The 230,686-nt window shown below is 40.0% G+C and carries 203 protein-coding genes, 1 tRNA gene and 1 riboswitch (1 of these 205 running past the window's edge); of the genes, 99 read left to right on the top strand and 105 right to left on the bottom strand.

Annotation, left to right across the window (positions count from 1 at the left end; translation table 11 throughout):
- Positions 1 to 4: 4 nt before the first annotated feature.
- From BFP71_RS03635 to BFP71_RS03625, 3 genes are read left to right on the top strand one after another with little or no spacing between them, the layout of a single operon-like run.
- Positions 5 to 1,351, top strand: coding sequence for an oligosaccharide flippase family protein (locus tag BFP71_RS03635; RefSeq protein ID WP_069834075.1), 1,347 nt, complete (start codon positions 5 to 7; stop codon positions 1,349 to 1,351).
- Between the two features lie 60 nt (positions 1,352 to 1,411).
- Positions 1,412 to 2,434 carry an NAD-dependent epimerase/dehydratase family protein gene (locus BFP71_RS03630; RefSeq protein ID WP_069834074.1) on the top strand — a complete coding sequence of 341 codons (1,023 nt, stop codon included), beginning with the start codon at positions 1,412 to 1,414 and terminating at the stop codon, positions 2,432 to 2,434.
- A gap of 17 nt (positions 2,435 to 2,451) precedes the next feature.
- Entirely contained in the window at positions 2,452 to 3,354 is a 903-nt protein-coding gene (locus BFP71_RS03625) for a glycosyltransferase family 2 protein (RefSeq protein WP_069834073.1), read from the top strand.
- Here the strand turns inward: BFP71_RS03625 and BFP71_RS03620 are convergent.
- Complete coding sequence (locus BFP71_RS03620) at positions 3,351 to 4,079, bottom strand: class I SAM-dependent methyltransferase (RefSeq protein WP_069834072.1); 729 nt, start codon at positions 4,077 to 4,079, stop codon at positions 3,351 to 3,353. The genes BFP71_RS03625 and BFP71_RS03620 overlap by 4 nt on opposite strands.
- 127 nt (positions 4,080 to 4,206) lie before the next feature.
- Between BFP71_RS03620 and BFP71_RS03615 the strand changes: the two genes are divergently transcribed.
- Genes BFP71_RS03615 through BFP71_RS03605 form a run of 3 tightly spaced genes read left to right on the top strand, consistent with a single transcriptional unit; the run spans position 4,207 to position 7,942 of the window.
- The gene (locus BFP71_RS03615) at positions 4,207 to 5,631 is read left to right on the top strand and encodes an O-antigen ligase family protein (protein ID WP_088124857.1); all 1,425 of its coding nucleotides are present in this window, start codon (positions 4,207 to 4,209) and stop codon (positions 5,629 to 5,631) included.
- A gap of 48 nt (positions 5,632 to 5,679) precedes the next feature.
- Positions 5,680 to 6,810, top strand: coding sequence for a glycosyltransferase family 4 protein (locus tag BFP71_RS03610; protein ID WP_069834071.1), 1,131 nt, complete (start codon positions 5,680 to 5,682; stop codon positions 6,808 to 6,810).
- Positions 6,800 to 7,942 (top strand): glycosyltransferase family 4 protein, encoded by a 1,143-nt coding sequence (locus BFP71_RS03605; RefSeq protein ID WP_069834070.1) that lies wholly within the window; start codon positions 6,800 to 6,802, stop codon positions 7,940 to 7,942. Before BFP71_RS03610 ends, BFP71_RS03605 begins: the two co-directional genes overlap by 11 nt.
- Here the strand turns inward: BFP71_RS03605 and BFP71_RS03600 are convergent.
- Positions 7,939 to 8,850 (bottom strand): class I SAM-dependent methyltransferase, encoded by a 912-nt coding sequence (locus tag BFP71_RS03600; protein WP_069834069.1) that lies wholly within the window; start codon positions 8,848 to 8,850, stop codon positions 7,939 to 7,941. The two genes, BFP71_RS03605 and BFP71_RS03600, sit on opposite strands and share 4 nt — an antisense overlap.
- Before the next feature lie 78 nt (positions 8,851 to 8,928).
- On the opposite strand from BFP71_RS03600, the gene BFP71_RS03595 reads away from it, so the two are divergent.
- Positions 8,929 to 10,050, top strand: coding sequence for a glycosyltransferase (locus tag BFP71_RS03595; RefSeq protein ID WP_069834068.1), 1,122 nt, complete (start codon positions 8,929 to 8,931; stop codon positions 10,048 to 10,050).
- Positions 10,047 to 11,135 carry an acyltransferase family protein gene (locus BFP71_RS03590; RefSeq protein WP_069834067.1) on the top strand — a complete coding sequence of 363 codons (1,089 nt, stop codon included), beginning with the start codon at positions 10,047 to 10,049 and terminating at the stop codon, positions 11,133 to 11,135. The genes BFP71_RS03595 and BFP71_RS03590 overlap by 4 nt, the downstream gene beginning before the upstream one ends.
- Here the strand turns inward: BFP71_RS03590 and BFP71_RS03585 are convergent.
- From BFP71_RS03585 to BFP71_RS03570, 4 genes are all read right to left on the bottom strand, one after another.
- A complete protein-coding gene (locus BFP71_RS03585; RefSeq protein WP_069834066.1) occupies positions 11,108 to 11,800 on the bottom strand; it encodes a class I SAM-dependent methyltransferase in 693 nt (230 codons plus the stop codon). The two genes, BFP71_RS03590 and BFP71_RS03585, sit on opposite strands and share 28 nt — an antisense overlap.
- Before the next feature lie 3 nt (positions 11,801 to 11,803).
- Positions 11,804 to 13,531, bottom strand: a complete 1,728-nt coding sequence (locus BFP71_RS03580; RefSeq protein ID WP_088124856.1) for a capsule assembly Wzi family protein — start codon at positions 13,529 to 13,531, stop codon at positions 11,804 to 11,806.
- Positions 13,522 to 15,144 (bottom strand): capsule assembly Wzi family protein, encoded by a 1,623-nt coding sequence (locus BFP71_RS03575; RefSeq protein WP_176723309.1) that lies wholly within the window; start codon positions 15,142 to 15,144, stop codon positions 13,522 to 13,524. The genes BFP71_RS03580 and BFP71_RS03575 overlap by 10 nt, the downstream gene beginning before the upstream one ends.
- Before the next feature lie 63 nt (positions 15,145 to 15,207).
- On the bottom strand, positions 15,208 to 15,861 hold the full coding sequence (locus BFP71_RS03570; RefSeq protein ID WP_069834063.1) for a hypothetical protein: 654 nt from the start codon (positions 15,859 to 15,861) through the stop codon (positions 15,208 to 15,210).
- A 362-nt stretch (positions 15,862 to 16,223) separates the two neighbouring features.
- Here BFP71_RS03570 and BFP71_RS03565 point away from each other — a divergent pair, with 362 nt between their 5' ends.
- Positions 16,224 to 17,600, top strand: coding sequence for an undecaprenyl-phosphate glucose phosphotransferase (locus BFP71_RS03565; RefSeq protein WP_069834062.1), 1,377 nt, complete (start codon positions 16,224 to 16,226; stop codon positions 17,598 to 17,600).
- Between the two features lie 82 nt (positions 17,601 to 17,682).
- Positions 17,683 to 19,209 carry a capsule assembly Wzi family protein gene (locus BFP71_RS03560; protein WP_069834061.1) on the top strand — a complete coding sequence of 509 codons (1,527 nt, stop codon included), beginning with the start codon at positions 17,683 to 17,685 and terminating at the stop codon, positions 19,207 to 19,209.
- A gap of 6 nt (positions 19,210 to 19,215) precedes the next feature.
- Here BFP71_RS03560 and BFP71_RS03555 read toward each other — a convergent pair whose 3' ends face one another.
- The 4 genes from BFP71_RS03555 to galE all read right to left on the bottom strand — a co-directional run bounded on the left by BFP71_RS03555 (position 19,216) and on the right by galE (position 24,102).
- Positions 19,216 to 20,646: a capsule assembly Wzi family protein gene (locus tag BFP71_RS03555; RefSeq protein WP_088124855.1), complete on the bottom strand. Its 1,431-nt coding sequence runs from the start codon at positions 20,644 to 20,646 to the stop codon at positions 19,216 to 19,218.
- A 32-nt stretch (positions 20,647 to 20,678) separates the two neighbouring features.
- Positions 20,679 to 21,665, bottom strand: coding sequence for a UDP-glucuronic acid decarboxylase family protein (locus BFP71_RS03550; RefSeq protein WP_069834059.1), 987 nt, complete (start codon positions 21,663 to 21,665; stop codon positions 20,679 to 20,681).
- Positions 21,662 to 22,987, bottom strand: coding sequence for a UDP-glucose dehydrogenase family protein (locus BFP71_RS03545; RefSeq protein WP_069834058.1), 1,326 nt, complete (start codon positions 22,985 to 22,987; stop codon positions 21,662 to 21,664). Before BFP71_RS03545 ends, BFP71_RS03550 begins: the two co-directional genes overlap by 4 nt.
- 77 nt (positions 22,988 to 23,064) lie before the next feature.
- Positions 23,065 to 24,102, bottom strand: coding sequence for a UDP-glucose 4-epimerase GalE (gene galE, locus BFP71_RS03540; RefSeq protein WP_069834057.1), 1,038 nt, complete (start codon positions 24,100 to 24,102; stop codon positions 23,065 to 23,067).
- Between the two features lie 77 nt (positions 24,103 to 24,179).
- Between galE and pheS the strand changes: the two genes are divergently transcribed.
- Together pheS and BFP71_RS03530 are read left to right on the top strand one after the other, a co-directional pair.
- On the top strand, positions 24,180 to 25,199 hold the full coding sequence (pheS, locus tag BFP71_RS03535) for a phenylalanine--tRNA ligase subunit alpha (RefSeq protein WP_069834056.1): 1,020 nt from the start codon (positions 24,180 to 24,182) through the stop codon (positions 25,197 to 25,199).
- Positions 25,196 to 26,056, top strand: coding sequence for a 3-hydroxyacyl-CoA dehydrogenase NAD-binding domain-containing protein (locus BFP71_RS03530; protein WP_317040703.1), 861 nt, complete (start codon positions 25,196 to 25,198; stop codon positions 26,054 to 26,056). The genes pheS and BFP71_RS03530 overlap by 4 nt, the downstream gene beginning before the upstream one ends.
- On the opposite strand, the gene BFP71_RS03525 is transcribed toward BFP71_RS03530, so the two are convergent.
- From BFP71_RS03525 to aspS, 8 genes are all read right to left on the bottom strand, one after another.
- Positions 26,053 to 27,018: an AAA family ATPase gene (locus tag BFP71_RS03525; protein ID WP_069834055.1), complete on the bottom strand. Its 966-nt coding sequence runs from the start codon at positions 27,016 to 27,018 to the stop codon at positions 26,053 to 26,055. The genes BFP71_RS03530 and BFP71_RS03525 overlap by 4 nt on opposite strands.
- A 6-nt stretch (positions 27,019 to 27,024) precedes the next feature.
- Complete coding sequence (locus BFP71_RS03520) at positions 27,025 to 28,368, bottom strand: peptidylprolyl isomerase (RefSeq protein ID WP_176723307.1); 1,344 nt, start codon at positions 28,366 to 28,368, stop codon at positions 27,025 to 27,027.
- Positions 28,343 to 29,215, bottom strand: a complete 873-nt coding sequence (locus BFP71_RS03515; protein ID WP_069834053.1) for a peptidyl-prolyl cis-trans isomerase — start codon at positions 29,213 to 29,215, stop codon at positions 28,343 to 28,345. The genes BFP71_RS03520 and BFP71_RS03515 overlap by 26 nt, the downstream gene beginning before the upstream one ends.
- Positions 29,212 to 31,125: a peptidylprolyl isomerase gene (locus BFP71_RS03510; protein WP_069834052.1), complete on the bottom strand. Its 1,914-nt coding sequence runs from the start codon at positions 31,123 to 31,125 to the stop codon at positions 29,212 to 29,214. Before BFP71_RS03510 ends, BFP71_RS03515 begins: the two co-directional genes overlap by 4 nt.
- A 5-nt stretch (positions 31,126 to 31,130) precedes the next feature.
- Positions 31,131 to 31,553 (bottom strand): ATP-binding protein, encoded by a 423-nt coding sequence (locus BFP71_RS03505; protein WP_069834051.1) that lies wholly within the window; start codon positions 31,551 to 31,553, stop codon positions 31,131 to 31,133.
- Positions 31,543 to 31,887, bottom strand: coding sequence for an STAS domain-containing protein (locus tag BFP71_RS03500; protein WP_069834050.1), 345 nt, complete (start codon positions 31,885 to 31,887; stop codon positions 31,543 to 31,545). Before BFP71_RS03500 ends, BFP71_RS03505 begins: the two co-directional genes overlap by 11 nt.
- 23 nt (positions 31,888 to 31,910) lie before the next feature.
- Complete coding sequence (locus tag BFP71_RS03495) at positions 31,911 to 33,980, bottom strand: GAF domain-containing SpoIIE family protein phosphatase (protein ID WP_069834049.1); 2,070 nt, start codon at positions 33,978 to 33,980, stop codon at positions 31,911 to 31,913.
- A gap of 71 nt (positions 33,981 to 34,051) precedes the next feature.
- Positions 34,052 to 35,797, bottom strand: coding sequence for an aspartate--tRNA ligase (aspS, locus tag BFP71_RS03490; RefSeq protein WP_069834048.1), 1,746 nt, complete (start codon positions 35,795 to 35,797; stop codon positions 34,052 to 34,054).
- Positions 35,798 to 35,881: 84 nt separating this feature from the next.
- Between aspS and BFP71_RS03485 the strand changes: the two genes are divergently transcribed.
- Together BFP71_RS03485 and BFP71_RS03480 are read left to right on the top strand one after the other, a co-directional pair.
- Positions 35,882 to 36,328: a nucleoside deaminase gene (locus tag BFP71_RS03485; RefSeq protein ID WP_069834557.1), complete on the top strand. Its 447-nt coding sequence runs from the start codon at positions 35,882 to 35,884 to the stop codon at positions 36,326 to 36,328.
- Between the two features lie 36 nt (positions 36,329 to 36,364).
- Positions 36,365 to 36,970: a superoxide dismutase gene (locus BFP71_RS03480; RefSeq protein ID WP_069834047.1), complete on the top strand. Its 606-nt coding sequence runs from the start codon at positions 36,365 to 36,367 to the stop codon at positions 36,968 to 36,970.
- Positions 36,971 to 37,025: 55 nt separating this feature from the next.
- Here the strand turns inward: BFP71_RS03480 and BFP71_RS03475 are convergent, their stop codons facing one another.
- The 9 genes from BFP71_RS03475 to rfbC form a co-directional block, all read right to left on the bottom strand.
- Positions 37,026 to 38,369: an ammonium transporter gene (locus BFP71_RS03475; protein ID WP_069834046.1), complete on the bottom strand. Its 1,344-nt coding sequence runs from the start codon at positions 38,367 to 38,369 to the stop codon at positions 37,026 to 37,028.
- Positions 38,370 to 38,503: 134 nt separating this feature from the next.
- Positions 38,504 to 40,528 carry an excinuclease ABC subunit UvrB gene (gene uvrB, locus BFP71_RS03470; protein WP_069834045.1) on the bottom strand — a complete coding sequence of 675 codons (2,025 nt, stop codon included), beginning with the start codon at positions 40,526 to 40,528 and terminating at the stop codon, positions 38,504 to 38,506.
- Between the two features lie 48 nt (positions 40,529 to 40,576).
- A complete protein-coding gene (locus BFP71_RS03465; RefSeq protein WP_069834044.1) occupies positions 40,577 to 41,320 on the bottom strand; it encodes a shikimate dehydrogenase family protein in 744 nt (247 codons plus the stop codon).
- A 1-nt stretch (position 41,321) separates the two neighbouring features.
- The gene (locus BFP71_RS03460; RefSeq protein ID WP_069834043.1) at positions 41,322 to 42,257 is read right to left on the bottom strand and encodes a DUF368 domain-containing protein; all 936 of its coding nucleotides are present in this window, start codon (positions 42,255 to 42,257) and stop codon (positions 41,322 to 41,324) included.
- Entirely contained in the window at positions 42,258 to 43,025 is a 768-nt protein-coding gene (locus tag BFP71_RS03455; protein WP_069834042.1) for a phosphosulfolactate synthase, read from the bottom strand.
- On the bottom strand, positions 43,026 to 44,429 hold the full coding sequence (locus BFP71_RS03450; protein WP_069834041.1) for a tetratricopeptide repeat protein: 1,404 nt from the start codon (positions 44,427 to 44,429) through the stop codon (positions 43,026 to 43,028).
- A 97-nt stretch (positions 44,430 to 44,526) separates the two neighbouring features.
- Positions 44,527 to 45,513, bottom strand: coding sequence for an NAD-dependent epimerase/dehydratase family protein (locus tag BFP71_RS03445; RefSeq protein ID WP_069834040.1), 987 nt, complete (start codon positions 45,511 to 45,513; stop codon positions 44,527 to 44,529).
- Between the two features lie 19 nt (positions 45,514 to 45,532).
- Positions 45,533 to 46,273, bottom strand: a complete 741-nt coding sequence (locus BFP71_RS03440; RefSeq protein ID WP_069834039.1) for a tyrosine-protein phosphatase — start codon at positions 46,271 to 46,273, stop codon at positions 45,533 to 45,535.
- Positions 46,270 to 46,815, bottom strand: a complete 546-nt coding sequence (rfbC, locus tag BFP71_RS03435; protein WP_069834038.1) for a dTDP-4-dehydrorhamnose 3,5-epimerase — start codon at positions 46,813 to 46,815, stop codon at positions 46,270 to 46,272. Before rfbC ends, BFP71_RS03440 begins: the two co-directional genes overlap by 4 nt.
- Positions 46,816 to 46,943: 128 nt before the next feature.
- Here rfbC and hflX point away from each other — a divergent pair, with 128 nt between their 5' ends.
- The 11 genes from hflX (at position 46,944) to BFP71_RS03380 (ending at position 55,413) form a co-directional block, all read left to right on the top strand.
- A complete protein-coding gene (gene hflX / locus BFP71_RS03430) occupies positions 46,944 to 48,140 on the top strand; it encodes a GTPase HflX (protein WP_069834037.1) in 1,197 nt (398 codons plus the stop codon).
- Between the two features lie 30 nt (positions 48,141 to 48,170).
- Positions 48,171 to 48,242: transfer RNA gene (locus BFP71_RS03425), tRNA-Arg, on the top strand.
- 137 nt (positions 48,243 to 48,379) lie between these two features.
- Entirely contained in the window at positions 48,380 to 49,555 is a 1,176-nt protein-coding gene (locus tag BFP71_RS03420; RefSeq protein ID WP_069834036.1) for a site-specific integrase, read from the top strand.
- Positions 49,556 to 49,714: 159 nt separating this feature from the next.
- The gene (locus BFP71_RS03415; protein WP_069834035.1) at positions 49,715 to 50,521 is read left to right on the top strand and encodes a hypothetical protein; all 807 of its coding nucleotides are present in this window, start codon (positions 49,715 to 49,717) and stop codon (positions 50,519 to 50,521) included.
- Positions 50,522 to 50,648: 127 nt separating this feature from the next.
- Complete coding sequence (locus BFP71_RS03410) at positions 50,649 to 50,942, top strand: helix-turn-helix domain-containing protein (RefSeq protein ID WP_069834034.1); 294 nt, start codon at positions 50,649 to 50,651, stop codon at positions 50,940 to 50,942.
- A gap of 49 nt (positions 50,943 to 50,991) precedes the next feature.
- Entirely contained in the window at positions 50,992 to 51,528 is a 537-nt protein-coding gene (locus tag BFP71_RS03405; protein WP_069834033.1) for a hypothetical protein, read from the top strand.
- Between the two features lie 42 nt (positions 51,529 to 51,570).
- On the top strand, positions 51,571 to 52,242 hold the full coding sequence (locus BFP71_RS03400) for a DnaB-like helicase N-terminal domain-containing protein (RefSeq protein WP_069834032.1): 672 nt from the start codon (positions 51,571 to 51,573) through the stop codon (positions 52,240 to 52,242).
- Positions 52,235 to 53,638, top strand: a complete 1,404-nt coding sequence (locus BFP71_RS03395) for a DUF3987 domain-containing protein (protein ID WP_069834031.1) — start codon at positions 52,235 to 52,237, stop codon at positions 53,636 to 53,638. The genes BFP71_RS03400 and BFP71_RS03395 overlap by 8 nt, the downstream gene beginning before the upstream one ends.
- 350 nt (positions 53,639 to 53,988) lie before the next feature.
- A complete protein-coding gene (locus BFP71_RS03390) occupies positions 53,989 to 54,264 on the top strand; it encodes a hypothetical protein (RefSeq protein ID WP_069834030.1) in 276 nt (91 codons plus the stop codon).
- 87 nt (positions 54,265 to 54,351) lie between these two features.
- Positions 54,352 to 55,017, top strand: a complete 666-nt coding sequence (locus BFP71_RS03385) for a hypothetical protein (RefSeq protein ID WP_069834029.1) — start codon at positions 54,352 to 54,354, stop codon at positions 55,015 to 55,017.
- 3 nt (positions 55,018 to 55,020) lie between these two features.
- Complete coding sequence (locus BFP71_RS03380) at positions 55,021 to 55,413, top strand: hypothetical protein (RefSeq protein WP_069834028.1); 393 nt, start codon at positions 55,021 to 55,023, stop codon at positions 55,411 to 55,413.
- Between the two features lie 694 nt (positions 55,414 to 56,107).
- On the opposite strand, the gene BFP71_RS03375 is transcribed toward BFP71_RS03380, so the two are convergent.
- The 6 genes from BFP71_RS03375 to BFP71_RS03350 form a co-directional block, all read right to left on the bottom strand.
- A complete protein-coding gene (locus tag BFP71_RS03375; protein ID WP_069834027.1) occupies positions 56,108 to 56,596 on the bottom strand; it encodes a hypothetical protein in 489 nt (162 codons plus the stop codon).
- 2 nt (positions 56,597 to 56,598) lie between these two features.
- Positions 56,599 to 57,252 (bottom strand): hypothetical protein, encoded by a 654-nt coding sequence (locus BFP71_RS03370; RefSeq protein ID WP_069834026.1) that lies wholly within the window; start codon positions 57,250 to 57,252, stop codon positions 56,599 to 56,601.
- A 1,141-nt stretch (positions 57,253 to 58,393) separates the two neighbouring features.
- Positions 58,394 to 59,083: a hypothetical protein gene (locus BFP71_RS03365; RefSeq protein ID WP_069834025.1), complete on the bottom strand. Its 690-nt coding sequence runs from the start codon at positions 59,081 to 59,083 to the stop codon at positions 58,394 to 58,396.
- A gap of 152 nt (positions 59,084 to 59,235) precedes the next feature.
- Positions 59,236 to 60,246: a hypothetical protein gene (locus BFP71_RS03360; protein WP_069834024.1), complete on the bottom strand. Its 1,011-nt coding sequence runs from the start codon at positions 60,244 to 60,246 to the stop codon at positions 59,236 to 59,238.
- Positions 60,239 to 61,483 (bottom strand): hypothetical protein, encoded by a 1,245-nt coding sequence (locus tag BFP71_RS03355; RefSeq protein WP_069834023.1) that lies wholly within the window; start codon positions 61,481 to 61,483, stop codon positions 60,239 to 60,241. The genes BFP71_RS03360 and BFP71_RS03355 overlap by 8 nt, the downstream gene beginning before the upstream one ends.
- A 276-nt stretch (positions 61,484 to 61,759) precedes the next feature.
- Complete coding sequence (locus BFP71_RS03350) at positions 61,760 to 62,449, bottom strand: GNAT family N-acetyltransferase (protein WP_069834022.1); 690 nt, start codon at positions 62,447 to 62,449, stop codon at positions 61,760 to 61,762.
- Positions 62,450 to 62,682: 233 nt separating this feature from the next.
- Here BFP71_RS03350 and BFP71_RS03345 point away from each other — a divergent pair, with 233 nt between their 5' ends.
- Entirely contained in the window at positions 62,683 to 64,548 is a 1,866-nt protein-coding gene (locus BFP71_RS03345) for an ATP-binding protein (RefSeq protein ID WP_069834021.1), read from the top strand.
- Between the two features lie 75 nt (positions 64,549 to 64,623).
- Here the strand turns inward: BFP71_RS03345 and BFP71_RS03340 are convergent, their stop codons facing one another.
- Positions 64,624 to 66,078 carry a hypothetical protein gene (locus tag BFP71_RS03340; protein WP_069834020.1) on the bottom strand — a complete coding sequence of 485 codons (1,455 nt, stop codon included), beginning with the start codon at positions 66,076 to 66,078 and terminating at the stop codon, positions 64,624 to 64,626.
- 674 nt (positions 66,079 to 66,752) lie between these two features.
- Between BFP71_RS03340 and BFP71_RS19470 the strand changes: the two genes are divergently transcribed.
- Positions 66,753 to 74,315 (top strand): T9SS type A sorting domain-containing protein, encoded by a 7,563-nt coding sequence (locus BFP71_RS19470; RefSeq protein WP_141719663.1) that lies wholly within the window; start codon positions 66,753 to 66,755, stop codon positions 74,313 to 74,315.
- Here the strand turns inward: BFP71_RS19470 and BFP71_RS03330 are convergent.
- Both BFP71_RS03330 and BFP71_RS03325 read right to left on the bottom strand, forming a co-directional pair.
- Positions 74,312 to 74,575: a hypothetical protein gene (locus tag BFP71_RS03330; protein ID WP_069834018.1), complete on the bottom strand. Its 264-nt coding sequence runs from the start codon at positions 74,573 to 74,575 to the stop codon at positions 74,312 to 74,314. The two genes, BFP71_RS19470 and BFP71_RS03330, sit on opposite strands and share 4 nt — an antisense overlap.
- Before the next feature lie 11 nt (positions 74,576 to 74,586).
- Positions 74,587 to 75,240: an FKBP-type peptidyl-prolyl cis-trans isomerase gene (locus BFP71_RS03325; protein WP_069834017.1), complete on the bottom strand. Its 654-nt coding sequence runs from the start codon at positions 75,238 to 75,240 to the stop codon at positions 74,587 to 74,589.
- A gap of 102 nt (positions 75,241 to 75,342) precedes the next feature.
- Positions 75,343 to 75,544, top strand: a riboswitch (cobalamin riboswitch).
- A gap of 28 nt (positions 75,545 to 75,572) precedes the next feature.
- Between BFP71_RS03325 and BFP71_RS03320 the strand changes: the two genes are divergently transcribed.
- The 9 genes from BFP71_RS03320 to BFP71_RS03280 all read left to right on the top strand — a co-directional run bounded on the left by BFP71_RS03320 (position 75,573) and on the right by BFP71_RS03280 (position 84,722).
- The gene (locus tag BFP71_RS03320; RefSeq protein ID WP_069834016.1) at positions 75,573 to 76,778 is read left to right on the top strand and encodes an ABC transporter substrate-binding protein; all 1,206 of its coding nucleotides are present in this window, start codon (positions 75,573 to 75,575) and stop codon (positions 76,776 to 76,778) included.
- Positions 76,779 to 76,783: 5 nt separating this feature from the next.
- Positions 76,784 to 77,860, top strand: coding sequence for an iron ABC transporter permease (locus BFP71_RS03315; protein ID WP_245701810.1), 1,077 nt, complete (start codon positions 76,784 to 76,786; stop codon positions 77,858 to 77,860).
- A complete protein-coding gene (locus tag BFP71_RS03310; RefSeq protein ID WP_088124852.1) occupies positions 77,860 to 78,858 on the top strand; it encodes an ABC transporter ATP-binding protein in 999 nt (332 codons plus the stop codon). The genes BFP71_RS03315 and BFP71_RS03310 overlap by 1 nt, the downstream gene beginning before the upstream one ends.
- The gene (locus tag BFP71_RS03305) at positions 78,845 to 80,722 is read left to right on the top strand and encodes a TonB-dependent receptor plug domain-containing protein (RefSeq protein WP_069834014.1); all 1,878 of its coding nucleotides are present in this window, start codon (positions 78,845 to 78,847) and stop codon (positions 80,720 to 80,722) included. The genes BFP71_RS03310 and BFP71_RS03305 overlap by 14 nt, the downstream gene beginning before the upstream one ends.
- Complete coding sequence (locus BFP71_RS03300) at positions 80,723 to 81,397, top strand: Dph6-related ATP pyrophosphatase (RefSeq protein WP_088124851.1); 675 nt, start codon at positions 80,723 to 80,725, stop codon at positions 81,395 to 81,397.
- A complete protein-coding gene (locus BFP71_RS03295; RefSeq protein WP_245701809.1) occupies positions 81,394 to 81,603 on the top strand; it encodes a bifunctional adenosylcobinamide kinase/adenosylcobinamide-phosphate guanylyltransferase in 210 nt (69 codons plus the stop codon). Before BFP71_RS03300 ends, BFP71_RS03295 begins: the two co-directional genes overlap by 4 nt.
- A gap of 36 nt (positions 81,604 to 81,639) precedes the next feature.
- Positions 81,640 to 82,335: a Dph6-related ATP pyrophosphatase gene (locus BFP71_RS03290; RefSeq protein ID WP_069834013.1), complete on the top strand. Its 696-nt coding sequence runs from the start codon at positions 81,640 to 81,642 to the stop codon at positions 82,333 to 82,335.
- A 199-nt stretch (positions 82,336 to 82,534) separates the two neighbouring features.
- Positions 82,535 to 83,308: a DUF547 domain-containing protein gene (locus BFP71_RS03285; RefSeq protein WP_069834012.1), complete on the top strand. Its 774-nt coding sequence runs from the start codon at positions 82,535 to 82,537 to the stop codon at positions 83,306 to 83,308.
- A 130-nt stretch (positions 83,309 to 83,438) separates the two neighbouring features.
- A complete protein-coding gene (locus tag BFP71_RS03280; RefSeq protein ID WP_069834011.1) occupies positions 83,439 to 84,722 on the top strand; it encodes a serine hydrolase domain-containing protein in 1,284 nt (427 codons plus the stop codon).
- A 79-nt stretch (positions 84,723 to 84,801) separates the two neighbouring features.
- On the opposite strand, the gene BFP71_RS03275 is transcribed toward BFP71_RS03280, so the two are convergent.
- The 3 genes from BFP71_RS03275 to BFP71_RS03265 all read right to left on the bottom strand — a co-directional run bounded on the left by BFP71_RS03275 (position 84,802) and on the right by BFP71_RS03265 (position 88,841).
- Positions 84,802 to 85,185 (bottom strand): hypothetical protein, encoded by a 384-nt coding sequence (locus tag BFP71_RS03275; protein WP_069834010.1) that lies wholly within the window; start codon positions 85,183 to 85,185, stop codon positions 84,802 to 84,804.
- Between the two features lie 162 nt (positions 85,186 to 85,347).
- Positions 85,348 to 87,753 (bottom strand): ABC transporter permease, encoded by a 2,406-nt coding sequence (locus BFP71_RS03270; protein WP_069834009.1) that lies wholly within the window; start codon positions 87,751 to 87,753, stop codon positions 85,348 to 85,350.
- Between the two features lie 11 nt (positions 87,754 to 87,764).
- Complete coding sequence (locus BFP71_RS03265; protein WP_069834008.1) at positions 87,765 to 88,841, bottom strand: serine hydrolase domain-containing protein; 1,077 nt, start codon at positions 88,839 to 88,841, stop codon at positions 87,765 to 87,767.
- 148 nt (positions 88,842 to 88,989) lie between these two features.
- Between BFP71_RS03265 and BFP71_RS03260 the strand changes: the two genes are divergently transcribed.
- Together BFP71_RS03260 and BFP71_RS03255 are read left to right on the top strand one after the other, a co-directional pair.
- Positions 88,990 to 90,366, top strand: a complete 1,377-nt coding sequence (locus BFP71_RS03260; protein WP_069834007.1) for a sigma-54-dependent transcriptional regulator — start codon at positions 88,990 to 88,992, stop codon at positions 90,364 to 90,366.
- Positions 90,353 to 91,690, top strand: coding sequence for a sensor histidine kinase (locus BFP71_RS03255; protein WP_069834006.1), 1,338 nt, complete (start codon positions 90,353 to 90,355; stop codon positions 91,688 to 91,690). Before BFP71_RS03260 ends, BFP71_RS03255 begins: the two co-directional genes overlap by 14 nt.
- Positions 91,691 to 91,696: 6 nt before the next feature.
- Here the strand turns inward: BFP71_RS03255 and BFP71_RS03250 are convergent, their stop codons facing one another.
- Both BFP71_RS03250 and BFP71_RS03245 read right to left on the bottom strand, forming a co-directional pair.
- Positions 91,697 to 93,043 carry a PhoH family protein gene (locus BFP71_RS03250; RefSeq protein WP_069834005.1) on the bottom strand — a complete coding sequence of 449 codons (1,347 nt, stop codon included), beginning with the start codon at positions 93,041 to 93,043 and terminating at the stop codon, positions 91,697 to 91,699.
- A gap of 185 nt (positions 93,044 to 93,228) precedes the next feature.
- Positions 93,229 to 95,013 carry a sodium:solute symporter family protein gene (locus tag BFP71_RS03245; protein WP_069834004.1) on the bottom strand — a complete coding sequence of 595 codons (1,785 nt, stop codon included), beginning with the start codon at positions 95,011 to 95,013 and terminating at the stop codon, positions 93,229 to 93,231.
- Positions 95,014 to 95,097: 84 nt separating this feature from the next.
- Between BFP71_RS03245 and BFP71_RS03240 the strand changes: the two genes are divergently transcribed.
- Genes BFP71_RS03240 through BFP71_RS03225 form a run of 4 tightly spaced genes read left to right on the top strand, consistent with a single transcriptional unit; the run spans position 95,098 to position 97,860 of the window.
- Positions 95,098 to 95,988: a nucleotidyltransferase family protein gene (locus tag BFP71_RS03240; RefSeq protein WP_069834003.1), complete on the top strand. Its 891-nt coding sequence runs from the start codon at positions 95,098 to 95,100 to the stop codon at positions 95,986 to 95,988.
- Positions 95,988 to 97,010 carry a phosphotransferase enzyme family protein gene (locus BFP71_RS03235; RefSeq protein ID WP_069834002.1) on the top strand — a complete coding sequence of 341 codons (1,023 nt, stop codon included), beginning with the start codon at positions 95,988 to 95,990 and terminating at the stop codon, positions 97,008 to 97,010. Before BFP71_RS03240 ends, BFP71_RS03235 begins: the two co-directional genes overlap by 1 nt.
- Positions 96,991 to 97,503 (top strand): cupin domain-containing protein, encoded by a 513-nt coding sequence (locus tag BFP71_RS03230; RefSeq protein WP_069834554.1) that lies wholly within the window; start codon positions 96,991 to 96,993, stop codon positions 97,501 to 97,503. The genes BFP71_RS03235 and BFP71_RS03230 overlap by 20 nt, the downstream gene beginning before the upstream one ends.
- Before the next feature lie 36 nt (positions 97,504 to 97,539).
- Positions 97,540 to 97,860 (top strand): heavy metal-binding domain-containing protein, encoded by a 321-nt coding sequence (locus tag BFP71_RS03225; RefSeq protein ID WP_069834001.1) that lies wholly within the window; start codon positions 97,540 to 97,542, stop codon positions 97,858 to 97,860.
- A 66-nt stretch (positions 97,861 to 97,926) separates the two neighbouring features.
- Here the strand turns inward: BFP71_RS03225 and BFP71_RS03220 are convergent, their stop codons facing one another.
- From BFP71_RS03220 to BFP71_RS03210, 3 genes are read right to left on the bottom strand one after another with little or no spacing between them, the layout of a single operon-like run.
- Positions 97,927 to 98,148: a hypothetical protein gene (locus BFP71_RS03220; protein WP_069834000.1), complete on the bottom strand. Its 222-nt coding sequence runs from the start codon at positions 98,146 to 98,148 to the stop codon at positions 97,927 to 97,929.
- 25 nt (positions 98,149 to 98,173) lie between these two features.
- Complete coding sequence (locus BFP71_RS03215; RefSeq protein ID WP_069833999.1) at positions 98,174 to 99,337, bottom strand: DUF4221 family protein; 1,164 nt, start codon at positions 99,335 to 99,337, stop codon at positions 98,174 to 98,176.
- Between the two features lie 49 nt (positions 99,338 to 99,386).
- Positions 99,387 to 99,872 carry a hypothetical protein gene (locus tag BFP71_RS03210; RefSeq protein WP_069833998.1) on the bottom strand — a complete coding sequence of 162 codons (486 nt, stop codon included), beginning with the start codon at positions 99,870 to 99,872 and terminating at the stop codon, positions 99,387 to 99,389.
- Between the two features lie 183 nt (positions 99,873 to 100,055).
- On the opposite strand from BFP71_RS03210, the gene BFP71_RS03205 reads away from it, so the two are divergent.
- Together BFP71_RS03205 and BFP71_RS03200 are read left to right on the top strand one after the other, a co-directional pair.
- Complete coding sequence (locus BFP71_RS03205; protein WP_069833997.1) at positions 100,056 to 100,634, top strand: RNA polymerase sigma factor; 579 nt, start codon at positions 100,056 to 100,058, stop codon at positions 100,632 to 100,634.
- Positions 100,627 to 101,325, top strand: a complete 699-nt coding sequence (locus BFP71_RS03200; RefSeq protein WP_069833996.1) for a tetratricopeptide repeat protein — start codon at positions 100,627 to 100,629, stop codon at positions 101,323 to 101,325. The genes BFP71_RS03205 and BFP71_RS03200 overlap by 8 nt, the downstream gene beginning before the upstream one ends.
- Here the strand turns inward: BFP71_RS03200 and BFP71_RS03195 are convergent.
- From BFP71_RS03195 to BFP71_RS03175, 5 genes are all read right to left on the bottom strand, one after another.
- A complete protein-coding gene (locus BFP71_RS03195; protein ID WP_069833995.1) occupies positions 101,322 to 104,699 on the bottom strand; it encodes a CHAT domain-containing protein in 3,378 nt (1,125 codons plus the stop codon). The genes BFP71_RS03200 and BFP71_RS03195 overlap by 4 nt on opposite strands.
- 103 nt (positions 104,700 to 104,802) lie before the next feature.
- Positions 104,803 to 105,351 (bottom strand): lipid-binding SYLF domain-containing protein, encoded by a 549-nt coding sequence (locus BFP71_RS03190; protein WP_245701808.1) that lies wholly within the window; start codon positions 105,349 to 105,351, stop codon positions 104,803 to 104,805.
- Positions 105,348 to 105,995, bottom strand: a complete 648-nt coding sequence (locus tag BFP71_RS03185) for an AlbA family DNA-binding domain-containing protein (RefSeq protein ID WP_069833994.1) — start codon at positions 105,993 to 105,995, stop codon at positions 105,348 to 105,350. Before BFP71_RS03185 ends, BFP71_RS03190 begins: the two co-directional genes overlap by 4 nt.
- A 38-nt stretch (positions 105,996 to 106,033) precedes the next feature.
- The gene (locus tag BFP71_RS03180; RefSeq protein WP_069834552.1) at positions 106,034 to 107,554 is read right to left on the bottom strand and encodes a P-loop NTPase family protein; all 1,521 of its coding nucleotides are present in this window, start codon (positions 107,552 to 107,554) and stop codon (positions 106,034 to 106,036) included.
- Between the two features lies 1 nt (position 107,555).
- Positions 107,556 to 108,653 (bottom strand): vWA domain-containing protein, encoded by a 1,098-nt coding sequence (locus BFP71_RS03175; protein ID WP_069833993.1) that lies wholly within the window; start codon positions 108,651 to 108,653, stop codon positions 107,556 to 107,558.
- A 194-nt stretch (positions 108,654 to 108,847) separates the two neighbouring features.
- On the opposite strand from BFP71_RS03175, the gene BFP71_RS03170 reads away from it, so the two are divergent.
- The 4 genes from BFP71_RS03170 (at position 108,848) to BFP71_RS19330 (ending at position 111,245) form a co-directional block, all read left to right on the top strand.
- On the top strand, positions 108,848 to 109,411 hold the full coding sequence (locus tag BFP71_RS03170) for an RNA polymerase sigma factor (RefSeq protein WP_176723306.1): 564 nt from the start codon (positions 108,848 to 108,850) through the stop codon (positions 109,409 to 109,411).
- Positions 109,408 to 110,181, top strand: coding sequence for an energy transducer TonB (locus BFP71_RS03165; RefSeq protein ID WP_069833991.1), 774 nt, complete (start codon positions 109,408 to 109,410; stop codon positions 110,179 to 110,181). Before BFP71_RS03170 ends, BFP71_RS03165 begins: the two co-directional genes overlap by 4 nt.
- 264 nt (positions 110,182 to 110,445) lie before the next feature.
- Positions 110,446 to 110,874: a DUF1761 domain-containing protein gene (locus tag BFP71_RS03160; protein WP_069833990.1), complete on the top strand. Its 429-nt coding sequence runs from the start codon at positions 110,446 to 110,448 to the stop codon at positions 110,872 to 110,874.
- Between the two features lie 209 nt (positions 110,875 to 111,083).
- On the top strand, positions 111,084 to 111,245 hold the full coding sequence (locus tag BFP71_RS19330; RefSeq protein ID WP_176723305.1) for a hypothetical protein: 162 nt from the start codon (positions 111,084 to 111,086) through the stop codon (positions 111,243 to 111,245).
- Here the strand turns inward: BFP71_RS19330 and BFP71_RS03155 are convergent.
- The 3 genes from BFP71_RS03155 to BFP71_RS03145 are packed head-to-tail and all read right to left on the bottom strand — an operon-like array spanning position 111,242 to position 116,144.
- A complete protein-coding gene (locus BFP71_RS03155; protein ID WP_069833989.1) occupies positions 111,242 to 112,033 on the bottom strand; it encodes an NAD(P)-binding domain-containing protein in 792 nt (263 codons plus the stop codon). The two genes, BFP71_RS19330 and BFP71_RS03155, sit on opposite strands and share 4 nt — an antisense overlap.
- A 10-nt stretch (positions 112,034 to 112,043) precedes the next feature.
- Positions 112,044 to 113,180: an N-acetyl-alpha-D-glucosaminyl L-malate synthase BshA gene (gene bshA / locus BFP71_RS03150; RefSeq protein WP_069833988.1), complete on the bottom strand. Its 1,137-nt coding sequence runs from the start codon at positions 113,178 to 113,180 to the stop codon at positions 112,044 to 112,046.
- Between the two features lie 30 nt (positions 113,181 to 113,210).
- Positions 113,211 to 116,144: a glycoside hydrolase family 3 N-terminal domain-containing protein gene (locus BFP71_RS03145; RefSeq protein WP_069833987.1), complete on the bottom strand. Its 2,934-nt coding sequence runs from the start codon at positions 116,142 to 116,144 to the stop codon at positions 113,211 to 113,213.
- Positions 116,145 to 116,245: 101 nt separating this feature from the next.
- Between BFP71_RS03145 and BFP71_RS03140 the strand changes: the two genes are divergently transcribed.
- The 4 genes from BFP71_RS03140 to BFP71_RS03125 are packed head-to-tail and all read left to right on the top strand — an operon-like array spanning position 116,246 to position 120,148.
- Positions 116,246 to 116,581 (top strand): hypothetical protein, encoded by a 336-nt coding sequence (locus BFP71_RS03140; protein ID WP_141719662.1) that lies wholly within the window; start codon positions 116,246 to 116,248, stop codon positions 116,579 to 116,581.
- A gap of 15 nt (positions 116,582 to 116,596) precedes the next feature.
- Positions 116,597 to 118,429, top strand: a complete 1,833-nt coding sequence (gene mutL / locus BFP71_RS03135; protein ID WP_069833985.1) for a DNA mismatch repair endonuclease MutL — start codon at positions 116,597 to 116,599, stop codon at positions 118,427 to 118,429.
- 5 nt (positions 118,430 to 118,434) lie between these two features.
- Positions 118,435 to 119,226, top strand: coding sequence for a rhomboid family intramembrane serine protease (locus BFP71_RS03130; protein WP_069833984.1), 792 nt, complete (start codon positions 118,435 to 118,437; stop codon positions 119,224 to 119,226).
- 1 nt (position 119,227) lies between these two features.
- On the top strand, positions 119,228 to 120,148 hold the full coding sequence (locus BFP71_RS03125; RefSeq protein WP_069833983.1) for a rhomboid family intramembrane serine protease: 921 nt from the start codon (positions 119,228 to 119,230) through the stop codon (positions 120,146 to 120,148).
- A gap of 21 nt (positions 120,149 to 120,169) precedes the next feature.
- Here the strand turns inward: BFP71_RS03125 and BFP71_RS03120 are convergent, their stop codons facing one another.
- Both BFP71_RS03120 and BFP71_RS03115 read right to left on the bottom strand, forming a co-directional pair.
- Positions 120,170 to 120,586 carry a hypothetical protein gene (locus BFP71_RS03120; RefSeq protein ID WP_069833982.1) on the bottom strand — a complete coding sequence of 139 codons (417 nt, stop codon included), beginning with the start codon at positions 120,584 to 120,586 and terminating at the stop codon, positions 120,170 to 120,172.
- A 46-nt stretch (positions 120,587 to 120,632) separates the two neighbouring features.
- Positions 120,633 to 121,457 carry an SOS response-associated peptidase gene (locus tag BFP71_RS03115; protein ID WP_069833981.1) on the bottom strand — a complete coding sequence of 275 codons (825 nt, stop codon included), beginning with the start codon at positions 121,455 to 121,457 and terminating at the stop codon, positions 120,633 to 120,635.
- 457 nt (positions 121,458 to 121,914) lie between these two features.
- Between BFP71_RS03115 and BFP71_RS03110 the strand changes: the two genes are divergently transcribed.
- The gene (locus BFP71_RS03110; RefSeq protein WP_069833980.1) at positions 121,915 to 124,293 is read left to right on the top strand and encodes a spondin domain-containing protein; all 2,379 of its coding nucleotides are present in this window, start codon (positions 121,915 to 121,917) and stop codon (positions 124,291 to 124,293) included.
- Positions 124,294 to 124,393: 100 nt separating this feature from the next.
- On the opposite strand, the gene rlmN is transcribed toward BFP71_RS03110, so the two are convergent.
- The 4 genes from rlmN to BFP71_RS03090 are packed head-to-tail and all read right to left on the bottom strand — an operon-like array spanning position 124,394 to position 130,932.
- Entirely contained in the window at positions 124,394 to 125,440 is a 1,047-nt protein-coding gene (rlmN, locus tag BFP71_RS03105) for a 23S rRNA (adenine(2503)-C(2))-methyltransferase RlmN (RefSeq protein ID WP_069833979.1), read from the bottom strand.
- Positions 125,441 to 125,471: 31 nt separating this feature from the next.
- Positions 125,472 to 125,909: an acyl-CoA thioesterase gene (locus BFP71_RS03100; protein ID WP_069833978.1), complete on the bottom strand. Its 438-nt coding sequence runs from the start codon at positions 125,907 to 125,909 to the stop codon at positions 125,472 to 125,474.
- A gap of 47 nt (positions 125,910 to 125,956) precedes the next feature.
- Complete coding sequence (locus BFP71_RS03095) at positions 125,957 to 128,500, bottom strand: Plug domain-containing protein (protein ID WP_069833977.1); 2,544 nt, start codon at positions 128,498 to 128,500, stop codon at positions 125,957 to 125,959.
- Between the two features lie 38 nt (positions 128,501 to 128,538).
- Positions 128,539 to 130,932, bottom strand: a complete 2,394-nt coding sequence (locus tag BFP71_RS03090) for a hypothetical protein (protein WP_069833976.1) — start codon at positions 130,930 to 130,932, stop codon at positions 128,539 to 128,541.
- Positions 130,933 to 131,200: 268 nt separating this feature from the next.
- On the opposite strand from BFP71_RS03090, the gene clpB reads away from it, so the two are divergent.
- Entirely contained in the window at positions 131,201 to 133,813 is a 2,613-nt protein-coding gene (gene clpB, locus BFP71_RS03085; RefSeq protein ID WP_069833975.1) for an ATP-dependent chaperone ClpB, read from the top strand.
- A gap of 71 nt (positions 133,814 to 133,884) precedes the next feature.
- Here clpB and BFP71_RS03080 read toward each other — a convergent pair whose 3' ends face one another.
- Together BFP71_RS03080 and BFP71_RS03075 are read right to left on the bottom strand one after the other, a co-directional pair.
- Positions 133,885 to 135,684, bottom strand: a complete 1,800-nt coding sequence (locus BFP71_RS03080) for a M61 family metallopeptidase (RefSeq protein ID WP_069833974.1) — start codon at positions 135,682 to 135,684, stop codon at positions 133,885 to 133,887.
- Between the two features lie 21 nt (positions 135,685 to 135,705).
- On the bottom strand, positions 135,706 to 136,224 hold the full coding sequence (locus BFP71_RS03075) for a RidA family protein (protein ID WP_069833973.1): 519 nt from the start codon (positions 136,222 to 136,224) through the stop codon (positions 135,706 to 135,708).
- A 140-nt stretch (positions 136,225 to 136,364) separates the two neighbouring features.
- Between BFP71_RS03075 and BFP71_RS03070 the strand changes: the two genes are divergently transcribed.
- From BFP71_RS03070 to BFP71_RS03050, 5 genes are all read left to right on the top strand, one after another.
- Positions 136,365 to 139,484 carry a VPS10 domain-containing protein gene (locus BFP71_RS03070; RefSeq protein ID WP_069833972.1) on the top strand — a complete coding sequence of 1,040 codons (3,120 nt, stop codon included), beginning with the start codon at positions 136,365 to 136,367 and terminating at the stop codon, positions 139,482 to 139,484.
- Complete coding sequence (locus BFP71_RS03065; protein ID WP_069833971.1) at positions 139,485 to 139,964, top strand: MarR family winged helix-turn-helix transcriptional regulator; 480 nt, start codon at positions 139,485 to 139,487, stop codon at positions 139,962 to 139,964.
- A gap of 84 nt (positions 139,965 to 140,048) precedes the next feature.
- Positions 140,049 to 140,984, top strand: a complete 936-nt coding sequence (locus BFP71_RS03060; protein ID WP_088124848.1) for a S41 family peptidase — start codon at positions 140,049 to 140,051, stop codon at positions 140,982 to 140,984.
- 90 nt (positions 140,985 to 141,074) lie between these two features.
- Complete coding sequence (locus BFP71_RS03055) at positions 141,075 to 143,456, top strand: ABC transporter permease (RefSeq protein ID WP_069833970.1); 2,382 nt, start codon at positions 141,075 to 141,077, stop codon at positions 143,454 to 143,456.
- Between the two features lie 161 nt (positions 143,457 to 143,617).
- Positions 143,618 to 145,684 carry a carboxy terminal-processing peptidase gene (locus tag BFP71_RS03050; RefSeq protein WP_069833969.1) on the top strand — a complete coding sequence of 689 codons (2,067 nt, stop codon included), beginning with the start codon at positions 143,618 to 143,620 and terminating at the stop codon, positions 145,682 to 145,684.
- A 67-nt stretch (positions 145,685 to 145,751) separates the two neighbouring features.
- On the opposite strand, the gene BFP71_RS03045 is transcribed toward BFP71_RS03050, so the two are convergent.
- The 5 genes from BFP71_RS03045 to BFP71_RS03025 all read right to left on the bottom strand — a co-directional run bounded on the left by BFP71_RS03045 (position 145,752) and on the right by BFP71_RS03025 (position 152,091).
- Positions 145,752 to 146,693 carry a tetratricopeptide repeat protein gene (locus BFP71_RS03045; RefSeq protein ID WP_069833968.1) on the bottom strand — a complete coding sequence of 314 codons (942 nt, stop codon included), beginning with the start codon at positions 146,691 to 146,693 and terminating at the stop codon, positions 145,752 to 145,754.
- Between the two features lie 4 nt (positions 146,694 to 146,697).
- Complete coding sequence (locus BFP71_RS03040; protein WP_069833967.1) at positions 146,698 to 148,281, bottom strand: amidohydrolase family protein; 1,584 nt, start codon at positions 148,279 to 148,281, stop codon at positions 146,698 to 146,700.
- A 76-nt stretch (positions 148,282 to 148,357) separates the two neighbouring features.
- Positions 148,358 to 148,723 (bottom strand): hypothetical protein, encoded by a 366-nt coding sequence (locus BFP71_RS03035; RefSeq protein ID WP_069833966.1) that lies wholly within the window; start codon positions 148,721 to 148,723, stop codon positions 148,358 to 148,360.
- A gap of 102 nt (positions 148,724 to 148,825) precedes the next feature.
- A complete protein-coding gene (locus BFP71_RS03030) occupies positions 148,826 to 151,396 on the bottom strand; it encodes an ABC transporter permease (protein WP_245701807.1) in 2,571 nt (856 codons plus the stop codon).
- Positions 151,396 to 152,091 (bottom strand): ABC transporter ATP-binding protein, encoded by a 696-nt coding sequence (locus BFP71_RS03025; RefSeq protein ID WP_069833965.1) that lies wholly within the window; start codon positions 152,089 to 152,091, stop codon positions 151,396 to 151,398. Before BFP71_RS03025 ends, BFP71_RS03030 begins: the two co-directional genes overlap by 1 nt.
- A 70-nt stretch (positions 152,092 to 152,161) precedes the next feature.
- Between BFP71_RS03025 and BFP71_RS03020 the strand changes: the two genes are divergently transcribed.
- Entirely contained in the window at positions 152,162 to 152,809 is a 648-nt protein-coding gene (locus BFP71_RS03020; protein WP_088124847.1) for an arylesterase, read from the top strand.
- On the opposite strand, the gene BFP71_RS03015 is transcribed toward BFP71_RS03020, so the two are convergent.
- The 3 genes from BFP71_RS03015 to BFP71_RS03005 all read right to left on the bottom strand — a co-directional run bounded on the left by BFP71_RS03015 (position 152,806) and on the right by BFP71_RS03005 (position 154,591).
- Positions 152,806 to 153,570 (bottom strand): carboxypeptidase-like regulatory domain-containing protein, encoded by a 765-nt coding sequence (locus BFP71_RS03015; RefSeq protein ID WP_069833964.1) that lies wholly within the window; start codon positions 153,568 to 153,570, stop codon positions 152,806 to 152,808. The two genes, BFP71_RS03020 and BFP71_RS03015, sit on opposite strands and share 4 nt — an antisense overlap.
- Positions 153,571 to 153,641: 71 nt before the next feature.
- A complete protein-coding gene (locus BFP71_RS03010; RefSeq protein ID WP_069833963.1) occupies positions 153,642 to 154,004 on the bottom strand; it encodes a hypothetical protein in 363 nt (120 codons plus the stop codon).
- Complete coding sequence (locus BFP71_RS03005; RefSeq protein ID WP_069833962.1) at positions 154,001 to 154,591, bottom strand: RNA polymerase sigma factor; 591 nt, start codon at positions 154,589 to 154,591, stop codon at positions 154,001 to 154,003. Before BFP71_RS03005 ends, BFP71_RS03010 begins: the two co-directional genes overlap by 4 nt.
- Before the next feature lie 159 nt (positions 154,592 to 154,750).
- Here BFP71_RS03005 and BFP71_RS03000 point away from each other — a divergent pair, with 159 nt between their 5' ends.
- A complete protein-coding gene (locus tag BFP71_RS03000; protein WP_069833961.1) occupies positions 154,751 to 155,125 on the top strand; it encodes a DUF6249 domain-containing protein in 375 nt (124 codons plus the stop codon).
- A gap of 56 nt (positions 155,126 to 155,181) precedes the next feature.
- Here BFP71_RS03000 and BFP71_RS02995 read toward each other — a convergent pair whose 3' ends face one another.
- The 6 genes from BFP71_RS02995 to BFP71_RS02970 all read right to left on the bottom strand — a co-directional run bounded on the left by BFP71_RS02995 (position 155,182) and on the right by BFP71_RS02970 (position 162,167).
- Complete coding sequence (locus BFP71_RS02995; RefSeq protein ID WP_069833960.1) at positions 155,182 to 155,814, bottom strand: hypothetical protein; 633 nt, start codon at positions 155,812 to 155,814, stop codon at positions 155,182 to 155,184.
- A 71-nt stretch (positions 155,815 to 155,885) separates the two neighbouring features.
- Positions 155,886 to 156,437, bottom strand: coding sequence for a Crp/Fnr family transcriptional regulator (locus tag BFP71_RS02990; RefSeq protein ID WP_069833959.1), 552 nt, complete (start codon positions 156,435 to 156,437; stop codon positions 155,886 to 155,888).
- 25 nt (positions 156,438 to 156,462) lie between these two features.
- Complete coding sequence (locus BFP71_RS02985; RefSeq protein WP_069834548.1) at positions 156,463 to 157,998, bottom strand: YifB family Mg chelatase-like AAA ATPase; 1,536 nt, start codon at positions 157,996 to 157,998, stop codon at positions 156,463 to 156,465.
- Positions 157,988 to 158,575, bottom strand: a complete 588-nt coding sequence (lpcA, locus tag BFP71_RS02980) for a D-sedoheptulose 7-phosphate isomerase (protein WP_069833958.1) — start codon at positions 158,573 to 158,575, stop codon at positions 157,988 to 157,990. The genes BFP71_RS02985 and lpcA overlap by 11 nt, the downstream gene beginning before the upstream one ends.
- Positions 158,576 to 158,633: 58 nt before the next feature.
- Positions 158,634 to 160,472, bottom strand: a complete 1,839-nt coding sequence (locus BFP71_RS02975) for an ABC transporter ATP-binding protein (protein ID WP_069833957.1) — start codon at positions 160,470 to 160,472, stop codon at positions 158,634 to 158,636.
- Positions 160,473 to 160,508: 36 nt separating this feature from the next.
- A complete protein-coding gene (locus BFP71_RS02970) occupies positions 160,509 to 162,167 on the bottom strand; it encodes a capsule assembly Wzi family protein (protein WP_069833956.1) in 1,659 nt (552 codons plus the stop codon).
- Positions 162,168 to 162,325: 158 nt separating this feature from the next.
- On the opposite strand from BFP71_RS02970, the gene BFP71_RS02965 reads away from it, so the two are divergent.
- Positions 162,326 to 162,571: a type B 50S ribosomal protein L31 gene (locus BFP71_RS02965; protein ID WP_069833955.1), complete on the top strand. Its 246-nt coding sequence runs from the start codon at positions 162,326 to 162,328 to the stop codon at positions 162,569 to 162,571.
- Positions 162,572 to 162,651: 80 nt separating this feature from the next.
- Here BFP71_RS02965 and BFP71_RS02960 read toward each other — a convergent pair whose 3' ends face one another.
- Entirely contained in the window at positions 162,652 to 164,628 is a 1,977-nt protein-coding gene (locus tag BFP71_RS02960; RefSeq protein ID WP_069833954.1) for a M23/M56 family metallopeptidase, read from the bottom strand.
- Positions 164,628 to 164,996: a BlaI/MecI/CopY family transcriptional regulator gene (locus BFP71_RS02955; RefSeq protein ID WP_069833953.1), complete on the bottom strand. Its 369-nt coding sequence runs from the start codon at positions 164,994 to 164,996 to the stop codon at positions 164,628 to 164,630. The genes BFP71_RS02960 and BFP71_RS02955 overlap by 1 nt, the downstream gene beginning before the upstream one ends.
- Before the next feature lie 127 nt (positions 164,997 to 165,123).
- On the opposite strand from BFP71_RS02955, the gene BFP71_RS02950 reads away from it, so the two are divergent.
- The 11 genes from BFP71_RS02950 (at position 165,124) to BFP71_RS02900 (ending at position 175,252) form a co-directional block, all read left to right on the top strand.
- Positions 165,124 to 166,281, top strand: coding sequence for a GlmU family protein (locus tag BFP71_RS02950; RefSeq protein ID WP_069833952.1), 1,158 nt, complete (start codon positions 165,124 to 165,126; stop codon positions 166,279 to 166,281).
- Positions 166,278 to 167,399 (top strand): DNA polymerase III subunit, encoded by a 1,122-nt coding sequence (locus tag BFP71_RS02945; RefSeq protein ID WP_069833951.1) that lies wholly within the window; start codon positions 166,278 to 166,280, stop codon positions 167,397 to 167,399. The genes BFP71_RS02950 and BFP71_RS02945 overlap by 4 nt, the downstream gene beginning before the upstream one ends.
- 9 nt (positions 167,400 to 167,408) lie before the next feature.
- Positions 167,409 to 167,855, top strand: a complete 447-nt coding sequence (locus tag BFP71_RS02940; protein ID WP_069833950.1) for an ATP-dependent zinc protease family protein — start codon at positions 167,409 to 167,411, stop codon at positions 167,853 to 167,855.
- On the top strand, positions 167,852 to 168,763 hold the full coding sequence (rimK, locus tag BFP71_RS02935) for a 30S ribosomal protein S6--L-glutamate ligase (protein ID WP_069833949.1): 912 nt from the start codon (positions 167,852 to 167,854) through the stop codon (positions 168,761 to 168,763). Before BFP71_RS02940 ends, rimK begins: the two co-directional genes overlap by 4 nt.
- A complete protein-coding gene (gene hemC / locus BFP71_RS02930) occupies positions 168,760 to 169,692 on the top strand; it encodes a hydroxymethylbilane synthase (protein ID WP_069833948.1) in 933 nt (310 codons plus the stop codon). Before rimK ends, hemC begins: the two co-directional genes overlap by 4 nt.
- Entirely contained in the window at positions 169,682 to 170,596 is a 915-nt protein-coding gene (locus BFP71_RS02925; RefSeq protein WP_069833947.1) for a peptidylprolyl isomerase, read from the top strand. The genes hemC and BFP71_RS02925 overlap by 11 nt, the downstream gene beginning before the upstream one ends.
- A 200-nt stretch (positions 170,597 to 170,796) precedes the next feature.
- Positions 170,797 to 171,675, top strand: a complete 879-nt coding sequence (locus BFP71_RS02920; RefSeq protein ID WP_069834547.1) for a peptidylprolyl isomerase — start codon at positions 170,797 to 170,799, stop codon at positions 171,673 to 171,675.
- The gene (locus tag BFP71_RS02915; RefSeq protein ID WP_069833946.1) at positions 171,676 to 172,575 is read left to right on the top strand and encodes an SDR family oxidoreductase; all 900 of its coding nucleotides are present in this window, start codon (positions 171,676 to 171,678) and stop codon (positions 172,573 to 172,575) included.
- 95 nt (positions 172,576 to 172,670) lie between these two features.
- Positions 172,671 to 174,059, top strand: a complete 1,389-nt coding sequence (locus tag BFP71_RS02910; RefSeq protein ID WP_069833945.1) for a sodium-dependent transporter — start codon at positions 172,671 to 172,673, stop codon at positions 174,057 to 174,059.
- 66 nt (positions 174,060 to 174,125) lie between these two features.
- Positions 174,126 to 174,464 (top strand): MGMT family protein, encoded by a 339-nt coding sequence (locus BFP71_RS02905; RefSeq protein ID WP_069833944.1) that lies wholly within the window; start codon positions 174,126 to 174,128, stop codon positions 174,462 to 174,464.
- Positions 174,465 to 174,514: 50 nt separating this feature from the next.
- On the top strand, positions 174,515 to 175,252 hold the full coding sequence (locus tag BFP71_RS02900) for a TerC family protein (protein WP_069833943.1): 738 nt from the start codon (positions 174,515 to 174,517) through the stop codon (positions 175,250 to 175,252).
- A 1-nt stretch (position 175,253) separates the two neighbouring features.
- Here the strand turns inward: BFP71_RS02900 and BFP71_RS02895 are convergent, their stop codons facing one another.
- On the bottom strand, positions 175,254 to 176,687 hold the full coding sequence (locus BFP71_RS02895; RefSeq protein ID WP_069833942.1) for a sodium:solute symporter: 1,434 nt from the start codon (positions 176,685 to 176,687) through the stop codon (positions 175,254 to 175,256).
- An 82-nt stretch (positions 176,688 to 176,769) separates the two neighbouring features.
- On the opposite strand from BFP71_RS02895, the gene BFP71_RS02890 reads away from it, so the two are divergent.
- From BFP71_RS02890 to BFP71_RS02875, 4 genes are all read left to right on the top strand, one after another.
- Positions 176,770 to 177,555 carry an ion transporter gene (locus BFP71_RS02890; RefSeq protein WP_069833941.1) on the top strand — a complete coding sequence of 262 codons (786 nt, stop codon included), beginning with the start codon at positions 176,770 to 176,772 and terminating at the stop codon, positions 177,553 to 177,555.
- Entirely contained in the window at positions 177,548 to 178,996 is a 1,449-nt protein-coding gene (locus BFP71_RS02885) for a spermine/spermidine synthase domain-containing protein (RefSeq protein ID WP_069833940.1), read from the top strand. The genes BFP71_RS02890 and BFP71_RS02885 overlap by 8 nt, the downstream gene beginning before the upstream one ends.
- 15 nt (positions 178,997 to 179,011) lie before the next feature.
- A complete protein-coding gene (locus tag BFP71_RS02880; RefSeq protein WP_069833939.1) occupies positions 179,012 to 180,523 on the top strand; it encodes an FAD-dependent oxidoreductase in 1,512 nt (503 codons plus the stop codon).
- 93 nt (positions 180,524 to 180,616) lie between these two features.
- Complete coding sequence (locus tag BFP71_RS02875) at positions 180,617 to 181,651, top strand: hypothetical protein (RefSeq protein WP_069833938.1); 1,035 nt, start codon at positions 180,617 to 180,619, stop codon at positions 181,649 to 181,651.
- Positions 181,652 to 181,683: 32 nt separating this feature from the next.
- Here the strand turns inward: BFP71_RS02875 and BFP71_RS02870 are convergent, their stop codons facing one another.
- The 6 genes from BFP71_RS02870 to BFP71_RS02840 all read right to left on the bottom strand — a co-directional run bounded on the left by BFP71_RS02870 (position 181,684) and on the right by BFP71_RS02840 (position 187,059).
- Positions 181,684 to 183,222 carry a polyamine aminopropyltransferase gene (locus BFP71_RS02870; protein ID WP_069833937.1) on the bottom strand — a complete coding sequence of 513 codons (1,539 nt, stop codon included), beginning with the start codon at positions 183,220 to 183,222 and terminating at the stop codon, positions 181,684 to 181,686.
- 38 nt (positions 183,223 to 183,260) lie between these two features.
- A complete protein-coding gene (locus BFP71_RS02865) occupies positions 183,261 to 184,121 on the bottom strand; it encodes a DUF350 domain-containing protein (RefSeq protein ID WP_069833936.1) in 861 nt (286 codons plus the stop codon).
- A 22-nt stretch (positions 184,122 to 184,143) separates the two neighbouring features.
- A complete protein-coding gene (locus BFP71_RS02860) occupies positions 184,144 to 184,905 on the bottom strand; it encodes a hypothetical protein (RefSeq protein WP_069833935.1) in 762 nt (253 codons plus the stop codon).
- 76 nt (positions 184,906 to 184,981) lie between these two features.
- Entirely contained in the window at positions 184,982 to 185,524 is a 543-nt protein-coding gene (locus tag BFP71_RS02855) for a DUF4178 domain-containing protein (RefSeq protein ID WP_069833934.1), read from the bottom strand.
- 421 nt (positions 185,525 to 185,945) lie between these two features.
- Positions 185,946 to 186,653: a PspA/IM30 family protein gene (locus tag BFP71_RS02845; RefSeq protein ID WP_069834546.1), complete on the bottom strand. Its 708-nt coding sequence runs from the start codon at positions 186,651 to 186,653 to the stop codon at positions 185,946 to 185,948.
- A 10-nt stretch (positions 186,654 to 186,663) separates the two neighbouring features.
- The gene (locus BFP71_RS02840; protein ID WP_069833932.1) at positions 186,664 to 187,059 is read right to left on the bottom strand and encodes a YbjN domain-containing protein; all 396 of its coding nucleotides are present in this window, start codon (positions 187,057 to 187,059) and stop codon (positions 186,664 to 186,666) included.
- A 231-nt stretch (positions 187,060 to 187,290) separates the two neighbouring features.
- On the opposite strand from BFP71_RS02840, the gene BFP71_RS02835 reads away from it, so the two are divergent.
- From BFP71_RS02835 to BFP71_RS02810, 6 genes are read left to right on the top strand one after another with little or no spacing between them, the layout of a single operon-like run.
- Positions 187,291 to 188,076 carry a LexA family transcriptional regulator gene (locus BFP71_RS02835; protein ID WP_069833931.1) on the top strand — a complete coding sequence of 262 codons (786 nt, stop codon included), beginning with the start codon at positions 187,291 to 187,293 and terminating at the stop codon, positions 188,074 to 188,076.
- Between the two features lie 53 nt (positions 188,077 to 188,129).
- Entirely contained in the window at positions 188,130 to 188,411 is a 282-nt protein-coding gene (locus tag BFP71_RS02830) for an ATP-dependent Clp protease adaptor ClpS (protein ID WP_088124899.1), read from the top strand.
- A 29-nt stretch (positions 188,412 to 188,440) separates the two neighbouring features.
- Positions 188,441 to 189,046: a recombination mediator RecR gene (gene recR, locus BFP71_RS02825; RefSeq protein ID WP_069833930.1), complete on the top strand. Its 606-nt coding sequence runs from the start codon at positions 188,441 to 188,443 to the stop codon at positions 189,044 to 189,046.
- 14 nt (positions 189,047 to 189,060) lie between these two features.
- On the top strand, positions 189,061 to 190,251 hold the full coding sequence (locus tag BFP71_RS02820) for a pyridoxal phosphate-dependent aminotransferase (protein WP_069833929.1): 1,191 nt from the start codon (positions 189,061 to 189,063) through the stop codon (positions 190,249 to 190,251).
- Positions 190,252 to 191,247 (top strand): bifunctional heptose 7-phosphate kinase/heptose 1-phosphate adenyltransferase, encoded by a 996-nt coding sequence (locus BFP71_RS02815; RefSeq protein WP_069833928.1) that lies wholly within the window; start codon positions 190,252 to 190,254, stop codon positions 191,245 to 191,247.
- Complete coding sequence (locus BFP71_RS02810; protein WP_069833927.1) at positions 191,247 to 191,570, top strand: cupin domain-containing protein; 324 nt, start codon at positions 191,247 to 191,249, stop codon at positions 191,568 to 191,570. The genes BFP71_RS02815 and BFP71_RS02810 overlap by 1 nt, the downstream gene beginning before the upstream one ends.
- Positions 191,571 to 191,610: 40 nt before the next feature.
- Here BFP71_RS02810 and BFP71_RS02805 read toward each other — a convergent pair whose 3' ends face one another.
- The 3 genes from BFP71_RS02805 to hemE all read right to left on the bottom strand — a co-directional run bounded on the left by BFP71_RS02805 (position 191,611) and on the right by hemE (position 194,318).
- Positions 191,611 to 191,853: a hypothetical protein gene (locus BFP71_RS02805; protein ID WP_069833926.1), complete on the bottom strand. Its 243-nt coding sequence runs from the start codon at positions 191,851 to 191,853 to the stop codon at positions 191,611 to 191,613.
- Positions 191,854 to 191,885: 32 nt separating this feature from the next.
- A complete protein-coding gene (locus BFP71_RS02800) occupies positions 191,886 to 193,202 on the bottom strand; it encodes an amidohydrolase (RefSeq protein WP_069833925.1) in 1,317 nt (438 codons plus the stop codon).
- A gap of 66 nt (positions 193,203 to 193,268) precedes the next feature.
- The gene (hemE, locus tag BFP71_RS02795) at positions 193,269 to 194,318 is read right to left on the bottom strand and encodes a uroporphyrinogen decarboxylase (RefSeq protein WP_069833924.1); all 1,050 of its coding nucleotides are present in this window, start codon (positions 194,316 to 194,318) and stop codon (positions 193,269 to 193,271) included.
- A gap of 227 nt (positions 194,319 to 194,545) precedes the next feature.
- On the opposite strand from hemE, the gene sdaAA reads away from it, so the two are divergent.
- Positions 194,546 to 195,445 carry an L-serine ammonia-lyase, iron-sulfur-dependent, subunit alpha gene (gene sdaAA, locus BFP71_RS02790; RefSeq protein WP_069833923.1) on the top strand — a complete coding sequence of 300 codons (900 nt, stop codon included), beginning with the start codon at positions 194,546 to 194,548 and terminating at the stop codon, positions 195,443 to 195,445.
- 4 nt (positions 195,446 to 195,449) lie between these two features.
- On the opposite strand, the gene BFP71_RS02785 is transcribed toward sdaAA, so the two are convergent.
- The 3 genes from BFP71_RS02785 to upp are packed head-to-tail and all read right to left on the bottom strand — an operon-like array spanning position 195,450 to position 197,493.
- Entirely contained in the window at positions 195,450 to 195,899 is a 450-nt protein-coding gene (locus tag BFP71_RS02785; protein WP_069833922.1) for a hypothetical protein, read from the bottom strand.
- Positions 195,900 to 195,901: 2 nt separating this feature from the next.
- A complete protein-coding gene (locus tag BFP71_RS02780) occupies positions 195,902 to 196,843 on the bottom strand; it encodes a calcium/sodium antiporter (protein ID WP_069833921.1) in 942 nt (313 codons plus the stop codon).
- 8 nt (positions 196,844 to 196,851) lie between these two features.
- A complete protein-coding gene (gene upp / locus BFP71_RS02775; RefSeq protein WP_069833920.1) occupies positions 196,852 to 197,493 on the bottom strand; it encodes a uracil phosphoribosyltransferase in 642 nt (213 codons plus the stop codon).
- A 91-nt stretch (positions 197,494 to 197,584) separates the two neighbouring features.
- Between upp and BFP71_RS02770 the strand changes: the two genes are divergently transcribed.
- The 4 genes from BFP71_RS02770 to obgE all read left to right on the top strand — a co-directional run bounded on the left by BFP71_RS02770 (position 197,585) and on the right by obgE (position 200,748).
- On the top strand, positions 197,585 to 198,499 hold the full coding sequence (locus BFP71_RS02770) for a M20/M25/M40 family metallo-hydrolase (RefSeq protein WP_069834544.1): 915 nt from the start codon (positions 197,585 to 197,587) through the stop codon (positions 198,497 to 198,499).
- Positions 198,500 to 198,532: 33 nt separating this feature from the next.
- Positions 198,533 to 199,078: a hypoxanthine phosphoribosyltransferase gene (hpt, locus tag BFP71_RS02765; RefSeq protein ID WP_069833919.1), complete on the top strand. Its 546-nt coding sequence runs from the start codon at positions 198,533 to 198,535 to the stop codon at positions 199,076 to 199,078.
- Positions 199,079 to 199,114: 36 nt separating this feature from the next.
- The gene (locus BFP71_RS02760; RefSeq protein WP_069833918.1) at positions 199,115 to 199,693 is read left to right on the top strand and encodes an adenylate kinase; all 579 of its coding nucleotides are present in this window, start codon (positions 199,115 to 199,117) and stop codon (positions 199,691 to 199,693) included.
- A 62-nt stretch (positions 199,694 to 199,755) separates the two neighbouring features.
- Positions 199,756 to 200,748, top strand: a complete 993-nt coding sequence (gene obgE / locus BFP71_RS02755; RefSeq protein ID WP_069833917.1) for a GTPase ObgE — start codon at positions 199,756 to 199,758, stop codon at positions 200,746 to 200,748.
- A 77-nt stretch (positions 200,749 to 200,825) separates the two neighbouring features.
- On the opposite strand, the gene BFP71_RS02750 is transcribed toward obgE, so the two are convergent.
- Positions 200,826 to 201,947, bottom strand: a complete 1,122-nt coding sequence (locus BFP71_RS02750) for a DUF2911 domain-containing protein (protein ID WP_088124846.1) — start codon at positions 201,945 to 201,947, stop codon at positions 200,826 to 200,828.
- Positions 201,948 to 202,179: 232 nt separating this feature from the next.
- On the opposite strand from BFP71_RS02750, the gene BFP71_RS02745 reads away from it, so the two are divergent.
- The 8 genes from BFP71_RS02745 (at position 202,180) to atpC (ending at position 210,505) form a co-directional block, all read left to right on the top strand.
- Entirely contained in the window at positions 202,180 to 202,773 is a 594-nt protein-coding gene (locus BFP71_RS02745; RefSeq protein WP_069833915.1) for a nucleotide exchange factor GrpE, read from the top strand.
- 3 nt (positions 202,774 to 202,776) lie between these two features.
- Positions 202,777 to 203,895: a molecular chaperone DnaJ gene (gene dnaJ, locus BFP71_RS02740; RefSeq protein WP_069833914.1), complete on the top strand. Its 1,119-nt coding sequence runs from the start codon at positions 202,777 to 202,779 to the stop codon at positions 203,893 to 203,895.
- A gap of 138 nt (positions 203,896 to 204,033) precedes the next feature.
- Positions 204,034 to 204,918: a DUF4097 family beta strand repeat-containing protein gene (locus tag BFP71_RS02735; RefSeq protein WP_069833913.1), complete on the top strand. Its 885-nt coding sequence runs from the start codon at positions 204,034 to 204,036 to the stop codon at positions 204,916 to 204,918.
- Between the two features lie 157 nt (positions 204,919 to 205,075).
- Positions 205,076 to 205,987, top strand: a complete 912-nt coding sequence (locus BFP71_RS02730) for an ABC transporter ATP-binding protein (protein WP_069834543.1) — start codon at positions 205,076 to 205,078, stop codon at positions 205,985 to 205,987.
- Positions 205,984 to 207,315: an ABC transporter permease gene (locus tag BFP71_RS02725; protein ID WP_069833912.1), complete on the top strand. Its 1,332-nt coding sequence runs from the start codon at positions 205,984 to 205,986 to the stop codon at positions 207,313 to 207,315. The genes BFP71_RS02730 and BFP71_RS02725 overlap by 4 nt, the downstream gene beginning before the upstream one ends.
- A gap of 102 nt (positions 207,316 to 207,417) precedes the next feature.
- Positions 207,418 to 208,620, top strand: coding sequence for an ATP-binding protein (locus tag BFP71_RS02720; protein ID WP_069834542.1), 1,203 nt, complete (start codon positions 207,418 to 207,420; stop codon positions 208,618 to 208,620).
- Positions 208,621 to 208,736: 116 nt separating this feature from the next.
- A complete protein-coding gene (gene atpD / locus BFP71_RS02715; protein ID WP_069833911.1) occupies positions 208,737 to 210,248 on the top strand; it encodes a F0F1 ATP synthase subunit beta in 1,512 nt (503 codons plus the stop codon).
- An 8-nt stretch (positions 210,249 to 210,256) separates the two neighbouring features.
- A complete protein-coding gene (atpC, locus tag BFP71_RS02710; protein ID WP_069833910.1) occupies positions 210,257 to 210,505 on the top strand; it encodes an ATP synthase F1 subunit epsilon in 249 nt (82 codons plus the stop codon).
- A 63-nt stretch (positions 210,506 to 210,568) separates the two neighbouring features.
- Here atpC and BFP71_RS02705 read toward each other — a convergent pair whose 3' ends face one another.
- The 13 genes from BFP71_RS02705 to BFP71_RS02645 all read right to left on the bottom strand — a co-directional run bounded on the left by BFP71_RS02705 (position 210,569) and on the right by BFP71_RS02645 (position 226,108).
- Positions 210,569 to 211,066 (bottom strand): hypothetical protein, encoded by a 498-nt coding sequence (locus BFP71_RS02705; protein ID WP_069833909.1) that lies wholly within the window; start codon positions 211,064 to 211,066, stop codon positions 210,569 to 210,571.
- Positions 211,067 to 211,160: 94 nt separating this feature from the next.
- Entirely contained in the window at positions 211,161 to 211,736 is a 576-nt protein-coding gene (locus BFP71_RS02700) for a hypothetical protein (protein ID WP_069833908.1), read from the bottom strand.
- On the bottom strand, positions 211,736 to 213,004 hold the full coding sequence (locus tag BFP71_RS02695) for a hypothetical protein (RefSeq protein ID WP_069833907.1): 1,269 nt from the start codon (positions 213,002 to 213,004) through the stop codon (positions 211,736 to 211,738). The genes BFP71_RS02700 and BFP71_RS02695 overlap by 1 nt, the downstream gene beginning before the upstream one ends.
- Before the next feature lie 175 nt (positions 213,005 to 213,179).
- On the bottom strand, positions 213,180 to 213,869 hold the full coding sequence (locus tag BFP71_RS02690; RefSeq protein WP_069833906.1) for a hypothetical protein: 690 nt from the start codon (positions 213,867 to 213,869) through the stop codon (positions 213,180 to 213,182).
- A 36-nt stretch (positions 213,870 to 213,905) separates the two neighbouring features.
- Positions 213,906 to 214,631, bottom strand: coding sequence for an RluA family pseudouridine synthase (locus BFP71_RS02685; protein WP_069833905.1), 726 nt, complete (start codon positions 214,629 to 214,631; stop codon positions 213,906 to 213,908).
- Entirely contained in the window at positions 214,631 to 216,211 is a 1,581-nt protein-coding gene (locus tag BFP71_RS02680; RefSeq protein ID WP_069833904.1) for a peptide chain release factor 3, read from the bottom strand. The genes BFP71_RS02685 and BFP71_RS02680 overlap by 1 nt, the downstream gene beginning before the upstream one ends.
- A 95-nt stretch (positions 216,212 to 216,306) precedes the next feature.
- On the bottom strand, positions 216,307 to 218,418 hold the full coding sequence (locus BFP71_RS02675) for a c-type cytochrome domain-containing protein (RefSeq protein ID WP_069833903.1): 2,112 nt from the start codon (positions 218,416 to 218,418) through the stop codon (positions 216,307 to 216,309).
- Positions 218,415 to 219,197, bottom strand: a complete 783-nt coding sequence (locus BFP71_RS02670) for an FN3 associated domain-containing protein (RefSeq protein WP_069833902.1) — start codon at positions 219,195 to 219,197, stop codon at positions 218,415 to 218,417. Before BFP71_RS02670 ends, BFP71_RS02675 begins: the two co-directional genes overlap by 4 nt.
- On the bottom strand, positions 219,194 to 220,249 hold the full coding sequence (locus BFP71_RS02665) for a 6-bladed beta-propeller (protein WP_245701805.1): 1,056 nt from the start codon (positions 220,247 to 220,249) through the stop codon (positions 219,194 to 219,196). Before BFP71_RS02665 ends, BFP71_RS02670 begins: the two co-directional genes overlap by 4 nt.
- Entirely contained in the window at positions 220,233 to 221,687 is a 1,455-nt protein-coding gene (locus BFP71_RS02660) for a DUF1501 domain-containing protein (RefSeq protein ID WP_069833901.1), read from the bottom strand. The genes BFP71_RS02665 and BFP71_RS02660 overlap by 17 nt, the downstream gene beginning before the upstream one ends.
- A 1-nt stretch (position 221,688) precedes the next feature.
- The gene (locus BFP71_RS02655) at positions 221,689 to 224,043 is read right to left on the bottom strand and encodes a PSD1 and planctomycete cytochrome C domain-containing protein (RefSeq protein ID WP_069833900.1); all 2,355 of its coding nucleotides are present in this window, start codon (positions 224,041 to 224,043) and stop codon (positions 221,689 to 221,691) included.
- A 159-nt stretch (positions 224,044 to 224,202) separates the two neighbouring features.
- A complete protein-coding gene (locus BFP71_RS02650) occupies positions 224,203 to 225,108 on the bottom strand; it encodes a GIN domain-containing protein (RefSeq protein ID WP_069833899.1) in 906 nt (301 codons plus the stop codon).
- A 133-nt stretch (positions 225,109 to 225,241) separates the two neighbouring features.
- A complete protein-coding gene (locus BFP71_RS02645; RefSeq protein ID WP_069833898.1) occupies positions 225,242 to 226,108 on the bottom strand; it encodes a lysophospholipid acyltransferase family protein in 867 nt (288 codons plus the stop codon).
- A gap of 168 nt (positions 226,109 to 226,276) precedes the next feature.
- Between BFP71_RS02645 and dnaK the strand changes: the two genes are divergently transcribed.
- From dnaK to BFP71_RS02630, 3 genes are all read left to right on the top strand, one after another.
- Positions 226,277 to 228,211, top strand: a complete 1,935-nt coding sequence (gene dnaK, locus BFP71_RS02640; protein WP_069833897.1) for a molecular chaperone DnaK — start codon at positions 226,277 to 226,279, stop codon at positions 228,209 to 228,211.
- Between the two features lie 95 nt (positions 228,212 to 228,306).
- Complete coding sequence (locus BFP71_RS02635) at positions 228,307 to 228,855, top strand: TetR/AcrR family transcriptional regulator (protein WP_069833896.1); 549 nt, start codon at positions 228,307 to 228,309, stop codon at positions 228,853 to 228,855.
- Positions 228,856 to 228,902: 47 nt separating this feature from the next.
- Positions 228,903 to 229,406 (top strand): acyl-CoA thioesterase, encoded by a 504-nt coding sequence (locus BFP71_RS02630; RefSeq protein WP_069833895.1) that lies wholly within the window; start codon positions 228,903 to 228,905, stop codon positions 229,404 to 229,406.
- Between the two features lie 79 nt (positions 229,407 to 229,485).
- Here the strand turns inward: BFP71_RS02630 and BFP71_RS02625 are convergent, their stop codons facing one another.
- The gene (locus BFP71_RS02625) at positions 229,486 to 230,079 is read right to left on the bottom strand and encodes a hypothetical protein (RefSeq protein ID WP_069833894.1); all 594 of its coding nucleotides are present in this window, start codon (positions 230,077 to 230,079) and stop codon (positions 229,486 to 229,488) included.
- A 60-nt stretch (positions 230,080 to 230,139) separates the two neighbouring features.
- Positions 230,140 to 230,686, bottom strand: partial view of a hypothetical protein gene (locus BFP71_RS02620; RefSeq protein ID WP_069833893.1) — the 3' portion only. The gene runs 59 nt beyond the window's last position; 547 of the gene's 606 nt are visible here — the last part of the coding sequence; its start codon lies off the right edge, out of view; it ends in the stop codon at positions 230,140 to 230,142.

Below are 230,686 nucleotides of genomic sequence, written 5' to 3'. Positions count from 1 at the left end.
TTTTATGCCGAGTAATTCCTCTCCTTTTTTATGGATTAAGAAGAGTCCTTTTCGAAACTTTACTTCTCTTTCCTTTATACAGGCCATTAACATTGGTATTGGTCTATTGGCCACTCCAATAATTTTCAGTGCTGTAGGTGAGCAGCAATATGGAATGATCAATTTGGCCTTGTCTATCATGATGTTATTGAATGTACTGATCGGTTTTGGCTTCCATCTCAGCGGCCCTCGAGAAATCGCCATTCTGTTATCAAAGGGGCAGCCACTGTCCAATATTTTTGCACAAATAATTTTTAGCAAGAGTCTCATTGCCCTTATCACTGTATCCCTTTTATTCTTCCTTTCTTTAGGGCTTGGCTTTTTTCCCAATTACAGATTAATATTACTTTTCTCGATTACGATTATTCTTGCAGAAGTCATTAACCCCCTTTGGTTTCTGATGGGAGCGGAACGAATGCGTATGCTCTCCATTGGCAATTTGGCCAGTCGCTTGATATATCTTCTTTTGGTATTCCTATTTGTAAAAGGTTTAGAAGATTCTTCTAAAGTCAATTTTCTCTTTGGGTTGACGGCCATGGTTGTCAACTTATTGTTGGTTTGGAAGATTGTTAAAGACTTTCGACTGACCTTCAGATTGCAATCAATTCATACAGTTTTTTCAACAATTTCTTCCAATACATATCTCTTTCTATCTTCTGTTGCCGGTCATTTTTCAGTACACAGTGCGATAATCATCTTAAGCAACCTTGTTTCAGATGCTGCCCTTGGTGTCTATAGTCTTGCCCAAAAAGTGCCGATTGTTCTCCGGATGATTCCGGTTTTAGTGACTCAATCTATTCTTGCGAAAGCCAGTGTATTTTATCAGGATGACCGTATTTCTTTTAATAGAATGGTTGGTGGGGCTTATCTATTGACTTTGCTTTTTACCCTCTTGACGAGTTTATCCTTATATTTTTTGTCAGATCAGGTAGTTTACTTTCTTTCTGCCGGTACCAATACCAATGCGGGAAAAGTTTTAGAAAAGTTGGCATTCATCCCTTTTTTGGCTGCTTTGAACGTTGGAAACATGACGATCATGTTGAGTGCCGGTTCGAAGAAATTGCTTTTTGACAGTACCTGGATATGCAGTACTGTTATGATGGTAGTGGGCTTTTTTGGGGCTTACTTGAGAGGAGTTGAAGGTATGGCCTACGCCTTGCTTTTTTCGGAATTATTCATATTCACGACTCAGGGAATCATGACTTTCCGAATGCTGAATACAGAGACCAAATCATTTTATAATTCACTTTTTAAAATTGCAAGGAGTGTTTTTGGAGATAAAGCATATGGAAGTGGTCGAAATACAGAATAAAGTGTTTCTCCTCCTTGTGGAATCTAAATAGGATGAGATATTTGTGATCAATCTGAGGAAATGAAAAAGAATATCATTATTACGGGTGTAGCCGGCCTTCTTGGGAGTAGACTTGCAGACTGGCTCATTGAGCACCATCTGGAGTATGAGATCGTTGGAATCGATGATTTAAGTGGAGGGTATAGAGAAAATGTTCCTGATCAGGTGGTCTTTTATGAATTGGATTGTAAAGACAAGACCCTGAATTCAATTTTCGAACAGCACAAACCGGAATATGTGTTTCATTTTGCCGCATATGCTGCAGAAGGACTATCACCGTTCATCAGAACCTTTAACTATCAAAACAACCTCATCGCCACGGCCAACATTATTAATGAGTGTATTCGCCATGATGTGAAGAGACTTGTATTCACGAGTTCTATGGCAGTGTATGGAAAAGGGACTCCGCCTTTTGATGAATCTGATCGCCCCAGCCCCATTGATCCTTACGGTATAGCAAAATATGCCTGTGAAATGGATATTCAGGTGGCGGGTGAACAGCATGGGCTTGACTGGTGTATCATTCGCCCACACAACGTATATGGTATTAAACAGAATATCTGGGATTCGTATCGTAATGTGCTGGGAATCTGGATGTTTCAGTATATATGTGGTCAGCCGATGAGTGTATTTGGTGATGGGTCACAGAAACGTGCTTTTAGCTTTATAGATGATTGTCTAAAACCTCTGTGGGCAGCCGCAGTGGAACCCAGAGCATCCAAGGAGATCATTAACTTAGGGTCAGGTGTTGAACATTCAATATTGCAGGCCAACGAAATTCTTCGCGAGGTCATAGGTGAGGGAGAAGTGGCATTTAGAGAACAAAGACATGAGGTGAAGAACGCACACCCTACATGGCAAAAATCAGTGGACATTCTGGCTTTCGAGGATAAAACCGACCTTAGAACAGGACTTAGTATTATGTGGGAATGGGCAAAGCGCCAGTCATATAGAGAAAAATTTGTGTGGGATCAATACGAGCTGGATCAAGGTATTTATGACTTCTGGAAAACAGGCAATTTAAAGAAGCCTAATCCCGCCTAAATCTGGAATTCACTACCATGGACCCATCTGTAGCCATTATCATCGTCAATTGGAACAGTGTCGATGTTACAAGACCATGTTTGGCTTCACTAAGAGGACTAGATTATCCTGCTTATAAAGTAATTGTAGTAGATAACGGGTCGACAGATGATTCAGACAAAATTCTGGAATCTGAATTTGAAGAAGTGGTATTTCTCCGTAATCAGGAGAATCTGGGCTTTACTGGTGGTAATAATCGGGGTATTACCTATGCCTTGGAAGAGAATTTCGATTTCACCATGCTACTCAACAATGACACGATCGTCACCCCTCCATTTCTTTCAAGATTAATTACCGCTTTCGGAAAAGATAGTTCACTAGGTGCAGTACAACCGAAGATTCTCTATAATCAGGAACGGGACGTAATTTGGAATGCCGGAGGTATTTTTAATAAGGTTTGGGCTATTACACGAACCCGAGGACAAGGGGAAAAAGATATGGGCCAGTATGATGAGGCGGGTGCCACCCCTTGGGTGACCGGCTGTTGCTTTTTAGTAAAAAGCAGTATTATCAAACAGATTGGTAGTCTTGACGACCGGTTTTTTATTTACTATGAAGATACGGATTGGTCATTCAGGATTACAAAAGCAGGTTATAGCCTTGGCTATGAACCCAGTGCGCAGATCTATCATGAGGTAGGAATGTCCAATAACAACAGGAAGAACTATGGAGAGGGAACCCTATCGCCCTTTACACATTATGTCACTGTAAGGAATCATATCTATATGATAAGAAAGCACCAAAAAGGAATTTATTTGGTGACCGCCTGGCTTTTTCAAGCATATAAAGTTTTTGTTAGGTTGGTTTATTTCTTTGTGAGCCGAAAACCTAAGAAATTTCAGGCTACCCTTAGAGGGCTGAGAGAAGGCATAAAAAACTAACGGCTCTTAATCGCGACTACCCTCTCACATTGCCCTTCAGAGTACACAACTTCCTGATTTCCGAATTTCTCTTTGATCAATTCCAAGCCTTCCGATCCTTTTCTGACATCGATGATGAGTTTACCCCCCGGTGCCAGCTTGTCGAAAACAGTATCAAGATAGGTGCTGACCGGATAATGATAGCCCCATGAAATTAGAGATACGACCAAGTCAAATGATACTGGGAATAATATCTCATTGTCATCAGTAGCTTCCTGCAGGTGGATATTGGATTTTGGTACCCCATTCTGCTCCAGGAACCCTCTCGAATATTCCATAGAGTTGTAGAAAGAACCAGATGGCTCATATCCATAGAATACTTCTTCTTGAATGCTTGTTTTGTCTATTAGATGGAGGTTCACTTCATGTTGGTAGGTCTGAGAAAGGAATAAGTCTATGCCCGCAATACCACAACCTATATCAAGAATATTGGAGGCAGTTGCAGGTAGATGCGGTTTAATTGAATTAAAATCACGCAAGATGTCATCAGTGTAACGCTTGGCGATTCTGGTAGGGCTCAATCTTGCGTTCAGATGAACCAATTTTTTAAAGGTAGAGCCGGCTTTGATCAGGCCAGCTTTCTCCAGCGTCTTTTTTGCCATACGGTCTATTGAAAGACCTCTGATGTAAGCAGTTCTCTGGTAGAGAATATAAGGGAAACAGGCAGGTGGTATATTAATGTTCATGTATTGCTAAATTTACATTTCGCAAATGACTTCAAAGATGCGACTAATCGTTGAACCTTCTACGCTGATAGTAAGGTAAATTGATCAAAAGATGAGATATTTTACATAATAGAAATTTCTAAGGTCAGTGGTACTCACGTTATTCGTCCTACAAATACTGGTTCTCACTTATGGTGTGGGTGTAATCTTATATTGTTTTAACAAAATTGTAGTTCAGGGAAAACCAGAGTATCTACTATTATTCTTTTGCCTTTTTGCTCCTGCCTACACTACCATCTTAAGTCTTGCCTACCAACTTTCGGGAACTCCTTTGCTGGTGGCCTTCTTTAAATATGCTAAGGAAGTGCTGACGCTTGGAGCATTGGCCGTATTCGTTTTCGGAAGGCGAAAGCCACTTGATTATGGTGTGCGCATGTATTCGCTCGATTATGCCATAATGGTCTTTTTGGCCTTAGCCCTGGTCTTCGCCCTGATGCCTATTGGCCCTTCTAGTTTTGTAAACAAAGCCGTTTACTTCAAAAACTTACTTTTGCTGGGCATCATGTATTTTTTGGGCAGAAACATAAAGCTCTCTTATGACTTTCAGAAAAAGATTTTTAATGCCATTCTGGCTACCCTTGTACTCGCATTTATTGTCACAGGCTTTGAAAAGTTGACAAATACTCATTTTCAGTCGATCATTGGGTATAGTGCCTACAATCAGGACATAATGGACATTGAACCAACTGGCAATTATGGTTTGCAATGGACCTTCGAGGCCGCAGGAGGAGTCAAGCGGTTCGCTGCCTTTTTTCATAGCCCTCTTGCACTTGCCTCTAGTATGTTGCTTACCTTGATTGTGGCATTCGCGCTATTTACATCCGTCAAGTATAGGCTGAATAAACTCAAGTATCTGCTCTTGATGTTGCTTGCCGTGATGTGCTTGATTTTCGCCTATTCCAGGGCAGCCATTGGGGGGATTTTTCTGGCTGGAGTGTTTCTGGCTTTTACTTTTGGTTACAGGAAGCTGATTTATACAGGCTTACTTAGCCTTTTAGTTTTTTGGTTGTATGTTGTTTTTCTAGCGCCCGAGGATGTTCGCTACTATGTGTTTGATACCATTAGTTTTTCAGACAGTTCAAGCCTGGGTCATATTGCTGAATGGATTGAAGGTATCGAGACTGCCACGCAAAATCCTCTGGGTTATGGTTTGGCCACTAGTGGCAATGTCGGGGGGGTTGATGAAGACCTTCAGGTAGGTGGTGAAAATCAGTACATTATCTTTGCTGTACAGTTAGGCATTCCAGGTCTAATCGTATACTTGTCTGTGATTTTTCTCACCATCTCAGTTAGTCTCAGAGCATATAGAATGTCTGATACCCGTCAGGATAAACTAATTCCCCTGATTACGGCTTCATTTAAGTTTGGTCTGCTATTTTTAATGATGTTTTCGAATACTGAAAACTATGGCAATATTTCTTATCTCATTTGGTGGTTTGCAGGGACATCCGTGGCGATCTACTCAACGGCAAAGTATGACTCTTCTTTAAAGTTTAAGTATGCTACCAACTGACTTGGTATTGCGTTGGTCTTCTGAAAAACCAGTTAACAACTTCGTTCAATGAGTCAAAAAGTAATCATTGATACTTTTTTTCAGCTTTATGCGGATACCGGCATCAGGACCTACACTGATTTACTTGTAAAGGCGGCAGTCGATGAAGGAGTAAGTGAAAATCACTATCAAAGTGTGCCGTCTATTCAGCTGGTAAATCGGACTAAGTTTTTCAGACATAATCCAAATAGGTTTAAACGTTGGTTATTTCAATTGCTTTATCTGTTCTGGAAGCAATTTGTACTGCCCATAATCACTTTGCTGAGGAGAGCGGACGTACTAATTTGCCCTGATTATGTGTCTCCCATGTGGAAACTCCCATGCCTTAAGATGCAAGTGATTCATTCACCATTCTTTTGGCAACACCCTGAGAACTATAGCAACCTTTGGCTCAAATACCAGAAATGGCTGATTAAGAAGGGATTTAGAGGCAGGTCATTAGGGCTTACTACGAGTCATTATGTAAAAAAGGCAATGGATGAGTATCTGGATCAACCTCTGGAAGTGGTGTATCAGCTGAGTAAACCATTGAGTATTTCGCCATCGGGCTCTCCATCCAGACTTACGCAAATGATCAAAGGCTCCGCATTCATATTACATGTGGGTTATTTTGATCAGCGCAAAAACCTGCCAATATTGGTTCGTGCGTTTGATATTCTTAGGAAGCACACGAATTACTCTGAATATAAATTGGTGTTAGCTGGTGGAAGAGGAATTGGCAAAAAGAATGATGCCTTTACTGAGGTTGAGGAATTGGTTGACGAGCTTGGACTAGCAGAACAGATAGTTCTGCCGGGTTTCGTTGATGAAGAGGAATTGGCCTGGCTCTATGCTGAGTCCAAACTCTATGTTTTTCCATCATACAATGAGGGTTTCGGTATCCCAATTCTGGAGGCCATGTCGGCTGATGTACCAGTAATCGTTTCAGACTGTGGTTCTCTGATGGAAATAGGCGATGATGCGGTAGTGTCATTTTCTACGTTCAATGCAGAAGACCTGGCTGGCAAAATGGAGCGTGTCTTGAGCGACAATATTCTAAATCATAACTTGGTGGAAAAGGGGAAGAAACGGCTTGGCCAGTTCACAAAAGAGAAGCTAATGAGCCGAATCGATAAACTAATAAAAGAAAATGCAGCCTAAGAATATCCTGGCACTTCATAGTTCTTCCGATTTGTATGGAGCTAGTAAGAGTTTTGTACGTAGCGTACTGGGCTGGAAGGCTGCAGGTCACCGGGTGATGGTTGTGATTTCCGAACCTGGCCCTTTGAGCGATCATCTTGTGGAAAATGGTATCGAAGTGGAGTTTATGTCATTGGGTATCATACGAAGGAAATACATGAACATTAGCGGGCTCTTCAACAGAGGAAGTCGAATGTACTCTGCCTTCTGGAAACTAAAGAAGCTTATTAAGAAAAACTCCATTGATGTGGTTTATTCCAATACTATTGGGGTTCTGATTGCGGGTTTTGTAGCAAAATATTTGGGTGTAAGACATATCTGGCATGTTCGGGAGATCACGCTTTCTCCAAAATGGTTTAAGTCTGCTATTGGCTTCCTGCTCAACAGACTCAGCAGTCTGGTCATTGTTGTCTCCGGACCAGTAAGAGACCATTGGGGCAACCAAGTCAGTAAAGAAAAGATTAAGCTCATATATAATGGTCTCAACCCTGATGGCTATGATGGAATCAATTACCCATTAAAGCGTGAGTTGGGCCTTGATGAGGACGTATTACTTCTGGGTATGGTGGCCCGAGTCAACTTTTGGAAAGGACATGTCTATTTTCTTGAGATTTTCAATATTCTCAGGCAGGAATTTCCCCAACTACATGCCGTAATGGTGGGAGACGCCTATCCAGGTTACGAATATATTTATGATGAGATCAATAAGTTCGTCTCTGAAAATGATTTGACCACCAATGTACATGATCTGGGCTATCGAACAGACATCAATAAAATTCTGTCCGGCCTCGACCTTTTTGTTTTGCCTTCTATTTTACCCGACCCATTACCTAATACGGTGCTTGAGGGAATGGCTTCCTCTTTAGCAGTATGTGGTACAGCACATGGTGGTGCTTTAGAGATGATCGAAGCAGGGGTTACCGGGGAACACATACCTTGGGACAATGCTTCTGATGCAGCCGCCAAAATAGCTGTGATTTTAAGAGATGAAGCGTTGAGAACGGAAATGGGTCAGGCAGGACGGCAGCGTGTGCTGGATATGTTTACCGTAGAGGCCTATCAAAGTGAGATGGTGAAAGTATTAGAGGACTAACTCGTTTTTTCACACACCAGGGTAACGGTGAATCGAATTGGGCATTTGCCCTTTACTTTGATCCTCCTGAAGAGCCATAACCAGAATTTACTGTTTTCCATAGCCACAAAAGGAGAGGGTGATACCCTTACATTTTTCAGTAAACCATACTTTAATTTTGGTATAGGTAAGACCGTCTTGATGTTGTCAAATCCTTGTCTTCGCAATACGCTGATAATATCTGTATAAGTCGATTCGTTGACATGGCCTCCATTGGCCTCTACCTTACCTGAGTAAGTGAAGTCAATAATACGTGTGATGTCAGATGGGCCAAAAAGACGGTTGGGCAAAATGATAATCAGCTTACCTTTTGCATTGAGCAGTTCATTCACGGATTTCAGATAAACTTCAAAATCTTCAGGTACCAAGTGTTCTATGACATTATCAGAAATAACAGTGTCAAAGTTTTCTTTCATTCTGAAGCTAACTACATCTCCCGCAATAAACTCCACCCCTTCAATGGGAGCCTCGGGTCTGTAAACATCTACTCCCACCAGACGCTTTTCGGGGTAACGCTGGTGAATATTTTTTAAAAACGAGCCGTTTCCACAGCCAAGGTCTATGACAGAGCCAACCTTTATCTCTTTGTTAAACATGGCAACCATATGCGCCTTATCTACCAGATGACTTTTCTTGTCCTTTTTGCCTTTTGCATAGAGGGGTAAAATCTGGTTGTAGAGTTCATTATAAAGCCCCTTCCTTTTCACTGCGGAGGTCTCTTCCAACAAGAGCTTGTGATAGTGAGACTCTATAGAATAAGCGTCTAAAAGGGTCTGTTTATCATAACCCGTGAGATTGGCATATTCATCCAGAAAAGGGAAATCCTCTATTTTCATTTTAGCAATTTCTTCTCCTGCAAATAAAGCCAATGATTTGCTATGTTTGCATGGCCTGAGGCAAATAGTCTATTTCATTGCCAAGGTTTGTTCCGTTAATTGAATGAGTAAATGAGAGTAGCGATCATTGGAGTGAAGGGATACCCCATCGTCTACGGTGGCTTTGACACTTTTGTAAGAGAGTTGGCAGAAAGACTGGTCAAAAGGGGAGTAGATGTCACCATCTATTGCCACAGCGCTTTGTTCAAGGAGAAACCAAGACGGGTAAACGGAATTGACCTGGTTTATATGCCAGCTATTGAGTCTAAATCCCTGAGCCAAATCACACACTCTTTTTTCTCCTTTATTCATGCGAGTGCAGGCAAATCCGATTTACTACTCGTAGTCAATTCGGCCAATGGTCCTTTCGGAATTCTTCCCAAAGTCGCTGGCAAACCTACAGTGATCAATGTGGATGGTTTGGAATGGGAAAGGCCTAAGTGGAAAGGCTTTGGAGCAAAATACTTTTATTGGGCATCTAAGATGGCGACTCGTTTTTACGATCAATTAGTGAATGATGCAGAAGCGATGAGAGAGGTTTATCTGGAACTATTCAATCGCGACAGTGAAGTGATCGCATATGGTTCAACACCAGAGTATTCTCAACGGCCAGAGATGATTGAACAATGGGGTCTAAAAAAAGATGACTATTACGTGATTGTTGGTCGGCTCATCCCAGATAATAATAGTGATCTGATTATTGAAGGTTTTCTTAAGTCCCATTCTCAACGTAAACTGGTAATTGTGGGAGATGTAACTTACAAGGATGAGTATGCTTCCAGAATCAAAAAGATGTCTGAAACGGAGGAGCGTCTTGTATTCACAGGCTTTGTCAAAGATCGCCAGACATTGGCAGAACTATTTCTGAATTCCTATTGCTACTTTCATGGACACGAATATGGGGGTACCAACCCTACTATTTTACAGGCACTTGGATCGGGATGTGCTATTCTGGCACTGGGGACGGTTTTCAACAAAGAAGTACTACAAGATGGTCGCTATGGGATCCTATTTGAGAAGCAACAACAAGCGGTGACCGAACTGGTCAACAGAGTGGAAGCTGAACCTGAGACAGTAACCGATCTGAAGTCAAAGGCTAGAGAGGGCTTGGGTCAACGCTATGATTGGGAACATATTACTGACCGCTACATTGAGGTCTTTGAAAACTTGTTGAAATCAAAGGGAAAGACTTGAACAATAAACTTCCAAACCTAGATGCTTTGAGGCTTTTTTTGGCCATGTCAGTAGTGATTTATCACATCAATGACTTGCTGCCCAAATTTGGTTTGGCTTCATCCTATAACCTCGATTTTCTTTTTAAGGGCCCTCTGGCTGTCAATTACTTTTTTTCACTTAGTGGATTTCTGATAATCCGATTGCTTTGGAAAGAGAAAACCACCTTTGGGCAGATCAACATTGGCAATTTTTATATGAGGAGGATTCTAAGAATTCTTCCTCTCTACTTTATTGTATTGCTTGTTGGCATTCTGGCCTACGAATGGATTATGCCATCGCTGATTCCAGAAATATCTATCGAACGGAGTTATAGCTTCGGTGACCTTATATTTCATTACTTATTTATGTTGCCAAATGTCTTTAAGGCTGAATTTCCTGAGGTAGGTCCGATACTTGATGTGCTTTGGTCCATTGGCATTGAAGAACAGTTCTATTTGTTCATTCCCTTAATTCTGTTTCTTGGCACCAGCCGATGGATTCGTCCTACTTTGTTGCTTTCACTAGTTGTTGTGATTAGCTGCTTCTGGTATTTCAGCAAAATGGACTTCTACTATATGTATTACTTCTATTTTCTTTTTAGTGGCTTGCTGGCCATTCTCCTCGAATCTGGCAAGCTTAAGCAAGTTTTTGGCAATAAGGCCTTTCAGCTACTTGTGCTTTTACTATTCCTTTTGAATTTTACGACCAGCCTCTTTGAAATAGATGACTACTTTCTACGCCATATGGTAAGGATGGTGTTGTCTGGTTTTCTGGTGGCTACTTTGAGTACAAACCCTCTCTTTAAGATCAATAACAAGTATGTCAATCATCTGGGTAAAGTATCTTATGGTATTTATATGTACCATATGATTATTATTTCGGCAGTCGTGGTGGTCTTGTCCAAACTGAACGTAGAATTGAACCTCTTTGGACTACTTGCTTTTTATGCAGTTTGTTGCACGTTAGTTTTTGGTGTGGCCACCTTGTCATATCACTTTGTAGAAAAGAGATTCTTGGGACTGAAGAAAGCCTTTCGTCATGAGCCTGGTTCGCCTTTGGACTGAGGAGATTCCAGGTTGTGGGCAGTAAATGACTTGGACATCCAAAGGAACTTTTCCCTATAAAGAATCGATCCAGGGAAAAGCTTTGACATCTCCGATTTTGACATCAGTCTGATTTCATCGATATATTGTCTGGCAAAACTCGCATTCCATTTTTTAAGACGGCTAACTTTAGTCTTTGTAAGAATGAAGTACTGCAACTTTTTCGGCAAGAACTGAAAGAACGGAAGTAAATAATGTGGCTCCATGAAGAAATATCGATTAGGAGTCTGAATGAAATGTTTTATTCCCACTCTTTGGCATTCTTTTGCCATCTTGATCTGGTTTTCAAAGCTATGAAGGTGCTCGATTACAGAATTGGAAAAAACCAGGTCGAATGAGTTCTCTGCATATTCACTTAGGTCTGTGGCATCTCCACGAACACTTGAAAAGTTATCATATTTCAGGTCTGAAGCCTCTAAATTCAAAAGGGTTATCTGAACATCCTTACGCTGATGAAATTGGTTGAGCACCCAGAATGACTCCTTACCGCCAACATCCAATATCCGAATCGGGTCGGACTCTACCGAAGAAAGAAGCTTTAGAAAATAGCGAAATCTCTTCTGCCGGAACTTACTGCCAAGTGAATTCTTATTTTCCGAAATTGCGAATAGGTTCTTTACACCCATAGATCAGAGAAAGTAAGCAAGGTTCCAAAAAACATATAGATTTCCTCTGATGGCTGAATTCCTGGTAAAAGGCCTTAGGGGGTCAATTATGGAGTTTTGCCATTGATAATTAAATGAACGGACATATTGAAGGTTTGCATTTATCAAGAGCTTACCCTTTTGCCAATTGATCTTTGTTCCTAAACTTAAATCTACCCAATTGTGATTATTGGTATTTTCAGAAATTCCTTGAGCCCTTCTAGAAGGTAAATTGTCCTCTTCAAAAGTTATTATAGCAAAGTCTCTGTTATTGATAGTTCTTTCGAAGAACAAACCAACTTGTTTAAGGCCCCGAGTCCAAGCCATATTAAAGTACTGGTATGTGGAACCCGGTCCTATCCCCGCACCGATAACCTCTCCATAATGGGTATATCCGTCTCTGACAAAGCTATGTACATACCAGGAAGCCTCGGAGCGGAGTTGTCCTGTACCACTCCTTGAGATATCTGAAACTTCAAGTTCCGTAACAATTTTAGACTCATTGTCGGGCAGATCAAAGATTTTGGTAAGTCCTGCGGTATAAGCCCAAGAATGGTTTGGCGAAAGAAAAAAGTCTCTAAGATCAATCGAGTGATCATTTTTACCAATTTCGAAGTAAAACTCGGTATTCGCTTTAAACCAATTCCACTTTAAGTAGACTGAAGCAACTTCATCACGCTCTTCTTCATTAATCCTACCTGGATCCTTTACTTTGAAAAAGTTGTCAATAAAGGGAACATAATCAATGAAGTCATTGATAGTGCCACTGTTGATGGTCACATTCCTTTGAAAACCAAGGTAAAGCCCATTTATCCATTTTGGTTGATAGGTCAAATGCAATGCTGATATATAGCGCCAATCCGATGCCTTGGGAATATAGGTGGTAGGTCTCACACCTGTGATAGCATGTACGGGAGGAGTTATTCCAGAATTATCTAACCTACCTCCTAGTAAATGAAATTCTAGCTTGCCAATTTTAATGTCAATAGGTCTGTTTGAAAAAATACTCAACTGTGGAATACCCCTCGCATTATTGCTTTGGAGAAGAGAATTTCTAATACCCGGCCCTTTCCATTGATTGTTTGAACTGAGGCCGAATGTTACCTTTTTCCAATCAACGAAAATACCAGATTGACCGGCAAAGAATTTAGTATAGTTGCCTTCACCATACCTTTCAGGGAGGTCCGTAACGTTGTGGTAAAACTGGTAGTAAAAGTTGTAAGCATTTTCTGACAACGACTGACTTAAGGTCTCGAAGGAAGAGTTTTGGGCATACAGAAATTCTGGTCTTAATTCTACTCTGAGGAATTTCCATTTAAGCAAAACTCCGGTAGATATTAATGTCTGTAGTCCTTTTGACCTTATCATAAGGCCATTGTTTCTACCATATGGGTGGTGGCTGTTAAATTCTGTCCTGAGCTGTAATGGGAAAAGGCTGATCTCTAGCTTTTGTCTTTTCTTGCTAAAAATTCCTCCTGACTTGCCAAGAGTTCCTTGAAATTCATGGAATAGACTATCATTGAAATACAAGTTAGGTCTATGGACAAACGATGACGCGGTGGCGAACTCACCCTGAATATGACTTCGCCTGGCATAATCCTCTAAGACTGGAAATCCAATGGGCAAGGTCTGCGCATTGACTGATAGGCAGCCAAACAAAAGCATGAGAATGCTCAGGTAAAGATGACTTGCTATTGATGTCCTTAATCGCATAGCAACCAAGTTAGTTTAAGGGACAAGTGAGCATTGTTTACATCCTTGCCACCGATGTAATAAGGTTGACCTTCAAATTGTGTCAGCTGCCACTGATAATTGAATGATCGTATCCAATTAAACTGAGAGGATATTAGAATTGGTCCTTTCTGCAAGTCTAGATTGATTCCAAGGTTCAGATCAACCCAAAACCTTCTGTTATCTTGAGACGGACCAAATGTGTAATAGAAGTAGTCGTTGTTGTGAACGACTCGTTCTACATTCAGACTTAGTGATTTCAATCCCTTGAAAATTGACAATTGAATGAATTGTGAATTGCTTCCTGGTCCGATGGCTGCTCCTAGCACTTCTCCTCTATTCGTATAACCCTGTCTCACTTCTCCATCCAAATACCAACTATTTGCCTGAACTATAGAACTGAAAGGATATTGTTGAAGAGAGGTTAATTCAGCTGAAATTTCAAGGAGAGGCCATTTTTCCCATCTGGTTTTAATGTACTTGGAAAATCCAAAGGTCACAGCATTAGGATTGTCTATAGAAGAGAATAACCTTCTGAGGTTCCAAGACTGATCTTTCAAGCCATATTCAGCATAGATTTCTCCCATGGCCTTGGGAAGTGCCAATCGAAAGAAGAAGGAAGAGTGGTTTTGAGGTAAACTGAAAAAGTCAATCTGGTTTCCTCCTGAAAATACGTTCCGAAATATGGCTAGATATGGATTACCCTCATGACTCCTTTCCAAGTAGCGATAGGTGGTTTGGGAGTATCCTAGCCATAAGCCCTTCAACCATTTAGGTTTGTAGTTGATAGTAAAACCACTAATGGCTCTGTCATCTTCATTTTTTGGAATAAAGCTCAGGTTGTTTAAATAGGTTCTTGATACTTGAGGCGGGTCAAAGCCAGATGAAGAAAGACGACCCATTATCAAGGTCCCTTCAAAATCACCAATAATCGTTTCGATCGGTTTGGAAGTCATTAATCTTAAGTGAGGAAAACCCCGAGCATTGTTGCTCATTATTAAACTGTTCCGTCTGCCTGGCCCCCACCACAAGTTTTCGGTAGAAAAGGCTAACGACATATGATCGTAAGTGAACTTTAGATACGATTGACCAGGCAAAAGTTCAGATATGCTTGGTTGGCCAAATCTCTCTGGAGTATCAATCCTATTCCACCATAAAAACCGTCTATGCCATACAATTTCTGCATGGTCATCGGCAAAGCCATCAAAACTGGGGTTTTGGGCTATGAGGAATTCTGGCTTTATCTGTAGTTCTACGTATTTGGATTTTCCGTAAATCCCGAATGAGAAGATGGACTGTTGACCTTTTGCTGAAATAAGGCTTCCTTGATTATATGTGTGAGGGCGATGACTGGTGGTTTTAGTGTAAGTTTCAGGTGCTAGAATGCCAAGTTTGATGATTCCTCCAAGATTTAAACTAGGGCGGGCTAAGCCACTCAGTTCGTTCATTTGAGTCTTATTTTCACCTAATACAGATTGTAGGAGAATAGGTCTTGCCATCAAGGAATTAGATTGAAAAGCAGTTGAGTCAGAAATAAGAGTTCTTCTTACAAAGTTTTCGACAATGGCCGAATTAACACTTATGTGTTGGCTCATCGCGTTCCAAGATGTGAGGATCAAGCAGAAAAATGCGATCAAGGAAAATCTTAAACCCGCCATTTAATTTAAAACAGAGATTCTAAGGTTATCGAGTGACCAACTCTCGTCACAAACCGGATTAGCCACATTGGTCTGAACCAACCGATCATAGAAATCCAAAAAGATAACTTGATCGCTGCTTCTAAAGCCTTTCTCTATATGGTAGATTGTTGTTCCAGTGGGTGAGCCAGCCAAATGACATAGCCCTCTGGTTTCCGTGTCAGACATGAACCTGGGACTATGGATGAATGGGAACTCATCAGGAAATGACTGCTCATAACAGAGACTGCTTACACATGGGCTATTTGAGAAAGAGGTCTCAAACTTGAATGCTGGATTTGATTTGTGAAGAAGCGCATTCAATTGTAATGTCCATAAATCTGGACCATTCGGACTAATTGAGTTTCCATCCCAAGAGTCATGAATATATAGATCAAACGATATCAACATATATCTGTGTTCTGGTACGCTGGAGAGGTGTAGACTAAAGCCACCACCATTATAGTTACCTAACATTTGCTCTCCGTTGAAAACATGTTGAACCGCCCCAGTGAGTTCTCCCGTCAGGGTACCTTCAAAATCATTAAAATATATGACTGTTTCTTTTTCAATTTTTCGTTCGCAAGATAATAATGTAAATATATATATATATAGCAGGATAATATTGATCCTCATATGATTCTTTAAGTTTAGTGATACTAACAATAATCGAAAAACTAAAGATAATGAAGGGTATGGAAATTTATGTTGTGTACCCTAAAAATTATCTCAAGGGAGGTAGATCACAATTTTGGAAGATAAATGAGCTTGTGAATGATGAAAAACTACTGGGTAGCTTTTAGACACAAGCATATAATCATTTTTAATGAAACAATTTGTAACATCCAACTGTGCTTGAGTTTTGCCAATGTAGTTTTGATACTCTTTAGCGAAATCTTCCTTATCTGTTTATTCAGGGTAGTCAGTTGTAATAAACAAATGATAAACTGGATTAGTGCTTAATGTTTCGTATAATTCGGAACGAATGAAATAATTCGATGAGGAAAAGATTTGACCAGTTATTTCCCTTTTTATTCCTTTTTTCGGAATTGATTGTGCTATGTGTATGTTTTGTTATGATCTTTCATCTAAAAAAAGATCATTGGGGTGATTTTGGGACTTTCATTAATCACTTATTTGTAGGAAACATAATTTGGCTGATAATTGGCCTAGCGACCAGAAGTTTCAAGTCTAAAAGACAGAGCACTTATTCAGAAACACTAAAAAGTAGTCTCTACAATAGCTTCATATTCATTTCAGTTTTCTTCTTCACACTCTTCATTTTAAGGATTGATACTTACTCAAGGAATGTCATAATTGTTCTTATTTCATCGATTTTTCTTTCGAATACCTTGTTAAGACTCACCATTCATGCCACTCTTGCGCGTTATCGTGAGCTCGGTTACAATTTTAGGAGGGCTGTCATCATTGGCTTTGATGAGCTTGGAGTTCGACTATTTTCATTACTGAAACGTAAGAAGAGCTATGGTATTCGCTGTGAAGGCTTTTATTCCAATGATAAGGTTAATGGTTCAAATGAGGAAATTCTGGGAACACTGGATGATTTTTTCAAATCAGACTTAGACAATCTGGATTATATCTACGTGAGTGAGAAAGTTTCGCGCTATAAAATCAATAGGATTGTTGATTTGGCAGACTCCAGACTCATTAAAGTTAAGCTAATACCATCCGTGGATTTAGACTCTCTGAAGATATTCAGCTTTAGAAAGTATGAAGGTATGCCGATTGTCGATATCAATGATCTACCTTTAGATTCTTTGGTGAATCGTGTAGTCAAGAGGGCCTTTGATATTGTTTTTTCCACCATCGTCATAGTGACGATAATAAGCTGGTTATTTCCAATTGTTGCACTTATTATTAAAATCGAATCACGCGGGCCTGTTGTCTTTAAACAGGAGAGGAATGGGAAAAATAACAAGACCTTTTGGTGCTACAAATTCAGATCGATGATTTTAAATAATGAGGCTGATTCAAAATGGGCGTCTAAAAACGATTCACGAGTTACCCGTTTTGGGATGTTTCTTCGGAAAACCAGTCTAGACGAATTCCCCCAATTTTTTAATGTTATCAAGGGTGACATGTCTATAGTAGGACCTCGACCTCATGCAATTGCAATGAATGAATCTTACCAGAATCGCGTTCAAAAGTTCCTTCAAAGACATTCTTCAAAGCCAGGAGTTACTGGTTTGGCACAGGCAAAAGGATATAGAGGTGAAATTGAGTGTTTTTATCAGATGAGTTCAAGAGTAAGATTGGATCGCTTCTATCTCCAAAATTGGTCTTTCTTCTTAGATGTGAAAATTATTTTTCAAACAATAATTTCAGTGGTTAAAGATAGAGGGAATGCCTATTAAGCTCTGTTTCTCTTTACCGAGGCATCTTAGGGTGTGATATTTTATTAGTAAAATTGTCCTTGATGTTTTTTTGTATTTTAATATGTTTTCGATAGATCAATGGAAATCAACAGTATTAAGAGCCTTATTGCTGACTTGTCTGGCCTTAAAGTTATCAACTAGTCAGGCATTATCACAAGTTAGTTCAGACTCTCTAAGTCTCTCGGTCGGAACGGGCTTCTATTTTTCTGGTGACAACGCGTTTTTGCCGCACTACATTCAATTCGGTAGTTATGGAGAGGTAGATGCAACCGATGTTTTGTTCGTAAAAGGGGATGCTTTTTATCAAAATAAATTATCCAAATCATTCGATATAAGCTTAGGTGTGTCTTTCCGAAATGACGTACTCTCTTCGGCCTATTTTAGAGCGAAGTACAGAAATTGGAGATTAGAAATAGGCAGAGTTCAGAGAGAGGTAGGGGGAACGTCCAGCGGGCTTGGTACTGGCTCATTGGCAATTAGTAATAATGCCACCCCAGTGCCTATGTTGATTTTAGGCAATGATGATTACTTTAGTGTTCCATTTACGCATGATTATTTTAAGTTAAAGGGAAATCTCGCTCATGGATGGCTTGAAAGTGCCAGATATATATCCAAAGCCCAACTACACTATAAGTCTTTCCATGCCCAAGTTGATTTGAGTAGAGAACTTGGCTTAAAAGTTTCTTCAGGCATAATACATTTCGCTCAATTTGGAGGATATGATCCGAATGGTGTTAAGCAACCAAGTTCTTTTGATGACTATTTAAAAGTATTTCTTGGTGAGGGCATACCTAACCCCGATGGGACAATGGCCGGGGAGAGCAATGCTGTTGGTAACCACCTTGGTATCACCGAAATCACCCTGGAGAAAGAATTTGGTAGTCACAATTTGACGTTGAATTATCAAAAACCCTTTGAAGATGAAGGCGGAATCCAATACATAAGTTTGACGGATTATATGATCAGTTTGAATTGGGAGCTTCCAGCAAAAGATATAGGAATCAGACGAGTTCAATTGGAAATGGTACAGTCTAAATGGCAAGGAGGACCTGGTATACCAGATCCTACGAGAAATATTCAGACAATTGAAGACAATCAAGGCTATGATTTTGGACAAAGGGATGATTATTACAATAACTATTTATACAGATCAGGCTGGACTTATAATGGAATGGTTATTGGAAACCCACTGTTTCTCACTTATGCAAGAACTTTGAACTTTTTCGAAGTGTATTCCAACCATGGGGTGGCCATAGCAAATAACAGACTATGGGCCCTTAATTTGGGAGTGAGTGGAGCTTTGACAAAATCGATAGACCTTAAGTGGTTGTTTACTTATTCAAGGAATTTCGGTTCATATGCTGGCTTGTATGATGGCCGTTTTTCGTGGAACGGAATATTGAGTGATCCAGATTTTGACTATCCGTTCAGACCAGAACAAACACAGTTTTATAGTGTGATCGAACTAGGAATTAAAAACATTGGCCCAACTCAACGTGGTATTTTGAATATCAAAATTGCCCAAGACTTTGGAGACATGTATGACCTCTTTGGATTAGAATTGAGTTATAACCACCGAATATATTGATAAAGGCTAATTACCTTTTCTGAAGATGCTTGACAGATCTACTCTGTACTGACATTGAAAACCGAAATTTTTACCTAACCAATTGCTCCAGTCGTATTCTCCTCGAATACCAAAGGAGCCATGAATTGTCGGTATTGAAAGATAGATAATGGCAGACCTGACGTCTAAACCTGGTTCTATTGATTCGTAACGAGTCCCAGCGTTTTTAAACTTTCTGTAAGTTATACTGTAAGACAAGCCCTTCAAGTTTCCGCCAATAGATACATTCAGCCCATTGACCATATTTTTTACTCTTGACCTAAAATCATCTGAATCAGGATGAATAAGTAGAAAAACAGGGTTGCCAATAACATTATCCAAATATGTCCAACCGCTTTGGTAAGTGTTGTTGTTCAAGAAGTTATCCGGCTCAAGGAATGATAATCCATCATCACTAACTTTATCTGCGTCTTGATCATTAGTTCTAATGATTTCTATGACCACCTTGTTGATTAGTCCATTGTTTTTGAAATCAATGGAAGCTCCCATGAGTCCATCTCTCCAATTGAAGGGTGTTAGACCGGATTTATCCTCCCATAAAAACTGCCAATAACTTGAGAGAAAAAAGTGCCGAAATTCATGTGTACCTCGCAAGTCATAACTTCCAAGGTGATTCCCTAAAGCATTATTTTGATCACTTAGATTAGCATCGGATCCACCTGAAGAACCCATCAAAATGCGTAGATAGTTTTTAATACCAGTAGGTTGAGATGATTCGTTAGTAGCATTTGCTCCACCCCATTGTGCATTATGGTTTAAGCCCCCAATTATGGATAAGCGACTATTAAAAGCCTTAACCCTGAGGTACAGGTACTTTTGATGAAGAAAAGCTCCACTTTGGAACCTGTTCTGCTCAAACCAACCATGGGCTAAATAGGCTTGAAATGATAGATGATTGCCAAACAGAGGGCTTCTTTGCCACCCATTTGTTGAAATAGATACCTTTGGGATCGGGCTGGCATTATTTCCATATACTAAGTTTCCAATGGAGAGGGTACTGTCATTAAGTCCAAAGAACTCTTCATCATATCCCCCCCTTATTCTAATTAATTTTGATTCTATACTCAAGTTTGCTTGAATAATCCTGCCATCAATCCGTTCACGGATATTTAACAATGATTCCAACTCCCATTTTAGTGCAATATTTTTTATGGGTTGATAGTTGCCGTTATAATGAAGTATTTGATAAACGGAATTGGCCGAGCCCTGCTTGAAACGCTGGGAATTGTTTCCTCTTACCCAAAAGGGCAATTCACTTTTAGCGCTTATAAGCACACCACTTTCTATATTTAGGCTGTGAGTGACGGAATTGATACTGTCATGTACAGTTTCTTGAGCATAAATACTTGAATACCCAATAATCAATATTATAATAAGCCTAAACTTGACCATATGCATTAGACTATCTTAACGGTAAAAAGGTTGTAAGGCTACTTAATAAAAGAAGAAAAGTTTTTATGCTCTGTCTTGTTAAGCCTGTCTTTTGGAAGGGATTTGAAATAGTCGTAGGTTATTTTTAAACCTTTTGATCTATCTACTTTAGGCGACCAGCCTAAAACCTCATTTGCTTTAGTAATATCTGGCTGTCTTTGCATAGGATCATCTTTCGGAAGATCCATGTAAATAACTTTCTGTTGAGTTCCAGTTAACTTTATGATTTCTTCAGCAAATTGAGAAATGGTGATTTCGTCAGGATTTCCAATATTAATTGGGTAAGCGTAATCGGACATGAGTAGTTGAAATATACCCTCAACCTGATCATCAACATAGCAAAAAGACCTGGTCTGGCTACCATCACCGAAAATAGTTAAGTCCTCTCCGCGGAGCGCTTGTCCAATAAAGGCAGGTAGTACCCGGCCGTCATTTAATCGCATTCTTGGCCCATAAGTATTAAAAATTCTCACTATCCTAGTTTCTAGGTTGTGATAGGTATGGTAGGCCATTGTAATAGCTTCCTGAAAACGCTTTGCTTCATCATAAACACCTCTCGGACCCACTGGATTTACATTTCCATAGTATTCCTCAACTTGTGGGTGTACCAAGGGGTCTCCATAGACTTCGGAAGTAGAGGCAATAAGCATCCGGGCATTTTTAGCTCTTGCTAAGCCTAACAAATTGTGCGTGCCTAAAGAACCTACTTTTAAGGTTTGAATGGGTATTTTTAAATAATCTATCGGGCTAGCGGGAGAAGCGAAATGTAGAATATAATCTAGATCGCCAGCTATATGAACGAACGAAGAGACGTCATGATGATGAAACTCAAAGTTTTCAAGTGGCATCAAGTGTTCAATATTATCTAAACTTCCCGTGATGAGGTTATCCATTCCGATAACATGAAAGCCCTCTTTTATAAAACGATCAGAAAGGTGAGAACCCAAGAATCCTGCAGCCCCTGTAATTAGAACTCTCTTTTTCATTGCTCTTGACTTAAGCCGATACCGTAGTAAACATAACCCAGTTCTTTAACTTCAGCAGGGTCATAAATATTACGACCATCGAAAATAACTTTGTTTTTAAGAAGTTTGCTTACAACAGTGAAGTTAGGTACTCTAAACTCGGGCCATTCTGTAACTAAAAGAAGTGCATCAGCGTCAACCAAAGCCTCATACTCATCCTTACAGTAAGTAATTGTGTCATGCAGATCTCTTTTCGCTTCTTCCATTGCTACTGGATCAAAAGCCTTAATCTCTGCCCCTAATTCAATGAGTTGATTTATGATCACTATGGATGGGGCTTCCCTCATATCGTCTGTTTTAGGTTTGAAGGATAACCCCCAAACAGCAAAAGTCATCCCCGTTAGATTGTCACCGAAATGCTTTTTGACTTTGTTGACTAAAACAGATTTTTGATGTTCGTTAACATCTTCGACAGACTTAAGAACCCTCATAGGGTATCCATTTTCTTCGGCTGTTTTTATAAGGGCTTTTACATCTTTCGGAAAACAAGAGCCACCATAGCCAACTCCAGGATAAATGAACTTGGTACCTATTCTTGAGTCACTACCGATTCCGCGTCTAACCATATTTACATCAGCGCCCATTATTTCGCAGAGATTCGCAATGTCATTCATGAAACTAATTTTAGTTGCTAGCATGGAATTAGCTGCGTATTTAGTCATTTCGGCAGATGGGACATCCATGAAAATAGTCGGGTGTCCATTAAGAAGAAATGGCTTATACAATTTCTCCATAATCTTTTTCGCGCGGTCAGTTTCTACTCCAACGACTATTCTGTCTGGCTTAAGGAAATCTTGGATTGCCGCTCCCTCTTTAAGAAATTCTGGATTTGAGGCCACGTCGAATGCTAACTCGGATTTTCTTTTCTCAAGTGCTTTATTTACTGTGTTCTTGACCTTGCGAGCAGTGCCTACTGGTACTGTACTCTTAGTAACTACTACTATGTAATCGTTCATATGTTGGCCGACTTCATCAGCAACTGCTAGAACATATTTCAAATCCGCACTACCATCCTCTCCCGGAGGAGTTCCAACTGCTATAAAAACAGCTTCTGAGCCTTGAATACTATCTTTGAGGCTGGTAGAAAAGTGTAGTCTGCCCTTTTCAACATTTCTCAGTACCATGGTTTCTAGACCAGGTTCATATATTGGCATGATGCCCTCCTTAAGGCCGTCGATCTTTTTTTGATCAATATCAACACACGTAACGTCTATACCTACTTCAGAAAAACATGTACCTGTAACAAGGCCTACATATCCAGTTCCAACGATTGTAATTTTCATAATGTTAAAGTTTGATACAAATGTATCCTGTGTGATTTCTTATTAATTATTGATCGTTCAAAGTTAACATTCATTCGTTAACTGACAGAATCTGTCGATGAGTTGTTGGCTAATTTTTGCTGCCACTTCCATGAGTCACTCATCGCTTGTTCGAGAGAATACTGGGTTTGCCACTTGAGAAGTCTTTTAGACTTATCCACCTGTGCGTAAATCTTTTCTACATCTCCCGGACGCCTTGGGCCTATTTTGAAGTTAAGTTTTTCTTTACTTGTTTCTTCAAAAGCCTTAATGACTTCTAAAACAGTATTGCCACTTCCAGTACCAACGTTTATCACATCAAAGTTTAAGTCATACTCCGTTTCAAGATACTCTATAGACCTCACGTGTGCATCGGCTAAATCCATGACATGTATATAGTCACGTATGCAAGTACCGTCTTGTGTATTATAATCGCCCCCGAATACAGTCAGTGATTCACGCAAACCCGCAGCTGTTTGGGTAATGAAGGGAACAAGATTATTTGGAACTCCAAGTGGAAGTTCTCCTATTTCAGCGGATGGATGAGCACCGATTGGATTGAAATATCTTAATGCGATTGCTTTTAAGTCTATTCCAGAATTGATCGTATCTTCTAATATTTCCTCACCAATTTGTTTTGTATTGCCATATGGCGAATTGGCTGGTTTTTTTGGCGTCTCTTCTGTTACTGGTAAACTATCGGGTTGGCCATAAACTGTACAGGAAGAAGAGAAAATGAGATTCTTAACTTTATACTCTTGAACCACTTCAAGTATGGACACAAGACCCGAGACATTGTTTTTATAATAGTAAAGAGGTTTATCAACCGATTCTCCGACTGCCTTCTTTGCGGCGAAATGAATGACCCCGTCAATTTTCTGACTACTGAAAACCTCCTTCAGCAACTTTTGATCAAGGATATCACCTTCGTAAACTTTGAATGATTTACCAGTAATGTTCTTTATGCCCTCAAGAACCGAATGCCGTGAGTTGGAAAAGTCGTCCATTATGATGGGATTGTATCCGTGCTCATGAAGTTTTACTACAACATGGGATCCTATATACCCAGCTCCGCCAGTAACGAGAATATTTTTCATACGACTCAAAAATAGGAGTATAGGCTCATTTAATCCCTAACTACTGTTATTTTTGTTGCTTAATAAGGGAGTTATTTATGGCCGACCAGTTTAAGTCTATTTCAGAAGAGATTAATTCATTTAAAGTAAGTAATGCCGATGACCTAGAATCATATAGATTGAGGTTTATAGGTAGGAAGAATATAATTGGCGATCTCTTTTCTCAAATGAGGGATGTGCCCAATGATCAGAAAAAGGCATTCGGACAAAAGGTCAATGAATTAAAGAACTTAGCACAAAGCAAATTTCAAGAACTTATTGAGTCGTTAAATTCTGATAATGTTAGAGACGAGTCACATGCCGACCTGACACTACCATCTGCTAAGTCATCTTTTGGATCTATTCACCCGCTAACGGCGACTCGTCAGCGATTCATTCAAATTTTTGAACGGATTGGATTCAATGTTTCTTCTGGTCCTGAAATAGAAGATGATTGGCATAATTTCACAGCGCTTAATTTCCCTGAAAACCATCCGGCAAGAGAAATGCAGGATACCTTCTTCATAGAAAAAGACCCTGATATTGCCTTAAGAACTCACACTTCTAGTGTGCAAATCAGAGTTTTAGAAAACGAAGAACCACCTATTCGTACTTTATCACCAGGAAGAGTATTTAGGAACGAAGCAATTTCGGCGAGGGCACACTGTGTGTTCCACCAAATGGAGGGACTTTACGTGGATAAAGGAGTCTCCTTCTCTGATTTAAAACAGACGCTTTACCATTTTGCTAAAGAGATGTTTTCTAAAAAGACACAGATTCGATTTAGGCCTTCTTATTTTCCTTTTACTGAACCAAGTGCAGAAATTGATATATCATGTCAAATTTGCCATGGCGAAGGATGCAATATCTGCAAATATACAGGTTGGGTTGAAATTGGAGGTGCTGGAATGGTAGATCCAAATGTACTTGAAAACTGCAATATTGATTCATCAATATATTCTGGTTTTGCATTTGGGATGGGGATTGAAAGGATAACCATGTTGAGATATGGTGTTAAAGATCTCAGGCTTTTTACCGAAAATGATGTTCGTTTCCTTAAGCAGTTTAATTCCTTATGATGGCTTTTACCGATATTTCTTCAATAGCAATTGTTGGCGCCGGAACAATGGGACAAGGAATTGCTCAGATTAGTGCATTTGCCGGATATGATGTGGTTCTATATGACCTCAATGGAGATGTTCTGAAAAAGGCTGAAGCGATAATAGCATCAAACCTAACTAAGGGAATTGAAAGAGGTAAGTTAACTAATGAGCAAAAAGAGGAAACACTGAATAGAATTTCTTTCTCCGTAGATGAAAACTCTCTTGTTGCTGATTTAGTGATTGAAGCTATTGTAGAGAAGTTAGACGTAAAGCGAAAGCTTTTCCAAAGACTTGAGGAACTCAATAAAGAAGAGACAATTTTGGCGACAAATACCTCTTCTATTCCTATTACTAGAATAGCAGCGAGTCTAAATCATCCGGAACGTTTTGTAGGTATGCACTTTTTCAACCCAGCGCATATTATGAAGTTGGTGGAAGTTATATCTGGAGCCGCTACAAGTTTAGCTGTGGCAAATACTGTCTATGAACTTGCGAAGAAACTTGGTAAAGTTCCGGTAATGGCTAAAGATGCCCCTGGTTTTATTGTGAATCGTGTGGCGAGACATTTCTATGTAGAGGGCCTAAGAGTCCTTGAAGAAGATGTTTGTGATGTGGAAGGAATAGATCGGTTAGTGGAAAGCTCTGGTTTTAAGATGGGGCCTTTCCGTTTGATGGATTTGATCGGCGTTGATACGAATTACTCTGTCACAGAGTCCATGTTTAATGCTTTTCATCAAGACTCTAAATTTAGGCCATCACGAATTCAGCAGCAGAAGGTAGACGCTGGTCATCACGGTAGAAAGAGTAAAAAAGGATTCTATAACTACGATTAAAGCAGTTTTTCTATAAGTTTATCGATAGTAATACCTTCAGCTTCAGCTTTGAAGTTTCTGACAATTCTGTGTCTTAAAATAGGTTTGGCAACTGCTTGAACATCCTCAATATCTGGGGAGTATTTGCCGCTGATTAAGGCATGGCATTTTGCTGCAATTACTAAGCTTTGAGAAGCTCGCGGACCAGCACCCCACTCCACATATTCCTTGGTAATTTCAGGGGCCGCATCACTGGCAACTCTTGTCTTGTGGACTAATCCAACCGCGTATTCCACCACATTATCAGAAACAGGAACTCTTCTTACCAATTGTTGATAATCGATGACCTCTTTTGCATCTAAAACGTGAGCAACCTCATTTTTCACTTCTGAAGTAGTGTTCTTTACAATATCAACTTCTGCCTGAAATGAAGGGTAAGTAAGTGTTATATTAAACAGGAAACGGTCTAATTGGGCCTCGGGTAAGGGGTAAGTTCCTTCTTGCTCAATCGGGTTTTGTGTTGCCAATACGAAGAATGGTTTATCTAGATCGAAATGTTGTCCGGCGACTGTTACCGAATATTCTTGCATCGATTCTAAAAGGGCTGCCTGCGTTTTAGGGGGCGTACGGTTAATCTCATCAGCCAGGATAATGTTGGCAAAGATTGGTCCTTTGATGAATTTAAAATTACGATCCTTATCAATAGTTTCTGCTCCAAGGATGTCTGATGGCATCAAATCTGGAGTAAACTGAATTCTTTTGAAGCTCAAATCGAGCGCTTGCGATATGGTTTGAATGAGTAATGTCTTCGCGAGTCCTGGTACTCCAACTAATAAGCTATGGCCTTGGCAGAAAATGGATGTCAACAAGAGGTTCACTACCTCATCTTGACCTATTATAACTTTGGAAACTTCTGCTTTTAACTTTTTGAAATCTTCAAAGAACTTGTCGGCTAGTGCGACATCAGATGTAGAATCACTCATTATTTATTATTTGTTGATAATGCCACAGCGATCATATTCAGGATCAATGTCAAGATAAACCTCTTTCATCTTTTCTTGAAGATATTCGGCACGTTTCTGGGCTTTTTTCATTTGGGTGGTAGCCGCTTTTAGCTTTTCGTAATCGTCTTTTAAGTTAGCCCTATGAGGAGCATATCTCTTTTTGCGGAAGATTATTCTTGAAACTTGAGCGTCTTGTCCAACCTGTATTTTTTCTGGCATTGAGATTTCACCGTCTTTCAGTTTATCAATTTCAAAGAATAAATCTGGGTCTAGACTCCCCGCCGATATTCTAATCGAACCAAATTGATCGGTATAAAAACCACCATTAATCTTAGTACTGTTGTCGTCTGAATAAAGTTTCGCTGCCTCTTCGAAAGTTATACTATCGGCCAAAATTTGTTTTCTAAGGTCTTTCAGAAACTCATCGGCATCGAGAATATCTTGAGCGTTTGGCTTCGGTGTTTTTAGAATATGACGCGTTTGAAATTCATTTCCACGTTTTTCTACCAATTGAATAATGTGGATACCAAAGTCCGATTCAACGGGCATCGAAATTTCACCCGGTTTCAAGGCTAAAGCGCCTGCTTCGTATGCGGGGTCTAGCGCTCCACGAGCCATAAACCCTAGGTTTCCACCATTTTGTCCTGATGGGCCCTCAGAGTTAAATGTGGCTAGAATCTCGAAGCTTTCACCATTAAGTGCCTTGTTTCTAAGCGCAATGAGCTCTTTTCTAACCTTTTCCTTCTCTTCTTCACTTACTTCTGGCTCTTTTATAATGACTCCAACTTCATATTCTACAGGGTATAAAGGAAGACTATCCTTAGGGAATCTTTGGAAAAATTTTCGGACCTCTTTTGGTGTTACCACAACATCTTTTAGAATATTGCTTTCCTGCATTTCCATTCGTACTTGATCCTCGATAGTAGGTTTTAGCTCGTTCAGAATCTGATCTAAAGTCTTTCCGTAGTTTTGGAGTATAGCCTCTTCTGAGCCAAAGCGCTGAATAATTGACTGACCTCTACTTTGCATTTCATAATCCAATCTGGCAGGTTCAACAAACGTGGAATCAATATCGGCCATGATAAGGAGCACTCTACCTTCAACGAAGTTTTGGAGCAGTGCGCATCTAGCATCTCCTTGAAAATTCTGTGCATCAGGACTTGTTAAAAATTGAATGTAAGCCGATTCTAACTCACTCTTCAAAATGATCTTGTCATCAACTTTAGCAATAATTTTATCCACTACTTCACCTTCCTGTGCCAAAACAGTAAATGGTGTAAGAAGCAAGATGATTAAAGCTGTTTTAACGATAAATCTTGTAGTCTTCATTTTCCTTTGCACGTTCATAAATATCATTCTCCAAACTTTTAGCCAAGGCTACCTTCCTCTTATTGATTATTATATCCTTGATCTCTTCCTGCACAAACTCTAATGGCGATGCTTCCTTAGAAATTTTATACTCGTCAATTTTGAGTAGGTAAAGGTAGGTAGAATCCGCCTCTTCTACATACCTGTTTCTTCTAAGAAATTGAACCTTGTTAGAAATGGTCGAAAAGGGTGAGTTTTTAATAATATCATCAAGTTTCAACCAAACCGAATCTTCTAGCGAGTAGTTGTCTGCGAACTGGAAAGCGTATGATCTTAACGACTCTATGTCTTGTGGTCGATTTGATTTGAGCCACCTTCTGATGTCATTTTTCTTAGGGGCATCTTTATTTACTTTTAGAAAACGCCCTCTCAAAATATTTTGCCTCAAAGTGAAATTGTCCTTGTTTTCTTCATAATAGGCATTGATTTCATCCTCGGTCACCAGTGTGTCTAAGGAGTTTTGGACAATCAATTTTTGGTACTCATAAGCAATTAAGGCATATCTGTAATCAGAGGCTTTACGATCGATTTCTGACTGATCTATTCGGACATTATTTGCAGCTTCTTTGACAAGCAGCTCCTTTTTAATCCAGTTTTTTACAAATAGTTCTGTTATCCTCAGGCTGTCTTTTTCGGTTGCGTTCGGCGAAACCAAGGAAGAGATATCAGATTTATAAAGGTAAGCATTGCCCACATTAGCGACTATGTTTCGGCCATTAGCGGTCCCACTCTCATTCGACTTAGATAAATAGTCGCAGGAGGTTATGAATAGTGAAAATGCTAATATCGTAAACGGCTTGTAATTCAATTCGTGCTAATACTCTTTAACGCTTTTTTATAAATCTTAATGTCTGCTCTTTCTCTAAGCGATTGAATCCATTGTTCATCCAAGTAATCCTGATAATCAGAGATTACTAAACCTTTAATTTCCTCGAACTTATAGGTTCCAGCAGGTATAAATTCTTCGACCAAATAATGTTCACCAGTCGCTGAATTGTATACCCATGAGCCAGATTTTACTCCAACTGGCTCGAAATTAGGTATTTCGGATACCTTAATTGTTCTTTTTACAATTTTTAACAGCGATCGTTTTGAGCGCCCCAAATGCTCATCAGCAATTTGTTTTAGATCGCTTTTATTCTTTGACTTTTTTTGAATTTTAATGAGTTGATCCAAGCTTTTTTCATCCAATCCCGAAACTGCTTGAACGTGAAGCCTTACACCTACCGCATAGTTTTGAATATTACTTTCGTAGAAATTTCGATTCTGTATAGAATCAGTTATCGCTTTATTCCAGACTTCATTTTGCATAATTTCAAAAAGTAAAAGCCCTTCCTCGTATTCCTTCAATAAAAATCCATACTCTGGGTATTTCTGTGTGGCGATAGAGTCTTCATAACCGATAATAACCTGTTCTTCATAATCCTGATAAAAAGATTCTAAAACAATTGGGTCCAGAGCGATATTTCTTGAGGGTAAAAAATTTATAAAGCCTTGTGCTAAAACATTCTTCGCGCCGATCGTAAACAGTGTTTCAGAGCCCAACTTTTGGATCTTTTCTAGGTTTTTGTTTGAAAGGGCGTTGACTAGCTCATTATAGGTTTGCTCGGCCTTTTGATAACGATTTTCGTTTTTAAGCTTTTTGAATAGTGTTTCGTGATCAAGACTTTTTTTACCTGACTTCTCTATTACTCGGGTTATTTCTGACTTAATTAAAGAAAGCGGAGGTATCTCCTGTTGACCATCAAGTTTTACGATATGCCAACCGAAACTGGTCTTCTGCGGTGCTGAAAAGTCACCGATTTTATCCAAGGAGTAGGCAATATCCATAAAATCATCTGGTAATTGCTTTATTCTGGCCAAAGGGAGTTCACCACCCTTCATTTTTGTGTTATTGTCTTGAGAATAGAGTCTTGCCATCGTATTCCAATCCGCTCCATTTTTTAATGAATCATAAATGCTGGCAGCTGATTTTTTGGCTTCATCATCATTCTGAATCTTGTTGTTAAAGAAGATGTGCGACGTTTTAAGCTTACCTTTCGACTTTCTCTTTCGGTTTACATAAATAATGTGGTAGCCAAATCTCGTTTTAGCTATTGTCGATACTTGATCCACAGGGGTAGAATAGGCCACATCTTCAAACGGGCCGACCATATCCATAGCTGTAAACCAGCCAAGATTACCTCCTTGAAGAGCAGAACCGTCTTTTGAATACTGCCTTGCTAGTTCTTCAAATGTATTTTTACTATCAGCAGCTACTCTGAGGCTATCTATGAGCATATAAGCTTTTAGAGTATCTTCTGGGGTAGCTTCAGGGGCCAAGGGGATCAAAATATGAGAGGCATCAATTTCAGTATGCATTCTCTTGTAAATTTCATTCACCAGTGAGTCTTCATCGACTTTACTCACCAAATAAGGCTTTGGGATTTGCGAAACATAGCCCTGCAACTCAGTTTTTAATGCTGCAAGCGTATCATAACCTTGTCGGCGAGCTTCTAAAACCTTGAGTTTAAAATCGATGTAGCGATTTAAATAAGCACTTAAGGAGTCATAAGATAAGTTTTCGCCAGAGCTATTAGTTTTTTCAAAAGCATAGAGCAATTCTCCTGAAGAAATTTCGACTTGGTTTACTGTAGCCAGAACTACATCTTTAGACTGGAAGCCGAGGGTTTGACTTATGCTTATGAGGCACAATAAAAATGAGCAAAAAACTCTCATTGTTACTATGGGTTGGTAAAAGCTACTTTTTTGTAGAGAGCGAGTGTATTCTTAGACGGGCTTGTTTTGAATTGGATATCGTCCATGATTTTCTTAACCAGCATAATGCCAATTCCTCCTTTATTCTTTCTTCTGATAAGGTCTTCTAAAGAAGGCGTTTCATAACTCATAATGTCAAAAGCATTTCCATGATCGATAATTTTAAACCAAATACCGTCGGCTTTGAAATCAATCAAAAGTTTTACTTTACTCTCATCATCGGTAGGGTGCCCGTGAATGATAATATTGGCACAAACCTCATCCACAGCTAGCACCATCATATTGACTTCAATATCAGATACATGATGCTTATTTAGCACATCAGTCACAAACTGACGCATTTGCCTCAATTTATTCTTGCTACTCGGTATGTCGAAACTATATGCCATTGAACACAGAAACTGCTTCTTCCTTATTCTCTTTAATTGTCAAAAGTTGGTCTAATCCTAAGATGCCAAAAACTTTAAACACCTTTTCGGATAGCCCGAACAACACGAAGTGGATTGATTTTTCTGATATCTCCTCAATGTAGGACATAAAAACACCTAAACCTGCGGAAGAGATATAGTTAAGTTTGGTACAGTCGACAAGTAAATGTTTGTTCTCTTGGTCAATAGCATCTCTAATGGCCTTGTCCAAATGAATTGAAGAACTTGCGTCTGCTTCTCCTTCTACGCAGATAATTAGATAATTGTTTTCCGTCTCTGTTTTTATATCAATCATAGTCTTAATCTCTTCTACGATAATTAGTTAAACTTGATCACCAACATGGTATAATCATCATCTAGGTCTTTGCCGCCACAGAACTCGTAGAGCTTGCTGATAAAGACTTTTTGAATCATAGTTGGATCGTAATGCGCATTTTGATTTAATAAGTTTTTCATACGATCGTAACCAAACTCGTCATGATCGGCATTCGATGCTTCCGAAATTCCATCGGTATACAATACGATGATATCATCTTTGCCGAAAGACATTTTATTCACCTGAATAAAGTTTTTGTAAGTCGAGTTACGAATAATTCCAAGGCCTAGTCCCTTGTTTTCCAGGAACCTGGTCTCTTTCTTTTTCTTTTCATAGTATAAAGTAGGGCAGTGTCCAGCTCTTGAAAACTCGATAGTCCTTTCTTGTGTATCAATTATAAAGTAGGTCAGTGTGATAAAGGAAGTTCTCTCTAAACACTTGCTCAAGGCGGTATTGGCATGGAATAGAAATTCTTCCGCCGAAAGATCTAGCTGAACTAGGCTTTGGAAGATTCCTTTCATTTGCGACATGTGAAAAGCCGCCGAGGTTCCTTTTCCTGACACGTCACCAATGACTATGACAAACCTATGTTCGCTCAGTTGATAGGTGTCATAGTAATCACCTCCAACTTCGGCCGCAGCTTCAGTGAATGCATGAATAGAAAATGCGCTGTCGTGATCTAACTTTTTTGGAAGAAGGGCCCTTTGAACACTTTTGGCAATGTTTAACTCTTCCTTATATCTTTCATTTAATAGGGCATCACCCATTAACCTGAAGTTTTCTATCGATACACTCGCCTGACTTGCAAAAGTGTTAATGATAGAAATCATCTCTTTATTGAAGCTGTCTGATACTTCATTGAGCAGGTACATAAATCCTTTTACCTCATTTTGAATAATGAGAGGCACTACGAAAACAGATTTATAATTAGATTTTTTGAGGTTGACCAATACTCTATCCGAATCAGAATTTACTGCCAGAGGGTTTTTTATAACCGTTCTATTCTTGCTGGTAAGAATTTGCTCTTTTACCCTATTAAGATTTTCTCGGCTGATATGCTTGGAAATAATTTTAGACTCGGCGTTATCCAAGGTGACTTCGATCCAACCTGCATCTGCATAAACGGCGTTCATGGATGAGTTAAGTAATACATCGAAGATTTGGTCCTCGTTTTCTCCTTGTTGGATCGACTGACTTAACCGTTGAAAGTTAATGGCTTCTTCCATTTTCTTTTCAAAAACCGAAGATGTCGGTAGGTTGAAGAGTATCACCAGAACAGAAAACACACTATAAAAGAGTAAGAAGGTAAAGACTACGATGATGAATAAATTATCGATCGTATTGAGTCGTTCTAGTGCATCGTTAGAAGCTACATAGAGGTAATTAAAGAAATAGAATATGTAAATGGTAATGAGTAGAATGATTAGAACACTCTTCCATTTTTGCTTGAAGTTGAGGTAAGCAACCCATTTCAAATTCCCTGATAGAATGATTGCCATGACAGCCATAATGGCAAATAGCACTTGAAAAAGTACGTTGTTCTGAAGGGTGAATTCTGTCAGGTTAAAGAATATAGAAATCAGAAGTACTGATTCGAAAATATTCCAGTAAACGACTAAACTTCTCGATTTCTGATAGAGTATTAACTTCTTCCAAACGGTTAAAGTACTAATCAGGAAAACTGAGATTAAAGCTCTATTTGTATTGAAAAGGAGTAGGTTCAAAAACTCGTTTTCACCCAACTTACTATCAGCTATTTCGGAATTGAATAGCATAATTGATAGCGAGATTACCGTAGTGACGAGTCCGATGGCAAATACACGCCATAAAAGATCTACAAAGCCCCCGCTTTCTACGGAAAGGATTTTAAAACGATAATAAACTATAATGAAGATGTAGAATAAGTCTTCAAGAAGGATTGGAATGTACTTTGAAATCTCTAAGTCAAGAGAGCTCTTTGCCGCCAACACCTCTAAAATTTGTATAAGCGTAGCAATGACCCACATCAAAACGGCCATTGTCATGCTTGCACGCATGTAGAACTTCGGTGTAAAATGGATTTTCAAAGACATAAATTCTTCCGAAGCTACAAAATAAGGTATTGGTTGATTCTATAAAACGAAGAGTTTTAAATAATCATTGTTCAAGATAGTCCAATTCCAAGCTCCTTTAACTGGTTTTCGTCTACCGGAGATGGCGAATCTATCATTACATCTCTTCCAGAAGTGTTTTTAGGAAATGCTATGTAGTCTCTGATGGTTTCAGAACCTCCGAACATCGCGCATAGTCGGTCAAAGCCAAAGGCGATACCACCATGTGGAGGGGCACCATACTCAAATGCATCCATAAGGAAACCAAACTGAGCTTTTGCCTCTTCATCAGTAAAACCTAGGTGTTTGAACATGAGTTTTTGCATCTCCTTATCGTGAATTCTTATAGAACCGCCGCCAATTTCCACTCCGTTGATCACCATATCATAAGCATTCGCCCTTACTTCTCCAGGTTCGGCATCTAGCTTTTCTATGTCTTCTAATAAAGGAGATGTGAAAGGGTGGTGCATGGCGTGGTACCGTTCGGTTTCCTCATCCCATTCTAACAATGGAAAGTCAACTACCCACAGCGGACTGAACTCATTTGGGTTTCTTAAACCAAGAGCATCGCCCATGTATAATCTTAGTTCGTTCATTTGCTTACGAACGGTGTTCTTGTCGCCCGACAGCACAAGCACTAAGTCTCCAGCTTCAGCATTTGCTTTTGCTGCCCATCCTTTTAAATCATCTTGGCTATAAAATTTATCGACAGATGACTTATAGGAGCCATCGGCATTACATTTCATATAAACCATGCCTTTTGCACCAATCTGAGGCCTTCTTACAAAGTCCGTAAGTGCATCTAGTTGCTTGCGAGTATAGTCAGCGCAACCTTTGGCACAAATACCGACGACCAATTCAGCTTGGTCAAAAACATTGAATCCTTTTTGTTGGGTTTGTTCATTTAGGTTGATGAACTCCATTCCGAATCTAACGTCTGGTTTATCACTACCATACTTTTCCATGGCGTCGGCATAAGTCATGTGCGGGAATTTATCCAATTCAACCCCTTTTATTGTTTTGAAAAGGTGTCGAGTCATTCCCTCGAAGACACCTAAAACATCGTCTCGATTTACGAATGACATCTCGCAATCTATTTGGGTAAATTCAGGTTGCCGATCTGCTCTCAAATCTTCATCTCTAAAACATTTGACTATTTGAAAGTATCGGTCAAACCCAGAAACCATCAATAGCTGTTTGAAAGTCTGAGGAGACTGAGGTAGAGCATAAAATTGACCTTGATTTATCCTAGATGGCACCACAAAGTCACGCGCTCCTTCTGGAGTGGATTTGATTAAGACGGGTGTTTCTACCTCAATAAACTCAAGATCGGCAAGATAATTTCTCACTGCGATCGCGAGTTTACTTCTTACTTCGAGTTTACTTCTTACCTCGTTTCTTCTTAAGTCGAGGTATCTATATTTCATTCTTAAATCTTCTCCACCATCGGTGTCGTCTTCTATAATAAATGGGGGAGTTTTAGCAGCATTTAAAATTTCTAATGCCGTAACTTCTAATTCTATTTCGCCTGTAGGGAGTTTGTCATTTTTAGAATATCGCTCTACTACTAATCCTTTTGCCTGTACAACAAATTCCCGCCCTAGTTTTCTAGCTGTTTCAAGAACTTTGGCATCACTTTTACTTTCGTCGAAAGTCAGTTGTGTTATGCCATAGCGATCTCGTAAGTCAATCCACAAAAGGCCACCTTTATCACGTGAGCGTTGCACCCATCCACTTAGGACGACTTCCGTACCTACATGCGCTTTTCTTAATTCTCCACAAGTATGTGATCTTAACATTTCTACAGCTTTTAAAAATGAGTGGCAAATTTAGTAATTGTTTTAGCAATTGGGTTTAATATTACATTGAAAACAGAAGCTAAAATGAAGCTGAGTGTACACAAAGACGAGTATTTTATGGGGGAAGCGCTCAAGCAGGCTGAACTCGCTGCTCGAGAAGGAGAAGTTCCTGTCGGTGCTGTAGTAGTGGCTGAAAAGCGGATAATTGCTAGAGCTCACAATCAAACAGAAATGCTCACCGATGTAACAGCGCATGCAGAAATGCTGGCGATTACTTCGGCATTTAACGCAATAGGAGCAAAGTATTTAAATGAGTGTACGCTTTATGTAACTTTAGAACCTTGTGTGATGTGTGCAGGGGCACTTTATTGGGCTCAACTAGGTAAATTAGTTTACGGAGCAGCAGATGAGAAGCGAGGTTTTAGCCGGCACGATAAAAATTTGCTTCATCCCAGAACAGAAATGACTTCTGGATTGTTAAAAGAAAACAGTGAAAAGCTATTGAAAGAGTTTTTTGCAAGACTTAGATAGAATTACAATTTTTAGATAAAATAAATCAAATCAATTATGGCATTCGAACTACCTCAACTTCCATACGCAACAGACGCTTTGGAACCGCATATTGACGCAAGAACAATGGAGATTCATCATGGTAAGCACCATGCTGGATATACAAATAATTTAAATAATGCTATCGCTGGAACTGAAATGGAAAGCAAGAGCATTGAAGAGCTTTTGGCTGATCACAGCGATAACGGTGCAGTTAGAAATAACGGTGGTGGTTTCTATAACCATAGCCTTTTTTGGTCTGTTATGTCTCCAAATGGAGGAGGAGAACCTTCTGGAGATTTGGCCAATGCGATTAATGAGGCTTGTGGCTCTTTTGAAGGATTTAAAGATGCTTTTGCGAAAGCTGCGGCTACAAGATTTGGTTCTGGTTGGGCATGGCTTTGTGTTCACTCAGGCGGTAAGGTAGAAGTATGCTCTACACCAAATCAAGATAACTCTTTAATGCCTAATGTGGGCTGTGGTGGAACTCCGATTTTGGGCTTAGATGTTTGGGAGCACGCTTATTACCTGAACTATCAAAACAGAAGACCTGACTACATCAACGCGTTTTTCAACGTGATCAATTGGGATGAAGTAAGTCGAAGATACGCCGCAGGCAAATAGAAAAATCTAGATTTCAACAATAAAAAGGCTAACTCGTAAGAGTTGGCCTTTTTATTTAAGAAGCCTTCTTCATCATTTCAGAGATTTCTTCTGGTGTTTTACTTTTTGACATGCTCTCTCCATGTTGACTGATATCTAGGCCTAATTCCTCAGAAACTTCGTTGACTCTCATAGGAATAATCAGATCAGTGATTTTAAATAATGCATAAGATGCACCGAAAGTATAACCACCAACTAAGAATACAGCGGCCATGTGCTTCCAAAATGTTGAAGGGTCCCCATAGATTAGTCCTACATCCTTAGCAAATACACCTGTTAAAATCATGCCGACTATACCTCCTACGCCGTGGCATGGAAAAACGTCTAGTGTATCGTCTATGCCTGTCTTGTTTTTGTAATACACTACAATATTTGAGATAATCGCTCCTGCAACACCTATAAATACACTTTGGCCTGTTGTTACGAAGCCAGCAGCTGGCGTTATGGCGACCAGCCCAACGACTGCCCCAATAGCTGCCCCAAGTCCGGATATTTTTCTTCCCATTAAGGCATCGTACATTACCCATGCGAGCATGGCGGCAGCTGAAGCTACAGTAGTGGTAGCAAATGCTAAGGCGGCATCAGAATTTGCGCCAAGTGCCGAACCGGCATTAAACCCAAACCAACCGAACCATAAAAGTCCAGTGCCTAACAGTACAAAAGGGATGTTGGCAGGCTTATGAAGTCTGCCATGATTTTTTCTTCTTCCTAAAATTATTGCCGCAGCTATGGCCGCAAAACCAGCTGACATGTGTACAACCGTTCCTCCAGCGAAGTCTAAAACTCCCCAAGTTCTTAGAAAGCCTTCTGGATGCCACGTCATATGGGCGAGTGGACTATAAACTACAATACTAAACAACACGATGAATAACATAAAACTTGAGAATCTGACACGTTCAGCAAAGCTACCCGTAATTAATGCTGGGGTAATCACTGCAAACTTCATTTGGAAAAGGGCAAAAAGAATGAATGGGATTGTGGGCGAAAGATCCGCTTGAGTGCTACCACCAACACCCTTAAAGAATGCATAAGTCCTTGGGTCTCCAATAAAACCTCCGATAGAATCACCAAAGGCTAAACTGAATCCACCAAGTACCCACACAAGTGTAATCACCCCCATACATATAAAGCTTTGTAGCATGGTAGAAATGATGTTTTTTCTACTTACCATTCCACCATAAAAGAACGAAAGGCCTGGAGTCATCAGTAAGACGAGCGCAGTCGCTGCTAACATCCACGCAGTATCTCCGGCGTCTATATTTGTTTCAGGCACAATGGACTCACCTGATGAAAAATCTAATAAACAAACACATGCCACTATAATGAGTAGGGCAAATCCAGGAATCCATTCTTTTCTCATTTCTGTAAATTTAGTCAGATTAGGCTCAAAAATGAACCTTAAATACTTTAGATACAGTAAATTAATGAATTATAGGTCTCGGAACGAGGTTAAAAATTAAAAATTACATGAAATCGTTTGAAATCATCGATTTCCTACTTTTTGGTTTTGAGTAATTCTTTCAACTCAGTTAGCTCATCACGTAACTTGGCGGCTTCCATAAAGTCTAACTCACGCGCGGCTTTTTCCATAGATTTTTGAGTCTTTTGTATCATCTTCTCAAGCGCATTTTTATCCATATAAGCTACCACTGGATCCGCTGCAATTGAATGTTCTTCGCTTTCAACATAATAGGATTTGTGACCTTTCTTGGAATCTGCGATTCCTGTTTGACTCATAATAGCCTCTTTCGACTTTTTCACAGTAGTCGGAGTAATACCGTGTTTTTCATTATAGGCCATTTGTATGCTTCTACGTCTATTGGTCTCATCTATGGCTTGCTGCATAGAATCCGTCGTCACATCTGCATACATAATTACGTGTCCGTTCTCATTTCTCGCAGCACGACCAATTGTTTGGATTAGGGATCGTTGATTCCTGAGAAATCCCTCTTTGTCTGCATCTAAAATGGCCACCAAAGAGACTTCAGGTAAATCTAGGCCTTCTCTTAATAGGTTAACGCCTACAAGCACATCAAAAATTCCCAAACGCAGTTCTCTCAATATTTCAACCCGATCAAGTGAACTAACTTCTGAATGAATGTATCTTACTTTAATATTTGCCCGCTCTAAATATTTCGTCAACTCTTCGGACATCCGTTTTGTGAGTGTGGTTATGAGAACCCGTTCTTCTTTTTTAACCCTAATATCGATCTCTTCTAACAGATCGTCTATTTGATTGATGGACGGTCGCACCTCTATTTTTGGATCCAATAAGCCCGTAGGACGGATAATCTGCTCCACAACCTCACCTTCAGTACGGGTCAGTTCATAGTCGGCAGGGGTAGCGCTAACATAGATTACTTGATTTGTCAATGCTTCAAATTCGTCGAACTTAAGGGGTCTATTGTCAAGTGCCGAAGGCAGCCTGAATCCGTATTCCACAAGGTTTTCTTTCCTAGACCGATCGCCACCCCACATAGCACGAACTTGCGAAACAGTCACGTGGCTCTCATCAATAATAAGGAGGTAATCATCAGGAAAATAGTCTAAAAGGCAGAATGGTCTTTGTCCTTTTTGTCGCCTATCGAAATACCGCGAATAGTTTTCAACACCAGAACAGTAGCCTAGTTCTCTCATCATTTCTAGGTCGAATTCTGTACGCTCTTTCAAGCGTTTGGCTTCCAAGAATCTTCGATCATCTTCGAACTGAGTTACGCGTTCGACCATGTCGTCTTGGATTTCCTTTATGGCCGTTTGGAGCACATCCTTTCCCGTAACGAAAAGATTGGCTGGGAAAATAGTAATGATTTTTTCGTCCGAGATTTTCTTTCCAGTCGATGGATCGATCATTTGGATCGATTCTATCTCATCTCCCCAGAAATAAATACGATAGGCAAAATCGCCATAAGCAATGTATATATCGACGGTATCTCCTTTTACTCGGAAATTTCCTCGTTTAAATTCTGCTTCGGTACGGCTATAAAGTATATCGACAAGGGCAAAAAGTAGCTGGTTTCTAGGAACGATATCACCCACTTGAAGTCTAACCACATTTTTTCCGAACTCATCTGGGTTACCAATACCGTAGATACATGAAACTGAGGCAATCACGATTACATCTCTTCTACCGGTTAAAAGGGAAGAGGTGGCACTCAATCGTAACTTTTCGATTTCTTCGTTAATCGAAAGGTCCTTTTCTATATAAAGATTGCTGTTGGGAATAAATGCTTCAGGTTGATAATAATCGTAATAGGAGATGAAGTATTCTACAGCATTTTCTGGGAAAAAGGTCTTGAACTCTCCATATAACTGAGCAGCCAATGTCTTATTATGGCACAGAACTAACGCTGGTCTTTGCGACTGTTGCACCACGTTAGCCATGGTAAAAGTCTTGCCCGACCCGGTGGCACCCAAGAGTACTTGTGCAGGTTCTCCGGCTGCTAAACCTTTCACTAAGCCTTCAATTGCTTTTGGTTGGTCACCCGTAGGTTCAAAGTCGGAGGTTAGTTTGAAGTCCATGGAATAAAACTAATAGTAAGTAAGCACTAGAGAAAGCTAAACTTGCGCTTATTTATTCCAGAGCTCCCAAGATTTTTCGGCTTGGCCGTGAAGCATTTCTAAACCATTTTTCACCCAACACTTCGCTTCAATTCCTTTTTGCATAAATGCTGTCTTCAAAGGGTTGTAGACTAAATCGTAAAGAAAGTGATTCTCGGTTAGTCTGTCATATGCAATTTCTGGTAGCTCATCAATATTCGGTGACATACCTAACGGTGTGGTGTTGACGATTAAATGTGCTTCACTGATTAGTTCAGGTGATTCGACCAGTGCTGTATAAGTCAAGCAATCTGGATGCGATTTTCGAGAAACCAACTGGTAATCTATGCCTAAATCTTCTAAGACCACTTTTACCGCTTTTGATGCCCCACCAGTTCCTAGAATTAGTGCTTTTTCAGGCGTCGGATTAGCCCCAAAAAATTTAGTTAGTGAGTCCTGAAAGCCATAATAGTCACTATTGTAGCCTATTCTTTTCTTGTCTACAATTTTTATGGTGTTGACTGCCCCGATTTTCTGGGCATGTGGATCGATTTCATCCAAATAAGGGAATACCGCTTCTTTATACGGAATTGTCACATTAAGACCGACCAGTTCTGGGTTATCCTGAATGAGTTGGTCCAACTCGCCGATCGATTTGAGTGGGTAAAGATCATAGACTGAATTCTCTATACCTTCTTGAAGAAACTTATCGGTAAAGTACTTTTTAGAAAAGGAATGACTTAATGGGTAACCGATCAATCCAAACTTTCGCATGTTAGTCTTTGGTTAACCAAGTTCCCAATCGTTCAATAAAAAGAACAATGAAGAATCCAGCTGCGGCAAAACCTATAGCTTCAATAAAGTGTGGTTCAATACCAGTTTTAGCTAAATATTCATTGGGTAAAATATTAACCTCGTAAAGTGGCTTAATTTCACCGTGACGATCGGTATATGTTTCAATAGTTTCTTTCCAAGGCCAGACTTTATTTAAAGCGCCAATCATAAATCCGCTTAAAACACCGATGGTTATATTGTGATACTTCTTGAATAACCAACTGATCACTCGGGCAAAACTTAAAATTCCTACCAGGCAACCAGCCATAAAGATTAAGATATCTACAATACTTCGCTCTTTCAGAGCGCTCATCATGTACTCATACTTACCGAAAAGCAGCACGATAAATGACCCTGAGATACCCGGTAAGATCATGGCACAAATGGCTACAGCACCAACTATGAATAGAAACCAAGGTGAATCTGGTGTTTCAGATGGTACGGCGGATGTAATGACATAGGCAATTACAGCACCGATAAATATGGCAATAAAGACACCAACGTTCCATTGTTTTATCTCTCTTAGCACCATTAAGGCTGATATGACGATCAGACCAAAAAAGAAAGACCACAACTGAATCGGGTAGTTTTCCAGTAAGAAAGTTATCAGTTTGGATAGTGATAAAAAACTAGTCACAATTCCAGCAAAAAGGACTAAAAGGAATGTCCCGTTTATGTGCTCCCAAAGGGCTTTGATTTCGAACTTTTTAAGCAGATTCAAAGCAGTGAGGTCCACACTCTTGATGGAGTCTAGAAGCTTTTCATAAATACCTGTAATGAATGCGATAGTCCCCCCCGATACGCCAGGAACTACATCGGCACCACCCATGGCAATTCCTTTCAGGAATAGGACAAAGTAACTGACGAGTCGACTCATTTATTTGTTCATATCAAGGAAATGACTGAAAGTATCTCCTCTAAGCCCTAATCGAATGGTCTCCAATGGAATCAAATCTGCTGGAGCGATATTTCCAAGGTTTACATTGGCCCCCATTAACTTGATAAAATAAACCTGTTGTGTCTTTTGAGGTGCTTCCCAAATGATCTTCTCATAAGGGATTTTTGTCAATATTTCTTGAACTAGACCAGATCTAACTTCGCCAGTAGATCTAAAAAGACCAACATTGCCGCTTTCTCTAGCTTCACCGATCACTTTCCAAGCACCAGCATCTAATTCTTTCTGCATTAATTCGATCCACTGATAAGGAGGAATGATTTTTTCCTCATCCTTTGAACCAACTTCTGAAAGTACTGTAACCTGTTCTTTCAGTTTCTGGATGTAACCACACTTTTCGTCATGGTCCATTTCTATAGACCCATCTGAAACTTCGGCAAACGGTACTTTATATTTATCAAGAAGCTTACGGTAATCGTCGAATTGATTTCTTACTATAAACGCTTCGAAAAGTGTTCCGCCGAAATAGTATGGAATGTTTGCATTTCTGTACACCTCCAGTTTTTCCTCAAGGTTTGGTGTTACATAAGAGGTGGCCCATCCAAGTTTTACTATATCCACGTAATCTTGGCTTGCGCTTAAAAAGTCTTCAGCCTGGCGAACACTTAGTCCTTTGTCCATGGCCATTGTAAAACCTTTATCACGAGGTTTTTGCGTCCTTTCGGGCACATTCTTCAGAAAATAATGCATTTATTCTTTGTCTCTATACTGGTCAATGATCTTATAAAGTGCTTTTTGGGTTTCTATTTTTGGAAAGAATTCAAAGAGCACTTCGTGATTTTCAAAATTCAAAATTAATGCATTTTCCAGATAAGTAAAGGCCTCTTTGTAAAGGCCGGCGTTGATTTGATAAACTACCATGCGATAAAGCAGGTCAGATTCGTCAGGAGATTCGTCTAAAGCCCTTTCTATCAGCTCAATAGCTTTTTGATGTTCTCCTTGGTCATGGTAAATAAATGACCAATCGAGCCAAATTTCATTATTGTTGGGTTCTAATAGTGCCGCCTCTTGATACGCTTCGGCAGCGGAGACGATATTTCCGATATGATACTCAGCATCGGCTACTGAAATCCAATAATTGGCGTTTTCTGGATCAAGTTTTAGTGCTTTATTCAGAAAATGTATCGCTTCGTAATATTTGTCTTGAGCTGCCAGACAACAACCAATGCCATACCATGCATCTTCATAAAACTGGTCTAGCTTAGAAGCCTTTCTATAATATTTGATCGCATATTCATACGAACCTTGTTTTTCATAAGAAGCACCAATACAGCAATAAACTTCAGATGAGGGCCCTTCATTGGTTAAGGTGTTCTTGTATGCCTCCATCGCATCGCTAAACCTTTCAAGGTTCATGTAAGAATTACCTAGATTGAACCAGGCAGAGGCAAAGGTATCGTCGATTACCAATGCGTAGTCGTAGGCTTTTACCGCCTCCTCAAACTTTTCGAGCTTATTATAAACGATCCCAAGGTTGTACCATGCATAAGCCGAGTACGGATCTTTATCGATAAAGGCTTTGTAATAGGAAACGCTATCTTCCAATTTGCCTGTTACGTCAAGGCAGTAGGCTAATTCGTAGAGTGCGCTTTCATGATTGATATTTATTTCAATAGACTGCTTGTAATAATCAATGGCTTCTTGATATCGACCATTGGTTTGATAGGTGAGTCCTACATTATAATAAACCTCTGATTTATCTTCGGCTAGGTCTAAGGTGCTCAGCAATACTTCAATGGCTTTGTCAAATTCTCCAATAATAGAGAGAATATTGCCCTTTACAGTGAGTAATTCAGGATCGTTGGGATGAAGGTTTTCAGCATTCTCAATCACCTTTAACGCTTCCTCAAATTGTTCTTTTCCTAAATAGCATTGTGCGGATAACATGCTGATTTCCATACTAAATGGATACTGCTCTAGTGCTATAATTGAAGCTTTCAAGCCACGGCCGAACTTCAAACGATCTAAATAGTACTGAATAATCGTTTCGTATTCCGCTGCGTCGAAAAAATTGAAAGTTTGGTTTTTGAGTTGTTCCTCGAATTTATTGATCAGCCCACGTTCCTCTTCTCTACTCGGATAGTCTTCCTGCATCGATGTTAATTGGTTTATTCAAAATACTTAAAACCTATCTTTAAAACCACTCTGTCTTTGTAAAAAGTGTTGAAGTGCTTAAAATAATATTTAGCCCTTAGAGATTGTTGTTTGCTTTGAGCTCTTTAACCGTCCATTCGATACTTTCATCTAATGACTTGAATTCAAAGTTTAACGCTTCTTTGATCTTTTCATTTTTGAAATGAAATTGAGCTCTTGATAAGATGGCAGTGTCTTTCGTAATCATAGCCTCTTTACCAGTAATTCTCGATCTGACAAACTCTAAAGCTACCGCTACCTTTAGCATCCATGGTTTTACTTGTTTGCTTGGTGCTTTCTTTCCAAATGCCTTCGCAATTTTTCCGAAAAAGGACTTATAGTCTATAGTATCTGCGTTTAGAATGAATCTTTCGTCGTGTATATCGGAGTCCAAAAGTTTTACCACGATCTCAGATACATCTCTTACATCTACATAGTTAACGGTACCTTCTGGGTGAAATTTCTTTTCATCATAAGCATAATTAAAGACGGATGTGCTCCCGCCCGCACCCCAAAGCCCAGGGCCTAAAACGATCGACGGATTGACGATTTTTACTTGCAACCCTTCTTGTGCTCCGCGCCAAACTTCTAACTCTTGATAGTATTTAGATCGGGCATAAATGGAGTCAAATTCTCCTTCTTCCCATCTATTATTTTCATCTAAATATTTCTCTCCAGCTTTTCTTCCAATAGCGGCAACAGAGCTGATATGAAGAAATTTTTGCACTCCACATTTGAGTGATGCATTCACGATATCCGCAGTGCCCAATACATTGGTGTGGTACATTTTGTCTTCCCAGCGCTTGTCAAAGGAAATGATCGCCGCGGCATGAATTACCCCATCTATATCTGAAAGTGCTTCTTCAAGAAATACGGTATCGTTCATATCACCAATTACCCATTCTATTTTGTCCGCAATATCTTCCAAGAGCGTCATTTTGCTAGTATTTCTTTTAACCGCTCTTATTTCGTGGCCTTCTGCTAGCAGTTGTCTACAAATGAAGCTGCCCAATAGGCCTGTTGCACCTGTTATAAAAACTTTCATCAATCGCTACTTAATTTGATTACAGGGAGTTATTTAATAAGTCTAAATCCAATAACCTCTTCCAATGTTTGGTCATTGTTGCTTCTTTTAAAAGATCAATATGCCTCATGTGATGACAATCAGTTCCTACTAAACGAGGAATCTTCATATCGATTAGTTTTTCAGCAAATTTTTGAATCGGTTTGGAGTAGCACCCAGTGAGTGCCACAGCATTAAGCTGAAAAATAATATCTCGGTCGATCAACTCTTCTAGAAGCACCTTATCTTCAATAAGATAAAGGTACCGTTCTGGGTGTGCAAAAACCATTTTATAGCCCTTCATAGTAAGTTGAAATGAGGCCTCTTTTAATTGAGGTGGAGGGCTGATAAATGAGGTCTCTACTAATACATGATTACCGCTGAACGTCATAAGTTTTTCTCCAGAGTCAAGTTTTTCCATAAAGGATTCGTCTAAGAAATACTCCGTAGCGGCCTCTATTTCAATGTTAAGGCCCTCTTTTTGTACAGCGGTTTTAACCTTTTCTAACCCAGAGTAGATAATTTCTGGTGTATTATCGTAGGAGCCCACCATTGTATGTGGTGTTGTGATAACCTTTTGGTAGCCCAAATGCTCCATTTCTTTAAGAATGGTAAGACATTCGTCCATATTTTGAACACCATCATCAATTCCAGGGATGAGATGGGAGTGAATATCTACTTTTAGACCTCCTAAATCTGGTTTGGTGGCTTTGTTACTTTTTAAGAATGAAAATATGCTCAAAATGAGGGGTGCTCTGAATATGTAGCAAAGTTAGGCAAATCTTGATCTTTTTCTGATACGATTGGGTTTTCAACCTGCCAGTCGATATTCAACAGAGGATCATTCCAGAGAATTCCTCCTTCAGACGCTTTGTCATAATAGCTGGAACATTTGTAGGTAAAGATGCTATCCTCTAGCGCTAAGAATCCATGAGCAAAGCCTGCAGGTATAAGAAACATGTTATGTTTTTTGGCATCTAAAATCACGCGATGGTGTTGACCATAAGTCTTTGAATCTTTCCGAATATCCAATGCAACATCTAGAACTCTTCCAGCCGTTACCCTCACTAGTTTTGCTTGAGCAGAAGGATTCTTTTGAAAATGTAGTCCGCGTAAGGTGCCCTTTACAGAAAATGACTGGTTGTCTTGAATAAATTCTTCTTTGATACCCAAACGCTCGGAAAAATCCTTTCGAAAAGACTCAAAAAAATAGCCTCTTTCATCTCCAAAAACGATTGGTTCCAATTCAAATAAACCTTCAAACCCTGTTTCTATTACCTTCATAGCTTACTGTATATGCAGACCAAAGATTGAGACTTTTTTTCAAAACTCCATTCCTTTTGGTCAACCAACGGAAATAAGCGTTGAATTTCCTAAATCCTTCGTTTAATTGTAATTTCGGCACTTTATTTATGGGAGGATTCGAGACTAAATCTTACGAGAAATATACCGCTGTGTTGGTGGCACTAATTAACCAACAGCAGCCAGAGCAACGTGTGCTAGAATATTTAGATGAGTTATCATTTCTGGCCAGCACATTGGATTTAGACGTGGTAAAGTCTTTCACCCAAAGGTTAGAAAAGCCTGATAAGAGATCTTTTGTTGGGAAGGGTAAGCTCGAAGAAATTCAGACCTACATCAAGTATGAAGGCGTTGACGTAATCATTTTTGACGATGACCTTTCGCCATCTCAATTGCGGAACTTGGAGAAAGTACTGAATGTCAAGATATATGACCGAAGTTTATTGATCCTAGACATATTCTTAAGCAGGGCTCAAACAGCACAGGCAAAAACACAAGTGGAGCTAGCGCGATCAACTTACCTTTTACCTAGACTTACTCGAATGTGGACTCACCTGGAGCGACAAAGAGGAGGTACTGCAACTAGGGGAGGAGCCGGTGAGAAAGAAATTGAGACAGATAGACGGATGATTCGCAATGAAATCACTGTTTTGAAGAAAAAGCTGGAGAAGATTGAGAAACAAAATGCCGTACAGCGAAAGTCCAGACATAATGTAGTGAGAGTGGCTTTGGTGGGCTATACCAATGTCGGTAAGTCTACCATCATGCGTATGATGACCAAAGCAGATGTCTTAGCGGAAGATAAATTGTTTGCTACAGTTGACTCGACGGTCAGAAAAGTAGTACTAGATACCATTCCGTTTTTGCTGTCGGATACGGTTGGTTTTATTAGAAAACTTCCCACTCACTTGATAGAGTCGTTCAAGTCTACTTTGGCTGAGGTGGTAGAAGCTGATGTGCTACTTCATGTCGTAGATGTTTCACATCCGTATTTTGAGGACCAAATGGCTGTCGTGAATGAAACCTTGGCTGACATTGGAGCAAAGGATAAACCTACAATTCTTGTATTCAATAAAATAGACCAGATCAAGTCATTGGATGATGATGTGTCTGAAGAAATGGACAATCCTCCCCCGACACTTGAAGAATTAAAGAATACATATTTGGGAAAAGGTTCAGAGGCGTCAGTATTCATGTCTGCCACACGCAAAGAAAATATTGATGAGTTCAAAGCCGTTTTGATGAAGAAGGTTAAAAAAAGGTACTACACCATCTTCCCAAATTACTTGAAGGATTCTCATTATTAATTACCTTTAAATTCCTTTTGGATTATTCTTGGCCTCGTAGTTCAATGGATAGAATAGAAGTTTCCTAAACTTTAGATCTAGGTTCGATTCCTAGCGAGGCTACTTTTACCAATAATTAACAAGAACTAACAAGCTTTAAAATGCTGATAATCAGTAGTTTTATTTGTGTTTAGTCCTGTTTGTTATCTTGTCAAAACCTGATAGTACCCGTAACTTGTTGACCAAATTGTTTTACAGTTATGGGAGTTACATTCAAACCAGTTCACAACCGAACTAACGCCAAGAACAAGAGTGGTTTATATTCTATTCATATCCGTGTTACTGTAGATCGTGAGACCAGATACTTCGACCCGGATCTACCTAAACTGCCTTTGAAGTATTGGTCTGGGAAAGAGAATAAATGGGTAAAGGATTCTCACCATCAGCACTATATGTTTAACACTGCTTTGATGGATCGATTGCGGGAGCTGCAAGAGTATCAAAATAATTTGATGTTCATGAACCGGCCAGTGACGTTTGACAAATTGAAGACTTTCTTTGAAAGGAAGGGCGATAAGAATTCATTTAATGATTACGTAGTGCATTATATCAAAACTGCCAGATTTGTTTCCTTGAATACCCGAAAGAAGTTTATCACCTTCCAAAAGCATCTTGATAATTTCAACCCTAAAATTAGGTTCAATCATTTAGAGGAATCACTAATTCTTGAATTCAGAGACTTTTTATTGTCTAAGGGACATTCGGGATCTACGGTTGATAAATACTTTAGCCCCTTTAAGAAGATAGTTAGAGACGCCCTAAAGCATGATTATCTTATGCGTGACCCTTTCTTTGAAGTGAAGCTGGAAATATCATTAGCTCCAGCAAAACGAACGGCGTTGAATACTGAAGAGCTTACAGCCTGGTATAACTTAAAATTACCTGAAGACAAACAACATTTGGTTAAACATCGAGACGTTTTCTCTTTTCAGTGCAGGTCTGGTTTGTATTATAACGATGTGAAACAATTGAGCCCTGATCAAGTCATTGAAACTGAAGCCGGACTGATGATTGAAAGCAACCGGTTCAAGAATAACAACAAGTTTATAATCCCTATCTATAAACTTCCATATGGGATAGCGATACTGAAACAGTATATGGATATGGGTAATAACCCAATTTTCCCAACTATAGAGGAACCTGCTTATAATCGGGCTCTTAAAGAGATTGCTGCTTTGGCCGGTATTGATAAGAATATTACCAATAAAGTGGGTAGGCATACTTTTACCGATCTGATGATCTCCAAAGGATTTCCACGACAATTCGTTTCAAAAATGCTGGGCCATAAAAAGGAACAAACCACTCAGATTTATTATGAAATGAACGCCTATCATATGGCTGGAGGGTTAAGTAGTTTTGAAGATATAGAGTTCTAATTTTTTGAAAAACATCATGATTCTTAATTGCTGATATTGTGCGATTCGATATGAATATGAAATGAACAATTACCACATGGTAGATAGGCCTAATGATTTTGGTGATGTGCTTTTTTGATTAATTATTAAGAAAAACGTTGTTGTAAACTATCTTGCATCATGGCTCACGAAAAGAAAGCTACAGTAAATCATTTTTTAAACACAAGACTTAAGCCTAAGATCATTGAAAAGGATGGTCAAACTAAGGAAGTATATCCGATATATGTTAAAGTAAGGTTCGGTAAAAGCCAAACTCAATACAAAAGTCTATTCTGGTTATTTCAGTTTAATACAGTTGATCAACTAGAAAACTTAATGCGCTATAGAGATACTGAAATAGAAAACGATAATGTTTATTGGTCAGAACTTGATTACAAAAAAAGGTTTAAAGAGGGAGGTGATTTAAATTATTTATTACAATCTGAGAAAGACTTCGTCAAATCAATCACCAAGCTGACTGTTGAACTCTTTAGTATTGATTTTGACTTAAGTAATCTTGTTAAGAGCCTTTCACGATTTCTAATTCCTGTACAAGAGATAATGCATTACCACTATCAGGAAGAATTGATTAATGCATTGAATGCCAACAGGCAGAATGATTTGACTGAAATATTACGTTGGGATATCAAGTATTGGGATTTGTTTGGGTTTCTAGAGAATATTTTTCCTAAAGAGGGAGATGTAGGCCAAATTTTATCCGGTTTAAAAGAATCCCATAATCTTTGCGTATACCTTAATCAGCTACTTGAGGATAGACTTTTGTGGTCATTTCAATGGAATCAGAGCCTCTTTAGTCAGAATGACTTAGAAGAAAAGCTAAAACATGGAATTGAGCTAGGTTATTACACTAAAAAGGCACTTCACAAATTTCATGCAGCTATTTTAGCTGGCCAGTCTAGTAGAATTTTAGATAAAATGTATGGTTAATAACAAAAATTAAACCACACAAATAAATTAATAATGTGGTTTATTTTGTTTTTTAAACCACAAATATATATGTTTGCTACTGTTAAGGAAGCGTTGTGTTAACGCTTAACTATAAACAGTAAAGAACATGAGTAAACATAATTCAAACCTCAATCTTCAAATTATTCCAGAGGAACAATTCAATTCCAGAATTGATAAAATAGAAGGGACTCTCAGTGAACTTTTAGAATTCGTAAAGCATATAAACAAAGCAAGCGTAATTCCTAATATGTTGACATCGGATCAAGTTATGGAAGCCTTGAATATCAAACGGTGGAAATTTGATCAACTCATTGCCGATGGTGAATTGGAGTATATCAGGAAGGGGAGAAAAATATACGTTCCTGAAGCTTCAATCAAGCAATATTTCGGAATTAAATAAAAAAGCAAAGCCTGCCAGCTTTGCCTAATCATTTATAAAATAGTTCATTATGAAAACTAAATTAGACAAATTATTCGATAATTTCAACGGCGTTTTTTGGAAAACACTAAAAGTAGACAGTGATGCAGCGCATGACGCTTACTGGAAGTTTAAAGCCGAAGTACTAAAATTCATTGGTCAAAGCCGAGCAGAATTGAAGGAGAAAGATGCTATCATTCACAACCAAATGAATGAAATAATTAATCAAAAGTTAGAAGTCTTTTTGTATAAATCATTGCTTAGAGAGCAACGTGAAAAACTGGATAGATCTGACAGAGAGTTTGAAGGTTTTGATAAGTATACTTTCGAGCAAAATGATGTAGATGTCTATAACAACGCGCCTTTTTCTTTTAGTATTGAAGAGTTTAGGAGGCACGCTCTACTACATGGAGGAGCTGACACGGAAGATGCAGATGGACTAATTTGGAAGTACACTAATTTCCATCTTATCTCAAAAAGAGCAGATGGATCTTATGTCAAGCTTTTGGATCGAATTCCCAGAGACCTGAACGAAATTGAATTCATTAAGAGTAGAATTTCAATTTGAAGCCTAGGGGCACACAGCCCCTTTTTTTAATCAACACATCTTATGATTGATCGCCTGCTTTTAGAGAGTACAGTACTTGGTATGGCTTTGGAAAAAAAGTTTGGTAGGGTAAATCACATTCTATCCACTAAGAACTTTTCAGTGAATCGAGAGTATAATCACCAAGCAATATGGAAGGCAATGGAGCAACTCTATCCAACAGAGCCTATTGATACCATATCAGTTGCGAGCTTTTTATTGAAAAAGGGAGAGCGGACATATCACCGCTATCTTTCAAGCCTGACAAATTTCGTAGTAAGTGACAATATTGAGTATTACTCTTTACAACTTTTAGAGTTAGACATAAGAGAGAAGTTATCCAGTGTCTTGTCAATTGAGGAAGCTAAAGCTATTAGTGAACAAGACTTTCAAGTTGGTTCGCTGTTTAAGTCAATGGGTCAAATGGTTCGTGATTATGATCGAGACCTTTTTGATCTCACCGATTCAATAAGAAATTACTTGGAGCGGCATTTCGAATCAAAAATTCCTACAAGTGTAGTTGATCTATTAAATTCTTTACCCGAGAAGATTCGTGAGATAAAAAGCGCAAATAAACTGAGGTGTCTGCTTAGAGAATTATGTAACCTGGAGATCCCAAGTGATCAGAGGGTCGGCTCACTGATAACAGAACTAAATCAAACAGTTGATCATTTAAATCGAGCATTAGATGAATAATCAGGACCTTCCAGATTTTGAACAATTCCTCTCCGAGAATAGAAAGTTAGCTACAGCTAGTGAAGACGAATTGAGAGAGGAGCTAGAATCCCGAAATCTTAAAAAACCTTTTCCGCTCCATGTTTTTAATGATAAAATCAAGCCTTACTTAGATGCCCTTCACAAGGAATATGATCTTCCAAGATCTTATATAGGCTTAGGGCTGTTATGTGCTTACAGCACTGCAATTGGTACTGGGTATCATGTTGAAATTCAAAAAATTGGTAAAATTTTCTTGCCAATTTGGGCATGTCTAGAAGGTATTAGTTCGTCAGGGAAATCACTTGTTATGAATCAAGTCTTCAAGCCGCATTTAGATAGGCAAAAGGAATATGATGATGCCTGGAAAACAGAAAATCTAGATTCAGAAAGTTCTGAGGCAGATACTCCCGACTTAAAGCAGTTAATCTACCGAGACTCTCATGTTCAGACACTAATACGATATGTTATGCCATCAAACCCAAAGGGAATTCTCAAGGATGCAGATGAAATTTTGGAGTGGATTAACGGGATGAATCAACTTTCAAGAAAAGAAGGTACAGATGAACAATTCTGGATGTCAGCTTGGAATTGTAAGGCCTATACTGCCATAAGAGCTCGAAATCAAAAATTTCATCTTTCAAGACCCTTTGTTAACGTTTTTGGAGGTATTCAACCTTCTGTTCTCCATAAGATATTCAAGAATGATAGAGATAAGACTGGGTTCGTCTTTCGGTTACTCTTTGCGGTTCCTGAGGTGATTAAAATTGCAGAGGTTAACCTTGAATTTGATATGCCTGAAGAGTTTGAATCAATTCATAAATCTTCAATTAATCGTTTACTTGATGAATTAGAGGTTGGTTCTGATGTTGATGAGTACAGTAAGAAAGTTAAACTCTCCAGTTCAGCTGTAAGGATTTACAGTCAATGGTCTAGGAACAAACAGAGAATGGTCAATAGGCTTCAAGACTCTTCTGACAAAGAAATACAAGCGGGCATTCATGGGAAGATTAAGGAGTATTGTCTTCGCTTCAGTGCATTACTTCACCTTGCAGATATAAGCTACACACCAGGTTTAAGGTTTGGTGTATTAGAGGAGGTTGAGGGCTCAACAATGGAAAGGGCAATCGAATTGTCAGAATACTTCTTTGAAAGCGCAATTAATGTTAGTGAGAGGGTTTCCAATTCAGTTACTGCTCCTGTTGATGTGTTGAGGTTCGCCAGCTATTCTAAGGCTGGTTTCAGCTTTCAAAAAATCGGTGACCTTGAGTTCAGCAAAAATTCATCAACTGCTGCTTCACGAAAAAAATTGGCAGAGAGAACGATTAAAAAGATGATAAAAGACTATCCAAAGATTTTTAATGCAGTTACAAAATGATGTCCCGATCTAAGGACTTTTTTATATTGTAACTGACTGATAATCAATAGTATAATGAATATAAATTCGGGACATAAATGGGACATTGATATTTATATCTATTTGATAATCAATGTTATAAAGACTTTAAAAACGGGACACTTTTTGTCCCGGAAGCGCGACAAAAAGTGTCCCAATCGATATGCCTTTAAGCACTTGATAATAAGGCGTTTGGATATTGAAATGTCCCATTTATGTCCCGATAATATTAATCGTAATATGCTTGTTATCAATTGTTTATGGGTCAAAAATAGATTTTGTGACGGGACATTATACCTGAGTTGTAGGTTTACCAATCCATTATACTATAAATGAAACCTCTTGACCCTCAGCTTAGGGGTTTCCAGCCCCAGAGAATAGGCAGTGATCATCTAAGTGATCCAGAACTTCATAAAGTCACCAATAAATCTCAATTGGCTGAATATTATGGTTGGTCACTCAATAAGCTACGCCAAGAACTTAAAGAGATTCAGACTGAACTGAACTTTAATTTATTGAAAAAGCGAACCTTCACGACAGGCCAAATTATGAGGATAGCTGATCAATTGGGTGTTCCCAATGACTTTTACAATCGTAATTCACATTAATTCATCTTATTTCCTGATAATTCACGGTAACTCAATTTCAAGCTTCCACCACCACTTACCTTGTTCCGACATTAAAAAAATTAAAGTATGAAAGAACAATTTAATGCAAAACAAAGGGCTATCGAGCTCTTTGATGAAGGTTGGGACAATAAGACTGTTGCTAATCAATTGGGGTTAGAGGAATCCTTGTCGGAAGTATGGTACTATGAGTACAACATAGAAAAAGGGCTGGGAGAGTTACAAGACGATCCAGAGCTAGCTAAAGGTTTACTTGATGCAATTAAGGAATTCAATGGATTAAAAAGAGAGGAGTTAGACCTTTTTAAAAGGGAAAAGGAAGAATCTGAACTCAAGGAAAAGAGATCGCTCCTTATCACATTCAAAAAACTCTTGACCTTTCTTAAGAACCATAGTCAAGGTTTCAAGTGGCAATATGGAGAAGTGATTCTTTACATTAAGAAACTTAAAACTTTATTATCAAGATCAGAAGCTATTTGTCAACATGATTCAGAAGTCTTCCAAAAACTGTTTATCTGGAATCGCATTGAGGGTTTGATTGAGCACTTAGAGCAATTGGTTCTTGACAAAGAAGAAGGAGATACCATCAAATTGAACTTTGATGAAAACGATGTGCTATATATAGAAGAGGCTTTGGAGATCAATGAGTTCGATCAAGAGATTGATGAGGAGCAAGTGGAGGAAGAAAGCCTCGATGGTATATTAGAGGAGGAGTTTTCTCCAAAAAAATATTGAACCATGTATCCAGTTGATCAAAATCATGCTGATCAGGGGCTAGGGCTAGCTCCTGAGTGGATAACCGGAGGCTTCAGCACGATCACCAACCTGATTGGAGGTAGTCAGGCTAAGAAGCAGGCAGAGAGGGATAGGAATAACCTTCTTTTACAACAACAAATAGTAGGTCAGAATAATGAAGCGGCTTTTAAACTTGAGCAATTAAAGTTTCAGAACCTGGCTGCACAAAATCAAATGAAAAATTCACAGATGAATGTTAATACTAAATATGAAGGCACCAATACAAGTTTAATTGTAGGTGGCGTTTTGCTCCTGGCAGTCGGTACGGCAGTCGCGGTAGGCTTGAGTAAGCCTAAAGAGAAGTCCTTAAATGGATTATTGGAGACATTGGAATAAAGGGATTCTATTCTTATGTTATCTAAGCCGTTGTCAAGACAACGGCTTTTTTGTTTTATCATTATCAAGTTTATTTGATTGTTCCTTTCTTAAGGAGCATAAGTGTGAAGCTAAATAATACATTAATAATGACGATCTACCTATTGTGTTTTCCGTTTGCTTCTAGCCTCTAGGGATAACTAACGCTAGGAAAGATCTGTTTGACTTCCGTTTGAAAGAACCGTGGTTACGTGAATTCCTGAATGTTCTATATAGTCGTTCTACCAATTAAAACGATGAAAGTACCAACAAATAACCGGTGAAAGGGAGAGGGTTCACCATTGAAAGCAATGGCTTTATTATCTAATTCCGTTTGGGTGTTTTGTTACGGTTTGCTTTTAGCGTGTAGAGCATTGCAAAAGATATGTATACGGCGTTCGTTTTCCGTTTAGTTTGCGTTTGCAACAACCGTTTTTTCGTGAATGGCTGACTATTCCATTCGCTCTAGGTAGCCATTTACTGGTTATTATGCTGAAGGCACCGTTGATTCACCGATGAATGGTAGAGAGTTTACCATTGAAAGCAATGGCTCTTTGTTATACTAGTTTTTCGCCAAGTTCGGACTACATTATTTTAAAACTTGGTGGCGTTTCTAATAATCGTAAAGCAAAGCTAATCCATCCGTAAAGTTATCTTGGATCCTTACCCCTGCTAGTTAGTCTTTACCTTCACTAGTGTGTGGATCTTCATCAGAATAGTCAGGACGTTTGTCCGTGAGTTGATTTAGATCCACTCCAAATAGCAAGTTTGCTTCGTTATTATCTTGTAAGAAATGTGTGGGCCCGCCTTTCAGGAGAAACATCAAGCGTATCATTTTCTCCAAGTTATCAATCTTTTTAGATAAGGCTTCTTCCGTATGCAATTCTGTTTCAGCCATGTTCTTATGAACTTGGCTATACCGTTCAGTAATTTCAGCCTTTAACTTTTCATTTTCTAGTGTAGGTTTTTGGGCCTTTGCTTTCACAAAATCTACGCCCAATGCAAGGATTTCTTTTGTTATAGCCGGGCTCGCACTGTTATTGGAGACTTTTGCCACAATGTCTTGTACAATAGTCTCAAGTCGCTTTGAAAGGCTATGCCAAAGTGCCTCATTTTTACCTGTAATATCAAACTGGATAAACTCCTTTTTCTCAGAACCTCCCATTTCTACTCGTCCATAACAGGTTGTTCAACAATTTGACTGGAAGTGACTCTTCCTTCTCTAATGATTAACGCATCTCCGCCAATGGATTGATAGATTTTGTTAAGCGTATGAATCAATTCTAAAGTTTCATCTCTGGAAACCAATTCTGGATCTATTGTCAATGTCAAGTTTTTGTCACCAGACGGAAAAGATGAAGCAGGTATTATATTTCTCATAATAAAATTACCTAAATCCCTATTGAGATGAGGTGAAGTTTGAATAATACCATTGGATTTCATCATTATATTGGTCCTTGATATTTCCACAGCCCGTTTATTTCTTAGTTCAGAAGGATAAAATTCTGAAGGGTTAGTTTTAACATTTTCTTCACTAAAAGGGATTATGAACGTGCCTCTTTCTCTTCGTAAAATCAATGAAGTTGCAACAGGATCTAATGTTTGAGAAGATATATAGACTAATAATTTGCTCTGTAGTGCAGAAGAGTCTAGAGGAACGGTAAGCCCCTCCATCTTAAATAAAAACTCGTCTTTATGATTAACATCAGCACGTAAGTCGGTTAATATTGATGCTATATAGTCTATTATTTTCTTACGGCTTTCCTCAACAATATTTGAATCTATGGCTACTAATACTTTATATATTTCGACAAAATTCATTTAGTTATATTGATTTTCAATTTTGATTTATGGTTTTTCCTATTGTGAATATACAAAACTGATCGATTTTATTTTGAATTATTATTACTCACTACTTTTCTGCTTGAACTTTTTATGGCCTGACATCAGAATCTTCATATTGTGTTGCGCATTCTTTCCAGTGATTGAGATTGTAGAATATACTGAAGTTTACTTCCTGTTTGAATGAACCATTCTTACATAAATTCTTGAATGTTCTACATACTCGTTTTACCAATTAAAACGATGAAAGTACCAACAAATAACCGGTGAAAGGGAGAGGGTTCACCATTGAAAGCAATGGCTTTAATATCTAATTCTGTTTGGGTGTTTGGTTACCGTTTGCTTTTAGCGTGTAGAGCATTACAAAAAATATGGATACTCGTTCGTTTTCCGTTTAGTTTGCGTTTGCAACAACAGTTTTTTCGTGAATACCTTACTATTCTATTCGCTCTAGGTAGCCATTTACTGGATATTATGCTGAAGGCACAGTTGATTCACCGATGAATGGGAGAGAGTTTACCATTGAAAGCATTGATTTTATTGTCTAATACTTTATAGGCGTTTGGTTACCGTTTGCTTTTACGTTTAGAGGATTGAAAACGCCATGTATACGGCGTTCGCTTTCCGTTTAGTTTGCGTTTGCAATAATTTTTTTTGTGAATGCCTGACTATTCCATTGGCTCTATGTAGTCATTTACTGGCTTTTACGCTGAAAGTACCGTTAATTCATCGATGAATAGTATAGGGTTCACCATTGAAATCACAGACTTTATTGCCTAATTATATATTGGGGTTGAGCTTGAGTTTGCTTTTAGTGTTTGAGGATAGCGAACGCCAATTATGTTGCGTTTGCAATGCTAATTCTTGGGTTCTTGAACATCATAAACAATAGACAGATCCTCTGATTCTAATATTTATTGATCATACTGTGAAATAATTTATAGATTCTCATCCGTTATATGCTTTTTACCGCACCTAAGCCGCACCAGAGTTACCCTGAAATCATCTAAAAACCAAGGTTTAACATACTGTAACCTTCTAATTGTGTTTAAAGGCTCCAATTGAAACTTCTTGATTTTTTCAAGGCCATTAGTTGACTTATGACAAGAGTTGAAAATTACTATGTAAAAGGAGCTAGAAAGCTAATGCCTTGATTTGATAGGATATCCTTGAACCTTTTATCTGGGGATACAACTACATATGTGCCTGGTCGGTAGTTTCTGTAAAGATTTAATTGACGCATTAGCTCTCCGGCCGATGGTATTTTGGTTTTTACTTCTACATAGATAGTCTCTGTTGATAGATCGGTTGCCCACTGGGGTATTGAGTAATTTGATATGTCAAATTGATCATTCCGATTGTAAGGTATTCCATTTATCCAAATGTCCTGATAGCTGTACGTGATTGCCATGTCAATAAATCCAATAGTGAACTTTTTAGAGTTGTGGCCTAGCTGATCAATGGCTTTCTCCCATTCTATTTTTTGTATTTGGAAAGGTTTTCTCTCAAGTTGTTCCTTTAAGCCATTCCACTTTTTTAATTCCCCAAGTAACTCATAGTCTGCTTCCGTTCGTTTTTTAGAGCTCATACGCTTTTCGAGTTCGGGAATACAATCTTTTAACTGTTGTTTGGTCTGTCTTATTAGTAGATCCAGATATCCGTCAGACCAGGGGGTGTAGAATAATCGGTTAATAGCAGAATGTGCGTTTTCTTGAAGCCATATCATGATTTCATCATGGCTACTCGTCTTTAAGTCTTTATCAAAGAATCCGAGCTGTTGAATAAGGGTTCTAGCTTTTGGTTCGGCCATCGTTCGCGAATGTGTTCGGTTATGTTCGGGAGGACGTACGCTAAGATTATGCCAATTCAATCGGCTGCTACTTTAGACCATTATGACCTTCATAAATGATCATATTTGAGTGGTCGTCTGCACACGATTTTTAAGAATGTGTCTTTGAGTCTCTATGTTAGAACAGATGAGGCACTTTCTTTAAAGTCAACTCTTTTAATACCGAAGTAATCTGCCAGCACATAAAGAGTACTTAGTGGAAGTATTTCCATATCCTTTAGACCTACTAAATGTTTGGAATAAGCCAATGATTCGAGATCGACCGCTTGCTGAAACAAGGATTTTGAAATTTCGGGCCTCAGTAAAAAGTCAGCAAGATCTTTGACAGGTATATCTTTTAGACTTTGGTCAAGCCACTTTCGTGTCCCTGTATCTCCTTTAGAAATCTTTAAAGTCAATTCCATAAAGTCTTTTCCTTTTGTTCCATATCTAAGCCCATTAATTAGCCTTTGACTTTTTTCCTCTTTGTCAAGAAAAGGCAGATTCTTCAAAATGAAGTCGACTATTATCAGAAAGTGTGAAGTGATTGCATAGGATAGTCTCAATGCTTTTTCTCGCTCACTTGGATTATGAACCACTTGCTCTAAAAAGTATTTAATGTCATTGAGGCATTGAATACATCCAGAAAAATTGAGTTTGGATAAAAGGCGACTTTTTGAATTTTGATATCTTCTATTCCAGTTGTCAGGTTGTTTGATTTCTGATTGATTATTGGTCAGCTTCAGAAATTCTTCCTCAGTAAACCGAGTTGGGTCAAGTTTGAGTCTCTGTATAAAAGAGCCATCTAAAACTCCAACTTGATGTAGTTCTCCAAAATCTTTGATATCACGACTTCTATCATTAGTTGCGACTATACAGTCGTCAGCACCCAAGATTTCCTTCATTCCAAGGGTCCATAAAATTCTTTGTAAAGCTTTTGGAGATGCACCCCTCTTTGAATCAACAATAATTCGTTTTCTTTCCAATACACTTGGACGATTGTAAAGCCATAGATCAACATCGGTTACATTTTTTTCTTTAAACCAAAAAATACATCCTCTAACGACGTAATAACCAATCTCCTGAAAATAACTTCTTAGAAGTTCCTCAGTCTTATATCCTTTATTTAGTGATTTATCAGTCATAAGTTCTTAGTGCTTCAATCATATCGTCAATGACTCTTCGGTCCGGTCCTTTTCTTAATTTTGTTCTGGCTATTTCTGGTTCTGTATATGCAGTCACACTTGAGCCGAAGAACTTTGAAATTGCTGTTTCGTAAGCCTCACCTTTCTCTAGTACAGATTTGGCAATTCTACCCACCTCTTTTTTCAAAAGTACCATAGAAAAGTGAGTTTGACTTGTCTGTGTTATCTTCACAACACCTTTAGATTCGAGATACTTGTAATCCTGTCCTATTGCAGGGGCAGGTCCAACTGAATGACCATCAATAAGTCTCTGTAAAAGTGCTCCGATCATTGTAATCCTTCCCCTCTTGTCTGAACTAATCTTCATTCCGTAAGTAAGAGACGAAACAAGGGCTTTTGCATGATCCAGGGCGTCATCTTCAAATGGGTCACCGAACATTGAGAATGCTGATGGTCTTGTTAAAAACTCAACCTTCTCGCTACTGTTACTTACTGCGTTAATGTCAAACATTCCGACACTCTGTACTTTTTGAACGAGAATTTTCCCACAAATTTCGATTGCTTTGTGTAAGGAAACACAACCCTCTTTGTCCAATAGATGATTTATTTCTAATATTTTTTTACTCTCGTTAGTTGATAATGAACTTAAAACAGCATCTGTCTTCTTAATATCTTCTCTTCTGAAAAGATTTCCATTGAAAATAACCTTGTTTTGAGGATCAAGAGATTCTGCATCTATCAAGCCAATCGACTCTCCTTCAATAAACAGCCTGCTTACTTGTTTCTTATCTATCTTGAAGGTGTCACCAATTTTCTCTTGAAGTAGGGCTTCTTTCATGGGAGTTTCAGACACTAGGTCACTCATCGCTATGGATGCAGATTGATAGTTGTCAGCTCCCAACTCAGACTCGAAGACATCTGCAGCCACATTTAACATGCTTTCATTAGTAACCCCTAAGACAGCAATATCTCCGGATTGACTTCTTTTTATGTAACCAAGATTCTCGAACTTTTCTAAATAGAATGGAAGTTCGACTTTGGTTTGAACATTTGAGAGTTTGGAAATAATATGAACTTTGTCCTTTGATACGACCGTTTCGTTATCCTGTGATAGGGCCGATAACAAGATTCCAGCTTTCCCTCCAATTAGGACATCTTCAAAATTTCCAACACCTTCAGCTTGTTGAATTTTTTTTGCATGGTGTATGAGCCATGCACCTTTCTTTTTTCTCTCCATTGTGTGTATTATCAGCTGAACTAAGTTATGAACTTACGATGAATTTTGCTGTTTGAGGTAACATCAAGACTCTTTTCCTAACAGGAACCTAAATGAAAAGACTGACTCTTTGCAGGAATTCTGTCTAATTGCGAAAAACCAAGTTGGATTTCTTTTTCAACCTAGGACCGAAAAGATACATTGATGCACATTGACCTATGGTTTATTTTCAATCTTAGTATTGATAGCCATACTCATGGATATGCAAGGTTAGCTGTATTCATGCTTTTGAACTTTTTAGGGGTTGAGACCTTCTTCGCGCTTAACCATCCAATGAATTTGGTCAACTTTGGCCATATATGATCTAACAGATTTTGCTAAGTCGCTGAGGTTTCCATCATCCAGATATCTGATAGTTAGTTCATCACTGACTTTCAACAGAATTCGGTATGCCTGATTTACTCTGGATTTGAGAAGTTCACATCGCTCATCACTCATAAGGTTATCCTCTTCCTCAATCAATAGCCTGTCTATAATAAACTCCTCTTTGGTCAAGACAAATTGGCTTCCAGTTTCGTACATGGGTCTGAAGCCTAACTTAGTTGCGACACTTTTAGAGTTTTGATGGTTTACAGGCCCAATTCCTTCACTGATAGATATTCTTTGCTCTTCTCTTTCCAGAAATAAATAAGGCAGAATGGTCACTCTAAGTGCATTTGTTAAATACCCCTTTTTGCGGTATTCTTTGAGCATGTACCAATGGAGATCTGTACCCATATCCAAAATGGCGCCTACATAAATGTCTTTTTCATTTTTAATAAAGAAAAAATGGTGTCGATCAAAGTTCGCAACAACACCATCACCTGGATTGTTTGGCCATACAATTCCTTCGTCCACCGTAGAGCTTATTTGACGTGTAAAGATCAAATCTTGATTCTTTTTCTCATTTAGCCAGGATATATACTTCTTAATCTCCTTATTTCTCATAACTCGAACCCTCTGTTGAATTTATGAAGTGATTCGGTTCATGGAAAACTTTCCTGTACATATCAAATCATTATTGCATATTTCCTTTTAGATTTCGGAAAGACAGCTGATACTGCCCTGTTTCAAGAATAAAGACCATGAGAACGGTTACCTGTTATGATTTATTTCAAAAGGGATCACTCGCTAGCGTACTTTATTTTTGAGTTGATTTAAACTAAGAAATGAGCACATAAATGGACGTAAATATTTCAAAAGCAGCAGATCTTTTCTTCCCAAACCCATCTCTTGAGTTGGTGTATTTTGAAGCTATTGCCAATGCAATGGATGCCGGGAGTACTAAAATAGACTTAAAGATTAAGGCAAATGACTTGCAGGACATAAATCAGTTTTCCGTAGAAATAAGTGACAATGGTGAAGGTTTTAGGGAAGATAATTTTAACAAGTTCAAAAAACTACTCGAAACGGAGGAGAAAGACCATAAAGGTGTTGGTCGTTTAGTATTTTTGAAGTACTTCAGCACTATAGATGTTGAGAGCTACTATGATGGAAAGAAAAGATCATTCAGGTTTGACCGCTCTTTCGATGGGGACTCTCAAATCGAAAAGACCGCTGAGACGCAGTCAGGTTCGGTATTGAAATTCTCAGGTTATAAGAAGGATAAAATCAAGGCATACAACTACCTGAGACCTCTAGCCTTAAAAAGGTCTATTTTGCTACATTTTTTCCCTTTACTATATCAAAAGAAACTAGCCAATAAAGAACTTGTAATTTCTATTTCGCTTGAAACCACTTCACCCAAACCAGGTTATCATTATATCCCAGATTTTCAGTCGATCAAATTGAGCGATTTGCCTACTCTTCAAGTGAGTTCATTTCATGATAACACTCTTTCATTGATAGATGAGTTTCATTTGTACTATTCGATAGAAAAAAAGGAGCAAATAGCTGAAGAAAGCATGAGTATTATTGCAGTCTGCGTGGACAACAGAACTGTAGAAATGAAAATACCGGGAGGGGATTCCTTGCCGGAAGGATACGAGCTTATCTTTTTGTTAATTTCTGATTACCTCACTGGTAGAGTAGATCCATCCAGGCAACAACTTGACTTGCCTGAGTTCACCATAAAACAATTAAAAAATGTTTTTAAAAAGCATGTAGGCGATCTATTGAAAGAGCATATTCCTGAGATTTCAGAGAGAAATGAGCAACTTAAGAGTAGCCTAGAAAGTAAGTACCCACATCTATTTGGGTATTTCAAAGATGAGTCCATAGGTATAGCTGATAAAGCAATGAGTCTAGAGGCAGCTCAAATGCGTTTTTTTCAAGATCAGAAGAAGATACTTGAAGCGACCCACCTTGATGATGAGCAGTATGAAAAATCTCTTGAGGTATCCTCACGGCTTCTTATGGAGTATATTCTTTATCGAGATTTTTCTTTAAAACGTCTGAAAGAAGCAACTGCGAGTGCAAATGAAGATGACATACATGATGTTATCATTCCCAAAGGCAGTTATGATCATAATGATGGTGATATAGAAACATTTTTTAAGAATAACATTTGGGTCTTTGATGACAAGTTTATGACATACTCCTCTGTATTAAGTGAAAGACGAATGGATGAGTTGTTAAGGGAAATTGCAGGGAATGAAGGTAATGTCAATTCGGATGGGACACGTCCAGATATTGCAATTATATTTTCGGATAACCCTGAGGAGGCTGAGAAGGTTGACGTAGTTATTATTGAGCTTAAGAAACAGGGAATTAATTTAGCCAAACAAGAGGAGGTAGTGAGTCAATTGAAGCAACGTGCTCGGGTTCTGAATGACAAGTATGCAGATAAAATCCAAAGAATTTGGTATTATGGGATAGCTGAGATTGATACCGAGTTTGAGAGGTCATTGCTTGAGGATGGATATATTCCTTTGTACTCAAAAGGGAAAATGCTTTACGGAGAAGAGTTTATTATTCCGGATATCGATAACAGATTTAATAAAATCCCAATCAAACTATTCGTTCTTAACTATGATGCTCTCATTAGTGATGCAGAAGCGAGAAATTCGTCTTTTATGCAGTTGTTAAAAAAGAGGATTGCCGAATAATACTGCGAAAACCTTAGTAATTATAACCTATTCGACTTACTGTTTCTAACTGAAAGTCGCTCAGAGTTAAGTTTGCTAATTATTTTGCGAAGTGTTCTTAATATCGAATTCTTCTATTTCCTTTCTTAAAAAAGTCAAATCAAGCTTTTCAATATTGTATTGATCCAAATGCATCCTGAACAGCATTTTTGATGTATTGGAATTCGAGTTGTCATTTTTTGCGGATTTGAGAATTTCAGACATTGTCGCCTTGCCACTTTTGACTATCTCGACTATTCTATCCCATGAATTCAAATCGACGATAAATACATTCTCAGGTGGAACGGACGAGTTTTCTCCTTTATCGTTATAGTTCTCTTTCGTTATTCTATGAAGTTCTATGAAGTGGCTCCAGAAGAGCTCCTTATAGGTTAAAATTATACCCCATTTTTCTTTCGAGTTATTTAATTGGCTTGCTACAGTTAAAATTTGCTCAAAATATGCTTTTAGGATTGATGATTTCAAAGAGTTATATAGGAGTTCATCAGTGGGGTTTACAAATGAGTAAGCTTGAAGCTCTGTTGCTTTGCATTCAATTAGAATATTCTCTTCTTCAACATAAAAATCAACAAGTTTGGATTGTGGCTGGAGGATTTTCTTGATATCTGATTCTGTCTTGTATAAGGCCTGCATTTCTCTTAATCCAAGCTCGACATACTTTTCAAGCCTATCACCAAATTCCGTAGTGAACTTTTCGTCATTAGCCTTCAGAAAGTCATAGATATAATAATTTGCAGTATGATAGAACACAGACTTATCTACAAGATGGGTTTCCCCTCGATACCACATGAATGGGAACATTGTGAAAAATGACATCTCCATGGTTTGCAAATCCTCATTTCGAATTTTGTGCTTGAAGCCCGAAATACTTTTTTCTGCGTTGGATGGGCATAGGGTCAATAAATTTAGAAAGTGTTTCACCTTGTTCCTATCAGTAATTTCTGCAACTAACTGTAAAAAGTGATCTTCTAATTTCCCATCAAAGTATAATTGCTTATCCCCTAGTTTCTCAATATTGATATAAATGAATATTATCTGTTCGATGAATAGAAAATCGCGAACTGAGAGTCCAGTCTTTTGCTTAAACGATTTGTCAATGTCGTATTTGCCCGTGATACTTACAAAAAGCTTTAATTGAGTCGCAAGAATCTCTGTATAGACTGTTTTCTGGAGGTAGAACTGTTGATTGTAGAGGATTTGAAAGGCCTTGTGTATTTGTTTACTTTTCAAAAAGCTTGAAACGTGCTGCGTATTAAAGTCTTGTACTTTGTTAAAAAGCCTTGAAAATTTCTCAGGTGTGAGCTTCTTACTTGGATAGTTCTGGCCGCCATATATAATGGTCCACTTCATTAAAGTGAAGACAAACCAAACAGGAAAAACTTCTTTTTTCTTCTGTTCGAGTAGGTTGAGACAAAAACCTAGCATTTCGTCTTTGGAGTACTCACGAACCCTGTTCTTAATGTATTTAAAAGTAATTGAATGGTCTCTCATAATGAACTACCTCTTATGGGGTATCGAGAAAGATACCTTGATGTTTGTTCCCACAGTGTTTGCCTAGGAATATAACAAGTAATTATGTCTACAACAGTTTAACCCGACCGTCGAAGCTACTTATTCTTAATAGGAGTATGATTTTGGAAATGATCATGATGAAATGCGTCTTAGTTCATTTTTTCTTTTTCTGGATACGGCTATTATTTTCCTAGACCATTAAGGGGTTTCTTCAAGACTGTTTACCTGTATGTTTTACAGATCACTTGTAAGTGTAAGGGAATCAAAGAAGTAGGAATTCCTAGCGAGGCTACTAACTTATTGTCTTTTCCTCTGCAATATTCTTTTAGATTGTTCTAGATAAAGAAAGCGTACTTTCATAGTAAGAGAAACTTCTGAACCTAACACACAAGTGGTTGAGAATAACTTGGTAAGCTCGTTTTGTATTACTACTTTTGTGTTTCAAAATGCAATAATATGTATGTAAAATACATATGGTGCTTTAACCTCAACCTGACCAATTTATTATTTAAGTATAGGGTATAGCCTATTATATCTTGTAGTATTATCCCATTGGGTTAGAGGTTTTGATAAAACAGTTAAAAGCATATTGGAATAGAAATATCAACTTATTTTGGTTGAAAGATCTTCTATGCTTAATTGTTAACAAAAAAATGAATATCGGCCTTCTTTCAATGGCCTCGTCTAGAGTATGGCGTAATTCACTATTCCTATTTATCCTATTCCTATCTTCTTTTTCTCTAGATGCACAAAATCCTGATATATTCTATTACGTATCTGACGGTAACAATCGTTTATATTCTATTAATAGAAGTACTGGGGCTGTTGTAGATATTGGGCCAACCGCCAGCAATATTGAGGCATTGGCTTATTTTCCCATTCCCGGTCAACAGACTTTGTATGCCGCAAACGGTGGTACGTTTGGGTCAGTCAATACGTCTACTGGCGCATTTACAACAATTGGAGATATTGATGGAGGAGGTACTGCGAATGGCTCAGATGGAGCACAGTCTTTGAATGATGTGGATGGTTTGATGCTCGATGGTCAGTCATTAGTCCTATGGGCTGTTCAACGAAGGAGTGGAGATCCAGATTTATTATTTCAGATTAATAGGACTACTGGACAGTTTGTAGCTGACGCATTCGGTACAGGGGTAGACTACTTAGAAATCACGGGTCCTGGAATTAATGTAGACGTAGATGATTTAGCTATAGACCCTACAACAGGAGAGATTTACGGTAATACGAATAGTGGCGGTACTGGCGATCAACTATTCAGGGTGAACAGCGCTACGGGGGTCTTTGAAATTATTTCAACATTAAGTGAAAATGATATTGAAGGTTTATCGTTCAGCAATGATGGTCGACTTTATGGATCAGATGGAGGTTCAGAAAACAGATTAGGCGAGATTGATATTGCAACAGGAGTCTTTTCAAATTTCCAAACCTTTACAGGAGCTTCGGATGTCGAATCTTTGGCAGCTCTAGTAGCGGACGCGAACTTAATCTCGGGAACAGTATTCGATGATACGGACAGAAATGGTTTAAATGACGATGGGGCAGGTGGTATCGAAGGAGTAACTGTTTATTTGTATTTAGATCAAAACAATGACGGTCAGATTGATCCAGAGGATTCAAGAATTCAATCTACAGTGACAGATGTTAATGGTGATTATGAGTTTTATTATGTCACCACAGGTACTTTACTTATGTCAACTGACCCAGCAACTTGGGATGCGGGAGGAACTACAAGAGCCATAACGACTGATAACTTAGAAACTGCCGTTTTTACCGATGGGGTGAACTTTGGAGAATCTGACACTGACAATGACTTTGGGCTAAACGACTTTATACCCGCTGAAGATTGTGATGGTGATGGCTTACCAGATTTCTTTGAAGGAACAATTGATTCTGATGGTGATGGTATACAAGACCAATGCGATCTGGATTCAGATAATGACGGTATACGAGACGATATAGAAGGGGCAGATGATTTCGACGATGATGGTATTCCAAATTATTTAGACAGAGACTCGGATGATGATGGAATACCTGATGCTGTCGAAGCCAATAGAGGAGTAATAAGAGCGGAATTTGTGTCTGCCGATGGTAATCTCACGGGAGCTGTTGGTACCAATGGTATTGTTGACACTATTGAGGGAGTCGCTGATGATGGGGTACTACCTGATCCTTTTAATTCAGACGCAGACATTTACCCAGATTATCTAGACCTAGACTCCGACAATGATGGTATTTTAGATATTAGGGAAGGAGGTATTTCAACAGACGTGGATGGAGATGGTCAAATAGATAATCCCGTAGATGCAAATAATAATGGCTATGCCGATTCGCTAGAAGTTCCTGGGTTTTCATTACCAAATACCGATGAATCTACTTATGAGACTCCAAATGGATTAACCCTACTACCCAATTACATTGATATAGATTCAGATGCCGATGGAATTGACGACACTAGAGAAGGACAAAGTACTTCTGGTTATGGTTTCCCGAGCATTATTACTGACGTTGATGAAGATGGTATCATCGATTTTTGGGATGTTTCCTCAGGCCTAAATCCGATAATACCATTTGATAATGATTTTGACGGCACACCAGATTATATTGATATAAATTCCGATAATGATACTGAAAGCGACTTCATAGAAGGGAATGACGCTGATTTTAACGGAGTAGCTGATGAGGACAATTCTGGCGTGGATGCTAATGAGAATGGTTTGGATGATGTCTTTGACCCCGGTTGTGTAGTTGCAGGAGCTTCTACGGATTTTTCACTATCCGATCACGCAGAAGAAGACAATACAGACGGATCAATAGATCTTGGAAGCAGTGACCTTGAATTAGTAGACGAATCTAATAATCAAACTGTTGGCATCCGTTTTACCAATGTTACTATTGACCAAGGAGCTTCTATAGCCGCCGCTACGGTTCAGTTCCAGACGGATGAAACTTCAACTGGTGCCCTCACCATAACCATTGAGGGTCAACTTAGCGATAATGCTGCTGCCTTTACCACTGCGACTAATAATGTTTCTAGCCGTACGCGAACAATGGCTTCTGAAAGTTGGAGTCCTGCAGATTGGAATACAGTTGGCGAAGCTGGTAGCGATCAGAGAACTGTCGATATTTCTTCTATTATTCAAGAAATTGTGGGTCAACCAGGTTGGTCAAACGGTAATTCTCTTGTTTTGATCTTTACGGGACCATCTGGCACAAGGACAGCCGAAGATGATCCTACCATACTTTCAATCTCTCTTGCAGGCGGACCTGCACTTGTCTGTTCATCCAACGTAAGCCTTCCAGATGAGGATTCTGATGGAGAATTTGACTTTAGAGAAACTGATGGAGAAACTGATTCTGATTTTGATGGGATTCCAGATAGTATTGATATCGATGACGACAATGATGGAATTACAGACATCGATGAAGGTGGACCTTGCACTCCTTCTTTAGAAGTTGATGTATCGTTATCAGGTACAGGTACTTATACCGTAGTTGGTGATGGTCAGGTAACAATTTCTATTAATGGTGGAGATGGTGGAGGAGGATCCGCTACTGCTGGTGGCTCAGGTGCTACCATTACGAATGCAGTATTTAATGTATCAGATGGTGATGTGATTCGCTACGTAGTAGGGGCTGGTAGTTCAGGTACCGGTTCGAATTCGGCAGGAGGTGCAGGTAGTTCGGGTTTATTCATTAATAACACGCTGATGATGGTTGTTGGTGGTGGAGCCGGTGGCGATAATAGTGGTGGAGCCGTTGGTTTAGGAGCAAATTCAGGAACTGCAGGTGATACAGGTACAGGAACTGGCCCCGGAGCCGGTGGTACTTCTGGATCTGGTGGCGGTGCGTCATCAACTGCTGGTGGTGGCGGTGGTGGTGGCGGTATCAACGCTGCTGGAACGTCGAATGGAAGTGGAGCGACAGGCGGTGCTGCTGCTGATTTGACACCTGGAGACGGTGTTACATTAGTGGCTGGAGGAACACCTTTAGGTGGTGGCTCGACAGCTGGAGGAGCTGGTTTCACTGGCGGCGGCGGTGGGGCGGATGGTTCTTGGTCAGGTGGTGGCGGCGGCTATTCTGGAGGCGGTGCAGCGGGCGACGCAGGTAGTGCCGGCGGTGGCGGTTCCTTCTTGAATACTGCTGATCCAGCTTATGTCTCAGGGTCAGTTACGGCTGGTACAGATGGTGGAGGTGGTGCCGCTGGTGCCGCTGGATCAGATGGTTTCTTAACTATTTCTTTTACTTGTTCAGCGGCTGATGTTGATACTGATGGGGATGGCATTGTCGACAGATTAGACTTGGACTCAGACAACGATGGAATATTGGACATTACAGAAGCTGGTGGTGGTAGTTTTGATGCAGATAATGATGGACGAGTAGACAATTATATAGAAGGAAATGGTCCCGATGGGTTGGCAAGTGTTTTTGAACCACTTAGTGGCAATAGTTCAAATTTACCAAACCTAGATACTGATAATGATGGTCTAAAAGACTTCAGAGATTTAGATTCTGATAATGACGGTCTTTTCGATATTCTAGAAGCCGGCGGATTAGATTTAGATACCGATGGTCGAGTAGATGATGATACTGACGGTGATAATGATGGTATTGCCGATGATTTCGATATCAACAATAGTGGTAGTCCTTTAAGTGATCCAGATTCTGATAGCGATGGCTTCCCCAATAGAGTAGATATTGACAGTGACGGTGACGGTATTATCGATATTATAGAATCTCAAGCAAGTACGTCATCTCCAATATTACCTACAGGAAATGATAATGACAATGATGGTATTGACGACGAGTTCGATGATGATGATGGAGGAACACCAACGGTACCTGTTGATACAGATGGAGATGGCACACCTGATTACCTAGACTTAAATTCTGATAATGATGGATTAGTAGATGCAGTAGAAGGTTGGGATACCAATGGAGACTCATCACCAAACACCACGGCTTCTGGTGATGATACTGACAATGACGGGTTGGATGATAGTTACGATAATGTTGTCGGTCCGAATAGTACGACTAATGTCTATGATACCCCTGGAGGAACTGATAGTTCCGATGACTACCCTAACCAAACCACTAGCGGTACGGCTGAAAGAGATTGGCGTGAAGAAAATATTATAGATACCGATCTCGATGGCATCCCTGATTCAGACGATATTGATGATGATAATGACGGTATTCTAGATATCTTCGAGGCTAATTGTGCCTCTACTCCTTCAAGCCTTACCAATAGTTTGAACTATCAGTTTTTCGATGGAACATTTACGCCAACTGTTGAAAATATTCCTAACAGCAGTGCCCTTGGGTCTGGCACAGTTACAGATTTTCTTGTCAACGACCTTCAGGCATTATTAGATCCAGGAGATGCGGATACTTATGGGATAAGGTATTATGGTTTTATAGAAATTTCCACAAGCGAAACATATACTTTCTTTACTTCAAGCGACGATGGTTCTAAGCTCTTTGTCAATGGTACCGAAGTGGTCAATAACGATGGGGATCATGGGGACATAGAGGCTTCAGGTGCCATAGCATTAACTCCAGGAATCTACGGCTTTGAGGTACTCTTTTATGAAAATATTGTAGGGGCTAGCCTCACTGTTTCTTATGAATCTGCTACAATAGCTAAAACAGCTATTCCTTTTTCTGTATTAACTGCCGAGGCAGATTGCGATACCGACGGTGATGGTATTGTGGATAGGTTGGATCTGGACTCAGACAACGATGGGATTTTTGATATAGCTGAAGCAGGAGGAACGGATGTTGATCAAGATGGACGAGTTGATGATGATACAGATACTGATCTTGACGGTTGGGCTGATACTTTCGATAGTGATAATGGTGGAACAGCACTTACCGATGCAGATACAGATGGTGATGGTTTTAATGATAGAATCGATATTGATAGCGATGGAGATGGCATAGTCGATGTGATTGAATCCCAAGCGACCACAGGTACACCTATTGTTCCAATTGGAGTAGATTCTGATCAAGATGGTATAGATGATGCTTTTGACATAAATTGCGCTCCTTGCGGTGGTACCACTGGCGTGCCAACGGTACCGGTCAATACAGATGGAGCCTTTGCATTTTCTGATACAACTCCCGACCATTTGGACACCGATTCTGATAATGACGGATTAAATGATATCATTGAAGGTTGGGATACCGATGGTAATTTTGCGCCTAATGTGGTACCACTAGGAACCGATGCTGATGCTGATGGTTTGGATGACGCTTTTGATAATGTGGCTGGGTTAAATTCCACCACCAATGTCAGCAATAATCAATCTGCCAATTCATTTCCAGATGTTACCACTTCCGATAAAACAAGCGAAAGAGATTGGAGAGAAATTAACAATGTTACCTGTGCTCCTGGCGAGGTCGATACTAATCTTATGTTATGGTTGAGAGCAGATGAAGGAGGTACAAACTGGCTTGACCAATCCAATAATTTTGTCTCTTTAATTCGGACAGGTACCGCCACCGTTGGTTCGATGAACTTTAACCCTACCAATGTTTTTAATGGAAGTACTTTTTACACTTCGGACCTAAGTATAAATGCAAGTACTAACCCAGATCTCGCGGTGATCACTGTTTACAGACCAAGTGCAGATGATGCTGGTGCCGTTTGGGGAGAAAATGATGGTAGCTTCGACAGGTACCAGCAAGACGTATCTGGAGAGAATAACGCAGTCAGTAATGGAACTGGGGTAGAAAGTGATATTGCAGGCCTTTTCTCTAATGGAAGTACGACTATTTCAAGCGTTATTTTTAATGAGGATGCAAGTAGCGGATCTGAGGTTTTCGTTAATGGAGAAAGCTTCTTGAATTTCACCGCTGACCACGGTTCAGAATCCTCAAACAACTTTCAAATAGGTGCAATTGGTACCGGAACGAATCAATTTAATGGAGAAATAGCTGAGGTAATAGTTTATAATCAATTGTTGAGTACGCCAAACGACAGACAGAAGATTGAGAGCTATTTAGCCTTAAAATATGGTATTACGCTATCCGATGACACCGATGGTGATGGTAATGCACAAGAAGGAATTGAAGGCGATTATTTATTGTCAGATGGGACAACTGCTTGGGATGCATCCGACTTTTCTAACTTCCAAAATAATATAGCGGGAATTGTTCGTGATGACGAAAGTTGTTTAGTCCAACTCCAGTCTAAAAGTGAAAATTCAGATGCCATTGTTACTATCGGTCTAGACGACAACGATGATGGTTTAGAGTCAAGCAACGCATTGAACGAAAGTGCTTTTGGAACAGACTTATCGGCACTGGTTTGGGGACATGATGGAGCCGCTCTATATGATATCAATAACCAAGAATTTGATAACTCGCAAGTAAGAACTAGGCTCAATAGAGAATGGAGAGTTCGCGAGACTGGTACCATCGGAACGGTCAATATTATTTTTGATGTCGGTAATTTGTTGGGGCCAGAAGGTGTTGGAACTAATGATGAATCAGAGATTCTCTTGTTAGTGGATGCCGATGGAGACTTCAGCGAAGGTGCCATTACTGTATCTCAGTCGTTCGAAGTCAACGATGATGGAGAAGTCATTTTTCAAGTAGATTTATCCAATGGTGTCTTTTTCACCTTAGGCTCTGGTGAGTTGGGTGCTTTACCAATCACATTGCTGTCATTTGCTGCAAGTTTGAATGATGATCAGGTCGACATTAACTGGTCAACTTCTGCAGAAATTAATAATGGTTCATTCCGAGTAGAAAGGTCTACGGATGGTATAAATTTCATCATCATTCAAACTATTGCTGGAGCAGGAAATTCCAATGTAATCAACGAGTACTCAATTGTTGATCCTAACCCTGCTGATGGCTTAAACTTCTATAGACTAGTGGATATTGATTTTAATGGAATCGAAAATCTATCAGAAATAGTATCTGTGAGATATACCAAAGAATACTCTATTCCAAAACTTTATCCTAATCCAGCACAACCAGGCCGTGATGTATTTATTGATATACAAGAAGAATTAGAACCAAGTTTGGTCAGGTTATATAACGTGAGCGGTAAACAAGAAAGCGCGCTAATAATCTTGACACCAAAAGGCCTTAAGATAAATACATCGAAGCTGGTTAAAGGGATTTATGTTGTAGTTGTTCCCGTGGAGGGTCAATTGGTTCGATTCAAGTTATTGGTAACAGATTAGCCAAAGCTCACCCTCGATTCTGAATACAGGTGATAAATGGCCACAACCGAGCGGATGTCATTTGTTTGCCCGTAGTACTCAAGGCCGCTTGTTTCAATAGCGGCTCTATCTCGGACATATTCAGGATAGTAATTTTGATCTTGATCGTCCCAGACCACCAACATAAACTCTGAATTCAATTTGCTGGATCGGCCTGCCTCAAGCCACTCGTCAAAAACGTCCTCGTCTAAGGACTTTCTGTAATCAGGACCATCAAACATGAAAAGAGTGTTTAGTTGACACTGATAACACTTACTTGGAAAACAAGGACTGCATTGGCAGGAACATTAGTAGTACCTAATCTGCCATAAGCCAGTTCCGAAGGAATTCTAATAAACCCACTATCACCTGGTTCAAAATAGGAAAGGGCCATTAAGAACCCTTTGATATAAGGCCCACCAATGAGTTGAACATTAATTGGCTCTTTTCTACGGAAAGAACTATCTACCTCCTTACCACTCATGGTGTAAGTGGCATAGTTAAGCATCATGTTTTTACGACCATTTATAGGCTGATAGATCTGTTTACCCTTCGTTTTGTAATAAGAGAGACCATCTCGGACCAAAAACCATTTCATATCGGCAAACTGCTTACTTCTAAGCTTTTCAACCGCTTTTTCAGGGTTAAAATCTTTTAAAAGCTTCCCATCTTCGTCCCATTCTTTTACTTGAATTAAAATACCACGCTTGTCATACTTCTCTTCTTTCTGAATTTGGCCACTTTCATACCAAAACTCGTGTTTGCCAGTTTTACGCCCTTTTTTGATCTTGCCCTGATACTTTTTTGCCCCACTTTCATAACGTTCGGTAATTTTCTGCGCATGAACGTTGATACTTCCAGTAGCTAAAAAAACGAGTACAAGTGTAGAGTAGATGAATGCTTTCATATGCTTATTTAACGCCTTAAAACTAATAAGTTTCTACCAAATTCTGATAATTCCACAAACGGAGCATTTCAAGAATTAACTACCATGTCATAAACTTTTTCTACCTTTGGCTCACGCAAGGGTTTTCTAAGTCAAGTTGATTTAGAAATTAAAAGGGAATCAGGTGTAAGTCCTGAACAGTCCCAGCTGCTGTAAACCCATTTTTAAGGTTTACTGAAATTTGCCACTGTCAGTGAATATTACTGTCGGGAAGGCTCAGTAAAACCGGGGAAGTCAGAAGACCTGCCTTTGTTTTTAAGAATTAACACGCTTTCTGAGGAAAAGCCAGCGTTATGAAAAGAAACAAAAACGAGATTACCCATCTCAGGGCGGATAATACCCTGACGTGGCTTCCAGTCTTAATACTAGCTTTTTTAGTAAGCTGTACTTCCCCAAAAAGTAATAGTGATTTAGCTAGTGATTTCGATCCCCAAAAAGACTATTTCCCAGTAAAAACTTCGATTGACTATGCGATCGGTTTCGATATTGTCTATCATAAACATTGGAAGGAACTCCAAATGTTTAGGCATTACAACGACTTTATCGATACAGTAAAGTTTGCTTTAGTCCAACGCGACACACCAGCACCCGATGGTTTTGCTAAGGAACGAATTGTTAATATTCCTGCCCAAGGTCTTGGGTCATTATCTACCACTCACTTGGGTATGTTTGACCTGTTAGATGCTTTCGATCAATTAAAAGGAGTTGAAACTGCTCAATACATCAGTAATAGTCGAGTAAAAAGCCTTGTTGAGACAGGCGAGATCACAGAATTGTCTCCCGCAGGTATGCTCAATACAGAATTAACCGTGTCATTGGGTATTGATGCACTCCTTGGTGTAGGCTACCCTAATTCTCAAAATGAAGCTTACCAAGAACTAGAAAATACTGGGGTGCCAGTACTACTCAATGCCGATTGGCAAGAGAAAGACCTTTTGGGTCGGGCGGAATGGATCAAGTTACTCGCGGTACTATTGAATAAAGAAGCACTAGTCAATGAACAGTTTGCCGATATGGTGAGCGAGTATGAAGCGGTTCTTCAAATTGTTAATAGTAATGTTCAAAAAGGGCCATCTACCATTACTGGAATTGCACAAGGCGACTCTTGGTTTGTGTCGGGGGGTAAAAGTTTTGCCTATCACATTTTAGACCTAGCCAAAGTGAATTACCCATGGGCGGGCGATCAGTCTACGGGAAGTCTCAAATTAGACTTCGAGACGGTTTACCTAGAAGGACTTAAATCTGATTTTTGGTTGGTGCCAGGTGCCGTTAAGACGCTCGATGAAATTCTCCAAGCGGATGCACGATATGCCGATTTCAAGGCTTTTAAGAATAGGACCATATACAATATCTATGGCCGATATACTGAGGGTGGCGGAAATGATTACTACGAATCAGCAGTGGTAAAACCGCATATTGTCCTGAAAGACAACATCAAAATTTTTCATCCGGATCTCTTACCCGATCACGAGCTAGTCTACTACAACCGCCTCAAATAACCCATTTGAATCGACCTGAAACCATAATGAACAGCCCTAAAAACGGGGGGGTAAAGTGGCAGTTAATGATCATTCTGATCATAGTTGTTGTGCTATTGATTCTGCTTGATTTAGGCTTGGGTTCAGTGAGAATACCAACCAGTGAAGTAGCTAGAATTCTGCTGGGCCAACCGACAGAAAATGAAGCTTGGCAGGCAATTATTCTCAAAATTCGATTGCCAAGAACCATTACCGCCATACTGGCTGGCGCGGCGTTATCCGTTGGAGGATTACAAATGCAAACCCTCTTTAGAAACCCTTTAGCAGGACCCTCAGTTTTGGGAATTACTGCGGGAGCAAGTTTGGGTGTAGCGGCCGTTATGTTAGCCGCTGGTACCGCAACCACAGCCTTTACGGTCAGACAATTGGGCTTGGGTGGAAGCTGGCTCATCATACTTGCGGCGACCGTGGGCGCAGCGCTCGTACTTTTGGCAATTCTGGCCATATCCTACAAAATCAGGGATAATGTAGTGATGCTGATCGTAGGGATTATGGTGGCCAATATTACCATCGCGATTGTAAGTATTTGGCAGTATTTCAGTGACCCTGAACAAATTCAAGAATATATTTTCTGGACTTTTGGTAGCCTTGGGGGCGTTACTGCCGATCAACTATCCATTCTGAGTATCATCGTTGTATTCGGAATTTTCATGACCTTTTTATTGTCGAAGACACTCAACGCCCTTCTACTAGGTGAGGATTATGCCCAGAGTATGGGGTTGAATATTAGGCGGTCGAGAATTGGGGTGATACTTGTGACGAGTATACTTGCAGGTTCTATTACAGGTTTTTGCGGGCCGATCGGCTTCGTGGGCATCGCGGTACCGCACTTGACCAGAAGCTTTCTCAATACTTCCGATCACAAAGTTTTGATACCAAGTTGTGTATTAGTCGGTGCTATTCTGATGCTATTCTGTGACATTATTTCGCAAGTCCCCGGTAGTAACACTGTACTTCCAGTCAATGCCATTACGGCTATGATCGGCTCGCCCATAGTCATATGGATCATTGTGAAACGAAGGAATCTTAAGTCTTCTTTTTGATGGATATCGGCAAGACTATATTGAAAGCAAGTACGCTAACCATCGGTTACAAGGATAAACAAGTCCTTTTCAACTTAAGCCTAGAATTAAATCAGGGCCAATTAACATGCCTACTTGGGCCAAATGGAGCTGGTAAATCGACATTAATAAGAACGCTAACCGGAATCCAGAAACCACTTTCTGGTACAATTGAACTAAACGGTAAAAATTTACAGTCTTATAACCAAAAGCAGATTGCGCATCAACTCAGTTTGGTACTAACCGATCGGATGGCAACAGGAAACCTGACCGTTTATGCTTTGGTTTCTCTCGGTAGATTTCCCTATACAGGTTGGTTAGGAACACTCAATGAAGAGGATCAAAAACTCATTCAATGGTCGCTGAAAGTAACAGGGACGGCTGAATTTACTAACCGACATATCGGTGAATTGAGCGATGGTGAAAAACAGAAAGTGATGATTGCCAGAGCGCTGGTTCAAGATACCGACATCATTATTCTCGACGAGCCTACCGCCCATTTAGATTCACCGAACCGCATCGAGATCTTCCATTTGTTAAGAGAACTCACGCTGAAAACGGGTAAAACTATACTCATTTCCACACACGAAATAGATATGGCCATAGAGCATAGTGACAACATGTGGTTGGCCATGCCTGGTCAATCCATTTCGACTGGGTTACCAGAAGACTTAATACTAAATAAGTCTCTCGAAAACGCCTTCGGATCCGAAAAACTGTCATTTGACTATTTGAAAGGAAGGTTCAGACGAAATGAGGAGGAGCTAACCAACGAGTTTTCGATTACGGGGAGCCCTATTTATACAAAGTGGACCAAAAGTGCTCTGGAAAGAGCTTTTCCGAACGGTTTAAGAGAAGTTGAGATTGAGATAATCAATCGAGATGATGCCCCTTGCTGGACATTAATGAAAGAAAATAAATCATTTATAACATTAGAATTACTGATTAACTACTTAAAAATAAACAATGATAAAAATTAGATTGAGGGGAGCAATACTTGGTGTATTGTTAGGTACCAGCCTTTTTTCTTATGCACAAGAGAAAAAGGATACAACAGATTTAGGAGCAGTTGTGGTAACGGGAACCCGTTTTGTAACGCCAATTGAAAAGTCTGGAAAGGTCATCTACAAACTGACTGCAGAAGACATTAGAAAAACACCTGGTGCTACAGTTGCAGAATTATTGAATCAATTGCCAGGCATTAATATAGATGGTGCTTTCGGTACACCGGGAACGAACTTAGACTATAATTTAAGAGGAGGTAGAAATAGGCAAACACTAATTCTAGTGGATGGGCTTCCGATCAACGATCCATCATCTATAGCAAACGATTATGACCTTAGGTTATTAAATAGTGCTTCAGTGGAATACATAGAGGTACTAAAAGGAGGAGCAAGCACACTTTATGGTACTGGTGCAGCAGCCGGTGTGATTAACATAAAGCTGAAAGAGGGAACTTCAGCTAAACCTGAAGTGACACTCACGCAAACCGTTGGTTCTTTTGAAACGGGAAATACCAACCTAGATGTCAATGGAAGAAGCGATAAACTGAGTTATTTGGCAGGAGCAGCTTTTTCAACCAGTGAAGGCTTTTCGGCGGCGGAAGATACAGACCCTACCCAGACTTTTGGCGATGACGGATTTGAGCGCTATTCCGGTAGAACAAAACTTACATATGACTTTACGGAAAGCTTTAAACTTGGTGCTAATCTATCATATGATCGGGTGAGATCAGATTATGATGGTGGTGCTTTTTTCGACGCCGATAACACATTTAGCATTACACAAGTGAGTTACGGTTTGCAACCACAATACAACTACGAAGGTGGTCGAGCACAGCTAAAACTGAACTTTAATAGAGTAAAAAGAGAGTTTATGTCCGCCTTTCCGTCCAGTGCCTTAGGGAAAAACCTTCAAGCGGATTTTACGAACGAGTTTTTCTTTAACGATAAGATTAAAGCGATTGCAGGTATCCAATATCAGCGGTTTCAATTTCAAAACGGAGCAGAAGAACCAAAAGCTACCAACTTTGATCCTTACCTAAACCTTTCAGCTGATTTATCAGATGCATTTACTTTAAACGCTGGAGTCAGGTTGAATAATCATAGTGAGTATGGAAACAACTTTGTTTACAATTTGAACCCATCTTACCTATTCGAATTAAGTGAGAATGATAAGTTGAAGCTATTTGGCTCCTATTCTACAGCATTTGTGGCGCCGAGCCTTTTTCAGCTATTCGCATCAGGTTTCGGAAATACTAATTTGGACGCCGAAGAGACACAATCAATTGAATTCGGTGCTTCACTCTACTTAGGCGACAAGCTTACGTTAAATGTGGAATACTTTGATCGAACAGAAGAAAATGCGATTGAATTTGTCTCCCAATTCGATGGAATGGGGAATTTTATCGGCGGTGGATATCAAAATGTTAATGGTGAAAGACAAATCGATGGAATTGAGACCGATTTGGACTGGAATGTGACAGAAGATTTAAATGTCCAGCTTCACTATGCTAGCTACCAATTTGGAGATGAAACTCAATTTTATAGAATTCCAGATATTAAATACGGGTTGAATGTGGGGTACACCATCGCGAAGAATACGAATGTTAGATTGAAATATACGCACTTTGGAGAAAGAACGGCAGCCATATTCTCAGCGCCATTTTTAGTGTCACTGGATAGTTATAATCTTGTTGATTTGTCGATTTCTCATGAACTAAATGATGGTCGAGTGGTGCTTTCTGGTGCAGTAAATAACCTATTTGATGAAGATTTTGTAGGGGTTTATGGATTTGCAACTAGACCAGCTAATGTCACTTTCGGTGTATCCCTTAAGTTGTAATTGAAAGAGCAGCACAACATAACAAATAGCGGTTCTTTTCTTTGCTCTTGGAGTGGAGGAAAGGACAGCTATTTAGCCTACTGCAAGGCCATTGAATTAGGCTTATCACCTCGTTTATTATTCAATGTGCTGAATGAGTTTGGAGAAAACTCAAGGTCGCACGGTATACCAAAAGATATACTATATGCGCAAGCAGCTTGCCTGAAGCTTCCGATGGAATTCATCGCTTCAACTTGGACGGATTATGAGACCAAGTTTATTACCAGACTGAAAGAACTCAAAGCTGAATACGACATTGATCATGCAGTTTTTGGGGATATTGATATCGCCTCACATCGCGCATGGGAGGAGAAGGTCTCCGAAGCAGCTTCGCTAAAACCAATCCTTCCTTTGTGGCGGCAAGAAAGACTTTCGCTGGTTTACGAAATGTTAGAAATGGGTATTGAAGCTATGGTTGTCTCATGTCAGACGCATCTCGCATCCAGTATTTTAGGTAAAGTCATCAACCGTGATTTGGTAACAGAATTTCAGCGATTGGGCATCGATGAATGTGGAGAGAATGGAGAGTATCATACCTTGGTACTTGACGGCCCTCAACACGTAAGACCATTGAATATCCAAACAGGTCATTTTATTCAACATGAACACTATTCATTCATAGCCTTAGAACTATGATGATCTACTTTATCACAGGAGGTCAACGATCCGGAAAATCAAGTTATGCTCAACGGTTAGCTCTAGAGTTGTCGGATAGCCCTGTTTATCTGGCTACTTCACGGCATTGGGATAATGACTATGAAAAAAGGACTGATAGACATAAAGCCGATCGTGATGAACGTTGGACCAATATCGAGGAAGAAAAGCTGATAAGACCATTGTGATGGTATCAGGATTACTTTTAACGTGAAAACAAGAAAGTGAAGAAACAGGCAATTTTTAATTGGAGTGGAGGGAAAGATAGTGCGTTGGCGCTTTATCATACGTTGAATAATCATGCTTTTGAAATCCGAGAACTGATTACAACAGTCAATGCTGATTTAGAAAGGATCTCTATGCATGGTGTTCGGAAATCAATGCTTCAAAAGCAAGTTCAAGCGATCGGATTACCCTTATCCATAATCTCTTTGCCTACCGATATCGATATGGCTTCTTACGACGCCGTGATGAAAAAAGAGCTTAGCCTATTACGTGAAAAAGGCGTCACTCATTCTATTTTCGGGGATATTTTTCTGGAAGATTTGAAAAACTATCGAGTTGAACGGCTAAAAGAAGTTGGATTAGAAGGAAATTTTCCACTTTGGAAAAGAGACACCAATGAGCTTATACAAGAGTTTCTGTCTTTAGGGTTCAAAACACTAGTCGTGGCAATTGACGGCAGCAAACTCGACAAGTCTTTTGCAGGGAGAGTCCTAGACGAAGACTTTCTGAATGATCTTCCAGAAAATGTAGACCCTTGTGGCGAAAATGGCGAATTCCACACTTTTGTATTTGATGGCCCAATTTTTAAAGCACCTGTTAAGTTCGAAAAAGGTGAAGTTGTAGGCAAGGCATATGAACTCTCAAAAGGTAACCCAGAAAACACTGTCACCTATTGGTTTCAAGATTTAATGTAGCATCATAATTTTATACTAGTCTAGACTAGAAACCGGTAGATATTGCGACTTTTGACATCACAGAAGTCTAATTCAAATATCACGAAAAGGTAAAATCTTCTACCAAAATCTTTGATTTTAGGCCATTCTGATCAATTCCGTTAGCGCACTGCAACTTTTTTGAGATTCTGAAGGTTCATCTAGGGCAAACAAAAGAACCATGCAAAAAAGAGTAAATACAATTATAGTGCTCGCCATATTGTTCGTGATAGGCTGTTCAAATTCTAACAATACATTCGCTAGTAAAAGTGATATTAAACCAGATCATACTGATTGGACGGCGCTTTTAGCAAAGCACGTGAAAGCAGATGGTCTTGTTGATTACAAAGGCTTTGTAAAGGATAAAGACAAACTGAATGCTTATGCCGATTATTTAAGCAAGAATGCACCAGCAGATGACTGGTCGGACGAAGAAAAAATTGCTTACTGGATCAATGCATATAATGTATTTACAGTTAAACTAATTGTCGATAACTACCCAGTTAAAAGTATCAAAGACCTTAACCCTTCTCTGGCTATTCCTACTATACGCAGCGTTTGGACGAAGGAATGGTTTCAAATAGGAGGCGAAGACTTTAGTCTTGACAGAATAGAACATAAGATTCTCCGCAAGGATTTTGAAGAACCTAGAATACATTTTGCAGTGAATTGTGCTTCTATTTCTTGTCCAGTTTTGAGAAATGAAGCCTATACGGCTACTAAATTGGATGCTCAACTAGAAGAACAGGCAAAATTATTCTTGAACGATACTACTAGAAATACCATTACACCAGATCGAATTACGGTGTCTAAAATCTTCTCTTGGTTCGGTGGAGATTTTAAGAATGGGCAAACCTTGGTACAATTCATTAACCGATACACCGATGTTGAGATTAATGATAAAGCCAAAGTGAAATTTATGAGCTATAACTGGGATTTGAACCAGTCTAATTAATAAACCCAAGGAGCTGAGTATTAACTATTCGGCTCCTTTTTTTATTCATTCTTCGCTAAAAGTGCTCAATCTGCATTTCTGATCACTATTTCTTATAATTGTAGACTCAACTCAAAGGTCTACTGTAAGAATGTCAATTCGTACCTGGCTGGTAACAGCTTTTTCCCTCATTATCATCGTTATTACGCTCACGGCAGTCAATCGGTATGAGCCGATCGAACCAGCGAAACCAGCGATCCCCCTAATCGATAAGGTACCATTGACCAACGAGATGTCTGATTTTAAAGGCCTAGAACCTGTGGATTCTATGGTTAATAGAGTCATGAGGAGTCTTAGGCTCACAGGGGCTACGGTGGCCGTTGTTAAAGATGAAAAGCTCGTTTACGCAAAAGGCTTCGGTTACGCTGACAAGGAGAATAAAATCAAAGTTGAGCCTTACCATCTTTTCAGAATTGGTTCAGTTTCTAAGTTGGTTACTGCCATCGGTGTATTGAAACTGGTCAATGATGGAAAGTTGAGCCTCGACGATTACGTATTTGGCGACAGAGGTGTTTTAAAGGGAAAGCCTTACGATAATATCAAAAACAGAAATGTTTACCAGATCAAGGTAAAGCATTTGCTAAACCATACGGCAGGTTGGAGCCTGATCACTTACGGGGATCCCATGTTTATACCGCATAAGATTCATAAAATGGATAATGTAAAGTATCCCATTGAATTTGACGATGTTATTCGGTTCGTTCTGAAAAGGCACCTGCCTTATAGACCTGGAACCCGATTCGAGTATTCTAATTTTGGCTATACGCTACTGGGCCGAGTAATTGAAGAGGTTGGTGGCGATGATTATGAAGACTGGATTAAAGAAGAGATTCTAAGCCCGAATGGTATTAAGAATATGAAGATCGCGGGAAGCTTTGAAAATGATAGAGATAAGAATGAGGTGAAATACTACGACAACAGCCCTGACAATCAGATTCTAGCTTTTGATGGCTCTGGAAAGAAAATTTATAAGCCTTATGGTGCCGATGACATTGAAATGCTGGGTCCTGCGGGTGGTTGGTTGGCTACCGGAGTCGATTTAATGAGGCTACTTGTTTTGGTAGATGGCTACTCTAAACGTTACAAAGATATTCTGAGTCCTGATTTAATTGATAAAATGGTCAACGGTGTAGGAGGTATTAAACGGCCTTTAGGCTGGAGAAGTGTTAGAGGAGAACATTGGTGGCGAACAGGCACACTGTCGGGCACATCGGCCCTGCTAACAAGAGATATAAACGGGTATTCTTGGGTAATTGTGGCCAATACAACGCCAAGAAGAGGAGGTTTCCCCAATACAAGTAGGTGGGCCATTAGAGAAGGTATAAAACTCGTGCAAGATTGGCCTTCGGAAGACTTGTTCCAGCTTTCAGAATAAGGCATAAAAAAAGCCGATCGACTGACCGGCTTTAAACCAAGATTTAACCCTAATAACTATTGACTAGATAGTTGTTTTCTTATTCAGAAAGTCTGTAGTATTTCTTACCAGCAAATTCGCTCATGTAATCTGCTTTGTTTACAAGCTTTCTTAATTCGTTATCTTCTGCAGGGTTTCCTGTTGAAACAAGATTGTTTTGGTTATCGAAGATGCTCACTTGCTCAACTTCCTCTTCCATTTCTAGGTAAATTTCTTCTTCTAGGGTTAGTTCCTCTTCAGCGTAGAACTGCTCAACCTCAGCGATGAGTTGTGCTTCCATCACTGACATCTTAGTGCTGTTTAAATCTTCAGATTTCAAGTTACCAGCTTGAAGTAGTGTAACTGCTGCAAGCAATACAGCGATTAAAGCGCTTACGTTTTTGACTTTCGGGCTTCTGTTGTTTTTGACTATTGGGCTATTCATGATTTTGTTTTTTAATTATTAACTGACCTGCCAATTAATTTACAATGGCTGTGCCACAAATTGTAAGTGACTGTAAATCAGTGTAATAAAATCATGTGTACATTTTTGAACGAAAAAAGGTGTACGAAAATAGTACACCTTATGATTGGTATTGGAACACTTCTACTCGTACCGAAGTGCTTTTATAGGGTTGGCATTGGCTGCTCTGAACGCGCGATAAGAAACTGATAAGAAAGAAATCACCGCAGTCACCAAAAATGAAATCACGAATATGCCTGGACCTACATTAATATGATAAGCAAAAGAGTCTAACCACTCTTGAGTACCAAGGTAACCAAAAGGTACCGCTATGATGGTTGCTAAAAGGATTAACCATGCGTAATTAGAAGAAAGCATTAGTACCAAGTTATTCGTGCTTGCGCCTACTACCTTTCTTATACCTAATTCTTTTGTCTTTTGCTGTGCCACAAACGCTATTAAGCTATATAAGCCAAGACAACCGATCATAATGGCTATGATAGCCGCGAAATTGATAAAGTTGAATAAAGTCTGATCAACCGTGTAGTCAATGGCGATTTCGTCCGTGAAAACTCTGTAATTAGGGACAAAGTCAGCGTTCATTCTAGCAGATACCTTGTCCAAGTGCTGAACAGCTTCTGAGTAGTAGCCATCCTTAATTTTCACAAAACCTTGATTATACCCTTCAAAATCGCCTTCGAATACTGAAGGTTTAATCTCGTTCCTCAAATTATCAGAATGGAAATCTGCTAACACACCGATTACAATAGCATCTTGCGAAATACCATTTACGTTTACACGCTTACCGATCGCGGCCTCAGGACTTTCCCAGCCAAGTTTTTCGATGACCATTTCTGTGATCAAAACCTTCTGAATTCCCCCTTGATAATTCGCTTCATTAAACCAGCTACCAGCGATTACCTTCAAGTCGAACAATTCCTTATAGTCAATGTCTACATGTTTATAGTCACAGTCTACCTCATTCCTCTCTTCGCTTTCAACGTCGATTAGCGTGGTGTTCCATGGATTAATAGCATTAGGGCCTCCCGTACCAAATGAAGCGGCTTCTATATAAGGGCTCTCCAAAAGTTGTGCTTTGGCACTGTTTAGTAAGTCACCATTAACACGATAACCGCCTGGAACAAAGTTGCCAAATGTCAGGATGTCTTCAGTGTTGTACCCAAGGTCTTTGTCTTTGATGTAAGAGAACTGGCTATTGAATATAAGCACCGTAATCACCAAGATTTGAGCTACAATAAACTGGACAGTCAAAAGTGAATTTCGAACCACCGCTTTACTGCCCCTAACTTGGGTAAACTTGCTGCCGATCACTTCTAATGGTTTAAACTTCACCAGCATTCCTACAGGATAGAGGCCGGCTAATAAAGTAATGATAACAGCAAGCGCTAAGGCAAAAATGACAGAAGATAACTCTAACCTGAGATCGATACTGATAATGGATAGGCTTGTATTGATGCCATTTAAGAGCACTTCCGCGATCCAAAGCGAAAAGAAAGTAGAAGTTAACGTGATAAGAAAGAGTTCAAAAAAGAACTGGTTTGACAAATGATGTTTAGCACACCCGATAATCTTTTTAATACCAACCTCTTGGCTTCTCTTCAAAACCTGTGCAGTAGAAAGGTTGACAAAGTTTATAGTACATGTTATCAAAATAATTAGCCCTATGATTATCAACCCATAGATCGAGTTTTCAGGGATGGTATAATTGAGCCCGCTATAACGAGAATCCGTATGCAGAGATTTTAGTGGACCTAATTCAAAAGAGAGGGTCTCCGAAGCCTCTTCACCTATATTATCAACGATTATTTCAGAAAACTGATTGGCAAGCGCTTGTGGCTCTACTGTTTCCGGTAACATAACCCATGTAGTACCTACGCTCGTGATACCCCAATTATTTCTAACGTAGAACTCCTGCACTTTTGGCATCATTGCAATGTTTCCGAGGAGGGAATACGGCAGATTAGTATTGTAACGTGGGTCTTTAATAATTCCACGAACTACGCCTTTAGCTCTTCTCGCGAAATCAAGTGTTTCTCCCATTGGGTCCTTATCACCAAAAAATCTTGTAGCGGCACTTTCAGTGAGAATAATTGCTTGTGGATCGGAAAAAGCATCTTTAGGGTTACCCCGAAGCCATTCTTGATCGAACATTTTAAAGTAATTCTCATCAACAAATAGCGCATTACCTTCGTCGAACTTTGCCTCTTCAATGAAAATTCTAGTTTCTAACGGACCTATAGTTCTTGAAACTGCCTCTATCTGAGGATAGTCTTCACGCAGTACCTTGTGTAAAGGCTCAGGCGTTTCGCTGGCATAATTTGTTCCCCAATTGGTTTTCTCTATATAGTTTACGCGATAAACCCGATCAGCATTTTCATGATAATGATCAAAAGTATATTGATACTTGATGAGTGTGAAGATGACAATACTTACCGTTAAACCGATTGTCAAACTCAGTAGATTGATTCCAGTGTTTACCCTGTTTCGGACTAAATTTCTGAAGGCGGTTTTGAAAAATATCTTGAACATGACGTTATAATTTAATGGTTAGCAGTGAATAATTGTTTGAATAAATACTCTTTCATATTATCGGCCTGTCCGAAAGTATCAGGATTAAAGCCATCGGTATTACTGAGTACAATGAGTGTTTCAGGACCATCAAGTGAGGTCATAATCACAGAAGTAGACCCTAAAATGCCACCTCGTCTTTCCAATATTTTGGGACTATTCGCTATAAAGGGTGAATTGAACGTCCAACACCCAAGTGCCACATAACCTAGTTTAGGATTGGAATTAAAAAGGGAAGCTTTAGCGCTGTCGGAAAGCAAAAGCTCTGATTTCAATGCTTTTGTAAAGCTTACCAAATCTTGAATAGTAGAATACATACTACCCGCAGCACCAAAGTTTTCGATATGGATTTTAAATTCTTCTTTCTTTGTTCCCTTCTGTATTTGAAAAGAAGAGGTTACGTCGGTTGGTAAGTCATTGCTGGTTAAAAGCCCAGTGTTTTTTAAACCAACAGGGTCTAAAATCCTTTGATTGAGATTTTCTGTAAACGACTTACCGGTAAGCACTTCTATTATTTTACCGGCGACTATAAAGTCTATGTTATTATACCTAATGTCTTTGCCAGGTTGAAAAGAAGCCTTTTTAGAGGCAAACTTACCGATCATTTCATCAGCACTGAAGCTACTAAGAAAAGATGTTCTGCTTTCCTTTCTTAGCCCAGAGGTATGCTGTAAGAGGTGTTTTATAGAAATTTTATTGGCATTCGTGATCTCGCTATTCGTTAATACATCACCAACTTTGGTGTCAAGCGTCAGTTTACCCTCATCGATTAGCTGCATTACCATTACGGTAGTGAATAACTTTGTAATAGAGGCAATTTTGAATTTGGCATTTAAGTCAATCGCCTGGGTGTTATCAAAATCACTGAACCCCGCGGCGGCTCTTAGCTCTTTTCCTTGTGAGTCTATGGTAAGTACAGCACCAGAAAATTTTTGACTGTTTAAATAAGACTCTAAATTAGAGACGTTGTCGATTTCTGATTGCGAGTGACCTTCATGGCTTGTGAATGACAGTATCGCTATAAGTGGAATTAGAAGAATCTGTTTCATGCCTTCATTAATGTCAACCCATATGCCATTTTTTTAACTATTTGATAATCAGGTGTATGCAAATCATTTCTGGAGATTCTCTAGAAATGTTGTTCCGATCTGAAACAGATTCATGTTCCAAACGAGAACATTTTTTAAACTTATTCTTATGAAACAAAAGGAAACGGCTCATATCCTGATAATTGACGATGATCCTGATATTCTGCTCACTGGTGAAATAGTCTTGAAACAACGTTTTAGTAAGGTCTCTTGCGTTGATCGCCCAGAAAAGGCAAAGTCCATTCTAGATACTGGTGAGGTAGAAGTTTTATTGCTCGATATGAATTATTCACCTGGTGCTAACGATGGCAAGGAGGGCTTAGACTGGATTTCTAAAATCAATGATCTTTATCCAGAAATTAAAATAATCATTATAACTGCTTATGGTGAGCTAACGCTAGCTGTTGAAGCCATGAAACGCGGAGCCACAGATTTTGTGACTAAGCCATGGGAATATGAGAAAATCCAAGTTTCGGTTAGTAATGCTCTAAAACTCGCCCGGACGGAAAAAGAGATTATTAGGCTAGAAAGTAAGCAACAGGGGCTGAAGCAAAATTTGGTGATCAAGTCTGATCAAGTTATTGCAGAGTCAAAAGAGATGAAATCGGTGCTTCAAATGGCGGAAAAGGTCAGCAGAACCGATGCCAATGTACTACTGCTTGGAGAGAATGGCACGGGAAAAGGGCTGATGGCCAAACTCATTCATGAATTGTCCCCAAGGTCGGCAGAAGTATTCATGTCTGTGGATTTAGGGTCAATCACGGAGTCGCTTTTTGAATCTGAATTATTTGGACACAAAAAAGGAGCATTTACAGATGCCAAAGAAGACAGAATGGGGCGTTTTGAAGCCGCTGATGGTGGAACAATTTTCTTAGATGAAATAGGCAATCTTACGTCCGCTATGCAGTCGAAGCTATTGACAGTAATCCAAAACAGAGAACTAACTCGTGTTGGAGAAAATAAAACAAGGACATTTGATGTTAGAATTATCGCCGCCACAAATTCAGATTTAGAGGCTATGATTGAGAAAGGTGAATTTCGGGAAGACCTTTTTTATCGACTAAATACAATAGAATTTGACTTACCTCCCTTGCGCGATCGTTTAGCAGATATTCCGCCAATGGTCGATTTTTTTATCACAAAATTCTGTAAGAAATATGGCCAAAACATCCCGGAAATTCAGTCAGAAGCCATTGCAAAACTTAAGAAATATCGATGGCCAGGAAATATTCGAGAATTAGAACACGCAGTAGAACGCGCCATTATACTCAGTGATGGAGTACGCTTAATGTCTGAGGACTTTAACCTTAAAAAAACAGTAAAATCCGAGGGTTTCATTAGCACGACGAACCTTGAAGAATTGGAAAGGCTGACCATCGAACGAGTGATCAAGTCTAACGAAGGCAATATGAGCCAGGTAGCCAAGGAATTGGGAATTGGTAGAACTACGCTATACAGAAAATTAGAGAAGTATGGTTTTCAATAGGTTTTCAGTGTTGGTTGCCATTAGGTTAATACTGATTGGCGTCACCATGTTTGCTGGTATATGGTCTTATTTTGAAACCAACACTTACATGTCTCCGATTGGTTTCACTGTACTAACCATTGCTCAGTTTGGCATGCTGTTTTACTATATTAATCAAACGCGCAATGATCTTTTGGTCTTCTTTAGATCCTTTGACGACAGGGACTTTAACAAGTCTTACAATGAAAATGTACTAGGCCAAAGCAAGGACGAATTAAAGGTGGCTTTTAATAATGTATTGAAAACCTTTAAGGCCATGTCTTTAGAAAGGGAGGAGCAATATCAATACTTGAAATTGGTCAATGAACATGTTTCTGTAGGCTTGATTAGCTATAAAGCAGATGGGCGAATAGACCTAATGAATAAGGCCGCAGCGCAATTGTTGGGGGTACCATCATTGGGAAAAGTAGATCAATTAGAAAATCATGATCCAAAATTGTGGGAGCAATTGCAATCGCTAGAGGCTGGCGAACAAACCGTTATTGTGCCTGCTACAAGTAAGCTTAAGCTGGCAGTATCGAGTAAATACTTCAAATTGGCCAACGAGGATTACACACTAATTTCCTTTCAAGACATTTCAGTTGAATTAGAAGAAAGGGAGATGGATGCTTGGCAGAAACTGATTCGAGTGCTTACTCATGAAATCATGAATTCTGTGACGCCAGTTGTTTCGCTGACTACTGCTGTGAAAATGATTATGCAAGATGAAACAGGCCAATTAAAATCCGATGCCCTTCCGAGAGAGGATTTAGAAGACATTTTCAAGAGTATGGTGGCTATAGAAAAGAGAGGGCAAGGATTGTTGGGGTTTGTAAAGGCTTATCGAGACTATACGCGACCACCCGTACCCGAAATAGCCAAGGTGAATCTCTTTTCTTGGTTAAATGATACACTACAGATATTTAAAACAGAAATGGCAGGTGTTTCCGTTGAGATAGACCGTGAAATAGATGAGGGGCACTTTGTGAATATGGACGAAAAACTGATGAGTCAGGTGTTGATTAACCTATTGAAGAATGCCGCTGAAGCAATGAAAGGAATGGAGTCTCCGAAAATAGCGATCGGTGTGGTAAATAGTGAAAACTCTACTCAACTGATCGTTGCCGATAATGGCCCAGGTATTCCTGCCAATATCTTGGAGGAGGTTTTCGTGCCATTCTTCACTACTAAAACCGAAGGTAATGGCATTGGCTTAAGCCTTTCCAAGCAAATTATGAAAGCCCACAAAGGTGACATAACTGTCGAAAGCAGTGAGGCTGGGACTACTTTTAAGTTGACGATCTAATACACCTTATAGCATCTCATTCGCCAAATTGGCAAGTTCAGAGCGTTCGCCTTTTTCTAAAGTTATATGGGCATATAATGGATGATCCTTTACGCGATCAATTAAGTAAGACAGGCCATTAGATTGAGAATCTAGATATGGCGTATCTATTTGATTAACATCACCCGTAAAAACGATCTTGGTGTTTTCGCCTGCTCGCGTAATCACAGTTTTGATCTCGTGGGGTGTCAAGTTTTGAGCCTCATCGACTATAAAATAGATATTAGATAAACTTCGTCCTCTGATATAGGCGAGAGGTGTAATCAAAAGCTTTTCCTTGTTGACCATTTCTGTAATGGCCTTAAACTCTTTATCCGTCTCTTTGTATTGATTTTGAATGAATTTTAGATTGTCCCAAAGCGGTTCCATGTAGGGGTTAAGCTTTGACTTGATATCACCAGGAAGGTAGCCAATGTCTTTATTACTTAAAGGCACTATTGGGCGTGCTAGGTAAATCTGCTTATAATCTCTTCTTTGTTCTAATGCACCAGCGAGTGTTAAAAGTGTTTTACCAGTTCCAGCCACGCCTTGTATAGTCACAAGTTTCACATCTGGATTCATAATGGCATGAATCGCAAATGTTTGCTCCGCATTTCTTGGCTTGATCCCAGAAATGGGTCTTTTATCAATTCTTTGAATTGAATTATCAGCCGCGTTATGATAAGCTAAAACCGAACTTCTGTCACTTTTTAGAATAAAGTACTTGTTCGATTTAGACTTCTTGGTTTTCGAAATTTCATCAGGCGATAAAGTGCCATCTTCATAAAGATGGTTGATTACATCCGACGCAACCTTTTCGGTCTCAATCTTTCCATTCTTAATCGAATCGACATTCTTGATTTTACCCGTTTCATAATCTTCTGCTCGAAGCCCCATCGATTTAGCTTTCAATCGAAGGTTAATATCTTTCGAAACGAGGATTACAGGTCGGCCAGCATTCTCATCCTGTAGGCGCAAAGCGGCATTTAGAATTCGGTGATCATTCTTCTTTTCACCAAAAACCTGATTGGCATCAAGGGCATCACCAGTACCGGCTTCCATTACCACTTTAAAGCTTCCTCTGGTTTTCCCATTTAGTGGAATCCAGTCTTGAAGAGATTTGTCTTTGGCTAGCTTATCAAGCAGCCGTGTAAATTCTCTCGCTTCAAAGTTTTTAGTATCATTTCCTTTTTTGAATTGGTCCAATTCTTCAAGCACCGTAATAGGCAAGCCTACATCGTGCTCTTCGAAATTCATAATGGCATTGTGTTCAAAAAGGATTACGGAAGTGTCTAGTACAAAAATCTTCCTTTCGGTCTTCTTAGCTCTCGGCATATAAGGAGATGATCATTATTAGGTAGAACGTTGAATTAAGTTATGAAAAAAACAATTCAAACAAGTGTACTAGAAGGCCTTAATAATTATTTAATATTCGCCTATTTTTAAATTACTGTGAATGAACGATTTAGTTCACATGATGGATGCGTGCATCTCTATTAGCCGATCAAAAAAGGTTCTGACTAGAACTTTAACTTCTTCCAAGTATTCTTTAAAAGTAATGCCGCACCGAGTGAAATGACTAAAAGAATAACTCCATTTGTCAAGTTGCCATAAATAAACATCCCTGTGGAGAACAAGGCGCTGTAAACGATGATAATGCCCAGAAACATGGCGAGTATGTCAATGCTAAGTCTGCCAGTTCCTTCTTCTAAATCGATTTTTCCTTGCTTAGCTAATATTTTAAAACCATTCCATCCCGATCCGTATGGCTTTACTTTGTTATAGAAAGATGCTAATACACTATGATCTGTCGGTTTAGTCATTAAGGTAACACTAACCCAAGCGATGGTAGTGACCCCCACACTAATGAGCAATTTATAGTCATTAGACAATTCAAAAAGTGCCGAAGGGCTAAAACCCTCCACATTTAAGAATAGCGCTAGGATAAAGGAGACGACCATGCCTGTGATTTCAGAGTAGGCATTAATTCTCCACCAAAACCATCTGAGAATAAAAATAGAACCTGTTCCAGCACCGATGGAAAGCAGAATTTGGAAAGCCTGATAGGCATTAGTCAATACAAGGGCAAATAACCCAGCAAGTACCATCAGAATGACTGTGGAAAATCGTCCGACACGTACTAATTCCTTATCTGTTGCTTCAGGTTTTACAAATCGCTGATAAAAATCAAATACTACATATGATGAGCCCCAATTCAAATGCGTTGAAATGGTGGACATAAATGCCGCAATCAGCGAGGCAACCACTATGCCGAGCAAGCCTTTAGGTAAGGAGAGTAGCATTGCAGAGTAACCTAAGTCGTTTCCGAGTTTATCGGGCGATACATTTGGGAAAGCCGTTTGAATGGAAGCTAAATCTGGGTAAACGACCAATGAAGCTAAGGCAATGATTATCCATGGCCACGGCCTTAATGCATAATGCGTGATATTGAATAAAAGTGTAGCGGAAACAGCATTCTTCTCGTTCTTCGCCGATAACATACGTTGCGCGATATAGCCGCCACCACCTGGTTCAGACCCAGGATACCAAACACTCCACCACTGCACAGCGATCGGTATAACTAATAGTGAAATAAACAGTTCTCGATTATTAATATCTGGGATAATACTGAGTTTCGACGCGATTTCTGGTCTTTCAACTAAAGCAGTTAGGCCTCCGATTTCAGGCAGATTCACGATATAAATCGCCGCTGCAATTGAGCCGACCATAGCGACTATGAATTGTAGAAAATCGGTAAGTATTACACCGCGCAATCCGCCTAACGAGCTATAAGCCACCGTGATTAAAGACGCATAAACAACAGTTTTCCAAGGTTCGAGATCAAACATAACCTCGCCAATCTTAATGGCTGCCAAACAAACGGAAGCCATGATCATAATATTAAAGAAAACTCCAAGGTAAATGGCTCTAAAACCTCTTAAGAATGCAGCCTCTTTACCGCTATAACGTTTTTCATAAAACTCTAAATCAGTTAAAACCCCCGATTTTCTCCATAGTTTGGCATAAACAAAAACGGTGAGCATACCTGTAATTAGAAATGCCCACCAAACCCAGTTTCCAGCAACACCGTTCTGACGGACAATATCAGCCACGAGGTTAGGTGTATCCGCAGAAAAGGTTGTGGCTACCATAGAAATTCCTAAAAGCCACCAAGGCATATTTCGGCCAGAGAGAAAAAATTCCTTTGAACTAGAGCCAGCTTTTTTCGAAACGAATAGCCCTATGACCAAGAAGACCACAAAAAATAGAATAATGATGGTCAGGTCAAGAGATGAGAGATTCATATTTAATCAAAAGTTAAATTGACTTCCGCGAAGTTTTTCGTCAACTTCGACCCACCAATATATAAAGAATTTTAGGACGAAATTATGGATTTGACTTTAGTAGTGCTGGCCGCCGGAATGGGGAGTCGATATGGAGGAAACAAACAATTAGACGGTATTGGACCGAATGGTGAAATCATCATGGACTATTCCATTCATGATGCTATCAATGCTGGATTTACCAAAGTAGTATTCATCATTAGAACTGATTTAAAGGAAGCCTTCGAGTCACATTATGCAGAAAGGTTTCAGGGTAAAATAAAAATGGAATACGCTTTCCAGAATGAGTATACTGAGCATACTGCGGCTTACGAAAGCAATAGAAAAAAGCCTTGGGGAACTACTCACGCGATTCTAGCAGCGAAGCACCTCATTAATGAGCCATTCTTGGTGATTAATGCAGATGATTACTATGGAACCGAGTCCTTCGGTGAAGCAGTGACTGCCATTAAAGGTTTAAAGGAAAACGAGCACCTCATTATGGGGTATGAATTAGTAAACACACTTTCCGATCATGGAACCGTAAATAGAGGAGTTTGTCAAGTGGATGAAGCCATGAATTTAACTGGTATCAAAGAAACCCTTGCCATTGGTAAAGATGGTGATGAGATTTCCTATGAAGAGGATGGGGTTAAGCATACACTTAAGCCAGATACCTACGTTTCCATGAACTTTTGGGGATTCCCTGCATCTGTTTTACCTCTTTTTGAAGAAAAATTCATTGAATTTGTAAAGCATAATAATGAAGATCCTAAGGCGGAGTGTTTTATTCCAGTTGAGGTCGATAATCTTATGAAAGAAGGAAAGGCTACAGTGAAAGTGGTACCTACATCTGCTTCATGGCTAGGCGTCACCTATCAAGAAGATAAACCACATGTGGTAAATGGTATCAATCAAATGATTGCTGACGGCGTTTATCCGAAGGAAGTAAAGTAATGAAAGCCGCTAAAGAGGCAGTTAAAGCATTTAATATTAAAGGAGCAGTCGATGAGATTGCTCTTTTTGGTTCTGGTCATATCAATGATACCTATCGCATTAGAGTTGGTGGCGATGAATATTTGCTTCAAAGGCTCAACGAGAATGTTTTCACAAATGCTCATTACATAGAGCATAATCTTGATCATTTATTACGACAGAAATCTTCACTTTTTGTCGACCATTTTAAAACTGACGGTGGAGCCTATCATTACCGAAACGAGTCAGGCCTTTGGCGACTGACTTTGTTTTTGGCAGATGCATACTCACCTCAAACTGCAGATAGTTTGGCCGAGGTTGCGGCCGCTGCAGAAGGTTTTGGATCTTTTACTGCGTTTACTGATACCTGCCAAGTAGATCAATTTCATGAAGTAATTCCACGCTTTCATGACCTTGAATGGAGGCTGACACAATTGGATCAAGCCTTGAAGAGTGACTTGTTTGGTAGATGCAATGAGGTTCGTGATTTTTCGAGTAAGGTGATCAACAACCGCGCTATTTCCAATAAAATGAAAGCCCTCAAAGCTGATGGTTTGCCTGTAAGGCTGTGTCACAATGATACAAAGCTCAACAACAGTCTTTTGGCTAAATCAGATGCTTCATTTCAAAAAGTAATCGATTTAGACACCGTCGGTCCAGGTTCAGTTTTATATGATTTTGGCGATTTAATGCGCACAACAGTGTCCAACGCTGCTGAAAATGAGTCAGACACATCAAAAATTCAGTTTAGGCCTGAGTTTTTCGAAACCCTTAAAGAGAACTTTCTGAAAACGGCGTCACCTGTATTAAAGAATCTAGAAATTGAACACCTCTTCTTTGGTGGCCAATACATGACCTATATGATGGCTGTGAGGTTTCTTACCGATTACATCAATGGAGATATTTATTTTAAGACGACTTTCCAAAAGGAGAACTTAGTTAGGGCACAGAATCAAATGACACTACTAGAAAAAATGAATGCATATGAGCGAGAAATCAGCTAATTATTGGATCGAGCAACTTCGGCTACAGGCACACCCTGAAGGAGGCTATTTTAACGAAACTTATCGATCTGAAGAAGCGATAAAAAAGGAGGATTTACCTGAGCGATATCAAGCAGATCGTGTTTTTGGAACATCAATTTATTTTTTATTGACTACAGATAGCGTCTCCAACTTTCACCGATTGAATTCTGATGAAATCTGGCATTATCATCAAGGTGGTAGCGCTATAATCCATATGATATCGCCTGAAGGCAAACTATCTTCTAAAAGAATAGGAAGCGATTTAACCTCAGGAGACTCACTTCAAATGACGATCCCCAGAGGTCATTGGTTTGCAGCCGAAGTTATCGCATCCGAATATATTCTAGTGGGTTGTACTGTAGCACCTGGTTTTGAATTTCAGGATTTTGAATTAGCCGATCGGGAGGGTCTGTCATCCGTTTATCCTGAGTATCAAACTTTAATTCAACAATTCACGAATAACAAAAAGTGACTTGGTAACAGGTTCAATTCAAAAACTCAAATATTAATGATACTAACGACAACTAATACAATTGAAGGCCATGTGGTAACCAACTACCATGGAGTAATTACAGGTGAGGCAATTATTGGTGCCAACCTTTTTAAAGATATTTTCGCGAGCATTACCGACCTGGTTGGTGGACGATCAGGCTCATATGAGCGTGTGCTTCGTGAAGCGAAAGAAAATGCAATGATGGAACTTGAGCATCATGCAAGATCACTTGGGGCAAATGCCGTTATCGGCATCGATTTGGATTATGAAACCATCGGTCAGAGCAGCAGTATGCTGATGGTAACTGCAAGTGGAACCGCTGTCACATACCAATAAGAGGTATAAATATTTTCTATCCTAAAAAAGGGTGTCTCATTGAGACACCCTTTTTATACTTTTCTATTAATACCAAGGGTTATTTTTGGTACAATCAGCACCATTTTCGCCAAAAGCTATTGTGTCACAATAATAACCCATAGTGCCACCTGGCCCAATAAGGTTGATGCATTTACCATATAGCACTGTTTCTAATTCTGGCTCCCAATCGCAGTTTTGTGCTGATAAAGGGTTAATTATCGCAACCATAGCTGCTGATACCATTAGTGTACTTAAAAACTTTTTCATTTTAATTTTAATTAAGATTTAACATTTATTTATTAATCACTACGTAGTCATACAGTTCAAATTTCAGCTTGTTCTCATCGTCAGAAGGAATATACTTATGTAACCCATCCTCATTAAAGAAGAGAACCATCATTCCAAGAGAGGTCTCTTTTACTTCAGCTGTTTTCTTTAAATTTTCATCGAGAATTACCAATACCCTTTCACCTTGAATAATTCCTTGTTTTTGTTTTTCTACTGATACACCAGTTGTATAGTCCCTGAGAATAATTCTTCGCTTAGAATCAAAAAATACTTGGCCATACCTCGGCTGTTCTAAATAATATTCGAGTGGGCCACTTTTTGATTTGAATTGACGTTTCGAGATAGATATAACATTCTTGACGGATTCAATTCTGGCGGGAGCTTTCTCTAAGAGTCTTCCATCAAAATCGAGTGTATAAATATTATGATCTAATGGATAGCCAACTAAAATTCTTTCCCGTTCTAGGTCAAATGCCCATGAGATTCTGTGAAGGTCAAATCCCCAAGAACCAGTGGTGAATATGTCCGGATAGGAAAGAAAATACTCAGTATCACGGTTAGTCAATCCGACTTTCGTTGCATAGTCAGTTCTATAGCTTTTGTTCCGTGAAAAGTATTTCATGCCATTCTGAATGTTTAACAGAATTGCTTCGTCGTTGTGAACAATCATTGGGGCAAAAGGGGCTATCACTGCTGAGGGAACGTCTTTGTCTCTGAATGCGTCAAAGCTGTTTATGAGTTCTGATTGACGATTAATGAGAAAAAATTCTCTTCTATTTCTGTTTAGTACAAATATTGAGTCTAGGTTGTGAACATAATATCCTGAATTGAAGCCATCTAAATTCCCGACTCCATTTGGTCCTTCAATAATAAGCGGGATTTTGAATGCTAATTCTCGTTTTTTAACATCATAAAAGTTGATTTCTTGTTTGATGTTGTTCAACATTGAAAAGTATTCTTTCCCTCCTTCTTGAATGTGCTGATAGTGTATGAAATTTGTTGTTGTCATGCTGTCAACTGGAATTTCATATTCCCCAATTTTCTGAAGAGTATGGGTTAACTCTGGGTCGATATATTCATCGACTTCGGAATTTCTTGCGCAACTTGATATGCTTACGAAAATGACTGCTATGCCAAGAATCAATGTTTTTATTCTATTTAGGTTCATTGTATAGGTACATTAATTAATAGTTCATCTAATCGAGTCTAATTTGAGATTATAGTGATACCCTATCACGTAATTCATCAATCAGATTTTTTTTATCAGGTGATAGGTATTCAATGCCTTTTATTTCGCCTTCCTCAAGGCGGACTATCAAGGGATAAATGGAATGAAGTTTCCCTGTTGAAAAGCGACTTTCAGAATCTATATGCACAAATTCTTTTCTGACAATATCTTTTCCCATTCTTATTTTAAGTGTTTTTACTGACTGGATTCTTGTAAAAACAAATTGAATTCTTGAAGGGTCGTAGGATGCTTCTTTGTAGTAAAGGTCTGCTGTACCTATACAATCAGAGCAGCCAGTTCTTGGAATGATGACGAGGACTTCTTTCTTGTTAAAGTCAATTCCGAGTTTAGATGATTTATTTTGAAGTACTGAACCCAATTCACTAATTATTTTTTTCTGATTATTGCAACTAGTAACCAGAACTACTATTAGTACCACAATAGGTATATGTTTATGTAAGCTAGATTTATTCATGTGTGTTTTTAAAGTGACTTACTGATTGAAACTTTAATATCTATCAGGTTTATAGGTATATTCTCAGCTTCAGCAAAAGGTCATCACGAACTGATGTTTTTTTTTAAGATTTTTTTAATAATCTTTCAATTCCAGCTAAATCGTGATTTGAGATATTCTTATAGGTGCTCGTAAATAATTAATTTGAAGGAGGTTTTGTCCGATATAGACATAGTTGATTTGATTAAGTCAGATGAGAAAAAGAAGGTTGACAAGGCCTTTTACAATCTCTACAGTCGGAATTATCAACCTATTAGAAAGTTTGTTAACTCTAATAGTGGAACTGACTCTTATGCGGAGGAGGTATTTCAAGAGACCTTGATCATTTTTTTTATCAAAGTGCAAAAAGGCCGGTATTTTTTGGATGGGAGCATAGGGGGCTATTTGTTTTCAATTGCACGAAACCTTTGGCTTAAAGAACTAAAGAAGAGAAGGTTGTCAATTTTCACAAGCTTGGATGACAAACAAGACTATTTTGAAGAAGACGATATATTAGCCTCGCACAAGAAACTAAAAAAGGTTCTTAAGTTGTTAGGAGATTCCTGTAAAAGGATTCTCGAGGATTTTTATTTCTTAAAAACATCTATGGCTGAATTGACAAAAAAGTACGGTTTAGGAAGTGAAGCAGCAATGAAAAATAAAAAGTACAGGTGCTTAAAAGGCTTGATTGAATTAGTAAATAAACATAAGCTTGAAAGATCCGACTTTTCTGAAAATGAATGAGAAGATTGATATAAGGTTGCTTGAAAAATTCAAGAATGGAGAGATATCTTCTGAGAGGGTGCTCAATTATGATGGTATGCCGGTTTCTGAGGAGGAACTCAAGATCGCTTTGGAAGATTTCGAGAACCTTACTATTCAATTAAAGGCGTTGGATTTAGAGAAGAGTTTCAAGAGTATTCACCTACAAGTAGCCAATAAAACGAGTCGGAATTTTAGACTCAAGTTATGGTCGGCAGCAGCTACATTAGTTCTACTTGTGTCATTTTCTTATCTTCTTTTAAAGCCTTCTCAACCAAATTTTATAGATTACTTTAATCATTTCGACCAATATGTAACCTTGCGAGAATCAGATTCCACAGACTATTCAGTGGGATTAGAGGCATATAGTATTAGAGATTACAATAAGGCATATGTTGCTTTGGAACAAATTGACAGTCTAAATAATGAGCTTAAATTTTATTTGGCCATTAGCGCCCTTGGAAGTTCAAGATCAATTGAGGCAGTTCAAATACTTGAGGAATTGAATAAAGACTCCCTAAATAAATATTACCAGCAGATAAAATGGTATCTAGGATTGGCTTATTGGCAAGTCGGCGACGTTAATTCTGCTATAGAAATTTTGAACCAGATTGAGGTAAGCGAATTCAAATATGCAGACTCACGAAAGCTAATTAATGCGTTGCAAGACTAAGATGTAGTTCTAATAATTTTTCGTTTTCTGAAAATTAGGATAACTAGTATCAATGAAACTCCTAGTAACCAGAACCACTTCTGATCACTTGTTTTAAAATCAATTGATTCTGTGCTACCTAGTATGAAAAAGCTTCCCCAATAATAAGGGTTTGAAGTAATATTGTTGGATGTTTTGAGAAAGTCTAGTTTCGCAGATCGTAATGCTTCAGCTTTGGTCTGACCTTCTTTCAGATACTTATAAAAGGCCTCAATAATTTCAGGTGCCACGGCATCTGATACTTCCCATTGGCTAAGTAATACACTATTTACACCGGCATACTGAAAGGCTTTGCCGAGACTCATTATGCCTTCTCCATCAGTTATTTTCCCAGCTCCCGTATTGCAAGCACTCAATACCGCAAGTTCGGCATTAAGGTTCATATCGTAAAGCTCAAAGCTGTGAAGAGTATTGTCTTCATCACTTAAATCACCATTACCTCCAAAAAACAGTTTAGAATTATCGGGATCTTTATCGTTTACTTCACCATGAAGTGCCAAGTGTAAGACACTAAACGCTGAAGCCTTTTTCTTAAAGACTTCTTCGCTAGCCTGTTTTCCGAAATAAAATGTGCCTAATAAAGATTCTGCTAAATTTCTCACTTCTAGAGCAGTTCCAGGAAGGTTTGCCTTGGCCTTATCTCTTAAGTTGCTTACTTGAAGTTCTGTGATATTGTCGTCAGCATAGGAAAAGCCAAGTACTTGGCTTTTCGATTCTTCTTTTTTAACATTTTTCACTAACAAATCGCTTGAGTAATTATAACTGAATGCATATTTCGAAATGAGAAAATCATTCGGTTTTGGCATTTCTTTACCTGAATTGGTTAATAGAAGGTCAAAGTTTACATTCCAAAGCGTTTTGTCAGGCACAATTATGACGTTTTTTCCGGTTATCGCTGATTCCAAGGGCTTAAATATCTCTTGATAAATGTCCCTGCTTGCTTGATAAAATAGGTTCAAAGAATCATTGACCAAATGCTTTTTAAAACTTGATACATTAGCTTTTAACGAAGTAGACCAATCAAATTTGAAAGAGTCAATACCATGTTCATTGATTACGAAGGCATATAGATTTTCACCTGCAATAAAATAATCTAAGATCACTTGATTCGGGCCAAGAAAAACTTTCACATCATTAAATGAGATATCATCCGTTAAGTACTTCAGTAAATAATCTCGAGGAAAATCTGATTTTATCTTCTCTTTATATTCTTTTTTTGCCTGTAGTGCCTTAAACAAACCAGCACTTACCGAATCATGGTCATTTCCGTTTATCGCCAACGATTTGTATTGTGCTATTTGATCGCTGATTGCTGTTAATCCTTCTTGTATTTTAATATCGGTGCTTAATGGAGAGGTAGCTTGCCTCTTTCTGTCTTTTAGTTTTTGGTTGATTGCTTTTGATTTTTCTGAGAGCTGCCACATTTTAAGTGATTCTTGCGATTCAATATTGACACTGTCCATTAACCATTGGATATCTATTCCAGCAGAGTACAAAGTTTTATTAGCAGATAGGAGTGAGATGACATCGGCACTGTTAGTTTGTTCAGAAATGGAGCTCTCAATGACTTCGATTGAATTATTAAAGACTTTCCAGAACTCTTCGAAATCAGGATTTTCTTCTATTTCTGTTCTGTGCTTAAGAATTTGAGTGTAAATGACATATGAGTCTACAAATTGAATTTGTTTTTTAGCTAACAGATCAAGTGGAATCGGGTCAATACTAAAAAGAAGTTTGTCGTATGAATTGACTTCAATTGCTTTTTTAATCATTACCAATGCCTCATCTAAACGATTTTGTTCATTAAGGCCTTTCGAAATCCCATTATAAATTGCGGCTAGTCCAGAATTGCCAGGGCCACTCATTTGAACTAACAGTCTTTCGGCAACCTTGAAATGTTTGAGAGCTTTGTCATATTCATCCATTTTTAAATAACAGAATCCTAATCCTGATTCGGCTTTTACCTTATAGATCGACATGTCTATCTTAGACATATTTGAAAATTTGACTAGTTCATTATACGCGAAGATGGCTTCTTGTAAGCTATCGAGCGATGCTAGGTTGGTGGCAATTCCTGCTAACACGGATCCTTTGACATAGTCTCCTACTCCTATTTCAGCAAAAATATCAAGTACCTCTCTTTCGACTTCTAAAGATTCGGCAAACTTTCCAGCAGTGTTGAGGCCGTAGGATAAGTTATACATGGCATCAGCAGTAGTGGGATTAAGTCTACCAAGATGTTTTAAATTTATTCTAAGCGCCTCTCTGAAGTATTCCGTTGCCTCTTCTCCAGCAAAAGCTTGATCTATTCTATAAATACCCAACATCTTATAACTGGCAGCAAAACCGAGGTCATCAACAGGGAGAACTCTTTCCTTTAGTTTGAGCGCTTTTTTCTCATATTCAAAAGCTTTGTTTATGTCCCCCGTGGTATAGTAACCAATTCCCATATTGGTCTGAAGTTGCGCTAATTGAGTTGAGTCTATTCTCGGGCTAGCAGATATTATTTGCTCTTGTTTAACTCTTGCGGCAAATGAAGAATCAGTATTCCTAGTTCTGCTGTAGTAAACATCTAGTAGATTATAGTAATTAGCGGCTAAGTTGAACTCACCTTGAGTGTTTAAAGAAAGATTGTCGATAAGGGGTTGCGTTCTGTCGATCTCTATTTTAGTGTCACTAAATCTGTTTTGATTGACATACAACCAAAGTTGGTCGAGCTGGTTATAGGCTAATTGGTAAATGTTAGCCGGTTGTTTTTCTTCCGAAAGATCAATAATTCGATCCATATAATATTGAGCCGAATCATACGACCGTAAGTCTCGGTGCATGTAAGACAAGACTTGAAGACCTCTGATTACATTACTTGTTTTCAGAGAGTCATTCTTGCGTTTAGCTGAAAAACGTCTAGGAATTTCTTCTGAGGCTATCTTGAGGGCCTTATGGTTATGGTATTTTTCTTTATCATAATCTTGAGGGTTTCTTGCGTAAAGACGACCAAGGTTTTGGTGTGCAATGATCTTCGCTCTAATAGCTGCCCCTCTATTTTCTAAGACTGCTTCTGATATCTCTTTTGCCTTTTCATAGTCTCTTTGGTAAATCCAATTTCTACCTAGTTCTGCCTGAGCTAGCGTTTTATTCCAATTATCTTCTATTTCAATGGAGAGCTGAATGGTCTTTTGAAAGTAGTTCGATGCGGAGTCGTATTGTTTAACACTGGCTAATTCGCGCGCTATTTTTATAGCATTATTGGGGTCAGTAACTTGCTCTTGAGCGATAATGGCAAAGGAACAAAACGAAAACAGTATGAATAAAAATCTTAGTGCAGTATTGATCATTTTATTTTGCCTTATACAATTATAATAATTATAACGCAAAAATTGATAATGGTAACGCTAGGTATTGTTAATAATTGAAATAGTATAAATGAGAATGATATGATTACTTCATCTTATTTGGGGGAATAAACTTGAAGCGTTGACCACCAACGGCAGCCTCGTACATTAAACCTCCTTTGGCCATCGTAAAAACGGCGACTCCCTCTGTATACTTGGCGTCTGCGGAGATACCTGACTTTAAGGCCACCGCCGATACCTGAGCGGCGAATTGTAATTCATTTTCCTGAAAGCGGTTAAAAGCATCAGCATTTTCAAAGAATATGATTTCGCTATAGGCTTGGCCTCCAAACTGAAAACCAAATGATATTTGAGTCATATTTACACCGCCTACAACGTCACCTTTTCTGTAAACTACCCCTTTACCAGCAGCTCCTCCTATTCCGATCGCTCCTTTACCAATCGAAGGGAAAATAGCATATCCGTAAGCTTCTGCTGCAAGTTTTGCGAATCCAGGATCTACTTTTTCAAATTCAGCAAGTGTTTGTTCTGCCTTTTGCGGGTCGTGCTTCTTTCTGCGTTGGGCTTCAGCCTCAATGTTCCATATGAAAAGACTTATAAAAACTAGGGGAACTATTCTTAAACGTTTCATCATGTTTCTTTCACAAAATATTTATCGCCTTGGGCAGAAGGTTCAATCGTAAGCAAGTTTGCCAAGACTAACTTTACTAATGTTCTGGATGCTATAAACTTTGGGATATTGGCTTGTTTTGCAAACGTTGATACATTGGTAAACTTGTCTTGTTCTAACAATTGCATCAGAATTTTTTCTTTTTCTCCATAATTAAAGCGCTCATCTCTAGCATCATTTTTTCGCTTAAGAATTTGACGCATTTCTTTAGACGCTTTTACACTTTCGTCACCACACCGAATAAACGCAGTGCCTATTTCTTGTTGAGTATTTTCTGAAGCGCGATATGGCTTTTGACTCCCTTCTGGGATATTAAAAATAGCTACGCCTTTTTTATCATTGATTTTTAATAGCTCCAACTGATAGTCAATGTGTGGTTTTATTAGTTCTTCGATAGCTTTTTCTAAAACAAAGGCTTCTCCTTCAATATTTCTAGTCCCTGAAATGGTTCCATCATCGTCAACACCGAGCAATAGCTTTCCACCATTGCTATTGGCGAATGCTACTATCTCTTTAACAATTTTTTCAGGGTAATTAGCCTTTTTCTTGAATTCGAGAAACTGACCTTCCCCCTTAATTGTTATTCTGCTTAAGTGAGCTAAATCCATTTAACTACGCTTAGGGTAATACTGAAAGCGAATTATGCTTATTCTAAATCATCTTCAGTTAGATCATCCAAATCTGGCATAGAAAACATACTACTGAGTAAGTCTTTAAATCTTGTTCCTGTGTCAAGTGCTGATTTACTGAGTTTACTATACTCTGCTAATCCGTGTAGTACAAATTCCATCAGGAATAGTGTTTCATGCATGTTAGCTTTAGGATGTTTGGCTTTCACCAATTCTGCCAACCCTGGAACAGCTTTTAAGCCCTCTTCATAAGTCGATCCTTTCAGGTCATTGAGGAGGTCTAGTGTGTAGCCTTCGCCAAACCATTCTATGATTTTTTTGTACGGATTTTCTGATTTCTCTTTAGACTTATCATCTGGTTTTGGGAAATACTCTGTGAACATGGTTCTAATGGCCTTGCCCACTAAATTGTGAGCTACAATGCCAGGGCCTTCTTGTTCGCCTTCATAAACCAATTCCACTTTTCCCGTGATGGCTGGCACCACTCCTACAAAATCGGAGATACGAATATAAGTCTGGTTTTCTCCGTTTATTAATGCTCTTCTTTCGGCAGCACTGGCAAGGTTTTCATAGGCCGAAATTGTCAACCGGGCTGAAACCCCACTTTTTTCGTCCACATATTCACTATCTCTTGCTTCAATGGCAATTTGCTCGATGAGGTCTTGAGCAATTTCATTGATCACCACTTTTTCCTTTTGCTCACCTTTGATATCCGCTTCTTGCGTGGTGATTTGCTTGCTGATTTCTAAGGTTTTAGGGTAGTGGGTGATAATCTGACTATCGATTCTATCTTTTAGTGGCGTTACAATGCTGCCTCTATTGGTATAATCTTCTGGGTTAGCGGTGAATACAAATTGAATATCCAGGGGCATTCTAAGTTTAAAGCCTCTGATTTGGATATCACCTTCTTGAAGAATATTGAACAACGCCACTTGGATTCTAGCCTGTAGATCGGGTAGCTCATTAATGACGAAAATACACCGATGTGACCTTGGAACTAGACCATAATGAATAACGCGTTCATCTGAATAGGGCAGTTTTAGCGTTGCTGCTTTTATAGGGTCTACGTCTCCAATAAGGTCCGCAATCGAAACATCTGGTGTCGCTAATTTTTCAGCATAGCGATCGGAACGATGTAACCATGCGATCGGGGTATCATCACCTTTTTCTTTGATCAGGTCAGCTCCAAATCGTCCCAATGGATTCAGTGGATCATCATTCAGGTCAGACCCCTCAATAATTGGCACATATTCATCCAGTAATTCGGTCATTTGCCGAGCAATTCTTGTTTTCGCCTGCCCTCTCAAACCCAACAAGTTCATATTGTGTTTGGACAAAATGGCTCTCTCAATATCAGGTATAACAGTATCTTCATAACCCCAAATACCTTCAAAAGTAGATTCCCCGTTTTTAAGCTTGGAAATAAGGTTATCTCTTAACTCATCTTTCACTGATTTACTTTCGTAACCAGCTTCCTTGAGTTCTTTAAGTGTTTTTATAGATAATAATTGATCTGATGTCAGTGCTTTATAGCTCATCTTAGAATCTTTTTCTTCTATTGCGTTTATAATCTTCAAATATGATGTGCCCTAATCCCTTTAAGCTACTGTAGTAGGCATTTCCATTATTGGCCGTCGTGAATTCTTGCACGAATTGCTTTAGGTAAGGGTCGGATGCAATCATGAACGTGGTTACTGGGATATTGAGTCTACGGCATTGCGTAGCCAAATTCAATGTTTTGTTTAAAATTTTAGGGTCTAGACCAAATGCGTTTTTATAGTACTTGATGCCCACTTTCATACAAGTAGGTTTCCCATCCGTGATCATGAAAATCTGCTTGTTTGGGTTTTTTCTCCTTCTCAGAATATCCATAGCCAATTCTAATCCTGCTATGGTATTGGTGTGATACGGACCAACTTGTAGATAGGGGAGGTCTTTGATTTCTATTTGCCAGGCATCGTTTCCGAATACAATTACGTCAATCGTGTCTTTCGGATACTTAGTGGTCACTAACTCGGCAAGGGCCATCGCCACTTTTTTCGCTGGCGTAATTCTATCCTCACCATATAAAATCATGGAATGAGAAATATCGATCATAAGGACGGTCGAGGTCTGGGTTTTATATTCTGTCTCTACGACTTCCAGATCATTTTCGGTCATCATAAAATCTCCGAAACCATTATTGATTTGGGCATTCCTGATCGAATCGGTCATCGCAATTTGCTGTATGGAGTCACCAAACTCGAAAGGCCTTCGGTCAGTACCGGTTTCATCACCTGTACCAGAGAAATTAGTTTTATGTTGACCTTTACCCGCCTTCTTCAGTTTGCCAAAGATTTCTTCTAAAGAAGACTTTCTGATTTCCTGACCTGTTTTACCAGTTACTTCAAATTTCCCATCCTGATTTTGTTCAGTGAGATATCCTTTTTCCTTTAGTTCGTCAATAAAGTCTCCTATCCCGTAATTATCGTCCGTAATTGAGTATTGCTTGTCAATATTGGTCAGCCAAGACAGTGTTTCCGAGACATCGCCGCCAGTAATGCTGATTAGCTGTAGAAAAATATTGAGTAGGTTATCGAAGGCTGAATCACCTTGCGCTTTTTCAGGTATATATTTAGAAAACCGGTATCCCTTCATAAGTTTTTAATTAACACCAATCTCTCTGAATTGGTTTAAAGAAGAATACAAGATTTGTAAAGTCTGTAAAATCAATTAGTTAGGTAATTGGTTACCTAATTCGATCAAATATATTAGATTGCTGTGTTTCTTTTGATTACGATATCGTTTTATGTCCAACTATTTAAAGCCTAAGCGTTAAACCAAGCTTGATTTTGACTAAATCGACCATATCGGAACTTACGGAAATAGAGCTAATTGAGAAGGCTAAAGGGGATAAGAAGTTCTTTGAACCCCTTTATAAGAAGTATTATGAGCAAGTTTTTAGATTAGTTTTTTCTAGAGTTCAAGATGTAGATTTGGCAGGAGATATTACCTCCGAGGCTTTCGGAAAGGCACTGTCTCATTTAGATGATTATAAGTATAAAGGATACCCTTTATCTGCTTGGTTGGCGCGAATAGCATTAAATAGTTGCTATGACTATTTCAGGTCGCAGAAAAAGCAACGGCACGTGTCGTTGGAAAATTACATATCACACGATATCGTCTTCGAAATTGAAATTGAGGAGAATGAGAAGGAGCTCTGGCTAACTATGTTGCCAGACGTGTTGGAGAAACTTAAACCCGCTGAATTAGAACTAATAGAGTTGCGATTTTTTGAGGGTAAGAGTTTCGCGGAGATAGGATACATTCTGGATATTACGGAGGGCAATGCCAAAACCCGGACTTACAGAATCCTAAAGAGGTTGAAAAGATATTTTAAGCGTAGTACATCGTGAAATACAAATTTGTAGATAAGGCGAAAAATTTAACACCTGATGATATCAAAGCTCAGATGAACTTTGATAATGTGGTGAAAGGTGCTTCTGTGTGGGCTGGGTTCAAACTTGGTTCAGCGCTATTGAAGTTAGGAGCAAAGGCTACGACGACCGTTGTGGCAGGTACTAGTACTGTTGTAGTTGCAACAGCCATTGTGGTGGGTACAACAACTGATGTCTTTAAGCCAAAGGAGAATAACACAGCGCATTTAGTACCATCGGAAATTCAAATAGAAGAGGAACCTAAAGAAGAAGAGTTAATTACTCCAGTTACAAAAGATTCCATTGCGAGTGCACCGAAGCAAAAACCGGTCGTACCAGTTCAGAAAAAGCCTGTACCAAAACCAAAGCCAGTTAGTAAACCTGTTGTAAAGCCAGCTATACAAGACCCTGCTCAAATACAGTATGAAGACATAAAGACAAATGCTCGGCCACTACCGAGTATTAGTGCTTTCAAGTCATTCATCGATAATGAGCTGATTTATCCAGCTGATCAAATTGCTGTTGGTAATAATGAGGCTAAGAATGTAGAAGGGTATGTTGAGGTTTTTTGGACGATAAATCGTAAAGGTGAAGCGACAAACTTTAAGATTAGAAAATCACTCGGTACAGCTTTCGATAATGAGGCAATCAGGGTAATAAAGAAATACAAAAACTGGGAGCCTGCTACTTTTAATGGCGAAGCCGTTGAAAGCAATATTACCTTCAAGATTTATTTTCGAATGAAATAACCTAAATGGGTAACCATAGTCCTGCGTGTCCAGAGTTCGTGGGGTTTATTTGAAGGTTCAATTCTATCTTTTTTCTTATATTCAAGGGTTCAACTTTTTGAAAACCAGTGCTTAATGGTTTTTCGCTTTCTATGAACCAACAGAGATTACTGTCTATTTTCAACTTCTTTTTGTTTACTTCTAGTTTACTGGATCAATTTAAAGTAGTGTTTCAGGCAGTAGGGGAGAACCAATTGAATTCAACTTTAACTAAATTTTTTTGATATGGATTTTTCAGCTATTAACTGGCTTGCGGTAGCAGTAGCGGCGATCGCTTTTTTTGCATTAGGGGCAATTTGGTATGGGCCTATTTTTGGTAAGGCTTGGCAAAAGGGCGCCGGACTTACCGATGATGATATTAAGAACAGCAATATGGGAAAGACCTTTGGTACGGCATTCATATTTGCCTTACTGATAGCGGTAGGGATGGCCATATTCTTTTTTGGCTTTCCCGCAGAACCAGGCTGTGAAGTAGAGATGACGGCAGGTATGGGCGCGATGTACGGCCTCATGACTGGCATTTTCTTCTTATTTCCTTCTATCGGCATGAACTATACTTTTGCCAAAAAATCTATGAGTTACATTCTAATCGATTCAGGGTACCACGTTTTGGCCTATACAATAGTAGGTGTGATTTTAGGTGCTTGGCAGTAATCAGGCGGCGTTAGAACAATAAAATAAGAGGCTTGTTAACCTCATAATACTTTTTGGTGTCTAAGTGTATATGATGTTTTAAACGTCTATACTATAGACACCAATACTTTGGGTAATGAACTAATCTTACCCAATTCTACGTTCTTCGGGGGTAGGGAAATTTAAAGGGTGTGGTATATCATTAAAACAATACCATGAAAATGAGCAAAATGAAGCGTTCAGTGTCTTCACCTAAATCTTATAAAACGGGTTTCCAAAAGGCACAGCAGGAATATGAAAGGTTCCTAGAGGTTAAAAACAGACTGAACCAAATCAAAGCTTACCAGCAATTAAAGCAAGGTGAGTTATTTTTAGAACTGATCGAAGCTTAAAAGTCTAACGGCGATTTTAAGTTCGATTCTTTAAAGTCACTGTCCACGATTTTGGATGGTGTAGAGGCTTCTTCACCCCAAATCGGAGGGGTAAACCCATACTTTTCGGCCATCTTTTCATGAACTTCTTGGCGCGTAGGATGGTCGGGAGAAACTAAATTATAGACTTGTTGCTGTTCTTGAATAGGCCACTGGGTTATCTGACTCGAAATAATTCTAATAATGTCATCTCGGTGTATATAGTTTACAGGAGTATTTGCGCCTTGAGTAACTTTCCCTGAGAACCATTTACCAGGAATCCTTTCGCCTCCCATCAATCCCCCACAGCGATAAATGATTAGTTCTTGTTCGATCTGTTTGATCTGATTTTCTCCTTTTACAACGCCTTTCGACGATCCATTGTCAAAGTCAGGCTTAGTAGAAGTATCTACCAAACCATCTGTATTTGGGTAGTAAGAGGTAGAACTAATGAAGATTACTTTCTTGACTGTGCTTTGCTGCAATTGATATTTGAGAAACTTGATTTGCTCCTCATAGAACTCTGGAGTATTCCTTTTTCTTCCCGGCGGAATATTAATGATGATTAGTTCGGCCTCAAAAAGTCTATAAAATGACTCCCCAACGGGCATTGGTTCAAGCTTGAGTAGTATTGGTTCAATACCAGCGTCCGATAGAGTTGATAGTTTCTCTTGGCTCGTTGTACTGCCGATGACTTTATGACCTTCGTTGATGAGAGCCTTAGCTAAAGGTAATCCAAGCCAACCGCAACCGATTATGCCTATCGTCATGCTAGAAAGGTTAAGAGCTTGCTAATACGGTTGCCGCTACGTCGCTATAGAATTTCTCGTAGATCGGTAAAATCACCTCTATGTCGAAAGTCTTGGCTTGTTCGAGCGCGTTGGCCTTAAATTTTTCTAAATGTTCTTCACTGAGCACGTGAAGCGCATTTTTAGTCATTTCTTCGATATTTCCGACGTTAGACGTAAAGCCTGTGACACCGTTAATGTTCAATTCAGGAATACCTCCCGCATTAGATGAAATGACAGGTACTTCGCACGCCATAGCTTCTAGAGCAGCCAATCCAAAACTCTCTTTTTCAGAAGGCATAAGGAATAAATCTGCTACAGAAAGTACTTCTTCTACAGCCTCTAGTTTACCTAAGAAGCGGACTTCATCATATATGCCAAGTTCTCTGCATAAGGCTTCAATATGCCCTCTTTCAGGTCCATCGCCAACTAGTAAAAGTCTAGCGGGAACTGTTTCTGAAATCTTATGGAAGATTCTTACAACATCGTCCACGCGTTTTACTTTCCTGAAGTTAGACGTATGCACGACTAATTTCTCTCCATTGGGGCAAATAGCCGTTTTGAAGTGATCTTTTCGTTGTCTTTTAAATTTGGTCAGGTCTATGAAGTTTGGTATTACCTCAATCTCACGCATTACATTAAAATGCTTGTAGGTATCTTTCTTCAAGTCTTCTGATACTGCAGTAACGCCATCGGATTGATTAATGCTAAAGGTTACGACAGGTTCGTAAGATGGATCTTTTCCTACAAGTGTAATATCTGTACCATGAAGCGTAGTAACTACAGGAATGTCAATGCCTTCAGATTTCAGAATCTGTCTGGCCATAACCGCTGCCGAGGCATGAGGAATTGCGTAATGCACATGTAATAGATCCAACTTTTCGAATTTCACCACATCGACCATTTTACTGGCAAGTGCTAACTCATATGGCGGATATTTGAAAAGTGGATAAGATCGAATGTTAACCTCGTGGTAAAAAAGGTTCTCATTAAAAAAATCTAGTCTTGTTGGTTGCGAATAGGTTATGAAGTGCACCTCATGACCATTTTTCGCCAGGCCTTTACCCAGTTCAGTTGCGACCACCCCACTTCCTCCGAATGTTGGGTAGCATACGATTCCTATTTTCATGAAAAATGTAGCGTTACGCTATGACTAACTCTATTCTTCGACTTTAGGTTCAAAAATTGACTGGTAAAGCAAATCATGGATGCGAGTTCTCACGTTTTCTTCAATCAATTTAAAGTTATCACTTTCGGGATATGTCCTATTGGTCAGGAATATAAAAACGAGTTCTTCTGCCGGATCAGCCCAAACTGCGGCTCCTGTAAAGCCAGTATGACCAAAAGTACTAGCTGACGCGTATTGGCTTGTAGGCCCCTCATCGGTGCCCGTAATTGGTTTATCCCAACCCAATCCCCGTCGATTTTCTAAAAACTGAGCACTTGTAAATATTGGGATGGTCCAATTATTAAAGTAGGTCTTACCAGCATACTCTCCCATTTGCATGTTCATTTGCATGAGAATGGCCAAATCGTTGGCCTTGCTGAAAAGACCAGCATGCCCTGCGACTCCACCCATCAACGTAGCGTTTTGGTCATGAACATTTCCACAGACTACAACATTCCTGAAATAATCATCAACTTCAGTAGGGGCTATTTCTTCATTGTATCCTTTTTCCAGCGGTAAGAATGCCGTACTGCTCAAGCCCAATGGGTTATAGAATTCTCGGTTTAGATAGTCTTCCACAGGTTCATCAATAATTTCTGAAATCAATTTATAAACCAGCGTATAGCCTAAGTCTGAATAGAGGTAGTCGTAGCGTTTTTTCTTTTTGGGTAACTTTCTCAATTCAGACTCAATGGTCCAATACCATACGGAATCACTTAATGATGGCGGGAGACTTCTTTGTTCGGCAATCTTAAAGTTATGGTTAGGACCCTGCGCATCGATGAGATATTCCTCTTTCATAGCGCCATCGCTAACCGTCTTTTCCCAGAAGGGAATATAGGGTTTTAAACCAGCCTGATGTGTCAGAATATCTCTTATGATCAGGTCTTTTTTATTTGTGCTGTCCAATTCCGTTAAATAGTCTCCGATCGGTTTATTGATATCTAGCCTTTTTTCTTCGTAGAGTTTCATAACGATCTGTGTGGTGGCGGCTACTTTAGTGATCGATGCTATGTCATAAATAGTGTTGTCGTCAATAGGTTTTTCTTCGTCGTAAGTCTGATAGCCAAAGTTCTTCTGATAAACCACCTTGCCTTTTCTTGCCACAATGACTTGGGCGCCAGGAGTTGCCTTTTCTTTGATGGCCTCCTCAATAATTGTATCAATTTTCCGAAGAGAATCTACATTCATACCAACTTCTGAAGGTAGGCCATAACTTAATCTCGACGTTGTTAGCGTTTCAATTCCCAGTCCTGCTTTGAAGTCTTCACTGGCCGAAATCGGCAGTTTACCTTCGGCTTTTAGCGCACCAAAAATTATTTGCGGCACTAGGTTTTGCGTTATATCATTGTCTTCATAAGTACATATGAGGTTTTTCACACCTTTGAAGTATTGTAGGCTGTAAGCATTGCCAAAGGCGACTACAATTACCTTAGTTCTTGCCTGTAGTTTCCTGATGAATTGGATTTCTGCCGTATCAACTCCGTGTTGATTTTTAGGTGAATTGGTAATACCATGATAGCCGACTACCACGGTATTAAATGCAGCAAGAGAGTCAAGCGCTGACTCGTCCAAGGAATCCAGCGCTACATGATCGAAACGTGCGTATTTATCAAGCATATTTTCGAACTCACCATTTTCTCCCTCACCCAATTGTAGAGAAGCCATCTGGTTGTCACCCAAATCGAATATCGGTAAGAGAGACTCATGATTATCTACTACAGTAATGGCTTTTTGATAGAGAATTCTATTTAGTAGCTGAGCATAGTCGTTGTTAATCCTTTTCGTGAGGTTAGTGGTATTTATCGGCGCGTATTCGTTTAAACCAAACCAATATTTTGCCCTTAAGATTTTCTTGACTCGTAGATCTATCGATGTTTGATCAAGAGTCTTTTTTTTGATGGCTTTTTTGACTTGCTTAATCGCTTTTGGCACATCTAGCGGAAAAAGAATCACATCATTTCCAGCTTGCAGTGCTTTGACGTCTGCTTCTCCCGGATCGTAATATTTAGCCACGCCCTGCATATTCATGGCATCCGTAAACGCCAAACCATCGAACTGTAGATCGTTTCTTAATAAGTCGGTTACCACTTTATTACTCAATGTGGTGGGCATATTTTTACGATCATCATAGGCAGGGACTTGCAAGTGGGCCACCATCACACTCATCAAGCTATCTTTCATTAATTGCTTGAAAGGGTAAAGCTCAGTTTCTGTCATTCTGTCTTTAGAATGAGTGATTACAGGTAAATCGTAATGCGAGTCGACACCAGTATCACCATGGCCGGGAAAATGTTTGGCATTAGCCATAATTCCATGATCTTGAAGCCCTTTCATGTAGGCAATGCCTTTGTCGGAAACCTTGTATTTGTTCTCTCCAAAAGATCGATAACCGATTACTGGATTATTGGGGTTAACGTTGACGTCTACAACAGGAGCAAAATTGATGTGCATGTTTAATTGGTGAAACTGTCTTGCCACTTCTTTGCCCATTTCGTAAATCCACTTATTGTCTTTTATGGCGCCAAGCGTCATTTGTTTCGGAAAGTCCATGACACTATCTAGTCTCATGCCAATGCCCCATTCGGCATCCATTGCTATGGCTAAAGGAACTTTCGATTTGGCTTGATACCGATCATTAAGTTTAGCTTGTCTGTAAGGTCCGCCTTGGAAAAATATGAGTCCACCGATGCTGTATTTGGTGATGAGCTCATCAATTTCTTGATAGTGCTTTTCATCACGGTTGGAGTAGGCTGCCACCATAAAGAGTTGACCCAAACGTTCGTCTGGTGTTAGGGCGTTGAAAATGCTATCTACCCATTGCTCTTGCGCCAATGTATCTATTTTCTGATAGATTTTTTGGCCCTTAACAGAGGCAATTCCAATCCATAAACCGAATAGGAGTAGGGTAACTTTTTTAATCATAGCAGCGTAAGCACTTTCAATACAAATAAATAAACTATATTTTTAGGACATAGTTAAAACGTTAAAAAAGGAGCATTAATATGTTGAAACTGCCGGGTTTAATGAAGAAAGCGAAATACCAGCGCTTCGAGGTGACTCCACGTTACTATGATCCTATCAAAGAAGATATAGAAAACAGAACTTCTCGGATCAAAGCTGAGCTGGGAATGCTGGACGATGATTCAGACTTGGGATACACCTCTCAAATTTCTGGTTCTTTTCGAAAAAACATGAAGCATGCGAAAGGCGATGGTATTGGCCAAACGGCTATGCTTAGGCTCATCATCATGATTGTTTTAGTGATGTTTGCAGGTGGTTTTGTTTACATAGGATCAGACATCTTTTATTTAGCCTTACTCTATATTCCGTTCTATCTTTGGAAGAAGTTTAAAAAATAGATTCCAGAGTCTCGAATGCCCGACATCATCAAGTTATTACCGGACAACATTGCCAATCAAATTGCGGCTGGTGAAGTTGTTCAACGCCCCGCTTCTGTAGTGAAAGAACTACTAGAGAACGCCATAGATGCGGGTGCTACGGATATCAAGTTGATTGTGAAGGAATCGGGTAAATCCCTAATCCAAGTGGTGGATAACGGCGTGGGTATGTCGAATACCGATGCCCGAATGTGCTTTGAAAGGCATGCTACTTCAAAAATCCGATCGGCCGATGACTTATTTGCGATCAAAACAATGGGTTTTCGGGGAGAAGCCATGGCCTCTATAGCCGCGATCGCTCAGGTAGAATTAAAATCTAGGCGCGCCGAAGATGAATTAGGTGTGCAGATCAATATTGAAGCATCAGAGGTGAAATCTCAAGAAGCAGTAGCTACACCAGTGGGTACATCTACCTGTGTAAAGAATCTTTTTTTTAATGTACCTGCCAGAAGGAATTTCCTGAAGTCTAATGCTGTGGAAATGCGTCACATTGTTGATGAATTTCAAAGAGTAGCTTTGGCCAACGCAGAAGTGGCTATGTCCCTTTATCAAAACGACATGGAGGTTTACCAGCTTTCTGGCGGTAAGCTGAGTAAAAGGGTAGTGGGGATTTTTGGCAAGAAGTACCAAGATCAGATGGCTTCTTGCGAGGAGGAAACTGACGTGATGCGTGTTTATGGCTATGTTGGGAAACCAGAATTTGCAAAAAAGACCCGTGGTGAGCAATTCTTCTTCGTCAACGATCGGTTTATAAAAAGTAATTATTTAAATCACGCGGTAGTAACGGCATTCGAAGGCTTACTTCAAGAGTCAACTTACCCTTTCTACACGCTGTTCATTGAAATTGACCCAAAACACATCGATATCAATGTTCATCCAACAAAAACAGAAATAAAATTCGACGATGAGCGCACTGTTTATGCCATTGTAAAGGCTGCTGTGCGTCAGGCTTTGGGAACACATAATATTGCTCCTGCTATTGACTTTAATCAAGACGTAAACTTTCGGTCTTTTCAAGCGCCCCCATCCTCAGGCGGTATGAAAGCCGCTGAGAGAGATTATGGGCAATTCAAATCTTTCGAGAAGAAGCAAGAGGTGGGCCAATGGGAGAAGCTTTACGAGGGGCTACAGAAAGAGATTTCGCAGACGGAACAGGAGAATGCACAGTTGGACATTCACCCTGAATCACAAAGTACAATTACTTTGGGCAGTGCAGCGAATTCTTTGGCTCCAGAGCCATCTAGAGAGGCAAAACCTTATTTTCAAATTCATCAGCGTTATCTGGCCACGCAAGTAAAATCAGGCCTTATGCTTGTTGATCAGCAGGCTTCCCATGAACGGATTTTATACGAGAAATTCCTCTTACAATTAGAAAATAGATCAGGAGCATCTCAGCAGAGTTTGTTTCCGCAAACGCTAACCTTAAATCCTTCTAATTTTTCATTGATTCAAGAGATTAAGGATGAGTTAAACGCCATTGGTTTTGAGTTTTCTGACTTTGGATCGAATACGATAGTGATTAATGGGGTGCCAGCTGACTTAAAAACTACGAATGAAAAGGTGCTGTTTGAAGGCTTTATTGAGCAGTTTAAACAAAATCAGTCCGAGTTAAGTATTTCTAATGATGAGAATGTAGCGCGGGCAATTGCCAAAAGATCTTCAATAAAAGTTGGTCAAGCGTTAACCCAAGAGGAGATGTCATCGTTAATTGATCAGCTATTTGCCTGTAAAAACCCGAATTATTCTCCGGATGGCAAGAAAACTACTTTTATTCTTGAATTGGAAAAGATAAGCCAGTTCTTTAATTAGCATTTATGTTCGGACGTATCACGCCAATTGTAAAGAATCTACTAATCATTAATGTGGCCATTTTTTTGGTGCCAACATTCCTCAATATGGATCTTGGCCGGGTATTCGGCCTCTATTTCATTTATTCAGAAAATTTTAAGCCAGTGCAATTTGTTACCTACATGTTTTTGCATGGTAGCAATATGCATCTTCTAGGTAATATGTTGCTATTGTTTTTGGCAGGTCCAATGTTAGAGTATTCGCTGGGCTCAAAGAAATTCTTAATTCTCTATATGGTGACTGGTTTAGGTGGAGGTATCCTGTATACTGCCGCTAATTACGCAGAAATGAGTGCTATTAAAAATGACGTAGATCGGTATATCAGTGCACCAAATTCTCAGAGTTTTAATGAGTTGATGGTGGCTCATTCTGATAATGTTTACAATCAAAATATCTACTTATTTACGGATCAATATTCAAGAAATGAGAATAATCCTGAGTTAATCAGTAGATCCATCGGCTATGCGAGAGGCCTTTATGCTTATTTTGGTAATTACCCTATGGTTGGTGCTTCAGGTGCTGTATATGGAATCCTTGCTATGTTAGGCCTTCTTTTTCCAAATAGACAAGTAATGTTATTGATATTACCACCAATTAAGATAAAGTATATTGTTGGTTTTCTGATAATAGGAGAAATCTTTGCTGAATTTCAGAGAACCCCAGGTGATAATGTAGCGCATTTGGCCCATTTAGGAGGGGCCCTCTTTGCTTGGGGGTTACTAAGGTATTGGCAAAAAAAAGGAGGAGTGTTTTCTTGATATGATCAATAGTATTCTAGACGATTTTAAGGTTTCTTTTCGAAATGGTAATATTCTAAATCAGATTATTATAATCAACGTTGTCGCTTTCATATTCTTTGGAGTATTTAGGCTAATTCTTGATTTTTCTGGTAATTCAGAATTATATTCGGTGATTGAGGGTTTCTTCAAATTACCTTCAAATTTAGGGAAACTAGTATTTCGTCCTTGGACGATTATTACTCATATGTTTATGCATGCGAGTATTGGGCATATACTATGGAATATGGTTTTCATGTATATGTTTGGGAGGATTATTACTGAATACCTTGGGCAAAATAAACTACTAAGCTTATATATCTGGGGAGGCATTGGTGGTGGAGTTACTTTTATACTAGCTTACAATCTTATTCCTATGTTTAGTAATTATGTTGCTGCAGCTCAGGCCCTGGGTGCTTCAGCAGCGGTTAATGCTATCATCGTGGGTGCCGCTACTTTTCAGCCAGAATATCAAGTTAGGATGCTGTTTATAGGTTTAGTAAAACTAAAATATATAGCAGCATTTTTTGTTGTTTCGTCTTTCTTGTATACGTCTGGTGCTAATGCTGGAGGGGAGTTTGCACACTTAGGTGGTGCTTTTCTTGGATATTTAAATATTAAACAGCTGCAACAAGGAAATGACTGGAGTAAGCCTGTAGTAGGCTTTGTACTTTGGGTAAAGAGCCTTTTTAAGCCACAACCGAAAATCAAGGTGTCCTATCGAAGCGAGAAGACTCAAAAGAAGCAAGCTTCCAGAAGAAAAGCGGCTCCAAAGGCCAAGCCAAGTAAAGAAGAAACGAGCCAGGCTGAAATTGATGCGATCTTGGATAAAATCTCAGAAAAGGGCTATGATGCACTCAGTAAATCTGAAAAGCAGAAGCTATTTAATGCTAGCAAGGATTAAGGCGGTTCACTGTAGTTTCCTTTAATACTTTCTACTTTTCGGCTTGTGATGCTTCAAACTAAGGTAACTATCGATCTTTTCCTTTCTGTGGGTATCTGCCCAGAATCGGTTAACCAGACCTGGGAAAACTTTCAATAATTTCTCTAACGCCTCGCCATTTACTCTTGTCCAGATATGCTCAGTACCTTTATCGGACGTGGCTTCTATTGTGACTTTTACCTTTTTAAATGCAGGCCGATAGTCGTCACTTAGATTAGTGACCATGTCTATTTCCTGCACTATATTATCTCTGATTTCTTCGGTAATTTTTTGAGGTTTACCATCATCTACTTTTAGAAACCAACTACCACTTTGGAACCATACTTTCATGAAAAAGGTCTTTTCATAGAGGTCCCCACTTTTCATTTTCGCTATAAACTTACCCTCTTGAAACTTCACATTTCAATACTACTAAATTTAGTAAAAAACTAAAAAAAATAGAATACTAAAATAATAAGGTTTGAGGGTCGGATGTTTTTCCATAATTACTCCAGTGCTGGCCAAGCTCAGGGTAGTACATGGGTTCCTGTACCTCTGGAATATTCGCGTTCACTTTATTGCTTTTCAATCCCTGCCGAACTGGTGTGGCTTTCATGCCATCTTCGGGGTATGGTTCGCAGAAGCTTAATACATCTTCGTAAGCCATTTCTCCATCTAGCCACTTGCGCCATTCTTCTGGAGCAAGCATTACGGGCATTCTAGATCCACTGTGTGCTTTTGGATTGTTGTGAATGACTTCCATCATGGCATTTGGCTTGGTTGTAATAATACTGCATGTTTTTACGGCTTCACCTGTAGTGGGGTCGGTCCACTCGTCGTGTAAACCTGCAAAGGCAAAAACGGGATGTTTTTTTAAGGTGATAAAGTGAGGGTAAGTCATTTTTTTACCTTCCATATGATAGAATTCATAAAATCCACTTGCCAGAATGAGACATCTATTGCCTTTATATAGTCGCTTCCAAGTACCTTTTTCAGCTAAACCTTCAGCCATAGCATTGGCCGTTTTTGAGTAGTAATTACCAAAATCCCATGGGTGTAAAGTTTGACCATTTTTCTCGATGTACTTTGCAAAAGGAGGAATTACCCCCCAACGCAGGAGTTGTACTTCTGAGGGCTCACTTTGAGTAATCACAGGCAATTCAGGATGCCAATCCTTATAAGCATCGATAAAGTAGAGCGGTTGTAAGCCTTCTTTTATGATTGATTCAAACTCATTTCCAGAAAGCTTTCCATAGATTTCTTGAATATCGAGCCATTGCTGATGGCTCATTTTTGCGGAGAGGGAATAACACATGACTCAGGGTTAGACCCAATTTAGCTAAATAATCTGAAGAGTGATCTTAGACAGAGTAGACCTCAAATTGATTTTAGCTGCTGGTCGAAAAAATATTTATTGATACTTTTTTTCGTCAAGAACCTTCACGAACAATTTTTATCGGTTACTAATCGATTCTCTGGTCTCTGCAATATGATACCGTCAACTTATTTGCTGAATTCTTAAACTGGCCATTGAATATTTTTTTGAGAGCGACCGATTGGAGGAGTTTATATGTCAGTACACAGACATAAACCTATCTAGAAAAAAAATACTTAGCAGCCAAAGCATCCTTTCCTCCTGTATACCACAATCGAAACCGCGACAAGGTCAACGGTCTAAAAATATTCAAGACAAAACGACCTCCGGTTCAAATGGAAAATTATAAGACAACAATAATTAGTAAACAGAGATGAAAAAATTTTTAAAGAAGGGAATGATGGGGGCCCTGATGCTTTCCGCCTTAGTATTCACAGCATGTGATAATGAAGATGACAACGGAACAGATCCAGCGGGACAAGACGTTACCGTTGTATTGAACGAAGTAAATTATGCTTCTGGTGATTGGATAGAAATATTCAACAATGGTTCTGCACCTGCAGATTTAAGTAACTATTGGCTTTGCTTAGGCCCAGGTTCTTATGTGGAGTTGAGTGCGATTACACCACAAACAGGATCAGTAACAAACCTGTTGTCCGGGGAATATTTAGTATTACCATACACAATGCCAGATACAGATGGTGGTTTAGGGTTGTACTCTTCAAATGAATTCACAAATTCTGCTGCTATTGTAGACTTTGTGCAGTGGGGTTCTGGTGGTAGTGCCAGAGAAGATGTAGCCGTTTCAGCAGGCTTGTGGACTGCAGGTGAGTACGTGCCAACTGTGAGCAGCGAGGATAACAGTATTATTTTCGATGGAGAGGGTAATGGTGCTGCTAACTGGGCAGAAACCGCTCAACCTACTCCCGGAAATGAGAATGTATTGATAGTTCCTGAGCCTGCACGCTCAATAGTGATAAGTGAAGTACAATATGGCAATAGAAACCTAGTGGAGTTGTATAACAATGGTGAAGTTACTATAGACCTAAGTTCGTATTGGTTATGCTTAGGACCGGGTGCTTATGCGCAAATTGGAAACTTGACACCGGAATTTGGTAGTATTCAAGTAGAAGCTGGTGACTTTGTAGTATTGCCATTCAATATGCCTGACGACGAAGGTGGATTAGGTCTTTACTCTATGAACCAATTCACAAGCCCAGATGCTATTATGGACTTTGTACAGTGGGGTGCCACTGGAAGTGCACGTGAAAATGTAGCTGTAACTGCAGGTGTATGGACAGCAGGCAACTTTGTGCCGACTGTAAGGCTGGATAGTTACAGTATTGAAGTGAATATGGAAAGTGATGGTAGCTTAGCATCAGACTGGTCTGAAGAGGTGAACCCATCTTTAGGTGCTCCAAATAATGAAGCTGTGGAAACCACCACATTTAATGTAACAATTAGCAACATGACCAATTACCTGAATGTACATACGTTCACTACTCCGGTTGGGGCTAATAGTGCTGGTCCACTTGGAGTAAATGGTGCTCAATATCAGATTGAATTTAAGGCTGTAGCAGGAACCAAGTTTACCCCTGTTACTATGATGGGAAACAGCAATGACTGGTTTTTAGCACCTACCGATTTAGCGGGTATTGATTTATTTCCTAATGGAACTGCTTTGAATAGCGTGGATATTGCCGACCAACTTTCGTTATACGATCTTGGGACAGAAGCTGACAATGATCCTAATAACTTTCCACCTGCAGGTACCAATGTAGGTCCTGCTGATTCAGATGCGACTGTAAGATTAGTTTCAGGCAGAGGCACAGGTGCGGACTATATGACGGCTATTTTGACCTATGCGGCAGGGGCTCAGAATGAAGCGGGAACATTCACCCTTACTATTACTGCAACAAATGCGCCTGATGCGAATCAGGCTGCTAGCCAGAATAATGGATTCATAATTACACCAGGTATGGTTGTATTACACGCCCTGCCAGAACCACTTTTTACCCTAGGTTCTGAAGATAGAGCTGTTGGACTTGAAAGAATTGCCGAAGATGGTATGCCGAGTGAATTATATGATTGGTTTAAAGAAACGGGTTCAAATGGTGCGCCGCTGAGACTATCTTCAAGCTTAAGTGTCTTTTCTCCAGGTTTGGTTTATGCATTCAATACGACAACAGACCCTTTATTTACACAGGGAGATGCTGCAAGAGCTGGTAGTGGTATAGAAGAGCTAGCGGAAGATGGCAATAATCAGATAGCAGTTGAATACATCACTAATTTAGGTTTACCAGTAGCTGCGAGTAATGAAACAGTAAATATTGCTCCGGGCGAAGATTTAACTTTTTCAATTGAAGTGCCTGCAGGTCAGAACTACAAATTAGGAATAGGGACCATGTTAGTTCAAACTAATGACTGGTTTGTTGCCTACAACAATAGCGGAGTTGCTTTGTGGGATGCCAATGGTGCACCAACTAGTGGTACCTCTAATAGCCAGAGAACATACTTGTACGATGCAGGTACTGAAGATGACGAGGCGGTTGGTTTTGGTGCAAATCAAGCACCACGGCAAAGCGGCCCTAACCAAGGTTCAGCAGATGGAAATACTGATATAAGAAGGGTTGGAGAACTTGAAGATGTCCAGTTTGGAAAAGGCTTGATTACTAATGGCCCTGGAACTACTTACCTAAGAGACCCAAGAGGAGGTTATAATATTATTAGAGTTGATATTCAGCCGAACTAAATCAGAGTGAGAATTCAAATTTCTCAATGTTTTAATGACATAAGTGAATGTTGTTTACTTTGTTAATTGCCCCTGACCGATCATGGTTGGGGGTTTTTAATTAATTCTTATTGGCTAATTGGCCGCAAGCTGCATCGATATCTTTACCTCTACTTCTACGAACATTGACAATAATGCCTTTGGCTTCAAGAATCCGTTTGTACATATCTAAGCTTTCGGGAGCCGCTTGTTGAAATTCCCCGTCATCAATCGGGTTGTATTCAATGATATTGACTTTTGAAGCTACTTTTCCACAGTATTTTGCTAGTGCTTTGGCGTGTTTTTGATCGTCGTTGATGCCTCTCCAAACCACATATTCGAAAGTTACTTTTCGATTCGTTTTTCTATGCCAGTATTGTAAGGACTCTGCGAGCTCTGCTAAATTACTTTTATCGTTAATTGGCATCATTCGCGACCTAGATTCGTCTATGGCGGAATGCAGCGATACTGCTAGATTAAACTTTACTTCATCGTCCGCTAGCTGTTTGATCATCTTGGGAATGCCCACCGTAGAAAGAGTAACCCTTCTTGGCGACATACCGAGACCTTCTGGTGAGGTGATTTTATCGATAGATGCCAAAACGTTTTTATAATTCAGCAAAGGCTCACCCATGCCCATGTATACGATATTAGTCAAGGGTCTTTCAAAGTAAAGATCACCTTGCTCCTTGATGGCGACTACTTGATCATAGATTTCATCTGGATTAAGATTACGCATCCGTTTAAGTCGCGCTGTTGCGCAAAAGTTACAGTCTAGACTGCAACCGACTTGGGATGATATACATGCTGTTATTCGGGTTTCGGTAGGTATTAATACCGATTCTACCACTAAATTATCATGAAGCTTGACCGCATTTTTAATCGTACCATCAGCACTACGTTGCATCTGGTCGACCTTGATGTGTTTAAAGAGAAAATGTTCTTTAAGCTTCTCGCGCATCTTTAGAGAGATGTTCGTCATCTGGTCGAAATCTTTAGCAGACTTCTTCCAGAGCCATTCATAGACCTGTTTGGCACGAAATGCTTTCTCACCTTGAGCCTCGAAAAAGGCTTTAATGTCGTCTAATGAAAGCTGGCGGATATCTCTCTTTTCAGATACTGATCTCATAGAGGCAAAGGTAGTATTAAACAGCTAAAGGCTAAGCGCTTAATCCATCAAGCTTGTTTTTGATCGCTTCAGGCATAGCACTTACTTTTCTAGTTTCGTAATTGTAGAATGCAATCCCCGTTTTTCCCAAAGCAATCAAACGATCAGGAGACCCGGTCGTTAATTTGTAAAATAGATCCATGCTTTTGGCTGTTGTATCACCCAGGTAAATGGCGGCTACTATTTCATCACCATGAAAGCCCTCTCCTTTGTATTGGATAGCGGTGTCCACTTGAATCGTACCCACGCCATCAATGTTCAGTTCATCAGTGTAACCAAGGCTTTTGTAGAACTGAAACCTTGCTTCGTGCATAAGGCTCAGGACGCTATCATTGCCTAAATGATTTCCGTAGTTGATATCAGAAATTCTAACCCTAAGTATGGTTTCAAACACCTGATTTTCCGGTAATTCTATTCTTATTCTTGACATGACTCCATTTGAGAGGTCAAAAATAGGGAAGAAAATGAAGCTATACCTTAAAGGTTCTTTCTAATGTTGAATCGCGATACGCCCGTGCCAGTAATACCATTTTTAGAGATACCCTGAATATCAATAAACACATTGGTGTTTTTATCGTGGGTATAGAATTGTACTCTTGCTTTACCTTCTGCATCTGTCGTGATCATTGGCGCCCAAAATAGTGTGGAGCGCTCATCTGGAATAAATTTTTGATCGTTCGAGTCGTCATATTTTGGTGCATAAAATTCACGTGCTGCATGATATCCATTCGCGGAAAGTACGTCGAAGCTCTTTTCTTGATTTTTGAACATTTTTTCGCCTTTTAGGGTGTAAAAAGCAATAGCACCATTGAAACCGTTCACCCCGAATACTGCTGCAGAAGCACTCTTATAAACTTCTACATAATCAATTTCTGATGCCCTTAGATCATAGACGGCATCGAAACTAACTGGCACGTTATCAATAAGGATGAGTGGTGTTCCTTGATATGGCCCTTTTCTTAAAGTAGGTACTCTAAACATTGGGTCGCCTTGAGGCTGACCAACTGCGCCGCCGATTCCTCCCGTACCAGAGATTACAGATCCACTACCAGCACTGCCACCACCTGATACTCTTACATTGGAATTTCCACTTGCTGTGGCGCCACTACTCGGGTTACTTAAACTAAAGCCAGCGATACGTCCAAGCATCATGATAAATGGGTCTCGACCTTGCTTAAATCGCTCTGGTATTTTGGCGAAATTTAAGTAAGATTCTCCTTTACCATATTGTGAATTTAAGGTCCTGTTTCTTTCTTCTTGTTTGCTCGCTGTTACATAGACATCGTCAAGATATATGATGCCGTTTTCTCTTCGGTAGGTACTATCAATGAAAATAGAGGTAATCGCTTGCTTCTTTAAAGCGCTGATTCTGGCCGGATTATCGGCAGAAGGGTTTACATTAAATCTCTTAAGTCCGAGTTGCTCGTAGCCTTCTTCTATGCGAAAGTTGACATTTTTTACTCTGTCTTTTTGAAACCCTTGTAACGTGAGTTCGGTGGTGTCATAGTAGACTAATTCCTCGAACTTGAAATTGCCTAGCTCATCTGTTTCTGAAAATCGCGGTAGTACAGTTTCTTCTGACGGGTTAATCAATAGTACTCTACCGTTTTTTATTTTTGAACCACCTTTCTTTGTTACCGAACCGACTAAACTAAGTCCTGTTTCGAAGCTGTACGCTGGATCCGAAATTGGTTTCCCAATTTTTTCCCAATCAAACCTTCTCCAACCATTAACCATCATGAGTAGGTCAACGTTCTGCTTTGTGTCGCTATCGTTCTTGAGGTATTGCGATGGGTTTTTGATATATCCTTTCAGGTCGGAGCCCAAGAGCATATGCGCTCGGATGTTGTAGTCTATTTGATCGTTTTGTACCAGGTTGGCATCGAAAACTGACATAGAAAAGGAGCCCTGCACGGGGTTTCCTTCACTATCTGTCACGGCTAAATCTATGCTGGCAAGTTCACGAGTATCATAATTGGGCGAAGTAGTACTGACATTAAGATTAAGTTGCTTATCGTTATTGATAAATGCGAGTCTTTCAGCTACCGGATTCATACTTGCGTCTAACAAGGTGATGTGAGAAATACCATCTGGTAAGGTCTTTTTGTCTACCCTACTCATGCCCCTCATACCTTTCATCTTCACCTCTGAAGCAAAAGTGATATAACCACGTGTGTGTACAAGCAGATAGTAAGAATCGGTACTAGGCGCACCAGTTTTCAGGAGTATATTCATAAATGTATCTCCCTGGTTATTGACAGATAAGGCTACACCAGTTTGCTTGACTTCAGGTAAGTCAAAAACTGCATCTACTCCATCAATTTTCGCATAATATCCGTCCTCTGTGGGTAGTAAAGGGAACAAGCCCTTGCCTTCGTGAGAAGTTTTGAAGCCAGCTACTTCTTCATCATTTCGGTTATATACTTTGCCAGAAACTGGGAGTTGATCACTAGTCATGCCTTCTACTTCGAATGCAATTTTACCAGCAACTCCATTGATCATATCACCACCTTCAGGATAAAAGCTTACCTGTAATTGTCTATCTCTCTTTTGCTCCTTGATCTGTATATTTTCTTTCAAGGATTGGATTTTGATTTTTTTATTGAAGAAGTACTCTTGTTCTTGATTCTTCATCCAGTTGGTGTAAGAGCGTAGGTAATAATAGCCAGGTTCAAGGCTTTTCTGTATGGCCAAACTTGCTTTAGCGAAACCTTCCTCACTTCTTAAATTCAGCCTCTCTTTTATATCACCATCCTCATTGACCAGCTCTACATAAAGGTTTTTGCTGAAAGGTGAGGGGATATGGCCCGATCCAGCCACTAGGTAAGATTTCATCCAGATAGTTTCCCCCAAGGTGTACTCTGACTTATCTAAGTGAAGAAAAACCTTTTCTGTGGGCAACTCGGTTTGATATTGTGCAAAGTCTTTGAGCCAATTTTGAAATTTATTGTCTTGAGCCGATAAGCTAAAAGCGATTGAACTGATAAGACAAATGATAAGTGTGTGCTTCATGTAATTCATAGGCCTAAGTTTTACTTTACATAATATACTCATAAATGTTACTTTTTGACAGTGAAACTTGATGATCCGAAGCCCGAAACTCCATCAACGGCAACTCCTTGAATGTCTATGGCGATTTCAGTTAAGTCATCTGAGGTGTAGAAACTTAACTTTGCTTTTCCATCTTTATCAGTGACAATGTTAGGTTCCCAATGCAGGGTGTTTCGCATGTCTGGTTTGAAAGAACCTTCCTCAGAACCGTCATGAATGGGTTTATAGAATTCTTTACCCACATGATAACCTGGTAATTTGCCGGTAAAATAGCTAGGTCCTTTAGGGATCGATGCGTAATAAATTTCTGGTGGTAGTGTATAGATGTATACAGCACCCGGAGGGCCAGCAGCTTTATAAACACCAATATATTGAATTCGAGTTGCACTTATGCCTTGAACATCGGTGTATTCGACTTCTTGTCCATCCAGAAAAATCGCTGGAGTAGATTGCCATCGGCCCATCCCCAGCACAGGAATACCAATTTCTACACCATTTGGTCCATTGGAAGCCAAAAGCATAAAACCCCCAACTCGCCCTAGCATGATATCAAAGGCATCTCTATTTTGTTTTTCTTCATAAGGGAGATCCTCTACCATCAATACGTTCATAGACCTATTCTCTCTTTGATTCAAAACCGCTTCGCGACCATCTTTTGCTGTTACTACTACGTCACCAAGAAGAATTACACCATTTTCCCTTCGGTAGGTGGTATCGACCCGTACGGATGTTATCATGTATTCTTTGAAGGTAAAAAGACGAGTTGTGTCTGGCGGTGTATAGCTTTTGTTGTATACCGTTAAGGGAAGTACGTCATACTTACTCGAATCTAGTGCGAGGTTGATGTTTTTCCTGCCATTTTTATGGAATCCCTGAATTGTAATCTCCGTGGAGTCATTGAATACTTTATTGGTAAATGTGAATTCACCTTTCTCATTTGTTATTTGTAAATCTTTTGATTCGTTGGGGTCTAGCGAACTGAACATAAACACCTGCCCGTCTTTCACGATGTCCTTTCCATTTCGATAAAGCCTTCCACTTACAGTAAGTCCTTGTTCAACGAAATGTGTGGGTTCGGGAAGATTGTCAATGAATACCTCATCCCAATTAAATCTGCGCCAACCATTCACCATCATCAATAGATCTGCACGCTGGTTAGCCAGCGTAGTGTTTTCAAAGTACTGTGACGGGTTTTTGATATGGCCTTTTAAATCTGATTTTAGCAATTGGTAGGCTCTAATGTTATAATTATGTTGATCGTTTTGAACAAGAGCCTTATTGGTAGCCGTAAGCGAAAACGACCCTTGTATAGGTCGACCAAAACTGTCCTTCACGGAAATCTCCAAATCTACAAGTTCCCTTTTCTTATAGGTTTGTTTGTCGGTATTAACGCTGATGTCCAAGCCACGATTATGGTTAATGAAAACAAGGCGCTCAGCAACCGGTAATTGATTCTCATTGAAGAGTGTAATCGCAGTGATGCCTTCTTCAAGAGTGTTTTTCGGAATGGTTACTCTCTCCTTTTTATCTTTTAGGCTTATCATTGCTCTATAGGCCATTTCGCCTCTAGTATGCGCAAGGAGGGTGTATTTTCCTGGTAGTGTAGAGCTAAAAGTAAGTGTAATGTCTTCTTCCTGAGCGGTGTTGGTAGTCATCACAGTACCCTTTTCCGAAACTGCGGGCAGTGGCCACTTACCTTCCATGTTATCTATTCGCGCGTAGTAGCCTACTTGCATAGGTAAAAAACGGATTCTACCTCGGCCTTCATGTTCTGTTTTAAAGGACGTAATCAAGGCATCGTTTTGGTCATAGATTTTTCCATAAATGGTGTCCCCCATAACGTGTTTTACTTCGTAGGCCAGCCATGATTGAAGGCCTTTTACCAAGTTTCCACCTTCGGGATAGAATCGAACGATCGGTTGGGGTGCATTGGTTTGTTCGAGTACGGACTGACTAGGGTCGATTGATAAAATTTTGATCTTCTTTTGAAAGAAAAACGATTCATCTTGATTTTTCATCCAATTAGTATAGCCTCTCAAATAATAGTCACCTTGTGTCCAGAGCGAATCTATCTCTATACTAGTCTGGCCAAAACCATCGATGGATTCGGCGGTGATTCTTTCAACAATAGACCCATTCGCATTTAATAGCTCCAAGTAAATCGTTCTACTCAGGGGTGAGGGTAAGTGGTCGGCTCCCGCCATTAAATAGGTCTTTATCCAAATGGTTTCGCGTTCCGCAAACTCCGTTTTGTTTAGGTGAACAAAGAGTTTTTCAGTTGGTAATGCTTCCTGGTAAGCTTCAAGGGCTCTTGCCGATCGAATGTCACTACTATTTTGGGCGATTAGCGCAGTTGAGAATGCTAGGAAGATAAGGGCTGTGAAGAGATTCTTTTTTTCCATAACCTGTGTGTTATAAGAAAAAAACGGACTCGAAATTCTTTTGTTTAGTCATAAAGTGTTCTTAACCTGACTTTTACACGTGCGGCAATTTGGAAAATGAGAGTAATTGGTTTTCTGTCTAGCCATTAACCTTTCGGGAAATAAATGACAAAATGGCCGTTTTTAACTCGTTTAGGCCGAAATCAAGACAAAATTTCCGAATTGTTGAAATGGAGTATTCTTTGTTGGGCAAGGTTGTCTGCCAAGTAGGTAGGTTAAATTGAAGCAAATGGATTTTAAGAATTATACCATCAAATCACAGGAAGCTATTCAAAAAGCAGCCGAACTTGCTACTGGAAATGAACAGCAAGCGATTGAGCCGGGACACTTATTGAAAGCGATCCTTTTGTCGGATGAGACCGTAATGTCTTTCCTGATAAAGAAATTGAGCGTGAACAGGGTACAACTTGATAGTAAGTTGGAGGAGATAGTGATGGCTTATCCAAAAGTAAGTGGTCAGAAACCTTATCTATCGAATGATGGACATATGGCTTTGACCAAAGCATTAGACTATTTAAAGGAATTCAAAGACGAGTTCGTGGCCATTGAACACATTGTACTCGGGCTCTTGAACGGAAAAGATAAAGTAGCCTCATTATTAAAAGAATTAGGCTTTAGTAAAAAGGAATTAATTGCTGCCATTAAAGAGTTAAGGGGTGGCGCAAGTGTTACTGATCAGCATGCAGAAGGAAAATATCAATCCCTGAACAAGTATTCGAAAAACCTTAATGAGTTAGCCAAAAACGGTAAAATTGACCCTGTAATTGGCAGAGATGAGGAAATTAGACGCGTATTGCAAATTCTGTCCAGAAGAACCAAGAACAATCCTATGTTGGTTGGTGAACCTGGCGTGGGGAAAACTGCCATAGTAGAAGGGATGGCACAACGAATTGTTGACGGTGATGTCCCCGAAAACCTTAAATCTAAGATGATTATTTCTTTGGATATGGGCTTGCTTGTAGCCGGAGCAAAATTCAAAGGTGAATTTGAGGAGCGTTTAAAAGCAGTGATCAAGGAAGTCCAAGATTCAGATGGAGAAATAATCCTTTTTATCGATGAGATTCACACGCTGATTGGTGCGGGTGCAGGAGATGGCGCTATGGATGCAGCTAACTTGCTAAAACCAGCCCTTGCTCGAGGCGAGTTGCATGCGATCGGTGCCACTACTCTGAAAGAATATCAGAAACACATTGAAAAGGACAAGGCACTAGAAAGAAGGTTTCAGACAGTTATTGTTGACGAGCCCGATCAGGAAGACGCTATTTCAATATTAAGAGGAATTAAGGAGAAATATGAAGTGCATCATGGTGTTAGGATTCAAGATGATGCCGTGATAGCGGCAGTTGAATTGTCTAGCAGATATATTTCTGATCGCTATTTACCAGACAAGGCGATAGACTTAATGGACGAAGCTGCCGCTAAACTGAGAATAGAAATAGATTCTCTCCCACAAGAATTGGATGAGTTGAATCGTAAAATCATGCAACTCGAAATAGAAAGAGAGGCTATTAGGCGCGAGAAGAATAAAGACAAAGAATCGGTGCTTTCGAAGGAAATCGCAGAATTGTCCGAACGTCGAGACGCGCTGAAAGGTAAGTGGGAAAACGAAAAAAGCGTGATTACTGGCATTCGGACAGAGAAGGAAAATATCGATAAGTATAAGATGGAAGCTGAGAAGGCCGAACGTGAAGGAGACTTCGGTTTAGTGGCGGAAATCCGATATGGGAAAATTACCGAGGCCGAGTCAAGGTTGGAAAACTTGAAGCTGAAAATGCAAGAGATGCAGGGTGGTGCTACTTTGTTAAAAGAGGAAGTAGACGCAGAAGACATCGGAGAAGTAGTGGCAAAATGGACAGGTATTCCGGTCTCAAAAATGTTGCAGTCTGAAAGAGAGAAACTGTTGCATTTGGAAGAGGAATTAGGCAATCGCGTAGCTGGCCAAAGTGAAGCTATTGCTGCACTTTCAGATGCTGTTAGGCGAAGTAGGGCTGGTTTGCAAGATCCAAAAAGGCCAATCGGCTCATTTATATTTCTAGGCACTACGGGTGTAGGGAAAACAGAATTGGCTAAAGCGCTGGCTGAATACCTTTTCAACGATGAGAATAATATGGTCCGAATCGATATGTCTGAATACCAAGAAAGGCATGCGGTGAGCCGACTGATTGGAGCGCCTCCCGGTTATGTTGGTTATGATGAGGGTGGTCAGCTAACCGAAGCTGTTAGAAGAAAGCCTTATTCAGTGATTCTTTTAGATGAGATTGAAAAAGCGCACCCTGATGCTTTTAATATCCTGCTTCAAGTTTTGGATGATGGCAGGCTAACCGATAATAAAGGGCGTGTGGCGAACTTCAAAAACACGATCATTATTATGACAACCAATATAGGGTCGCACTTGATTCAGGAGAACTTTGAAAAGATCAATGAAGACAATGTGCTTGAACTGATTGAGGATACCAGAAATTCTGTATTCGAATTGTTGAAAAAGTCCGTTAGGCCAGAATTTTTGAATAGGATTGATGAAACCATCATGTTTATGCCACTAAGCAAGGATAACATCCGACAGATTGTTGCGATCCAGTTTGGTCTGATTCAAAATCAGTTAAAGGAAAACGGAATTGAAATAGAGGCAACGACTGAAGTGCTCGATTACCTCGGGGAAGTCGGTTATGATCCTCAGTTTGGAGCCCGACCTTTGAAGCGTGTTATTCAAAGGAAAGTCCTTAATGAACTTTCTAAGCAGATTCTTTCTGGTAAAATCCAAAAAGACTCAGTCGTCAGTATTGAGATGAATGATCAGAAAGAAGTAGAGTTCTTGAATATCGAGAAAGTAGAAGAGCTCTAGTAAGCATATAAATCATAAAAAAAAGGCCAAAACAATGGGTTTTGGCCTTTTTATTGTCTTTTGGATGAGTACTACTTCTTCTTTAACCAGTCTTCGCGCCTTTTTTGGGCTTGTGCATCGGCATTTTGATCCCATCCAGTACGCATGGAGGTATTTGCAGCCAATGTTACGGTCTTGGTCATCTTTTCACCCCATCGGTCTATTTCAACACTTACTTGATCGCCCGGGTTCAGGCTAGAAATAATTTCGTTCACGTTCTTTAATCCGACAAGCGATTTACCATTGATGCTGATCAGCTTATCTTCCCGTTCAATACCTGCCTCATATAAAGGAGAGCCTATTGTAGCATTTCCAGTCAGTCTACCTATACCATTATTTATCCTTATAAATCCGCCAAGCGTAGGAGCGTCTGGGTTGGTGTTTTTGAAGGTCACACCCATCTTTTTAAAGAGTCCTTCATAATCAGGCATGTCACTCTTGAAGATGTAGTTGCTGAAAAATTCATCAGCGAATGCTTTGCCAGCGTATTCTTCCAAACGATTTTGTAAATCTCTTACGCTATAAGGAATCTCGTTTTTACCCTGTGTTTTCCAAACGTGCTTCATGTAGTCGTCCAGATTTTTACCGTTATCCATACTTCTTAAAGACATATCCAGCGCAAGGCCAAGAACAGAGCCATAAGTGTAATAAGAGATGAAAATATTAGCGTTATTATCTGGGTCGATCGATGCTGCTGCATCCACAAAAGGTGCCCGATAACTCATTTCAATAGGGTTAAAATACATTCTGCCAGGTGCATTTATGACATAACCAACAGCACCACCTAAACCATTTACATACTGCTCTTTGGTGATGTTTCCTGAGCGTGCCCGAATCAGATTGGTGTAGTAACTAGTAAAGCCTTCAGCAAACCAGAGTTCACCAGACATATTTGCATCTTCGAAGTTAAATGGCTCTAGAGAAGCAGGTCTGATTCTTTCTACATTCCAAGCATGGAAAAACTCGTGAGACATAGTTCCCATACTAGTATTACCAAGTGCTCTGTTTATTGGTTTGCTGCTCACCACAAAGGTTGAGTTTCTATGCTCCATACCGTCACCGCTAGCATTGGGCATATAATTGGACAAGAAAGTATACTCTCCGAAATCGAATTTTGGAAGTTCTCCAAATACTGCTTTCTGTTGTTCTACAATTTTGATCACTTCTTCGAAATAATCATCGACTTCAGCATCGGTGGCACGAGTATTCAAGGCTAGGCGAATATTCTGCCCGTCAATCATTCTTTCCCGCATGTGCAAGTCAGCGATCAGGATAGGACTGTCCATAAAGTAGTAAGTATCAGGGGCATAATATGTGTTGTTCCCTTCGTCTTTGAGCTGGGTAGCTACTTTCCAATTTGAACCCTCGGGGATATTGATTTTAAGACGAGTAGGCCTATGCCCTAGGTCTTTCGCCCAAATAAAAGTAGCCGGAATATTCAAGTGAGCATGCAGTTCGTCGATTCCTGAGTAAGTTCCGCCAGCCCTATTGGCATATAAGGTGTATTCAAAATTTACCGTACCGTCATGATTGGCAATATTCCACTGGCTCGGGTCCGATCGGGTAACAGTTAGTTCATTTCCCTTGCTGTCGGTAGCCTTCACAGCATACACATTTTTAGCAAACTCATGTACTGCATACCGACCTGGTGAACTTCGGCTCATGCGCACTTCTAATACCTTATTCTCAAGGTTAGAAAACTTAACCTTGATGTTGGCTTCGTGATGTACCCGATTGCCAAAGGATATTTCATATTCGTTATAAGTTTGCCCATGAAGGCCAAAAGCTGCCAACATGAGCAGCGCTACAAAAAATGAGTTAAGTTTTTTCATGTTTTCTTTTTCTAAGAAAGGTTAAGGGTAAACAGCTCTTACTTCTATTTCGATAAATTTATTTGGGTCGACTAAAGTGTATACGCCAATAGTAGACCTTGCTACTTTATTCGGGTTGTTATCAGTACCGAAGTACTCGCCATAGGCTTTGAACCAAGCTTGAAAATCGGGTTTACCATCATTTTCAGGATCTGGCGCCACATAGACTTTCATAGACACAACATCTTTTAGGCTAAGGCCTTCTTCGGAAAGATAACTTTCGATTCTTTTTAAAGCACTCACACTCTGATCATAAGTATCACCAAACCGACCTCGATCACCAACAGGTTTACTACTATCTTTTTCAGTGGCCACAATACCACTGGCCAGATAAAGAGATTTCCCTTCAGGCACTTTAACTCCTTTTAGAATCGAAGAACTCTCTCTTTCAAAACGAGCTACTTCTTCCTTTTGCTGTTCTTGGTTATTGTCTGGAGCTTCGCAAGCGGTTAAGCAGAAAAAAGCCACAATAACAGATGAAATCAATAGTTTAAGTCGCATATAAAAAGCCGTTTCGACCAATATACAAATCACCTCCCAAAATGTCGCTGGTTTTTACTCGTGGCAATGCCTATCTTAAGGATTCAACCAAACATATCGGCTAGGAACACCAAAGCCTTCCGATTTTAAGACGATTATCTATGAAGACGCTTCGAATTTTTTTACTAGTTGCTCTAACTGCTCTTTTTTGTTCCCCAGATACTTTTGCACAACGCCGCAAAAGAAAAAATCAGGCCCCAGAAGGAGTTTCCTACGACACCACACTTTACAATTCGATGGAGTTTCGCTTAGTAGGACCTTTCCGTGGCGGCCGTGCGACAGCAGTAGCTGGCGTGGTTCAAGACCCAATGACTTACTACATGGGCGCAACTGGCGGTGTGTGGAAGACAGATGATGCTGGAGAAAGCTGGAAAAATGTGTCTGACGGCTTTATGAAAACCGCTTCCGTTGGTGCGATCGCCGTTTCTGAATCTGACCCTAACGTGGTTTACGTGGGTATGGGAGAAGCTCCAGTAAGAGGAGTAATGACATCCCATGGTGATGGTGTTTACAAATCGACCGATGCTGGTAAAACATGGAAAAATATCGGTTTAGAGAAAACAAGACAGATTTCTAAGATCGTAGTTCACCCAGATAATCCCGATGTCGTCATCGTCGGTGCACAAGGAAGTCCTTATGCTGCCACTGAAGATAGAGGTATTTACCGATCAGAAGACGGAGGGGAAACATGGACTAAAGTTCACTATATAGATGAAAATTCTGGGGTAAGTGATTTGAGTATGGATATGACTAATCCTCGGATTATTTATGCTGCTTACTGGGATCATAGAAGGTTCCCTTGGAAGGTTCAGAGTGGCGGACCAGGCAGTGGAATTTGGAAATCTGCCGATGGTGGTCTGACATGGAAGAAATTATCGAAAGGCTTGCCAAAAGGTGTTATGGGTAAAATTGGAGTGAGTGTTTCTCGTGCCAATCCAGATAAAGTTTGGGCCATTATTGAAGCTGATAAAGGAGGACTTTATCGATCGGATAATGGCGGTAAAAATTGGAGGCTCATCAATCCCGATCGTCTACTAAGAGCCCGATCTTGGTACTACATGCATATTCAGGCACATCCAACAGACGAAGAAAGTGTCTATATCATGAATGCTCCGCTCGTTCAATCCACCGATAACGGTAAAACCTTCGTGAACCTGAATACACCTCATGGCGATAATCACCAAGTTTGGATTAACCCTGAAAAACCGCAGTACATGATAAATGCCAACGATGGCGGTGCTAACGTATCCATTAATGGTGGCAAAGACTGGTCAAGACAAGACAACCAACCGACGGCTCAATTCTATAGAGTAAATGCCGATAGACAGTTTCCTTACAGAATTTATGGCGGGCAACAAGATAATAGTTCGGTTTCAATAGCGTCCCGAGTCAATGGTGGAGGAATTAGCAATTCGGACTTTTTTCCAGTTGGCGGTTGCGAAAGTGCTTACTCTGCCTTCGATCCAGACGATCCGAAATACGTGTATTCAGGATGTTATCAAGGAATTATCGACGAGTGGAATGCCAAAACTAAGCTCACTAAAGATGTTATGGCTTATCCATTTCAGGGCTTAGGAACCAATCCACGTGATATAAAATATCGTTTTAACTGGAATGCACCGATCATTGCTTCAAAGCATGATCCTTCGGTAATTTATCATGCAGGAAATAAGCTCTTAAAAACATCTAATAGAGGAATAACTTGGACCGAAATTAGCCCAGATTTAACCAGAAATGATAGTACCAAGATAAACTGGGGTGGCGGGCCGATCACTAACGAAGGTGCCGGTGGAGAAATTTATCACGCTATTTATTATGTAGCGGAATCGCCGCATACACCAGATGTTATTTATACTGGTGCCGACGATGGTATGCTACACATTACTAAAAATGGTGGTGCGGATTGGACAGAAATTACGATTCCGAATACTGGTGAAGGTATGGTGAACCAAATCGAAGTGTCTCCACATGATCCTGGTACAGTATACGTGGCTTTCAATAAGTATAAGTTCAACGATTTTACACCACATATCTTCAAATCCACTGATTACGGGCAAACTTGGAATAGAATTGTCAATGGAATCGCCAGCGAAGCGCATGTAAGAGTTGTGAGGGAGGATCCAAAGCAAAAAGACCTTCTTTTTGCCGGTACAGAACTAGGGCTTTATGTGTCTTTTGATGGTGGAGTGAAATGGAACGAGTTTCAACAAAACTTGCCAATTGTTCCTATTACAGATTTAATGGTACACGGAAATGATCTGATCATAGCCACTCAGGGTAGAGCTTTTTGGGTAATGGACGACCTAAATCCTTTATATGAATTAAAGGCAGCACAAAATTCCGATTTCTATGTCTATGAGCCTGAAAACGCGATTCGGGACAATGCTTTCCGCACAGGAAATACATCGATAGGTCAAAATCCATATCCAGGATTTTCCATCATGTATTACATCAAGGAAGATGCTGATTCAATTCCGTTAAAAGTTGAATTTATGGACGCTTCAGGTGCAGTAGTCAGAAGTTTTGCCTCTGATGCTACCAACCGTCAAGAGAAGTTGACCAAGAAATCAGGAATGAATCGCCTGAATTGGAATTTATCAAAAGTGAATTTTGATGGCGTACAAGGTGTATTTGTCGGGCTTGGCGCGGGAGGTCATCGGGTGGCACCAGGTGCTTACACCATGAAAATGAGTTATGGAGATCAAGAGATTGTAAAACGATTAAATGTGGCTCCGGATCCAAAATGGGAAGCTACTACGGCGCAATATCAAGAGCAGCAACAATTGCTGGAAGAGGTTCGCGAGATCATAGAGGAATTGCAAAGCACAGCGAATGATATAAGATCCGTTAGAGCGCAAATCAATGACCTGAAATCGAGAATTGACCCAGACGACTTTGCTAATGTGCATGAAGCCATTAAAGAATTGGTGGAAATGATCAATGAATTAGAGGGTGAATTTGTACAGCCAAAGCAAAAGACATTTCAAGATGTAATCAATTTTGAAAACAAACTGGAAGTACAGCTATTACATATATATGGTACGATAGACGGCATTGAGCCACCGGTTACCGATGGTCAAAGAGCTAGAGTTGAAACGCTGAAAGCAGAGTATGTGACGGCAATCGCTGGAGCCGCTAAAGTAAACCAGAAAATGGAGGAGTTAATGGAGCTAATCAGAACGGAAAAAGTGCCGTTTATAGCCCCGAAAAAGAAGAAGTAATTGGGACGAGATATTATAGAAGAATTGGGTAGTTTGGCACTGGCTACCCGTTTAAAAAACCTAAGCGAGCGATTGGCTAAAGACGTTTCTCAGGTTTATAAGGAGTCCTCTTTAGCGTTTGAGCCACGGTGGTTTACCTTGGTTTATGCGCTCAAAGAAGGAGAAGAACTATCCGTGACAGCACTGTCCACAATGCTTAAACAGACACATCCGGCAGTCAACCAAGTAGCCAATGTTTTAGTAAGTAATGGCATTTTACAGGAAAGTAAGGACGATGCCGACCAAAGAAAGCGTTTGCTAAAACTTACCGATAAAGGTCATGCACTCGTGGCCAAAATGACAGACCTTTGGGGTCAGATAAAAAAGGCCAATGATCAATTGGTGAGCGAATCAGGTGGCGATCTACTCAAGAATTTAGATAAGGTAGAATCAGCGCTTGATGAAAAGTCCATGTATGAACGTGTCCGTTCGCTTCAGTAGCTAAATCTAAAATTCAAGTATTTAAATGTGAGTTTTTATAACTCCTTTACTATTATTACGTAAGCACTTACGTAAAAAAATCTAATGAAGAAGTTCCTTGTCCTATTTTTTGCCGTGACAGCCTCCGTTTCTGCACAGGATTTCGATAAAAAGAAAATAGTCCGACGTTTGGCAAAAATCATGAATGAAAATTATGTATATCCTGAAAAGGGAAAGGCAATGCATGATTTGATCATCTCTAAGCTCAAGTCGAATCAATACAATAGTTATGATTCCGAAAGTGCCTTTGCGGCAGCTTTAGAAACCGATTTAAGATCGGTGACGGGTGATAGGCATATCCGTGTTACTCATGATCACGCACATGCTGAAAACATTAGAAATCGAGATTTTGGGCCTGGACCTGAGTCGAATGGTAAATTTGGTTTCGAAGAAGTGAAGATACTTCCAGGAAACGTTGGGTATCTGGACTTGAGGGGTTTCATGGACATTGGTATAGCGGAAGATGTGGCTAAACCAGCCATGGATAAACTTATACAAGCAGACGCCCTAATTTTTGATTTAAGAAAGAATGGTGGGGGATCACCCAACATGATTCGTTTCATATCAAGCTACCTATTTGGGGATGAAAAAGTGCACCTAAATACGTTCTATTGGAGGCCTGCCGATCGCTACTCGGAAACGTGGACCGACCCTGAACTAGCCAGTCAAACCAAGCCCGATATTCCGATTTATGTGCTTACGAGTGACTACACCTTTTCAGCGGCAGAAGAATTCACCTACAACCTCAAGAATCTAGAGCGAGCTACCATCATTGGAGAAACTACTGGTGGTGGAGCCCACCCGGGAGGCCCATCGATAATTTCGGGTGATTTTGTGGTTAACGTTCCAAGAGGTAGGGCCATTAACCCCATTACAAAAACAAATTGGGAAGGGGTAGGTGTGATACCAGATATCAAAGTCCCAGCTGAAAAAGCACTGGAGAAAGCTATTGAATTGGCAAAACTGGAATTGAATAAGTAACCATTTTAAAAGTGGGAGGTACTAATGCTACTGGAAGACTTAAATAGTGTAGTAACATCAATTTTTTTATTAAGGGTCAAAAACTAAATCATGCTAAAAAACTATCTAAAAATCGCTTTCAGAAGCCTCTTTAAGAGCAAAAGTACATCTATAATCAATATCCTAGGGTTATCTATCGGCATCGCTTGTTGTATCATAATCTTCTTATTCGTTCAAAATGAAACAAGTTTTGATAAGTTTCATAAGAAGTCAGACGAGATTTTCAGAGTCTTAACGATCGACGAAGCCTTAGGGGTGAGTAGTAACCTTGTGGGTATCACAATGCCTGCTTTGGGAGATGCCATGGAAAATAATTTTCCAGAAGTTGAAAATAGTGTTCGCATGTTAACGCAGGGTAGGCGACTTCTCACCTATAATCAGCAGGGATATTACGCAGAACACTTTGCATTTGCCGAACCATCACTTTTCGAAGTATTTGACTTCAAATTGATCGACGGGGATGTGGATAAAGCACTTTCTGAGCCCAATACAGTGGTCCTTACCGAGTCCATGGCAAAAAAGACATTCGGCAATGAAGACCCAATCGGTAAACAACTCGAACTAGGTGGTCAGACAGGACTAGAAGTAGTAGCAGTGATGGAGGATGTACAGGAAAACTCCCATCTCAACTTCGATGTAATCGTCTCTATGCTACAAGCAGATACTACGTCAAATTTTGCTCAATTCATTCAGTCATGGCGATCCATCAGTATGACTACCTACGTCCAGCTTGCCTCAGCGGAGAATGAAGCCACGGTAGAAACCAAAATGGAAGAGCTAATTAGGGCTAACAATGTAGGGGAGAATTTTAGTGTCACGCTACAACCACTGGCAGATGTACATCTAAAATCTAGTGGTATTCTTTTCCAAAACTACAACCTAAACCAAACAGACATTAATTATGTGTACACGCTGGCAGCGGTTGGACTATTCGTAATGCTCATTGCTTCATTTAATTTCATGAACCTCTCAACAGCCAGATCTACGAACAGAGCCCGCGAAGTGGGAGTTAGGAAAGTCTTTGGTGCATTTAGAGGACAACTGATCAATCAGTTTATGGTGGAGTCCGTAGTCATATGCTTTCTGTCATTATTGCTTGCTTTTGGTTTTGTAGTCGTTGTTAGTCCATTGGTTAACCTGCCAATAGAACAAAACTTAGCGTTGTACTTTTTAGGCAAAACAGAGTGGGTTTTAGGCGCTGTACTTTTTGTGCTTTTTCTAGGCCTTTTTTCAGGGAGTTACCCAGCTTTAATGCTCTCAGGATTTAATCCGATAGGTATTTTAAGAGGATCATTTAAGACGAGTGCGAAGGGCGTTATGCTCAGAAAGTCCTTGGTGATTTTTCAATTTACCATTTCAATAGCGATGATTATAGGTACCGCGATCGTTTACGACCAGCTGCAACATCAACGAAATATTGACAAAGGATTCGACCCAGAACAGATTGTCACCCTAAACGTTGGGCACCCCAGTCTACAGCAAGCACTGCCTGTGTTTATGAATAAGTTGGACGAGATTCCTGATATAACGAAAACAGCTCGAACAGGGGGGATGCCAGGTAGAACTTTCGGGAGAAATCGTGTAAGGCCAGAAGGTGTTCCCGCGGAGGATACATGGATAATTTCTGTATTTGGCTTCGATGACGACTTTATGGATTTGATGGATATGGAGATGGTCGAAGGCAGAGGATTTGATCGCGATATGCAGACCGATGCGCAGCAGGCGGTTTTAATCAATGAGGCCATGGCTCAAGAATTGACATGGAAAGAGCCTGTCGGCAAGACCATAACATTCGGGCAACAAGAAAGAAAAGTCATTGGTGTGGTAAAGGATTTTCACTTCACCAATATGCGGCATAAGATTGAACCTTTGGCCATGCTATATAATCCTACTAATGGAGGCAATTTGGCTGTGAAATTCAATACCAGGAATGCTAGCAATACAGTGCAGTCAATTCAAGCGGCATGGAATGAAGTATTTCCTAATAGCCCTTTCGAGTATCGGTTTTTCGATGAAGAGTTTGGTCAGCAATATGCTTCAGACGAACGTTTTGGGAAGCTGGTTTTTAGCTTTACGTGGTTGGCTATTTTCATTGCTTGCCTCGGACTATTCGGACTCTCCGCTTTTACCGCAGAACAGAAAACCAAAGAGATTGGTGTGCGCAAAGTATTGGGGGCAAGCATTACTGGGATTATCCTACTTTTATCAAAGCAATTCTCGCAGTTGATTGCCATAGCGATTTTGCTTGCCGTGCCGATCGCGTATTTCTTAATGAAATCTTGGCTCGGAGACTTTGAATATAGAGTGGATATAAACTGGGCTTGGTTTGTTATCTCAGCCGTTGTGGCAATGGCTATCGCATTGTTAACAGTGACCTTTCAATCAGTAAAGGCTGCTACCACGAACCCTTCAAACTCCTTGAGATATCAATGATTTTGCATTTTTTAACATCCATTCATACTAAAGTTGAAACTACTTAACCCGCTTGTGGTATTATACTTGTAGTGAATCAAAACATACCCAGTGTTTTAAGGTGATTTTCATTACATTTAAAACCCTGTCATGGGTAACGTTTAAGAAAAAAACGCGTTCAAATGAAGATGATTAAAAAGTTATTGTGGTTACCAATGGTAATCTTCTTTACCGGTCCGACATTCGGCACGGAAAGAGATTCTACTGAATATTTACAGCCAACGGCTGCACACATAAAGGAATCTAAGATTATAGTTCAGATTTTGGACTACTTCCACTACAGAGAAACTGATCTAGATGACTCCTTATCTTCAGTTATTTTCAACAACTTCATAGAGACACTCGATGGCAACAAAAGCTACTTTTTAGAAAGTGATATTAAATCGTTTGAAAAGTATCGATACGAACTTGATAACAGATCAAAAGAAGGTGATTTAATTCCTGCTTTTTACATCTTCAACATCTACAAAAAGCGCGTAGATGCACGCTTAGAATATGCCTTGGCTCATGTGACTGATAAGTTTGATTTTGATAAAAAGGAAAGCTTAGCCTTTGACAGAGAGAAGGAGCCATACGCAAAAAATGTAGCCGAATTAGATGAAATTTGGAGAAAAACGATCAAGAATCAAGCATTACAGTTAAAGCTCAGCGGTTCTGAATATGATAAAATAGTAGACGTATTGACCAAGCGTTATGAGCGCTTTCAAAGCAACGTTTCCAAATACAACAGCAACGACGTTTTTGAAATGTTCATGAATTCCGTAACGGAGGCATTTGATCCACATACCAACTACTTCACGCCGCTCAATGCTGAGGATTTCCAAATGCAAAGTAGCAAGTCTCTCGAGGGAATTGGCGCTACACTTCAGCAGGACAATGATTTTACTAAGATTACAGAACTAAGACCTGGTGGCCCTGCTTTCTTGAGTGGTGAAATTCAAGCAGAAGATAGAGTAACTGGTGTTGCACAAGGTGCCGATGGTGAAATGATTGATGTCGTAGGTTGGCGTTCAGATGAGGTTGCTGGACAAATTAGAGGCCCAAAAGGCACCTTAGTTAGATTACAACTTTTGCCAGCTGGAGCAAGCCCAGGATCTGAAATGAAAGAGGTGATGCTCGTACGTGATAAGATCAAATTGGATGAGTCAAGAGCGAAGAGCAAGGTTGTAAAATACACTGAAGGTGGTATTGATTACAACTTTGGAATTATCACTGTTCCTGACTTTTACCTCGACCCAGAAGGATACGATCAAGGAGGTGAAGATTACACGAGCACGACTAATGACGTGAGGAAAATAATCAAGGAATTAGAAGCTGAAAATGTCGATGGTATTATGCTCGATTTGAGAAATAATGGTGGAGGGCAGCTAGTTGAAGCGATAAGCCTTTCCGGATTGTTTTTACCAGGTGGAACAGTGGTGCAGGTAAAAGATAGTCGCGCACAAATTCAAAAATACGATGATGAGAACAAGGGGATGACATACGAAGGCCCAATGAACGTGATGATTAATCGTTTTTCCGCTTCGGCTTCAGAGATTTTCGCAGGCGCAATTCAAGACTATAAAAGAGGCGTGATTGTGGGAGAGCAATCTTACGGAAAAGGAACGGTTCAAAATGTTCGAGGACTGGAAGACTTCCTAAGACAAAAGAGTGAAGATAAACTGGGACTCTTGAAATTTACGATCGCCAAGTTTTATAGAGTTACAGGTAGCAGTACGCAACATAAAGGGGTGACACCTGATATAGAATACCCTTCGGTTTATAGTGCGGACGAATTTGGGGAGAGCTCTAAGCCAAGTGCATTGCCTTGGGACAAAATTGCCTCTGCTGATTTTAAAACCTTAGACTATGTAGATCAAAACATGCTTTCGATGTTAGAGAAAAGGCATAAGCAGCGTTTAAAGGAAGATCAAACGTTGATCGATTTGCAAGAAGATATCAGTGAATTAAGAAAAAACAGAGCTAGAAAATATATCTCCTTGAATTATGACGAGCGCAAAAAGGAGCAAGATGATTTTGAGAAGCGTAAAAGAGATAGAGAACTGAAAGCTACGGTAAGAATTGGTGATTCGCTAGATGATGCTTCATCTTCTAATGGGCGATCATTAGCTGATATGAAGGATGCTTATCTCAAAGAAAGTATCAAGCTATTGGCAGATCAGATTGTCATCAAAAAGAAGAGAGGCTAAGTAATTAAGCTTAACACAAAAAAAGCCCAAGGTTAAATCAACCTTGGGCTTTTTTATTTTCTGGTAACTATCGTAGCCTATTAAGATCAGCTTCAGCAGCTATATATCCGAATGCCGACCAGGAAGTTCCTTGAACAACTCGTTCAAAGATTTCTTTTGCTTTAGCCTCGTCACCCTGATACAAATACCAATTGCCTAAACCATAACCTTGAGTGGCAAGGCTGAGTGCTACATCGTCTCCCGAACCCTTGAGTAAGTCATCGGCAGGTAAGGCTCCTTGATACATGCTTAATCTTTTTAAATAACTATCATTTTCAATAATCTCCATTGACGGATCGATCGTCGATAAAAGGGCATCAGCTTCATCCGTTTTTCCTTGCCTTCTTAACGTCATGTAAAGCCAATCGGATGTCGCTACCCTTAAGTCTGGATTGCCAGAATAGTCCATGCATTCGCGATAGATTTCCTCTGCTTTTTGGAAATTTCCAGAGAGATAATGCGCCAGTCCATAGTGGTACAGAATATTGAACTGAGTATTTGATAGCGGGATGTTTAAACGGTTTGGAGCACCATCAGGCTCAGTTTCTTCCACCCCTTTCGGCATCAATTCATAAGCCTTTTCGTAATCGCATATCGCTTTATCAAATTGTCGAATGCTAATGTAACGGTGTCCTCTGTGGCGATACAATTTGTAAGACTCAGGGAAGCGCGAAATGCCATCGGTAAATACATCTATGGCTTTCTTGTAATCGCTTAAATAAGCATACCGCCTACCTAGCCAAATGGTGTTCATTTCATTACTATCAAGATTGAAATCATCTAAAGCCTTGTCGATATTCATCTTCAGAATTGAATCCTGACGTTCCGTTCTTTCGGGGATTTTTAGCGAATCGCCCAAAAGAGACATTGCCTGAAATGATTCAGGTACGTAAACCTGATCTTCTTGCTTATCGCATGCATAAAAGATACATGTCAATAGAAATAAGCTGATTACGATTTGTTTCTTCATGGATTTACTTGGTTGTCATTTTAAAACTCAAACCATTTTTCTTCTCTTCCACCATCTTTCTTACATCCTCTAATAGCTGTTTGGCGTCGTACACAATACCATCTTTCACAGTCCATTTTACGCCTCCAACTTTCGTTACTTCGTTATTTTCATCTAACCTAAGCGCACCTGTACCATAAAGCACCTTTAAGTTCTTTAGAGGATTCTCTTCTACGATAAAGAAGTCGGCATATTTACCCACTTCAATGGTTCCGATTTTATCCTCCATACCTACAGCTTGGGCTCCATTTAATGTAGCCGACATGATTACCTCAAGTGGATGGAAACCAGATTCCCTCAAAAGTTCTAACTCTCTTACATAGGCAAAACCATAAAGCTGATAGATAAATCCAGAATCTGAACCTGCCGTCACACGTCCACCACGATTTTTATACTCGTTGATGAAAGTCATCCATAACCTGTAATTCTCCTTCCAAGCTACCTCTTGTTCTGTACCCCAATCAAACCAATAAGAACCGTGAGATCTACGGCTAGGTCGATAAAACTCCCAAAGCGATGGGAGGGTGTAGTCTTTGTGCCATTCGGCACTGTAAGCCCTCATTAAATCTCGGTTCGCCTCATAAATATTAAAGGTAGGATCAATGGTAAAATCTAGAGAGATCAGCTCATCCATCACTTTGTTCCAGTGATCAGAATAGGGCTTAGCTGCTTGCTTCCATAGCTGGCCAGCCTCGCCAAACCGATCTTGCTCGTTGCGATAATTGTAATCGAGGCTATAATTCTGGACGATGCGGTCTGTAAAAAGTGCCTCAGGTAGTCCGTACCAATGTTCCATTGAAGTAAGGCCAGCCCGAGCAGAGTTGAGCACGTTCCACCTGGTTACATCCATTTGAGCGTGGTGCATTGCCGATCGTAAGCCAAGCTTCTTGTTTTCCTCAAGCGCAGCTTGCATAATATCTGGTGCTGCGCCAAAAAACTTAATGCCGTCAGCACCGTTTTTTGCGTTGTCTCTTACCCATTGCCTGGCTAATTCGGGAGTCGAAATTGGTTCTTTCGCTCCTTGACCAAAACCAGTATAGGCGAGAATTCTAGGAGCAGTAATTGTGTTTTTGTTGCTCTTTTCTTTATGCTCCAAAACCCATTTTAAACCGTTACCAGCCGATGGGTCTCTGATCGTTGTAATCCCATGAGCCAGCCAAAGTTTAAATACATATTCTGCTGGAGTTCCTTGCCCGGTACCTCCAATATGGCCATGCATATCGACAAATCCGGGAAGTAAGTACATACCTTCGGCATCTAATTCTTGATCGCCGGGATTTGCCTTCGGTCTATCTCTTTCTCGAATAGGCAGGCCTGGATAACCAACATTGTAAACACCTTTGATGATATTTTGCTCCACGACGATATCCACTGGACCTGTTGGTGGAGCACCATTTCCATTGATGAGGGTAACACCTCTTACGATTAATCTTTTGAAAGGTCCCTCTCCCTCAGTACGATCTGGGGCTTTTTCAATTTGAGAGAAGGATGAATTGAATGGTAGGAATATCAGACAGAGTATTCCCAAAAAATAGGTTCTAATTCGCATGTTGTTAAAGGTTGACTTCTCAAAAGATAGAGAATATGACAACCTTTAACAACCTACTTTAATGCCAACTAAGCCTTTAGCTCTTACCTGTTTTCTTTGCTTTAGTCAAAACAGCATCAGCCGAACCACCACCTTGGCTCCATTTGCCTGTGATTTTTCCATCTTTTAGTGTGCCTTCAAAGCTTGCTGGAAGTAGGTTTAAAACCATTTTGATTTTGTCATCCTTAAATGAGGTGGAATCAACCTTTAGTCCCATGGCTCCTTGCTGAGGAACATCTAGTGTAGAGGACAATTTGCCATCAGTATTCGTCACGTGGAAAATTATCTTAATACTTTGTCCTGGAGCTTCAATTGTACCTTCCCAATCGCCAACTACTTTTGCAGGGTCGCTTGATTGTGTCATCAAAAAGGCCCCGAGGATTAATGTCATTATTGCTTTCATAGATTTTGTATTAATTAGGTGTCAATGTTAGTAAAAACTTTTTTCAGTCAGGTGTATGTCCATGCTGAATGGGGAATCTCAGCGTTAATCGCTCACATTTGACTATTGAATTTCATTTCTTAAAACTTCCAAAGGCGGTTTACTAATAATACCTCTACTGTTAATTAACCCGATGATAATCGTTAATCCAGTAATTATAATGTACACAAGAGCGATCGGGAGTAAGTTGGGTACAAAGGTCGAATCAAAGGAATAATAGGCGAGCCCCCAGCTGCCTAGCATGGCCAAAAGTATACCCGATAATGATGCAAGGCTGCCCAAAAAGAAGTATTCTAAGCTATTAATACTGAGGATTTGATTTCGGGTGGCGCCCATTGTTCTAAGTAACACACTCTCCTTAATTCGCTGGAACTTTGATAGAATTACTGAACTGATCAGTACCAAAAGCCCGGTTAGAATGCTGAAAAGCGCCATAAATCGAATCACGAATGCAATTTTATCCAGTATATCATCCAAAGTATTTAAAATTAAGCCTACATCTATCACCGATACATTTGGATAATTTTTGACAACCTCTCTTTGAAAAAGTGCGCCTTCTTCAACACTCTGCACCCTGGTGATTAATACATGGAATTGGGGAGCAGACTCTAGGACATTATTGGGAAACAAACCCAAGAAATTTGTTTGAACTCTATTCCAGTCAATTTCTCGAGTACTGCTTAGTATCGTAGCGATCGGTACGCCCTGAACGTTCCACACCAAGGTATCGCCTAACTCTAATCGGTTTCGCGTAACATAATCGTCCTCCAAGCTGACCGCCGGTAAACTGTCCGATGCAGGGTTATATCGCTGAAGGCTTCCCTGAACAATTTCTTCCGAAGCAATGAGACTGTCGCGATATGTGACTCGCCACTCTCTACGGAACATGCCGCCTCGAAAGTTTCGAATCGTATCTTCCATGGCCTTTTGATAGGAAAGTCCATTAATAGATTTTAATCGCATCGTGACTACTGGCACGCTTTGCATGATCGGTAGATTCGACTCCTTTGCCAATTGAGTCAGTGCTTCTACCTGATGGCTTTGAATATCGAAAACCATCAGGTTAGGACGATCCTCGTTAGTCGTAATTTCCACCTGACTGATCAAAAGGCTTTGAATAAAGTATAGCGTGGTAATTAGCGCTGTTCCTAATCCAATGGAAGAAATCAGAATCAGGGTCTGGTTGTTGGGCCGGTAAAGGTTTGCGAGACTTTGTCGCCAAACATAACTCCAGCTGCTAGGGAAGAATTTCTTTACCAGCCACATGAAGGCTTTTGCGATTAGGGCTAGAAACCCAAAGGCTAAAGCTATAAAAAGAGTGAACCAAAGACTGTCGATTAATGAGCCAATCTGAATGAAAGCGAATGAAATAACGAAAACAAAAATGGTAGTGTAAATCAATGCCTGCGCTTTGTCTAATTTCCTCGTATTTTTCTCGTCTACACCCCTCAGTGTGATTAGTGGCGACGCTTTACGGATAGAAACCAAAGGAGAAAGCGCGAATAAGATGGACATGAAAAGCCCTGTGACCACTCCGCCAATGATCGATGTCCAAGACAAGGCGATCGTTACATCCACTGGTAAAAATTCAGCGAATATACGTGGGAGAATCGTCTGAATGAAAGTACCCGCTAGTGCTCCTAAAACAGAGCCCAAAAGACCGAAAATCCCTATCTGGGTCAGGTAGATATAGAATGCGTCCTTGCCACTGGCACCAAGACACCTCAAAATAGCCACCAGTCTGATCTTCTCCTTAATATAAATATGAACTGCACTGGCCACGCCCACGCACCCTAAAAGTAAGGCGACAAAAGCGACTAAATTCAAGAAATCCGCTAGATCTTCGAACGTCCTGCCGGTATCTTCTTTTCGCTCACGTATAGTTTCACTACTGATTTTCCATAGCCTTAATGAATCGCTATCTGCTCGTATTTGCTCATCTATATCAAAGTCACTTGGCGGATCAATAAATTTGTAAAAACGTCTATAGTAAACCCTACTTCCCCTTGTAATCAGTCCTGTTTGGTTTAGAAAGGACATTGGGATATAAACTGCAGGTGCTACTAGTGTGGCGCCCATCGATTGGGACGGAGAGCTGATTAGCGCCCCCTCAATTTTGAAAGTTACTTGCCCGATTTTTATGGAATCACCAATGCCCACATTGTATTGCACAAGTACGCTTTTATCAACTAGGGCTTTTGGGAGACCATCTCTAAATGTAGCTTCTGCCGTCGCTGGTTCTGTTTCTAGTTTCCCATAGTACGGAAAACCTCCCTCTAAAGAACGGACGTCAACCAGCCTGCTTTCCTGATTTTTAGGGAAAAAGATCATGGAAGCAAAGCTGTTTTCATAGGAAACTTCCGTCTGCATGGAATCTATAATGGCGTAACTGAAGTTCGGGTCGTTGCTTGCCAATTCTAAATCAGCACCCAGCAGTTCTTTTGCCTGATTATTGATATCGCTTTGGAGATTATCGCTGAATGAATTGATAGCGACAAGGGCTGCTATACCAATAACAATGGAGGAAATAAATAGCAATAGCCGCGATTTACTTTTTCTAGCATCGCGCCAAGCCATCAGGAGAATCCATCGCTTAGATACTTTTTCAGGAGTAACACCTACTTGTTTGTCCATTATTCTGCCACCGAAGTTTCCGAAACAGTACTTTGTAAAATTCCCCCTTTCAATCGAATAATTCGATCTGTCTTTTGCGCAAGTTCCAAGTCATGAGTCACCAATACCAGCGTAGTTCCGGACTCTTTATTTAGATCGAAAAGGAGAGATTCGATTTTTACAGAGGTTTCTTCATCCAGGTTACCCGTAGGTTCATCGGCGAAGAGGATTTTAGGATCATTTGAAAAAGCTCTAGCGATAGAAATTCTTTGTTGCTCTCCGCCCGAGAGCTGAGTCGGGTAGTGATCGTGTCTTTCGGCAAGTCCTACACGGTCTAGAAGGTCTAAGGCTCTTTTTTTGATTCCTTTTTCTCTTCTTAGCTCCATTGGCACCATTATATTTTCTAGTGCTGTCAATGTGGGTAGTAATTGAAAGTTTTGGAAAATAAACCCAACATGTTGGCTTCTCACAAAAGCTCTCTCGTCTTCTCCAAGATTATCCAGGGAAATACCATTTAAGGTAACCTTGCCAGATGTTGCTCTATCTAAGCCCGCACATAAGCCAAGTAGTGTGGTTTTACCACTACCAGATGATCCCACAATACTGATTTTATCGCCTGTTTGGATAGAAAAACTTATGTCGGAGAGTACCGTTAAAGATTTTGATCCGCTAGAGTATGTTTTAGTGAGGTTAGAAACCTCAAGAATATTTGACATATTCGAGATTCAAATGTTTGATATAATGAAGACGAATGTAAGTCGATTTGGTTCGTCAGTTTGCTAATATATGAGACTCAATATACAATTCTTGAAATTCACGAGTTCACTGATACTTTCTATAACCGTCTTGTCAGGAGTAGGCAGCTCTGTCAATCAAGATGATAAAAAGAAAATCATCTTCTTTGGCGATAGTATTACAGCAGGGTATGGGCTGTCGTCGGAGCAGGCCTTTCCAGCATTAATTCAGCAAAAATTAGATTCTAACCAAATGGCATATGAAGTGATCAATGCCGGATTGAGCGGAGAGACATCAGCAGGTGGTTTAGGCAGAATTGACTGGATTCTTAAAACTAAACCAGATGTATTTATCCTTGAATTAGGTGGCAACGATGGACTAAGAGGGTTGAGTTTGGACGAAACAGAAAAGAACCTAAAGGCAATGGTAGGTAAAGTAAGAGCCAAAAATCCCGACGCGGTTGTAATTTTAGCGGGTATGCAAATTCCGCCAAACTTGGGTCAAGATTATACAAATCGCTTTAAAAATCTATTTGCGAAAGTTGCGAAAGAAACGGATTCCGAACTAATCCCATTTTTGTTGGATAAGGTTGGCGGCTACCCAGAGTTGAACTTGCCAGATGGTATTCACCCAAATGTTCGAGGGCATCAAATTGTTGCAGAAACGGTCTGGAATGACATTAAAAAATATTTGAATTAGCGCCTGAGAAATGCTTTGTATCGCTCAAGTATTTTTTGAGTGATCTCATACTCGCTTCTCCCGATTATTTCACCATCTAGGAATTTACAAAACTCCATAAATTCATCGATTACCCGATCGTCGATCCTCGTCACTTTCTTCACAATATCTTTATTGAAATACTTGAGTCTTTCTCGCTCTCTCAGGGATAGAAAATTCTTGGCTTCCTCCATTTGCCTAATAATTCTAGCTTGTTTTGGGTTTCGGCTTAAATCTTGAAAAATTGGAATGGTGGCGATGGGAAAAGTAAAAGGAGTATTTACTGGTGGCCCAATATCATCTGGAAGACCTAGAAGCGGAAAATCCATAATATTTTCAGGGAGATTCAGTTTGAGTGTGTCTCTGATTTTCCTTCTCAAATAGAAGTCATCTGATAATTGAAAAACCTCTACATCATCCAAATTGATTGCTTGCGGGCTTACTTCTATGATGATTACTTCATTGCGACTTGCCATTTCTGCACTCACGGCGAATGTATAGTCGGCATAACCAACCGATGAAATACGAATTGAGTCTCCTACGAATATTCTGAAGTTAAAATTCCCATCGGGAGAAGTTGCGGTACCTTTATTTTGCGTGATCACAAATACACTGGCAAAGGGAATTCCTTTTGATTCTTCTTTGTCTACAACCTTCCCTTTAAATAAGAAATCACCCTTGGATTGAGCCTTTAGTGCACAAGTGAGTAGCAGAAAAACTAATATGTAAAGGCCCTTATTCATCTAATTTATTGCCAACGAATTTCAGCAATAAAGTTTTAGAAAATAAGCGGTTAACCGTTTTTAACCTCGTATCAGTTTTGACGAGTCAGGTATCTATTAAAGAAGAAGGCCATCCAAATTACACCTACACTCAATAAAGAAATATACTTGTAGGTACTGTTGAGACCTATATTCAAGGAAAGTTCGGGAACAGGTAAATCAAGCTCTTCCGTACCTAGATTTAGCCCTTGGGCAAAAGCCAAATAACCGATTGGTGTGAGAACAATGACGGCAAATAGCACCTTAACCCAGATTGGAATGATTAAATGCTTGGCCTTATCAGCAGCTTTAGCTTTTTCTAGAACAACCCTGTTAAAACTGAGAGACGGCTCTTCTAAACCCTCACTTTGAAGCAGTGCTTTCAGTTCTTTATCGGAAAGATTGAATTCGTTCATAATAATGATCTTACTTCAGTGTCTAACAGTTGCTCTAATACCTTCAATAATCTTTTTCGTGCTCGATGCAATCTAACTTTTACGTTGGATAATTCCCAGCCTGTAATTTCGCAAATTTCTTGAAGAGAGTTCTCGTTTAAGTAAAACAAGGTAATGGCCACCTGATCGTCTGGGGATAATAAATCCATGGCTTGTTTTATATATCCAGAACGCTCCGCTTTTTGTAGTCTATTCCATTCTTTATCTGATTCACTATAAGAAGATAGCCTCTCCTCATTATGGTCAGAAATCTCACTTGTAGAAATTTTCTTCTTCCTTAATCTTGTTAAAGCCGTGTTGTAAACAATTGTATAGAGCCATGTGGAAAATTTTGAATTACCTTCGAATTGTTTGATGTTCTTATAGGCTTTTAGAAACGCGTCTTGAGCAACCTCTTCTGCGTCTTCTCGGTTCTTCATCAACTTCAAAGCCAAAGTAAACGCCATGGCTTTATGTTCATCAATGAGCACATTGAATGCAGCCATATCGCCTTCTTTAACCTTTGCGATAATCAACTCCATGGCATATTGCTCATTATTGGCTTTCATTTTTCAGATTTGACTATGCGATGTTCAGATTGGTTACAGGTAGAATATAGAAATCTTTTAAATGTTCTTCATTTCAAATTTCCCAATTAATTTTCGCCGAAGGTGTAACTTGATGATCACAAAGGGCATCAAAGCTTTTGAAACTAATTTGAAAAAACGATGAGCGACGGATTTGCAGCATTTATGTTTATGGCCTCCATAATAATCTCTTTAGGTGGAGTGATATTCTTTTGGTTATTCACTAGGCATAGAGAAAGAACTCAACTAATTGAGAAGGGAGCCGATGCTTCACTATTTCAATCAGACCCACGTAAAAAATCTTATTTCTTCGTGATGCTTCTCGGGATACTATTTATATGTCTTGCGCTGGGTATAGGTCTAGGATTTTTTATCGAGGATGCCCTACAGAGTAGTGGTGTATTAGGGAGAAACCATAGTAGCCCAGGCCCATACTTCTTCGGTATATTTTTAATGCTTGGTGTTGGCTTTGTGGCGGCATTCTTTGTAAACCGTAAGTATATTAATAAGGAATAGAATATCGGATTTGGATGTAATAAAGCCTCTCCATTCAATGGAGAGGCTTTTTGTTTTTAATTACGTTTAACCATTAGCAGGCCAACTGCCGCTACCCAACTAGCGATACCGTAAATAAACACGCTGAAACCATGCAAGTGAACCAAGTCTAAGCCAGCGATCAGTGCTATTAAGAATCCAAGTCCTAAAATTATACCCAGAATGGCCACCCATTTTGGAAAGACCTTTTCTTTCAGCATCACGAAAGACCAGCAGAGGAATGCCTCGCATAATGCACCGATAAATATGTAGTCGAATGCTTGGTTTAAAGAGAAGCCATAGCTCAGTATAAACCGCGCTTGATCCTGTTTTTCAGGACTGATATCTGATAAACCTTCAACGAAGAAAGGGAGTGCCAAGCCATTAATAGCCCCAGCAAGCATAACTGCAAATAGGCCAACTGCACTAATAATAAACGCTAAAACCGATAGCGATTTATCGAACCCAATCCGGCGAGAGAGTCCCCAGAAACCAAATAGTATAAAAGGCACCGAAAATATCGCAATGATATGACTAGTCAGGATTATCGGTGAAACCTTAATAAGGTGATCGATACTACCCCCGACCGGGTGCAATGCCATGGTAACAGTGGCTAAAAATGCTCCAGTTAACAAGGAGATGCCAGCATGTTTGTGAATAGAGTTTTTCATGAGATAGATTTTGTATCTCACAAAAGTGATTGAGTAAGCACCTACTATTGCTTGATTCAAATCAAGAAAGGCTAGTATTTAGCCCTAACTCGGCTCAATGTTTCAGGTGTCATGTGCAAGTAAGACGCAATATGTTTAAGTGGGAATTTTTGCAGCAATTGCGGCGCTGTAGTCAATAGTTGCGCATACTTTTCCTCTGGCGATAGCAGCTTTAGGTCGTCGAGGCTGCGAGGAGAGTCTAATATTTTACCTAGTCTGAAAAATGAAGGAGACTTTGAGATCAGTTCATGCATGGCATCCATACCGAATTCAATCAATTCACAATCTTCAAACGCCTGAATATGGTTTTTAGAAGGTTTCTGGCTGGTAAAACTCTTATGATCCAGCACCCAGTCCCCTTCTGTAAAGAGATTGACTGTCAGTTCATTGAATCCATCAATGTCTCTAAAGTGTCTTATGCTGCCTTGATTTATAAAGTATGTAGTTCGACTTATATCACCTTGCCTCAATAGGAATTCGCCTTTGCGGACTGTCCTTTTAGCCATCACATCGCAGAGCATTTTTTGTTCCAGTTCACTGAAACTGCCAAATTTTTCGATCGATTTAAGGACTTGCTCAAACATGACTCAAAAGATAGTAATTAACAGTTTACCCTGCCCATCCTTCTCTGTCTAAGCTACGGTACTGGATAGCTTCCGCTAAATGCTCAATTTGAATGTCATCTTTTCCTGCTAGGTCGGCTATGGTGCGACTTACTTTTAGGATACGATCATATGCTCTAGCCGATAACCCTAGTCGCTCCATGGCTTTTTTCAAGAGAATTCGACCTCCATCATTGATTTGACAGACTTCTTTGACCATTTGACTACCCATCATGGCATTTGAGTGAATTCCCAATGATTCTAATCTTTCCTGTTGAATTTCACGCGCTTTTATCACTCTTTCACGAATTTCTGCGCTACTCTCTGCCTTGCGATTTTGCGTCATTTGGTCGAAGGAGACCGGGGTAACCTCTACATGCAAGTCAATCCTATCTAAAAGGGGACCACTGACTTTGTTGAGGTATCGCTGAACTTGTCCTGATCCGCAGACACATTCTTTTTCTGGGTGATTATAGTAGCCGCAAGGGCAAGGGTTCATGCTTGTGATTAGCATAAAATTACTAGGAAAGTCTACTGTTAATTTCGCTCTAGAAATAGTGACTTTTCTTTCTTCAAGCGGTTGGCGCATTACTTCTAAGACCGTTCTTTTGAACTCAGGAAGTTCATCTAAAAATAGGATACCATTGTGTGCTAGCGAAATTTCTCCCGGTTGTGGTACGCCACCACCTCCAACCAAGGCGACATCAGATATTGTATGATGTGGACTTCTATATGGCCTTTGGGTAATAAGTTCGGCGTTGCTTCCTAACCGCCCAGCTACAGAGTGAATCTTAGTTGTTTCTAGAGCCTCATGAAGGGAGAGTGGTGGTAAAATTGAAGGAAGTCTTTTGGCTAACATGGTTTTTCCGGCCCCTGGTGGGCCAATCATGATAACATTGTGACCTCCAGCTGCAGCTATTTCTAGCGCACGCTTTATGTTTTCTTGACCTTGCACGTGGGCAAAATCGGCTTCATAGTTATCCAGGTTATCATAGAAATGCTCTCGCGTATCATAGATTACAGGGTCAATCTGTCTTTTATTATCCAAGTAATCGATCGCCTCTTGTAGGCTTTTTACACCAATAACGTCTAGATCATTAACGATCGCTGCTTCATTAGCATTTTCTTCTGGTAGAATGAATCCTTTAAAACCTTTCTTTCGGGCTTCAATGGCAATTGGTAGGGCACCTTTGATCGGGCGAAGAGTGCCATCTAACGCCAGCTCGCCCATGACGACAAATTTATCAAGTGATTCGGCTTGAATTTGACCCGATGTTTTCAATACACCGAGTGCGATCGGGAGGTCGTATGCCGAACCTTCTTTACGGATATCGGCGGGTGCCATATTCACCACCACTTTTCTACGTGGCATACGGTAACCGTAATACTTAAAAACAGATTCTATTCTGTGCTGGCTTTCTTTGACTGCGTTGTCTGGAAGACCTGATAGATGGAATTTTAATCCGTCAACGATATTAACTTCAATCGTAATTATTTGAGCGTCTACGCCGTAGACAGCGCTACCGAATCCTTTACTGAGAATCAAGGGTTTGTTTTTCTATCAATTGAATTAAAATGTGGATAATCTTGATATGGATTTCCTGAATTCTGTCAGCATAGCCAAAATGGGGTACACGAATCTCAATATCGGCGACATCGGCAAGTGGCCCTCCGTTTTTGCCTGTCAATGCCACTACCTTCATCTTTTTTTGCTTTGCCATTTCGGCCGCCCGTAAAACGTTTTTGGAATTGCCGCTCGTGCTAATCCCTAAAAGTACATCGCCGGCACTTCCCAAACCCTCTATATATCGCGAGAAGATAAAGTCGTAACCAAAGTCATTAGAAACACATGAAATATGACTAGGGTCTGAAATAGCAATCGCTGGTAGTGCTTTTCTGTCCTCCCTATATCTTCCAGTCAATTCTTCGGCAAAATGCATGGCATCGCAATGGGAGCCACCATTTCCACATGAAAATATCTTCCCTCCATTATTTATAGCATCAGACATCGTTTTTGCTGCACTTTCTATTAGAGAGAGGTTAGCATCATCTGAAAGAAATTGATCGAGCACTTTAGCTGCTTCTTTCAGTTCGTCTAAAATTAGTTTCCGATGACTCATATTATAATTATTAGTGGAATAAACTGATTTTAATTTAATAAAACAAGAATCAAGGCCTTTAAGCTATCGACTGCATATTAATGAGTTTATCGTAGATGCCTTTTTGCTGAATTAGAGCCTCGTGGTTTCCTTGTTCGACAATTTGCCCCTTGTCCATTACCAATATATTATCGGCATGTTGGATGGTACTGAGTCTGTGGGCAATTACTAAAGAAGTTCTGTTCTTCATAAGGTTGGTAAGTGCCTCCTGGACTAGCTTTTCTGATTCTGTGTCTAGGGCGGAAGTAGCCTCATCCAAAATCAAAATTGGTGGGTTTTTCATAATCGCGCGTGCAATGCTGAGCCTTTGTCTTTGACCGCCAGAAAGTTTCCCGCCACGCTCACCTACACTTGTTTCATAACCATTTTCAAGTTCCATGATGAAATCGTGCGCATTTGCAATTTTAGCGGCTTTCACAATGTCATCCTGATTGGCATTTGGCATGGCAAACGCTATATTTTTAGCGACAGTGTCATTAAAAAGGATAGACTCTTGCGTCACAATGCCCATTAGGTCTCGCAAAGCGTCCACTTTTATATCTTTAATCGAAACACCATCAATGGTAATATCTCCTTCGGTGGTATCATAAAAGCGAGGAACAAGATCAGCTAACGTGGATTTTCCTGCACCTGAAGAACCAACCAAGGCGATCGTTTGGCCTTTTTTGATGGTAAGGTTGATGCTTTTTAAGACAGCTTCTTTTTCGTAGGTAAAGCCAACATTTTTAAAGCTAATCTCAGATTCGAAATTTGTCTTATCCTGAACCTTGTCGCTATCCTGGATAAGAGGTTTTTCGTCTATTAACTTAAAGATTCGCTCTGCCGAGGCCATTCCACGCTGGATATTACTGATTGATTGTGAAATACTCTTGGCCGGGTTTAAAATCTGACTGAAAACCACGATGTAGACCAATAGACCAGGTGCCTTCATGGTCGTTTCTCCATCTAAGACAAGGTTTCCTCCAACCACCAATAGTGTGGCAACCACCAGAATACCCAAGAACTGCGAAACAGGTGAGGCTAGCTCATTTTTACGAGCCATAGAAACGTTGATTTTTCTATACGTCCTAGTTTCTGTTTCAAAGAGGTTTCCCACATAATCTCGTGCATTAAATGCTTTAATAACCCGCATTCCACCAAATGTCTCATCCATCAGGTTTACGATTCTTCCTAGACTTTCCTGGCTTAGCTTGGCCTTTTTCTTGAGTTTTTTGACGATTTCGGAAATTATCAATCCCATGATCGGGAAGAAGATCAGCGTGAACAAAGTGAGCTTTACCGATGAACTAAATAGAAAAGCTAGGTAGAGAATTATTGTCGCAGGCTCTCGGAAGAACACCTTAATGGAACTCATGAGTGTAACTTCAATTTCTTGCACGTCATTAGTCATCCTAGACATAATGTCACCCTTTCTCTCTCCAGCAAAGAATCCTAAATGAAGCTTTGAAGTACTATTGAAGACCTTATTACGGATTTTTTCGATTAAATCTGCTCGCATATAGCCCATAATCACATTTGAGATATAGGTGAACAAGTTTGATAACAGTGCAGATATGCCGATCACTATACTCACATAGATCAGCATGCTACTTTGTCCATAAGTATCTCGAAACTTGATAAGTTCTTGATAAAAACTAGCCTTTATATAGTCTACACCAAACGACAACCCTGTGGTGTCAGCGAGTTCGGCTAGGTTTTTTCCATCGTCATCATTTTCAAATATTACTGCGAACAAAGGTTCGAGTAAGGCAAGGTTTAACAAGCTGAAGATGATAGCCAGCAAGGCAAAAACAATGTATTGAGGGAAGTACCTGTGATAAGGCTTGGCGTATGAAATAATCCGACCGTAAGTGCTCATAAGCAGTAATTCGGTGGCAAGTTATGCATATTTAAATCAGAATTCATGCTGTCTTTGTGGAAGATTCCATCGAAGGGAAAGCATGGTGATAAAGCTAGTTTTGGTGCGCGAACTGATGTCACTGTCAAAGCTTCTATAGATATTCCTGAGGTCGACAAACAAATTTTGCAAAAGCATGTATGAAGCTGATACTTCCAAATAGGTATTTGTGGTAGCTACACCTTGACCAATGCTGTTGCCTAAATTCCCAATTCTATCGTCAGTACTGAGTAATAAGTTTCCACCGTAATTTAGGCCGTTTTGATCCTCTCCGAAGTTTGTTCGAATGATTTTACCCACCACAGATAGTTTGCTCAGGGGTTGGTATCGACCGGCTAGGACAAATTCTCTAAAGTTTGCCCCCATCGGGTGTGCAAGCGGGTTTCGGTAGTTTGTGTAGCTCAGTACGCTTGTATCTGATGCATAAAAATAAGGTCTAGCCACATTAAATTCTGCTTGAAGATCTAGGTTAGGTACGTCAAAGGCATCTATATATTTAGCCCCCAGCTGTACACCAAATTTATTTCGCCAATCTCCATTACCACTTCTCAATGCATCAATCACAAATTCATCAATCATGAATTGACCGTAAAACTGATACTTACCTTTTAGGTTTACATTAATGTCTAAACCAATCAAAACGTTATCAGGACTACCTTCCTGTTGTTCTACTGCTCGATAAAAGACTATTGGATTAAAGTAGTTGATGTTCGCTTGGCTTGAGATTATTGTTTCAAACACTCCGATCTCCAAGCTATTGGTAATATTCACCCCAAGGCGATGCATACTCAAGTATTTCTTGGGGTAGTCACCATCACCAGGAGAATTTGCATTTGCGAAGATGATATCAGAAGTAAGTTGACCGAACAGGTTCGTATACTGAAATTTACCAAGTCTTGTATTGATCTGACCAAACAAGAAAGGGCTTGAGAAATCCGATAGCACCATTGATCTTAATCCATGCCCGATAAACTTTTTATCGTACCCAGCTTGAATATCTATGCTCTTCGATAAGTCAAAAGTTATATAACCTCGCGCATGAGTAAGGTCGTATTCTCCGTCATCTCGTTTCCAAAAACCCTCATTTGGGAAAGCGTTTCTGTCGAGAATTCTCTGCCGAACGTAATAAGGAAACACCGCCTGAGTAGTAGTCAAGAATGTGTAAAAACCAATTTTGTCATCGATCATTCCTTGTGCTTCAATGCCTCGCGTATTGGTGAAGACGCGTCTAATGGCATCTGGGTCGTTACCAATGGTAAATTCAGCTACAGGATTTATCCTTAGGCTAAAATTGTCTGCCGTGTAGTAGAATAGGTCTGATTTTTTGGTGTAGAGCAGGTCCCACCAAGATTTATCATTTTCGTTGTACGGAGAATTTGTCCATTCCCAATTATCATTCATCAAGTATTCGAAATTGAACTTATCTTGAGCGGACAAGGAGTCATAATTTGAAGCGATTTTCAGCAGGAACTCAGAAAGATCTTCTCTTCGGATGGGTTTGAATGTAGTCTGTAATAAGTTTTCTTGATTTCCATATTTAATCTGAAACCGATCAATCAGATGATAGTAATCTCTGTTATAAGGAATAAACGTACTTTGGGCTTGAACGATGCTTTGACAAACCACAATAAAAAATAATACGAGTAGCTTTTTCATAGGCGTAATGTGGCTGAAAGATAGTGACTTGAATTGTTTAGACCAGTGATAAATCGGGTTAGATGGATTTCTTTAATTTATAAAACCAATATGTTTGTTAAATATTCTACAAGTCACTACATTTGCAATCCTTTTTGAGGGAAGTAAAATTTAATACAATGAAAAAAGACATTCATCCGGAGTACAGCCCAGTCATTTTCTACGACACTTCAAGTGAATTTAAATTCTTGACGAAGTCGACTATGACGTCTAGTGAGACCATCGAATGGGAAGACGGAAATACATATCCTTTGATTAAAGTAGAGGTTTCTTCAGCTTCTCATCCTTTCTATACTGGTAAGAAACTATTTGTGGATACTGCTGGTAGAGTTGAGAAATTCAACAAACGTTACAAGAAGAAGTAGTTCTGCATAGGCAAAAAATTAAGAAGCCTCCCCGATTAATCGGGGAGGCTTCTTCTGTTTATACGCACTTATCCCTTAGTTCAAGGATCAATAATCTCTATCAATTTATTGTTTGCGCTCACTAACTCAGCATTATCTTTTTTCTTGACCTCCGCTAATTGATCGAAGACTTTGTTTGTATATAAATCTACTCGGTACTTAGGTTTTTGAGGATCGTTCACCCTCAATTTAGTTTTTACAAAGTAGGAGAAATCATTGGCAGTATATATTGCCAATTCTTTGTTAGGAGTGATTTTTCCGTCAATAACCACCATAAATTCTTCCGCGTTTGTCCAATTCTCAGTAACATCTCGACTTGGTCGTTTTGTATAGAGGCTAAAGCTACCGTTCTTAAGACCCTTTAATGCATTTAATTGGGTAGTCGAAAGATCACTCATTTTCATCTCTTTAGATACCTCTTCGTAATGATCTACGAAGAGAATTTTATTCTGGTCATATATAATCTTGCCATACTTAGATTCTTTGGAAAACATTAAGAGACGTGTTTCTCTTTTATCCATGTCGAATTCTGTTCTTAGCAAATAACTGTTTACCTCAGCGGTGATTTTCGAATGACTTAATACAACTTCAGTGTCTCTCGTAAAGAAAAAGTATTCATCAGGATCTATTTGAGCACCATTCTTAATGACTTCATAGTGTAAATGAATATTTGATTCTGGGATTGAATTACCGACAGTACCGATCATTTGTCCCAAACTGACCGTCTCGCCCTTAGATACATTTAACGCTTCTAGAGATGCGTAGACCGACTCATAAGTGTCGTTGTGCTTTATTCTTATGAAATTTCCATAACGTTCATTGTTTGAAGAAGCTATAACCACAAGTCCAGCGGCAGTAGCATAAACCGGAGTGCCTCTTTTCGCGCGGAAATCGACTCCTTCATGGTCGTGCATGTCTGGTGTTCCATAGCCAACAGTAGCACCAAAAGGTAGGATCATTTTAGTACCCTCTTCTTCTAGTTTTACTGGAGAAATCTGAGGTTTAACACTTTTGCCGTAAATAATTTCAACCTGGTTCTTATCCTGCTCTGTATCTTGTAGTTTTTGGTTGTTAGTAGGTTTTAAAGTGAAAGACATACCTACTAGGCAGATAGCCAGCAAAGTGAAAACTGTTTTGAAAATGGTAGACGATCTTGAGTTCTTCTTGGTCATCATAATAAATCGCTTTTGTGTGAATGAATAATTGAAGGGTGAAACCATTGAAAAAGTGCTCGTTTGGTTTCTTTTTACAAACTCGAAGAGCAGTTTCTGATATTTTGATATGCTCTTATGTTTCCGAATAACCTCATTATCAGCCAAATACTCATGGTTTTGACGAATAGCCTTACTAAACCAATAGTAGAAAGGATTGAACCAGAGGATCGCTTTGAACAATTCGGTTATCATCACATCAATTGAATGCCGTTGTTTTACGTGTGCTAATTCATGTGTCAGTATTTCGCTATGATTTTCCTTTTGGTCAAAGTCTCTTGAGTAGATGTATATGGAATTGAAAAAGCTAAAAGGTGTCGTCAATTCGGGTAGCAGGATAACTCTGGTATCGTTGTGCCTTATTGAAGGGTTCTTTTTGGCAAGCCTGAGAAGCCGAAAGGTGTTCAAGCCCAAACGACCTAATAAGACAACACTCACTAATATGTATATAGCAAAAGTCCCTTGAGGTATTGCTTGGGAGTTTGTAGTCGTTTTAGCTTCTAACTTTTCTTTGTCAATCGAAAGCTCTTGATTTTGAGAGGGCTTAACGAAGTCGTTTGTCTGTTTTGAAGTGAATCTATCTATCTTATTGACAATAGGTTTGGTGTAAGTTTTAGTCTTGATATATGCTGGTGTAATAGTCGTTGGAAGCTTGATTGTAATGAACGGAACAATGACAGTTAAGCATAAGGCAAAGATTAGATAGTATCTTTTGAATCGATGCAAAGATGACTTTGCGAGGGCCAACTGATAAATGCTCAAGAACAAAAGCGAACAGAGGATAATTTCTAGTATTGTGTGCGTCATTACTGATCCTTTTTGATTTGAGCGTCAATTATTTTTTTCAGTTCTTTTAATTGATCAGTAGAAAGGTTGGCCTCAGACGTGAGAAATGAGCCTAGTTGCTTAGCAGAATTGTCAAAGAAGTCGTTCATCAATCCTCCCTTATGCTTTGAGAAGTATTTTTCCTTAGTAACAAGTGCATAGTATTCTCTGGAGTTTCCGAATAATCTGTAGTCGATAAAACCTTTGTCTCTCATTCTTTTTAGCATGGTCAAGACAGTCGTTGTCGCAGGTTTGGGTTCAGCAAACTCATGAAGTAGGTCTTTCATAAAGGCCTTTTTAAGTTTCCAGATATGCCGCATTAATTGTTCTTCGTTCTTTGATAAGTTCATGCTCTACTTTATTAGAGTGTACTCTACAAATGTAGAGTAATAAAATTATTTTCCAAACTTTAACCCTTAGACACAGATAATTCTGGCTCCTTAAGCTTTACTTTGAAAGCTTTTCTATTTTTACTCCATGGATATTACACTATTTGATTCTCCAACTATCAGGCATAATTTGTTGCCATTTACTTTTACCAGACCCGTAGCCCAAGTGCGTGTTGGTATATTGAAGATTTCTGAGAAATGGGAGACTTTTGGCTTTTCAGTGGGGTATGAAACTCAAGATTATCTGCAAGAAAAGTTTCCAAATAATCAATCCGATCTTAAAATCAATGGTGCTCTGTGTCCAAATGATAATCTTGTTGAGGCCATAAAATCTTTAAAACCAGGTCAGCGACTTACTGGGCAGGAAGAAGACCTAGCAATAAACGGTAGCGGAGAGGAGTCCATCAGTTTTGAAGGAGACTTTCGACTCATCACACAGCCTTGGGAGATATTTGGGTTTAACAAGGAAGAAATAATAGCCGACTTTTATAAAATCACTTCGGGAAGGAAATCTGCAGAGATTACCGATGTACATACTATAGTTTACGGTAAGGAAAATCTGTTTGTGGAAGAAGGTGCGACGATCAAAGCAGCCGTAATTAATGCTGAAGATGGCCCTGTTTATATTGGTAAAAATGCCCAAGTGCATGAGGGCGCTATTATTAAAGGCACGTTTGCGCTTTGCGAAAGCTCACATATAAATATGGGGGCTAAAATCAAAGGGGATACAACTGTCGGCCCACACTCAAAAGTGGGGGGTGAGGTGAGTAATTCTGTGATTTTTGGTTTTAGCAATAAGGGTCACGATGGCTTTCTGGGTAATTCTGTGATCGGCGAATGGTGCAACCTTGGTGCTGATACCAATACCTCTAATTTGAAGAATAATTATGCGGCCGTCAAACTCTGGAGCTATAGCACAAATAGGTTTGCCAATACTGGTTTACAGTTCTGTGGCCTTATGATGGGTGATCATGCCAAATGTGGTATTAATACTATGTTTAACACAGGCACAGTCGTGGGGGTTGGGTCTAATATTTTTGGTTCTGGCTACCCAAGAAACTTTGTTCCTTCATATGCTTGGGGAGGAGCCAACGGGTTTACTACCTTCCAGCTTCGTAAATTTTATGAGGTTGCCGCCGCTGTAATGAAACGACGCGGTATCGAACTCGATGATATTGAAAAGAACATACTATCGACTATTTTTGATGCTTCTTCCGTAAATCGAGTGTGGGAAAATAAAGGATGAGATTTCAGGATATTCCAGGATTAGAAAGTACAAAAGCAAAACTGATAGATGCAGTGGCTAATAACCATGTGGCGCATGCACAGTTGTTTGTAGGTATGGAAGGTTCGGCCAATTTGGCTATGGCCTTGGCATTTTCAAGTTATCTGAATTGTGAAAACCCGACCGATACCGATGCTTGCGGAGAATGTCCGTCTTGTCAAAAAAACGCCAAATTTATTCACCCCGATGTCAATTTTATATTCCCATCGGCGGCCACCCCAAAACTCAAAAGAGAAGATGCAACAAGTGAGAAGTTCCTAACGGAATGGAGAACTTTTCTAGAGCAATCAGTTTATGGGAATGTAAAAGATTGGAGCAGTCACTTTGGTTGGGAAAATAAACTTTTGATGATTCCGCGCCAAGAAAGCCGAAATATAGTGAAGGCCCTTTCCCTTAAAGCGTTTGAAGGTCAGTACAAAATCATGATTGTATGGCTTCCAGAATTAATGAATGGAAATGCGGCGAATGGCATATTGAAGATACTTGAGGAGCCACCCGAAAAAACTATTTTTCTGATGGTGTCTAGTGAAGCTAATAAGCTTTTGACGACAATCACATCAAGAACACAACAACTCAGAATCCCTTCTTTCTCAGATGAAGATGTTTCCAATACGATAGTTCCGCATGGTATCACCCCAGAAAGAGCCGATCGTATCGCCTATATGTCTGAGGGAAATATGCGTTTGGCACTGCAAATGGTAGGTGGAGAAGATAATGAGACACAGGAATATTTTAAAAATTGGTTTAGACAGTGTTTTACTTTCAATTTTCAGGAATTGACAAAAATGGCCGATGAGTTTCAGAAAAAGGGCAAGGAATTCCAAAAGGAATTATTAGGTGTTGGAACAAAAGTAATGCGTGAGTCTTTGATTAATTCAGTGTCGCTGGATAGTCTTTCAAGGATTCCTGACCAAGAAAAGGGGTTTATAGAGAAGTTTTCAAGCGTTTTTACCGCAGAGAAGATTATGAAAGTGACTCCAAAGCTAGACGAAGCCCAATATCACATTGAGCGTAATGCAAATCCCAAAATTCTCTTCCTTGATTTATCAATGACGATTGGCCAAATTGCACGATCGTAATTTGACTGAATGAGTAAAAAATTAAAGACAATTGGCAGGTCGGATATAGTCGACTTGCCTGATCTAAACTTGTCTGATATTAAAGCAAAAGTTGATACTGGAGCCTACACTTCCTCCATCAATTGTTCAAGGGTGAAGTTAAAGGAGGTTGATGGTATTAAAACATTGAGTTTTTACATTCCAGGTAGCCGAATTCATGAGAAAAAGGCACGCAAATTTACAACGACTCAATTTCAGAAAAGGAAAATCCGTAGTTCTAATGGGATGACAGAAAGTAGGTATGTTATCAAAACTAGGTTAATCATTTTTGGCAAAGAAAGGAAACTAGAGTTGTCATTAGCAGATCGCAGTAAAATGAAATTCCCAATCCTTTTAGGAAGAAAGTTTTTGACTGACCGTTTTATTGTGGATGTTAGTGTCAAGGATATTTCTTACAACCTCAAAATTGGCTCATGAAGGTAGCTGTACTATCCAGAAACCCAGAACTATATTCTACAAAAAGACTTATCGAAGCGATTGAAGCAAGAGGTCATACTGGCGTTATTATCGATCATTTGAAATGTGATTTAGTAATTGAATCGGAAGGCCCAGCTATATATTACAATCGAGAGAAGATCAATGATATTGACGCTGTTATTCCCAGAATTGGCGCTTCGGTAACTTTTTATGGAACAGCAGTGGTTAGGCAGTTCGAGATGATGGGAGTTTTTAGTACTTCTTATTCTCAAGCGATCGTTAGGTCAAGAGATAAATTAAGAAGCCTTCAGATACTATCTGGAGCAGGGTTGCCAATGCCAAAAACCGCTTTTACCAACTATTCAAAAGAGGAAAAAAGTTTGATAGATCACGTGGGAGGGCCACCAGTTATAATCAAACTATTAGAAGGCACTCAAGGCCTGGGTGTGGTATTAGCTGAAACCAGAAAGGCTGCCCAGTCTGTGATCGAAGCCTTCCATGGTCTAAAGGCAAGAATTATTGTTCAAGAATTCATTAAAGAAGCTAAAGCTTCGGATCTTCGCATCTTTGTAGTAGATGGGAAAGTTGTAGGAGCCATGAAGCGGACCGGTGTGGAAGGAGAGTTTAGAAGCAATTTACACCGAGGTGGATCGGCAGAACTAGTAAAACTCAGTCGTAAGGAAAAATCAGCGGCTATCAAAGCGGCCAATTCACTAGGTCTTGCTGTGGCGGGCGTTGATATGCTTCAATCCAGTAGAGGTCCATTGATTCTCGAAGTGAATTCTTCTCCTGGACTTGAGGGAATCGAAAAGGCAACCAATATTGATATTGCAGATGAGATCATAAAATTTATAGAAGCAAATCAACCTAAGAAAAGAGGCGTAAAGTCGAAATTAAGAACTTCATGAGCATAAGAATAGGAACCAGAGGCAGCCAACTAGCGCTATGGCAGGCGCATCATGTGGAGAAAAAATTACAAGATGCAGGTTATGCTACAGAGATAGTGACAATCGAAACTAAGGGGGACAAGATTCTAGATGTGTCTATCTCCAAGATAGGAAGCAAGGGCGTTTTTACGGAGGAAATTGAAGCACAACTAGAAAATGGGCAGATAGATATTGCGGTACATAGTGCTAAAGATATGCAGTCTACACTACCCGAAGGCTTTGAATTGATCGCTTTTATGGAACGCGAAAAGCCAAACGATGTCATCATCAGCCATAAGAAAAACCTTCAAATGAATGGTACTACACCCTTTGTTTTAGGGACTTCTTCAACCCGAAGGGTGGCCACGCTCAAACACTTAATGCCAGCTATAGAAACTACACCTGTTCGCGGAAACCTTCAGACTAGAATTCGCAAAATGAAAGAGGGCGCTTGCGATGCTTTACTATTGGCATATGCTGGTGTTCATAGAATGGGTTATGAGGATATGATCGTTTGCGAGATGCCTTTGAATATGTTTATCCCAGCGGTAGGCCAAGGCAGTGTGGCCATTGAAGTACATGAATCATTGGAGAACAAGAAGTCGGAAGCTATTCGATCAATTCTCAACCATGAGACAACAGAGCAATGTATACGGGCCGAACGTTCTTTTTTGAAGGTGGTAGACGGAGGCTGTAGTATTCCGGTATTTGCATTGGCACAAATAGAAGATAATCAGTTGAGTATAGAGGGGGGTATTATCAGTCTTGATGGTAGCGACAAAAGAGTGAAGAAATTTTCAGGTGAAATAAAGGCATCTGAAGAATTAGGAAGACAACTCGCGGAAGAAATACTATCTTCGGGCGGAGAAAGAATTTTGAAAGAGATTAAAAATAAAATCAATGAAAAATAGATTAGCTCAGGCTTTAATGATGGCGTTTGTAGCGCTTATGATAGTGGGATGTGGAGATTCAAATTCCTCATCAGAATCTGTGGAAGGAAATGACTTTCTAGTAACCATTGCTACAGATTTTGGGGACATGAAGGTGATTCTTTATGATGAAACACCAGAGCACAAAGCGAACTTCCTTAAGTTGACAAATGAAGGCTTTTTCGACAGCCTATTATTTCACAGAGTGATAAAAGGGTTTATGATTCAAGGTGGAGACCCTGAATCCAGAGGAGCTACGCTCGACCAAAGGTTAGGAAGTGGAGGCCCAGGATATAAAGTTCCAGCAGAGATAAAGCCAAATCTTTTTCACAAAAAAGGAGCGCTTGCTGCGGCACGTGAACCAGACCAAGTAAACCCAGAAAAAGCATCAAGTGGTAGCCAATTTTACATTGTTCATGGGAGTGTAACCCCAAGAGAAAGATTAGAAGGGGTGAATCAGAATAAGATTTTTGAAGCTTACCGTCAACTAATGACCAATACGCCGAACGATCCGCTGGCGATGGAGTACAAAGAAACGCTTACCAATTATCCAGGTAACGACTCTATTCAGGCCAAAGTAGATGCTACGTTGGATCAGTTAAGCGCAAAGACGGGAATACTTTTCGAATTGCCAGAAGAACAAATAGAGGCTTACTCTACTATAGGTGGTTATCCTCCTCTTGACGGTGGTTATACTGTTTTCGGAGAGGTAATTTCAGGCTTAGAAGTAATCGATGCAATTGCCAACGTTGAAACTAAAGCCAAGCAGGTTGAAGATAGGCCGATAGAAGATGTCAAAATGGTCGTAAGTGTAGGAGAAGTACCTCGTGCGGAAATCGAAGAGAAGTACAACTACAAATATCCAACTTCAGTAGCTAACCAATAATCAGTTCTGAGGTAAGCTTAGAAGTTAAAATGCAAAAAACACAACTTTCGTCAGGCGAAAGTTGTGTTTTTTGGTTTATAGCCGTTGGGCAATGAGTATTCCTAAGACCGTCCATATCAAATCACCTGATGAAAACAGATAATTTTTAACGGTGCACCAATAATTGAATAAATTAGGCATTCGAACCGAATATGCTTGACATGAAAAGTATTAAGATGATCTGCCTAGTCGCAATCCTTGGAATCATAGGTTGTGCACCTCCCGAAATGGACGAAATTGTCGTTATATCTACCCCTTATGGCGATATGACAGCCGTATTATATGATGAAACGCCCCTGCATAAAGCGAACTTTCTAAAGCTTGCCAAAGGTGGTATGTACGACTCTGTGATATTTCATAGAGTGATTGAAAACTTTATGATCCAGACTGGAAACTTAGCGACTGGCAAATTGGAATCAGGTGTCGACTATCGTATTGATGCTGAGTTTATGCCCGAAAAGTATATTCATGAGAAAGGTGCCCTGGCCGCAGCCAGAATAGGAGACAGTGATAACCCGACTAAGAAATCTAGTGGTTCGCAGTTTTATATTGTTCAAGGTGAAACGTATGATGATGAGGGCCTAAAATCTAGAGCAGATAGGAGACATTACCTGAAGGTAAATGGCCTGTTCCAGCGAATGCTTGATTCGGAACGCTACCCAGAGCTAACAGAAAAGTACAATTACCATGTACAAAAGGCGCAAGAGGATACGGCCTATGACTTTCAAACCGCTCAACGAAATCTAGTCTATAACTCCATGGATGTCATTGAAAAGCGTTTTGGTGATCAAACGGACCCTGGTTATCCCGATTTTGCCAAGGAGATCTACGCTACCATAGGAGGAACGCCTCATTTGGACGCTGAATACACTGTTTTCGGTAAAGTGGTAGAAGGTTTAGCGGTGATTGATAAAATTGCAGCCGTGGAAACTAATCGAAGAGATAAGCCACTTAGTGATGTGAGAATGGAAGTAAAGGTAGTCCCTATGTCCAAGTCTGAGATCACTAAAAAGTACGGCATCACCTACCCAAAAAATTAAATGAGAGTATTAATAACTGGTGCTAATGGCCTACTTGGTCAAAAGCTGGTGAAGTTGATTTTGGACAAAGGTACCGATGAACTTATTGCTACTGCAAGAGGTGATAATCGATTGCCCTATTCGGAAGACAATTATACCTATGATCAAATTGACATTACAGATCGAGGCCAAGTCCTATCCGTTATAAAAACACATCAACCAGACGTCGTAATCCATACGGCAGCCATGACAAATGTAGACCAGTCCGAGATTGAGCAAGAGGCTTGCTGGAAGCAAAATGTGGATGCTGTTTCTTATGTGATAGAAGCTTGTGAACAAACGGGAGCGTTTCTTCTGCACTTATCGACCGATTTTATTTTTGATGGAGAAGATGGCCCATATGATGAGTTAGCTAGTGCTAATCCGATCAGTTATTATGGGGAAAGTAAATTGGCAGCCGAGAAACTACTTTTTGAGTCCAAAATTAAGTGGTCGATCGCTAGAACAGTGCTGGTTTATGGAATTGCGCACGATATGAGCCGATCTAACATAGTGCTCTGGGTGAAGAAAAGTCTCGAAGAAGGGAAAGAGATTAAAGTGGTAGATGATCAATTAAGAAGCCCTACGCTTGCCGAAGACCTAGCGATAGGATGTTACTTAATAGCCGATCAGCGTGCTGAAGGTATTTATAATATTAGCGGAAAAGATCTATTAACGCCTTACGAAATGGCTTTGGAAACTGCCAAGTTCTTTCAGTTAGATATCAAAACAATGGAACGAGCAGATGCATCAACATTTACCCAAACCGCCAAAAGGCCTCCAAAGACAGGTTTGTTAATCAACAAAGCCATCAAAGACTTGGGTTATTCCCCTAGGTCATTTGTCGAAGGTATAGCAATACTGGTCAAGCAGATGTCATAGAAGTGCCGTCTGACCTAATTCGAATTGCAGTCTGCTCTATTTTGGATATATTGAAAAGATATTTTTATCTCAACTAAACCTTAAATACTAATTCTATGGCAATAAATGCTTCTTCCGACAACCGCGGGCAGTGGGGATCCAAGTTTGGATTCATCATGGCTGCAGCTGGTTCAGCAGTCGGATTAGGGAACATTTGGCGTTTCCCTTACATCACTGGAGAAAATGGTGGTGGAGCCTTTGTGCTCGTTTATTTGGCTTGTGTAATTCTGATTGGTGTACCGTTACTCTTTACAGAAATGGGCTTTGGTCGATTTACCAAGAAAAGTACCATTGGTGCATTTAAAGACACGGGTGCGAATCCATTTTTTATGGGGTTAGGGGCTATTCTTGCCGTTTTGGTGAGCTTCTTCGTGCTTTCTTATTACGGTGTAATTGCAGGATGGACGATCGGTTATATTGGTAAATCAATTTCTGGTTCTACAGAGTCATTTGCAGATTTTGCTGCTAACCCAACAATGACAATTCCGCTGATGGCTGCCTTTACGCTAGTCACGATTTTTATTGTCAACAAAGGTATTTCAGGTGGTATAGAAAAGGCTGCTAAAGTTTTAATGCCTGTTTTATTCATTCTAATTGCCGTAGTAGCGATTAGAAGTTTAACACTAGAAGGTGCTATGAAAGGGGTTGATTTCTACATGAACCCAGATTTCAGTAAGATCACTGGTAATACGATTCTAGCCGCACTAGGTCAGGCATTTTTCTCTATGAGTATCGGTTGGGGTATTATGGTTACCTACGGATCTTATCTACCAAAATCAGCGAACATAGTAAGTAGTGGTGTATGGGTAGGCTTTATGGATGCTGGAGTAGCGCTATTAGCTGGATTTATGATTTTCCCTGCTGTATTTGCTTACGGGCTATCTCCTGAAGCTGGGCCAACTTTGGTGTTTCAAGTGCTTCCAGAGATATTCTCACAAATGCCTGGTGGCGCTGCCATAGGGGCATTTTTCTTCCTGTTATTAACTGTAGCAGCTTTGACCTCTTCAATTTCGATGTTAGAAGTACCAGCATCTTACTTTATGGATGAAAAGAAATGGAGCCGTAAGAAATCGGCTTGGGTTGTCGGAACTGCATTATTCATAGTAGGTATTCCTTCGGCACTTTCTTCAGGAGGAGCAGCATTCTTTTCAGAAATGGAAGTCACCATTTTCGGTGGTACTTACACCGGTTTTATGGATATCCTTGACTACTTCTTCGGTACGTTCTTTATTGTTATCGTAGCGCTTGTTACATGTATTTATGTAGCTTGGAAAATGCCAATTGACAATATTGTTTCTGAGATTGACCAAGGGTCTAAATGGACACCAGGTACTTTAGCATCCAATGCATTTGTATTCTTTATTCGTTTTGTTTGCCCAGTAGTTATTCTGCTAGTGTTACTGAACATGATGGGTATTTTCGGAATTTTTGCTGGTGGAGGTTAATCTCAACGCATCGTAAAAGACTAAAAGTCCCAGCCACTGGTTGGGACTTTTTTATTAGCTTAGAATATGGCAAAAGATCACACTAATTTTTTCAATAGTGTTTACGATGTGGCCCGTTTAATTCCTCCCGGTCGTGTAACCAGTTATGGGGCCATAGCCCACTATCTTGGTTCAAAAGGGAGTGCACGAATTGTGGGTTGGGCAATGAATGCTTCGGGTATTCATGAAGATGTACCAGCACATAGAGTCGTAAATCGAGCCGGAATTTTGACCGGTAAACATCACTTTGGAACGATTAACCCGATGCAAAAACGGTTAGAGGCCGAGGGCGTAATAGTAGTTGATGATAAAATTCAAAATCTTGATCAAGTATACTGGGATCCGACTGTAGAGCTCGCCCTTTAAATCCCTTAAATTTGTTCCTAACTTACACTACCAATTCTTTTTAAACTTAAATGGAAGTCTTATTTACCTCTGAAGGCGTTGTCGCCTTATTAACACTCACATTCTTAGAAATTGTGCTCGGTGTTGATAACATCATTTTTATCTCAATCATTTCGAATAGACTTCCAAAAGAGAAGCAAAGAAATACTCGAAACCTTGGACTACTGCTAGCCCTAGTGATGAGAATAGGCCTACTTCTAGGGATAAGTTGGATAATTGGTTTTACAGAGCCTTTATTTACTGCTTTCGACTATGAGATTAGTATCAAAGACTTGATTCTCATTGTTGGTGGTCTTTTTCTAATTGGAAAAAGCACTACTGAAATCCATGAGTCACTAGAAATTGATGAACACGAAGAAACGCAGAAAAAAGCTACTTCAATTGCTAAGGTTATCCTTCAGATTGTCGCGCTTGACATGGTGTTTTCCTTTGATTCAATTTTAACTGCAGTAGGTTTGACTGAAGAGATATTAATTATGATTGTGGCAGTTACTATTGCAATGGTAGTGATGATGACTTTTGCAGGTAGAATTAGTGACTTTATAAACAAGAACCCTTCTCTTCAAATGTTGGCCATGTCCTTCTTGATCTTAATTGGATTTATGTTGGTGCTTGAAGGCATTGGAGAACACATCCCTAAAGGTTACATCTACTTTGCGGTATTCTTCTCCTTGGCGGTAGAAAGTTTGAATATGCGTAGGCGAAGGAAAGTGGAAGCCGTGAAGCTTAAGAAACGTATAAAACAATAAGTTAAGCCTCTTTTCCTGTTCTGGAAATTGCTAGCAATCCAAGGAAAGTTAGTGCCCCATTTAAGGCGAGTACGAAGAATCCAAGCCACCCATCTGTGTTCATATCAATAAGGTAAGATAGGATGGGTGCAGCTATGCAAACGGCTAAAACATATTTATCGCGAACGACCCTTTTGGTTAATAAACCAAAAGAAAATAGACCAAGTAAGGGGCCATAAGTATATCCTGCTGCTCGGAAAATAGAGTTGATGACGCTATCATCATTTATGCCATTAAATATTAGAATGATAATGAATAAAGCTACTGAAAAGGCGATATGAACCTTTAGTCTTACCTTTTTCTTCTCGCTTTCCTCACGTTGCTCAAAGTTTAGAAAGTCCACACAAAAGGCGGTTGTTAGGGCGGTTAAAGCAGAATCTGCACTTGAATAGGCAGCTGCAATTATGCCAAGTAAAAATACAATGCCAGCAAAAGTACCGAGGTGATTTAAGGCCAATAATGGGTACAATCCATCCGTGCGATCTGGGATAGAAATGCCATTTTGTTCTGCATACAAGTAAAGTAAGGCACCTAAACTTAGGAATAAGATATTCGCGATAATTAGCACCACGCTAAACCAGAAAATGTTCTTTTGTGCATCTTTCAGTGACTTACAAGTCAAGTTCTTTTGCATCATATCCTGATCTAAGCCAGTCATAACGATGGCGATCAGTGCACCAGAAATAAATTGCTTAGGGAAGAAACGAGCGTTACCCCAATCCAGATAAAAAATCTTGGACATTTCACTGGATTGAATTTCAGCAATGGTTTCTCCAAACCCCCAACCAAGTTCTTTGGTGATGATGTAAATCGTGGTGATCACGGCGATTAATAGGAAGGAGGTCTGTAAAGTATCCGTCCAAACGATCGTTTTAATACCGCCTTGGAAAGTGTATATCCAGATCAACAAAATCGTCACAGCCACAGATACCCAAAACGGAACCCCGAAAGCATCGAAAAGAGCTGTCTGCAGGACTATCGCTACCAAGAAAAGCCGAAAAGAAGCTTGAATTGTTCTAGACAGTAGAAAGAATGCTGATCCAGTTTTGTAAGACCAAAACCCGAATCGTTGTTCTAAATAACCGTAAATGGAAACTAGATTTAGCTTGTAGTATAGTGGGAGTAATACTTTGGCTATTACGAAATAGCCTAATAAATAGCCCAATACGACCTGAAAGTAAGAAAAGAAGCTGTTGCCGACTTCTCCCGGTACAGAAATGAAAGTTACACCAGAAAGTGATGCACCAATCATACCGAAGGCTACCAAAAACCATGGTGATTGCTTATTCGCAGTGAAGAATGTCTGCGACGTCGCACCTTTCGATGTTACGCGTGCTATAACTACCAATAGTGCAAAATATCCGGCTATTAGACCGATTACCAAACCAGGGCTCATGAAATGAAGGTATTTGTATAACTTTCAATATGATTGATTTTTCGAGAGCCACCAAAGGCTTATAAATCTTTATCTTTCTGAAATGAGTAAGGCAACGAAACGTAAAATTCTAAAAACACTCGATCGAGCAGAAGAGGCAGACACCTTAAGTAAACGGTTTGACATGTTGATTACGACATTGATTCTACTCAATGTTGCTGCCGTTATTATCGAAACGGTAGATTCTATTCATGATCAGTATAGCCTTTACTTTCATTACTTCGAGGTCTTTTCAGTTGTTGTATTTAGCATAGAATATGTAATCAGGCTTTGGGCTTGTACAGTATTAGAAAAATATAAGCATCCTGTTTTTGGACGGATCAAATACATGTTCTCGGCCTCAGCTATTATCGATCTTTTAGCTATTCTGCCTTTCTACCTACCGTTTGTTTTAAATCATTCAGATGGACGGATTGTTAGAATTTTAAGATTGGCTAGGTTAGTCAGAATCTTTAAGTTAGGCCGATACTCTCAAGCTTTGACACTGATTTCAGACGTGATTAGAAAGCGAAGAGAGGAGTTAATCGTTTCGCTGACTTTGCTCATTATCATGTTGATATTTGCTTCAACACTGATGTATTACATTGAATATGAGCCTGATAAACCAGGTTTTCAGAGCATTCCAGAAACCATGTGGTGGGGTGTAGCTACACTAACTACCGTTGGTTATGGAGACGTTTATCCAGTAACGGCCCTAGGCAAACTCCTTGGTGCGGCTATAGCCATTATGGGAGTCGGTCTTTTTGCGTTACCCGCAGGTATAGTGGCTGCTGGATTTGAATCGGAGCTTAGAAACAGAAATAAAAAGAATAAGGGTCAGGATGAGTAATGTCTTCAAGGGCAACGTGATGATAGCTGGATGGAGCCTTGTTGGCTATTGCCTCGGCTATCCCGTGTTACTTGCAAATTACTTTTATGAGAAACCGCTGATCGATATTTTTGGCTATTTGTTCATTTTCTTCAGTGGTATATTCTTGACCAGAAAGTTTCTTCAAAAATGGTCTGGACTTCGGTACATGGCCATCGCACTGATAATATTGCCATTAGCTTGGCTTAAACTCGATTACTGGCTTTATTCCACACTTTATTCGCCTCAATTTATACTCTACTTAGAACTTCTATTGTTGAGTGTTTCAGCTTATGCTTTGTTCCGATATCCTATTGTACCTAAAGCACCCAAGTGGACGCTTTTAGTCTTGGTGCCGTTTTTTCTTTTCGGGTTTTTACTGAGCTTCTTTTCTAAAGAACATAGCTTTTCAGAAATGTTGGTGCTCTTTTTTGCAACAGGTTTAATAGCTCATTATTGGGAAGTAAAAAGGTCTATTGCTGTAGTTACTGCTCATGGTGCGATAACATTTTTAATTGGTTCAAACTTTTTTGATCCTCCCAAATTCTTTGAAACCCAGTCAAATTTTCATGACAAGGTCGTTTACTCCTATACCACTGATATTCAGCGGGTGGATATTACGGAATGGAAAGGAGATCATTGGTTTTATGCCGATGGTGTGAACCAGTTTAGCTCAATAGACGCTTGGCTTTTTTATGAACCTTTTGCATTTCCAGTGTTGAACTTGGTTTCAGATGTAAATGAAGTTTTAGTAGTAGGTGGGGAGAATGGCATGTTGGTTAATGAGCTTTTTAAAGCGGGCTTGGAGCATATTGATCAAGTACCGATCGATGGGAAACTCTTGGAATTGGCGTCGGAGGAGGAGTTGTTTTTGAGATATAACCGAGAATACCCAGCCGACAAAAAAGCACAGGTCGTGGCCAGTGATATTTTTGATTATTTGAATTCGAGTAACCGAAAGTATGATATCATTTTTTTAGATGTGGCGGATCCGATCGATATAGAAAGGAACCAGTTTTTCACTCAGGAATTTTACGAGTTAGTTAGTAGAAATTTGACCATTAAAGGCTTGGTGGTGACGCAGTCAGGCAGTCCATACTTCGCCACCGAGGCTTACGATATTGTATTAAAGACAATGGAAGCAGCAAACTTGAATGTTGTTTCCTACCACAATCAAATCTTGACACTGGGTGAATGGTCTTGGGCTATTGGATCAGCTAACATGGGTAAATCAGATATGAAAAGCCGATTGGCGAAAAGTAAATTTGAGCAATACCCTACCAAATGGTTAAATCAAGAGGCGATGCAAATGATGTTGAGTTTTGGTAAGCCTTCAAGAAAAACTGAAGCTTTAAAAATCAATACAATTAAAGACCCCGTCTTGTACAAATATTATTTAAATGGAAATTATGGCTTCAAATAGCGAGGGACTGAACCTATGAAAAGAAGGAAGTTTATCAAACTATCGTCACTGGCTACTTTGCCGATTATTCTGCAATCATGTGATTGGGGTGACGACAAAAATGGTTTTCCGATTTCCGTTGACACAGATATACACACTGGGCATTTGATTTTCAAAAGTCAGGACTTTCAAAAAACCAACACCATCAATGTAGAAACCGTGATAGTGGGTGGTGGAATCGCAGGTTTAGGGGCAGCATTTACGCTAAAAGATCAAGACTTTATGCTCTTCGAGCTTTCAGAAAGGCTTGGTGGCACCTCTTCTTTTTCCGAAGTAGGAAATACCACATTTGCTCAAGGAGCACACTATGATTTAGCATACCCATCTAATTATGGGCAAGATGTCTTGTCACTTCTGGAAGAATTGAAAATTATTGAATTCCAATCTTGGAAGGACAGTTGGAGTTTTAGGGACAAACAGTATATCATCTCGAATGCTAGAAAAAACATTTGCTTTGAAGCAGGTAAGTTCAGAGGAGATGTTTTAAAGGATGGTGAGGAGAAAGAGAAATTTCAACAAATTCTTAGGCCTTTCTACGGGCAAATGGTGATGCCAACCACAAATATTGAGGCAAAGCACCAATCTTTAAACGACATGAGCTTTTTTGACTTTTTAAGTACTCAAATGAGCTTGTCACCTGATTTTAAACGTGGACTGGATTATCATATGCTCGATGATTGGGGAGGAACAACAGAGCAGGTTTCGGCACTTGCTGGAGTTCACTATTTTACTTGCAGGCCATATGAAACCCAAGTTGTAGACCTTTTTTCACCGCCAAGCGGTAATGGTTATTTCATCAAAAAAATGGCTGGTAAACTCCCTAAAGAGCGCTTACAAACGAATCAATTGGTGAAATCTATCCGAAAAGTGGCCGATGGTTTTCAAACTGAGGTAATTGATGTTGAAAAAAGTCTTGTGAAAACCATTACCTCCAAAAACGTGGTTTACGCAGGCCAAAAGCATGCACTTAAGTACATCATGCCAGATCAATATGAATTCTTTCAAGACAATGATTATGCACCTTGGCTGGTATTGAATTTTGTATTGACCGACGCGCTTGAGAAGAAAGGTTATTGGCAAAATGAGATGCTGATGGAAGATGAGACTTTTATGGGCTTTGTGGATTCGGATATGCAAGAGACCGATGATACTAGTAACCGTGTTTTGACGGCATATTATTGTTTGCCCCCATCGGTAAGAAATGATTTAAAAAATGTAGAGGCTAACCGTGAAGTGATCGTCGCAAAGACACTGGGTTACTTGAATCAATACTTTGATCAAGATCTTGAGGGTTTAATTGAGCATGTAAATATCAAGGTAATGGGTCATGCCATGCCTATTCCAAAGCCAGGCTATCTTTTCTCCGATAAGAATAAGAATCGTCTTCATAAAAACATGACTTTTGCCGGAGTGGATAATGCCAGGCTTCCACTACTTTTTGAGGCGCTGGACTCAGGAATTCAAGCAGCAAATCTACTAGGGGAATAGTTTCGTTAAGCGGATTTTTTCGCTGATGAAAATACCCAAAGAGAACATCCTAATGCTTATCTTGAAGATGCTTTTAAACCAAAATTTTGAAGTATGTATTTCAGTGCCCGAATATCAATTGACCCATCCCAGCTCACGAAAATTGAGCGAGTTGAGCCTGATGAAATGTTCAGGAAGTTTCTACACTATGTTACCGCTGGAGCTACCTCAAAAAAGGTAGAGCATGAGACTTTTACCACGGTTTCAGTGCTACAACAAATGAATCGGCTTTTTTGGGAAATCGATATCAATAATATCATTCGGCTCTCTCACGATGACATAGATATTTACTATGATAAAGAAGGTAAGAAAGACGACTTAAAGGATGCTCTAGATGCCTATGAACTCACGGTCAATGATGCCATGTCTCACCATTTCAAAACGCTACACATGGTGTTGGAGCATGAGGACAACAACTTTGTCTACCTGATTGAAATTGATATAAATCGAATACATGCAGTGGGGGTGTACCCAATTGAGATCAAAGTAAATGCTTTGATGAAAGAATTTAGAAAGCGAGAGGGAGAAGATGAGGAAAGCGTAAAGGCAAAAATGAAAACGCGTTTTTCTGGACAAGATGTGCTCGATCAATTTGTACAAGAGCAACACTTAGCTTTTGAGACATTCATCAATGACCTTGGTTTAAGGGTCAGAAAGCACATGAAGATCGATGACGTAAAGATTCAAATTGACAAACGTGTGGTTATGCCAAAAGCCAAGGATAGAAAGCCTGTCTTTAAAGGAAGAAGGAAAAACCCGACACGGGAATACGATCCTGTTTTTGATGGCTACCATGGTTTTGGTGATATTTTACTCTATAGCTTTCTATGGTCGACCCTACTTCACGATCATCATATGCATGTGAGCGATGTGACTTTGGTAGGGGATAACGCCGATGTTTTGGGATCAATCGGAGCCGAAGGAATTGATGCTGGCGATGCGGATTTGTTCAATGCCGATATGGATTTCGATTCCATTGGAGCCGATAGCTTAGGTGATGTTGGTGGGTTTGACGCTGTAACCGATGCTGGTGCAGATAGTAGTTGGTTTGACTTTGGCGATATCGACGTAGGTGGTTTTGATATCTAATTGGCCAAAAAGGGGGCTATAAAAGGCTCAGATTAATAAAGGTCCCACTTCCCTTTTAAGTAGTACTTGTACAAAACTGGATTGTGAATTCGATTGGTTTCCACCGGTTTATCATCATCTGGGAATACCTTCTTCCCAAAAGAGGTCATTAAGGTCATTGCCTCAGTGTTTAGCCACTCAGTGGCAATTCCTTCAAAACTAAGACTTTGAAGTGCCCGTTTTACCGCGCTCTTTTCTCCATCTTTTACGCCAAGTACCCATCCCCATTCTCCGAGTGTCACTACCTGATTGTGAAGCGGTACTGTAGTAAATCCAGCTTCGGTCATGGTCTGATCTATGCAGTTAAACGCTCTGGCTGCGTAGTATGGAGAGCCAGCTTGGGTTGTAATTACGCCATTGGGCCGCAGGTGATTATGGCATAGCTGATAAAATTCATAAGAATAAAGCCTTCCTAATTCAACTGTTTTAGGGTCTGGTAAATCTATGATTACCGCGTCATAATACTGATCGTTGGCCTCGAGCCAAGTGAAACCATCGGCATTTATGATTTCAACTTTTGGGTCGTTCAACGAGTTTTGGTTCATGCTCACCAACCAGTCTTGAGATTGCCCTAGTTCTGTCATTCGGGGATCTAAGTCCACCAAAGTAATTTTTTCAACAGAAGGGTATTTTACGATTTCTCGAACAGCACCACCATCGCCGCCACCCATAACTAAAATGTGCTTTGGGTTTTTCAGTAAGCCCATGACCGGGTGTACTAGTGGCTCGTGATACATAATCTCATCTATCGAGCTCAATTGCTGATTGCCATTGATGAAAAGCCAATGTGCTTCTTTGGATTGAGTAATAACAATGCGCTGATACTTCGTCTGTTCTGAAAAAACAACCCTATCCTTATACCTGAGTTCTTCCCCAAAGTCAATGATACTTTTTGCCCAAATGGCGCCGGCACTAATAATCAATATAACACCAGCTATGAGTCCGATAAGTCTAGATCGGTACTTGGTATCTATGGACCTCCAAAGGACATAAATTAAAAGACAAGCGACTAAAAAGTTGATACTCCCGAGGATAAACGGGGTATAAGTAAGGCCTAAATAGGGTAGGCCGATAAAGGCGAAAAAGACGCCGCCAAGCAAACTGCCATAGTAGTCTTTCTCCATAACTGAGGATACGTTTATCTTCAGTTCCTCGTGCTCATCGTTTAGCCGCATAACAATGGGAATTTCCATGCCGATTAGTAGGCCAACAAGAATACTCATACCATAGATTATCACCGTATTGTCTCCATAGTAAGCTGAAGAGAGGTAGGTGATGACCGAAACGAATGCTGTTAAAAGGGATAAAGTAAATTCTATATAGATAAATCTTTGAAGCAGGTCGCCCGATATATAGCGGCTTATCCTACTTCCTAATCCCATAGAAAAAAGCATAATGGACACGATCATTGTCCATTGAAAAACAGAATCACCTAAAAAGTAAGTGGCAAGTGTCGAAAGGACGTATTCGGCTACTATACCAGAAAGTCCTGTCGCAAATAGGGCTAACTTAAGTATGTTCGATTTCGACATTTAAAGGAGTTCTCCTCTGGTGAGGATTATCAAGAAAATTATAGGGCCCAAGTAATTAGCACAGAGCCACCGATATAGGCGAATGCTTCAACTAGCGCCGCACCTTTATTTGGGTTTTCTTGGTTCACGATTTCGTCTGTTAACTTTCTGCCTGGAAGCAGGATCTTATCAGTAAGTAAACGTGCCAATGGTAAGAAAGCAAGTCCGATGGCAACGTCAATTGCTACGTCTTCTACTGTTATCAACCAACTTTCAAAATCATGCATGAGGGCAAACCGAATCAAATTCGCGATAGCGACCATCGCACCCGCCATTGCTATGCCTACTGCTACATTATCTTTTTCAATTTCATCGTGTACATCATATGGAGTAATGGCGCTGTATACTTTCGCTGTGATATAAAGTAATACTTGACCTAATAACCAGTACAGCACCCCTGTCACGATCGGTCCTCCAAAACCATGGCCTTCACCATGAATAGCCCCTAATACGATTAAACCTGTAGCTACAGCATTGGCTCCTTCAATCACGCCTGTACCTACATTCCGATCTTCAAGAATTTCCTTTTTTACACTGAACTTGTTGAGGATTAGTTTGTCGTTAATAAGCAGTGATAGGTTCAAAAGAACGATGGTCAAAAGACCGTAAACACCCATGTCCATTAAATCCAACTGCCATCCATTGGATTCTCCATAAACAGCAGCGCCCAGTGCAATCACTAGGCCGATATAGTAGCCGACATAGGCTACCGAAAAAGCAAAATTGTCTCGTACAACAAGTTCCTCCGCAACTTTGATTTTTGGGTGAAAGAGTTGATAAGCTACTTTGCCAATGTAAAAGAGAATAAAAGAAGCAGCTAAGTATAAAATTGAATAGATTATTCCGTCAAGGTATTCCATAATAGTCAGTGTAGATTGAAGCTTATTTTCCGAACCCTCCGCCTCTAGAACGAGAGCTTGATCCGCCGTATCTGGACGATGATCTTGATGTTCTCGAACTCGAAGTACTGGACCTTGAAGTTCTGCTGTTTACTCGATTTTTGAAATTAGAGCGGTTACTGCTCCAAGTAGAATTTGGTTTAGAAGTTCTATTATAATTACTGTTGGTACCATAATAGGATCCGCCAGTAGTGGTTCTTGGGCCATAATAAGAGCGACCTCTTCCGTAATAATTACCTCTATAATCGTTGTAGTAAGACCTGTTTACAGGGTAAGTAAACATTCTAAACATCGAAGACATGAAAGCATATTTTCCATAAAATTCCCAGAAACTACCCCCATCTCTTTGGACCCATTGCCCGTATTTTTCGTTGCCTACATAGTTATTATAACCTGGAGGGCTAACATCCTTAACAAGTTTTCCATCTTCCCCTCTAGAAGCGAGTTCCATGCCCATGTCATCGACATGTTTCTTGAATTGGTTTTCAGAAACTTGCATCCACTCCGTAACTCTCTCTTCTGGTTGGCCCGGAGTTTTTTCTTCAATTATACGATATTGATGAAAGTAGTCTTCGAAGAAGTTACCCTCAACATTCATGTCATATAATTCAACAGAGAAAACTCTGTCAGTCGGCATGTCTCGGATAATATCGTCTAAGGGGTCTTTAACGAATTTTTCTCTTCCACCACAGCTCGTTACAAAGACGAGTAGTAAAAGAAGAGAAGCTGTTTTTATGTATTTCATAAATTTGAATTCTTGCTTATTTGTGCTGCAGATTCAGGTATAAATAGACAAGTTAGGGAAAACCTGTCAGACAACCCTATGCATCTGGGGTGATATTCGATATCTCGAAATGTTGAATGACATTACCTGCAGAAGCTTCAAAGTTGCGTTCGTCCCATTGGGTAATAGAAATGCACAAAGTTTCTTCCTCATTTAAGTAGTCATAACTTATAAGTTCTTCCCATTCGGAGCTCTTAGCCGTAACATCATTAAAATAGCCAGCAGAATCTTCGTCTAAAAAGTACTTTGTTCCTTGATACATCAGTTCGGCAGGAGCCTCTTTCTTACGAATCTCTTCTCGAATTCCATCACCAAGTTCTTGAATTTTAATGGATTTGGTGACGCTAATGTCTAAGTCACCATTGTCAGAAACGCTTAAGTAAGCCACCTCGTCACCAGAGTCTATCTTGTATTCTTTAGTGAATACATTTTTCCCCCAATCGTATTGGTAGACCTCTTTCACAACCCAACTTTTTAAGTTGTAGTCAAACACAAACCCTTCATCTAGGTCATTCACACTTAAGTTAGTGACATCGTATTTTGGTTCTTGCTTCTTTTTTAGAAAATCAAATACTCCCATGTTAGTCGATAAATACTTTTCTGATTAGATAGAGGATTCCCAAACCAATTAATAATATGATGCCGATTTTGAATAGGAAACTAAAAAGGAATCCAAAAACAAAGACAATAACTATTATAGCCAGAATGGCCCGAATTAAATTTCCCATATAACTTAAACTTCTCATCTCACTGATTTAAATACTGATTAATTTGTATAGATAGCGCCGTCATACTGCTGCCATAAAGTACTGGCACCAGAACAGCCCTTGAGGCAATCGTCTTTAGCCGGCTTCTCATTTCTATTCTCCTTCCTGTGACCTGCCAGATCGATAGAAGGGCGACTACAATACCAATTGTGAGACTTATATACTTTGAGTTATTTGACTTTTGAGCAATCATGACCGAGGATTGTTTTTGGTTGAAGGAAAACTAAGAATGGATTACTCCATTCCTAGTTTGTTTTTTAGGGCAGCCAAGCTGTCTGAAGCTTTAGCTTGGTTTTCGCCTCCCTCTAATGCTTTATCGATTTCGTCATCAATCGACTTGCTTTCGTTAGCTATTTCACCGTAAGACTCAGCTAAAGCTTCATCTTGAGCAACTTTATCCTTCATGCGCTCCAGCATAGTAACAGTGCTTGAAGAATCGATTTGAGCCATTTGCTTATTCAACTTTTTAGTGGCTTCGCTAACTTTTACACGAGCTTTCAAAGTTTTTAACTCATTTTCGTACTTACTGATCGTAGATCGAATTTTCTTAACATTCTGATCTAGTTGACCAATGTTTCCTTCGAATCTGTTTACCTCTTCTTGAGACCTTTTAGCCTGCTCTAATTCTTCCTCTTTCTTTACTAAAGCTTCGCTAGCTAATCTATCTGCGTCAGCAGCTTCTAAGTCGCCATTTTGAGCTTTCTTCAAAAGAAGCATCGCCTTGTTTTCGTAATCTTTGGCTTTGTTCTTAGAAGTCTGTAGATCGTTTCTAGATCGAATAGCCATGGCTTTTACCTCAGCCAGTGCTTTTAAACTTGAGTCAAGGTCCTTTTTTAAATCTCTGATGCCCTGCTCAGTTAATTTGATTGGGTTTTCTAATTTATCTAGGGCCGAGTGCGTCTCTGCCTGACCCATCTTGAAAATTCTTTTGAATACGTTCATATCTATGTTTTTATTTTTCTGCAACTTTTAATAATTCGTCTGAGTGTTCGCTCAGTACTAAGGCCAATGAGTTAAAAGAGGCCTCTAATTCATTCAGGTCTAAGTTTTCTAGTTGTAAAGTATCCCTGAAAATCACACGTTTACCCGTTTCATCTACGACAAATGCACCATGTACCATGTCTCTGTTTTTCTGAAGCAAATTAAGGTAAGTGGCCGCGGACGTATCGCCTAAGTTGACGAGTGACTGTTCTATAATGAGTAAAGGTTCTTCCACGCCAAGTACCAAATTCTTGATACCGTCTTCTTCGCTTTCGATGACCATTAGACCGTCAGATTCATCTTCCATGAGAATTGAGAAGTCTAGGTCGAGTATGTAGTTTTTTACTTTTTGAAAATGATTATTCATTCTTGAGTTGATTTTGTTGTTCGTTTTATGATAACATCAAATTTAAAAATTTAAGGTTACCCTGAGTTTAAGGTTTCAGAGAATTGGAGGGTCTCTGAAACTTTTGATTTGATGCCGCTGGGGCGTATTTTTAATCATGACCGTTTATGTTTTGAATTAATTACTCTATGTTTACGATACAAAGATGTAAAAAGTTTTAGATATGCTCAAAATATTAGCAATTATTTTTATATGTCGTTCATAGGTCAGAATATTAAGCGTATAAGAGCCGTTAGAAACCTGTCTCAGGCTAAATTTGCTGAGTTATTCAATTTGGCACGTCCGAGTGTTGGGGCTTATGAAGAGGGTAGGTCAGAGCCTAAAATCCAAACCGTCATAGATATTGCTCATTATTTTGGCTTATCCATCGATGTATTATTGACCAAAGAACTTACCGTAAAGGAACTCTATAGTTTCAATCTGGTCAATCAGAAGCTAGATGCGCTTCATCAAGGAGTTCCTGTTCAAAAGGTAACAAGTTCGGTAAGTTTAGTCGCTCAAAGTCAACAGTTAGATTATCTCGTCAATTATCAGAAAAGAGATTACTTAGAAGGTCTACCAAAATGTGAATTACCTTATATATCAAAGCATAGATTAAGACTATTTGAAATGATCGGTGATCACATGGTTGTAGATCAACAGGGGATTCACCATGGTGACTATCTACTTTGTGAAAAATTCGATAATAATTCAGAATTGAAACCAACTGTTGGGGAGGTACTCTTAGCGGTTACTAAAGACCTGATTGTAGTAGGTAGAATTGAATCGGAGGAGTCGCTCGTCTTAATACCAGATAATACCAACTTTAAACCGATTACCATAGTTGACGATCGCTTGTTAGAACTTTGGCATGTAAAAAGTAAGCTCAGTCAAAAACTTAATTCACCACAAAAAATGGAAGTTAAAGTCCATTCGGTTGAGGAGCAATTGAAATCTCTAATGCAGCGAATGGAAAATATAGAAAAGAATAACCAGTAGTGCTGGTTGGCTTGACTGCCGAAATTTTAGTAAATTTGACAAAATTCTAAATGATGCAAATGAATTATCAAGAAGAGGAGGCAGTGGAATTATTAGAGGTTGCCGTTGAAGACGATCTTTGTGATTTAGTTGTTTTCAATGATGATGTGAATACATTTGAGCACGTATCGAACATCCTTATTAAGGTTTGCAAGCATTCAGCAGAACAGGCAGAACAATGCACACTCCTGATTCACTATAAAGGGAAGTGCACCGTGAAAACTGGTTCTTTCGCTGAGTTAAGACCAATGTGCGAAAACATATTAGACGCTGGCATTACTGCCACAGTCATGTAATTCTCTCCCTATAATCATTACTTAAGACGTTGAATTTTCCTCCAAAACTTGTCGATAACGCAATAGAGGAGATATCTAAGCTGCCGGGAATTGGTAAGAAGACGGCCCTACGGTTGGTGCTTCATTTACTAAAACAGGATCAGCAAACCACCCAAAATTTATCGGAATCGCTAACTAGGCTGCGCGAGCAAACACAATATTGCAGTACTTGCCATATTATTTCCGATACTTCTGACTGTACTTGTAAAACCATAAAAAGAGAGTTGAATACAATCTGTGTGGTTCAAGATACCCCCGATGTAATTGCGATTGAAAATACCGCACAGTACCGTGGCTTGTATCATGTGCTTGGTGGTGTGATTTCACCCATAGAGGGAATAGGCCCAGATGAGTTGAATATTGACACTTTAATTAATCGGATAAAAGATAGTGAGCCAAAAATAGAAGAGGTAATTTTGGCGCTTAGCCCTACCATGGAGGGAGACACTACTGCCTTTTATCTGACCAAGAAGTTGAAGGAATTTGGTGTGAAAATCACTTCTATAGCAAGAGGTATACCGATAGGCGGAGAGCTTGAATTTGCCGATGAGGTAACTTTAGGTAGAAGTATAATGACTAGAACGAACTACGAATAAATCCAAAGATTGAAATGCTTTCAGATCGCGTAAAAAATATGGCCGAGTCAGCTACGCTGGCAATGGCAGCTAAAGCTAGAGAATACAAATCACGAGGGATAAACGTGATTAGCTTAAGTTTGGGAGAGCCAGACTTCAAAACGCCAAAGCACATTCAGGAAGGTGCTAAAGGGGCCATTGACGAGGGAAAATATTTTGCTTACCCTCCAGTTAATGGTTACGCCGATTTAAGAGAAGCCATCTGCGATAAATTCAAAAGAGAAAATGGCCTTGATTATGGTCCAAATCAAATTGTAGTATCTAATGGGGCGAAACAATCCATAGCGAATGTTTTCCAGGCCATCATCAATGAAGGCGATGAGGTAATCGTATTTGCACCGTTTTGGGTGAGCTATTCAGCTTTGATTGAATTGGCAGGAGGTGTACCAGTCCTAATTAGTGGCGACATTACAACAGACTTTAAAGTAACAGCTGATCAATTGGCTGCCGCTTTTACCGCTAAAACGAAGGCCGTCATATTTTCATCTCCATGTAACCCTACAGGCTCAGTATTTACGAAAGATGAGCTAATACCAATCTCAGAAGAGATACTCAAGCACGAGAATGTTGTGGTAGTGGCAGACGAGATTTATGAACATATTAACTACACTGGCGCACATGCAAGTATAGGAACCCTACCGGGAATGCTGGAAAGAACAGTGACTGTGAATGGTATGGCAAAAGGTTTTGCTATGACTGGCTGGAGGGTCGGCTATATAGGAGCACCTCTTTGGCTAGCCAAGGCTTGTAACAAAGTACAAGGTCAATTCACTTCTGCTAATTGTGGTATTGCCCAAAGAGCAGCTTTAACAGGGTTAACTTCCGATTTAGGCCCTACAAAAGAAATGGCCAAAGAGTATTTCAGAAGAAGAGATTTGGTCAAAGAACTACTTGATGAGATTCCGGGCTTTAAGACCAATGTTCCTCAAGGAGCTTTTTACTTTTTCCCCGATATCAGTGCTTACTTTGGTAAAACTGATGGTGAAACCACCATCAACAATGCGAGTGATTTAAGTATGTTTTTGCTTGATCATGCCCATGTTTCACTAGTTACAGGCGAAGCTTTTGGAGACCCTAATTGCATTAGGCTTTCTTACGCGGCCTCTGAAGAAGATTTGCGCGAAGCGATCGCTAGAATAAAAAAGGCACTATCTAAACTGTCGTAAATGAGTTTCTCCAACGCCAAATCACTTTTTAATGTCTTCGACAAGCTGAAAATACTTGTGATAGGCGATGTAATGGTAGATTCATATATATGGGGAAGTGTAAGTAGAATATCCCCTGAGGCACCAGTACCTGTGGTATTAGCAGAGAAAAAAGAGAAGAGATTGGGAGGTGCTGCCAATGTGGCTCTAAATGTTCAGGCTTTGGGTGCTACACCCATACCTTGTGCAGTGGTTGGAGATGATCTAGATGGTAAGTTTTTTCTAGATCGTTTAGAGGAGCGAGGAATTCCGGGAAAAGGAATGATTATCAGTGCAGAGAGAAGCACGACCGTGAAAGAACGAGTACTTTCAGGAGCACATCAATTACTTCGAGTAGATACTGAAACCGATAAGGAGTTAAGTAAAATAGAGCAAAAGAGCCTCTTGGCTCATATCAAGAACCTACTTCCAGAATGCGATGCCGTGATCTTCGAAGATTACGATAAAGGGGTGATTAATAAGAAAATCATATCAGAAACAATCGCTGAGGCGAATAAGCTCAATATTCCAACAGTTGTTGATCCGAAAAAGAAGAACTTTTTAGACTATAAAGGTGTCACGCTTTTCAAACCAAATTTAAAAGAGCTGAGAGAGGGTTTGGAAATAGAATGCGATCCAACCAATCTAGCATCTGTGAAATCAGGAGCAAAGGAACTTCAGGATAGGCTGGATGCTAAAATGGTGATGGTTACGCTTTCGGAACACGGCGTATTCATGAAGGATAACGGTGATACTCATCTTATACCTGCCCACATAAGACAGATTTCTGATGTTTCTGGAGCAGGAGACACCGTTATCAGCATTGTGGCATGTGGATTAGCTGCAGGCTTAGATGCTAAAAGAACTGCCGCATTGGCTAATTTAGGAGGGGGGCTCGTCTGTGAACACGTAGGTGTGGTTCCCGTAAACAGAAATGACTTAGCCGCCGAAGCTGACGAACAAAACCTCTTTGACTGATGCCATTTATTAATTTAGAAGATATAGCATCAAGAGAATTACTCCCTGGCTTTTCTGTTAAAATGATTCATTCAGAGAAGATGACGTTGGCCTATTGGGATATTAAAGCGGGTAGCGTACTTCCTGAGCATAGTCACCCACACGAACAAATTGCAGCACAGGTTATATCAGGCGAGTTTGAATTGATTTTAGATGGTCAATCTAAAGTTATGAAGTCAGGTGATGTAGCAGTTATTCCTTCAAACATGGTACATAGCGGAAAGGCCATCACCGATTGCCAACTTTTAGATGCTTTCAGCCCTGTGCGAGAAGATTATCTCTAGAAAGTATTGAGAATTTAGTAAGACAAATTACTTACACTCACTACCTAATATTGTTATTTTTTTTGTTGTAGATCATCGTGGCTATTCCAATACAAGCCAGAAGTCCAAAGAATATCATGGTAGAGACTAGGATGCCTCTCTTCAAATCATAATTCTTATCGATTACTTCGTCTAGAATGCTCAACTGGAAGATATTTAAAACAACGAATCCGATAGAGATCAATATACCAATGGTTTGAAACTTTTTTGATGTCAGGGTTAGTACAATCTTATCTTTATCCATAATTCCTTTGCTTAATTTTTAAAGGCGTTGTTTTAATTCCTTTTCTCCCCATAATCAACCGCCATTCTACTCAAAAGTTTAATGCCGTTTAGCAAGCCAGAGTCATCTACATAAAAGTCAGGCGTATGATGTGGTGCAGCCGTAGAAGGGTCTTGACCCTTTTTCATACCACCAATGAAAAAGTAAAGCCCAGGAATTTGCTCTTGAAAGAACGAAAAATCTTCAGCACCTGTGATGGCGTCCATATTTGATTCAACGTTATCGGCACCGGCTACTTCAATAAAAGTATCGGCCATCATAGCGGTCAAATCAGGGTCATTATAGGTGACTGGGTATCCCTTATTAATCGTTAGTACAGCTTCGGCACCGTTACTTTCTCCAGTATTCTTTACAATTCTTTCAAACCTATCGAAAAGCGTTTGTCTCATGCCAGCATCAAGGGTTCTGATGGTGCCTACAAGTTCAACTTCTTCCGGAATAATATTACTTCTAACGCCTCCTTCTACTTTACCGAAAGTCAAAACAGCCGCTGCTTTTGTAAGGGGTAAACTTCTACTCACAACTGTTTGGGCATTGTTAATGATTTGAGCTGCCGTAACGATTGGGTCTACACCAGTCCAAGGAGTAGAGCCATGAGTTTGAACACCTTTGATTTTAATGCTGAAACTGTTGACAGCCGCCATAATACCAGCTGATCGATAGCGAACCTTTCCTGCTTCCGTTTTAGAATTAATGTGTAAACCGAAAATGGCGTCCATACCTTTGGTCACGCCCTCTTTCACCATAAGCTCAGCACCGCCTTCTTCTCCTGGAGGAGCTCCCTCCTCCGCAGGCTGAAATATAAATTTGATGGTTCCTTTTAAGTCAGACTTTATTTCGCTCAATACTTCAGCCACACCCATCAAAATAGCCACATGAGTATCATGACCACAGGCATGCATTACAGGAACTTCTTCACCATTATATTCCCCAATTTGCTTAGAAGCCCAAGGAATATCTGCGCGCTCTTTTACGGGAAGCCCATCCATATCAGCCCTTAGGCCAATCACCGGACCCGGTTTTCCTCCTTTCAGAATACCTACTACACCAGTTTTTGCCACGTTTTCTTGAACGTCGAAACCAAGACTCTTTAAGTGTGCCGATACATAAGCCGCCGTTTTAAACTCTCGATTCGATAATTCTGCATTCTCATGTACCCAATGCCGCCAGTTGACAACTTTTGGTTCAACTTTCTTTGCCAGTTCGAGCACTTTCTCCTTCAGACTGGGTTTAGGATCGTTTTTGAAATTCGTGGAAGACAGCGCCGTTGTGAGTAAAATGGCTACTGCAATAGATAGGATTCGCTTCATCTTGTCTGCTTAAACACACAAAATAGCGGAATCGATTAAGAAGTAAAAAGAAAAACTCGCCAGAGACTAGTTGGAGGTACTGTGCATGACAGCGCTATACTCCTTAACCGTGTTAATAAACACCTTTACCTTTTCTGGGTCGGTATCCGGATAAACCCCATGACCGAGGTTGGCAATGTGTCTGCTTGGCCCAAAGCCGTCGAGCATCTTTCTAGTCGCAGTTTCTATTTCTGTGGTAGAACCGTATAGCGTACAAGGATCTAAGTTACCCTGCAAAGTCTTATTTTCCCCGATTAGGCGTCTGGATTCTTGAATATCCATATTCCAATCAAGCCCAACTGTTTGACAATTTAAGTGACGCATCTCTTGTCTGGCAAAATAGGCTCCCTTGGCAAATACAGTTACTGGAACTTCCTCAATGGCGTCGCAAATTTGAGCGATGTACTTCATTGAATATTTTTGGTAATGATCGGGAGGTAAAATGCCCGCCCAAGAATCAAATACTTGTACAATGTCTGCTCCTGCAGCAATTTGAGCTTTCAAATAATCAATAGTGCTGTCAGTGATGAGTTGTAATAGCTGATCGGCAAGGAGAGGCTCATTGTAGAGCATTCTTCTAGCTTTCGAAAAAGTTTTGCTTCCTTGACCTTCAATCATATAGCAGAAAATCGTCCAAGGCGCTCCTGCAAAACCGATCAATGGCACGCGACCATTTAATTCTTTCTTAGTGATTTTAATAGCTTCAAGAACATAGCCCAAATCAGACTCAACATCAGCTTTCCTTAGCTTGTTAAAATCGTCATATCCATTGACGGTTTCTGGAAACCACGGGCCCTTTTTTTCAACCATTTCGTATTTAAGCCCCATGGCTTCTGGGATCACCAAAATATCTGAGAATATAATAGCGGCGTCCACACCCAAAATATCCACAGGTTGGATAGTGACTTCCGCAGCTAGCTCGGGAGTCGTCACTAATTCTATGAAACCGCTAAGTGAATTTCTAACCGCTCGGTATTCTGGTAAAATTCGACCAGCCTGACGCATAAGCCAAACTGGAGTTCTTTCTGTTTTTTCACCTTTCGCCGCTCTTATTAGTAAGTCGTTTTGCAATTCCATGCGGCAAAGATAATGATAGTTTGATCTAATATATCGGCTCTTTCAGAATTGTGAATAGTCTTTTCGCACGCTCAATGTTGGAACACACGTTGGATATTAAACACATTAATCCAGCAATCGGATTCATCTTTAGATCAGTCGACAAGAAGACATGGATAAGATACAATTCACCGATTCAAATCAATCGTTTGCACAAAATGACTTAGCTTTGGACAAAAGAATTTGAGATGAGTTACTTGTTCGAAGACTTTAAGGGGTGGAAGGCTTACTGCATGGATAATGATATTTCATTACCGCAATCAGTCATTGAATATGAGGTTGACCAAAAGCAAGCCACGGAAGAGTTGATGTGGGTTGGTTTGGAGAATGCCTACAAAGTGATGAAGGAGGCCGTTCAAACAGGGTTGACAGAAGAAATGACTTCACGTTCTGGAATGATCAATAATGGCGCTAAGAAGGTTTTCAACTACCCAACGCCTGTATTATCAAAGGAATTTCAAGTGCTTATTTCAAGAGCATTGGCCGCAAAAGAGGTGAATTCCTGCATGGGCAGGGTAGTAGCTGCACCCACCGCGGGTGCTTCAGGTATTTTACCTGGTGTAATGGTTACTCTTCAAGAACTGCATGATTTGCCCGATCGCTCCATTATGGAAGGCCTTTTGGTTGGTGCCGGAATTGCCTTGATCATGGAAAAAAGAGCGTCTATAGCAGGAGCGGTTGGTGGATGCCAAGCGGAAACTGGAAGTGCTGCAGCGATGGGTGCTGGCGCTATGGTTTATTGCCTCGGGGGAAGTATTGATCAAGTTTTTAATGCCGTGGCCATTACCATACAATGCATGTTAGGTTTGGTTTGCGACCCTGTGGCAGGTTTGGTTGAGGTACCGTGCGTGGTCAGAAATGCTAGCGCGGCAGCTATTGCCAATAGCTCGGCACAAATTGCCTTGGCTGACGTGAGTGCTGTAATTCCGGTAGACGAATGCGTAGAAGCTATGGGTGAAGTTGGGCAAAGTATGGAAACTAGATATAAAGAAACTGCTTTGGGTGGTTTAGCGGCTACAAAGACGGGTCAGGCTATTTCTAAAAAAGTATTGATTCAGGATATAGAAATGCTGCCCGACGAGGAGTAGCAACTTAATGCGAACTTACTAGTCCCACATCCATTAACCAGTCTACAGAATAAGTCCATATAGTAGACCACATAATTCCGAAAAGTAGCATGTAGAAAAAGACCTGCTTACGTGGAGCGCCAACAGAAGAAACTAATAATGCCCCACCCGGCGGAGATAGAATCAGAGGTGTTAGAAAACAGACACCAACGATGCCGTATTTCTTCCAAATACGAACCATTCTCCTACTTTTTGGAGAAAACTTCTTGGGGTTTTTTATGAAAACAGGAATGACATGTTTTTTGATCTTTTCGCCTAAAAAAGTGAATAGCGTCACACTAGTCATTAATCCAGCAAGCGTAATCAAAATAATTTCCAGATTCGTCATTCCTACTTGAGGACCTAATACAGGTGGGAAAATTGATTTAAGACAGGCCAATAAAAATATGCCAATATAAGCCAGTACCTCCTCCATAGCTATTTCAGGATCATGAAGATGTAAAGACCATAAAAAGTCAGCAAGATGATCCCTGATAAGGTGCTCAATCTTCGTCGGAAAAGCATCAATGGAAGAATTCCTAAGGTTAAACCCAGCATCCAAATCAAATCATTGTCAATGATCATTGAATTCACACCGAGTCCGTGAACCATGCTCGTAATGCCGAGAATAGAAAGAATATTAAAGATGTTGGAGCCAAAAAGATTGCCCAATGCAAGATCCGTTTCTCCTTTTCTAGCTGCAATTATAGAAGTAGCGAGTTCTGGTAAGCTAGTGCCCAAAGCAAGCACGGTTAAGCCGATTACACGTTGGGAAACCCCTAAATCAGTCGCTAGAGATTCTGCTCCGCTGATAAACCAGTCTGAACCAAAATAAAGGCAAACACCTCCTAGGCCTATGTAAAGTAAGTCTTTTGCCTTATCAGCATTCGAATCCTTAGACCTGTCGTAAGTGACATCAAGTTTGATTTGATCCTTCTTTGTGATAACCAGCAAGTAGCCCAAGTAAGCGATTAGGCAAGAAAATAGAATGGCTCCTTCCCATAGAACTAAATCGCCATCTTTAGTAAAAAAGTATAGCAGAATCGAGGCAAGCATAGTGACCAACCAGTCTCGTCTGGCGGTGCCTTTTTGAATAGGTATATAACCGAATAGGCAAGCGGTACCGAGCACTAATGAGAGATTGGCAATATTCGAACCAACCACATTGCCCATCGCAAAGTCAGGTACTTCTTTAAAAGCCGCATTTAAACTGACCAGCATTTCAGGAGCAGAAGTACTAAAGGCTACAATCGTAAGGCCTACGATCATCGGGCTCACATCAAACCGCAAAGCAACTCTTGAAGCACCCTTTACCAGCACGTCACCGCCCAAAATGAGCGTCACTAGCCCAACAATTAAAATTAGAATATCCAACAACATCTATGGTACTATAATTTTGGCCCAAAAGCCAAGTCCCCTGCATCACCTAACCCAGGAATTATGTATGATTTTTCATTGAGTTTTTCATCTAGGGCACACGTCCAGATGCTGAAATCTAATGCTAAGTTTTCATTTATAAATTCGATTCCTTCAGGAGCGGCAATTACAGATGCTAAGTGTACACTTTTTGGTGCTCCATTGGCACTGAGACTTTCCACACTTTTAACAAGCGATTTTCCGGTGGCTAGCATTGGGTCTACAATGATCACAGTTTTACCCGTCAAATCAGGAGCGGCCAAGTAGTCAAGGTCCACGTCTATGGTCTCTCCGGCTTCCTTCCGCGCTGCACCAATAAAGCCCACTTCGGCATTATCAAATACAGAAACAAAACCTTCAGTAAAAGGAACAGCGGCTCGAAGAATGGAAATAATTACTAAGTCGTCCGATAAAGTATCGATTGAGGTTTCGGCCAAGCTGGTCTTAATTTTTTCGGGGGAATAGGATAGCTTTTTTGAGACTTCATAGGCCAATAAAGTACCGAGTCGCTTTAAGTTTTCTCTAAATCTAAGTCGATCATTCTGAATGCCTTCTGCCCTTAGTTGAGCCAAGAAGTTATTCGCTACCGATCGCTTTTCGTTGAGTACAAACATAGGTCAGGTTTCGAAAGGCAATTTATATTTTTCTATACTTCAACAACAACAAAGTGTTGCGTCTATCTTAATTTTACTTGAAATTATTTACATGGACTTTTCACTCTTAGATCAACTATGTGGAATTCATGCTCCTTCGGGAAATGAAGTGGGTATGAAAACTTTCCTTTTGGAATATATTAACCAGCATCAGGCAGAGTGGAAGGTGGTGCCAGAAATCCACGAAGGAGACTTATTTCAAGATGCTATAGTCTTGAAGTTTGGAAACCCGAAAACAGCGATTTTTGCCCATATGGATAGTATAGGGTTTACCGTCCGTTATCAAGATCAGTTGGTGCCGATCGGTGGGCCAAAAGCTGAAAGCGGTTATCGATTAGTTGGGCAAGATAGTCTGGGATTTATCGAATGCGAATTACTAGAAAACGACGGGGACTTGCATTATAAATTTCCTCGAGGAATAGACAGAGGGACAGAGCTAGTCTTTAAAAAGGATTTTCGCGAAACCGATGAATTTGTTCAGTCCTGTTATCTAGACAATCGTTTGGGTGTATTTAACGCGCTCAAGGTTGCCGAAACCTTAGAGAATGGCGTGATTGTCTTCTCGTGCTGGGAAGAACATGGTGGAGGTTCTGTTCCATACCTTGCTAAATATATTTATGAAGAATGGGGAGTGAGGCAAGCCTTAATTTCTGACATTACTTGGATTACAGAAGGGGTTGTACATGGAGAAGGCGTGGCTATTTCCATGCGCGACAGAAATGTCCCTCGAAGAAGTTTCATTGATAAAATAATAGCGATAGCTAGAGAAAGTGGTGTTGATTTTCAGTTGGAAGTCGAAGGGGCAGGTTCCAGTGATGGGCGCGAACTCCAAGTATCGCCATACCCTTTCGATTGGTGCTTCGTGGGCGCCCCAGAGGACAACGTACATAGTCCAGATGAAATCGTTCACAAACATGATATTGCCTGCATGATTGACCTCTATCGAGTGTTGATGCAAAAATTATAACTACCTTCTGTCGACCAATAATTTTCAAGCTGGGTGAATCATATTACAGTACATAACAAAACATTTGAGCCATTTCTTAGAGAAGACGAGATACAGCAGGCCGTCCAAGATATGGGCAAGCGAATTTCTTCTGATTATCATGGGAAATCGCCGCTTATTATTGGCGTTTTAAACGGAGCGTTTATGTTTTGTAGCGACCTTTTTAAAGAAGTATCTATACCCTGTGAAGTCACCTTTGTAAGGCTATCTTCATACGAAGGAACCAAGAGTACAGGAGAAGTTCGTACCGTTATGAATTTGCAGGAAGACGTATCTGGGCGAGACATTATCTTGGTGGAAGATATTGTAGATACAGGTCTCACGATGGAGAAAGCCCTCAAGTATTTTCATACACTAAATCCTAATTCAATCGAAATTGCCACGCTATTGGTCAAGCCCGATGCCTTGCAATGCGAGCTAGATATAAGGTATCGCGGTTTCGATATACCTGAGAAGTTTGTAGTCGGTTATGGGCTCGATTACGACGGGTATGGAAGGAATTTTAAAGATATTTATCAACTAAAGCAGGACCAAGTATAATCCTTATATTTGCAGCTTGTTAAATCCAATCAATTAATGATCAACATTGTATTATTCGGTCCTCCAGGTGCAGGAAAGGGAACGCAAAGCGAGAAAATAATTAACCAATTCGGGTTAAAACATATATCAACAGGAGATTTATTTAGAAAGCATTTAGGTGAGGGAACTCAGCTTGGTAAAGAGGCAAGATCCTACATGGATAATGGCAAACTAGTGCCAGATGAAGTGGTTATCGGCATGGTAGAGGACTTTCTGAATGACAATACAGGAGCCAAGGGTTTTATCTTCGATGGATTTCCAAGAACGGTGGCGCAAGCAGAAGCCTTGGATGTACTACTAGAAAAGCATCAAACGGCTATCGGCTGTATGGTTATGCTGGATGTACCGCAAGACGAACTGAAAAAGCGACTGTTAGAACGAGGTAAAACTTCAGGACGTGCTGACGATCAGAACGAAGAAAAAATCAACGTTAGAATTCAAGAATACACCAATAAGACCTTACCAGTGGCCACTTTCTACGAAGGTCAGGGTAAAACATGTAAGATAAATGGTGTGGGTACTATTGAAGGAATCTTTGCCGATATCTCAGAAGCGATCAGTTCGCATATGGCGTAATGCCGAATAAAAACTTAACTTGAAGATGACCCTAGGGTCATCTTTTTTTATTGATTCTAACAATGGCGAGTTCAAACTTCATAGATCACGTAAGAATATACTGTCGTTCAGGAAATGGCGGTCCAGGTGCTGTGAGTTTTCGAAGAGAAAAGCACGTGCCAAAAGGAGGTCCAGATGGTGGAAATGGTGGTCGTGGTGGTAATATAATCCTTAGAGGTAATACGCAACTTTGGACATTGCTTCACTTAAGATATCGCAAGCATGTAACAGCCGAAAATGGCGAAGGAGGAAGTGGCCAAAGAAGCTCGGGAGCTGATGGTAAAGATATTTACCTAGATGTGCCCTTGGGGACAGTAGCAAGATCAGAAGAAACAGGCGAAGTGCTTGTGGAAGTTACGGAAGAAGGGCAAGAGGTTATTTTATTACCTGGTGGAAGAGGTGGCTTGGGAAATGAGAATTTCAAAACAGCTACCAAACAGACACCGCGTTACGCTCAGCCTGGAGAAGAAGGTCAGGAAAAGCTATGTGTCCTTGAATTAAAACTTTTGGCAGATGTAGGGTTAGTAGGCTTCCCAAATGCCGGTAAGTCAACCTTACTTTCAGTGGTTTCTGCAGCCAAACCTGAGATCGCCGATTATCCATTTACAACACTAGTTCCGAATTTGGGCGTAGTGGCCTATCGCGATCATAAGTCTTTCGTGATGGCAGATATTCCCGGAATTATTGAAGGAGCAGCAGAAGGAAAAGGGCTCGGTCTTCGGTTTTTGAGGCATATAGAGAGAAATTCTATCTTACTATTCTTAGTGCCTGCCGATGCTGATGACATCAAAAAAGAGTACGAAATACTATTGGCAGAATTGAGGAAGTTCAACCCTGAACTACTCGATAAGAACAGAATTCTAGCCGTTTCAAAAAGCGATATGCTCGATGAGGAGTTAATAGAAGAAATCAAGCAAGATTTACCAGAGGGTGTCGATACATTGTTTATCTCTTCGGTAGTTCAAAGTGGACTACAAGAGTTGAAGGATAAAATTTGGAGTTTGATTAACGCTTAATTGACACTATTCAAAAAAGCCGCTTAGCACAACCAAAATAAGGTCGCTAAGCGGCTTTTTTAATGACTTAATTCTGGTTAAGGGTTAATGTCTTCCCCTTTTTCTAGCTTATTGATGAAGTTTTGAATCGCAGGGCCATTACCTGGAGGAAGGCCAGGATTATTTAAAGCCATACGCTCAAATTTCAGTGCCTTTTTAAAGTTGCCTTTAGCAGAATAGGCTCGGGCCAATCCGTGTTGTGCAAACACATTGTTTTCAAAACGTTTATTCATCTTTTCGAATAACGATAATGCACGATCATCTTCGTCCTTTGTCAGCAACTGGACGCCATAGTTGTAAAAGTTATTTGGTTGGGCCGTCGGGTGATCGACCATTTCATCCATGGCGGCATAAGCCTCTTCATTTTTGTTTGAAGCGAAAAGGATTTGCCCTTTTAAACCAAGGGTATTAGCGTTTTTCTGCAACGCGATCGCTTGATTTGCCCAAGTCAGTGCTTGATCTAACTGAATGTTATTGCTCGCCAAATACTGTGCTGCACTTAATGGACCTTGAAATCCAAAGCCAGCTGTGCTTCTTAATTCGTTTTTGGCATTTTCAACAACGATGTCATGAACGTCAAACGCTATATTGATCGGGAATCTCTTGTTTTCCCAATCCAAAACGAGGTTAGCTGAATTTGGAGTCAAATCAGCAAAGCTATAAGTCAAAGATTCAGTGAATGCATGATCAGCAGATTTGACCTTCACCCTTAAAGCATCTTCGGACTGTAGATAAAAATAACTACCCCAGGACGTCGTATTTTCAGAAAAGATAATCTCGGCATCACCGTTTTCGAAAACTGCAATGTGTAAGCCATAAGCTCCTGCGGCTAAATCTTTGCCCTCTACTTTTACATCGTGAGAAAAAGTAATCACAGTGTTTTCATTGGCACCAGCCCTCCACGGGTTATCACCTCCATTACCAAATCCAAGATTTGTATAACCATAAGGTACTAATTGACCCCAAATCTTACCCGTTCTGCCATTGACAGAAGGTCTAGAATAATTGACAGAGACTTTTGAAATACCGATTGTTTGGCTCACCTCAGCTGCTGGACTAGCAGCGCGGGGTACTGTTACGCTTCCCTGTGCCATTGCGCTTGTACCTGCAAATGCAAGCGCAACCATACATAGTAAGGAATAAATGTACTTGTGTTTCATAGTTGATTTTTGGTTTGTGAAAAATATATAAAGCCCCACTAAAAAATCCTTTGGATCGGAGGGGCGGGCGTTCTAATGTCCCTTAGACGAGTATTTCGGGCTTTTGGTTGTCCCCAATGATTAAAGGGTGATTTGAGTATGCGCCGATTTCGTGGCTGATCATGTCATATTGACACTTATTTGGCATTGGCAGTAAAATTGCTCAAGGCCAGAAAGTTTAGAATAAGCAAAAATGGCAAAAGATAAGGAGACGAAAGAAACGGTTGAAGAGACAACTAACGCAGCAACTGAAGAGCAAGTAGTCGATACTGCGGAAAACAGCGATTCAGAAGTTGATAATGATGCTGAATTGGAAGAGGAAGTAGAAGAATTGACAGCTGAGGAAAAGCTTCAAGTAGAATTGGCAGAAGCAAAAGATAAATATCTTCGTCTGTATTCTGAATTCGAAAACTTCAGAAGAAGAAATGCGAAAGAAAGAATCGAATTAGTCAAAACAGCTTCGGCTGACCTAATGACAGATTTACTGCCAACAATTGATGATTTCGAAAGAGCCAATCAAGCCAACGAAAAACAAGATGATGTTGACTCTCTAAAAGAAGGATTTAGCCTCATTCACAATAAAATATATAAGACGCTCGAAGGTAAAGGCCTGAAAGTGATGGAAACTAAGAAAGGAACTGATTTCGATGCTGATTTGCACGAAGCAGTGACTCAGTTTCCAGTAGAAGAGAAAAAGTTGAAAGGTAAAATCATTGATACCGTCGAAAAAGGATACTATCTGGGAGATAAGGTAATTCGTTTTGCAAAGGTGGTTATAGGTTCCTAAAATATGGCTAAAAGAGATTACTACGAAATTCTAGGGGTTAGCAAAGGTGCTACGGAAGATGAGATGAAAAAAGCTTATCGGAAGTTGGCAATTAAGTTCCACCCCGATAAAAATCCAGACGATCCTACGGCAGAAGAGAAGTTCAAAGAAGCAGCAGAGGCGTATGAAGTGTTGAGTAACGCAGAAAAAAGAGCTCAGTACGATCGCTTTGGCCACGATGGCATGAGAGGCGGCTTTGGAGGCGGCGGCGGTGGAATGAATATGGAAGACATATTCTCACAATTCGGCGACATCTTCGGTGGTGGCGGAGGCAGCCCTTTCGATAGTTTCTTTGGCGGCGGCGGAGGCGGCCGTAGACAAAGAAAAGGATCGGCCTTAAGGATCAAGTTAAAGCTTAATCTAGAAGAAATAGCCAACGGCGTTGAAAAGAAAATTAAGGTAAACCGACTGGTAAATGCCTCTGGCGTGACCTTTAAAACCTGTGGTACTTGTGGTGGATCAGGCCAAATGAAGAAGGTAGTAAATACTATGCTCGGTCAAATGGTTTCTGCTACAACTTGTAGCACTTGTAGTGGTAGTGGTCAGGTGATTGATAAACGACCTCCGGGAGTAGATAGCACTGGGTTAGAAATGCAAGAGGAAGTAATTCCTATTAAAATACCAGCTGGTGTTGGCGATGGAATGCAATTATCCATGTCTGGCAAAGGAAATATGGCCCCGGGTGGAGGAGTTCCAGGAGATTTGTTAATTGTAATTGAAGAGTTACCACATGAGTCACTTCAAAGAGATGGTACTAACGTGGTTTATGACTTGTTCGTGAATTTCGCAGATGCAGCCTTGGGTCAAAGCATGGAAGTACCAACAATAGATGGTAAAGTGCGCATTAAATTGGAACCAGGTACGCAGAGTGGAAAAATACTCAGGTTAAGAGGGAAAGGTATCAAGGATATTAATGGCTACGGCAAAGGTGACCAGTTGATACATGTAAACGTCTGGACGCCTAAAAAGCTATCGCGCGAAGAGTCAGAGATGCTCGAAAAACTGCGCGTTTCAGAAAACTTTGCCCCTAAACCAGGCAAAGGAGAAAAGGGGTTCTTTGATAGAATTCGAGAGTTCTTCTAAGAAAAATTTGATTCAAAAACTTAAAGCCGCCTTGAGCGGCTTTTTTTATTCGAGAAAATCATATTGATTTATGAGTTGTTTGGGTAATCACTAACATATTTTTGTAACCCAAGCGTTAAACCAAACGTAACCAACTGAATGCAAAAAGTACTTTTACTGTTAGCCGTAGTAGGAATTGCAGGGGTGAATGTGTTGGGGCAAACAAAAAAGCATTTTACAGTACAGGATAGAGATTCCTGTTCTTTTGTAAATTTTTATCTCAAAGCCGCCTCTGGCACCTGCGAAATCAGGACTCGAAAGGGAAACACGCCCATTAATATCCTTGGCAATCACAAAGAAGAATATATCACTAGCGAATTTGGTCAGCTTCATCGTGGAGAAACCTTAAATGCTTGGTTAAACCTTAAGGACAATGGCAAAGAAGGTTTCGGTACCAAGGTTTCTAAAATCTTGGGAAGAAAGAAGATGGATGACGACAACTATTGGAACATCTATTTTACAGATTATAAACCCTATAGGTTAGACTTAGCCTATGGCGTTGGTAAAGCATATATAGACCTATCAGATATTGCCGTAGAAAATTTGAAAGTTACTTCAGGTAATGCTCATGTAAAGGTGGGATACCTCTCCAAGATGAAAAATAAGATGGAGATGGACACTTTTATGGTAAGTGTTGATTTGGGTGACATAGAAATCGAGCGATTGAATCTAGCCCGAGCAAAAAATATCCTTGCCGAGGTCGGAATTGGTTCTTTAGTTCTTGATTTTGAAGAATCTCCGCTAACATCTAGCGCCATTTGGGCAAGAGTAGGGGCAGGCTCATTAGAAATCAATCTACCAGCCGATGATTTGCCAATTATCATCAGGTTAAAGGGTACATCTTATCGTAAGTTCAAAGTCCCACCAGGTTATTCAGAAATTCGCAAACGAGTTTTTGTCAGTGAAAGCTATGAGGCAGACGCAGAGAATTTACTTGAGTTTAATATTGATGTTTCCATGGGAAGCGTACTGTTTGCTAAGTAAGCCAACTCTCAACGGTCAAAAAATCCGAAGGCGCTGATAATCTTCCGCTTACCGTTATTTGATTCTTAGTATTCAAAGCATTTTTCAATTTAGGGTGCTTTTTAGGTTTGATCCTTTAAAGGCATTAATTTTAATCACCACTAAAATTGACACGGCATTGAATATTCTTGAAGCAAACAATGTCACGAAGAACTACGCGGCCCATAAAGCCCTAGATAACGTGAGCATTGCTATACCCAAGCAATCCATATTTGGTCTACTAGGACCAAATGGCGCTGGAAAAACCACACTCATCCGTATTATTAATCAGATCATTATGTCTGATGAAGGTGAGATCACCATTAACGGTGAAAAACTCAACCCCAAACATGTAACTACTATAGGTTACTTGCCAGAGGAGCGTGGCCTTTATAAAAAAATGAAAGTTGGCCAGCAATTAATGTATCTGGCGCAGCTAAAAGGGCTATCTACATCAGAGGCCAAAAGAAGGATCAAGCACTGGCTTGATAAAATGGGCCTTACCGAGTGGGCTGGTAAAAAAGTCGAAGACCTTTCGAAAGGGATGGCACAGAAAATTCAGTTCATCGCTACAGTAATGCATGAGCCGGAGATTCTAATCTTGGATGAGCCTTTTTCAGGGTTCGATCCAGTAAATGCCAACCTCATAAAGGATGAGATTTTTGAATTAAGAGAAAGAGGCGCTACAGTCATATTTTCCACACATAGAATGGAATCTGTAGAACAACTCTGTGATGATATTGCCTTGATCAATAAATCTCAAAAGATCCTTGATGGTACCAAAAAGGAGATCAAGAACTCTTATAAATCAGGTAAGTACGTCGTGAGCTATAAAGGTTCATTGAACGGGCTGAGTGCCAATTTTGACGTAATGAACACTCAGACCTTAGAAGATAACCTTTCGGAATCTACAATTCAAGCAGGAGAGGGACATTCACCAAATGATATTCTAAAGGAACTTATAAGTCTTGTAGAGGTGCACTCATTCGTTGAAGTGATACCATCAATCAATGACATTTTCATCAACATAGTAGAAGGAGGGCAATCATGAAGCAGATATTTTTAGTATTAAAAAGAGAATACCTGACAAGAGTTCAGAAGAAGTCGTTCTTACTGGCTACAATTCTTACCCCGCTAATATTTCCGGCTATTATCGTAACGATCGTTTACTTTTCGACAAGAGAAAAGGACGCTAGAAGTGACGAAATTTTAGTACTCGATAAGAGTGGCCTTTTTCAAGATGTATTTGATGTCAACAGTTACAACTTTAAATATATTGAAGGAGAGCTTGAAACTGCTAAAAATAACTTTATTGACGAAGGCGCTTTTGGCCTGCTTTATATTCCTGAAGTCGACTTAAGTGATGTATCTGTAAAGAATTTTGATGGTTTTGAACTTTACTCTAAAACGAACGCTAGTGTCTCCTCCATCGATAGAATGGAGCGAAATATTAGAAACAAACTAGAGGAGATAAAGCTCGAGAAATCTGGTTTAGACCCAGTCGTTATAGACAACCTTCAAGTGAGTGTTAACCTAAGTTCCTTTAATGTATCCGAATCGGGAGAAACGAAGAAGAGTAATTCAAAACTGAGTTTCGCGATCGGCTATGGTACTGGCTTTTTGATCTACATGTTCATATTCATATACGGATCGCAGATTATGCAATCAGTACTGGATGAAAAGACGAGTAGAATCGTAGAAGTTATAGTCTCCTCAGTGCGCCCGTTCCAATTAATGATGGGTAAAGTACTTGGTGTAGGAGCAGTAGGCTTTACTCAACTTTTAATATGGTTTGTACTGATTGGCGGACTCTCAACAGTGGGTCTGAGTATCATGGCGGGAAATAGCGATGCCATTATGGAAGCCGCCTCACAACAAGTCCCAGGAGAGGCCATAGAACAACTGACGGAGCAACAAGAGATGGTTATGGAGATAAGAAGCCTTATTGGCTCTGTCCCTGTGGTGAAAATCTTACTGTGCTTTTTGTTCTACTTCTTAGGGGCTTATTTTCTATATGGGGCTCTTTATGCCGCTATTGGTTCAGCGGTTGATAGTATTCAGGATGCCTCTCAATTTATGTTTCCGATTATACTACCGATTCTAGCGGCTATCATGTCAATGTTTTTCGTATTGGAAGATCCAAATGGAGGATTGGCAGTAACGCTGTCATTAATACCATTAACATCACCGATTATTATGATGGCCCGATTACCATTTGGGGTGCCAGATTGGCAACTCGCCTTATCGATGGTATTGCTCATCGCAGGGTTTATGGGAACTATCTGGTTCGCAGGTCGAATTTATCGAATCGGAATCTTGATGTATGGCGTGAAAGTCAATTATAAAACATTGGCCAAGTGGTTCACAATGAAAGTGTAGGCCTCGAATAAAATAGTGAGAAGCCGTCTTGAAGAAATCGAGGCGGCTTTTATTTTGCCCAACCCTGAAATAGAGGTCAAAATTTTTTCGTTAGTTTATTACATGAAAAATCCTTTCAAAGGTTCTTTCAATATTGATTTTTACACAAACCAGTCCACCATTAAATGGATTGTGTTGGTTGTGGCCGTCATTATCGGAGTTGGTTCTATCATTTACACCAATAGCCTCGTGGCCAAACTGAAAAAGGGAGAAGAGGATAAAATCAGACTTTGGGCAAAAGCCGTAGAGTTTTCAAGCTCGCCAGATGCCGATCCATCCGCACTTACCTTTATTTCACTTAATCTCATTACACCCGATAATACACTACCCGTCATTGTGATTGACTCAGCCACGCAAGCCATCAACCAAGTGATGAATGTGAGCGAAAATCTAACGGTCCAACAACGCGTCTTGGAAAAGATGAAAAAGGAAAATAAGCCTTTCAAAATACTCATCAGAAATGGAGAAGGTGGTACTATCTCGGATGTTCAATTTGTCTATTATCGAAATTCCTATCTACTCAGACAGTTAGGCACTTATCCCTATGTGCAGCTATCCGTGATCGCCATATTTGCTTTCATTGCCTATTTGGCATTTAGTTATTCTAGAAAGTCAGAACAGAACCGTGTTTGGGTGGGAATGGCTAAAGAAACGGCACATCAATTAGGAACTCCCCTTTCTTCCCTGATCGCCTGGGTAGAATACATGAAAGGTATGGCCGAATTAGAAGGTCGCGATGATATTATAGTCGAGTTGGAAAAGGATATCAAGCGTTTGGAAATGATTACGGAACGATTTTCAAATATTGGTTCCGTACCCGTCTTAAAAAGCCAAAACGTTTTTAGCGTCATTGATAGTTCTTTGAACTACTTAAAACCTCGAGTTTCGTCGAAAGTGAATTTTAAGATTAATACCGAAGATCAGGAGTTGACGGCAAAACTGAACAAGCCACTTTTTGAATGGGTTTTAGAGAATATCGTTAAAAATGGAGTAGACGCCATGAGCGGAATTGGTAACCTGAATGTCACGATCGGTGAACTATCGGAAAGCGAAATTTTTATTGATATCGCCGATGATGGAAAGGGTATCGTGAAAGGAGGAACAAAAGATGTTTTTAAACCAGGATTCACAACCAAAAAACGTGGCTGGGGATTGGGGCTAACATTGGTGAAAAGAATCATCGAAAATTACCATGAAGGGCGCATTTTTGTGAAATCCTCACAAGCCGATGTAGGTACTGTTTTTCGTATCGTTTTAAAGGGCTGATTTTGCTTCAAAATACATGGGCTATTTTCTTCATATCCCTTTGCTTTAATACATTATAGATTTACCTTTGCCCCCAGAAAAATTAATCGCATTTTTCCTTTTACAATAAAGAACAAATGGCAAACCTTGGAAAGATCACGCAGGTAATTGGTCCTGTTGTAGACGTTAGTTTCGATGCAGCTGAATCAAAACTACCTAACATTCTTGACGCGTTAGAAGTAACCAAAGAGAATGGTCAAAAAATTGTTTTAGAATGTCAACAACATCTTGGTGAAGACAGAGTAAGAACCATCGCTATGGATTCTTCTGAAGGTCTTACAAGAGGAATGGAAGTAACCGATACTGGTTTAGCCATTTCAATGCCAATTGGTGACGACATTAAAGGTAGACTCTTCAACGTAGTTGGTGAGGCTATCGATGGTATTGCACAACCAAAAGGAGATCAAAGACTTCCGATTCACAGAGCTGCTCCTAAGTTCGAAGATCTTTCTACTTCAACTGAAGTTTTATTCACAGGTATCAAAGTAATTGACCTTATCGAGCCTTATGCAAAAGGTGGTAAGATTGGATTGTTTGGTGGTGCTGGTGTAGGTAAAACTGTATTGATCCAAGAGTTGATTAATAACATTGCAAAAGGTCACGGTGGTCTTTCAGTATTTGCCGGTGTAGGTGAAAGAACGAGAGAAGGAAATGACTTGCTTCGTGAGATGATTGAATCAGGTATCGTAACATACGGTGAAGAATTCAATGAGTCTATGGAGTCTGGTGGATGGGACCTTTCATCTGTAACTAGTGAAAAACTTGCTGACTCGAAAGCAACATTCGTTTTCGGTCAAATGAATGAGCCTCCAGGTGCGAGAGCAAGAGTAGCCCTTTCAGGACTTACTATTGCTGAGTACTTCCGTGATGGTGAAGGTGATGGTCAAGGAAAAGATATCCTTTTCTTCATCGATAATATCTTCCGATTTACGCAAGCTGGTTCTGAGGTTTCGGCACTTTTAGGTCGTATGCCATCAGCGGTAGGATACCAACCAACATTGGCTACAGAGATGGGAGCCATGCAAGAAAGAATTACGTCAACGAAGAACGGTTCAATTACATCAGTACAAGCAGTATATGTACCTGCGGATGACTTGACTGACCCGGCTCCAGCGACAACGTTTGCTCACCTTGATGCAACTACAGTACTTTCAAGAAAGATTGCTGAGCTTGGAATTTACCCAGCGGTAGATCCACTAGATTCTACATCAAGAATTTTAACAGCTGACATCTTAGGTGACGAACACTATAACACCGCACAGCGTGTTAAAGAAACACTACAGCGTTATAAAGAACTTCAAGATATTATCGCGATTCTTGGTATGGACGAATTATCTGACGAGGATAAACTAGTAGTATCAAGAGCAAGACGTGTACAAAGATTCCTTTCTCAACCATTCCACGTTGCTGAGCAATTTACTGGATTGAAAGGTGTACTTGTAGACATTAAAGATACCATCAAAGGATTCAACGAAATCATGGATGGTAAGCACGATGACCTTCCTGAAGCTGCATTCAACTTGGTGGGAACCATTGAAGAGGCTAGAGAGAAAGGTGAGAAGTTATTGGCTGAAGCTGCCGCTAATTAAGATCGACCATGCTATTAGAAGTTGTAACACCCGACAAGAAAGTATTCGAAGGCGAAGCGTCTTCAGTAATATTTCCTGGAAGTGATGGAGAGTTTCAAGTACTCGATAATCACGCACCGATGATCAGCGCCTTAGGTAAAGGCAAAATGACTATTTCTGCTTCAGGTAAGCAAGATGTAGTTGTGATCGATGGCGGTGTTGTAGAAGTGTTAAACAACAACGTAATTGTTTTAGCAGAGTCTGTAATCGAAGACTAAGAATTCATTCAATATATAAAATGAAAGCCCTGACGAAAGTCGGGGCTTTTTTATTACACTTCTTTAATTCTCCTCTGCCTTGTATTCAATCCGAAGATTTGGGAATTCTTTTTGGTATTCTTCCATCTCGTGGGGGTCATAATGATTCCCTATTAGAATTAAATGCTTCAGGCTCTTGAGTACTTTTAGCTTACTAAGCTCTTCTGGGAGTTCTAATTTGTTAAACGATAAGTTTAGTATTTCTAAATGCTTTAGTTGTGTTATTGACTCTGGAAGTGTTTTAATGTCTAGGTCAACTAAAATTAAAGACTTTAGACGTTTCAGCTTTCCCACTTTGTCACTTAATTCCCGATAAGGTGGCGTAAATTCTACAGTTTCATACCATGACAAAGGAGAGCGTGTGCTCCACTGCATATTAGCTCTTGTTTTTTGAATAGTGAGTTCCTCGAGTTCTTCGTTATTCCAGAGGCTATCAGGGATTTCCTTGGTACTTAATTCATCTAATGTTAAAATGATCGAGCCTTCCCTTAATTCATCTCCAAAGTAACCCTTTGAGTTCATGTCTTGAGTTGTTACTTAGAATGTATTGTAAGCTGAAGAATAATCATCATAAGGAGCAAAATTCATTATTGCGTAAAAGTGAAAAATCGAGTTATCATTTTTGAGATAAGGTGATTTTGGAAATTATTGGATATTCATAATCACTAGTAAACTGATTTTGAAGTATGTGGACGCTATAATTATAGTCTAGTTTCCAAAGTAACCTTGTAGAAGGCGAACCTAAAGGCTCTAGATACTTCTCTATTATTTGTTCATAAACTTTGACGCTATTGGCACTGAATGTAATGTGTCGTTCAGGAAGTTCAAAAGCAACGACTCTCTCATCAATTATACTGTAATATTTAGGGTAAAAAGGCATTAAATTATTATGAGCCTTATTTGGATGAGCAAATGACACTGAGATATTATAAGTTCTGACAGTGTCGATTCTAGTACTGCCTATACCAGAGCCTTCACGGATCATCCAATCAATTCCAACATTTAGGTAACCAAAGCCTTTAGCAAATAGAGTGTCATTTTTACTTTCCAAGGTTAAAATTGACTTGATTGATTGAATTAGTAGAGTATCCTCTATCGTGACATATTGAATATCTGCTTTAAATGTTTGAGCATTAGTTAGTTGTGTAGAGTAAATAAGTGTGCTTATCAAAACTACTTTCAAGTAATTCATTAGTTTATCTTCTTACAAGTTTCATCAATGTTACCTAATTTCTTATTAAAAAAAGAGTTCTTGGTTCCGTTATATTCACCAATGGCATCACAACCAATTACATAATGTTTTATGAGGGTATGAGTTGAAGCGAATACCTTGTCTTCATTTCCTACGTTATGTGAAATACCATTTGACTCGTCTGATCTGCATGGAGAATGCGTATGCACGCTTGCACTTACTGGTATGAGGTAATATGGGTTACTTGATGGCCCTGCTTTGACCATGCCAGCGTAGCTTTGAGAGGGTTTCCCTTGCGAAGCTGGATATGAATAATAACTAGTCCCCTCATACTCGTAAAGGCCACCCGCAGAGCCTCCATTTTCGCTAAGTATATCCGTCATTATGACTTTTCCATCCGTCGTGATATAACCGAAAACTTCTTGATTAGGATATGAATTCCACATATCCTGAAATCCACTACACTTGGTATTATACTCTTTCAAAGGCTTTTTCCCTTTCAGGTTTTTTAGTCTTGTCATATTAATTATTCGTGTTCCTCCACCGCCTCCGCCTCCAGCATCAAGGATTTCTGGTTGACTTGGAACACGCTCCCACGTCCAAGTTGTCTGACAATCAATGTTTGTTAATTCTTGATAAGGGTCCTCTCTTGTTCCAGTAAAGGTGAAAAGACAATTCTTGGTTCCCACCCATTCCTTTTCAATATGATCATTAGATGGTTGAACTAGTGTAAAGGCTTGATTCTTCTGGCCACTTGACTCAGATCCTATGATTTCGGAAACAAGAGATGAATTATTATTAAAAATGACCTTATCGAAAGAAATGAAGATATTGGCTAATGCATTTAGTGTAGGGAGTTCGTTGTTGCTCAAGTTCCATTGGTCATACGGAAATAAATATCCCCTTTCAAGCAAAGTATAATGAGGAGTATCTTCTTTAATTGTTGATATTATAATTGCTTCTGTATGTTTACTATCCTTTCTAAATACAGGTATAAAACCAACTAGAAAGCCAGTGTTAGTCTTGAACTTCGCAAAGGCTTCCATAAAGGGAGAACCTAATCTTTCATGAATGGCGGCTGAAACACTTTCCCCTTGTCTATTCAGCGCAAGGGCATCATTAATTCGTTTCTCAAAAATTAATAGCGGACTATTCTGTATTTCAGTGTCATTTACTGTATTGTAAGAGGGATCGACCTCTTGATTTACTTGGCAGGCGGATAAAAAAAGTAGTAAAAGTACGCAGATCTGAAATGATTTTCTGTTCATAATTGAGATTTTCTGTGTGTTATTGTATAGTTATGATATTTTGAATTTTAATCAAATTAAAAAATAATTATATAAATAATATCAAATATGTAAATATTTATAATTAATAAAATTAACAAAAATACTGGTGTTGTAATTAGATTACGAGATTAGACTCTGGTCATAAATTCAAAGACTATCTAATATCCGTCAAAGGGATGTTCATTGAGCCATAAAGGAAATGGTCTTGAGCGATTAAGGCGCCAGAAGGAAGTGTCAGATAGTTTTCCCAAGTGAATTCCATTCCACCAATAGGTAAGATGGAGGCCCACATTTTTACGGCCACGGGCTTAAAATCCTCTCCGAGAATCCAGACATAGGAATCGCCAGGTGTACTGCCTCCAGTGGTATAAGTGACTTTTAGGGCTTTTTGACCATCTTTTAAAACAACAATACTTCTTTCGACTCCAGGATCAAATACTTTGAACGGGGCATAAAGCCAAAAGCTATCATTGTTAAAGAAGTCGTAGGCAGTTTTGATCAAAGCATCGAATTGATCTACGGAGTATTCATTCTTACTGCTCACTACTAGTCCGGATTCTGTTTTAGTATTTAGCACCACTTCGTATTCGTCCCAGCGCACCTTAACGACATCGGCGGCTTTATCCCACTCGTAGAAGTGAGTGCCTCTAAAAGTCCAACTGATGTTTTCAGTAAGCTCCCAAGCCTCCATATTCAAGGCTGTAGTCATTTTTTCAGCTAATACATCAGCTTCTGGTGAAACCTCACCTTCGGGGAGTTTCTCATTCAAAATGATGTAGCCGATAAACAACAGAACGATCAAACTTAAGAAAGCAATACTGACAATTCGAAGTGTCTTTTTCATATAAGGAAGGTTCTTTTGACTTATCTGATCCAGTAATTAATACATCTTGTCGACGTACTTGTCCTTTACTTTAATATCGTCTAAGGTCAGGAATTGTTCCCAGAATTGATCGTTTGGTAGTCCAGCTGTTATAATAAGTGGCTCTTTTTTAACAGGGTGCTCAAAATACAATCGCCTAGCATGGAGGTTGATGCTTTTATCAGGGTTCGGTTTTGGAAAACCGTACCGCAAGTCACCGCGAATAGGGGAGCCCATTTCTGCCAAATGAACTCTAATCTGGTGTGGTCGACCTGTAAGTGGTTCAACCTCAATCAAATGGTGGTTATTGAGTTTTCCTAGCCATTTAAAGTTGGTTTCGGCTTTCTGACCGCCTTCAACAGGTTCCGAATAGGCACTTGTAACGTTGCGTTTGGTGTCTTTTACCAGCCAACTGACTAATTTTCCCTTTTTCTGAGGAGGGTGTTTTTTCACAATGGCCCAATAAGTCTTTTGGACCTTGCGACTCGCAAAAATCTTATTCATACGCTCTAACGCCTTAGACGTTCGCGCAAAAACTATGACACCACTCACTGGGCGATCTAATCTATGGACAGGATGAAGAAATACAGCCCCAGGCTTATTGTACTTCTTCTTAATATATTCCTTACAGTGCTCTACCAAAGGCGTATCGCCAGTAGAGTCTCCTTGTATGAGGATTCCAGCCGGTTTGTTAACAATCAACAGGTGATTGTCTTCGTAAAGGGGTTGAACAATCTTTTCCATTAAAATTCGCTTGTAAAGTGGAATTCGATTTCTGGGAAGTTGTCTTGCACCATTTGGAGCCAAGCCTTGGATTCCGCCATGAAAACAAGCTTTCCGTCCTTGTCTTTAGCAATGTGGCGTTGCTTGGAACGAATGAATTCATCAAGCTTTTTCTCATCCTGAGATGAAATCCAACACGCCTTATACAACTGCATACCCACAAACTCAACCGTAGCACCATACTCATGCTTAAGTCTGTGTTGGATAACTTCGAATTGAAGTTGACCTACGACACCAACCGCTTTTCGACTTCCTAATTCGAAGTTGAAAAGCTGGGCAACACCCTCGTCCATCAATTGGGTTAATCCTTTTTCCAACTGCTTGGTTTTCATCGCATCCTTGTTGATCACTTCTCTGAAAATCTCTGGGGAGAAGCTAGGAATACCTCTATAGACTCCATTTTCACCATCAGTGAGGGTGTCACCTATTTTGAAATTTCCAGTGTCATAAAGGCCAATGATATCTCCAGGGTACGCCTCATCTATGGTTTCTTTATCCTGTGCCATAAAGGCGGTCGCTTGGGATATTCTAAATTTCTTGTCTTGCCTTGTGTGGTAGTAGTTAGACCCACGTTCAAATTTTCCAGAACAGATCCTTAAAAAGGCGATTCTGTTTCGGTGTTTTGGGTCCATATTCGCATGAATCTTGAATACAAATCCGGTAAAGGCTTTATGATCTGGCAGGACTTCTCGCTCGTCCATCATTCTAGCGATCGGCCGTGGAGAGATTTGAAGGAAAGCGTCCAATAATTCCTTAACTCCGAAATTATTCACTGCGGAACCGAAAAAGACAGGAGCAACATCGCCATTCAGGTAAGCATCTACATCCAGTGGACCATATAAATCCAACAACATTTCCGCATCTTCTCTAAGTTGTGCTGCATGGGCTTCGCCGATAAATTCTTCTAATCTAGGGTCGTCTAAATCTTCGAGTTTAGTCGCTTCTTCGTGCAATTGCTGCTGCTTGGCTTTAAAAAGTCTCAAGCTCTTATCGTAAAGGCTGTAAACACCCTGAAAGCTTTTGCCCATACCGATCGGCCAACTCAGCGGATGTACATTAATGCCCAATTTACCTTCAATTTCATCGAGTAAATCATAAGGATCTTGCCCTTCACGATCCAGCTTATTGATAAAGGAGATAACTGGGGTTTTACGCATTCGGCAAACCTCCATCAGCTTTTCGGTTTGAATCTCAACTCCTTTAACGCAGTCGATCACCATGATCACGGAATCCACGGCCGTTAAGGTGCGATAAGTATCTTCAGCAAAATCTTGGTGACCAGGTGTATCCAAAAGGTTGATCCTTTTGCCTTCGTATTCGAAAGCCATAACGGATGTAGCGACAGAAATACCCCTTTGCTTTTCAATATCCATCCAGTCCGATCGGGCATGCATGTCAATTTTATTCGACTTTACCGCGCCAGCTTTCTGTATGGCGCCACCGAAAAGCAGAAGTTTTTCTGTTAATGTGGTCTTCCCTGCATCGGGGTGACTAATAATGCCAAAAGTTCTTCTTTTGTCTATCTCCTGCGCTAAACTCATTGCAACCAATTTGAGCTGCAAAAGTAGCTAAAAAATGCGATTGAATAGTGCTAATGAGTCGTCCAATGACAAATGCATCTTGGACTTCAAACAGCTTATTGGAAAGCGATTTCGTCTATAAAAAGCCAAGCAGGAGTGTCCTTTCCTGGGTGCCATTCAGGAAGATTGCCATAATTTTTGGCAATGACACGGAGGTACTTAACCTCTTTGGCCGGAAATGCCAATTCATGAATAAGCATATGTTTAGGCTCTGGGCCTTCTGGCGGTGTAATATCCAGCGTTTGCAGTTTCGTCATGTTATTGGCATCTGTTCCACCCCAAACCTCAAGTCCTGTGGGTGGGAAAATCCAAGAGCCAGTATCATCGAGGGTACTAATAAAAACAGATGTTAGTGTTCGGCTTTCGCTGAGGGTGATTTTGGCGACCATGTCATCGCCATTAAAACCAAGCCATTGGCCATCGCGGAAGTTTTCGCTTCCTTTGGTGAGGTCGAAAAGTGTTTCAATACCCTTGGCTTTGTAGGCGCCTTTTGGTCCAAATTGAAGTGATTTAGCAGCGAGTGAATTTGGTTTTACTTTTATAAAGGCTTGCGTAGTTTTCGGACTGTCATCCCATCCTTCTTTTTTGGCAAAGACTGTCAATTTTGCGCTTTTCGTTAGCTTAATTTCCTTCTTATCGAGCAGTTTTGGTTCGTCTGCGCCCAATTCGTAATAGAGCTCAGTATCTGCGAGACTATATGGTATTTCCACAATCATTTCATCGCTGAAGAAAGTGGATTCGTAGATCATTTGAGGTGCATTGAGTTCGGCTTTCGTAAAATCAGAATTAGCCGAAAGTCCTCCGTTAATATCGATTTCAGGGAAGTCTTTTTGCAGCATATCGACCTCAGTTTCGGTTACTTGGGATTGCCAAAGGAATAATTTTGATAGGCTTTCGAGCTTTAAGGCTTGAGCTGCTCCTTTTTTAGAAACTTTGGTGCCATAAAGATTCAAATAATCAAGTTGGTCTAACTTTTTGATGACCCCAATCATATTATCATCTACATCTGTATTGTCTAGATAAAGTCGATTAAGGTTTTCGTATTTCGCTACCTCTTTAAGAATTGATTTATCGACTTTGCTACTACCTAAGTCGAGGGAGAAAATCTGCTCTCGAATTCGTCTGAGAGTTTTCATTTCGGCCAAGGTTAGGGAATCGTGCTGGCCGATATACACTTCCAAATAAGGCTTATCCTCTTCAATTTGCTTAACACTTATTTTGGTAGTGTTCAGTTGGGCTAATTCCTTATCAGAAACAAAATCAATATCAATTTCTTCTTCTGGGGCGAAGTAATTGGCCAGTGTCGTCTGGATTGGGTCATCAGATGGCACCTCGTTCAGTAGTTTATCGAATGATGCCCCGTTGTCTACCCACCAAGTCAGCATTTTAATTTCTTCATTGGTCATTTGAGGTTTGCCTTTCGGCGGCATGTGCTTTTCGTCTTCTGAGGGTAGCAGTAAATGGCTGACAAGAATGCTTTTATTAGCATCACCTGGAATTAAGACTGCTCCCGTTTCTCCGCCTTTCAGTAGTCCCTCCTGAGACGCTAAAGAAAGTGATCCTTTGAGCTTGTTTGGGTTATGACAGCTTTCACATTTCGATCGAAGTAGTGGCTGAACGATCTGGACAAATACAGGTTCGTCGAGTACCAAATTTAGGGCTGGCTCTTCTTCAAAAACTTCGGTTAAAAAGTTTTCACCATGAGTGAGCGAAGCGCCATAATGTCCTGTTACGATGATTACTAAACAGGCGACACCGAACAATGGTAGATAGTAATTTTTGGAGGCCAAATAACTTTTACCCGTGTAAAGGATAGTCGCTAACCAAGACATGGTCAGTCCCAGCCATTTATGTAGTTCGAAAGTTTGCCCCGAGTAGTTGGCACCTGAGGATAGTAGGAAGCCAGCCAATGCACTGACATAGGCAGTAGCAGCGCCAGCAATCAATAGAAATTCAGCAGGCTCTTTCCAATTCGGTTTTCTTTTGCCATAAATCTCGAAGATGAAGGCCACCAGCAGCAATACTAGAGGAAAGTGAAGTAGTAATGGGTGTAAACGTCCTACGAATTGGAAAAAGACAGGTGGTTCAGCAAAGGGTACTAAGTAGAGTAAACTTAGTAGGGCATTGCCAGCCAAAAGAGAGATATTTAGTCCTTTTTTTAAGCTCATTGCTGAATAAATATTTCATCAATAAACAGCCAGCCTGGTTGCCCTTTGCCTGGATGCCAATTTGGTATAGCAGAAAGTGGCTTAATTGTTATTCTTACATACCTATAGGGTCCTTCCATGGCGAGATGCCAGAATCGTTTGTAGGCCGTTTCGGTTGAGATCATCCCAATCATCCCAATTCTGGTCTCCTGTTCAAAGTCTTTTCCGTCAATTGAATGCGTGTAGCTCAAGTATTCTGGCCTCATAATCCATGAATCTGGACTTACAAGGGTGCTCAAGACTAACTTTTCTTTTTGAACAACCTTACCCAAGTCGATATCAATAGTAACAGGTCCTTTGTTGTAACCTACCCAACGACCATCCCGAAAGTTGAAGGAACCTGCCTTTTGGTCATTCAATGTTTTGGCTCCTTCGGCCATATAGGTACCGCTAGGTTCGGGGCTAAGTTTGATGGAGGTTAGTGGAGCCGTCATTTTGAAAAGGTCCAGACGAACAGTTTTCGAAGCCTGAAAACCATTTTTGAATGCTTTTACTTTGATCGTTGTAGATTTTTTGATTGTTAGTGGCTTTTTGTAGCGTTTTGACCTTTGATTAGGCTCACTATCATCTAATGTGTAGCGAATCACAGCTCCCTTTAAATCGAATTCACAGCGAATGATAGCACTATTTTCAAAGAAGCTTTCTCCCTCAACTTTCACTAATGGCTTTGCCAACTGATACGTTTGGCCGTTCAGGATAAATACTGAACACAACAGAATTAGTGTCAATATTCTTTTCATACCCTAGTTAGTTTATAGGGGTAAATGTGCCCTGAATTCCATTGGGCAACATATAGGTTTTCGTCGTCATCTACGCAAACGTCATGCGGGTATAGAAATACTTTTATGGTTTGATAGATTTCTTGAAGCGTGTTACCAGAATAATTTGGTGTCGATCCTGCCAAATTAGAAATCACTCTATTTTCTTTATCCAAAATCGTGACAAAACCTGATGGGTCACCACCATAGGCTCTAGATTTTAGAACTGCTGCATAGAGGTAATCACCTTTAATAACCGGTCGGCATACATAGGCGCCAGGAAGGGGGATGGTTTCAAGGTATTCTCCGTCCAATGAGTATTTTTTGAAGGCATTTTCTTCTCTCGCCGATACAATCAAGCTCGGATTTGCTGCATTTCTCGTATCCAAACAAATACCGTGAGCGTTTTGTAAGTTTTCTTTCCCAGTACCACGACCACCAAATGAGCGAATGAATTTTCCCTGATGATCATATTGCGTGATCCACTGTTGGCCGTAGCCATCGGCCACGTAAATATCGCCATTGGGGCCTATTGCTACTTCCGTAGGAATGTACTGTTCTGGCTTTTGATAGTGTCCCGATTCTTCTGGATAATCCAATGTCATCACCACTTTTCCATCAATAGTGGTTTTAATCACCTGATGCCTGTTGTTATCCGAAATGAATAGAAAATCCTCACCGTTTTCCTTTGAAAGCGTAAGTCCATGAGCACCAGGGTAAGTGGTACCCCACGATTTTAATAGCTTGCCAGATTTGTCATAGACAAGCACATTGTTTTTTGTCTCGTTGGTCAGTAAAAGAATTCTGCCTTGGGAGTCTTGCACCATTTCATGGCAATCTTTGACTGGATACTGCTCAGGATTTAGTTTGCCCCATTGCGTATCGATGGTATAGCGATGCGAATTATGGCCTAAAATGAGGTTGTCAGTTCGGTTAGGAACGATTAACGATGGCATAGCCGCTAGCCCCGCCGCCGCGGTCAAAGATTTTTGTACAAAAGCCCTTCTATCCATCATCTTAAGCAAGAATATCATGAATGATTCGACCACTGACATCTGTCAGTCGGAATCTTCTGCCTTGGTATTTATAGGTTAGTTTTTCATGATCAATTCCTAAAAGGTGGAGCATAGTCGCCTGAAAGTCATGAACATGTACTGGGTCTTTAGCAATGTTGTAGCCAAAATCGTCGGTTTCTCCGTAAGACATGCCTGGTTTTACGCCTCCTCCAGCCATCCAAATGGTGAAGCACCTTGGGTGATGATCTCTTCCGTAGTTTGTTTCAGTCAGCGTCCCTTGAGAGTAGTTCGTTCGCCCGAATTCTCCACCCCAAATCACTAAGGTATCATCTAACATACCGCGCTGTTTTAAGTCTAGAATCAGTGCTGCCGATGCTTGATCCACATCTTTGGCCTGTTTTTGTATGGCGCCCGGCAGGTTATCATGTTGATCCCAACCCATATGATAAAGCTGAATAAATCTTACGTCTCTTTCGGCCAATCGTCTTGCTAAAAGGCAGTTTGCGGCAAAAGTGCCAGGTTGTGCCACATCCGCCCCATACATGCGGTAAATATGGTCTGGTTCCTTGGAAATATCCATGGTTTCGGGCACAGAAGTCTGCATGCGATAAGCCAATTCATACTGAGCAATTCTAGCGTTGATTTCTGGGTCACCAAATTCAGCGGAGTGGATGGAATTTAATTGCGAAAGATGGTCAAGCATGCTACGCCGATCCATTTTAGACATGCCTTTTGGGTCTTTCAAATAAAGCACAGGGTCCTTTCCAGAACGGAACTGAACGCCTTGATGAACAGAATTTAAAAATCCATTACCCCATAACCTTGAATAAAGTGGCTGACCTTGCGGCCGGCCGCTTCCACGAGAGAGTAAAACGGAGAAAGCAGGAAGGTTGTCATTGTCGCTGCCTAAGCCGTAGCTGAGCCATGAGCCCATGCTCGGTCTACCAGGCTGCTGCGATCCGGTTTGGAAAAACGTAATGGCTGGATCATGGTTAATGGCTTCGGTATGGAGACTTTTGATAAAGCATAAGTCGTCCACCACTTTCGAGGTGTACGGCATAATGTCGCTCACCCATGCTCGGCTTTCACCATATTGTTTAAAATCGAAGATAGATCCAGCGAGTGGAAAATTCTTTTGCCCCGATGTCATGCCCGTAAGGCGCTGACCATTTCTGACAGATTCGGGCAGTTCCTCGCCATTCATTTGCCTAAGCGTTGGCTTATAGTCAAAGAGTTCCAATTGTGACGGACCACCACTTTGAAAAAGGTAGATCACCCTTTTAGCCTTCGGTGCCACATGCCTAAAATCTTCTGGACCAGGTGTGCTTGATCCACCGAACAGGCTTTTCGGGGATAAAAGTGACGCCAATCCAAGGCCACCCAAACCAAGGCTTGCTTTCGATAGAAAGTGTCGCCTGTTCATGTTATAATGAAAATTCTTCTCTTCCTTGTGCATCTTATGTTTTAGATATAGCCTCGTCTAAATTAAAAATGGTATTAATCACGGACATGTAGGCGGCCGCTTCTGCAGTTTGTATTTTTTGCGGATAATTACCCACACTTAAATAGGCTTCAGTATTTTCTGGTGAGGATTTAAATCGATCAAGTTCCTTCTCTAAAAACGCAGTCAAAATTCTTTCCTCTTCTTCTGAAGGAACTCGGCCTAGAATCTTTTCAAAGACATAGCTTATCCCTTCTTTATTACTCTTTTTCTGGTCGATCGCTTGGTAAGCCAGCACCCTTGATGCCTCTAGCACTTGCGGGTCATTCATCATTACCAAAGCCTGAAGTGGTGTATTAGTTTTTTGGCGATCTACCTCGCATAAATCCCTAGAAGCCGCATCGAAAGTGATCATAGCGGGTGGCGGCACAGTTCTTTTCCAGAAAGTATAAAGGCTTCTTCTATACAGTGCATCACCATCGTCTGGAATGTACTTAGTCAAGCCAACTCCAGAAGTTGTTTCGGCCCAAAGCCCTTCAGGTTGATACGGTTTTACACTCGGTCCACCAACTTCTTTATTCAGTAGGCCACTAACCGCTAGCACATTATCCCTAATCATTTCAAAAGACATTCTGTAGCGAGGGCCACGGGTCAGCCATTTGTTTTCTGGGTCTCTTTCAAGTAAGTCTTCCGTCACCTTAGAGCTTTGCTGATAAGTGGCAGATAGTAGAATTTTCTTTTGAAGCGCCTGCAAATCCCAGTCAGATTCCATGAATTCATAAGCGAGGTAATCCAGTAACTCTGGGTGGGAAGGAAGGCTGCCCTGATTTCCGAAATCGCCCGGCGTATCCACTAAACCAGTACCAAAAAATGACTGCCAAATTCGATTGACGGTCACGCGTGCCGTTAATGGATTCTTCTTGTCAAAAAGCCATTTTGCCAACCCCATTCTGTCTTTGGAAAGGTGATTGCCAAAAGCCTTTACTGCTTTTGGAGTCGTTGGGTAAACCTGCTCACCTGGAGCGTCATATTGGCCTCTGTTTAAAACGAAAGTTGGCCTAGATTTTACGGAGTCTTTCATGACCATCACACTGAGGTCATCACCTTTGAAGTTTTTAGCATTGACGAATTTGAGAATGCCTTTCAAGTCTTTATCTGTGATTTTGATTTTTGGTGCTGGAATTTCTCCGTACTCAATTCTACCTTTTTCTGGAATCGAGTTGAAAAAAGAGTAGACGCTAAAAAACTCTTTTTGGGATATAGGATCGTATTTGTGGTCGTGACATTTGGCGCATTCAAGGGTAAGCCCCATAAACGCTTTGCCGAAAGTGTTTACCCGATCAGTAACGTATTCCACACGATATTCTTCTTGAATTACACCACCCTCTTGCGTGATTTTATGATTTCTATTGAAGGCCGTGGCCAAGATTTGTTCTTTGGACGGGTCTGGCAATAAATCGCCAGCCAGTTGCCAAGTCACAAAAGTCTTATAAGACATATTTTCATTAAATGCCTTGATCACCCAGTCTCTCCATGGCCACATTATACGCTCCAAGTCATCCTGATAGCCATGTGTGTCAGAGTAACGTGCTAAATCCAACCAAGCGGTGGCCATATGTTCGCCATAGGCAGGAGAGTCCATTAACTTGTCTACTGCTTTTTCAAAGGCATCGGGTGAATTGTCGGCCATAAATGACGCTCGCAATGCATCGCTTGGGGGTAACCCAGTCAGGTCGAAGCTGGCTCGGCGTAGTAGTCTTGCTTTGGAGGCTTTTTCCGATGGAGAAAACCCTTTTTCTTCAAATTTCTGAGCTATCCAATGATCAACTTCGTTTTGCGTCCAATCATTTCCATCAGGTAGTTCTTGCGCAGCAACAGGAATAAAAGACCAGTGCCTTTTCCATTGAGCGCCTTGATCAACCCATTTCTTTAAAATTTCTTTTTCAGTGGCCGATAAAACCAAATTTGAGGCTGGCGGTGGCATCACTACATCTGGCTCGGTGGCGGTAATTCTTTTGATTACTTCAGAATTGGCGGCATCTCCCGGCACAATCCCGAAAACGTCTGGTTTATCTTTCAAGGCAGCGTAAGCGCCTTCCTCTGTATCTAACCTGAATCCAGAATCTCTTTTATTGGCATCCGGTCCGTGGCACGCAAAACATCTGTCAGAGAGTAGCGGCCGCACATGAAGGTTGAAGTCTACAACCTCAGGTACGTAGTTCGCCTGACCCGAAAATTCATGGGTTAGCTCACTTTGAACGTTCTCTTCGCTTTTTTGCTGACAAGACTTTAAAACAACAAGGCTCATAAACAGAACCGATGCTACAGCCACGTGTTTAAAGCCTATTTTAAGATTTGCTCTCTTTAACATATTACTGAAATCTTAATTTAATTATTCAATCTCAGCTTTAGAAACAGTTCGCCTTTTTTAGGCCAATTCTATTGATGATTGGCGTCAGTGAAAGGACAAATAAAAAACCATTTGAACACGAGGAACAAATGGTTTTTGAAAAGGGTAGCTTGTTGAATTTTATTCTTTGAAAAGTTTGAGTACTTGCCCCTCGTTTTCTTTGCTGATGGTAATCAGGAGCTTATCTTTTCCGAGTGTAGTCTCCTGATAAATTCGCGTACCGACAGGTAAGGTCTCCTTTTTCACAGCTTTCGGGCCGATCGGTGCTCCATAACCGAATGGTTTTTCCACAGGACCTTGGAATTTAATATGGCGTCTTCTCAACGTGTTGTTCTTCAATTTCACCTCTACAAACTCAACAGGAGTCTTTTCTTGATTTAGGAATTGCTCGTACTCAGTTACAGTAAAATCAGCGTTTGTTGATTTAGCATTCAATTCTGGCGATCCTAAGTAAATAAGCTGTCCAAAACTCTCTCCCTTGTAATTGATTTCATCAGCGTTCACAATGATCCTTCCATTGCCATTAATTGTTGTTTTGGCCTTTTCCGCTTGTAATTTGTTTAGGTCTACCTTTCCAGAATTTGTAGTCACGGTTACTTCTTTCAGTTTACCTATCATTTGCAAAGTGCCCACATTCATTTGCGCATCAAATGATTCTTGATTTACATTAATTAGCCTTATGTGACCCCATGCTGTGTTTTTGAGTTTTTTAAGTCCCTGGGCTCCGAATATTACTTTGATATTTTCTGTTGGTTCAATCCAATCTTTTTGATCAATATGCAGCGTATTGCCTTTTTGCTTAATGATCATGTGATCGAAAAGGTTATTGTCTACACCCACAAAAAGTTCGCTTGAACTGGATAGATCAATCTCGGCATCAACTGTCACGTTGAAAACGATCTTCTCGATATTTTTCATATCAAAGGCTCTCATTTCAGTTTGACCGTTGCCTTTTACTTGTGCTTGCGCTAATTGACCGATGCAAGCGATGAATAATGCTGTGATGTATATTTTAATGATTTTCATGATTTTTTACTTTGGCTTTCAATAGCCAAGCGATGTGCCAATCATGCAAGGCACTGTAAATCATATAGATATGATTTATTATACTGCCAGCAGTGTTTCTAAATGGAACACACAGGTGTTTTGGATAGAAACACTAGGTGTCTTCAGACTTTCTTTTTCTTTTCCAGCGTTTGTGTGACCACAGCCAATATTGCGGGTCTTCCAAGATTTGTTTTTCTAATCGCCTGGTATGGGCTTCTGTAATTTCGCCATGAGCACACTGGCTAGGATCTTCAATGAGCACTTCCATAGTGAACTCATAATGGCCTCTTTTTACTTTACTGATAGCCCCGTATACTACTGGAAGATTTTTCTCCAGCGCAAACTTTTCCACGCCGAACATGACGGCAGTTTCCTGGTTTAGAAAATTTGTCCAATAAACCTTTTTCGCGATACTAGGTGACTGGTCTGCTCCAAAAATAGTGACCGTTAAGTCCTTTGACTGAGCGAAGAAATCCTTCACTTCCTGTCGAGAAATCATTTTTAGGCCATACTTACTGCGCGATTGTAGCGCTTTTTCGTTCATGAACTCATTCTTCATGCGATGGTAAATGGCCACACTTTGGTGATCTATATAACAATCTAGACCTACTGCCAGCATTTCCCAATTATTATAATGTCCGCCGACAAGAATGACGCTTTGTCCTCTGTCGAAGTACGGTTTTAGAATTTCTGGGTTCAGTGCTACAAACCTTTCTTTGGCTTCCTTTTCACTAATGCTAAATATTTTAAAGCTCTCCAGCATAATATCGCAGAAGTGGCGATAAAAATCGTTTTGAAGTTGCTTGATCTCGCTCGGTGATTTATCGGGAAACGAATTCGTTAGGTTTTTATGCACTACACTTACTCTATAGCGGATAATCTTGTATCCCACCAAGTACAGTAAGTTAGAAATGCCATATACCACAGACCAAGGAAGCAGTGAAATAGGCTTAATGACCAAATAGTAGAAAAGTCGCAAAAGTAAATTCTGTTAAGTGCTGCAAATATAACATGTGTCAGGTATGATTTACTCGGTTAGGCCCATTTCTGCCAATGTGTCACCAAATGTCAGCCAAAACCAATTGGCACAACCATTGATAAAAGGAGCGTGTTGAATAGAATTTAGAAAGACATTTATTTATAGATCATGGGAAAAATTATTGGAATTGACTTAGGTACTACCAACTCGTGTGTAGCGGTAATGGAAGGTAACGAGCCAGTTGTAATTCCTAACAGTGAAGGAAAAAGAACGACACCTTCGATTGTGGCGTTTTTGGACAACGGTAATGGTGAAAGAAAAGTTGGTGACCCTGCGAAAAGACAGGCGATTACTAACCCGAAAAACACTATCAGCTCGGTGAAGCGTTTCATGGGTAAAAAACACAGTAACGTTTCTGAAGAGTTAAGAGGTATTGCCTACGAAGTAGAAAAGGGTAATAATGACACCGTAAGAGTAAAGATCGGTGACAGAAATTATACACCACAAGAATTATCAGCTATGGTACTTCAGAAAATGAAGTCAACGGCTGAAGATTATTTGGGAACAGAAGTTACTGAAGCTGTAGTGACTGTACCTGCATACTTCAACGATGCTGAGAGACAAGCAACTAAAGAGGCAGGACAAATTGCTGGCCTTGAAGTAAAAAGAATTATCAACGAGCCTACTGCAGCGGCATTGGCTTACGGTTTAGATAAAAAAGATACAGATCAGAAGATCGCTGTTTACGATTTAGGTGGAGGTACATTCGATATCTCTATTCTTGAGTTAGGTGACGGCGTTTTCGAAGTAAAATCTACCAATGGTGATGTACACTTAGGTGGTGACGATTTCGATCAAGTAATTATCGATTGGTTAGCGGGAGAATTCAAAGCTGATGAAGGCATTGACTTAACGAAAGACCCAATGGCATTGCAGCGTTTGAAAGAGGCTGCTGAGAAAGCAAAAATTGAATTATCATCTTCTGCTTCTACCGAAATTAACTTGCCATACATTATGCCGGTTGATGGTGTGCCGAAACACTTAGTAAGAACACTTTCAAGAGCTAAGTTTGAGTCTTTGGCCGATAACTTGGTGAAAAGATCAATGGAGCCTGTGAAGAAGGCTATGAGCGATGCTGGATACAGCACTTCTGACATTGATGAAGTAATCTTGGTGGGTGGTTCTACTAGAATCCCTGTGATTCAGGAAGAAGTTGAGAAATTCTTCGGTAAAAAGCCTTCTAAAGGGGTAAACCCAGATGAGGTAGTAGCGATCGGTGCAGCTATCCAAGGTGGTGTACTAACAGGTGAGGTAAAAGACGTATTACTATTAGACGTAACGCCACTTTCTCTAGGAATTGAGACAATGGGTGGTGTTTTCACTAAGTTAATCGAGTCTAATACTACGATTCCGGCTAAGAAATCTGAAGTATTCTCGACAGCTGCCGATAACCAGCCTTCAGTGGAAATTCACGTATTACAAGGTGAGCGTCCGATGGCTAAGGATAACAGAACAATTGGTCGTTTCCACTTAAGCGATATTCCACCAGCACAAAGAGGTGTTCCTCAGATCGAAGTGACTTTCGATATTGATGCCAATGGTATCATGAAGGTGTCTGCGAAAGACAAAGGCACAGGAAAAGAGCAGAACATTAGAATCGAAGCTTCTTCTGGCTTGACAGATGCAGAAATCGAGAAAATGAAGCAAGAAGCTGAAGCAAACGCTGAAGCGGATAAGAAAGAGAAGGAGAAAATCGACAAGCTAAACGGTGCGGATTCATTAATCTTCCAAACTGAAAAGCAGTTGAAGGACTACGGTGATAAATTGTCTGACGAGAACAAAAAGCCAATCGAAGAAGCTTTAGCAAACTTGAAGACAGCACATGGTAGCCAAGATGTTGATTCTATCGATACGGCAATGGAAGCCTTGAATAAAGCTTGGGAAGCTGCATCACAAGAGATGTACGCTGCTCAGCAAGCTGCTGAAGGTGGTGCTGGTCAGCCAGGCCCTGATGCAGGTGCAGCTGGTGCTGATCAAGGTGCTTCAGCTCCAGAAGGTGGCGCAGATGACGTATCTGACGTAGAATACGAGGAGGTAAAATAAGCCTCTCTTTAATATAGATATGAAGCCTCAACATTTGTTGAGGCTTTTTTTGTGTTATCGATAGACCATTCAGTCTAATTTTATATATTTGAAATGTGAATACCAGAGAAAAACTTGTTTCAACTACTTCCAAACTCATTCGAAAGAAGGGCTACTTTGGTACGGGTATCAATGAAATACTAAAATCTGTCGAAGTACCGAAAGGTAGTCTCTACCATCATTTTCCAGAGGGTAAGGATGAATTGATTCAAGCTGCAATTATATATGGTGGTGAGGCCATGATGCAAAAATACGGCGATGCAATTCGTGGTAAAGATGCCGCCGAAGGGTTAAGTGCAATGGTGGATGTGATGGTAAAGGAGCTTAAAGACTCGGATTTTGAGGATGCTTGCCCCATTGCGGCAGTGGCCCTAGCTTCTGGAGTCATAGATGAGAACATCCGGAAAGCTTGCGATCGGGTATTCAAAGGCTGGCAAAGTAGTCTGGCAGGTTACCTCGAGAGAAGGGGGGTAGAGAAAGCTGAAGAAAAGGCTAATGAGCTTTATGCCATGTTTGAAGGTGGTTATGTTTTGAGCAAGGCGCACAAAGACTTGAGCTACCTGGAACTGCAGAAGAAGTTTATCAAAGTAATACTAGAGGCTTAAAAAAATTTAAATATAATTAGACCGACTGGTCTGTAAAGTAACACACTATGAAGGATATTAATAAAAGACCATTTAGCGTGAAGACCATCCGATTTCAGGACTGTGATCCTTATGGTCATCTGAATAATGCCAAGTACTTGGATTATATGATCAATGCGCGCGAAGATCACTTGCTTCACGAATATGATATAAACGTATTTGCCATGGCCAAAAAGGAACAAAGGTCGTGGCTAGTAGGGCACAATGAAATTGCCTACTTAAAACCCGCCCATGTGATGGAGGAAGTTAGCATTGAAACTTCTCTGATTGATTTTACGGAACGATATGTAAAAGCAGAAATGGCTATGCTAGACAAGGAGGGCAGCCATGTAAAAGCTGTACTCTGGACCAAGTTTTATCATTTTGATTTCAAGCAAGGGCAGGGGATCGAACATAGCCCTAAAATGATCTCACTATTTGAAAATATTAAAGTAGATGTGGTGCAAGAAAGTGTAGAGGCACGTGCGAGATTTCTAGCACGGAATCTAAATGCACCGGCTACTGTAAGATAATACTCTTCTTATTTCAATGAGTTGAGTTTGGCAAAAGGAAAGGCCTCGCATCCGAAACGTCGGGCGAGGCCTTCCTCATTTATTTTGACATACTTGCCGCTGCTTGGTTTACTTTGGCAGGAATGGTTTTTTGGATCGCGCTTTTAAAGCTGTCGTCATAAATGATGAACATCCAATCCGAGAATTTAGGGTCTTCTATCGCTAAAAGGAATTTTTCCCCTTTCACATTCACAAAGCTTTCGGCCTTGTTATAGTCTACATTTTCTTTTCCGAAACTACTTTCAATCGCAGGAACTAGTAGAGCTGCAATTCCTTTCAAATCATCCGTATCAAGCGGTAAGGTCATATCCATAGCATACTTGATGAATACGTATTTGACGTCATTATCAGATGGCAAAAGCTTTTTATCGGTAATATTCAGCTCATTGAAATTCAATTTGATGCCTGCTTGCTCCAGCATATTGAAAACCTGAAACATTCCCTTTTTATCGGTATGATCGAAAAGAGGCGGGTAAATGTAGTCGGCCACGTTGGAGTACTTTCTGGCCTTAATTAACTCCAAAAAGCTTTCTGTTCGTTTTTCTATGGCTTGATCGTCTGTGCTGCTCAACGTTTGTCCGCTAAGACCAATCGTGGTAAGCGCTAGTACTAGACTTAATAGGATTCTTTTCATGGTTCAATTTTTCTATCTGTAAACAAAAGACGTACCAAGCGACATATTGTTTACTGCTGACTATTTTATTCTTTCAGAAGCCTTCTGGATAACTTCTGGACTCAATAACGCTTGAATGATAGCTGGATTATCGGTATTCCATTCCATAATATACCACTCTGGACCGTAGGCTTCTTCCTTTATCAGCACCATGTGTTTTATTCCAGATGCTTCGAATTGTTTCTTTTCTTCATTATAGCTGACATTTTCTTTGCCATAGGCGTTGACAAAAGAGGCCTCTAAAGAAGCGATCGCTTCGGGTTGTGCCATTTGACCAGATACGCCAATCCTCATTTCTGTACTATATTTAACTAAAGCATACTGGTCGTTACCCGATTCATGTAATGCTGAGATTTGTTGGATTTTCATGACATCTACCATCATATTTAACCCCATATCTTCCATACTTTCAAAAGTAGCCAGCATCATTTCTTTGCTTGCCATGGTAAATAATTTGGGGTAGGTAAATTCTAGTAGTCCAGTATAGTCCTTGTCAATTGTGCCTTTAATAAAGGCTTCTACTCTTTTTGTGATAGCCGACTTTTCGGTTTTCGTCAGGGATTGAGCG

This window comes from Roseivirga misakiensis (genome assembly GCF_001747105.1).
GTDB lineage: Bacteria > Bacteroidota > Bacteroidia > Cytophagales > Cyclobacteriaceae > Roseivirga > Roseivirga misakiensis.
The sequence above is the reverse complement of the archived record's forward strand: the minus strand, read 5'-3'. Positions and strand labels throughout refer to the sequence as shown.

Bases quoted from the DNA above. Each gene is read 5' to 3' on its own strand.
- BFP71_RS03635 (WP_069834075.1), top strand. From the start codon at position 5: ATGCCGAGTAATTCCTCTCCTTTTTTATGGATTAAGAAGAGTCCTTTT.
- BFP71_RS03630 (WP_069834074.1), top strand. From the start codon at position 1,412: ATGAAAAAGAATATCATTATTACGGGTGTAGCCGGCCTTCTTGGGAGT.
- BFP71_RS03625 (WP_069834073.1), top strand. From the start codon at position 2,452: ATGGACCCATCTGTAGCCATTATCATCGTCAATTGGAACAGTGTCGAT.
- BFP71_RS03620 (WP_069834072.1), bottom strand. From the start codon at position 4,079: ATGAACATTAATATACCACCTGCCTGTTTCCCTTATATTCTCTACCAG.
- BFP71_RS03610 (WP_069834071.1), top strand. From the start codon at position 5,680: ATGAGTCAAAAAGTAATCATTGATACTTTTTTTCAGCTTTATGCGGAT.
- BFP71_RS03605 (WP_069834070.1), top strand. From the start codon at position 6,800: ATGCAGCCTAAGAATATCCTGGCACTTCATAGTTCTTCCGATTTGTAT.
- BFP71_RS03595 (WP_069834068.1), top strand. From the start codon at position 8,929: ATGAGAGTAGCGATCATTGGAGTGAAGGGATACCCCATCGTCTACGGT.
- BFP71_RS03585 (WP_069834066.1), bottom strand. From the start codon at position 11,800: ATGGGTGTAAAGAACCTATTCGCAATTTCGGAAAATAAGAATTCACTT.
- BFP71_RS03580 (WP_088124856.1), bottom strand. From the start codon at position 13,531: ATGCGATTAAGGACATCAATAGCAAGTCATCTTTACCTGAGCATTCTC.
- BFP71_RS03575 (WP_176723309.1), bottom strand. From the start codon at position 15,144: ATGAGCCAACACATAAGTGTTAATTCGGCCATTGTCGAAAACTTTGTA.
- BFP71_RS03570 (WP_069834063.1), bottom strand. From the start codon at position 15,861: ATGAGGATCAATATTATCCTGCTATATATATATATATTTACATTATTA.
- BFP71_RS03565 (WP_069834062.1), top strand. From the start codon at position 16,224: ATGAGGAAAAGATTTGACCAGTTATTTCCCTTTTTATTCCTTTTTTCG.
- BFP71_RS03560 (WP_069834061.1), top strand. From the start codon at position 17,683: ATGTTTTCGATAGATCAATGGAAATCAACAGTATTAAGAGCCTTATTG.
- BFP71_RS03555 (WP_088124855.1), bottom strand. From the start codon at position 20,646: ATGCATATGGTCAAGTTTAGGCTTATTATAATATTGATTATTGGGTAT.
- BFP71_RS03550 (WP_069834059.1), bottom strand. From the start codon at position 21,665: ATGAAAAAGAGAGTTCTAATTACAGGGGCTGCAGGATTCTTGGGTTCT.
- BFP71_RS03545 (WP_069834058.1), bottom strand. From the start codon at position 22,987: ATGAAAATTACAATCGTTGGAACTGGATATGTAGGCCTTGTTACAGGT.
- galE (WP_069834057.1), bottom strand. From the start codon at position 24,102: ATGAAAAATATTCTCGTTACTGGCGGAGCTGGGTATATAGGATCCCAT.
- pheS (WP_069834056.1), top strand. From the start codon at position 24,180: ATGGCCGACCAGTTTAAGTCTATTTCAGAAGAGATTAATTCATTTAAA.
- BFP71_RS03530 (WP_317040703.1), top strand. From the start codon at position 25,196: ATGATGGCTTTTACCGATATTTCTTCAATAGCAATTGTTGGCGCCGGA.
- BFP71_RS03525 (WP_069834055.1), bottom strand. From the start codon at position 27,018: ATGAGTGATTCTACATCTGATGTCGCACTAGCCGACAAGTTCTTTGAA.
- BFP71_RS03520 (WP_176723307.1), bottom strand. From the start codon at position 28,368: ATGAAGACTACAAGATTTATCGTTAAAACAGCTTTAATCATCTTGCTT.
- BFP71_RS03510 (WP_069834052.1), bottom strand. From the start codon at position 31,125: ATGAGAGTTTTTTGCTCATTTTTATTGTGCCTCATAAGCATAAGTCAA.
- BFP71_RS03505 (WP_069834051.1), bottom strand. From the start codon at position 31,553: ATGGCATATAGTTTCGACATACCGAGTAGCAAGAATAAATTGAGGCAA.
- BFP71_RS03500 (WP_069834050.1), bottom strand. From the start codon at position 31,887: ATGATTGATATAAAAACAGAGACGGAAAACAATTATCTAATTATCTGC.
- BFP71_RS03495 (WP_069834049.1), bottom strand. From the start codon at position 33,980: ATGTCTTTGAAAATCCATTTTACACCGAAGTTCTACATGCGTGCAAGC.
- aspS (WP_069834048.1), bottom strand. From the start codon at position 35,797: ATGTTAAGATCACATACTTGTGGAGAATTAAGAAAAGCGCATGTAGGT.
- BFP71_RS03485 (WP_069834557.1), top strand. From the start codon at position 35,882: ATGAAGCTGAGTGTACACAAAGACGAGTATTTTATGGGGGAAGCGCTC.
- BFP71_RS03480 (WP_069834047.1), top strand. From the start codon at position 36,365: ATGGCATTCGAACTACCTCAACTTCCATACGCAACAGACGCTTTGGAA.
- BFP71_RS03475 (WP_069834046.1), bottom strand. From the start codon at position 38,369: ATGAGAAAAGAATGGATTCCTGGATTTGCCCTACTCATTATAGTGGCA.
- uvrB (WP_069834045.1), bottom strand. From the start codon at position 40,528: ATGGACTTCAAACTAACCTCCGACTTTGAACCTACGGGTGACCAACCA.
- BFP71_RS03465 (WP_069834044.1), bottom strand. From the start codon at position 41,320: ATGCGAAAGTTTGGATTGATCGGTTACCCATTAAGTCATTCCTTTTCT.
- BFP71_RS03460 (WP_069834043.1), bottom strand. From the start codon at position 42,257: ATGAGTCGACTCGTCAGTTACTTTGTCCTATTCCTGAAAGGAATTGCC.
- BFP71_RS03455 (WP_069834042.1), bottom strand. From the start codon at position 43,025: ATGCATTATTTTCTGAAGAATGTGCCCGAAAGGACGCAAAAACCTCGT.
- BFP71_RS03450 (WP_069834041.1), bottom strand. From the start codon at position 44,429: ATGCAGGAAGACTATCCGAGTAGAGAAGAGGAACGTGGGCTGATCAAT.
- BFP71_RS03445 (WP_069834040.1), bottom strand. From the start codon at position 45,513: ATGAAAGTTTTTATAACAGGTGCAACAGGCCTATTGGGCAGCTTCATT.
- rfbC (WP_069834038.1), bottom strand. From the start codon at position 46,815: ATGAAGGTAATAGAAACAGGGTTTGAAGGTTTATTTGAATTGGAACCA.
- hflX (WP_069834037.1), top strand. From the start codon at position 46,944: ATGGGAGGATTCGAGACTAAATCTTACGAGAAATATACCGCTGTGTTG.
- BFP71_RS03420 (WP_069834036.1), top strand. From the start codon at position 48,380: ATGGGAGTTACATTCAAACCAGTTCACAACCGAACTAACGCCAAGAAC.
- BFP71_RS03415 (WP_069834035.1), top strand. From the start codon at position 49,715: ATGGCTCACGAAAAGAAAGCTACAGTAAATCATTTTTTAAACACAAGA.
- BFP71_RS03410 (WP_069834034.1), top strand. From the start codon at position 50,649: ATGAGTAAACATAATTCAAACCTCAATCTTCAAATTATTCCAGAGGAA.
- BFP71_RS03405 (WP_069834033.1), top strand. From the start codon at position 50,992: ATGAAAACTAAATTAGACAAATTATTCGATAATTTCAACGGCGTTTTT.
- BFP71_RS03400 (WP_069834032.1), top strand. From the start codon at position 51,571: ATGATTGATCGCCTGCTTTTAGAGAGTACAGTACTTGGTATGGCTTTG.
- BFP71_RS03395 (WP_069834031.1), top strand. From the start codon at position 52,235: ATGAATAATCAGGACCTTCCAGATTTTGAACAATTCCTCTCCGAGAAT.
- BFP71_RS03390 (WP_069834030.1), top strand. From the start codon at position 53,989: ATGAAACCTCTTGACCCTCAGCTTAGGGGTTTCCAGCCCCAGAGAATA.
- BFP71_RS03385 (WP_069834029.1), top strand. From the start codon at position 54,352: ATGAAAGAACAATTTAATGCAAAACAAAGGGCTATCGAGCTCTTTGAT.
- BFP71_RS03380 (WP_069834028.1), top strand. From the start codon at position 55,021: ATGTATCCAGTTGATCAAAATCATGCTGATCAGGGGCTAGGGCTAGCT.
- BFP71_RS03375 (WP_069834027.1), bottom strand. From the start codon at position 56,596: ATGGGAGGTTCTGAGAAAAAGGAGTTTATCCAGTTTGATATTACAGGT.
- BFP71_RS03370 (WP_069834026.1), bottom strand. From the start codon at position 57,252: ATGAATTTTGTCGAAATATATAAAGTATTAGTAGCCATAGATTCAAAT.
- BFP71_RS03365 (WP_069834025.1), bottom strand. From the start codon at position 59,083: ATGGCCGAACCAAAAGCTAGAACCCTTATTCAACAGCTCGGATTCTTT.
- BFP71_RS03360 (WP_069834024.1), bottom strand. From the start codon at position 60,246: ATGACTGATAAATCACTAAATAAAGGATATAAGACTGAGGAACTTCTA.
- BFP71_RS03355 (WP_069834023.1), bottom strand. From the start codon at position 61,483: ATGGAGAGAAAAAAGAAAGGTGCATGGCTCATACACCATGCAAAAAAA.
- BFP71_RS03350 (WP_069834022.1), bottom strand. From the start codon at position 62,449: ATGAGAAATAAGGAGATTAAGAAGTATATATCCTGGCTAAATGAGAAA.
- BFP71_RS03345 (WP_069834021.1), top strand. From the start codon at position 62,683: ATGGACGTAAATATTTCAAAAGCAGCAGATCTTTTCTTCCCAAACCCA.
- BFP71_RS03340 (WP_069834020.1), bottom strand. From the start codon at position 66,078: ATGAGAGACCATTCAATTACTTTTAAATACATTAAGAACAGGGTTCGT.
- BFP71_RS19470 (WP_141719663.1), top strand. From the start codon at position 66,753: ATGAATATCGGCCTTCTTTCAATGGCCTCGTCTAGAGTATGGCGTAAT.
- BFP71_RS03330 (WP_069834018.1), bottom strand. From the start codon at position 74,575: ATGTTTGATGGTCCTGATTACAGAAAGTCCTTAGACGAGGACGTTTTT.
- BFP71_RS03325 (WP_069834017.1), bottom strand. From the start codon at position 75,240: ATGAAAGCATTCATCTACTCTACACTTGTACTCGTTTTTTTAGCTACT.
- BFP71_RS03320 (WP_069834016.1), top strand. From the start codon at position 75,573: ATGAAAAGAAACAAAAACGAGATTACCCATCTCAGGGCGGATAATACC.
- BFP71_RS03310 (WP_088124852.1), top strand. From the start codon at position 77,860: ATGGATATCGGCAAGACTATATTGAAAGCAAGTACGCTAACCATCGGT.
- BFP71_RS03305 (WP_069834014.1), top strand. From the start codon at position 78,845: ATGATAAAAATTAGATTGAGGGGAGCAATACTTGGTGTATTGTTAGGT.
- BFP71_RS03295 (WP_245701809.1), top strand. From the start codon at position 81,394: ATGATGATCTACTTTATCACAGGAGGTCAACGATCCGGAAAATCAAGT.
- BFP71_RS03285 (WP_069834012.1), top strand. From the start codon at position 82,535: ATGCAAAAAAGAGTAAATACAATTATAGTGCTCGCCATATTGTTCGTG.
- BFP71_RS03280 (WP_069834011.1), top strand. From the start codon at position 83,439: ATGTCAATTCGTACCTGGCTGGTAACAGCTTTTTCCCTCATTATCATC.
- BFP71_RS03275 (WP_069834010.1), bottom strand. From the start codon at position 85,185: ATGAATAGCCCAATAGTCAAAAACAACAGAAGCCCGAAAGTCAAAAAC.
- BFP71_RS03270 (WP_069834009.1), bottom strand. From the start codon at position 87,753: ATGTTCAAGATATTTTTCAAAACCGCCTTCAGAAATTTAGTCCGAAAC.
- BFP71_RS03265 (WP_069834008.1), bottom strand. From the start codon at position 88,841: ATGAAACAGATTCTTCTAATTCCACTTATAGCGATACTGTCATTCACA.
- BFP71_RS03260 (WP_069834007.1), top strand. From the start codon at position 88,990: ATGAAACAAAAGGAAACGGCTCATATCCTGATAATTGACGATGATCCT.
- BFP71_RS03255 (WP_069834006.1), top strand. From the start codon at position 90,353: ATGGTTTTCAATAGGTTTTCAGTGTTGGTTGCCATTAGGTTAATACTG.
- BFP71_RS03250 (WP_069834005.1), bottom strand. From the start codon at position 93,043: ATGCCGAGAGCTAAGAAGACCGAAAGGAAGATTTTTGTACTAGACACT.
- BFP71_RS03245 (WP_069834004.1), bottom strand. From the start codon at position 95,013: ATGAATCTCTCATCTCTTGACCTGACCATCATTATTCTATTTTTTGTG.
- BFP71_RS03240 (WP_069834003.1), top strand. From the start codon at position 95,098: ATGGATTTGACTTTAGTAGTGCTGGCCGCCGGAATGGGGAGTCGATAT.
- BFP71_RS03235 (WP_069834002.1), top strand. From the start codon at position 95,988: ATGAAAGCCGCTAAAGAGGCAGTTAAAGCATTTAATATTAAAGGAGCA.
- BFP71_RS03230 (WP_069834554.1), top strand. From the start codon at position 96,991: ATGAGCGAGAAATCAGCTAATTATTGGATCGAGCAACTTCGGCTACAG.
- BFP71_RS03225 (WP_069834001.1), top strand. From the start codon at position 97,540: ATGATACTAACGACAACTAATACAATTGAAGGCCATGTGGTAACCAAC.
- BFP71_RS03220 (WP_069834000.1), bottom strand. From the start codon at position 98,148: ATGAAAAAGTTTTTAAGTACACTAATGGTATCAGCAGCTATGGTTGCG.
- BFP71_RS03215 (WP_069833999.1), bottom strand. From the start codon at position 99,337: ATGAACCTAAATAGAATAAAAACATTGATTCTTGGCATAGCAGTCATT.
- BFP71_RS03210 (WP_069833998.1), bottom strand. From the start codon at position 99,872: ATGAATAAATCTAGCTTACATAAACATATACCTATTGTGGTACTAATA.
- BFP71_RS03200 (WP_069833996.1), top strand. From the start codon at position 100,627: ATGAATGAGAAGATTGATATAAGGTTGCTTGAAAAATTCAAGAATGGA.
- BFP71_RS03195 (WP_069833995.1), bottom strand. From the start codon at position 104,699: ATGATCAATACTGCACTAAGATTTTTATTCATACTGTTTTCGTTTTGT.
- BFP71_RS03190 (WP_245701808.1), bottom strand. From the start codon at position 105,351: ATGATGAAACGTTTAAGAATAGTTCCCCTAGTTTTTATAAGTCTTTTC.
- BFP71_RS03185 (WP_069833994.1), bottom strand. From the start codon at position 105,995: ATGGATTTAGCTCACTTAAGCAGAATAACAATTAAGGGGGAAGGTCAG.
- BFP71_RS03180 (WP_069834552.1), bottom strand. From the start codon at position 107,554: ATGAGCTATAAAGCACTGACATCAGATCAATTATTATCTATAAAAACA.
- BFP71_RS03175 (WP_069833993.1), bottom strand. From the start codon at position 108,653: ATGAAGGGATACCGGTTTTCTAAATATATACCTGAAAAAGCGCAAGGT.
- BFP71_RS03160 (WP_069833990.1), top strand. From the start codon at position 110,446: ATGGATTTTTCAGCTATTAACTGGCTTGCGGTAGCAGTAGCGGCGATC.
- BFP71_RS19330 (WP_176723305.1), top strand. From the start codon at position 111,084: ATGAAGCGTTCAGTGTCTTCACCTAAATCTTATAAAACGGGTTTCCAA.
- BFP71_RS03155 (WP_069833989.1), bottom strand. From the start codon at position 112,033: ATGACGATAGGCATAATCGGTTGCGGTTGGCTTGGATTACCTTTAGCT.
- bshA (WP_069833988.1), bottom strand. From the start codon at position 113,180: ATGAAAATAGGAATCGTATGCTACCCAACATTCGGAGGAAGTGGGGTG.
- BFP71_RS03145 (WP_069833987.1), bottom strand. From the start codon at position 116,144: ATGATTAAAAAAGTTACCCTACTCCTATTCGGTTTATGGATTGGAATT.
- BFP71_RS03140 (WP_141719662.1), top strand. From the start codon at position 116,246: ATGAAGAAAGCGAAATACCAGCGCTTCGAGGTGACTCCACGTTACTAT.
- mutL (WP_069833985.1), top strand. From the start codon at position 116,597: ATGCCCGACATCATCAAGTTATTACCGGACAACATTGCCAATCAAATT.
- BFP71_RS03130 (WP_069833984.1), top strand. From the start codon at position 118,435: ATGTTCGGACGTATCACGCCAATTGTAAAGAATCTACTAATCATTAAT.
- BFP71_RS03125 (WP_069833983.1), top strand. From the start codon at position 119,228: ATGATCAATAGTATTCTAGACGATTTTAAGGTTTCTTTTCGAAATGGT.
- BFP71_RS03115 (WP_069833981.1), bottom strand. From the start codon at position 121,457: ATGAGCCATCAGCAATGGCTCGATATTCAAGAAATCTATGGAAAGCTT.
- BFP71_RS03110 (WP_069833980.1), top strand. From the start codon at position 121,915: ATGAAAAAATTTTTAAAGAAGGGAATGATGGGGGCCCTGATGCTTTCC.
- rlmN (WP_069833979.1), bottom strand. From the start codon at position 125,440: ATGAGATCAGTATCTGAAAAGAGAGATATCCGCCAGCTTTCATTAGAC.
- BFP71_RS03100 (WP_069833978.1), bottom strand. From the start codon at position 125,909: ATGTCAAGAATAAGAATAGAATTACCGGAAAATCAGGTGTTTGAAACC.
- BFP71_RS03095 (WP_069833977.1), bottom strand. From the start codon at position 128,500: ATGAATTACATGAAGCACACACTTATCATTTGTCTTATCAGTTCAATC.
- BFP71_RS03090 (WP_069833976.1), bottom strand. From the start codon at position 130,932: ATGGAAAAAAAGAATCTCTTCACAGCCCTTATCTTCCTAGCATTCTCA.
- clpB (WP_069833975.1), top strand. From the start codon at position 131,201: ATGGATTTTAAGAATTATACCATCAAATCACAGGAAGCTATTCAAAAA.
- BFP71_RS03080 (WP_069833974.1), bottom strand. From the start codon at position 135,684: ATGAAAAAACTTAACTCATTTTTTGTAGCGCTGCTCATGTTGGCAGCT.
- BFP71_RS03075 (WP_069833973.1), bottom strand. From the start codon at position 136,224: ATGCGACTTAAACTATTGATTTCATCTGTTATTGTGGCTTTTTTCTGC.
- BFP71_RS03070 (WP_069833972.1), top strand. From the start codon at position 136,365: ATGAAGACGCTTCGAATTTTTTTACTAGTTGCTCTAACTGCTCTTTTT.
- BFP71_RS03060 (WP_088124848.1), top strand. From the start codon at position 140,049: ATGAAGAAGTTCCTTGTCCTATTTTTTGCCGTGACAGCCTCCGTTTCT.
- BFP71_RS03055 (WP_069833970.1), top strand. From the start codon at position 141,075: ATGCTAAAAAACTATCTAAAAATCGCTTTCAGAAGCCTCTTTAAGAGC.
- BFP71_RS03050 (WP_069833969.1), top strand. From the start codon at position 143,618: ATGAAGATGATTAAAAAGTTATTGTGGTTACCAATGGTAATCTTCTTT.
- BFP71_RS03045 (WP_069833968.1), bottom strand. From the start codon at position 146,693: ATGAAGAAACAAATCGTAATCAGCTTATTTCTATTGACATGTATCTTT.
- BFP71_RS03040 (WP_069833967.1), bottom strand. From the start codon at position 148,281: ATGCGAATTAGAACCTATTTTTTGGGAATACTCTGTCTGATATTCCTA.
- BFP71_RS03035 (WP_069833966.1), bottom strand. From the start codon at position 148,723: ATGAAAGCAATAATGACATTAATCCTCGGGGCCTTTTTGATGACACAA.
- BFP71_RS03030 (WP_245701807.1), bottom strand. From the start codon at position 151,396: ATGGACAAACAAGTAGGTGTTACTCCTGAAAAAGTATCTAAGCGATGG.
- BFP71_RS03025 (WP_069833965.1), bottom strand. From the start codon at position 152,091: ATGTCAAATATTCTTGAGGTTTCTAACCTCACTAAAACATACTCTAGC.
- BFP71_RS03020 (WP_088124847.1), top strand. From the start codon at position 152,162: ATGAGACTCAATATACAATTCTTGAAATTCACGAGTTCACTGATACTT.
- BFP71_RS03015 (WP_069833964.1), bottom strand. From the start codon at position 153,570: ATGAATAAGGGCCTTTACATATTAGTTTTTCTGCTACTCACTTGTGCA.
- BFP71_RS03010 (WP_069833963.1), bottom strand. From the start codon at position 154,004: ATGAACGAATTCAATCTTTCCGATAAAGAACTGAAAGCACTGCTTCAA.
- BFP71_RS03005 (WP_069833962.1), bottom strand. From the start codon at position 154,591: ATGAAAGCCAATAATGAGCAATATGCCATGGAGTTGATTATCGCAAAG.
- BFP71_RS03000 (WP_069833961.1), top strand. From the start codon at position 154,751: ATGAGCGACGGATTTGCAGCATTTATGTTTATGGCCTCCATAATAATC.
- BFP71_RS02995 (WP_069833960.1), bottom strand. From the start codon at position 155,814: ATGAAAAACTCTATTCACAAACATGCTGGCATCTCCTTGTTAACTGGA.
- BFP71_RS02990 (WP_069833959.1), bottom strand. From the start codon at position 156,437: ATGTTTGAGCAAGTCCTTAAATCGATCGAAAAATTTGGCAGTTTCAGT.
- lpcA (WP_069833958.1), bottom strand. From the start codon at position 158,575: ATGAGTCATCGGAAACTAATTTTAGACGAACTGAAAGAAGCAGCTAAA.
- BFP71_RS02975 (WP_069833957.1), bottom strand. From the start codon at position 160,472: ATGAGCACTTACGGTCGGATTATTTCATACGCCAAGCCTTATCACAGG.
- BFP71_RS02970 (WP_069833956.1), bottom strand. From the start codon at position 162,167: ATGAAAAAGCTACTCGTATTATTTTTTATTGTGGTTTGTCAAAGCATC.
- BFP71_RS02965 (WP_069833955.1), top strand. From the start codon at position 162,326: ATGAAAAAAGACATTCATCCGGAGTACAGCCCAGTCATTTTCTACGAC.
- BFP71_RS02960 (WP_069833954.1), bottom strand. From the start codon at position 164,628: ATGACGCACACAATACTAGAAATTATCCTCTGTTCGCTTTTGTTCTTG.
- BFP71_RS02955 (WP_069833953.1), bottom strand. From the start codon at position 164,996: ATGAACTTATCAAAGAACGAAGAACAATTAATGCGGCATATCTGGAAA.
- BFP71_RS02950 (WP_069833952.1), top strand. From the start codon at position 165,124: ATGGATATTACACTATTTGATTCTCCAACTATCAGGCATAATTTGTTG.
- BFP71_RS02945 (WP_069833951.1), top strand. From the start codon at position 166,278: ATGAGATTTCAGGATATTCCAGGATTAGAAAGTACAAAAGCAAAACTG.
- BFP71_RS02940 (WP_069833950.1), top strand. From the start codon at position 167,409: ATGAGTAAAAAATTAAAGACAATTGGCAGGTCGGATATAGTCGACTTG.
- rimK (WP_069833949.1), top strand. From the start codon at position 167,852: ATGAAGGTAGCTGTACTATCCAGAAACCCAGAACTATATTCTACAAAA.
- hemC (WP_069833948.1), top strand. From the start codon at position 168,760: ATGAGCATAAGAATAGGAACCAGAGGCAGCCAACTAGCGCTATGGCAG.
- BFP71_RS02925 (WP_069833947.1), top strand. From the start codon at position 169,682: ATGAAAAATAGATTAGCTCAGGCTTTAATGATGGCGTTTGTAGCGCTT.
- BFP71_RS02920 (WP_069834547.1), top strand. From the start codon at position 170,797: ATGAAAAGTATTAAGATGATCTGCCTAGTCGCAATCCTTGGAATCATA.
- BFP71_RS02915 (WP_069833946.1), top strand. From the start codon at position 171,676: ATGAGAGTATTAATAACTGGTGCTAATGGCCTACTTGGTCAAAAGCTG.
- BFP71_RS02910 (WP_069833945.1), top strand. From the start codon at position 172,671: ATGGCAATAAATGCTTCTTCCGACAACCGCGGGCAGTGGGGATCCAAG.
- BFP71_RS02905 (WP_069833944.1), top strand. From the start codon at position 174,126: ATGGCAAAAGATCACACTAATTTTTTCAATAGTGTTTACGATGTGGCC.
- BFP71_RS02900 (WP_069833943.1), top strand. From the start codon at position 174,515: ATGGAAGTCTTATTTACCTCTGAAGGCGTTGTCGCCTTATTAACACTC.
- BFP71_RS02895 (WP_069833942.1), bottom strand. From the start codon at position 176,687: ATGAGCCCTGGTTTGGTAATCGGTCTAATAGCCGGATATTTTGCACTA.
- BFP71_RS02890 (WP_069833941.1), top strand. From the start codon at position 176,770: ATGAGTAAGGCAACGAAACGTAAAATTCTAAAAACACTCGATCGAGCA.
- BFP71_RS02885 (WP_069833940.1), top strand. From the start codon at position 177,548: ATGAGTAATGTCTTCAAGGGCAACGTGATGATAGCTGGATGGAGCCTT.
- BFP71_RS02880 (WP_069833939.1), top strand. From the start codon at position 179,012: ATGAAAAGAAGGAAGTTTATCAAACTATCGTCACTGGCTACTTTGCCG.
- BFP71_RS02875 (WP_069833938.1), top strand. From the start codon at position 180,617: ATGTATTTCAGTGCCCGAATATCAATTGACCCATCCCAGCTCACGAAA.
- BFP71_RS02870 (WP_069833937.1), bottom strand. From the start codon at position 183,222: ATGTCGAAATCGAACATACTTAAGTTAGCCCTATTTGCGACAGGACTT.
- BFP71_RS02865 (WP_069833936.1), bottom strand. From the start codon at position 184,121: ATGGAATACCTTGACGGAATAATCTATTCAATTTTATACTTAGCTGCT.
- BFP71_RS02860 (WP_069833935.1), bottom strand. From the start codon at position 184,905: ATGAAATACATAAAAACAGCTTCTCTTCTTTTACTACTCGTCTTTGTA.
- BFP71_RS02855 (WP_069833934.1), bottom strand. From the start codon at position 185,524: ATGGGAGTATTTGATTTTCTAAAAAAGAAGCAAGAACCAAAATACGAT.
- BFP71_RS02845 (WP_069834546.1), bottom strand. From the start codon at position 186,653: ATGAACGTATTCAAAAGAATTTTCAAGATGGGTCAGGCAGAGACGCAC.
- BFP71_RS02840 (WP_069833932.1), bottom strand. From the start codon at position 187,059: ATGAATAATCATTTTCAAAAAGTAAAAAACTACATACTCGACCTAGAC.
- BFP71_RS02835 (WP_069833931.1), top strand. From the start codon at position 187,291: ATGTCGTTCATAGGTCAGAATATTAAGCGTATAAGAGCCGTTAGAAAC.
- BFP71_RS02830 (WP_088124899.1), top strand. From the start codon at position 188,130: ATGCAAATGAATTATCAAGAAGAGGAGGCAGTGGAATTATTAGAGGTT.
- BFP71_RS02820 (WP_069833929.1), top strand. From the start codon at position 189,061: ATGCTTTCAGATCGCGTAAAAAATATGGCCGAGTCAGCTACGCTGGCA.
- BFP71_RS02815 (WP_069833928.1), top strand. From the start codon at position 190,252: ATGAGTTTCTCCAACGCCAAATCACTTTTTAATGTCTTCGACAAGCTG.
- BFP71_RS02810 (WP_069833927.1), top strand. From the start codon at position 191,247: ATGCCATTTATTAATTTAGAAGATATAGCATCAAGAGAATTACTCCCT.
- BFP71_RS02805 (WP_069833926.1), bottom strand. From the start codon at position 191,853: ATGGATAAAGATAAGATTGTACTAACCCTGACATCAAAAAAGTTTCAA.
- BFP71_RS02800 (WP_069833925.1), bottom strand. From the start codon at position 193,202: ATGAAGCGAATCCTATCTATTGCAGTAGCCATTTTACTCACAACGGCG.
- hemE (WP_069833924.1), bottom strand. From the start codon at position 194,318: ATGGAATTGCAAAACGACTTACTAATAAGAGCGGCGAAAGGTGAAAAA.
- sdaAA (WP_069833923.1), top strand. From the start codon at position 194,546: ATGAGTTACTTGTTCGAAGACTTTAAGGGGTGGAAGGCTTACTGCATG.
- BFP71_RS02785 (WP_069833922.1), bottom strand. From the start codon at position 195,899: ATGGAGGAGGTACTGGCTTATATTGGCATATTTTTATTGGCCTGTCTT.
- BFP71_RS02780 (WP_069833921.1), bottom strand. From the start codon at position 196,843: ATGTTGTTGGATATTCTAATTTTAATTGTTGGGCTAGTGACGCTCATT.
- upp (WP_069833920.1), bottom strand. From the start codon at position 197,493: ATGTTTGTACTCAACGAAAAGCGATCGGTAGCGAATAACTTCTTGGCT.
- BFP71_RS02770 (WP_069834544.1), top strand. From the start codon at position 197,585: ATGGACTTTTCACTCTTAGATCAACTATGTGGAATTCATGCTCCTTCG.
- BFP71_RS02760 (WP_069833918.1), top strand. From the start codon at position 199,115: ATGATCAACATTGTATTATTCGGTCCTCCAGGTGCAGGAAAGGGAACG.
- obgE (WP_069833917.1), top strand. From the start codon at position 199,756: ATGGCGAGTTCAAACTTCATAGATCACGTAAGAATATACTGTCGTTCA.
- BFP71_RS02750 (WP_088124846.1), bottom strand. From the start codon at position 201,947: ATGAAACACAAGTACATTTATTCCTTACTATGTATGGTTGCGCTTGCA.
- BFP71_RS02745 (WP_069833915.1), top strand. From the start codon at position 202,180: ATGGCAAAAGATAAGGAGACGAAAGAAACGGTTGAAGAGACAACTAAC.
- dnaJ (WP_069833914.1), top strand. From the start codon at position 202,777: ATGGCTAAAAGAGATTACTACGAAATTCTAGGGGTTAGCAAAGGTGCT.
- BFP71_RS02735 (WP_069833913.1), top strand. From the start codon at position 204,034: ATGCAAAAAGTACTTTTACTGTTAGCCGTAGTAGGAATTGCAGGGGTG.
- BFP71_RS02725 (WP_069833912.1), top strand. From the start codon at position 205,984: ATGAAGCAGATATTTTTAGTATTAAAAAGAGAATACCTGACAAGAGTT.
- BFP71_RS02720 (WP_069834542.1), top strand. From the start codon at position 207,418: ATGAAAAATCCTTTCAAAGGTTCTTTCAATATTGATTTTTACACAAAC.
- atpD (WP_069833911.1), top strand. From the start codon at position 208,737: ATGGCAAACCTTGGAAAGATCACGCAGGTAATTGGTCCTGTTGTAGAC.
- atpC (WP_069833910.1), top strand. From the start codon at position 210,257: ATGCTATTAGAAGTTGTAACACCCGACAAGAAAGTATTCGAAGGCGAA.
- BFP71_RS02705 (WP_069833909.1), bottom strand. From the start codon at position 211,066: ATGAACTCAAAGGGTTACTTTGGAGATGAATTAAGGGAAGGCTCGATC.
- BFP71_RS02700 (WP_069833908.1), bottom strand. From the start codon at position 211,736: ATGAATTACTTGAAAGTAGTTTTGATAAGCACACTTATTTACTCTACA.
- BFP71_RS02695 (WP_069833907.1), bottom strand. From the start codon at position 213,004: ATGAACAGAAAATCATTTCAGATCTGCGTACTTTTACTACTTTTTTTA.
- BFP71_RS02690 (WP_069833906.1), bottom strand. From the start codon at position 213,869: ATGAAAAAGACACTTCGAATTGTCAGTATTGCTTTCTTAAGTTTGATC.
- BFP71_RS02685 (WP_069833905.1), bottom strand. From the start codon at position 214,631: ATGGAAAAGATTGTTCAACCCCTTTACGAAGACAATCACCTGTTGATT.
- BFP71_RS02680 (WP_069833904.1), bottom strand. From the start codon at position 216,211: ATGAGTTTAGCGCAGGAGATAGACAAAAGAAGAACTTTTGGCATTATT.
- BFP71_RS02675 (WP_069833903.1), bottom strand. From the start codon at position 218,418: ATGAGCTTAAAAAAAGGACTAAATATCTCTCTTTTGGCTGGCAATGCC.
- BFP71_RS02670 (WP_069833902.1), bottom strand. From the start codon at position 219,197: ATGAAAAGAATATTGACACTAATTCTGTTGTGTTCAGTATTTATCCTG.
- BFP71_RS02665 (WP_245701805.1), bottom strand. From the start codon at position 220,249: ATGATATTCTTGCTTAAGATGATGGATAGAAGGGCTTTTGTACAAAAA.
- BFP71_RS02660 (WP_069833901.1), bottom strand. From the start codon at position 221,687: ATGCACAAGGAAGAGAAGAATTTTCATTATAACATGAACAGGCGACAC.
- BFP71_RS02655 (WP_069833900.1), bottom strand. From the start codon at position 224,043: ATGTTAAAGAGAGCAAATCTTAAAATAGGCTTTAAACACGTGGCTGTA.
- BFP71_RS02650 (WP_069833899.1), bottom strand. From the start codon at position 225,108: ATGAAAATCATTAAAATATACATCACAGCATTATTCATCGCTTGCATC.
- dnaK (WP_069833897.1), top strand. From the start codon at position 226,277: ATGGGAAAAATTATTGGAATTGACTTAGGTACTACCAACTCGTGTGTA.
- BFP71_RS02630 (WP_069833895.1), top strand. From the start codon at position 228,903: ATGAAGGATATTAATAAAAGACCATTTAGCGTGAAGACCATCCGATTT.
- BFP71_RS02625 (WP_069833894.1), bottom strand. From the start codon at position 230,079: ATGAAAAGAATCCTATTAAGTCTAGTACTAGCGCTTACCACGATTGGT.